The organism is Chitinophaga sp. ARDCPP14, assembly GCF_051362515.1.
Lineage (GTDB): Bacteria > Bacteroidota > Bacteroidia > Chitinophagales > Chitinophagaceae > Chitinophaga.
Map to the genome: position 1 here is coordinate 1 of NZ_JBKIXB010000014.1, position 230686 is coordinate 230686.

Consider the following 230686-nt stretch of genomic DNA (forward strand, 5'->3'; position numbering starts at 1 on the left):
GCTTGCTAAAGCAAGCTGACATTAACTATTTATTCTCTTAAAAAACACCTGATCATCATAATGATTATTAGGCCATCTTTTGGCTAAAACAAAGAAGCTGTCTCAATTAATTATGAGACAGCTTCTTAATTATTATTAAGAAAATCTAAAAATCAGGAAAAAATCCAAAAGTAAAAATCCAGCTAATCAGTATAATCAGCGTAATCCTGAGCCAAGACAAAATCCGCTCTGAGCCTCTGCCCATTCGAGGCCACCCGCCAGTTGCCGGTTGCTGAATTCGATGTGGATTACACGGCGGTTACGACCGTTGCTGCTGCGTCCGGAGGCATGCATCAGTAAAGGCTGCATGATCATCACGCTGCCTTTGTTTACGCGGCAGCTAACATCCGGTGTTTCGTTCAGGTTAATACTGTCTGCCCGGTAAACACCTTTGACGTGTGAGCCTGGCAGTACTTTTAATGCGCCGTTCTGTTCATCTGTATCGTCGAGGTGAATGCGGAGGGTATAGATGCTTTCCAGGATGTCTGTTGGCGGCTGTACTGCGAATTGGCCGGGTTTCACGGTCCAGGGGCCGTAGCCGGCTACGGAGAGCTTCTCTGTTACGGAAATAGTGAGGTCCTGGTGCCAGGCAACAAACCAGTTGGATTGCCCGGGCTTATCAAAATAAATGGATTTAACAGGCACATGCTGTTCGCCAAACAGCTCCCTGATAATTTGCCTGATACCTGGTGTAAATATCAGCGGGGTGATGGCAGGAACCTCCTGCAAAAAACAACGGATGGCAAAGAGATCGTTGGTTTTCCGGAATAGAGGACCGGTAGGATCCACGCTGTCGATCAAAGCAATCATTTCCCCGATGGCACTTTCCGAAAATATACCGGGAATCACCGTATATCCGTCCCTGCTTAATTCCAGCCTGTGTTGTGTGATGGCGTCGTTCGTCATGTTTCAATTATTCTTTTGCAAATTACGCGAATTTTGTCTTGGCTCAGGATTACGCTGATTATACTGATTACCTGGATTTTGTTTTTTTGGATTTTATAAAGGATTAAGGGAGATAGCAGCGGATATATTCGCTGCTATCTCCCTTAATTATTATTTTAAGAAAATCTAAAAATCCAAAAAAAATCCAAAAGTAAAAATCCAGCTAATCAGTATAATCAGCGTAATCCTGAGCCAAGACAAAATCCGCGTTATTTAATCAGCGTAATACTCCCTTTAAACTCGAATTTCTCGCCGCCTTCGCACACGGTCTGCATGGAGTAAATATAAGTGCCCATTGGCGCTTCCTTGTTGCCGCTACGGCCGTCCCAACCGGAGGAAGGCGAGTTGATAGCGAAGTGGGTGTTCTCAAATACAAGGGTGCCCCAGCGGTCGTAGATGCGCAGCCACTCAATTTCTTTTACACCTTTTCCTTTTGGATAGATGCGTTCATTTCGGCCATCATGATTGGGGGTGAAGGCGTTTGGCATAAAAACGGCGCCCTGGTTGCAGAGAATGTGCAGCACTACTTCGTCGGCAGCTTTGCAGCCATATACGTTTTCTACTTCTACCCGGTATTTTGTCGTGAAATCAGGCAGTGCCAGGACCCGTGCACAGGTGGCGCAATCCAGGAATTCCGCAGGTGTCCAGCGCCAGCGGATTACATCATTGCTGGCGTGGGCTGCCAGGTATACAGGGATGCCCGCCATAATTTCACGATCTACGCCAGCATTTACGGTTGGGGCAGGATTTACTTTTACGGTAAGGGAAGCTTTATCGGAGAAACAATTGTCTTTGTCGAACCCGGTTACCTCATACACGTATTGCCCCCTGGCGTTGAGCGTGGCTACAGGCGCAGGGGAGGAGGGCTTGTCGATTCCGGTGCCGGTCCACGTATAATAATCCGTGCCCGATACCTGTAGCGGCAATTTATCACCGAGACATAAAACAGTATCAGGCGTAGCCTGTATCTTAAAGGGCTGTACTACGCGTATTGCTACTTCATCGTTATTGCTACAGCCGTTGTTGTCGGTTACCTTTACCTGGTAGGTGGTGGTTGCCAATGGTGCGGCCGTAGGGGTAGCGATGGTGGGATCGTTTAGTCCGGTGGTAGGGGTCCATTCATAGGTGCCGCCGCCGCCGGCGTGTAATACGGTGGTGTTACCAAGACAAATAAAATCTGCGGGGGCGCTGGCATTGACGTCTGGTAAGGGTAAAATATTCAGTGGATGTATTACTTCGTCTGCGCAGCCGTCTTTGCTGGTAACGGTGAGCTTTACCTGCACCAGGCCGGGCTGCGAATAAGACAAGGCCGCTGGTTGCTGCACATCACTGGTGGTATTATTACCCAAATCCCAGCTCCAGGTAACGTCATTCGTTTTGGTAACGCTGCCACTGAAGGTAACCGGCACGTCCTTGCACGCTTTATCGGGCGCGCTGATGGCAGCTAACGGCTTCGGGTATACGTTTACCGGTACTGTTACGGTTTGTGTGCAACCGTATTTAGTGGTGGCCGTCATGCCGAAGATGTATTCGCCGGTTTTGTCCAGGTGAAATACCGGTGTGGTAGTATTGATATCCGTTGGAGTGAGTGCGGCATCATAGGTCCAGGTATAAGCTGGTGTAATACCCAGTTCATCTGCAGAATAGCTATTAAACGCAGGCGCAAAAGTAAGCGTTCCTGCATCGCATATTTTTGCGGGAGAAGGATTCAGCTTAATATCCAGCTGATCTATTACCACCGGGTGATCCAGGAAGGCGCTGCCTTTACAACCGGCATCATCTTTCAGTAATAGCCGTGGTTTATAAATGCCAGGTTCGGTGAAATGATGTTTTATTTCGAGCGACGTGGTTTGTTCAACGTTACCATCCGTAAAGTCCCAGCTGAAGGTAGTTGCATTTTCCGGCTTGATGGTAAAGGTGATCTCTTTTTCCAGGCAACCGCCGTCGGCGCTGGTTGCGATGGTGGCGTACGGCCCGGTAACGATCACTATCTCGCTGTATTCATCTTCAGTGCCGGCTTCTCCGTATACCTTTAATTTTACGGTATAATGGCCGGATTCTGTGTAGGTATGTACGGGATCACTTTGATTAGAGGTACCGCCATCACCAAAATCCCAGGAGCTGTTCAGATAGTTGAGGGACCGGTTACTAAAACGGAATATCATAGGAGCGCATTTTCCGCCGTTTACAAATTCTGATGTGTAAACAAAACTTGCGGCAACAGATGCCACTTTGATATTTTTGGTTACCTCGTCCGTACAGCCGTTATTGTCATTTACTTTTATAGTTACAGGATATGTTCCTTTATTGGGATAATTATGGGTTACATCCTGCATGGCATTGGAAGTATTATTGTCTCCAAAATTCCATGTTACCATAGAGATATTGCCACCCACTTCACTCGAGGTGTTGCGGAAAAATACGTCTGTACCGGGTTTTACTATATAGTTATCTGCTTCAAAATCGGCTATGGGGCCATTCACCTGGATATACCTGCCATCAAATGTATTCCTGCAACCTTCTTTATCCGTAATAGTAACGGAGGGCTGGTAATAGCCGGATTTGTTATAGGTATGTTTGAAGGGAGGGGTTGTAAACGTCTGCGGAGTGCTTCCGTCCCTGAAGTCCCATTCCCATTTTACAATTCCACTGCTGTTACTGACATTTGAATTATCAGTAAAGCTCATTTCGGTGCCGCGGCAGGAATAGGGAACGGGAAAATTATAATCTGCAACAGCGCCGCGTACGTTTACATCAATCGAATTACTGGTGTCTACACAGCCGAGATCATTGATACCAATTACCCTTACGCGATATTTACCGGGTTCCATGATGTAATAACCAAACGACTGGGAAGAATTATTGTGAAAATTGCTAAGATCGTTTAATTGCCAGTAGTAACCAGCTACATCATAATAGGAAGGATCAGCTTTAGTAATGGTGGTGGTCAGCGCCTCGCCGGCGCATAATATGGTTTTATCAGTAGTGATTTCAATCGGGGATTTAGTATATATACGCGCCATTACTTCTTTAAAAGTGGTGCAATTGCCCGCTGTTGTAGTAAGTTTAATAATATAGGTGCCGGTTTTTTGGTAATAGTGTGAGATCTTATTGCTGCTCACCGTATAAGCAGTATCCTGCCCGTCGCCCCATTCCCATTTCCAGCCGGTGGCGCCCAGAGAACCATCGGTCACGGTGATTACATTCCGGTTCGCACAATCCACATCGTCTATCGTAAACCGCGGGAAGGGATCAACAGTAGTGATGTATGCCTTTTTGGTAAGCGTAGCAGGGCAACCGCCGTTCCATACGGTAAGTGTTACATCATATGCACCGGGTTCACTGTATTCATGTTGAGTGCTTTTATGGCCATCTCCTGCGCCGTCTCCAAATTCCCAGAACCAGGCATCGGCAACATCAGATTTGTCGTTAAAGGTAACCATAGAATTCCCACAAACGATAGGTGCATTGGGAGAACTGAAATCTACCACTGGTTTTTTAAATACCCTGACGTCGTTGTAAACTTTTATTCTGCCTGTACAGCCTGCCGTGGTGGTATATTGAAGATATGTTTCGAAGATGCCGGATTTTTTAAAAATGTGGTTTGGTGTGGCTTCATGGGACACCGGGCTGCCATCCCCAAAATCCCATTCATATTTTGTAATGGGATCATTATAGTTGCCAATAGCGGTAAAGCCGGACGACATGCCTTCGCAACCACTGTCATTATAGGCGATGGCAGATATTTTTGTAGTATAAACCGTCACCGCACTGTAGCTGTTCATAGCGCAACCGTTGCTGCTGGTGCCGGTCAACACAATTTGGTAAGCGCCTTCTGCCTGGTAAATATGAGAAGGGTTTTGTTCGGTGGAACTTTGTCCGTCCCCAAAATCCCATTTCCAGCTGCTGGCGCCGGTTAAATTGTCTTTGAATTTGACGGTAGCCGGTACCGTGCAGGTCGGAGGACTTTCTATCAGCAGATTCCCTGTGGGAGCGGGATTAATAACCGCTTTTTTCTCTACTACTTCTTTACAGCTTCCATAGTTGGCGGTTAGCCGTACCGTAATAGTGCCGGCACTGCCATAGGGCATATAGGTGGCGTTGTCGAAGTTGCCGTAAGCGTTTTGTCCATTAAATTCCCATAAGGTGCTGTTTGGAGTAACCCCGCTAAAACTGGCATTAAAGGTGGCATATTCGTTAGAACACATAAGCGCCGGAACAATAATGTCGGTACCATAGTTGGCGACGTTGATATCGTTTACTTCTTTTGTATCACTGCATCCTCTTTCATTGGTAACCGTGAGCTTAATGCTGTGCTGCCCTTTGTTGAAAGTATGTTTGGCGGGATCTTTTTGAGTACTGCTGCCACCATCATCAAATTCCCATTTATACGAAAGGGTCCCCGGACCCGTAGAAGTGTTTTTAAAGAACACATCGGCCGGACCACTGCACAAGGTTTTTTCTGTTACAGTAAAATCAGCATTTATAGCAGGGGCTACATCTACTGCCTTATCCAGTACTTTGAAATTCGTGCAGCCATAGCTGTCAGTTACACTGAGTACTACACTGTAAATTCCTGGTTTGCTGTAAATGTGATCAACTACGCCGCTGCCGTTCTGTAAAACTTCGCCGTCGCCAAAATCCCAGCTGAAGTTTTGCAGGGTACCTTCCGCTGTGGATTTATCCGTGAACGTAGTCGTAAACGGTACGCATCCTTTGCCGGAAGACACACTGAAGTTTACCGCCGGCTTTGCCCTTACTGCGATATAGTTTGTTTTAACGGCTGTTTTCGTACTGCCATCTCCGAAGGTTACTTTTAGTGATACAGTATATTTTCCTGTTTTTACATAGGTGGCGCCGGGATTTTTTTTGGTAGAAGTAGTTCCATTCCCGAAGTCCCACAGCCAGGCGGTGGGGTTACCGGTAGACAGGTCGGTGAAACTGGTAATGAGCGATTCACAATCGCTGGTGGCGGAAGCAGAAAAGTCGGCGTTTTGTTGCGCCAACGCACATAAACTGATAACAAAACATAGTACAAGGGATACAACAAATTTGCATCGGACAGGGAAACGGTACATCGGACGTATAGGTATAAGCCCTAAAAATAGGCTTTTCCGCGGATATTTGCTTTGCCTGGCGTGTCTTGAATATTATGTTTTCGCTATACGATTAATGCTTAATTTTAAAGGTCTTAAAAGCAGCGTTTTATGTCACATTTGTTTAGCCCTCTGCAATTGAGGGAAGTTACGTTCCGGAACAGGATAACGGTGTCGCCTATGTGTGAATATTCTTCTACCGATGGATTTGCCACCAACTGGCACCTGGTGCATCTTGGAAGCCGGGCAGTGGGTGGCGCGGGACTGGTGCTCACGGAGGCCGCAGCCGTATCCCCCGAAGGCCGTATTTCCATTCACGACCTGGGTATCTGGAAAGATGAGCACATACCTATGCTGCAGGAAATCACCTCATTTATTTCCGCGCAGGGCGCCGTTCCTGGTATTCAGCTGGCGCATGCCGGCAGGAAAGCCAGCACACTAAGACCGTGGGAAGGCAGCCGCGCCCTGCCCGCAGAAGACGGTGGGTGGCAGGTGGTAGCGCCCAGCGCCATTCCTTTCAACGACGTATATCCTATGCCGGTAGCACTCACGGAAACAGGCATACGTAAAGTGAAAGATGATTTTAAGGCCGCCGCTGTCCGGGCACAGAAGGCCGGCTTCCAGGTAATAGAAATACACGGTGCGCATGGTTATCTCCTGCACAACTTTTTATCTCCCCTTAGTAATCAACGTACAGATGAATATGGAGGCAGTTTTGAAAACAGGATACGGTTGCTGGTAGAAACAATAGAAACCGTACGGGAAGTGTGGCCGGAGCAATATCCTTTGTTGTTGCGTATTTCGGCTACCGACTGGGCGGAAGGTGGATGGAACCCGGAGGAAGCTGTAAAGCTGGCGGCAATTGTAAAAGGGAAGGGGGTAGACCTGGTAGATTGTTCTTCCGGCGGACTGGCCGCACATCAGCAAATTAAAGTGGGACCTTTATACCAGACTCCTTTTGCAGAGAAAATCAGGAAGGAAGCCGGTGTTGCCACCGGTGCAGTAGGATTAATTACCACAGCAGAAGAAGCAGAATCTATTATTGCCGAGGGGCGTGCAGATATGGTATTGATGGCGCGTGAAATGCTGCGTGATCCATATTTCCCGTTGAGGGCGGCCCATGAACTGGGGGCTGAGATCAAATGGCCGGTGCAATACGAACGGGCAAAACGAAGAAAATAGCAGTCAGCCGTTAGCAATTTCTGCTAACGGCTAACCACCAAAAAACTATTTCAGTATCGCTTCAATAGCGTCCAGTTCTTCTTTTGTAAAGGCGGTATTTTTCAGCGTATCCAGGTTGTTGTCCAGCTGAGCAACAGAACTGGCGCCGATCAATACGGTGGTAATCCGTTTGTCTTTCAGGATCCAGGCCAGCGCCATCTGGGCGAGGGACTGGCCGCGTTGTTGCGCCAATACATTCAGCTTTTTAACTTTCTCAATTCTTTCAGGCGTTACTTCACCTTCCTGCAGAAATCCTGTTGGTTTGCTGGCGCGTGAGCCGGCCGGGATACCATTCAGGTAACGGTCTGTCAGTAATCCCTGTGCCAGGGGAGAGAAGGGAATGCAACCCACGCCGTTGGCTTCCAGTACATCCAACAGTCCGCCTTCTATCCAGCGTTCAAACATACTGTATTTGGGCTGATGTATGAGGCAGGGCGTACCAAGCGATTTTAATATCTCTACAGCTACTTTTGTTTGCTCGGCAGTATAGTTGGAAAGTCCCACATACAGCGCCTTGCCCTGTTGCACAATGCTATGCAGCGCTCCCATTGTTTCCTCAACAGGGGTAGCCGGATCCGGGCGATGAGAATAAAAAATGTCCACATATTCGAGCTGCATGCGGCGTAAACTCTGGTCCAGGCTGGAAACAAGGTATTTACGGGATCCCCAGTCGCCATAAGGACCAGGCCACATGGTATAACCTGCTTTAGTAGAAATGATCAGTTCATCCCGCAGGTGCCCGGTGAAATCCTGTTTCAATATCCTGCCGAAATTCTCCTCCGCACTACCAGGTAAAGGCCCGTAGTTATTGGCGAGGTCAAAATGAGTGATACCCTTATCAAAAGCGTTATGAATAATACTGCGTCCGTTCTCAAAATTATCAACAGAGCCGAAATTGTGCCATAAACCCAGTGATACGGCAGGCAGCTGTAAACCGCTCTTACCGCACCTGTTGTAGGTCATATTGTTATACCTGTCTGCAGCGGGTGTGTAATGCATGGAATTTTAATTTTAGGGAGACAAGATAGAAAAATAAAGCGGATTTTGTCTTGGCTCAGGATTACGCTGATTTTACTGATTACCTGGATTTTATTCTTTTGGATTTTATAAAGGATTAAGGGAGATAGAAGCGGGTATTCGCTCTTATCTCCCTTAACTATTATTATACGAAAATCTAAAAAATCAAAAAAAATCAAAAAGTAAAAATCCAGGTAATCAGTAAAATCAGCGTAATCCTGAGCCAAGACAACATCCGCTTTAGCTCAGTTCCTCCACCGGTACGCGCGGAGCAGTTTCCTGCTTCAGCTTATTGCTTTCCTTCAGTTTGGCTGGAACCGGGCGTATTTCCCAGACGATTCCCAGGAAACCCAGTGTTTTGATCACATAATAGGTGATATCAAATTCCCACCAGTAAAAGCCCTGTCTGGCTGCACTCTGGTAGTAGTGGTGGTTGTTATGCCAGCCTTCTCCCAGGGTGATCAGCGCCAGGATAGCACTGTTGCGGGACTCATCCCCGGTATAATATCTCTTATTACCAATTTTGTGCATAAGAGAGTTAATGGTAAAAGTACCATGATATAACAGTACGGTGCTCAGGAAAAACCCGATCAGCAAAGTAGATAACCCGGCGGACCAGTCGAACCAACCAGTACCATTTACTTTATTGCCCACAAAATACACTGCTATTGCCAGTACCACTGCCGGTATCATATGCCATTTATTCAGCCACAACAATTCTTTTGCTTTGTGGTCCTTGATCAGGTCGAAACGGGTGGGCTTGTATTCCGGGCCCATGATCCAGCCGATATGCGCGTACCAGAATCCGTAAACATTCGCTGAATGCGGATCTTCCGGGGTATCGCTGTGTTTGTGGTGAATACGGTGATTGGCTGACCACCATAAGGCGCCCTTCTGTAAACTGCTTTGCGCACCTCCCGCCAGGATAAACTGGAAGAACCGCGACGTTTTAAATGCACGGTGCGAGAAATAACGGTGATAACCAGCCGTTACAAAAAACATACGTACTACATACAGTACACCGCACAATATCCAGTCAAAAGCTGTTGTACCGGTGAAAAATGCCAGTAAGGGCACCGCGTGAATGCCCATGAAGTCTGCCTGGTGCCACCAGTTAGGTGGCTGTCTTTCTTGCTTGATCGCCTTATTCATTCCACAAAGATAATTTCCGTCTTTTATTAAATAAATGATTTAAATCATTTGGACAAAGTTAAGTGCTTTTCCCCGGTTTTTGCGCGCCTATATTCCGGCGAACATTTTACAACCGGATGTGTTAGAGAGAAACGTAGTACTATCCTTTCATCACGTTAAAGTAATTATTATGTCACAATTCATTTCGGCTATCAGGAACAATGTGAAGTATTGGTGGTTGTACCTGCTCAACGGGATCATATTCCTCATAGCAGGTTGTGTTGTTTTCGCCAATCCCTTCAGCAGCTACGTATTGCTCAGTATATTCTTCAGTGTCACCCTTTTCGTGACAGGGATCTTTGAAATAGCTTTTGCAGCCGGCAACCGCAGGGGGCACCACGGGTGGGGATGGTCGCTGGCCTCAGGTATCATAGATGTGGTGATAGGCTTTATCCTGATGCTGTATCCATCGGTAAGTATGGCTGTGATCCCGCTTTTCCTGGCTTTCTGGTTTTTGTTCAAAGGTATCAGTCTCATTGGATTCTCTATCCAGCTTCAAACAGATAAGGTGCCTAACTGGGGCTGGCTGCTGGTGGGAGGAATCGGGCTTATTATTATCGCTATCTTTATTCTCGATAACCCCGCACTCGGTGTGGCTACTGTACTCGGACTGATGGCCGCTGCCTTCTGGGGAACCGGTATCCTCAGCATTATCTTCGCTTTCCGTCTCAAACATGTTAAAAAAGAATTAAAAGAACACGGCCTTTAAAAAAAGATACGCCGTAGAAGCTGTTACTGCGAACCACAAAGTAATTCACCACTTTGCCGTTCGCTGTAACAGCTTTATACTGTCGGCATTTTCTGTATATTCGGTGCTGCTAAATCTATTCTCTTCCGATGAAAATCAACAGAATCTATGCTATCGCGTCCTTGTTATTATGCACCGGGATGCAGCAGGTAATGGGCCAGACAGTATCTAAATATGATGCGCATGAGGCTTTTTCCCCGCTATTCTATCCTGCTCCCGGTAACGAATACCGCAGTGCAGGCGGACAACCAGGTCCGAAATACTGGCAGAACGCAGCAGATTATAAACTGGCCGTTACACTCGACACGGCGCAACATCGTATAAGCGGCTCCGTAGTCATTACCTATAAAAATAACAGCCCGGACCAACTGCCCTTTTTATGGCTGCAGCTGGACCAGAACATTTACCGGGAAGATTCCCGCGGCAGCGCTACCGTAGCGGCTTCCGGCGAACGATTTGCTAACCGGAGCTTCACACAGGGCTTTGAGTTGAAAAGCGTAAACGTAGTTGCCAACGGCAAATCTGCCTCCGCCAATTACCTGGTAAATGATACCCGTATGCAGGTGAAGCTGGCAGATGCCCTTAAAACAGGCGCCTCCGTGCAACTGAAAATAGATTACGCCTATACCATCCCGGAATATGGGACCGACCGTACCGGCCGCCTGCGCACCGCCAACGGATGGATCTACGAAATAGCACAGTGGTACCCACGTATGGCCGTGTATGACGATGTACTCGGATGGAATAATATACCCTACCTGGGCGCGTCCGAGTTTTATCTTGAATACGGCAACTTCGATTATACCATCACAGCTCCCGCCAGCCTGCTGATAGGAGGCTCCGGGCAACTGCTGAATGAAGCGCAGGTGCTGTCGCCGAAGGAAATGAGCCGGCTGGCCAAAGCGCGCAACAGCGATGAAACCGTGTATATCCGCGACAGTGCAGATGTAAAAAACAATACCGCCAAAGGAAACCGTACCTGGCATTTCGTATGTAAAAATACCCGTGACGTAGCCTGGGGCGCCTCCGCGGCGTTCATCTGGGACGCCGCGCGCATTAACCTGCCCGGTGGCAAAAAGGCACTGGCGCAATCACTTTACCCGGTAGAAGTTGCCAGCAAAAATGGCTGGGGCAGATCCACCGAATATGTGAAAGGGTGTATCGAACACTACTCAGATAAATGGTACGTTTATACTTACCCGGTAGCCACCAACGTAGCAGGTATTGTAGGTGGAATGGAATATCCCGGTATTGTTTTCTGTAACTGGAAGTCCACCAAGGGCGGCCTCTGGGGCGTTACAGACCACGAGTTCGGACACAACTGGTTCCCCATGATCGTGGGCTCCAACGAACGTAAATACGCCTGGATGGATGAAGGCTTCAACACCTTCATTAACGGTATTTCCACTAAAAATTTCAACAACGGAGAATATGCTGCTCGTCAAAGTATGCAGAGAGCAGCCCCCATGCTGTTTTCCGCCAATGCGGAAGCCATTATGAATACCCCGGATGTTATCGGTCTCAATTACAATGGCATCGCGGCTTATTATAAACCCGCAGCAGGACTGAATCTTCTCAGGAATGAAATCCTGGGTCCGGAACGTTTCGATTATGCATTCCGGGAATACATTAAGCGCTGGGCATTTAAACACCCTACACCGTGGGACTTTTTCAGAAGTATTGAAAACGCCGCGGGTGAAGACCTTAGCTGGTTCTGGCGCGGCTGGTTTTTTAATACCTGGAAACTCGACCAGGCAGTAAAAGATGTGAAATATGTAAAGAACGATCCTGCCCAGGGCGCGCTCATCACCATTCAGAACCTGGAACAACTTCCCATGCCGGTAGTGCTGGCAGTAACAGATGCTAATGGTAAAACAGATACCGTTCACCTGCCGGTGGAAGTATGGCAACGCGGCAACAACTGGACTTTCCGCTATCCTTCCACTACTAAGCTTACCAGCGTGATCATTGATCCCGCAGGCAATTTCCCCGATATCAATCCTGCAAATAACAGCTGGAAAGCAGACACCGGTAAACCTGTACCCGACGGTACTACGGGAACGGCTATACTAAAAAAATACATTGATGCCATAGGCGGCGCCGATAAGCTGAATAGCATAAAAGACCTGTTGCTGGAAGAAGATGGAGATATTGCAGGAACAGCTATTGAACGCAGTGTGCAGGTGAAACAACCCGATAAAATGCTGCAGGTGGTAAGCGTTCCGGTGAATAAGTTAATTGCCTATAAGTTGCTTATCAATGGCAATAATGTAAGTATGGCCCGCATGGGGCAGGAGGTGCCGCTTTCAGCGGCGGACAAGGCTATCCTGAAGGATAAAAACAGCCTGTTTCCCGAACTGCAATACCTTAACCATGCCGGCGATGTTAAGCTGGAACTGGCGCCGCTGACCACCGATGTCAATAATGCAAGCGCCTATGTTATTGGTGTGGCTACTTCCAACGGGGCATTGCTGCGCAACTACTACGATGTGAAAACGGGCCTGAAAGTACGCACTGTTTCCCTGCCGGGACAGGAAGGCAATGAAAAGGAAACCACTACTGATTACACTGATTACCGCAACGTGAATGGTGTACAACTGCCGTTTACCATTACTACCAATACAGGCGGTTATGATGCGGTGATGAAAGTGAAAAAGGCGGCTATTAACAGTGGGCTGGGAGATGATATATTTAAATAATTGCCGGCAGGCCACTCCCTTACAGGCGGCATAAAGGTGGCATACTTGTCTTAAAGTTAATATCTTCGCGGCAGTACTAACGTCATGAACGAATGAAACAACTCCGGCCGGTAATGTTTGTGGGTACGGCTTCCGATGTAGGCAAAAGCGTAATCACCGCAGGATTTTGCCGTATTTTCAAACAGGATGGATATGCTCCTGCGCCTTTTAAGGCCCAGAATATGTCGCTCAACAGCTACGCTACCCCCGATGGACTGGAAATAGGCCGTGCGCAGGCTGTTCAGGCAGAAGCTGCCGGGGTGCAATGCCACACCGATATGAACCCCGTGTTGTTGAAGCCTACCAGTGACCGCAACGCGCAACTGGTGCTGCACGGCAAACCAGCTGGTAATCAGTCGGCCTGGGAATACTTTATGGAAGACGATAAACGCGCGCTCTTTGAAGAAGTGAAAGGCGCTTTTGACCGTTTGTCGCAGCGATTCAATCCTTTGGTAATGGAAGGGGCAGGCAGTATTTCAGAGCTGAACCTGCGTGCAAAAGATATCACGAATATGCGGATCGCGCTGCATGCAGGAGCAGCGGTGTACCTGATCGCGGATATTGACCGCGGCGGTATTTTTGGCAGCGTATATGGGACTATCGCCCTGTTGCCGCCGGAAGAAAAGGCGTTGATCAAAGGAATTATCATCAATAAATTCCGTGGCGATATCCGGTTGTTTGAAGACGGGCGGGCGATGCTGGAAAGCATTACCGGCGTACCAGTAACCGGTGTGCTGCCTTACTATCACGATATTCATATTGAAGAAGAGGATGCGGTTTCATTGCAGCTTAAACAGAAACGGTTTGCCGCCGGTCAGATAAATATAGCTATCGTACTGCTGCGGCATATGTCCAACTTCACCGACTTCAATGCGCTGGAAAAAGATGAGCGCGTAAATATATTTTATACAGATAATCCGGCAGAACTGTCGGCCGCAGATATTATCATCCTGCCGGGCAGTAAAAATACGATTGCCGACCTGGTCTCCATCAGGAATAACGGTACCGCTGCCGCAATAACGGAAGCGTATAAACGAAATAAAGCAGTGATCGGTATTTGCGGTGGCTACCAGATGATGGGACAGCAGGTAGCGGATCCTGATGGTGTGGAAGGCCCTGCCGGCAGCATACCGGGGCTTGGAATATTGCCAGTTGCCACTGTGCTTACAAAAGAAAAGATCACCAGGCAAAGAAGTTTTTATTACCGGGATCAGCCGAAAGTATGTGAAGGATATGAAATTCATATGGGAGATACCACCGCCGCAGTGGCTTCCCCGCTGAACACGTTTACAGATGGCGGCACAGACGGGTATTTCCTCCGGACTAACTGCTGGGGTACTTACCTGCATGGCATCCTCGATAACGACACTGTGATCAACGATCTGCTGGCGCATTGCGGGAAACCCGCAGTAGTAAAGGAGTTCGATTACCGCCGGTTTAAGGAGGAACAATATAACAAACTGGCAACACACATCCGTGAACATCTGGACATTCCGGCTGTTTATAAGGCACTGGAATTATAATAATATTGCATTATGATACAAGGACACGGTGACGATGGTTACCTGTTTGCCCAACAGGTGAAAGCTGATTTCAGCTCCAACGTATGGTATGGTGGTTTACAGGAAGGATTGAAGGAGCACCTGAGGAATAAAGTAACGGGTATAGATCATTACCCGGACGCAGGTGGCTCAAAGCTGCAGGCCATGCTCGAAAACCAGGAGGCTCTCCCCGCCGGCAGTATCCTGGTTACCAACGGTGGCACAGAGGCCATTTACCTGGTGGCACAGGCATTTACAGGCGCCACTACCACGGTGGTAGTGCCTACTTTTTCGGAGTATGCAGATGCGTGTAAGCTGTATGGGCACCAGGTGCTGTACCTGCAATGGGATAAGCTCACACCGGGTACCGTGTTCAGCAGCGACCTGGTATTTATCTGCAATCCTAACAATCCTACAGGGCAGGCATTGGATGAAACAGCCCTGCAACAACTCATCGCCCATAATAAGCATACGGTGTTCATCATTGACGAAGCCTATATACAGTTTACACTAAATGCCGCTACCATGCTGCCGTTCCTGCACCGGTTACCAAATGTGCTGGTGCTGAGATCCATGACTAAAACCTGTTGTATCCCGGGCTTACGGCTGGGGTATATGGCAGGAAGGAAACAACTGCTGGACCGTGTCAGGGCTTTCCGGATGCCATGGTCGGTGAATAGCCTGGCACTGGATGCCGGCTATTATATCGTGGAACACCCGGAGCAGTTTACCATTGCGACCGACAGCCTGTTGCAGGAAACTTTTCATTTGTGGGAGAGTATCCGTAAGATGCCCGAGTACAAAGTATATGCATCGCATACGCATTATTTTTTGTTTGAAACATTAACCGGTACCGCCGCTACATTGAAAGCATGGCTGATGGAGAAGTATGGCCTGCTGATCCGGGATGCTTCCAATTTCTACGGACTGGAAGCCGGGCATTGCCGGGTTGCCTGCCGCAATGCCGCTGACAATCAATTACTGACTACTGCTTTGCGCCAATGGACCCTGTATTAAAATTCGTATTGCCGCTACTGTTAGGGTATATCGCCGACCTGCTGCTGGGAGATCCCCGCAGTTGGCCGCATCCTGTGAAAGTTTATGGCTGGCTGATCAGCCGGGGCACACGCTGGCTGAACAGGGGAGGCGCCCGGTTCTGGAAGGGGGCCTTGCTCACGGTTACCTTGTGCGTAGCAGTATATATAAGTTTTTATTTTACGCTTATAGTACTATCGGGGTGGCCGGTAGTGTACTATGGATTCAGTGCAGTGTTTGTTTTTTTCGCGCTGGCTAACAAAAGCCTGCTACAGGAAGGCAAAGAAGTATTTGCAGCTTTACACCACGAAGGAGTGGAGGCCGGCCGCAGGCGGTTGTCGTGGATAGTTGGAAGGGATACCGGTCATCTTTCACCTGATCAGATCCGCATCGCGGTATTTGAATCGATGTCTGAGAACCTGAGCGATGGGGTAGTAGCGCCGCTGTTTTTTTACGCTGTACTGGGGCTGCCCGGCATGATGTTGTATAAAATGATTAATACCCTGGATTCCATGATAGGCTATAAGAACAAGGAATACCTGTATTTTGGACGCTTCGCTGCGCGCCTGGATGATGTAGCCAATTTTATCCCGGCCCGTATCACGGCGCTGCTGATGATCCTCCTGTATGGCAGCAGCCGTGCCTGGCATTTTATGATTAAATACGGACCGGCACACAGCAGCCCCAATTCAGGATATCCGGAAGCTGCACTGGCAGGTATCCTGGATTGCCGCTTCGGTGGTCCCAACCTCTACCAGGGAGTAGTGGTAAATAAACCTTACATCGGTGAAAATGAACGCAGTATTGAACATGGAGAATTCAGCAAGGTAATGTACCTTAATCAGGCAGTTACTTTCGTGATGATCATCAGCATTATTGCAGTAAAATATTATTTTATATGGACAGCACAGCGGTAAACCCCGGACAGGAAAGAAACGAAAGGATCAGTATTTTAAGCTGTGGCTGGCTGGGAAAGCCCCTGGCACTGCACCTGCAAGCCGCAGGTTATTCCGTAAAAGGAGCCCGCACCAGCATGGCAGGCGTACAGGAGCTGCAGGCCCTTGGCCTGGAAGCGTATACGGTGGTATTGTCTGAAGACGTGCTGACCGGCCCCGATGCCTTCTGGGATGCCGACATACTGATCGTAAATATCCCGCCGCGGAAAGAAAGAGGCAAAGATGCACATGTATCAGAAATAGCGCTGTTGCGCAGTTTTATAGCCACAACGCCCATCAGCAAAGTTATCTTTGTGAGCTCCACTTCTGTATATAAAGACATCAACGGCCTGGTAACAGAAGAAAATGAAGAAATCCCTGACACGCCCAACGGGATGGCGCTGCGGGAAGCCGAAAGCCTCCTGCTGGAGTCAGACGCATTTGATACCACCGTATTGCGCTTCGGCGGGCTCATTGGCTACGACCGGCTGCCGGATCAGCGCCGGATCATGGAAGGCCGGAAAGCCAACGGCCAGCCCATGAATGTAATCCACCGCGACGACTGCATCGGTATTATCCGGCAGGTGATAGAAAAGAAGATGTGGGGAGAAGTATTCAACGCCTGCGCCAGCGGACACCCGCAACGCAGCCATTATTACAAGGCAGCTGCGCAATACCTCGGCATCCAGATGCCACGCAGATTACCCGCCGAAGAGGAACCCTATAAAATTGTAGGTTCCAGTAAACTGAGAAACGTGCTGGGATATAGTTTTCTGTATGATGATCCGCTACAGGTGTTTAATAATATCAATGTTTAAGGTACCAACACCTGTCCATCCGGGGGCAAAATGAGACATAGTGCATGGGGAGTGCATGGGGAGTGCATTGGAAGTGCATTGGAAGTGCATTGGAAGTGCATTAGGAGTCCATGCTGACAGCATTAATACCGCATGGTTTATCCAAGGTATACGCAGGTTTGAAGCATGGCAGAAGTATCCCGGAAGTAACACATATATAAGCATTCTCCATACCTCCCCGCCGGAGGGCGCATCCCCGCCTTGTAAAAAAAATTGTTTACATGTGTTAAATTCACTATATTGTAGTAGTACCTGCTTTATGCCAACAGGAGGTACCGCTCAACTATAAAATATTATTCAACCTAAACCTGATCAAAACCGTGAATCTGCTGCTCCTTAGCCTTTTGTTTGCCCTGGCATTATGGGCGATGATCTCCATGTACAGGAGTCGTAATCGCAAAAAGGCCGAATTGCTTTTACCTGTAAGATCTGCGAGTATCATAAAAATTCATAGTTACAAGTCTTTCGGTATCATTGCTACCATCCGCTTTAAATACGACCTGACCCCTCAGATTGGCGACCGGTTGCATGAAGAAGGCAATATCTACCAGATCACCGGCGTGGTAACGCCCGATCCGGTACAGGAACAACCCAAAGATACCTGGGATTGCCGTCTTGTAAAAATCTAAAAAATGGAGTATCTCAAAGTATCTTGGCTTCATCATTTTGAAGACGAACCGGTATACCTATACAGCGAGATAGATTCGCAGCGTTTCGAAAACAGGAAAATTGAAATCTACCCGGATGGAAGCTTCGGCATCGCCTGCAGCAATTTTCATTTCGGCGGCACCGCCTTATCCGATCAGGTGATGCCCGGCCTGGAAGAAATCATGGAAGACAGGCAATTTATTCCTGAACTAATTTCCAAGGCAGAATTTGAACTGATCTGGAATCAATATTTTTATTTTTTGTCCTGACATAGCTGGTCCGTGGTTTGCGTAAGTTCTTTAGAAAAAAGAATCTTATGAACGCATTTATGATTAAAACTTCCGGAGGCCGCTTTTACGTAAAACCCTCTTCAGCTGAACGCTTTCTGGTAGACGTAGACGGAGAAGAGGTAATGATGGAGAAAGACGAAGACGGATATGTACGTGCACCGGGCGCTACAGACAATGGCCGTCGTTTAAACATGGGACTGCTGAACAACATTGCAGACCAGATCGCGGTTCAGACGGCGTAAAAATTCCACAGATTGGGGTTACGGGTGTTCCTCAAAACCTGTAAGGTATTTGTCGATATACTGCGACTTCGTTTTGGATTTGTACTGCATAACAAAGCGCGGATGTTCCAGCGGGACAATCGCCCTGAAAAATTTCTCCTTTTCATTTAATGCCTGCAGGAACGCGGCATTCTTCCCTGTCCCCATACAATAGCATACCTCACGACTGATATTCCACTGCAATTGCGCTTTTAAACTGCTCACAATAAAAGGATAGGCGGCTTTTGTTAAAGCGGCGCTGTCGTAGTAATTGTAATTTATTTCCTTCCCGCCAGGTTGAAGGGAGGTAAATCCGAGCGGACAAACAGAGCTGATATAAAACTGCTGGTAAAACTTTTTCACCCCGCCATAGGCGTCTATTACATCATATACAAATACAGAGGAGGGCTCGTGCGTTTTAAGCCCGGTAATTTCAATGCCGCACTTGTCCCACATACGTTTAGTATCCGTAAAAGGTACGCCGGTAGATCCCGATCCCAGCCGGCCGGGGTTAATGCCCAGGATCAGTTGGCGTGGCTGTTTGTCGTTATAAAATTTTTTATAGAACTGTGTCATGATATCCATGATATCGGGGCCTTCCCGGAAAGGGTTCATCACACGTATACCTGCGGGCAACTTGCCCGGGAAATGCAGCTGGCTGTTGAAGCTAATGATCTGATCGGCGATAGTCATTCCGCAATTTACGCCATTTGATGATGCCTGGTAATTTTTTCCAGGATGTCTTCTTCGCGGTAAGGCTTCATGATGTAATCATTTAAACCTGAACGAAGATACAGCTCAATATCATCGTCCATAACATTACCGGTAATGGCAATAATGGTTACGGAGGCTTTCTTCTTGTCAGGTAATTCCCGGATCATATTGGTCAGCATCAGTCCATCAATGCCGGGGAGGTCAATGTCGGTCAGTACAAAATCGAATGCTTCACGATGGTATACTTCCAGTGCTTCTTCTGCTGAAGAAACAATCAGGTAAGAAGCCTGCATTCTGTCCAGCATCAGGGCCAGCAGTTTCTGGTTGAGGATACTGTCCTCTACTACCAGTAACCGGATACCCGCCGGAATAGTTGCGTTTGTAGATGTATTATTCACCGGGACAATAATTTTTTTGGTAACAGGTGATGGGGTCATCAGCTTATACCTGATTTCAAAATAAAAAGTGGAGCCCTTTCCTGCGAGGCTTTCCACATGTATCTTTCCGTTGTGCAGGTCGATGATCTTCTTGGAAATATGTAATCCCAATCCGCTTCCCTTATGATAATGGTTATTTCCCTGGGAAAAGGCCTCGAAAACTAAAGGTAGTTCTTTATGCGAAATACCTACACCCGTATCTTTTACGCTTACCTGTAATAAGTTGTTGTCACGTATATGCGCGGTTACCGTAATACCGCCCTTTTCTGTGAACTTAATGGCATTGGCTACCAGGTTAATCAACACCTGTTTCAGGCGGAAGGCATCGCCCACCACAATTAAAGTGCTGGGGAAGTAGATGTTTACCTCCAGCGTGAGCGACTTCATGGCTGCCTGTATGGCCAGCGTATTGCATACTTCTTCAATAGCGGTACGGGGAGCAAACTTCTCTTCTCTTAATATGGGTTCTGCAGATTCCATCCGCGTGTAGTCGAGTACGTTATTCACCACCTGTAGCAGCATTTCTGCAGAGTGACGTATAGCCGCCACCGTTTCGGGCGTTGTATCGCGTTCCAGCAGGTGCGTATAGCCGAGCACCGACTGTACCGGTGTGCGTATTTCATGACTGATCGTCGCTGCAAAGTCGCTTTTCTGTTGTGCAAACTTTTCAGCCTGTTGCTTGGCTCTTAGCAACGCCAGGTCGTAGCGGTATAAACGGACAATACCATATATAATAATCGCTGCCAGTAACAGGATGAGCGGAATCTCCCAGTAGTTGTGCTTATCCAGCTTGTAGAGGGAATGATCGATATCGTGACCCAATTGCAGCCGCCGCTTATCGGTTTCCGCCACGATGTCCTGTTTCAGGTTCGCCATGAGGTGAAGCAATTCAGAGAACAGCCGCTCGTTGGCAATAACGAGGGCGTATTCTTTTTGCTTCAGGTTATTATGACTTTCGGTGGCATCTTTTATAAACTTATTATAGGCGGCCTGGATCTTTGACAGCTGATCTTTTGAAAAGGCTTTGCCATCCTTTGGTGTGTCGTATTGAACGATTTTCACCTGCTGGCTGGTTTGCTGTACCTGCGATTTATTGCTGATCGCATCTTTGATGCGGCCCAGTAGTTTCTTGCGGCCCTTTGCAGTGGCCGTTTCCGTAGTTATAATCGTGTCGGCCTTTATGTTGGGCGCCGGTATTTTAATATTACTCAACTGCTGCAGGGGGAGGGGGTGGGTGGCAGTGTCCCATACCTGCGATAGCTGCAGCAATGAATCTACGTATAGGCGTGTCTGTAGGTACAGCTGCGACTTCTTTACTTTATCCGCCAGCAGCGCATGCATCTGCTTTTCATTTTTAGCGGAGCTCACGGCGCTGTCCAGGTGCGCAGTAATGCTGCTCAACTGGCCCACATAAGCATTCAGGTAATGCTTGTCGTAAGTGAGCGTATATACACGGAAGTTATTGTCTGCTGCGTACAACAGTTGCACTGCCTGGTCAATATGACCTACATCAGTTTTAGTAGCTATCAGGTCTTTAACAACAATGCTTAACTGTGCTGACTCTTTTTTTCTTAAAGAGATAATCATGAAAAAGGTCATCAAAACAATCACCATTATCGTTAGCACAGCATAACGTACAAAGGTCTTTTTTTCGTGGGTTGTATACATTGTTACATATGATTGGGACGTCGGCGTGGTGGCAAAACCGCGACGAAAATAATGATTTTACGTTCCCTAACTAATAGATAATCAATGAAAAACTAAAAGAATAGGTATGTATTTTCTGCTGAGTTTCCTATGTATAATTATATTTAATACATTATATATTTTTACCTATTAAAACTTTCATATGGGTGCAAACTTTAAGGTTTTAATATTGGTATATAAAATATGTATTATATTTTAGGGAGAAGATAAAGTTCCCTTTTCCTTTTGTATTATTGTTGCTGTAATACCTGCTTTTGATGAAAAACTGTTTTCTTACCGGTCTGTTACTCCTCGTATGCTTGCCTTTTGTTTTTGGTCAACCTGTTTCACCGGACCCGCATTACAAATTTTACAAAGGAACCAGTGCCCTGCAGGACAGGATCTTTTACCTGTTTACATTGCTGGAGCGTGTGCCTGGTGTGACGCAGCTGATAAATAAGGATAGCACCCTTACCGCATTGCGGGATGAATACACACAGCGTATAACCCATCCCGTGAGTAGCGGTGATTTTACCGCTCCGTTGCAGTTTGCCGGCAGCACCATCAGTGAAGTGAGCAGCGCTTTTATTACTTTATTACAGCAACATCCAAAGGAAATGGAACAACTGGTAAGTGAAATGCGCAGCAGTGGCTTATTCCAGTTGTATGCCGGGAAAACGGACCCGGTATTGCTCTCCCTTGCCTGGAAGGATGCCGCCGATGGCGTGAACTATATCCTCAATGCCTATACGAACGGAAAAGGACTCCGCTACCCGGTGATTGATTCGGCCACTTATTACGTGATGTCGCCTGCCTATAAGGCAATGGTACAACGTGTAATTGAAGATGCGGGGAAAAAGAAGCCGGACTTGTTTTTCCAGCCGTCGCTGCACGTGGCCCTGGAATTACTGACGCTGAACCGCCGCGATGAAGCCGTGCGTTATGAACCATTATCTGATACCAACCGGGATGCGTATAAACAAATAAAGAAAACAGACTGGAACAAATATCCGTACTCCGCCATGCTTATCCTGGGCGCAAGCCCGGTAGCAAAGGAGGCCATCAGTGAAACCGGTAAAAGCCGCTGCCGTACCGGTGCGGAATTATACCGCAAAGGAATGGCGCCCTTTATTATTGTATCCGGTGGTCATGTAAGACCGGTAGGTACCCAATATTCCGAAGCGGTGGAAATGAGGAAATACCTGGTACATGAACTGAAGATCCCTGCGTCGGCGGTGATGGTAGACCCTTATGCCCGCCACACTACCACCAACGTGCGTAATGCCGTGAGGATCGTGTGGCAGAGTGGCATACCGGCCGGTAAAAGAATGATGTGCGTGTCTGATGTGATGCACGTTGCCTACGTGAACAGCCCGATGTTCACCCAACGTTGCACCACAGAGTTAGGATATATGCCTGCGGCAGATATCAAACAGGCCGACCTTTACTTTTTATCATTCCTGCCGGATCTGCGGTCGCTGCAGGTAAATGTGTTTGATCCATTGGACCCCTGAAATAAAATATCTCATCCATTTATTCGTCTACTTTATAAACACATCCTTATTATGTCTGATTCATCTATCCAGCCCTTATATACAATCCTCGGTGCAGGAGGTATTATTGCTAACGAACTGGCAGCCGAACTGGTGCGTCATCAGAAACGGGTACGCCTCGTAAGCCGGTCGCCAAAATCCATTGAAGGCATCACCGACCTGGTGCCGGCCGATATTACCGATGCCGCTCAAACAAAGAACGCCGTAAAAGGTAGTGCCATCGTATTTCTTACAGCCGGTCTCCAATATAATATCAAAGTATGGTCTGATGCATGGCCAAAGATCATGACCAATGTAATTAATGCCTGCAAGGAAGCCGGTGCGAAGCTCATTTTCTTCGACAACGTATATTCTTACGGGTTAGTAAACGGACCTATGAAAGAAGATACGCCGTATCATCCCTCCAGTAAGAAAGGAACGATCCGTGCGGCCATTGCAGCCCAGTTAATGAACGAGGTAAAGGCCGGTGGCCTTACGGCTACCATTGCAAGGGCGGCCGACTTCTACGGACCCGGCGCAGATAAAACCGGCTTCCTGAACCTGCTGATCATCGATAAGTTCCGGAAGAACAGCAATGCCATGTGGCTTGGAAAAGACGATCAGACACATAGCTATACCTTTACGCCGGATGCTGCCAAAGGATTGTACCTTCTTTCACAGGACGATAGTTCCTGGAACCAGGTATGGCACCTGCCGACCGCCAACCCGGCGCCGGACGGCAACGGATATATAAATATAATTGCCACCCAGATGGGGGTGAAACCTAAATATATGAAGCTGGGCAGTTTTATGCTGACCCTCTCGGGATTGTTTGACACTACCATCCGGGAAATGAAGGAAATGCTGTACCAGAGTAACTATCCTTATATCTTCGACTCTACAAAGTTTGAACAACACTTTAAGGTGAAACCTACTTCTTATGAAGAAGGAATCCGTTTAACACTGGCACATAAATAATAGTCTACTGATTTAGTAGGAAAATAAATTTGGAAGTTATTTTTTCTGTCTTATCTTTGCACCAGTTCTTTAAATAGCTTATCAAGAAAGGAGGAGGGACATGGCCCGACGATACCTTAGCAACCATCACTGTGCAAACAGTGAAAGGTGCTGCATCCATCCCGGTTTACGGACCAGGAAAGATAAGTCAGATCAATAGTTTTACATGATATTATTCTTACGATAATAGAAAACTCATCTGGCTCCCAGGTGAGTTTTTTTTATGCTCCCACCTTTTTTGATATGCTCATTTAACGGACCTGTTTAACCAATTTTTCATCAAACTAAAAATCAAACAAAGATGAGCACTATCACTGAACTGATCCATTCTATTCCCGTAGATCCGCAAACAGGCGCCATTGCAGTTCCTATTTACCAGACATCTACTTTTGTGCAAACAGCACCCGGTGTAAATAAAGGATACGATTATGCGCGGTCAAATAATCCTACCCGTGAAACCGCAGAAAAGATCATTGCGAAACTGGAAGGCGGCGCTACTGCATCTGCTTTTGCCAGCGGCCTGGCAGCAATCGACGCGGTAATCAAGCTCCTGAAATCAGGCGATGAAATTGTAGCGGTAGATGATATTTACGGCGGCGCTTTCCGGCTGTTTAATAAAGTATATGAGAAGTTTGGTATCAAAGTAAACTATGTAGATACCTCCGATACGCAGGCGGTATTCAACGCCATCACACCGGCCACGCGCCTGATCTGGCTGGAAACGCCCACTAATCCAACGCTGAAGATTTCAGATATTGCGGCTATAGGCCGCATTGCAAAAGCGCATAACTGTTTGTTTTGTGTAGACAATACCTTTGCCTCCCCTGTGCTGCAAAAGCCCTTGCAGCTGGGCGCCGACCTGGTGATCCACAGTGCTACCAAGTACCTGGGCGGCCACAGCGACCTGATTGCGGGCGTGGTAGTGGCTAAAACATTACAACTGGGAGAGGAGATTAAATTTTATCAGAATGCCTGCGGCGCTATTCTTTCCCCGTTCGACAGCTTCCTGCTGATACGTGGTATTGAAACATTGCACTTGCGTATTAAGCAACATGGTATTAATGCGCAGGCCCTGGCGGAATACCTGGAAAAACACCCGGCAGTAGAAAAAGTGTTTTACCCGGGATTGCCATCGCATCCGGGCCACGAGCTGGCAAAGCAGCAGAGTAAAGGGTTTGGAGGAATTATATCTTTTACCTTGAAAGATGACAGGGCCGAAGCGGCAACTGCGTTTGTTACTGCTACGCATTACTTTAAACTGGCAGAAAGCCTGGGAGGCATCAAAAGTTTATTGTGTCATCCTGCGGCCATGACCCATAAATCCATTCCCGCAGAAAAGAGAAGAGCGGCAGGCGTAAGCGATAGCCTGATCCGTTTATCAGTAGGACTTGAAGAAACCGCTGATCTGCTGGCCGACCTGGAGCAGGCGTTTACGAAACTGCCGGCGCCCGCCCCCGCAGAAAACGTGTTGTCAGCATAGCAGCAACATTGTCGCCCGTCGCATTGAGGATTGTAGCCAGCGGATCTACCAGCGTGCCTATAATCATCAGCGGCGGGAGCGCTTCTATGGGAAACCCGTAGATGCTCATCACCAGCAGTTCGCCAATATAGCCGCCATTAGGAATACCGCCTTCCACAATGCTGGCTATAACGGTAACGCCTAGTGCCATTAAAATGATGGGGACGCTGTCGAAGCCCTTTCCGAACATGGCAAACACCACGGCCATTTTTATGATGGAAGAAATGCTGGAGCCATCTTTATGCAGGGTAGCGCCCAATGGCACTACCACGTTGCCGATATCGCGTGGAACGCCCATCCGCTCTACTGCCTGGAGATTAGCCGGAATAGTGGCAATACTGCTGCCGGTACCAACCGCGGTAAGGGTGGGTACAATATTGTTCTTCCAGAAAATTTTTATACCCGGTATACCACCGGCAACAAATGCGTACGCGCTGAAGCCAACAATAAAATATACAACGCCAAAGCCATAGTAAATACCGAGGGAGTGTGCATAGGTACCAAATAGTTGCGGCCCTACAGTGCCCACCTGGTAAGCGAAGTAGGCGCCCAGCCCGATAGGGCCCAATTTCATGATAAGCGTAAGGATATCTTTCATCACCTCGTTGCCCGACTGCAGAAATCCGCGGAAAGCAGCGCCTTTCTCTCCCGTACGCATGGCTGCCAAACCTACCAGGCCGGAGAAAATCAGGAACGGCAGCATATTTTTACGCGACAGCAGCTCATAAAATTCATTCACAGTGAGGAGCCGTACTGCCTGCTCGCCCCAGTTGCCCGGCTGTTCCAGGTTCACATCTTTTGTAAGCGTTACCTGCTGGTGGATGGGAAATATCCATACGGCCACAATAGTAAGAAAGGCGGAGATGAGAACGGTGCAAAGGAATACCAGCGACATCACACCGAGAATACGGCCCAGCTTATGCCCCGCCTCTATATTGGCAATGGCGGACGAGATCGCAAAAAATACCAGTGGTATGATGGCTGTAAACAGCAGGTTCAGAAATACATCGCCCAGTGGTTTGATAACGGCTACACGCTCACCCAATATAAGCCCGGCAATACTGCCGGCAATGATGCCTGCCAGTAACCAGAACATACTACTGTACGTTTTGAGGAATCCCATACCTGAAGTTTATGATTTACAAGATAACCAAATGTATCTGTTCGGTGAACAATCTGCCATGATTATTGTTTATGGTGTTAGCGAACCAATATAATTATCATGAAAAGCTGGATGCTATGTTTGTTGCTTCCCCTGTTCGCTCTGCAGGAACGAACTTACACCATCGGAGAGGTGATGCGCAATGCCCGGCAACTGCACAACGACAGCATCGCTGTTAAGGTGACCGGTTACATCACCAAAAAGCTGCGTGGCAATAATTATCTTTTTGAAGACCGTACCGCCGAAATCCAGGTGGACATAGACCCGAAGTTCCTCCCGCAACGGCCGTTCAGCGACCGGGAAGTGATCACTATTAAGGCGCTGGTGGAATACGAAGTCGACAAGCCCATTACTTTAAAGGTAAACCAGCAGGTAAGCAACGATTAACGGCTACGGCTATATGATTTTGGCTACAAACATATAGATGCTCCTCATACTTGCCAGGATCACAATGATCGCCACCGCTACCATAATAGTTTTAGCAGAAATTTTATTGGATACTTTTGCCGCAATAGGAGAGGCGATGGCGCTACCTATAACGAGGCCGAGTACGGCATCCCAGTGTACGTGATACAACACCGTTACAAAAGTGAGGGAACTGAGCATAGCGATAAAAAAGCGGGTAGCCTTTACCGTGCCCAGCGAAAAGCGGGGATGCCGGCCGCCGGCAATCAGGGACGACAATACAATAGAACCCCAGCCGCCGCCACCGATAGCGTCTATAAATCCGCCACCGAAGCCCAGCAGGCCTATTCGCTTAATTTTTTTAGCTGCGTGTTTTTTGCGCTGCGCGTTAATGGCTCTCATCAGGATGACGGTGCCGAGGATCAGCGTATACAGCGATACCACCGGTTTGGTGTATTGTGCGTAATGTTCCAGCGACGATAAGAGGTAAGCCCCTATCACAGCACCGGCAATACCCGGTAATATGAGTAGTTTAAACAGTTTTTTGTTGACATTTCCCATCCGCATATGCATCCAGCCGGCAATGCCGCAGCTGAGGATTTCCGAAATATGCACCGCCGTACTCGCCGATGCAGGCGGAATGCCCATCGACAGGGAAAAAGTAGTGGAAGTAATGCCGTAAGACATGCCGATGGCGCCGTCGATCATGGCGAAGATAAATCCTGCTATGAGGAAATAGTAAAAAGTAGGAGGTACGTCTTCTACATACGTGCGGAAATCGGGCGATTGCCACCACGCCACACCCAGGATAACGCCCAGTATGAGGATGCCTGCTATACCATAAATCCAGCGCTGTTTTCTAAAGTTGACGCTTTCCTGCGGCGTTGCAGCATTTGATTCGTTTGTGCTCGGAGCTGCGGGTGCAGCAAGGGTAGTAAGTTCTTTCTCCATTTTTTAATAATGTGCCAGCCTTAATTCCCCACAAAATACATAAACTCTATGAAATAAGTAGACTGCTTGGAAAAAATTGCATATCAGAAAGGTAAAATCCCGAATATATCTCCCGGAATTTTAATTTATAATCTGTAATTCTTCAAAATACCCGAACGTATAAAAATTGATTTACCTATATTTGGGGTTGCGAACCAATTTAACAACTACATGCTTTGGCAACTCTTCTGGACAATTATATTAGTATTATTAAACGGATTCTTTGTTGCGGCAGAATTTGCCATTGTTAAAGTACGTTCCTCCCAAATCAACAGTAAAGGCGGTTTGACCGGCAAAAGAGCTACTGCCGCCGCCAAAAGCATCCTCAATAACCTGGACGGGTACCTGGCCGCTACACAGCTGGGAATTACCCTGGCTTCACTGGGACTTGGCTGGGTGGGTGAATCGGTGATGACGGCCATCGTGCTCCGGTTGATGGAAAGTCTTGGTGTTACCATTTCAATGGCCGCTACCCATGTAATTGCCGTAGCCGTTGCTTTCACTATTATTACCATCCTGCATATCGTTTTCGGGGAACTGGCTCCCAAATCAATGGCCATCCGTAAACCGCTGCCCACCACGCTGGTGGTGGCCATCCCGCTGCGGGCGCTGTTTGTGATCTTCCGTCCTTTTATATGGCTGCTCAACGGGCTGGCCAACAGTATTCTCCGCCTTATGGGTATTAAACCGGCCGGGGAATCGGAAATCCATTCGGAAGAAGAACTGAAGCTGATCATTTCTGAAAGCCAGGAAGGCGGCGCTATCGAGGAAACCGAACGGGAACTGATCCAGAACGTATTTATGTTCGACGACAGCCGCGTAAAGGAAATCCTCACCCACCGTAAAGACATATCCTCCCTCGACATCAACCTGCCCCTGGATCAACTGATAGACCAGGTGATCAGGGACGGCTACTCCAGGTATCCCGTATCCAGCGGTTCGCTGGATGAACTAAAAGGGGTGGTGTATACCAAAGATGTGGTGAAAGGCGTACATGAAAAAACATTGCATAACATTAAGGATATCATGAAGCCGGTATTTTATGTGCCGGACAGTATGAAAATAAAAGACCTGCTGCGTACCTTCCAGGGACAACGCCTGCAAATGGCGGTAGTGACCAACGAATTTGGCGATACAGAGGGAATTGTTACCATGGAAGATATCCTGGAGGAACTGGTAGGCGACATACAGGATGAACATGATCATGAAACGCCGATTGTAGAGCAAAAAGATGATAATTTTATTGTAGATGCGCATGAATACCTGGCAGATATCAATGAATTATTACCCCATCCTTTGCCGGAAAGTGAACATTATGAAACCCTTTCGGGTTTAATCAACTACATCCACGGAAATATTCCGAGGGAAGGAGAAGTGATCATCATTGAAAATTATGAAGTACTGATCCTGAAAATGTTCCGCAGCTCCGTGGAAAAAGCCAGATTAAAACTGATCCGATAAAATAATTTTTATGGAGAAGAAGATCCTCCACGTCCTCGAAGGACGCGAAAAACATATTACAGATACAGAAGTCGTAAGACAATCACTGCCTACCATGCAGTTCCGGTTTGCCAACCCGTTTATTGTGGTGCATCATATGCCGGCAAAGTATTTTGCGCCGGGATCGCCGGAAGACAGGCTGCATCCGCATCCTCACCGCGGGTTTGCACCGGTTACCTTTATGCTGCAGGGGCAGGGATATCACCGCGATAATGCCGGTAATGCCATGACTGTTACCGCCGGCGACGTACAATGGATGTTTGCCGGGAAAGGTATTTTGCATAGTGAAGGCCCGTCGGAGGAATTTCTGAAGAAAGGGGGCAACTATGAACTATTGCAGCTCTGGTTTAATGTACCAGCAGCGCATAAAGCAGAAGATCCCTGGTACCAGTATATCAAAGGAACAGAAATGCCCGCAGTGGCGGTAAAAGAAGGCGTGCACCTCACGCTGGTAGGCGGCGATTATGAAGGTAAAACAGGGCCGTTAAAAAACTTTACGCCCATCACCGCCATCTGGGGAAATGTGGAAGCAGGAAAAGCCGTAACGCTTACGGCTACACGTGGATACTGGACGTTGTTGTATGTAGTGGATGGGAAAATAGAAGTGAATGGAACCGCTGTATCAGGTTATCACCTGGTGGTATTTGATAAGGATGATGAGCAACCGGACATTCATATTTCAGCACTTGAAAATACCCGCCTGTTATACCTTTGCGCGGAACCGATCAATGAACCTATTGCTGCAAAAGATAATTTTGTAATGAACACTGCGGAAGAAACGGAGCAGGCAATACAGGATTATAAGAATGGGCTATTTGGTACCCTCGAACAATAAAAAGGAGGGGAGATTCCCCTCCGCTAAAAATCATCTGAATAAAGTATCTCTTTTCTGTGGCCAGGAAGTATCTCCTTTCTTATCTTTTTTCTTCTTGTGTTTCATGACGGTATCCATTGGCTTAGGTGGAAAAGTGTCCTGTGCAAATACTTCAATCTGATCAATCTGAGCTGGCTTTACCGGAGCCGCCTGTGCTTTGTCCGGAGTACCCCTGAAGAAAAAGAGGAGGGTAAGCGTGCCTATAAGGCCGATGGTAGCTGGTAGGTTTTTCATAAAAAAATAAATTTGTTCAGGTATTAATAAGCAGATATCATGCGCCCTTTCCAGCGGCAGAGCACTGTTGATGTAAGCTGCTGACAATATTTCAGTTATCTTATCGTTGCGTTATTTATTCCCGTTTTTACTGTGGATATTGCACGTCAAACAGTGGAGTGACAGACACGTTATCCCATACTGTATACCCCTATGGACGGCCGGAAGAACGTGAGGCACTGCTTTTGTGGCGGTTAAGATATTGTTCACCAAAAATTTATCTTATGAAAGGCACCAGAAATGAGAACACCCGGCAAAGTAAACAACAGTCTTTTTCCAATATGCCGCGTCCCGAAATCAGGGATAATCTTGACAGCAGGAAAAATGAAGAACAGGATTATAAAGGCAGCGATACCACGCACAACAGTAAAGACACCAAAGCTAACAAACATAAAAAGCATTGATGACAGGCAGTTCCGGCCGCTAACCGGCGGCCGGGCTTTTAAATCAGCAGCATATGGATCATATACTTTTCAGGTTATCGCTGTTAGCGGTGGTAATTTGCACCGCATGTAACAGCCCGATGCAGAATGAGCAGGAGCGGGCAGCCAAAGATTCGGCCAATGCCCCGGTTCAGGGCGTGCCGGAAGAAAAATCGGAAAGCATCTCGTTAGATACTACATATGGCGACTACCGCATTTCGGCGATTGCCTCTGGTACCGGCAGTATGCGGGATCTTATTCTGGCGGTAGGCAGCAAAAAGGATTCTACACAGGCAGACAGTACCATTGAGCATGACGTGAAAGGGCAGCTGAAAAATATGATGATCGCAGACCTGGATGGAAACGGTAAACCGGAACTTTACCTGCAAATGTTATCGGAGGGTACCGGCCGGTTTGGTAAGATCTATGCTTTTGAAATAGGACGGCCTAAGGTTACAAGGATTAATACCTTCTCCCTGGATACCATGCAGCAAAAGGATTACAGGGGACAGGATACATTTTTTATAAAAGAGAAAACGCTGGTACGTACTTTTCCGGCGTTCAGGGAAGGTGATCCCGATGCGTTAACTGCAAACACCAAAGGGATTATCATTTATCACCTGCAAAAGGCAGGCGACACCCTGAAGCTGGTGCCGGCGAAATAAAAGCTATTGCAGCCATACCAGGCTGCAATAGCTTTTTTACAATTATTTATTGTACTGAATACCTTCTTTATCCCAGCGGGTATAGAAGTATTGCAGTGCATCGGAGAACTGTGTGAAGTTTTTATTGGCGGGAATGGTCCACCCGTCTTCTGCATAAGCCGCCAGGCGGGGAAATACCTGGTGGTTCATTGTTTTTACATCCGGAATCCATTCACCCCACATCTGGCAGCCACTGCCCAGTATTTTGCTGTGGAACTTCGGATCAAGGCCTTCGGGGATGGGATCAAAGCTGTAGGCTTTTTCCAATGATATTTCCTTGTAGCTGTAATCCAGGTAAGTCATGGCGTGATAGGAATTGATTACGTCGTATCCTTTAGACACCGCATCGGTGATCAGTTTCAGCTCCCCTTTCCAGAATTGCACAATGGTACCGGCTGCGAGTTTTTCCGTAGCGGAAACATCTTTGCTATCAGTGAACTCATGCAGCTTTGTGCCCATGATTTCGTTCCATCCGGCCATACGGCGTTTTTTGCTTGCCAGGTAGTTGGAGATATTGTTGGTGAAAGCAATCTGCAGGTCGGCAGGAGAGCCAAGCTGATGCGCTTTCATGAAGGCATTTACACCGGCATCTGCTTTCCACTGGTCGTATTTTACTTCGTCGCCGCCGATATGGATCACTTTAGAGGGGAAGAGGGTGATCACTTCCTGCAACACATCTTCCAGGAAGGCGATCACTTTGGGATCAGACACATTGAAAACGTCGTAATGCACACCGAATTTACCCGGAACCCTGATAGGCGTGTGGGTGGTGCCAAGCCAGGGATAGGCTGCAATGGCCGCGCTGGAATGGCCCGGCATTTCTATTTCAGGAACAATGGTGATGTGCCTGTCTGCCGCGTATTTGATAATGTCTTTAATCTGTTCCTGCGTATAAAACCCTTCGTGGGGTTTGCCGTCGTATACTTTGCTGTTCCAGGTACCGGATTGGGTGGAATCGCGTTTGCTGCCGACAGTGGTAAGCAGGGGATATTTTTTGATTTCAATACGCCAGCCCTGGTCGTCGGTGAGGTGCCAGTGGAAAACGTTCATTTTCAGCAGTGCCATTTCATCCAGGAGGTGTTTTACAGTTTCGCCGCCTTTGAAGTAGCGGCCCTCATCCAGCATGAATGCCCTCCAGCCAAAGCGGGGCTTGTCTTTGATGGACACGGCATTAATCGTATATGCGCTGCCGTTGGCGGTAATGAGTTGGCGTAAAGACTGTATACCATAAAACACGCCGGTTGAAGTTGCTGCGGTGATGGTGATGTTATCAGGCGTTACCTGCAGCTGGTAGCCTTCCTTGCCTAATTCCTTCTCCAGTTTTGCGTCCAGGGAGAAGCGGATGTAGTTGTTTTTGGCAGCAGGTTTCAGTGTGAGAGAGAGTCCATATGCTTCCTGTAATGCCTGTTGCAGCTGGTTGGCCTCGCCGGCGCACTTGCCTGGAATGATGGCAGTGGCGCCGGATAAAGAGAACGTGCCGGACAATGTTTTTACTTCCGACGGCTGCGGAATAATATTGATTGCCTGCAGGGGCATGGTACTTACCGACAGCAGCAGCAGGCCGGCCAATGCCAGTGTGGAGCGTAGTTTTAACATACGTAGATTTTTATTGTTCACTTGGTTAAGGTGAAAAAATACAATAAAATCCCGTGATTTAAAAGAACTGCGCCATTAACCTTCCTGTTCCATATAACCGCTTGGTAATCCGTTTTCCATAGAGGCGTCGCCATAGTCGTATTCTACCGCATAATTTTGCGGCAGGGTTACGGGCCTGTCCAGTTGAGGAAACACCGGCTGCGCCTTGAATGTATCTTTCCATTGCTGCAGGGTAGCTGTATCCAGGTGAATGGGATGCAATATCCTTACCTGCGCATTTTCCGGAAGGGTAAGGGAGTCGCCGGTAAGCGTCCGTGGCGTGATGTTTTCATCGCAGTAGAAGGCGGTGATCAGCTGATCGCCTTCATCGAATAACGCCCAGACAAGCCTTGTGGCGAAAACGGACATCACCGGGTTGTGCCGGAATACGGCCTGCCATTTTTCGGCGCTCCATTTTCTTTGTTCTTCCAGGAAAAGTTCCAGTCGCTGTGTTTGTACTTTGATGGTATCGGCCATTTCCTTTGGCAGTGCTTTGAAAGCATTCCTGATTTCCCTGGGAGTGGCTACGGGAATGGCTTTCAGGCGACGGCCCTTATCATTAATGTAAGCCGGTTTAAAGTTACTGTCGAGGAATGCGCGGTATGTTTCGCCTTTCACTTCAAAGGACCGGTACAGTCCATCGAAGCCAAAATCAGGCACTATTGAATCGATCAGCTCCTGCAGCGTTAAACCTCTTTCTGTGGCCGTCAGCTCCAGCGCCCGGAGGGCTGCAGCGCCTACTACTGCTTTACGGAAGCGGTACCTGCGTGAGAAGAATTCCACTTCGCGGAGCGCTTTATTGCTGCCATGCAGGGCCAGCGCGCCCACGCCGTGTTCCGCCATTTTGAGGCGTTTGGTGGTAATCCAGAGCTGTATGTCTTCCCGCAGGGTATCGGCCAGCAGGTCGTCTCCCAGCAGGGCGGTGAGCGTCATGAGGTACTTTAGCTTCAGGTCGCCGCCCTGGTCGGCATATGCTTTATAGAGTGCGCGGGCAAAGTCGCCGCTGCGGGACCGGTCGATCAAACGCAGCAGTGGTTTGGCTTCCACGTCGGCGTGTACTTCCGTTACCCTCGACATGCGGTAAATCAGGAAGCGCATCATGTCGGTGGTCATCACCGTACCATCCAGCAGGTAGAGCGGCGGCAAGGCTTTGTCGTCCAGCCATTTCTCTGCCGGTTTGGAGAGTTTGTGTCTTTTCTTTGCAAACATCACCAGCCTGGTAACGAGCACCAGGTCGTCGGTATCTGTGAGGGTATGTCCTCCCAGTGTTTCCAGCATCAGGTCACGTGCATCGTCGTTTACTTCCTTGTGGAGCGCCTGTTGCAGCAGTTCGCGGGCATGCTCATGGTCGAGTTTAGACAGGATCTGTACGGCGGTTAAGCGTTGATCGGCTTTCTTATGCCCCAGTAATTCCGCCGCTCTTTCCAGCGCCCGCGGGTGTTCCGCCAGTATCACGGCAACGAGCGTACGAACTGATTTCAGTTTATGCAGGGTGTATGGCCAGAGCTGATCTATATACAGTGCCTTGTCCAGCTGGGAGAGTACCGGGAGTATTGTTCTGGCGTCGTAATCATTTTCCAGTGCGTGCAGCAGCATGGGTGCTGCCTGTTCCTGTAACTCGTCTGCCAGCACCTGGAAGGCTTCGGGGTGGAGCGAACGTTTTTGAGCAAGCAGGTCAGCAAGATAAGGAACGGCTGCGGGGCGGTCGAGGTGCAGCAAGCCGCGCACTGCCAGCACGCCGGGGGGCATATTGTTGGGCGGTATGTTCCCTGTTACCTTTGAGTACCCCGATTCCGGTGTGTATGAGCCGGTAACCTGCCTTTCCAGGTAATCGTAGGCTGCTTTCAGCAGCCGTTGGTTATATTTTTCGGGAAGATGACCGGCGAGAAGATAATAACCACTGACGGCGGCGGCATAATCGGGCAGTGCAGCCAGTTGCGTGGTTGTTTTTTCGATCAGCGGTTCATACTTGCCCGGGTTGTTTTGCAGTAATACGCGGGACACGGCCTGTTGATCCGGAAGGTATTCCGGCAGCAGGAGGATGTTTTCCAGGTATTCCATTTCCCGGTCCGGGTGTCCTTTGGTAAGGAGCCGGAAGAAGAGGGAGTTCCATCCTTTTTTACGCCAGGTGTTTACATAGGCGTTGATCACATGTGGTTCCGCACTTTTGATCAGGTCCTGCAGAAATTTGCGCAGGGGCGTGAATTTCAGCGGTGCAAGGTCGAAGTTATTGCCGTCCCTGGAATAGCTGATCATGAGAGAGCCGATTTCTTCCGGTGTGCAACCCCGTTGCTGTAGGTAGCTGGTAAAATAGCTGAACCGCAGTACAATGGAAGAGGAGGTTCCGGGCATGTCCATCATCGGAATGATGGTTGTCAGGAAGGTTTCCCTGCATTCGTTCCAGGTGATCGGTGGTGAAATCAGCTTTAGTATGAGCCGGTCGTTGTCGTCCCAGTGGTCGGGAATTTGCAGCAGGGAGATGAAATGTCCCATTTGCCGGGCGGTTTCAGCGGTGGGAAATACCGGTGTTTCATAGGTGTGCCCTGTAAGGAAATCTACCCCGGACTGTATAGCGCCTGCGATGTTTTCATAGTCATTCAGTTGTTTCAGTTTTTCAACAAGAGGTAGTATAGTTTCCTTTTTGTATGGCATAAGGGTATAGATAGATTCAGATTATTTTTTCAGCACAATATCTTCTTTTGCTGCCCATTGTGCAACATCCTGTTTGCTCAATGCGCAGGCCATCATCTCCGGAAACTTGTCCGGGGAGCAGGCGAATACGGGTATTCCGAGGTTTGCCAGGAATTGGGCATTCTCGTGATCGTAGCTGGGGGCGCCTTCATCGTTCAGCGCCAGCAGTACGATTACCTGTACACCTGCTGCTGCAAGTTCGGTAAAGCGTTTCCGCATATTTTTTTCATCTCCTCCTTCAAAGAGATCGGTGATCAGTACCAGTACGGTGTCTGCCGGTTTGGTGATGATCTGTGCGCAGTATTTCAGTGCGGCATGGATATCTGTACCTCCGCCCAGTTGTACGCCGAACAGCAGTTCCACCGGGTCCTGCAATTCTTCTGTAAGGTCTGCCACGGCGGTATCAAAAACCACCATCTGTGTTTTTAGCGCCGGGATAGAAGCCATTACAGCCCCAAAGATACCAGAATAAACGACAGAGGTACCCATTGATCCGCTTTGATCCAGGCATAATACCACTTCTTTCAGCGCCGACCGTTTGCGGCCGTACCCGATCAGTGTTTCAGGGATAATGGTTTTATACTCCGGTTGATAGTGTTGCAGATTTTTCCGGATGGTGAGGGGCCAGTTCACCTCGTTATGCCGTGGGCGCCGGTTGCGTGCACTGCGGTTTAAGCTGCCGGTGATGGCTTGCTGGGTAGGTTGCGCCAGTTTCCGCATCAGTTCATCCACTACTTTTTTCACTACCTGCCGGGCGGTGTCTTTGGTTTTTTCCGGGATAACCTTGCTCAAAGTCATCAGGGTGGCCACCATGTGTACATCGGGTTCTATGTTTTCCAGCATCTCTTTTTCGAAGAGCATCTGGGTGAGGTTCAGGCGTTTGAGGGCATCTTGTTGCATTACCTGCACCACAGAGGCGGGAAAGTAGCTCCTGATATCGCCCAGCCAGCGGCTTACGTTTGGAGAGGATGGTCCTAATCCTCCCTGCCTGGTGCTGTCGTACAGTGCTTCCAGTGTTTTGTCCAACTGCAGGTCCGTTTTATTTAACGGGAAGGAGGTACCGTCATTCTGGGATCCACCCAGTACGAGCCGCCACCTGCGAACCTGTTCTTCATGCTCCATCCGGTAATAATTTAGCGTCTTTAAATCCCAGCAGCTGCATCACTACGGGGATGCCCCGGGCGCCCCGGTCATGATCTATATCCCCTGTGGCAGCTGTTTTTATGCTGGTTCCATTTCCGCCGTGTTTCACTTTGTCGCCCAGTTTTTTTCGTTCCGGGGCGGTAAAGTTAGAAAAGGTGCGGCGTAATAACGGCAATACCTGTATGAAAATATCATTTTCCAGTTGGGAAACCCAATTATGCACCATGTCCCACAGCTCTTCATCCAGGAGCAGCAGGGTACCGCTGCCCCTGAGGAAGCCCTCCAGCCAGGCGGCCGCCAGTGCAGGCGGATTGGCTACTGACATGGATACACTGAAAGCTTTTACCAATGTTTCCCCCGTCATTATTTTGCCGTCGAAGAGGAGCCGTGAAGCGTAGCCGGCTATCATGGGGGCCGATTGCGCGTTGCGGGAAATGGCCAGCAGCGTTTCCTGCCAGGAGGTGGTGAGGGCATTATCCTGTATGAGGTTAATGGCGTCGTTCATGGCAAAGAAGAGATCCAGCAGCGGGAGTGCGGCATCATCGGCAACGGCGGTGCAGGCAGCGGGTAAGCTGATGCAGATGCGGCCTATCATGCTTTCGGTGATATTGCTGACCAGCGCCGCATCTGTTTTGCGCACGTTGCCATAGCGGCTGATATTTACCAGTGAGGGAATTACTTCCATCAGCTGGAGCACATCGCCGGAGGCGGCAGCGAGGTTGTTGATCCGGTGGATCAATACTTCCACTACAGCGGGGAGTTCTGCAGGGATGGCTGATTCCAGCATTTTACATACCTGCTGAAGAGTGCCGGTATTATTGGCGGTGTTGGTAACAAAGCTGGTAGCGGCTTCTGCTACGGTATTTCCCCAACTGCCTTTTTCGATGATATCAATGGAAAAGGCGGGGTCCCATTGCAGGCGCCATTGTTCTTTGAAGGTACCTTTCCCGGATACCTCGAAACGTTTTCCCCAGTATATTTCCAGCAGTTGCAGGCGGTGGAGGAAAATACTTCTTTCCAGGTCCGTGTCTTTCCGCAGGTCGAGGGTATAGTCTTTAAAGTCAGCTGTTTGCGGCAGCCTTAGTTTTTTCTGCCACCGGGAAATATCGGCCTGGAGTGGAGGCGTAGGCACTTCTGCGGGTACTTTCCCGATCCGGTTGCGTACAATCAGCTCATCACGGATCAGTTGCATGAGGATACTTTCCCCGTTGCAGAGCACACTGAGGGTGGCCTCGTTGAGTTCTTCCAATCCGGGTCTGGGATAATGACGGAGGGCAGCCAATGCGTTGGCCAGGCGTACTGCTTCCATTACGTGCGCCACGGAGGTATCCTGTTGCTGCTCCCTGAAGAGCTTTGCTACCAGCGCCATCCAGCGGGTACCATCATCGGCAGGGTATTCCCAGATGTGTTCGTACCATCCCGGTGAGGGAATGCCGGCGCCATAGCCGCTTTCATAACTGAGGCGACTATACGTCCATGGTATCCAGGTGCATTCCACTTTTACTTTGGGGAGGCCTTTCAGCAGGTCGTTATCATCTTTTTGTTTGGGCATGGTTTGCAGCGCCGGTGCGTGCCAGGCGCCGCATATGACGGCTATCCGCTGGAACATTTCCTTTTCTGCCTGGCGGATGCACTTCCGCATCCAGGCTTCACGGAGGGCTTCTTTCCGGTCGTACCGCCGGGGGAGTTCTTCCCGGAGGGCGTGCATGGCGTCATGCACCGCCTCAAATACCTGTTCCTGTCCGAGGCGGTATTCAAACATATGTTCCCACCAGCGTTCGCTATCGTCGTATCCGGCGGCATGGGCCAGGTGGGCGACCGGGTCTTGTGGTGATGGCGGGAGAAATTCCAGGTCCAGTTCTTCCGCATTGAATGCTTTCGTGGAAGCATTCAATGCGGAGTTCAGTTCCGCGGGAGGCATGTCTTCCCCTGGTGTTGTATTTTCAGCTTCTTCTTTTTGAGCTTCCTCTTTTTGAGCGCCGGCTGCTCTTTTTGCCGCGGCTTCGTTTTCCATGCCGAATACATGGGCCAGGGGAAGGTCCATAAAGCGGGCGTGGATGCGGTGGGTTTTGGCATACAGCATGGCCTGCCATTCCGGTGAGAAGGCCGCAAATGGATAGAAGCAGGCTTTCTGCGGACTATCCGGCTGATAAGCCAGGATGGCCACGGGTGGTTGCAGCTCTTCATGACCGGTCCATTGCAGCAAGGCATCTGCTTCCGGTGGTCCTTCGATCAGCACAATATCCGGTTGCAGCTCTTCCAGGAAAGCTTTTACATTCCTGGCTGAGCCAGGGCCGTGGTGCCGGATACCTAATATATGTACGGACATACGTCGATCATTATTAACAAATGAATGGAGTGCCAGCAGTTCGGCACCTCCCGGAAATTATACTGAAAGTAATTTCTAAACAAACATAATGTAATAAACACATTATGATTTACTTATGAAATTACTATTAAAGTAAAAACTAAAGCAGTAAAGCAGGAGTTTTCACGTTGTATCACGCTTTATAGCCTTCATAAAGGTGGACTTGATACGGCGTATGCCCGGCTTTGACCCTTAGTAAGGGTGGACTTGATACGCTTCATCCCCGCTTTAAAGGCGGACCTGAACCTTACCTGCTGCTAAGCGAGGTCACGGCAGGCGCGGTACACATCTTTCCAATCCTCCCGTGTTTTTACCACTGTTTCGAGATATTCCTGCCAAACCAGTTTATCCTGAACGGGATCTTTCACTACAGCGCCGATGATGCCGGCGGCCAGATCCGCAGCATTGAGGGTACCATCGCCGAACCAGGCGGCCAGGGTGAGACCATTATTCACCACAGAAATGGCTTCAGCAGTGCTGAGAGTACCGCCGGGCGATTTCAGTTTGGTTTTGCCATCGAGGGTAACGCCGTTGCGGAGTTCGCGGAAGATGGTAACGATGCGGCGGATTTCTTCCACCGCAGGCTTTTCTGCCGGCAGGTCCATCGTTTTTTCAAAGCTTTCCACTCTTCTTCTTACAATATCAATTTCTTCTTCCATAGAATCCGGAACAGGCAAGATAACGGTATTGAAGCGACGTTTCAGCGCACTGGATAATTCATTTACGCCTTTATCGCGGTTGTTGGCGGTAGCAATGATATTGAATCCTTTGGTAGCCTGTACTTCCGTATTCAGTTCAGGAATGGGAAGCGTTTTTTCCGACAGGATAGTGATGAGGGTATCCTGCACATCGGCGCCGATGCGGGTGAGTTCTTCTATGCGGGCAATTTTGCCTTCCTGCATCGCGCGCATCACCGGGGTTTCCACCAGGGCATTCCGGGTAGGGCCTTCGGCCAGCAGGCGGGCGTAGTTCCATCCATAGCGCACACTTTCTTCGCTGGTACCGGCGGTACCCTGAATGATGAGCGTGGAATCGCCGCTGATGGCTGCGGCGAGGTGTTCGCTCACCCAACTTTTGGCGGTGCCGGGCAAACCATACAGCAGCAGGGCCCTGTCGGTGGCGAGGGTAGCCACGGCTATTTCCATGAGGCGTTTGCTGCCAATATATTTAGGGGTGACTTCAAAACCGTTCTTCAGTTTCCCGCCGATCAGGTAAGTAACTACCGCTTGTGGCGGCAGTAACCAGTTTTGCGGACGCTTCCCTGCGTCGTCTTTTTTCAGTTCTTCCAGCTCCTGTGCGTACAGTTGTTCGGCGTGGTAACGTAAAATGTCTGACATGGTATGTTGATTAATGTGTTTGGATTAAAGTGATTGTATCTGGCTTTTTGCCTGGAGCAGCCGGCCCAGGTGAACTTTGATATTATTCCAGTACCCGGTGTGATAGGCCTCCACGGGTGTGATATCATCCAGGGTGGCGGCAATGGCCACGGGTATCTGCCGGATATGATTATTCATGAATTGCTGATTGTAGGTGTAAGGCTGTGTGGCCGCATATTTGAAGATCCGGGTACACAGCGGGAGGCTCCATTCTTCCTGGTTGTTGCAGGCGTACTGGATAATAGAGTCCGGGTGTTCATCAAAGAACTTTTCACTGAACTGCTGTTGTTGTTCCGGTGGTAGCAGGGGGATGATATCTATATAAAAAGTTTCGCTGTGCTCCATAAAGGAAACGGCGCGCGCTTTGTCTTCAAACCAGGCAATAGCCAGCACCAGCGCAGGGATAAAGGGTTTCAGCGATTCCTGCAGCTGGAAGAGAGCGATGACCCTTTCCGTATTCCGGTTAAAATGTTCTTCCCAGCGAGCCGGGTGTACGAAGCTGATCAGCTGGCAGAGGATGTGTGTTTCATCCGTAATGCTTTTATCGTTGCTGAGTTTTTCGATGCCGCTCTGGAAGATGCTGTCGTCCGTTATTTCCGGGAGCGCTACGGTTACCTGACCGTATTCATCGAGTTGTATGGCGCCGGCTACGATCTGCCAGTATTTTTCATGGAGGGAGGAGCCGGGCAGTTTTTTCAGGATGCGGGTGGCGGTGTCTTTTACCTGTTTACTTTTTTCGGTGAGCAGCGATTCCAGCCAGGGAATGTCTGCGGGATGGGCAGGTTGTTCCAGTACGGAGAGCAGTTCCGTTTTCACGGTAGCGCTTTCTTTAGGCCAGGATTGCTCCAGCCAGGTGCGCGCCATTACGGGATCGGTTGCACGCAACTCCTTCAGCGCTTCAAAACGCTGTGCGGTGGCGCCGTTCTGCCATCTGTCTTCGATGGTATCCGCTACGCGTGAAAAGTTCCAGTCGGGGTTAAAGTGCCCGAGCCATTCCGCACGTTGTCCGCCCGTAGCAGCGATCAATGCGCGCAATGATTTATTCCGCCAGCCTTTGTCGAGCATCACGGGCAGTTGCGCCGGTGGCAGGAGTACATTGGCTTTGGCGCAGTATTCGAGCCATAGCTGGAGCAGCTGGATGCTTTCGGTTTCCAGTACCTGTTGCAGTACTCTTATGGCGGCGGGCTTGCAGTAAAGTTTTGTTTCCGGCGGGCACACTTTCATGGGTGCTACGTTGGCGGTAACGGGTTGCGTGCCGCTCAGGCGGTAGTTATAGAGCACTGCTGCCAGTTGCAGGAACTTATCTTCTTTATCTGTGTGTTCGCCTGTCAGGATGGTATGGGCCGCCTGTTGCAGGGGGCCGTTCATACCGGTGCTGTCTACCGGTTTTTTAGCGGTGCCCAGTAAGGCGGTATTAATGAGTTGATGCCAGTGCTCCATTATAATATTTTATATTCCTGTTCATGCCAAACGCCAATGGGTTCATATTGGGTTTCTTTACCGGTAACTGCCATGTGGAGGGGTGTTCCCCCGCTCAGCGCCAGCAGTTTCCAGGTGTGCTGGAAAGTTTTTTTCACGGCCATGAGTTGCTGACGGCTGTCCTGTAGCCACCATTGATCCGCGTGCCAAACAGGGGTAAGGTCTGCGATCGTATATACCTGGTCGTTATACACGGGCAATACTTCATTGATGGCGGTTTGCGCGGTTACTACTTCCTGCCATCCGGCATAGCCGCTGAAGGTGTGGTTTGCCGGCACCGTTACCTGTTGTTTGATCAGTGCGCGCAGCGGTGCTGCGGAAGGATAAAATACCAGTTCCGCATTGATGGCGCTGCCGGGAGTGAGGGTATTGGCGATGGTGCTTTGTCCGCGTACATAAAACTGCAGTATCAGTGCGGGACGTTTGGTATTTATGCCGTATAGCCAGTAGCGTTCCACCACGAGGTGGTCTTCTTCCGTGGTTTGTTTTCCCAGTACCTGCCAGGTGTCGGTGATACCGTTTTGTTCCTTCAGTTCTTCCTGTGAGGTAGAAAAACCGGCGAGGGTGCGGATATCCTGCCGGAGTGCTGGTGGGAGGTCGCTGAGGTGCTGATAGCCCTGTATAACGAGGTAAATGCGTGTGAGCTGGGTGATAAAAACGGATTGCCATCCGTCGTGGAAGTAGCTGATGTCTGCCAGTTCGCGCATCATGGCGGCGAGGCCGGGGGCCTGTGCATCTACCATGCGGCGGATCATATTTTCGAAGAAAGCCGGATCTTTTTCGGGCATGTCCATGATACCGTTGCGCACGAGATCTTTTATCCAGCGGAGAAGTTCTGCGGCGCCGTCGCTTACTTTCTGCATGCGTGCCTGTTGCCTTTTGGCCTGGGCGGAGGTATCTGGCTGCTTCTCTGTTGAAGTGGCGGATGTATTTTTCTTCTCTTCTTTTTCGGCGCGTTTGGCGAGCCATTCGCTTACCCAGGACGGTGGTGTTTCTTCCTGGAAGGAAGCCCGTTGCCTGGAGTAGAGCAACAGCAGGCCCAGTCCGTGTTTACAGGGAAACTTACGGCTGGGGCAACTGCATTTGAATGCCATGTTGCCGGTATCTATCTGTGTCTGGTATGGTTTGCTGCCGCTGCCCTGGCATTCGCCCCATAACGCTATATCGCTGACGCCTTTACTAACCCATTTAGCCGGATTAGCCAGATCCTTCCCGGATTTACGGGAAGATTCATCAGGCGCCATAGCAAGCACTTGTTCGTCGGATAGGTTCAATGGATTAACGATTTAAAGCGCAAAGTAAATAATTCCATAAAATAAAAAACCAAATATCAGGTAACACTACGCAGTGTATCTGATATTTGGTTTTAGTATGTAAGTATTGTGTTGTTTTACAGAAAGCCGAGTTCCAGTTTAGCTTCTTCGCTCATCATTTCTTTTGTCCAGGGGGGATCAAAAGTAAGGTGCACATCCACATCGGAAACGCCTTCTATATTTCTTATTTTTTCATCTACTTCCCGGATAATATCGCCGGCTACGGGGCAGCCGGGAGCGGTAAGGGTCATATCGATACCGATCCTGTTATTTTCCTTGATCTTTACTTCGTATACCAGTCCAAGTTCCCATATGTTCACCGGGATTTCCGGGTCGAATACGGTTTTGAGCTGTGCTTCTATCTGTTCTCTTAATATTGCTTCACTCATTGCTGATTAATTTTAGCCTGGTAGGCGATGGCGTACAGCTTCATTTGTTTGAGCATACTCAGCAACCCGTTGGAGCGGGTGGGGGAGAGATGGCTGCTCAAGCCGATGGCATCGATAAAATAAATATCTGCTGCGGCAATTTCCTGTGGCGTATGACCGGAAAGTACATAGATCATCAGGCTTACGAGGCCTTTGGTGATAACGGCATCGCTGTCGCCGGTAAAAAAAAGTTTCCCGTCTTTCAGCTCTGTATGCAGCCACACGCGTGACTGGCAGCCTTTGATGAGATTGTCCGGCGTTTTAAATTCTTCTGAGATGAGCGGTAATTCCTTACCCAGCTGGATGATATATTCGTATTTATCTTCCCAGCTGCCCATCACCGAAAAATCGGATATTATTTCTTCCTGTATTTCCTGAATCGTCATATTCACCTGTTTACAAAAGCATGGCGGCGGCTCTTTTTATGCCGGTTACCAGTTTGTCTATTTCTTCTTTGGTATTATAGAAAGAAAGGGATGCACGCACGGTACCCGGGATTTTAAAGATATCCATCAGTGGTTCGGTGCAGTGGTGTCCTGTTCTTACGGCGATGCCTTGCTGATCCAGCAGTTCACCCATATCAAACGGGTGGATGTTGTGTACCAGGAAGGAGATGGCGCCGCTTCTTTCTGTGGCGTCTCCGATAAAACGAATGCCATCGATCTGGCGTAGTTCCTGCATGGCATATTCCATCAGCTCTTCTTCCCATTGCTGGATTTTGGAGATCCCGGTTTGCTGCAGGTATTCGATAGCCGCGCCCAATGCGATGCCACCGGCAATGTTGGGGGTACCGGCTTCAAATTTATACGGCAGTTCGTTATAGATTGTTTTTTCGAAAGTAACGGTTTTGATCATATCGCCGCCGCCCTGGTAGGGGGGCAGTTTATTGAGCCATTCTTTTTTGCCATAGAGTACGCCGGTGCCGGTAGGGCCATAAATTTTATGGCCGGAGAAAGCCAGGAAATCCACGTCGAGCGCCTGCACATCGATACTGATATGCTGGATTGCCTGTGCGGCATCGAGCAGTACTGGTATATTGCGTGCATGCGCCAGCGTTATAATGTCCTGTACCGGGTTTATGGTTCCCATGGTATTGGAAACGTAGGTAACGGCTACTATTTTCACGGAATCATCCAGCATGGCTTTGTATGCGTCCATCCGGAGTTCGCCGCGGTCGTTGATAGGAATTACCTTGAGTGTGGCGCCGGTTTCTTCGCAGGCTATCTGCCAGGGCACTATATTACTATGGTGTTCCATGGCGGAAATGATGACGCTGTCGCCCGGCTGAAGGAAGCGGCGGCTCATGGTATTGGCTACCAGGTTGATGCCGGCGGTGGTACCTGCGGTGAAGATTACTTCATGCGGGTCTGCGGCATTGATATAACCTGCAATGGTGATGCGGGCTTTTTCGTATGCGTTGGTAGCTACCTGGCTCAGGTGATGTACACCCCGGTGCACATTGCTGTTATATTCTTCGTAATAGCGGGCTTCCGTGTCTATTACAACCTGTGGTTTCTGCGTGGTAGCTCCGTTGTCGAAGTATACCAGCGGTTTACCATGTACCTGTTGCTGCAGGATAGGAAAATCCTTTCTGATCTGCTTTACGTCCAGGCCGTCGGTTATGATGTTAGCAATATGTTCCATCGTAAAATTAGTTATTCATGATCTCCGCAATCTGCGTCTGCAGGAAATGTTGCAGGGCAGGCACCTTCACTGCATCTGTGATGTCGTGGGAGAAGGCGTTTACCATCAGTGCTTTTGCCGCATCTTCGCCAATACCGCGTGAGCGGAGGTAGAACATGGACTCTTCACTGAACTGACCGGCAGTAAAACCGTGGCTGCATTTTACGTCGTCGGCATAAATTTCCAGCTGAGGCTGTGAATTGATGTCCGCTTTGGTACCGAGCAGGAGGTTATTGTTCTGCTGGAAAGCATTTGTTTTCTGTGCTTCCTGGTGTACAAGGATCTTGCCGGTAAATACGCCGTTGGCGTTATCGAGCAGTACGCCTTTGTACAGTTCGTTGCTGTTGCAGTCCGGCATGATGTGATCCATAAAGGTATGGTTATCTACATGCTGGTGTTTGCTGGCAATATATAAACCGTTCAGATTAGTTTCGGTATGACTGCCATTCAGGGCCACGCTCAGGTTGTTACGGGTGAAAGGGGTGTTTGGCAGGGTGAAATTAAAATGGTGGTAACGGCTGTCTTTGTGTTGCTGTGCAGCGGTGGTATGTACTTCCCGGAAGCTTTCAGCGCCCTGTTGTACATTATAATGCCACAGTTCTGCATTTTCCAGTACCACGGTTTCCAGTACACTGTTCGCAAAAGCGATGGTGGCGGTTTCCGGGTGAATGGAAGTTTCGATGATGGTGGCGGCAGCGTTTCTGTTCAGGATCCACAGGTGGCGTGGCTGAATGAAGGCATGCGCTGTACAGGAGTAAACGTTTACTACATGTATGGGTTTATCGACCACGGTGTTGGCGGCCAGTTCGATATACAGGCCATCGGCGAAGAGGGCTGTATTAAGCTGTGCCAATGATTCTGCGGCCAGGTGGTGCTGTTCATTGAAATAAGTAACAAAGCCTGGTGCGGTGGTATGGGCACTCATGGCGCCCACGGTGATACCTTTGCCTTGCGGCAGGGTAGACTGATCCGCCTGCAGGTGGCCATTTACCAGCACAATGCGGTAGCAGTCCAGTTCAGGAATAGCGGTGCTGTTTACTACTTCTTCCGCAACGGGGGAAGCAGTGGTAAGCAGTTCATAAGGAAACTCTTTCAGGTAGCGCTGAATATTCGTGTAGCGCCATGCTTCCGTTTTCAGCGTAGGCAAGCCTATCGCAGAGAAACGCTCCAGCGCCTTGCGGCGGATGTCCTGCAGCGTATCGGTAGCGAGGGAGGGAGCCTGTGCCGACAGTGCATTTACATCTTCTGTTAACGCCTGGTAAAATGGCAATATCATATCGCTTGTCATAGTTCTTTTTATACAGATTCTTTCAAATGTAATTCCTCTTTCAGCCAGTCGTATCCTCTTTCTTCGAGTTCCAGTGCCAGTTCTTTGGTACCGGTTTTAATAATACGGCCGTTGTATAATACATGCACAAAGTCAGGTATGATATACTCCAGCAGGCGTTGATAGTGAGTAATCACTACGAAAGATTTTTCTGCATCGCGTAATTTGTTTACACCATTTGAAACAATACGCAGTGCATCGATATCCAGTCCGGAATCTGTTTCATCCAATATGGCGAGCTGTGGGTTCAGCATAGCGAGTTGGAAAATTTCGTTACGTTTCTTTTCGCCACCGCTGAATCCTTCGTTCAGGGAACGGTTCATCAGGTTGGAGTGAAAATCGACCAGTTGTTGTTTTTCTTTGGTCAGCTTCAGGAATTCCCTGGCTTCGAGGGCCGGGAGACCTTTATACGCCCTGATTTCGTTCAGTGCGGTTTTGAGGAAGTTGAGGTTGGAAACACCTGGAATTTCTACGGGGTATTGAAAAGCGAGGAAAACACCTTCGCGGGCGCGTTCTTCCGGAGCCATATCCAGCAGATTTTTGCCGTTGAACCAAACTTCACCTTCGGTGACAGTGTAGTTATCACGTCCCGCCAGAACAGAAGCCAGTGAGCTTTTGCCGGAACCGTTAGGTCCCATGATAGCGTGCATTTCTCCTTTGTTTATTTCGAGATTAATGCCTTTCAGAATTTTTTTCCCTTCTACTTCTGCGTGCAGATTTTTAATCGTCAGCATGATTGTTTTATTTCGTTCTGTATGTATTAATTGGATAATGAGTTATCCAACGCTTCCTTCAAGTGTAATAGATAATAATTTTTGCGCTTCTACTGCAAACTCCATCGGGAGCTGGTTCAGTACTTCCTTCACATAGCCGTTTACGATCAGGGCAACTGCCTTTTCGCTGTCGATGCCACGTTGGTTCAGGTAGAAGATCTGGTCTTCCCCGATTTTCGAAGTGGTGGCTTCGTGTTCGATCATGGCTGTTTTGTTCCTTGATTCGATATACGGGAAGGTGTGGGAGCCGCATTGGTTACCGATGAGCAGGGAATCGCACTGGGTAAAGTTACGTGCGTTATCGGCACGTGGCCCAACGGATACCAGGCCGCGGTAGCTGTTATCGCCTCTGCCGGCGGAAATACCTTTGGAGATGATGCGGCTTTTGGTGCCTTTGCCGATGTGGTGGATCTTGGTACCGGTATCAGCGATCTGTTTGTTACGGACTACTGCCACGGAGTAAAATTCACCTTCGGAGTGGTCGCCCTGCAGGATTACGCTGGGATATTTCCAGGTAATAGCGGAGCCGGTTTCTACCTGTGTCCAGGAGATCTTACTGGCAGCGCCTTTGCAGATGCCTCTTTTGGTAACGAAGTTATAGATACCGCCTTTACCGTCTTTATCACCGGGATACCAGTTTTGTACGGTAGAGTATTTTATTTCAGCCTGTTCGAGTGCTATCAGTTCCACTACTGCGGCGTGCAGTTGATTTTCATCACGCATGGGAGCGGTGCAGCCTTCGAGATAGCTTACGTAGCTGTTGTCGTCTGCGATGATCAGGGTACGTTCAAATTGTCCGGTGTTCTGTGCGTTGATACGGAAGTAAGTGCTCAGTTCCATCGGGCATCGTACGCCTTTGGGAATGTAAACGAAGGAACCATCGGAAAATACGGCGGCGTTGAGTGCTGCAAAGATGTTATCCGTATGGGGAACCACGCTGCCCAGGTATTTCTTTACCAGGTCGGGGTGTTCCTGTACTGCTTCACCGAAAGAGCAGAAGATAACGCCCATTTCTTTCAGTTTCCCTTTGAAAGTGGTGGCTACGGAAACGCTGTCAAAAACGGCATCCACGGCTACACCGGTAAGGGCTTTCTGTTCATTCAGGGGAATACCCAGTTTTGCGAAGGTAGCCAGCAGTTCCGGATCTACTTCATCCAGGCTGTTGAGCTGTATTTTCTTCTTTGGTGCGGCATAATAGGAAAGTGCCTGCAGATCAAGTTTAGGCATTTCAAAGTGCTGCCATTTCGGGAATTCCATTTTCTTAAACGCGGCAAATCCCTTCAGGCGCCATTCCAGCAGCCATTCGGGCTCATTCTTCTTCGCCGAAATAAAACGGATGATATCTTCATTCAGCCCCGGAGGAGCTATATCCATTTCAATATCGGTGCTAAAGCCAAACTCGTACTCCTTATTGGCTATATCATCAATTATTTCGTTACTGTTGATCATACAAGTTTAATATTTAAACCGCAAAGCTTTCGCCGCAGCTACACGTTCTGGTTGCATTTGGATTATTAAAGTAGAGGCCTTTTCCGTTGAGTCCATCAGAATAGTCCAGTTCTGTACCATACAGATACAGGAGGCTTTTCATTTGTACTACTACTTTTACGCCTTTATCTTCAAAAATCTGGTCGCCTTCTTCTTCGGTTGCTTCAAATTTCATCACATATTCAAGACCAGAGCAGCCACCACCTTTTACGCCTACCCGTACAAAGGTGCCCGGCGCATGATGTTCTTTTTCCATCAGCGCTTTTATATATTCTCCTGCTTTTTCTGAAACGGTTATCATACTCAGAATTTGTTTTAATTAGCTATTTACCGGTTTCCCGGCCTATCCTTATCTGTTTATCCTTCAATACCAGCCACTACATGCGATTTAGCCGCACACAGTAACTGCACCATCGTATCCAGTTTATTTTTATAGAACTCAGTGAACCCCCGGGTTTCGGGGTCATACAGGTTGTCTTTCAAAATGGGCAGGGAATATGGTAAAACCCACGCCCTTAGTGCCTTTGCCACTGCATCCATCGCATTTATACCCTGCATGGCCTGGGTGCCGTCCGCCCAGGACAGCAAAGCTACAACCTTTCCTGTTAAATAAGGACGCTGGTTCTTGCTTGTCATCTCGAGCCAGTCCAGGCAATTTTTCATGGCGCCGGTCATGCTGCCATGATATAAAGGAGTCATCCAGATATGCAGGTCCGCCTTACAAAAAGCTTTGCACATGGCGTCTACTGCGGGTGGTTTCGTTCCTGCTTCCGCCTGGGAGAAAAAGGGGATCTGGGCGTTACCCAGACTAAAGATCTCCGGGGAAAATCCTTTCTCTTTTAACTGTTCCGTCAGATACACCGCCAGCTGGTTTGCTGTGGCATAAGGACGGTCATCTATCGCACCATTAAATATCAGGACGTTCATTAATATTTAACTTTTAGAGATTTAAATGATTATGAGATTAAATTTTGATGAAGGATCTCATAAACTCACCAAAATCCCAAAATCTTTTTTTTAGCTTTCACAAAAATACCGATATTTGAGAATAAAACAAGTAAGAACTTGGAAAATTATCCAATACGAACCAAGAATGCTGCCGAACGGTTTTTGACGTTGCTCAAGACCCGGGGACCGCTGTCTGCAGCTGAATTGGCCAACGAATTGGGTATTACCGGAGAGGGCGCCAGGCTTCAACTGCTTAAACTGGCAGAAGAAGGATTGGTGCAGTCGGAAAGTGCTTCCAAAGGCGTAGGACGCCCAGTTTTAATATGGAGTCTTACCCCCCTGGGTAATGCCCGTTTCCCTGACACACATACCGAACTCACCCTTCAGCTGATCCAGACCATTAAAACGGTATTGGGAAAGGAAGCGCTCGATAATGTGGTGAACGCCCGGGAAAAAAGCCAGCTGGAAAAATACAGCAGTGCCCTGGAAGGTGTAAACGGTATTGAAAACCGGCTCACCTCGTTTGCGGCCATCCGCTCCGGCGAAGGGTACCTGGCGGAATGGAAAAAAGAAGGCGATACGTATTACTTTATAGAGAATCACTGTCCCATTTGCTGCGCCGCCACAGAATGCGACAATATCTGTACTTCCGAAATGCGCACGTTTGTGAGCATACTCGGGGAGAAAATGAATGTGTCGCGGATGGAGCATATTATCAACGGCGCCCGCCGTTGTGTGTATAAGATAGAGGCGGAGTAGCGGAGGTTGTCTTTCTCAGGATTACGCTGATTTTACTGATTACCTGGATTTTTACTTTTGGATTTTATAAAGGATTAAGGGAGATAGGAGCGGATATATTCGCTTTTATCTCCCTTAATTATTATTAAAAAAATCAAAGAAATCTAAAAAAATCCAAAAGTAAAAATCCAGGTAATCAGTAAAATCAGCGTAATCCTGAGAAAGACAAAATCCGCGTGAGACTGTTATTTCAGGATGAGCACCAGGGTGCCGGCGATGATGAGGCTGGCGCCGATGGCGGTTTTCAGGGTGAGTGTTTCGTGAAGGAAGATAGCGGAGAGGAGAATGGTGAGCGCCACACTGAGCTTATCCACGGGGGCTACCTGCGATACTTTGCCGATCTGGAGCGCTTTGAAATAAAAGATCCAGGAACAACCGGTAGCGATACCGGATAAGATGAGAAAGAGCAGTGCGTGTTTGGACAGGGCGCCGGCGCCTTTATATTCCCCTCTTGCAAACACAATGGCCCAGGCCAATACCAATATAACGAGGGTTCTGATGGCGGTAGCCAGGTTGGAAGGGATGTCCGCTACCCCAATTTTGGCCAGGATAGCGGTTAAGGCCGCGAAGAAAGCGGATAGTAATGCATAAAACCACCACATAATTTTCCTTTTACGGTTTGTAAGTTATCCCGGAAAACTGAAGGAATGTTGTAGCCGGAATCAGATCTTTATACCTAAAATTTTTAAACTTCTTTCCACTCCATCCAGTACCGCAATTTCCGGCAGGTGCGCCCATTCTTCAAAACCCATATTCAGAAACAGTTTCAGACTGGGTTCGTTGTGCGCAAAAATAAAACCCAGCAGTGTTTGTACGCCAAATTCCGGCGCTACGGTAATGGCATGTTGCAGTATTTTTTTGCCTAATCCCTTGCCACGCATCGTTTCATCGAGATAGATGCTTACTTCTACTGTGCCGTCGTAGGCCGGCCGGCCGTAAAACGACTGAAAGCTCATCCATCCCACATTACTGCCGTTGTCGTCTATCATCCACAGGGGACGGAGGGTATTGTTGTGCGCATGAAACCAGGGTAGCCGGCTTTCAACAGTAACAGGTGAGGTGTCGGCAGTCACCATTCTGCTGGCGATAGTGGTGTTATAAATTTCAACGATCCTTGGCAGGTCGGCTTCTGTAGCATGCCGGAATTGTAAGCTCATGATATAATAATTAGAAAATAGATTCGCGTGTATGTTCGTGTCTTAGAAGACTGTAAAGTTCTGCATTTACGAATTTTCCTTTTTCAAAAAAGGCATCTCTTAAAAAACCTTCGTAGCGGAATCCCAGCCGGCTTAACAGCTTGGACGACGCCTGGTTTTCCGGGTCCACAAAGGCTTCAATGCGGTTGAACTGCAATTCTTCATAGCCATAACTGAGCATGGCGCTTATCGCTTCTTTCATAATGCCTTTGCCCCAGTAGATGGGTTTCAGGTCGTAACCGATTTCCGCTTTGAAATGTGTTTTGTTGATTTTGTGATACCCGCAGGTGCCTATCAGTTCATCCTTTCCGGCCAGTGTGATGGCCCATCGCATGCCTTCTTCCTTTTCCAGGCTTTGACGGAAAAACTGTATAATATGGGTGGCTTCACTGATATTGGAAAATGAATCAATGTCCATATATTTTGTGACGGCATCATCCGAAAAATGCCTGAACAGGGCGGCGGTATCTTTTTCGTCTATTGGTCTCAGTACCAGGTTGCCGGTATTTAAAACGGGTAAATGCATGATACGGTTGCCGGTTTAGGTTGGGGCAAAGCTAACAGATATTGCGAAAATGTCCATAGGAACCTTGATTTTAATCCCGCTTTAATGCCTGCCCGGGTAAACAATGCTACTTTTGCAGGGGTTATTGCTTATAATTTTTTGATATGAAAATACTGGTTATAGAAGATGAAGTAAAAGTGGGCGCTTTCATCAAACGCGGGCTGGAAGAGCACCATCACCATGTGGATGTGCATACGGATGGCATTACCGGTCAGCAGGCGGCGCTGGAACACGACTATGATCTCATTTTACTGGACCTGATGTTGCCGGGTATAAACGGAACGGCTATATGTAAAAAACTGCGTGCGCTGGAAATCAGTATCCCTGTATTGATGCTTACCGCGTTAAATGCCACGGAGGATATTGTAGAAGGACTCAATGCCGGGGCTGATGATTATCTCGCCAAGCCTTTTCATTTTTCAGAGCTGATGGCACGTATCAATGCGTTGTCGAGACGGAAAAGCCACTTCCACGAGGAGCCTGCGGTGCTTAGGTTTGCGGATCTTCAACTGGATACCCATTCCAAAACTGCCAGCCGGGATGGACAGGAAATTGTGCTTACAGCGAAAGAGTATGCGTTGCTGGAGCTGCTGCTCCGTAATACCGGAAGGGTGCTGTCCCGGGCGCTTATTTCAGAAGCCGTGTGGGGACTCGAGTTTGACACAGGCACCAATACCATTGATGTATATGTTAATTATCTCCGGAATAAAATTGAAAAAGGCTTTACCGGTGAAAAGCTGATCCATACCGTAGTTGGGATGGGTTATGTGATGAAACAGAAATAAGCTTATGAAGATCCGGCACCGGCTATCGCTGCAGTTTACTTTGATTTCAGGTATTATTCTTACGGTTGTTTTCGTACTGATATACCTGTTATCTGCCCAATACATCCGGAACAGTTTTTATAAGCTGTTGCAGATGCGTGCGCTGGTAACTGCGCAGGTGTACCTTGAAAAAGACGAGCTGACGAAGAAGAAATTTCTTGAAATAGAAAAGAGCTACCGGGAACGGATACCCGATGAATCCAGTAATATTTACGATCAGCACAACCAGGCGGTGTTCATTGAAAAAACGAGGTATAACTGGCCGGTGTCGCTGCTGGAAACCATCCGTCACCAGGAAGTGTACCGGTTCGTTTTCCGGGAAGAGTCGGGCCTGGGGATTTATTATCCCGATAACCAGGGCGATTTTGTAGTGATAGTAACCGCGCGTAATACGGCGGGCATCCAGCAGCTGCAATATCTTTTGTGGATACTGGTCGTGATGTTTTTGGTTGCCCTGCTGATCACCTTCCTGATGGGGCAGTGGTACGCCAGCAGGGCGCTCGAACCTATTAAAAGCATCAACCGGCAGGTGCAAAAGATCCGCTCCAACAACCTGCACCTGCGCGTGCAGCAAGGATTAAATAAAGATGAAATAGATGAACTGGCTGCTAATTTCAATGGACTGTTGCAACACCTGGAACAGGCTTTTGATATGCAGCGTTCTTTTGCATCTAATGCCTCCCACGAGTTACGTACACCATTAACTACTATTATCGGGGAGATAGAAGTAACACTTCAGAACAGCCGTAGCCCGGAAGAATATGTACAAACGCTGGGTACGCTGCTCGGTGAATCGGAGAAACTGAAGATCATTACGGATGGACTGTTGCAGCTTACACGGGTGGATGCCAACCTTACAGAAGCCAACAGCGAGCTGATCCGGATGGACGAGTTATTGTGGGACCTGGCGGAATACTGGCGTCATAAATCGCCGCCGTTGCAGCTGCACGTACAACTCAGCGGTATGCCAGACGATGCTGCTTTGCTTTGCATCCGTGGTAACCGTTCGCTGATAGCATTGGCGTTGCAAAACATCCTCCGTAATGCATTTAAATTTTCGTATAACCGTGACGTTAGTTGCCGGCTTTCCTATAGCGACAGTGGTATCAGCCTGTCTGTAAGCGACCGTGGTATTGGTATTGCGGCAGCTGATACCGAAAAGATCTTTATGCCGCTGTACCGGGCAGATAATGCGCATTCCTTCGAGGGGTATGGCATTGGCTTATCCATGACGCAAAAGATTCTGTACCTGCATAAGGCCTCCATCACGGTGAGCAGCGTGTTAGGGCAGGGAACCACCTTTAATATTTTCTTTCCTCCGGCCGGTAAATGGCTGTAAAGGTTTTGTTAGTCCGGACCGCTGCGGCAACGACGATATTTATGGTTTAGTCTTTCTTCACCACTTTCACCTTCTTTACTTTCGGTTTGGATTCATCGCCAAGCAAAATAGCCCAGGGGGTCATCTCTTCGATATTCTGACAAATAATTTTAATAATAGCGATGGTCGGAATGGCAAGGAACATGCCGGGGATGCCCCATAACATATTGCCCAGTACCACCCCAATGATGGTGATCAATGCGTTGATCTTCACCTTGGAACCCACAATGCTGGGGAAAAGCACGTTACTGTCGAGTACATGAATGAGGAACAGGGCAATGCCCGCCTGCAATGCCTGTATAGGCGTACCCGTAGCCAGTGTTACCAGGATGATAAGGATGGCGGCCGTTAAGATCCCTACATAAGGAATGATATTAAAGATAGCGGCCATTACGCCCAGCAGGATGGCGTATTTAATACCAAGAATAAAGAACAGGGCGGTATTGAGAACGGCTACTATCACCATTTCTATCATCAGGCCGCCTACATAGCTTTTAATGATGGTGCGGGTGCTGGCGATGACGGTGAGTAATTTTTCGCGGTGCTGTTCCTGGAAGATCTTGATCAGGAAAGATACCAGTAACCTGCGGTAGAAGAGGATAAAGAAAGCATACAGGAATACAAATACAACGAATACCAGCAGGGAGGAAAGCGACAGGAATGTTTGACTGATGAAGCTGGTGGCGGTTCCGAGGGTACCCATCATCGCTTTTTCCACGTAGCTCATTTGTGTGCTGGAATTGATATGAAACTTAGTATTGATCCAATCTTGGGTGGAATCTATCACCAGCATGAGCTTTTGTTCCAGTTGCGGGAAATCGGAGATGAAGGCTTCCATTTGTTTGGCGAGTAGGAGCATTATCAGCAGGATGGCGATGATAAACAGCAATACCGCTATGATGGCTGCCATCCCCCGGGGCAGGCGCCATTTTTCCAGCTGATGGACAACGGGCAGCAGCATGATGGCAATGAGCATGGCAAACATCAACGGAACGATGATACCACTGCCAACATGAGCTATATAGATGATAAGGATAATCGAAAACAGGGTAAAAGTGAGACGGGCAGTAAACGGTAGTTTGATCTCGTTCATAGAGGTAGTGCTTTTATCAAAGATATTAAAAATCAAAGTGTATAACATTAGAATGCTGATTATACATTTGTTACGGTGAAAAGGTTGCAGTTGCGCACCGCTTTTATTATTTTACGGACATGCCCGTAAAAATTCAAGCGTTATGAAAAAACTGTTTGCCCTTTTGCTGCTCGTTTGCGGCAGTGGATCCCTTTCCTTTGCAAAACCCCTGCCGGCTGACACCTTACCTGTCCGCGGTTTTTGTATAGCGGCGCCCAGGGCGGAAGGACTGGCTCCGTTCCTGAGATTTATCGATACAGAACTGGCGCCCCGGCACATCAACACCCTGGTGCTGCGCGTTGATTTTAATTACCAGTTTAAGTCGCACCCGGAACTGCGTGATGCCGGTGGGTTAACCGAACAGCAGGTAAAACAGCTGGTGCAAACCTGCCGTAAGCATAATATCCGGCTGATTCCGCAGATCAACCTGCTGGGACACCAGTCGTGGGCGGGTACAACTACCAACCTGCTGAAGGTGTATCCTGATTTTGATGAAACGCCGTGGGTAAAAATGCCGGCGAAATATGTATGGCCAAATGCAGATGGATTGTATTGCAAAAGTTATTGCCCGTTGCATCCGGGGGTACATAAAGTTGTGTTTGAGTTGGTGGATGAGATCTGTGATGTATTTGAGAGCACCGCTTTTCATGCCGGCATGGATGAAGTATTTTATATTGGCGAGGATAAATGTCCGCGTTGCGGCGGCCGGGACAAGGCCGAATTATTTGCCGGGGAGGTATGGACGATCCGGAATCACCTGGCGCAGCAGGGGCGTGAGCTGTGGATGTGGGGCGACCGGTTGCTGGATGGCAAGCTGACGGGGTTAGGCGCCTGGGAGGCGAGTATGAACAATACACACCGGGCGGTGGACCTGGTTCCGAAGGATGTGGTGATTTGCGACTGGCACTACGAGCGTCCGGATAAAACGCCGGTATACCTGGCGATGAAGGGATTATCGGTGATTACGTGTCCGTGGAGGATGCCGGCTAATGCGAAGCTGCAACTGAAGGATATGTATGATTACCGGGCGAGTGCCACCAAAGAAATGAAACCCCGTTTCCAGGGAATGATGCAAACGGTTTGGTCGGATGCCGCCGGGTTCCTGGATGAGTTTTATGGAACGGGCAAGCCGCAGAAAGATACCGTGAATACGAGCGCCAATTGTTTCCGGGCTGTATTTACTAAATAGATAAAAGAATAAACGGAATGACATCATTGGTCATTCCGTTTTCTTTTTAATAATGTTTTTTGAGCAGCGGAATAAATATTTCAGAGTATTGAGGGCCGTCGAGCGAAATGAAGAAGTGGTTCCCGCTCATTTTGAAAATTCCTTCCTTACAGTTCATGCTGATAAAATTATACATCGGCATACCTGCTGTGGCGAAGTCCATTGGCACCGGCAGTTTGAGGTAGTTGCCACCTGCTATCCGTTTTGTGGCGAGATAGGAGTGGTTTTTCGTCAGCTGGATATGCGCGTTTATTGCAGCCGTTGGAATCAACAGTCCAGCGAACATAGACAGCTTTTCATAGTTGGTTACCGGTACGGCGTCGAGGGTACCTGTAATGATCCTGCTTTGTGGCAGATCGTATAATGTCTGCATCTTTTTAAACAGACTATGATAGGTGTTCATGCGGGCGATCATTTCAGTGATCGGGTCCTGGCCCCGTGAAATGAAGGAGTAGTACAGGATGCTGTCCGGCATTCTGATTTTCTCACAGCGATCATAATTGAACAATTCCTGGAATGCTTCACTACCTACAGCTGCGGTGATGGTTTTAGTGATCTGCAGGGTCCTGTTTTCATTGGGCAGGATGATGATGCGGCGGAAATCTTTGGGACTTTCTTTAAAGTGTAGTTTAAAGGCTTTGCTGAAAGCCGCGGTGGTGGCGTATCCGCAATACTCGCTTATTTCACCGATGTTATAGCCACTGTGCCGGAGCAGGCCTGCGCCGAGTTCCAGGCGGTGTCTTTTAACATAGTGCCAGAATGGTTCTCCCATGTAATTCACAAAGTTGTGATAGAAGTAGGAGTAGGAGATGCCGAGGCGTTCTGCCACATCTCTGATATTAAAGGGATCACTTACGTGATCATCTGCATAAGATAACCCTTGTAAAGCAAAATTTTCAAGTTGTTCTTTGGTCAAAAGGGCGGCCATAAAATATGAGGGATTTTAGTTGATTTTCATTGGATCCGGTACATGCTGATTTACATCCTGGATAAGCAGATCGCTACGTGAACATTATCCCTAATTTAATTTTTTTATGATTACCGGAGAAGTAAATTTCAGGATCATTTTATTAAGTTGATTTTCAATATGATATATTTTGTATTTAGCATATAAATTTATAATATGTAGAAAAATTGTTGCCTGGAAGGAGGTTCCGGAGGAGAAAAAAAACAGAAAAAGCTAAAATGGACAAACCGTTAATTACGGGAATGAATATCTTTAACAGTCATGTTATGTTTGGATCATCAGTCGGGCATTCCCATAGTTTTATAGCCATTAAATGATTTTGTCCTATCAATCCTGTTATGGAGTTGCGGCCTTCGCAACACCATTTGCCGGTGGTTTAGCATAGTTGATTGATTTGATTGTATAACCTTTTATGTTATGGTAGCCGTCATCATTGTTTTAGCGTTATTGTTGCTGCTGGGTTGGGCCATCCTGTACCACCATTTCAGGGCCCTGCGGGTAGCTAATATTAACCTGGTAAAACAGGCGCAGAAAGAGGCTTCGTTGCAGTTCCAGCTGCGTGAGGCCAGGGAAAAATACAATAAGCTGGAAGAGAAGCTCAGAAAGGTACAATATGAGCTGCATAATGGAAAACAAAAAGAGAGTCAGCGCTGAAAATAACATCCACCTGGTATTGATGTCATTGTTTTCGGGTTTGCCAATATTTAGTTAGGTTTGCTGGCATGCAGGTAGTTTTTCAGATTACATCCGGTGAGCGGGATGCACAATTGTCTATGCTCGGGCAGCTCAATAATCTTCTTCATTATACCAACGAACGTCAAACACGTGTAGCCATAGAGGTGGTAGTACATGGTCATGCCTGGAATTTACTGCTGCCGGAGGGCCACCCTTTCCCCGAAAAGATAGCGTCCCTGCAGGGCCGGTCGGTCCGTTTCCTTATTTGCCAAAATACCTTGAACAGCCGTCAGCTGGCAGCGGATCAGCTGTTTCCCTTTGTGGAAGTGGTGCCTGCAGCCATAGCGCACCTTATAGAAAGGCAACAGGAGGGATGGGCCTATATAAGATGTTAGTTTAATTGTTTATGAGTTAATTGGTTTATTAGTTTATTTTTACATTTTTAAAGTAAAGTGCCGGGAATAGCGGTTGAAAGTTTGGGAGGGCGGCACCAAATAAAAATTGCAGTAATAACGTTAAATGGATGCACGAATAATAAGGACTAACCTCTTAAACTTAAATACATTGAAATTCTCCAAATCTACCGGAATACTGTTGTTATTCATGGCAGTTCCCTTTTTCACCTTTGCGCAGGACTGGCATGTCGGCGCTTTTGCAGGTATCAGCAACTACAGCGGGGATCTTACCCAGCAAAGGGTGGATATGAAATATACCCGGCCGGCGCTTGGCTTGCTGGTGAGAAAGGATATTAACCGTTACCTCACTATCCGTGGCTCTTTTACCTGGGGAATTGCTACCGGCGCCGACAGCACCAACTCTTCCAAAGACCTGGTGGCCCGTAACCTTAGTTTCCGGACCAATATTTTTGAAGGCAGCCTGATTGGTGAAATCAACTTTTTTGATCTCGACGAAAAAGGGTTTACGCCTTATGTGTTTGTGGGTGTAGGTGGTTTTGGTTTTGATCCCACTTCTAAAGACCAGTCGGGCAACCGGGTACGGCTTCGTCCCCTCGGTACCGAAGGACAGGGATTACCGCAGTATCCTACCCGTCAGCCTTACGACCTGTTTTCCTTTTCCTTTCCGTTTGGAGCGGGTGTAAAGGCAATCATCAATGATAAATGGACACTTGGATTTGAGATAGGACTTCGTGCTACTACCACAGACTATATGGATGATGTGAGCACTAACTATGTTGATCAGAATACCTTGCTGACCTACCGTGGCCAAAAGGCGGTAGATATGGCTTACCGTGGCGATGAAGTAACCGGCAAAGTGGCGCCGGGAACATATCCTGCAGATGGTGCTATCCGTGGTTCTGACAAGCATAACGACTGGTATGCGTTTTCCGGGTTCACCATTACTTACCGTTTGGGTGGTGGCAGTGGCTGGGGTAAACAAAAAGCTACCCGGTGCCCGATACTGAGACCGTAATCAGCTGATATTCACACTATTTAATACTTTATTTATCCTTTTAATCCCGGCATCCCGCCGGGATTTTTTTTATTGGCATAGTTGTTGAATTTATGAGTTCAAACAGGTACTAATGCAGCCACCAGCTTATGGCGGATCGCAGAATCACAAATCGCGGAGAGAGTAATGAATCAACAGCCGCAAGAAAATAAGTTGGTGTGCAACTGCCTGTTTTAACTAACGAAAAAGAAGTGCCATGAGGAAGTTTTTAAATATAGCTTCAGTGATGTTGATAACAGGTTCAATGAGCCTTTCTGCACAACAAAGGCCGCCTGCACCACCACTGCCACCCAGGCCACCGGCTCCGGCACATTTACCACATCCGCCGGCGCCACCAGTACCACCGGGATTGCCAAGGCCTCCAACGCCTCCGCATCACCGGCCACCGGCTCCGCCAACACCACCGCATCATCATAAAAAACCGTATAAAAAGCATTACAAGAAACCGCGTAAGCCCCGGAGATATTCTTTTATCGCATATCCGGGTTCCACTTATGTTGTTACAGATGCCAGTTTTGCCCGGTATGCGGGTTAACATTAACAACACACCACAACTATTATTTGCCAACCGATCTTGAACTAAAAACCAAAGAAACATGAAAAAAGTACTGCTGTTGATGCTGCTTATTGGCGGCACTGTGCTCACCACGTATGCACAAAGGGGACATGGACGTGGCCACGGATATGGACATGGGCGCGGACATGACCGTTATGATGATGACCGCTGGGAAAGATGTGAGCGACCCAGGAGAGTGTATGTACGCGACAGGTATGACTATGACTGCTACCCTCGTCAAAGAGTGGTATACGCCAGACCGGCTTATTACCCCGCTGTAATACCTGTTCCCGTGCCAGCCCCGGTACGCTACTACCCATCAAGGCCAAGGGCCGTATTCCACGCGGGTGTTACCATCGTGAACTGATAACTGAAAATGGAATAAATGAGATGCCTCCCATATTTAAAATGGGGGGCATTTTTTATTGCGGTGCGGGATGGTTACTTTTGTTGATTGGTAATAAGATTCAAACATGGCATATAAAAATCTCAGACACTTTATAGACACGCTGGAACAGGCAGGAGAACTGGTACGTATAAAAACTTATGTGGATCCTAAACTGGAAATCGCTGAAATAACAGACAGGGTCAGCAAATCGCCGGATGGCGGCAAAGCCCTGCTGTTTGAAAATACCGGTACCGACTTCCCCGTGCTGATTAATTCCATGGGCAGCTACAAGCGTATGTGCCTGGCGCTGGGCGTGAGTGAACTGGACGATGTGGCCGGTGAAATTGAAAATCTCTTTAAATTATTATCCAAACCAAAGGAAAGTATACTTGATAAACTGGCCCTGCTGCCAAAGCTCGGACAGTTTGCTTCCTGGATGCCCAAAGTAGTAAGTGGAAAAGGCAGTTGCCAGGAAGTGGTAATGGCCAACCCGGACCTCAGCAAATTGCCGGTGCTTACCTGCTGGCCTAAGGACGGTGGTCCTTTTATCACCCTGCCCGTAATCCATACCAAAGACCCGCTTACCGGCACCCGCAACGTAGGCATGTACCGTATGCAGGTATTTGAAAAAGATATGACCGGTATGCACTGGCATAAACATAAGGTATCCGCCAAACACTTCATGGAATACAAGAAGCTGAATAAGCGTATGCCCGTTGCCGTAGTATTGGGCGGAGATCCCGTTTATACTTACTCTGCTACCGCCCCGCTGCCGGAAAACGTAGATGAATATATGCTGGCCGGCTTTCTCCGCAAGAAGAAAGTAGAGCTGGTAAAGTGTATCACCCAACCGGATATAGAAGTGCCGGCAGATGCCGATTTTGTGATTGAAGGTTATGTAGAACCGGCTGAAGACCTCATCTGGGAAGGCCCTTTCGGTGATCATACCGGGTATTACTCACTGGCCGACTGGTACCCTAAATTTCATGTTACCGCTATCACGCACCGCAAAGACGCCGTATATCCGTCGACGATAGTAGGCATTCCGCCGCAGGAAGATGCCTGGATAGGCAAAGCCACCGAACGTATTTTCCTGGCGCCGATTAAAATGACACTCGTGCCTGAAATCATTAATATGGAAATGCCGGTGGAAGGCGTGTTCCATAACCTGGTGATTGCACAGATAAAAAAAGACTATGCCGGCCAGGCGCAGAAAGTGATGAACGCTATGTGGGGCGCCGGCCAGATGATGTTTAACAAGATCCTGGTGGTAACAGACGACGGCACAAAGATCACCGACTATAAGCAGCTGGCACAGTATGTCTTCCAACACCTGAACCCTGCTGCTGATATATACCTCAGCCAGGGGCCGATGGACGTACTGGATCACTCCTGTTCCAAGATGGGCTTTGGCGGTAAAATGTGTATCGATGGTACCCGCAAATACGAAGAAGAGCAGGACACCACCTTTATATCTGTTCCGGCGCCGCGGCAGCTGGATACAGCCGCCATCATGCAGCAGTTCCCGGAAATCAAAGGCATCAACGCTTCGCTGCTGCCACTGGATATTTCCTGTATCCTGGTGGCAGTGGAAAAGGCCCGTCCTTCGCATGTACGGGAGCTGAATGAGCAGCTGTACACCTTACCGGCACTGGCGGGCATTAAAATGATCCTTTTCGTAGAGCATACCGTGGATGTAAGCGATCTGGCTTCTGCGTTATGGCGTTTCTGCAATAACCTGGACCCTAAACGCGACAGCTTTATTGTCCGTATCCCTTCCGGGGAACCCGGTAAATATATTGGCGGCATTGGTATGGACGGCACCCTGAAAACCAGGCTGCTGGACAATTTTGAGCGCGACTGGCCCAATATCATTGTGGCCGACGATGCCACTATCCGGAAAGTGGATACCAAATGGCCTGAGCTGGGTATCGGACCTTTACTGACTTCTCCTTCTCTCAAATACAAACAACAGATTTATGGTGAAGAAGCGGTGGTACAACAGTAGTTACCTGCTGCTGATCCTGTTACTGGCCGGCAGCCTGCGGGCAGCCGGCCAGGTAAGTGCTGCCGACTTCCGTTTCCTGGATAAGCTGGAAGGCACCTGGAAGATGAACACCCGCAAAAGCACCATCGTGGAAACCTGGAGCCGGGTCAATGACTCTACCTGGAAAGGGAAAACCTGGCGGGTAGTAGGAGCGGACAGCGCCCTGCAACAATCCATGCAGCTGGTGAGAAGAGGAACCGGCATCTTTTATATTCCAGCCTATGAAGGGCAGGACAAACCCGCCACCATACACCTGAAACTGCGGGTTTTAAAAGCCATTGGTTTTGTTGCAGAAGACCTGAACAACGATTTCCCCAAAAAAATCACCTACCGTTTTAAAGACGCCAAACACCTCGACGCCCGCGTGGAAGGCATGCGGGACGGCACCACCGAGGAATACATTTTCCAGTATACCTTCTCCCCGGAGTAAAGTTTCCCGATTGCGTAAATGATTTTCCCGCTTCGAGAAAGCGGAGTGCATGGCTGTACCTACTTTTGTGTAACACACACACGATACACAGCACCAAGATATTCTCAATAAAGCAATAATTTGAGTTGGTCGTACAAGTAATGCCGCGCCTGTTCACAGGGAGCGGCTTTTTTGTGCGGAGGGAGGGCGGCGCCTTCGGCGCCTTTTGTCTTGGAGCAGGATTACGCTGATTATGTTGATTACGCTGATTTTCCCACCTTTTGTTTAGATTTTTTTAGGGAAGGATGGGAATGATTTTTCTGCATTTTATTTGATTAGAAAAATTTTCCTGGTATTGTGATAAAAAAAATGGGAGATAGAAACAGACATCTCTGTTTCTATCCCCCAAAATATTTAAAATAAAATGTGGGAAAATCAATCTAATCTCTCCCCAAAAAAATCTAAAACAAAAGGTGGGAAAATCAGCGTAATCAACATAATCAGCGTAATCCTGCTCCAAGACAAAAGGCGCCGAAGGCGCCGCCCTCCCTCCGCTACTTATGAATCTCCGATGTGAAGTTGAATTGAATGTCAGGGTTGTTGGTGCGCTCGGTGTTAAGGTACCATTCCGATTGCGCCAGGTATACGATATGGCCGTCCTTGTCCTCCACGATGTTGGAGGATTTGAAGCGGATGAATTCCTCGATTTTCTCTTTCGGACCGGTGAGCCAGCAGGCCTTGTAGAAAGGCAGGGTATTGAACTGGCAGGCGGCGCCATATTCCTGGAGCAGGCGGTACTGGATTACTTCGAACTGCAGGTCGCCCACACAGCCGATGATTTTGCGGTTGCCACCGTGCTGCGTAAATAACTGTGCCACGCCTTCGTCTGTAAGCTGGCGGATACCTTTTTCCAGCTGTTTTGTTTTCAGTGGATCTTTGTTCACCAGTTCCTTAAACAGTTCAGGAGAGAAGCTTGGGATACCGGTGATGTAAAAGTTTTCACCTTCCGTAAGGGTGTCGCCGATCTTGAAGTTGCCGGTATCAAACAGCCCTACCACGTCGCCGGGGTAGGCATCGTCTACTACGTTCTTTTCGCGGGCGAGGAAGCTGTAAGGGTTGCTGAACCTAACGTCTTTGTCTAAACGAACATGGTGATAGAATTTATTCCTTTCGAATTTACCGGAGCAAACGCGGAGGAAGGCGATACGGTCGCGGTGACGCGGATCGAGGTTAGCATGGATTTTAAAAATGAATCCACTGAACTTATCTTCGTTTACGTCTACTTCGCGGGTGGTAGCGGTGCGGTTACGCGGAATGGGCGCGATGTCCACAAAGGTATCCAGCAGGTCTTTCACGCCGAAGTTGTTGACGGCGCTGCCAAAGAAAACGGGCGCCAGTTTACCGGCGAGGTACTCTTCCCTGTTGAAGGTATCGTACACGCCTTCGATCAGTTCCACGTCGCCACGCAGCTGTGCGGCATCTTTTTCATTGAAGTGTTCATCGATGTAGCTGCTGCTGAGATCTGTGAGCGGTACTACGTCTTCGTCTGTTGCTTTCTTGTTGGGAAGGAAGGCCACGAGGCTTTTATCGTACAGGTTGTAAACGCCTTTGAAGTCGCTGCCCATATTGATAGGCCAGCTGAGGGGTCTTACCCGGATGTTAAGTTTTTCTTCCAGTTCATCCAGGAGGTCGAACGGGTATTTACCATCGCGGTCCATTTTGTTGACGAAGATGATCACGGGCGTATCGCGCATGCGGCATACTTCCATGAGTCTTTCCGTTTGTTCTTCCACTCCTTTCACGCAGTCGATCACCAGTACCACGCTGTCTACGGCAGTCAGCGTACGATAGGTATCTTCCGCAAAGTCCTTGTGACCGGGGGTATCCAGGAGGTTAACGAGGATATCGCGGTATTCGAAGGTCATAACGGAAGTGGCTACGGAGATACCTCTTTGCCTTTCAATTTCCATGAAATCCGAAGTGGTGTGCTTCTTTATTTTATTGGACTTCACCGCACCGGCTGTTTGAATAGCGCCGCCAAACAGGAGGAATTTCTCTGTCAGCGTAGTTTTACCGGCATCCGGGTGAGCGATGATAGCAAAGGATTTTCTTTTACTGATTTCGTTAGCGTACTTCATAAATATCCGAAAAATGGCAGCAAAGGTAACTAAATTTTTTGTCCGGCTATATTTCGTGTTTATTGGCGCTGCCCGTGCCGATAAATCCGCTAAATTTGGAATATGATAGCAACCCTTAAAATATTATGGAATAGTTTCAAAATGGCGATGCAGGAGCTGCGGGTAAATAAGCTGCGCACTTTTTTATCGTTGTTTGGAATTACCATTGGCATCTTCTGTATCATCGCGGTATTTACGCTCACCGGTAGCCTGGAACACAATATCAGAAAGGATCTGGCTGACCTGGGCGACGATGTGGTATATATGCAGAAGTGGCCCTGGGGCGGTAATGGGGAATATCCGTGGTGGAAATATATGAACCGTCCGGAGCCGGAGTATAAGGACCTGAAACCTATACAGGATAAGGTGCAGAGCGCCAGTTTTGCTTCATTTAATTTTGAATCGGGCAATAAGAAGGTGGAATATGGGGATGATTATATGGATGGCGTGACGATGATGGCGGTGACGAACGACTTTGACCAGATACAGACCTTACAGATCCTGGACGGCCGTTTCTTTGCCAACAGTGAAAGTAACAGCGGCACCAATGTGGCGATCCTGGGCTTTACTATCTGGGATGGACTTTTCCCTTCGCCGGAAGCGGCTATGGGCAAGGTGGTGAAAGTAGCGGGGAGGGATGTAAAGATCATCGGGGTGTTGAAGAAGAAGGGAGAAAGCATGATTGGCGGGATCGGGTACGACAATGCCATTATACTGCCTTACCGGTTTGCCCGTACGGTAGTGGATGAGCGCCGGTTTGCGGACCCATATATCCTGATAAAGGCCAAACCCGGTGTAAGTATGGATCAGCTGAAAGATGAGCTGAAAGGGGTGGTGCGCGCGTCTCACCGGTTAAGGCCGAAGGAAGAGGATGATTTTTCATTGAATGAAATCAGTACCGCCAACGACAGTTTGAACGCGATGTTTGCTGCGATCAATATGGGTGGGGGAATGATTGCCATCTTTGCGCTGATAGTGGGGGCTTTTGGTATTGCCAATATTATGTTTGTAACCGTAAAGGAGCGCACCAACATCATAGGGCTGAAAAAAGCCATAGGAGCGCGACGGGGCATTATCCTGATGGAGTTTTTGCTGGAAGCGGTGAGTTTGTGTTTGTTGGGAGGAACTTTTGGCTTGCTGCTGGTTTATCTTCTTACAGTAATTATTAATCTGTCTGGTACCTTTGAGATGGTGCTGTCTGCGGGTTCTGTGATATTCGGGTTGAGCATATCTGCCCTGGTAGGGTTGCTGGCAGGCTTTATTCCTGCTTATACGGCCAGCAAGCTGGATCCGGTGGTAGCCATCCGCAGCAACTAAACAGGCATACGTAACAGGCAACAGCTTAGCTGTTGTACAGGCGGGGTTTTCCCGCCTTTTTTATTAATTTTGCGCCTTATGTCGGTTAAAATATTAGCTATAGAGTCGTCCTGTGATGATACAGGAGCAGCAGTCATTGTAGACGGGCAGGTGTTATCCAATCATATTGCCGGTCAGAAGGTACATGAGCAATACGGGGGCGTGGTGCCGGAGCTGGCTTCCCGCGCGCACCAGGAGAACATAGTGCCTGTAGTGGATATTGCGCTGAGAACCGCAGGTGTGAAGCGGGAGGAGCTAAGTGCGATTGCTTTTACCCAATCGCCCGGATTGATCGGTTCACTGCTGGTAGGCAGTTGCTTTGCCAAATCGATGGCGATGGCGCTGGATATTCCCCTGATAGGCGTGCATCATATGCAGGCGCATGTACTGGCTAACTTTATAGATGATCCCAAGCCGGACTTTCCTTTTTTATGCTTAACCGTGTCTGGTGGTCATACCCAGATCGTTTTATGTGAAAGTCCGCTTAGCATGCGGGTAATTGGTGAAACGCTGGATGATGCTGCCGGAGAGGCTTTTGATAAAAGTGCCAAAATATTGGGTTTGCCCTATCCCGGCGGCCCGTTGATAGATAAATATGCGCAGACGGGCAATCCGGCGCGCTTTAAGTTCCCCGAGCCCCGGATACCCGGTCTGAACTTCAGTTTCAGCGGATTAAAAACGGCTATTCTTTATTTCCTGCAGGAGAACCAGCAGAAAGATCCTGCCTTTATTGCGCAAAACCTGCCTGATATCTGTGCCTCCATCCAGCACCGTATTGTGAGTATATTACTGAACAAGGTGGTGAAGGCAGCTGAAGAAACAGGTATCCGCGATATTGCCATTGCCGGCGGCGTGAGCGCCAACAGTGGTTTGCGCACTGCTTTAACGGAATATGGCCGGCAACACCAATGGCGGACATTTATTCCCAAATTCGAATATTGTACAGATAATGCGGGTATGATTGCCATTACAGCTTACTATAAATACCTGGCGGGTGACTTTGCGTCACTGGATGCGGTGCCTACTGCGAGAGCCGCTTTTTAATTTCATTAACAAGGTTGGCTAAAAACGAACTGCTAATTGCTAAAATCCTATTCTAAATCAATAGTATATCGGTTTAGCTTTAAGTCGTGCTTTAGGATCGCCTTCGGCGATGTTAAATTGTCTTGGAGCAGGATTACGCTGATTGTACTGATTTATTGATTTTTACATTACTTATTATCTATGAAGAGAATTTTTAGCATTTTACTGGCACTTATTGCGGTGGGAAAGTTTGCGGTAGCACAGGAACCTGTGGCGCAAACGGAGTGGAAGAATCAGAAGTATTCCATGTTTATACACTGGGGCGCTATTTATTCCACGCTGGGAGGCGTTTGGGAGGGTAAGCCCGTTACGAAGGGATATAGTGAACAGATACAGGCGCATGCCGGTATTTACAGTGATACGTATGGAGACGTGGCCAAACAGTTTCACCCCGAACAATGGAATGCTGACTCAATTGTGCGGCTGGCAAAGGCGGCGGGTATGAAATCGGTGGTAATGACTTCCAAGCATCATGATGGTTTTTGCATGTTTCATACTGCGTATACAGATTATAATGTAGTGGATGCAACGCCTTTCAAACGGGATGTGCTGAAAGAATTATCGGATGCGTGCCACAGGCATGGGTTGAAGTTCGGGATGTATTTTTCTTTGATCGACTGGCATTTTCCACAGGCGTATCCTATTTCCAGCAGTAATAGCGATCCTATTACCCCCGAGCATCATGAATTCAATAAGAAGCAGGTAACGGAGCTGATGACCAACTATGGCCCGGTATCCGAGATCTGGTTTGATATGGGATCACTGACAGCGCATCAAAGCAGGGACCTTGCTGATATTGTGCATCGTTTGCAGCCGGGTTGTATGGTGAGTGGCCGTTTGGGAAATGATGCCGGTGATTTTTGTGTAATGGGAGATAACCAGTATCCTGACTATAAGATTGCTTCCGCATGGCAAACGCCTGCTTCCGTGTATGATGAAACATGGGGCTATCGCAGCTGGCAGGAGCATGGCAAGGCGGAAGACAAGGCGCATGAAAAACTGGAGGGGCTGATTAAAGTGGTAAGCCGTGGCGGAAACTACCTGCTGAATATTGGCCCGCGTGGCGACGGTTCGGTGGTGGACTTTGAAAAAGAGGTGCTGCTGTTAAACGGCGCCTGGCTGAAACTCAATGGTGAAGCTATTTACAGCGCTGCTGCCAACCCGTTTGATACTACCTTCGCCTGGGGCGAAGTGACTACGAAGCCCGGAAAATTGTATCTGCATTTACTGCAGCAGCCGGAACATGGCACTATTATCTTACCAGGACTGAACAGTAAGATCAGCCAGGTAACCTTATTGAGCAATGGAAAGAAAGTACCCGTTAAAATATCTGCCAAAGATGGTAACACCTATCTCCGGTTACCCGCAGATTTTAAGCTCGCAGATAAAGACATTGCGGTGCTGGCAGTTGCCTGCAAAGGACCTGTAGCGATTACACCGGTTCACTTATTACATCATGCTACGCGTTTGAGCAGGGATAATGCTACGCCGTTATTCAGCTTCTCCGGTATTGATTATGAAAGCTATTACCGCAGTGAGGTGGGTGAGTCGTGGGCATTTACCACACCGCGCCCTGCTGCGTTGGAGCTGGTGTATAGCGATGCAGAGAAAGGCAAACGAATTTTGCTGACACTGAATGGCAGCACCAGGGAAGTGTTGCTGGATGGTGGTGTTACCAGTCCGCTGAAAAATGATCCGGCTTCCCTGCAGTGGGGACCAATGTACAGCGCGGGTCCTTTCTGGTCCGGTATTGATGGCACGCATGGAAGTGTGAAAGATATTGATCCGTCCAAACCCTGGCCCAATAAGGATAATGCTGCGTGGACACTGCACAGTGACTGGAAGAATGATGCACCTATTACATTAACCGCAGATAAAAGTGTGGCCAGTTATATTTTACAGGAGATCACGGCGCCGAAAGCCGGTGATTACCTGGTAGGTTTTAATAGCGGAGATGGTATTGCAGTATATCTGAACGGGGAAGAGCAGTTATTGCACAATAACCCGGAAAGGGGAGGTACGCAATCGGAAGTGTTATTATTATCTTTGAAAGAAGGAAAGAATCAGCTGGTGGCCAAATTCTACAATCGCTTTGCAAAGCAGGCAGTAGTGGGCATCAGCCGTAATGTACCACAGGTGTTATATGTTCAGCAGTTGCCGCAACGTACAGGCGGCAGCGGTAAAGTAGAAAACTGCGTGATCAGGCAGGCCAACCCGGTATCTGTGCACCGTAATTTACGGATGCCTAACCTGGCGGTGGTGTTAGATTCAAAATAAAGATGGCAAATACATTTTTTAAATTTAAACAGTTTACGGTTCACCAGGGGCATTGCGCCATGAAAGTTTGTACAGATGCCTGTATACAAGGGGCTTTCACAGCGCAGTACCTGGCGGACAACGATATAACGGCGCCGGCTATACTGGATTTAGGCGCCGGTACCGGCCTGCTGAGTCTTATGCTGGCGCAGCAGGTAGATGCTGAAATCACAGCGGTGGAACTGGACGCCGGAGCCGCTCACCAGGCCATAGAGAATTTTGAAGAATCGCCCTGGGCGAACCGTTTAACCCTAACCCGGCAGGATATACGAAAACTGGATGGGTTAGTGAAGTATGACTTTATTATCAGCAATCCACCCTTTTATGAGCGTGCGTTGAAGAGTGGGCAGGCGGAGAAAGACCAGGCCATGCATGCCACCAACCTGAGCTACCAGGAATTGATTGCGGCAGTGGACCAGCAATTGGCGGCGTCGGGAGAGTTGTCGGTGTTGCTGCCTTATACTGCTTTTGAAGGTTTCCGGGTATTGGCGCTGGCAGCAGGGTTTCATTTGAAGCAGGCGTTGTATATCCGGCAGAGTGTGAACCATGGCTTTTTCCGGACCGTGGGTATTTTTTCGAGGAAGCCGGTGAATACTGTGATCAGCGAACTTTCCGTGTATGATGCGGAGCGTGTATATACGCCTGGATTTATCGCCTTATTACGGCCATATTATTTATACCTGTAGATTTTTTGTATTTTGGCACTCTATTTATCCTGATATGCTTCGAGTAGCCAGAATTTGTTTGGTGTTTTTATTGTTGCCCGTTATTGTGCATGCCCAGAAAGAGATCAATATCTGGTACTTTGGATATAATGCCGGGCTTAACTTCAACACTACCCCTGCCACCGTTCTTACTGATGGACGAACTTACACCCGCGAAGGGGTAGCCACCATTTGTGATGGCGCCACCGGGAAATTACTTTTTTATACAGAGGGATCTACCGTTTGGAATGCCCAACATGGCATTATGCCCAATGGAACTGGTCTCATGGGCGACCCATCCAGTGTGCAGTCGGGTATTGCCGTACCATTTCCGGGACATCCGGGGCAGTATTACCTGTTTACTACAATGACCAATAAAGGGTTCCGTTATAATATACTGGATATGGCGCTGGATAACGGTAAAGGTGATATCATTCCTTCCACCAAGAATACCCCGTTGCTGAGTAATAGTCAGAGTACGGAGAAAATGGCGGCTACCCGGCATTGTAACGGGAGGGACTATTGGGTAGTAACGCATTCCGCCAATAGCGCAACCTTTCATGTATACCTGCTTTCCCCCGCCGGATTATCTGCTGCCACTACTTATACAACTGGTGCAGTTATTCATCCGGGAGGCTGGGAAGAAACCGGTCATATCAAGTTTTCGCCTGACGGCGGCACTATGGTGCATTCCCTGGGATCTATCCGTCAGGGCGCCATGAGCGTAGTAGATTTGCTGAAGTTTAATAACAGCACAGGCGTGATCAGTCCTCCTTTTGCTTCGCTCAATATTATTTTCCCACTTGGTATTGAATTTACTATCAGCGGGAAGCTGCTGTATGTAGTGAGCATGAACTATCTGAATTGGGGTAAGTTATACCAGTATGATTTGACGGCGCCCAACATCAATGCTTCCCAGCAAACAATAGTCACCAATACGGATGATATCCAGATGGGCGGACTTCAGATGGGGCCTGACGGGCATATTTATATGGGGTATGAGCAGGGATACTACGGGGGATACCGGTATGTGGGTATGATCCATAACCCGGAGGTGAGGGGTGTAGGTTGTAATTTTGAACGGGATGCGATAGATATGGAGCCTCCCGGCACCGGGCAACACAGAACTTCTGTATCTTTTCCCACATTTGTAAATAGCTTTCTTTATTTTCCTGCGGACTTTACTGCATCGGACCTCTGTAGTCGTAGCCCTGTTTTCAGGCTGAATAATGAAGTAGATGTAACGAGTATATTGTGGGATTTTGGAGATGGAACTACTTCTGCCGACCTGTCGCCCCGGCATACATATGCCATCGAAAAAAAATATACCGTAAAAGTAAAGGTAACGCGTCGATGCAGTACTGATGAGAAAATACAGGATATCATCCTTGGCAGTAAGACAGAGGAAAGTGTTGCAAAAAGTATTTGCAGTAACGTCACTTATACGCTGCCGGATGGCAGGGAAGTGAGTACCGCCGGCGTTTACGTTAGTACGCTGAAAAGATTGAGCAATGGTTGCGACAGCATTATTAATACTACCTTAAAAATATTGCCGGTATATCAGTTGACGGAGAAAGTGACTATCTGCAGTGGACAGGAGTACCAGTTGCCTGATGGAAGAAAGGTAAACAGTTCCGGCAGCTATACATCTTCCCTGAAAACTTACCAGGGCTGCGATAGTATCATTACCACTGAGCTGTATGTGCCGGAGAAGAACTATCTGCAGGATGCTGTTATTTGTGAGGGAGATAATTACCGCTTACCGGATGGGAAGGTGGTGACCGCTGCAGGCTCCTATAATAGTATTCTTACGTCCTCGTTGGGCTGCGACAGCATTATTATCACAACATTGGTAGTAAATCCCGTTTATGCTGCCGCGGAATCCATTAGCATTTGCGATGGCGATACTTACCGCTTGCCGGATGGCCGGACTGTAAGTGTTACAGGACAGTATACTTCCCGTTTCAAGAGTGATAAAGGATGTGACAGTCTTATTGTTACCGATCTGCAAATGCTACCCCGTTATAATATTGCGAAGACAGCTATTACCTGTGAGGGAGAACCTTATATATTACCGGACGGGCGGTCAGTGAGGGTTTCCGGTACGTATGTATCTTCGTTCGCTTCTTATCATGGATGTGATAGCATTATTACCACCCGGCTTACTGTAATGCCTGTTTACAGCCAGGAAAAATATGATACCATTTGCAATGGACAATTTTATACGTTGCCTGACGGCAGAAGTGTGAGCAGTACCGGGCGTTATGTGAGCGCATTGTTTACTACCAGTGGCTGCGATAGTACGGTTATTGTGTACCTGGCATTAAAAGAGAAGCCGCAGGTAACGCTTGTCCCTGAAGTGTGCTTGTTTTCCGGCCGGCCAACCGTTATAACGTTGGTTCCGGGATACGACAAATATGAATGGCAGAGCGGATTTTCCGGGAATGTTTACGCCATCCGTTACCCGGGTATTTACCGGGTGGCTGTTTCCAATGAATGCGGTGTGGTTAACCTGCAAACGTTGGTGAAGGAATGTGCTTCTGACTTGTATGTCCCTAATGCATTTACGCCGAATGGTGATGGGCTGAATGATGTGTTCAGGCTTCGTCAGCCGAACGGACAGGTATTGCTGGAGTTTAGGATATTTGACCGTTGGGGCGTGGAAATATTTTCCACGACTAACCTGTTGCAGGGATGGGATGGTACATATAAAGGGCAGTTGCAACCGGTGGGAGCCTATGTATATTTCATCCGTTATAAGAACATTGATGGGATAGAAAAACAGCTGAAAGGCGCTGTTAACCTGTTGCTATAGCGCTCCTTTTGCATAGTCTTCGAGGTAAGCATACCTTTCGGTTAGTTTGCCATTAGCGACGATCGTTGCATTACTGATCATCTCGCTGTTTGTTTGCAGTAGCTCATCAAAAACATATTTCATCAGCTGGTCCCCGAAATACTGCGAGGCATCCCGAGGCAGTTCGTTGGGGAGATTGCTTACGCACATCATGTCTACCGTTCCGGGGAGATAGGGTTCTGTTTGTTCCATCTTATCTTTTGTAACGCCGTACACGGGGCTTTCGATAGTACTGTCGCCGAGGTTGCAGGGAATGGAGCCGTTGGTATCGTCTGTGATATCGGCGATGACCTGTATGCGGAAGTTTTCTTTTTTCAGATCATCTGGCTGGAAGAGCGGCGGGATTTTCTGGTCCCAGTAGATCCCGTTCATGAGTATATCACTTACGGTCACATAGGGAAGGAAGCGGCATTCGTATGCTTCCGGATGTGCGTGGAAGTCGGCCCGGCTGTATGTTTTATCATCTTTCCGCAGATAGAGTTCGCCTGCTTTTAGTTGAGTATATACCGGGTATGAATAGGTATTGATCAGGTATTCTTCCGGCGGAAGATATTTAATGCCGAGCAGGCCCATGATTTCCAGTGCGCCGGCGGCTACGCGTCCGGAGCCGGTGATTACTATTTTCAGCGGAGGCAGTTTGATGCCGAAGTAATGATTGATGAGTTCCTGGAAGTCGTGGCACGTGTGCACTCTTTTAAAATGAAAGGACTGTGTTTTTTCCCCGTATGCCATCAGGCCGTTATGCGCGCCTACGATACCTGCAAAGAAGCCGAAGCCCAGGATTCGTTGTCCGTCGGGGTGTACGAGGCATTCATAATCTATCAGTGTGATATTTTTTTCCAGGATGGTTTGCAGCATGTGTTGATTATGCGGCTGTTTCTTTTTGGTGTGGCTGAAGAAGAGGTATGTTTTTCCTGCGATCAGTTCATCGGTGGGAACTTCTTTGATGCCCAGCAGGGTGGTGCAGTGGGAGAGGTCCTCCTGCAGCGGGACGCCTGCTTTTTCGTATTCATCGTCTTTGAAGCATCGTAACGGGGATGGTTGTACGTAGATTTGTACCTGTGGAAAATGTTGCATGATCCATTGGCATTGTTTGGGTGTAAAAGCTACCCTGTTATCATGCGGGTGTTTTTCTTCCCTGATAAGTCCGATGTGTATCTTGTTTTCCATCTTTGAATTTAGGGTATTTTAGTCATTTGTGAACTCCTGAAACGCCCTGTTTATGCGGGGTGCGAAATTTTTATATACAAAAATGTAAAAATTATTTGCAGATTAAATAAGAGTTTCTATATTTGCATCCCGCAATTGACGCGGCGAAGTTCATTAGTAAGATTGCCCAGATGGCGGAATTGGTAGACGCGCTAGACTCAAAATCTTGTTTTCGAAAGGGAGTGCAGGTTCGATTCCTGTTCTGGGCACCCAAAAGGCTTGTAAGTAATTGACTTACAAGCCTTTTTTATGAGTGTCAAATTTCCCGGCTAGCAACCTTCAATACAGCATTTGCTGAACGTTAAGCACGCACTTTAACTTCGCCTAACTAAAACATCGCAATTGAACTAAAGTGGTCATTTAAACTTTTCAGTTAGTATTGTCCAATTTTTTGCCAGAAATAATTTCTCTTCACACGGTGTCTGCTCATTACCGGTATAATACTACTGCCGGTACTCATAAAGGCGATTGTGCGCATCATAAACTTGTTCAACCATTAGTCGCCAGCTTTCGTTATAATGGTTAAATTATATGAGGTCGCAAACCGGACCGGTCATGCACAGCGTGTTAACGATAGACTCGGGGAAAACGCAATATTTTATATGGAACGGTACTAAAAAGATGCTGACCTTTAAATTAACCCTGTCGGACACAGTTGGCTTTGAGGGATTTGACTTCCAATCCTATCATTTACCGCAGATCCAGGCGTATGCTGCGCCTGTTCCAAATGATAACCCGCTGAAAACGCATTTGGATTCGGCTGTCCACTACGGCACCATCGACTTTATGCTTACACATCATTTAGTAGGCCTGTCGATCGGCGTGGTTAGCAACGGTCATAAACATTTTTACAATTATGGTACCGTGGAGAAAGGCAAAACTCAGCTGCCCACTTCGCGCACTGGGCTTCCGCAGTTACTGCGCCGTCTTGCCCGATAAAAAGACCGGTATGATCTGGCTCTCAAACCGGTCAGACCTTGCCGACGATGAAATCGCAGTAATGGTCGATCAGATATTGTCTGCCGCTAAGCAATAGTCTAAATTCGGATTGATCTATCCAAAGGGTGGATATGGCTTTTGGGGCTTGTTCAATTAAATATAATCCTTGATAACCTGAAATGAGGAGTTGCCTTCTTCATCAAAAATCTGTTTCCCGCAATCCTGACACACATCGTCGGTTATCTTTTCGCCCCGTTTTACCTGCCAGATATTCATACTGCCACAGTCGCAGTTCACGGTATAAAGCACCTCGCCACTTAAACTGCCGAATGCAGTAAATCTCCAGACAGGATCTGATTGCTTTTTCAATCCGGCAGCATCACTTTGCTTTATCAAACCAATATAGTAACTGTCATTCCCGATATCTAATAAAACAACCGTTAAACCGGTCTTTTTTTGTTGTGCCTGAAAACTTTTCAACAGGAGGGGTACGCTGTCTCCGGCATTGATACTTTCCTTCCTGACAGCATCTCTTAGTTTACCATATGGAGTTTCAATGTCAATACTTGTTCCGGGTAACAGGACCGCTGCCCTGCCCTGAAGGAATTTGCCGATCTGGAACTCGTGTTCTTCTCCCTTCCAATCCACCTGTAGCAATATGCCGTGATCCAACAGATAGGCGAGTAAATCCTCATGGCTGGTAAACGATTGCTGTACCATAGCCTCCTGTTCTTTAAGATCCATGAGCAATTGACTGGATTTCATATTCATATTGTTATGCGCTTTTTTTTTGTTGTGTCAGTCTTTCCCCTTCCTGAACTCAGGTCTATTTTAATTCATTTTTTGCGTCGGGGCTAATCATTTTAAACTGTTCTATATCCTCACCATGCGACAGGATAATTGATTCTGTATACATGACTTTTCTTAAACAGGTAAATAGATTATAAAGGCGCATCAAGGTAACCTATAAGGGATGCTGAATACAGCAATATACTAATTGTTTCGAAATGAATCAAGTTGTTTTCAAACAAGGGATAAATGTCTTCAGGTGGTACTGTTATGGGTTTCAAAGCTGCAAGAATTGCCGCCTGGCACATCATCGACATGATTAATTGGGTTATATCTTAGCGCACGGAAAGAAACAGTTCCCCGGTTCCAACATCCTCCTCACGGCGACGGTCATCACCCCAATATCACCTCAAAATAAAAAATTGTCATTTTGACAATAATTACTATTATGCACTCTGAATGATGAGAATAGACCTTAATCATGTAGGACATGGGGTAAATTCGTAGTTCAGCCAGTCAACCAGGTCATAATAAGAAGATAGAAGGAATTGTCGGTAATTCTTGTGTACTATTTTCAATTTCACGGGATGAGAAAATTTGTAATGCACTGTTTGCTGCTTATTGCAGCAACGTTCCACACACCGGGTTCCCAGGCCCGGGATAATCGTTATCATGTTATATCATACCTGGGCATAGAACAGGGTTTATCGAATAACGCTGTGCGCTGTGTGTTCCAGGATCACAAAGGATTTATGTGGTTTGGCACCTATGATGGGCTGAACAGGTACGATGGTAACGTATTTAAGGTATTCCGCAACAGGTTCAACGACAGCAGTTCACTGGTAAATAACTGGGTATTCACGATTAACGAGGATTTGCAGTATAAACTGTGGATAGGCACGCGTCAGGGACTTAACATATACGATCAGGTAACCGGGAAATTCAGCAGTGTACGTTACCAGGTAACCGGTACAACAAGATATGAGCCGATCACGGCAGTTGTGCGCGATATTAAAAAAGATGCGAAAGGAAATATGTTGATTGGGACAGAGGGACTCGGCCTGCTGTTTTGCCCCGCCGGAACCTATACTGCTATACCGTTGCCATTGGATGCTGATGGGGTGCGCCTCGTTTCATATGATGCAGGAGCCATTGAGGTGGCCGCTAACGGCGATGTATGGTTGTTTGTGCAGGGGAAAGGATTGTGCCGCATGGATAAAAGCGCTGCCCGGGTTAGTTTGATTAACGGAACTAATCCGACGGGCGACTGTATAAAAGCCGACAGGGACCTGCTTTGGATAGGTACACCAAATGGACTGCAGAAATACTCCATTCCCGATAACCAATACCAGGAGAGCTATACGGAAGAAAACGGAAAACTCTCTTACAACAAAGTATCCGGCCTGTTCCTCGACAAATGCGGCAAGCTGTGGATTGCCACTAATGGAGGAGGCATAAATATCATTCATACAAAAGACGGAACGGTAGCGGAGAGCATCCCCTCGGGCAATAGCAACTATACGCTTGCAAGTGGCTCAGTAAGCGCAATTTATGAAGATGCGGATGGTAGAAAGTGGATCGGAACACTAAGGGGAGGCGTTAACATCATTGATCCTAAAAAAGACAGGTTTCAGTCTTTCCTCCACGACCCACTAAACAAGAACAGTCTTGTCAGCAATTTCATTTTCACCTTCTGCGAAGAGGGCGACGGAACCATCTGGGTAGGTACAGATGGTGGTGGGCTAAGCAGGTGGCAGCGAAAAGCAGGATTGTTCACTAACTTCGTTCATCAGGCAGGTGTACCTGCATCTCTCAGCGATAATTTTGTAACAAATGTGCGATGCGACAATGAGCAGCATATCTGGGTTTCTACTTTCTGGGGAGGCATCAACCGGTTTGACAAAAAAACAAATAGCTTCCGGCATTACCGCCTGTTTTATAATAACACCCAAAAAGAGAGTAAAACTGTTTACCTGTATAAAGACAACAAGAATACGCTATGGGCTGGAACCTTTGGCAGAGGTTCATTATATAAGGGCGCACTGTATAAATATGACAGGCAGCAGGATTCTTTCAGACTCTTTGACGACAGGATCAGGGATCTGTTTACGATGAACGAGGACCGGTCCGGGCAACTGTGGGCGGGGAATCTTCGCAGCCTGATAAAGATTGACCCTCAAAACAAAATGCATACCTCCTATACGCTGGGCAACCCGGTAAGAGCCATTCATGAAGACAGTAAAGGGCGTTTCTGGATCGGTACCGAAGGAGGAGGCCTGATTTTATTTGATCGTGCGCACGGTAAAATACTGGAACGCTATACTACCGCCGAAGGGCTTTGCAACAATGCAGTACTCAATATCCTGGAAGACGAAGCCGGAGACCTGTGGCTAAGTACTTTTTATGGCCTCTCCAGGTTCAATGCCACCCGGAAAAATTTTACCAATTTCTACCAGGGCGATGGCCTTTCCAGTAACCAGTTTAATTACAATGCAGCGCTACGGCTTAACTCGGGCGAATTGATGTTTGGAGGAATTAAAGGGCTGAACATCTTCCGGCCATCAAATATTATAGCATCAGGCGAAAAGCCCAGAATGCTTTTCACCGATATCCATATTAACAATATGCCTGTTGGGCAGCGACCAGGCTACATTGCCAAACGGCTGGGTGACGACATACGGAAAGTCCGGGTGCCCTACCGCGATGCCGTCTTTTCTTTCGACTTCACCGCGCTGGATTATTCTACTTCCGATAAGATCTCCTATGCCTACTATATGGATGGCTGGGATAAAAACTGGGTCCAGGCCGGGAATACAAGAACTGCCACCTATACACATCTTGCGGCGGGTCATTACACATTCCGGGTAAAAAGCACCAGCGCAGAAGGTCAGTGGATCAGTAACGAAATAAGCCTGGAGATAATAGTATTGCCTCCCTGGTATGACACCTGGTGGGCATATTTGCTATACCTGTTCATGGTACTGGCAGTGACGGCCATTTATATTACCTATAAAACAAAACAACGCAGGCTCAGGTACCAGGTTGCCATGGCAAATTTGAATACGGAGAAAGAAAGGGAACTCAATGAAAAGAAGATCGCCTTTTTTACCAACGTATCACATGAGTTCCGCACACCGCTCACGCTCATTATTAATCCTGTGAAGGACCTGATGACAGAGCAGGAGCCCGGCGGAAAGCACCATCGGGAGCTGACTACCATATACCGGAGTGCCCGCCGGCTGTTACGGTTGCTGGATCAATTGCTGTTGTTCAGGAAGGCAGACAGTGATATAGACCGGTTGAAGCCAGCCCGTTTTAATTTCACGGAATTATGCCAGGAGGTATTCCAGTACTTTGAACAGCAGGCCCAGTCGGCCAGTCAGCACTATTCATTTGTTTGCGAAAGCGAGGCGCTATGGATATCCGGTGACAGGGAGAAGCTGGAGATAGCGTTATTCAATTTGTTATCGAATGCCTTAAAATATACCCCTGCCGGTGGCAGCATTGAAATGAAACTCGTTTGTGCCGGCGACCAGGTGGAAATAACCATTGCGGACACTGGTTATGGAATATGTGCCGACAGCGCCCATCACGTATTTGAGAAGTTCTACAGGTCGGAGGGCAATGGTCATACACAACAACCGGGATTCGGTATTGGCCTGTACCTGGTAAAACAGTTTATAGCGCTGCACGGCGGCAACGTCAATTTTGAAAGCGAAGAGGGCAAGGGCACTGTCTTCAAAGTTGTTTTGCCCCGTAGTACAGAGGAGGTTTATCCCGACCCTCCCCATAGTGTTCCCGTTGACCGAACCAGTTTTTTGACCACAATGGCAGATGAAGAGCCCGAAGAAATACTGGACGGACCGTCTGACGAGGAAGCGACCGGTACCATAATAACGGCCAAACAAACCATGTTGATAGTAGATGATGACGCGGAGATACGCCAATACATTTCAGGCATGTTCCGCTCAGCATTTAACATAGAGGAAGCCGGCAATGGGAAAGAGGGCCTGGAAAAGGCAATAGCCATGCTACCGGACGTGGTGGTCAGCGATATCAGGATGGAGACGATGTCAGGGCTGGAGCTCTGCAAAGAAATCAAACAGCATGCATTGCTGAATCATATCCCGGTTATCCTGCTCACGGGCTCCTCCTCTGAAGAGGGAAAGCTGGAAAGCGCGGAAGTTGGCAGCGACTATTACATCACCAAGCCATTTGACAAGGAGTTGTTAGCGGCAGCTGTGCAGGGGGTACTGCAGATGAGGGATAACCTGCGTAATTATTTTCTGAACGAAGTGACTCTCCGTAAGAATGATTTTAAAGTGTCAGGTCAATATAAGGAGTTTGTCGAAAAATGTATTGCAATAGTGGAGGCTAACCTCGATAATGATGAATTCAATATAAAGGTACTGGCCAGGGAAATTGGCATGAGCCACTCTTCGGTTTATAAAAAGATCCGGCAGGTTTCCGGGGAGTCGCTGAGAGGGTTCGTACGTTTTATACGGCTCAGGAAGGCCGCTGAGCTGATGATAAATACAAGTCTGAATGTCAATGAAATAGGTTTCCAGGTCGGCATTAATGACGTTAAATTTTTCCGTGGACAGTTCAACAAGGTATTTGGCGTGAATCCTTCCGAATATATAAGGCGTTACCGGAAGGTATTCGAAGATAAATACAACCTTGAACAGACAGATACACGGAAAAAGAGGGCAGGTCGAAAGAAAGTCTGACCCCCGGATATGTTAACCCCGGTTACCCCTTCCCGGCAAATCCGCCCGGGGAGGGGTAAATTCTCCCTAAATTTCACACTACACCCCCCTTTTTATGCGAATACTCCCCCTTATAGTTGGGAGTGCTTGGTGTTTACTTTGCATACTGGCCAGTAATACTTATCAATCAAAATTGAATTTACCCGTTATGACAATCATTCTACGTTTTATGAATCACCAGCGTGATTTATCCCTGATTTTTTGTCAGTAAAAAACAGTACAAAAGCTTTATCAAGATTTATTATCCACGTTCAACGCCACTAAAAAAACTGGTATGCGTAAAATCAGACTATTACCAACATGTGCCGCCATCCTCGGAACAATGTTATTACTATTAATTGTAAACTCCTTGCCGGCACAGGTTAAAACCGGGAGAACCGTTTCCGGCAAAGTGGTAAATGCCGAAACGGGCGAGCCATTAATTGGCGCCACCATTTTGGTTAAAGGACTCAAGGTGGGAACAACCGCCGACCAAAATGGACTCTTCTCCCTGCCGGTATCCACCTCTTCCTCCACACTGACCGTAAGTTACCTGAATTTTGAAAAGCTGGAAGTGCCTGTCACAGCAGGTTTCCTGGATATAAAACTCAAGCCTGCCGGAAATATCGACGAAGTGATAGTCGTTGGCTATGCCAAACAAAAGAAGGCTACCCTCACTGGCGCGGTAGAACAGGTATCCGGCAAAATATTTGAAAGCCGGGCGGTCACCAACATCGCCCTGGCACTCCAGGGGCAAACGCCGGGCCTGCTGGTTACAAGAAGTTCTCCCCGCCCGGGCAACGAAGGGATTTCCATGCGTATCCGCGGCGCCTCCTCTGTAAATGGGAGTGATCCGCTGATTGTAGTAGATGGCGTGCCTGTTCTCAACAATTACTCTTTTCAGAACCTCAATCCGGATGATATTGAAAGTATCTCTGTGCTGAAAGATGGATCTGCGGCCATATACGGATCCCGTGCAGCCAATGGGGTGATACTTGTTACTACCAAAAGAGGCAAGGGCAAACTCAAAGTAGACTACAACGGCAATATGCGTTTCGTTACAAACGGTATCACCGGTTATTCACCCTCCATGCAGGAATATGCCACCATGTGGGTGGAAGCCAACAAAGAGGAAACCGTTCCCAACTGGTGGGTATGGGGCGAAGATAACGTGAAGAAAATGCAACAGGGCGTTGAAGGCGCGTATCCACTGTATGGTACCGAGTTCTATATATACAATGCCAACAGGATTAAGGAAATGTTTGCGCCAAGATATTCCTATCAGCATAATCTGAGTATTTCCAACAGTACAGAAAAGTCGTCCTATCGCCTGTCTTTCGGCTATGCAGATAACCAGGGTAATCTGGCTACCGCCTACGACGGACAGAAACAATACAACGCCAGGTTTAATTACGACTACAACCTGACAAAGGACCTGAAACTGGAAACCAATATCAGCCTGATCGATGCAAAAACCAGCGAGCCTGCTGTAGGATTGGATAATACCCTCTATGCATATGATATGCCGTTCTTCCCCGCAAAGAATCCCTATGGCAACTGGTTTGCTACCTTTAACGGTATCGATGGCGGCGCCAACAGGAATGCAGCAGCTATGAGCGCAGCCGGCGGGCGAAACAACAGGAATTCACTGACAGGCAGAGTGGATGTAAAGGCAACCTACCAGATCACAAAAGACCTGTCGATGGAAGGCCTGGTTTCTCTTCAGAACGAGCGGTTCAACCAGGAGCGTTACGTATTACCGGTGCAGTTATACAACTGGTATAACGTACCTACCGGTATTGGTCTTAACACAGGAGGAACCAATAATACTTATTATACCTATGCCTGGCAGGGTACCTACCAATACTATTCAGGATTACTGCGTTACGATAAAACCCTCGCCACGAAACACCATATTGCAGCAATGGCCGGTATCAACGCCGAAAAGAATAATGCACAGTGGGTGTCGGCCCAGCGTATAGGCTTTACCGATATGGGCGTGTATGACATCGGCCTGGCGTCTACCACCACCCAAACCAATTCGGGGTCTAAAAGTCTGAATGGCCGCTATTCTTATCTTGGCCGCCTCAATTATAACTATGCGGAAAAATACCTGTTGGAGTTAGTGGGAAGAAGAGATGGTAATTCCAGGTTTGCCCCCGGCTATAAATTCAAAAACTTTGGTACCGTGCAGTTGGGATGGGTATTTACCAACGAAGGTTTTATGGAAAGATTTAACTCCATTCTAAGTTTTGGTAAGATCCGTGCTACCTACGGCACCACCGGTAATGAAGCATCCGGGCTGGGTGCATTCGACTATTTGTCTACCGTCAATATCGGAACAACGGCATTGGGATCTCCCGTTACGCAGCAGCAGTCGACCGGACTTAATAATAATGGCCTGATCAGCTATAACAGAACATGGGAGAAAGTAAAGCAGCAGAATATCGGAGTGGACCTGAACTTCCTGTCCAACAGGCTGTCGACCAACGTAGATTACTTCGTAAAAGAAAATATCGGCATGCTGATAGACGTAACCTATCCCTCCGTGCTGGGTGGATCGGCTCCGAAAACGAACAGCGGCAGGTTCAAAACCAAAGGATGGGAGTTTATACTCTCGTGGAAAGACTCGAAAAAAGACTTCAGTTACAGTGCCACATTTAATATCAGCAATACCAATACAGTGGTTAGCGGCGTGGAAGGGAGAGATAGTTATGGCCCCGGAAGAAACGATATTGTGAATGGTTATCCGTATCAGTCGTGGTTCGTTTTCAAAACAGACGGTTACTTCCGCGATCAGGCTGATGTAGACGCTTATTATGCCGCCTATGGAGGCAGTACTTTGCTGGCGAATATGCCTCAGAACAATCAGGCGGTTGCATTGCGTCCCGGCGACACGAAAAGGGTAGATGTAGCCGGTACGAAAAATATTACCAACATCGGAAATGAAAAAAGTTCGCTGGTGTACGCAGGCGACGGCACACCTCATCTCACCTTTGGCCTTAACCTCGGCGCCTCCTGGAAAGGTATTGATATCTTCACCACTTTCCAGGGACAGCTTAAACAGAATATGATGCGTAATGGCTATATGGCTTATCCATTTGGCGCAGTATACACTAACCAGAACCCTGTATTCCTTGGTAAAACCTGGACCACCAGCAACCCGGAAGCGATGTACCCGCGTTTAACGGTGAATCCAACCCGTGCGGGCTGGAATTATGCCAATAATGATTTTATGCTGCAAAACAACCGTTATATCCGGTTGAAATCACTCATACTCGGTTATACGCTGCCACAACGATGGACTGAAAAAGCAAAACTGAACAGGGTCCGTGTATACTTCTCCGGTAACGACCTATGGGAATCGACTTCCATTAAAGACGGATTTGATCCTGAAATGGGAGAGGCTTCCATCAACAGTGGCTATCCATTCGGAAGAACCTGGTCCTTTGGTTTAAACCTGGGATTATAAGGTATTCATCTTTCATACTGGAACTTATAAAAACTGAACTCATGAAATCTATACTTAATAATATTATCATAGGGAGCCTTTGTTTGGGAATGGTTGCCTGCCAGAAGAATTTTATTGACCTGGAACCGAATGCCCAGTTTACGGACGCAGTATATTTTAAGAAGCCGTCGGATTTCAAAGACTTCGCCACAGGGTTCTATGGTCAATTACCCGGATGGAATTTTGGTTCCATGGACAATGGCTCTGACCTTTCCGCCAATACAAATGGCAATGGCTCAGACATCGGCACTGGTACTATTGCTGTTGGCAGCACCAATTGGAATTACAATGGTATAAGAAGTTGTAATATCCTGTTATCAAAGGCAGCTGCGTATACCGGTGGCGGTGAAATCGGCCAGTATGTTTCAGAAGCCTATTTTTTTCGTGCATTCGCTTACTTCAACCTGCTTAAACTCTATGGTGGGGTGCCCATTGTAACAACGGTACTGGGTGTGGAGTCGCCTGAACTCTACGACAAGCGCAGCAGCCGCTACCAGGTAGTTTCCCAGATATTAGCTGACCTTGATTTGGCTATTGCAGGATTGCCTACCGAGCAGAATATCGGTACTGCCGATAAAGGCAGAATAAGTAAGTGGGGCGCCATGGCGCTGAAGGCGCAGGTGGAACTATATGAAGCTACCTGGGAAAAATATGTAGGCAAGGCGCCGGATGGCGATGGCAGCAGCGTTGGCGCAGGCACTGCGGGATACGATCCTGCCAATGCCGGCAAATACCTCAATGAGGCCGTGAGCCTTTGCCAGCAGATAATGGACAACGGCGGTTATGAGTTGTGGAACAAGAACAGCGATTCAAAAATGGCCAATTCAAGTTCCTGGTATTTATTCAATCTTGAAGATGAAGGCAGTAACCCTGGAGGTTACAATAAGCAATCCAATAAGGAATTTATCCTCTATACCGTGTACGACTATACGCTGCGGCAATCCGGCATCAACATCACCTGGACCGTAGGGCAGTTATACCCCAGCCGCAAGTTTGTGGATATGGCGGTTTGTACAGACGGTTTGCCACCGGCAAAGTCATCCCTGTTCCAGGGATACCATACGGCTGCCGCTGAGTTTCAAAACCGTGACCTGCGTTTACTGAACTACCTGTATGCTTCCGCTACAGCGCCGGCAACCGTAACGCTGGACTTCGGCGGCCTGGGATCCAGCGGCTATGGCAACAACAAATATGGTGTTTACGGTTTCGGCGGCCGCAGGACTGATCGTACTGAATCGGCCAACTGGCCTGTCATCCGCCTTGCGGAAGTATACCTCACGTATGCGGAAGCGCTGGTAGAATTGAATGGAAACATGTCAGACGGACAGTTAGACGCATCCATCAATAAACTGCGTGACCGTGCCGGCGTAGCCCATCTCACCAATGCACTGGTGGCTGCAAACGGCCTGGATATCAAGGAAGAGATCAGGAGGGAACGTACTGTGGAGTTGTATCGTGAAGGTAAACGCTTTGACGATCTGAAACGTTGGGGCATACTGGAGGCGTCACTGAATCCGTCGCGGCTTGGTAGGGTAGTAGGGGATGCTTCTTATGAAACACCGTTTAAAGATGCCGCAGGCAATCCAACGGCTGCCTATAAACCATCCACCTATGTGTTTGGAGAGGAAACCGCGGCAACACCGGCCGGTATGTTGAAATGTGTGGTGGTCGCCAGTTCGCGTAATAACAGTGTTGCAAAGAGACATTACCTGTACCCGGTTCCCACCTCGCAGATGATCTTAAATAAAAATCTGCTGCAGAACCCGGGTTATTAAAAACATTCAATTCACAATTAACAGCGCGCATTTTATATGACTAGCAATATTTTTAAAAACCTGTTCCTGCCGGGAATGATATTGGTTGCCGGCATATTTCTCCCTGCCTGTGAAAAGGATGCACAATTCAGGGAATTTAATTATCCTGCTCCCGTGGTGACAGACTTCTCACCTAAACAGGGATATGCATTGTCCAATGTAACGATAGACGGGCAGGATTTCGGGGAAGTGGTTGGTGCAGTGAAAGTATATTTTGGTAACGTGCGTGCAGATACTGTGAGAAGCGTTACCGGCAATAAGATTGTAGTGCAGGTCCCTCCAAAAGGCATTACCGGTGTAGTCACCGTTGAGATATTTGGCAAGCGCGATTCCATACCGCAGGTATTTACCTTCAAAGCCTCTGCCCTACTGATTTCTATGAGTAAGGATAAAGCACAGGCAGGCGATGAAATTACGCTCACAGGAAATAACTTCGGAACAGATAAATCCCTCGTTCATGTGTTTGTTGGTGCAAAGGAGGCAGAAGTGCTGAGCGTTGCATCGGAACAGGTAAAATTCAAGGTGCCGGATGCGCTTCCCGGATCCGTAACACTGGTTGTTGATGGTCAGCGCCTCATTGGACAATACCTGCTGATAAACGCGGAGAAGCTTACCGGTATACTGTTTGGACATTCAGGCTCCTGGTCCAATAACCCGGCCACCATGATTCCTGCTGCTGTAGACGGTAATCTGAATACCTACATAGATGGACCTACCGCAACCGGTTATGTTGGATACGATATGGGAGAAGGGAAAGCGGCATTACTGAAATCGGTACGTTACGTACCCAGGAGCGGCAATGCCGCCCGGATGGTGGGCGGACAGATAAGAGCAGCCAATGATCCGTCACTGTCCGACTATGTGGTACTTTATACCATTGCCGCTGCACCGCCTAATGGTGTGTATACGGATGCGCAAATTTCAACTGTCAATAGTTATCGCTATATCTATTATTACTCTCCGGCAGGCAACTGTAACATAGCGGAAATTGAATTTTACGGCAAGTAATTTTATTAGTGTTTTCAATTTTACAATGATGAATTTCGATCGGATATTGACGAAGCTAACCGGTATTATTATTTGTGTGTTGTTTTCAGCAGTATGTATGGCACAGCAGCAGCAATTGGTGGCTTATCCTTTCCCCGCACCAGAGGCGGGAAATCCTGCGCATAACGCGGATTTTATGGTGAAGGTAAGGCAGCAAGGCGGCAAGTGGCAGGACTTATATGAGTATAATGTAAAGGTAGATGAGGTACGCGGAGTTAATCATCATGTGGAAAACGCTTCCATGGCAGCCTTTGATTTTTCGGGAGAAGTAGAAGTTGCCATCACCAGCAACAGGGCACCAATACGACAGGTGGCAATACGGCCGCTTTCATACGGGATAGGTCATAAGCTGGTAAACAATACGATTTATTTCCGCCTGCTTCAACCGAAGCATCTTTCCATTGAAATCAACGGAGATAAATTTCATAATCTTCATTTGTTTGCCAATCCTGTACAGGCAACTGTCCCGGATCCGAAAGCAAAAAATGTTATTTATTTCGGTCCGGGTATCCACGTAATCCAAGGCGGGGTGCTGAAGGTGCCGTCTGGAAAATATGTGTACCTCGCCGGTGGTGCTGTAATAAAGGGCCATTTTGTGGTGGATAGTGTACGGGATGTGAAAATAGGCGGCAGAGGTATTATTGATTCTCCCGGGCAGGAAGGGGTGAAAATTTCGCATTCAAAAAATGTACTGCTGGAGGGTATTATCCTCACACAATGCCCGGTGGGTAGTTCAGATAGCGTGATAGTCAGGAATGTAAAAAGCATCAGCGCTTACAAATGGGGTGACGGCATGAATGTATTTGCCAGCAATAATGTATTGTATGATGGTGTTTTTTGCCGCAACTCAGATGATTGCAGTACCGTATACGCCACAAGAAAGGGTTTTGTGGGTGGCTGCCGGAATATAGTCATGCAACATTCCACACTCTGGGCAGATGTTGCTCATCCCATTCATATTGGTCTCCATGGAAATACGCCGCATCCGGATACGATCCAAAATGTGCGTTATACCGACATCGATATCCTGGAGCACCGGGAAATGCAGGTGGACTACCAGGGATGCATGGCCATCAATGCGGGCGATAATAATCTTGTGAGAGATGTATCCTTTGAAGATATCCGCATAGAGAATATCAGGTGCGGCCAGTTGGTGCATCTGCAGATCCCGTTTAATAAGAAATACTGCACAGCGCCTGGCGAGGGCATAGAAAATATACTATTCAAAAATATAACCTACAACGGCGATAACCCGGAACTTTCTATTATTACCGGCTACAGCGAAGGGCGAAGGGTCAGGAACGTTGTATTCGAAAACCTGAAAATTAATGGAACACTCATGTCCGATAATATGAAGGGAAAACCAGGATGGTATAAAACAGCAGATATGGCGCGGATGTTTGTAGGTGAGTTTGTAGATAGCCTGGTATTCAGGAAAACAGAATAGGGGCCGTGGCGAAATACCCTGCTGAAGCCACTCTTTTCCGGAATAACCTACAATTAATTTTATAAATTGATAAAAATTGAAAATGAGTCAAAGATTCTTTTGGTTGAAATCACTTGGAATGCTGGGCCTCACACTTCTTTTGCAGTATGGGCAACTAGCTGCACAAAAAGTATACTCCATTGTATCTCCCGGTAGAACAACAGTGTTGGAATTACAGGCTGAAGAGGGGAAGCTCAGCTATCAGCTCTTTTTTAAAGGGAAAGCAATTACTAACAGGTCTGCACTTGAGATTACGGTTGATGGCGTGTCTTTAAGCACGGCAAAAATCAGCCGGTATGACAAGCCTGCATTGCACCGGGAATCTTTTGCAAGCCCGTTGGGCGAGCAGGACTCTTTGTATAACAATTACCGGCAGGCAAAATTGTTTCTGAAAACCAATAGCGGTAACCAGGTAAGGCTCGATTTCAGGGTGATGGACAGTAGTGTTGCATTCCGTTATGCCGTATCTGTTGCTGACGCCGTACCGCATCAGCTCCGGGAGTTGACTACCTTCTCTTTCCCATCTTCTCCACTCATCTATCAATACAACCAGGAGTCTGTTTTTACGCCGACCTTGGTGGATACCTTCCACACTACTACGGATTTGCCGGTTACGCTCCTGGCAGATAGAAATTATTGCCAGCTTGGAGAGGCCGCGAACCTTCATTACACGAAAGTGGAACTGGCCCGTGGAGTTGATGGAAATACCCTGGCGGTAAAGTTTCCTCGTGATACCGCTGTACTGTTTAGCAAACAAATTGAAACACCATGGAGAACGTTGAGTGTAGCCGGTTCTGCTATTGCGCTGGCTCATTGCCGCACCTTGAATTTGAAGCTGGCAGATGCGCCTGCACCAGGCGATTTATCGTGGATCAGGCCCGGGAAACTTATCCGTGCACAGCTGAATACCCAAAGCGGACTGGATTGTATTGATTTTGCAGTAAAGCATCATTTTCAATATATCATGTTTGATGCAGGCTGGTATGGTGCGGAGTTCCGTTCGTCTTCCGATCCCTGCCAGGTAATCCCGGCGATTGATATGCCGAAGGTGATAGCATATGGCAAGGAAAAAAATATTGGGGTTATCCTGTATGTAAATTACGTAGGGCTGAAAAGCAAACTGGATACCATTCTCCCGCTTTATAAGCAATGGGGTGTAGCAGGTATTAAATTCGGTTTCGTGGATGGCCTTAGCCAGGCGGGTCTCAGCTGGCTGTCGCAGGCCATTAAAAAAGTCCAGCATTATGGTTTTGTACTGAACATACACGATAATTACAAACCTACTGGTCTTAGCCGGACCTACCCGGCGTTATTGACGCAGGAAGGCATAAGAGGAGATGAAAACAGCCCTGATGCTTTTCATAATACTACGCTGCCATTTACGCGCTTTTTCGCCGGAGCTGCTGATTTTACCTATTGTTTCCCGAATTCGAAGAATAGTTTTTCAAAAAATATAAAAGTTTCGAAAGCCCAGCAGCTGGCGCTCAGTGTGGTTTACTACAGCCCGCTGCAGGCCGTTTTCTGGTATGGCCAGCCCAACGACTATATCAACGATGAAGAGATCGCGTTCTACGACTATGTACCTACTACCTGGAATGAATCGCATTACCTGTCGGGAGATATCGGAAAGGGTATAGCAGTGGCGAGGAGAAAAGGAGATACCTGGTACCTTGGTTGTGCAGCCGGCCCGCAGGATTGGGAAACTATGCTGGACCTTTCTTTTCTCCGGCCTGGCATTACTTATACTGCCACTATTTATGAAGATGGCGATAATCAAGTCATCAATAAGCGAACCGTTACGCTCAACAATACCGACAAGCTGCCGGTAAAGCTTTTAGCGAAAGGCGGACAGGCCATCATTTTCAGATCAGGCGCCAACAACCCCGAAAAATAAAAATCGAATAGATGATGAGTCGCACGAAAAATGTGATACTAATAATCGTATCATTTGTGGCATGCATATTATTGTTTTATGATACCGTTTCCGCACAGGCGCCTGCTTTTTTACACCCTGGCCTGCTGCATAGCCAGGCTGATTTACAGCGCATGAGAAACGGCGTGGCACAGCAACGGTCACCCATATACGAAGGTTACCTGGTTTTCGGGGAAAGTCCTTTTTCACATTATGATTACAAGATAAAGGGACCGCTGACGACCGTGGGCAGAAATCCGGGCATTGGCCAGTCCGACTACGACAGTGATGCCAATGCCGCTTATCAGAATGCGCTGATGTGGGCCATCACCGGTGATAAACGCCATGCCGAAACAGCGATCCGCATCATTGACGCATGGAGTAATACACTGAAGGCGGTTACCGGAAAAGACGCTGTACTGATGGCCGGCCTGGGCCCATTTAAGATGGTTAACGCCGCAGAGATTATAAGACACAGTAATGCGGGGTGGCCGGAAGATGCCGCGAAGCGTACAGAGAAACATTTTCGCCAGGTGATTTATCCTGTTCTTGCGGAGTTTGCGCCTTTTGCAAATGGCAACTGGGACGATGCCGCGCTTAAAACGGTGATGGGGATAGGGATTTTCTGCAATGACCGTGAAATTTTTGAAACGGCAGTCCGCTACTATGTAAACGGATGGGGGAATGGAAGCCTTACTCACTATATAATTAACGACACCGGCCAGGTACAGGAAACAGGAAGGGATCAGGCCCACACGCAGCTCGGCATTGGCATGCTGGCCGAATGCTGCGAAATGGCCTGGCACCAGGGACTGAACCTATATGCCTATGCTGACAACCGTTTATTAAAAGGATTTGAATACACCGCAAAATATAACCTGGGGTATAACGATATCCCCTATACGCCAATGCCTGACCGCACAGGTAAATACAGCCATATGCGTCCATCGGAGGTGGCACGGGGTAATCTGCGTGCTGTATTTGAACAGGTGTATAATCACTATGTACACAGGATGGGGATAGAGGCGCCGTTTACAAAAGCGGCGGCTGATAAACTCCGGCCTGAAGGCCCCGGTAATCCGGGGGCAGATCATCCAGGGTATGGTACCTTATTTTATTCCATTGATCCGGGAGAGGGAAACAGGCATGCACAAAATATTGTCATTGAAAGTCCTGCCGGGCTGGTATTGACAGCAACGCCTGATGCAAGTACGCTGAGCTGGGTTGGTCTGGTAGATGCTTCGTCTTACATAATCAAACGGGCAGATAAAAAAAATGGTCCGTATCTAACAATAGGAACTTCTACGGGAAATTTCTTCCCGGATGATCATGTAAAAAAAGGAGTTGTATACTATTATACTGTTGCAGGGATAAGTAATGGAAAAGAATCAGCCGCATCAATCCCTGTATCTCTAGCGGGCGGAGGGCTTCCCGGCGGCTGGCGTAACAGTGATATCGGAAATACAGGAAAGGCCGGTTACGCACAGTATGATGGCAATCTGCTCAGGATAGAGGCAGGGGGCGTATTTACAGACACCTTGCAGGAAGCTTTCAATTATACCTACAGGAAGCTGTTAAGAAATGAGGAGATGATTGTCGGGGTGTGTCCGCAGCCGAGTTCACAGTTTACAACGGTAGGACTGATGATCAGGTCCGGGCTGGAGCCCGACAGTCCTTTTGCCGCGCTGATGTTGTACCCTGGTAAAACAAAGGAAATAGAAGTGCCTGCATGGATGATGCAGTTCCTGCAACGGAAGGCTCCCGGAATTAATGCATCTGTTATTGCAAGGGAACTATTAACACCGCCGGCGGTAACCTACGGCCGCCTGACAGGAAGTTACTGGTTAAAGCTTAAGCGATCAGGCAATACCATAACAGGTTCCGGATCCTACGATGGTATAAAATGGCAGCAATTGGCATCTGTAGAATGGCGCGCTGACCAGCCGGTACTGATTGGTGTGGCTGCGGCCTCCAATATTTCAAATACCACAACGGTACGTGTTCGCCTGCATTAAAACCCAAAGAAGGATGAAGGTAAGTTTCGCAATTGTAATATTTCTTCTCATTGCATCCCGGTCTGCTGCGCAGGCTTGGCAGTGGCGTATTCTGGTAGATAATATTATTTCCGGTGAGACGAAAGCACCTCCGCAGGCATTTCTCTGGATACCTGAGAACTGTAAAAAGTTAAAGGCGGTAGTTTGGGGGCAGCATAACATGACGGAAGAAACGGTGCTGGAACATCCTGCATTCCGTAAAACATTGGCTGAACTTGGGGTGGGAGAAATATGGGTTACCCCTATTACTACGCAGATGTTCGATTTCACCAAAAATGCACCTGCAGATTTTGAGATGATGATGAACCGGCTGGCAGAGGTATCCGGATACACGGAGCTAAAAACAATTTCTGTTATTCCTATCGGCCATTCTGCCCAGGCCAGTTTTCCCTGGAACTTTGCGGCATGGAATCCGTCACGAACACTGGCAGTAATATCCCTTCATGGCGATGCGCCGCTTACAACGCTAACCGGTAGCGGCAAGGCCAATCCGGATTGGGGCAACAGGGATATAAATGGTGTGCCTTCTCTTTTTATCATGGGGGAATATGAGTGGTGGGAAGACCGGATTGTCCCGGCATTCTCCTACATACAATCACATCCGCGTAGCGTCATCTCCTTATTTGCAGATGCCGGTCACGGTCATTTTGATGCATCAGATGCCTTAGTCGATTATCTCTCCTTGTTTATACGCAAAGCGATGAAATTCCGTTGGCGTGCAAGGGGTTTACATCCGGTGCAGCCGGAGGAGGGATGGTTGGTGGACAGATGGCACAGGGATAGTTTGCCTAACGCCGCTGCGGCGCCTTTCAAAGCATATGCCGGAAACAGGCAATCTGCTTCATGGGTATTTGACCGGCAAATGGCCGATGCCACCGAACAGTATTACCGCATGGCAAGAGGAAAACAGCAACAGTTCATCGGGTTTATGCAGGATGGCAAGCCGCTAATACCTGGTAAATCTCATGCTGTATATGCCCTGGACATCCATCCGCTAAGCGATGGCACTTTTCATATCAGCGCATTTTTTAGCGATTCCACCAGAACCAGGCAAGTTGCTCAACATGCTTCAACGGCGCTGCAAATTAATCGTATATGCGGCCCCGTTAAGAAGATAGATGACACCACTTTCAGATTGGATTTTTACCGTATGGGCTTTAATAATACCAAGAGAAGCAACGATATCTGGCTGGTAGCGGAGAATAAAGGAGATGATACGTTTAAGAGCGCTGTACAGCAGCTGAATATTAAGATACCGCTACCGCAAACTACCGGCGAAGCGCAGCAGATACATTTCAAATCACTGCCGGATCAGCGAAAGGGGATAAAAGGTCTGCCACTGGCGGCACAGGCGACTTCGGGGTTGCCGGTGAGTTATTATGTAAAGGAAGGTCCCGCATATATTGACAACAATAAGCTGGTTTTTACAAGCGTGCCGCCACGTGCAAAGATGCCGTTAAAAGTTACTGTGGTGGCCTGGCAGTATGGCATTACAGGAACGTTCCAGTCGGCAGTACCTGTTGAACAGTCGTTCTACATTCGTGCTGTTGAAACTGTCCTACCAGCGAAAACCGGAAGGACCCATTAGGGAATGGAGAAAACTATTCTATTTTGTTCTCTTTAATCAGATTGGCCATATTAGCATTGAAGGACACCAGATCACGACCCAATTTTGTGAAAAATTCCAGGTCAGCATTTTCTACGCTGATAATAGCTTTTTGTAAGATCTTTTCCCCTGTAGCCGTAAGCCTGATCGTTTTGGCCCTCGTGTCCGTCGGATGCTCGTGACGGGTAATAAACTTTTTATCTTCCAGTGTTCTTAACACCTTCGATACCATCATCCTGTCCGCATTCCCCTGGTTTGCAATATCGATCTGTGTTACGGCATCGCTCTCCCTGGAAAGCCAGGCCAGTGCACAGAGCAGTATGAACTGGGTATGCGTCAGGTCCAGAGGATCTAAAACACGCTTTAGTTTTCTCTGCCATAACATGGTCAGCTGTCCCAGCAAATAGCCCGGACTGTCCTCTGGCTTTTTAAAATGAAACTCAATCTTTTTGGGCATAGTTTTTTTGTAGCATCTGTGAAGAAATCAGTTCAAAATCGTGCCGGTTGATCTCGAAGAAACCAAAACGGAATGGATAGCCCCAGCTTTTCTTGTTTTGGATAAAATCCAGCCGGGGAATTAACGGCAAAATAGAAACATCCTCACCTGGCAAAAATTCAATATTACGCCTTGATGGGCAAAAGTTCTCAGACACCCGGATCTCATAGATTTCATCATCCATAACCTTTCCTATCGCGGTAAATTCCTGGCAGGCCTCGGGTTTTCCCAGTGTCTGCTTTCCCGAATAATAGATAATGAAATCATCCTTACGCATCCTTTTCAAAGGTGATGCCTTTCCATGGCAGGTTTGGGCAATCCCTTCTGCGATGCCGGTTTTGACATGGTCTTTCGATGCCACGATGATCCAGTATTTCATATCCCTGTTCATATCGAAATGATTAGTTTGATTTTAGAAAGGTGATGTTGTATCCGTCGGGGTCTTTAGCAACGAGGATTTTCCCGAAAGGTGTTGCCTGGACCGGGCCTAACAGGGGCACATTCTTTGCTGATAACCGGGCTTGCAGCTCCTCTATTTCCTCATCGATTGCGAACCAGAGTGAAGCGCCGATGCCCAGTTCTTTTCCTTCCAGGTTACCGATGGGTGTTCTGATGGCAAAACTTGCTTCGCCTTTGTTATATTTAAAAATACAGGCCCCTGGGTTGGATATTCCTGCTTCTTCAAACCCTAGTTTGGTGGTGTAAAATTCTTTCGAGGTTTCAAGGTCTCTGACTTGAAGGGATGCAAATTCTAATTTTCTCATTGTGTATGTGTATTGTTGTCGCAAATATAGTATATACGACAACAATGTGCAAATTTTATTATGATTGGTGTAATAAACGACGTGGGAATCCCTACTATGACATTGACGCTCACCAAAAATGGCATTAAAATGGCGGGCCTTCCGGTATGAAAAATACATTTCTTGTCTTTATTATCACTCTGGCTGCTATAGCCATTGCGGACAAAGCAGATGGACAAAGCCCGTCCACAAATATCACTGATACTGTTTTGGAAAACAAACGAAAGGACATCGATTCGCTTGATAAAAAGCTTTTCGAGGTGCTAGGGGCAAGAGAACGGGTTGTCCGTGAGATAGGTGTTTATAAAGCCCGGCATGATATTGCTCCCTTACAGGCCGCCCGCTTTCAAAAGGTGCTGGAAAGAGGGATTGAGGCGGGTAAGAAAGAAGGACTGTCGGCCGAATTCGTCACTGAAATGCTCAATGCCATCCATAAAGAAAGTCTGCGGATAGAGGAGGCCATTTCAGATGATAAGCCCTAAAGCGATGGTGCCTGTCTAATCTCCCCCGCCTTTTAAACAAAGCATAATGCGCCTTTTAAACAAAACAAGCTATCTTCTTTAAACCGAATTTTGGTTCATCAAAACAATACGAGATGAACACGAACTCAAGTAAAGAAAAATTGGTGCTGGTTACCGGTGGCACTGGGTTTATTGCAGTGCATTGCATTGCTCAATTATTAAATGCCGGTTACCATGTAAGAGCGACATTGCGTTCTCTGGACCGTGAGGACACCGTGAGAGCCATGTTGCGCGAAGGCGGCGCTGACGCTGGTGACCGGCTAAATTTCGTGCAGGCCGATCTTGCTTCAGATGCCAACTGGAGTAAAGCAGTAAGTGATTGCACCTACGTTTTGCATGTGGCTTCACCTACTCCAAAAGTTAATTACAAACATGAGGATGAAATGATTATTCCGGCGCGAGAAGGTATACTGCGTGTATTGCGCACAGCCAAAGATGCCAGGGTAAAACGTGTAGTGCTGACCTCCGCCATCGGAGCGGTTGTTTACGGACATCCTAACCAAACAGCACCCTTCGATGAAAATACCTGGACGAATACAGCAAATGCACCAGCCTATCAAAAATCAAAAACTCTGGCGGAAAGAGCGGCCTGGGACTTCATCAAAACGGAAGGAAACGGGCTGGAACTTGCTGTTATTAATCCGGTAACGGTTATGGGTCCGGTACTAGGACCTGATTATTCGCATTCCATTCACCTGATCAAAAATCTCCTGACCGGAAAGATGCCGGGTTGCCCTAAGATCAACTCGTGTTTCGTAGATGTGCGTGATGTGGCGGACCTGCACCTGCGTGCAATGGAAAATCCTGCAGCAAACGGTGAGCGTTTTATTGCCACTGCCGGCGAAAGTATCTGGTTGGTGGCTGTGGCAAAAATATTAAAAGAGAACCTTGGTGCTGCTGCCGATAAAGTTAAAGTGAAAGAATTGCCCAATACTTTGTTACGTATTGCCGCGTTGAAAGACCCGATGGTTAAATCGATGATCCCGCTGTTGGGTAAAGTGATGAACGTAACCAGCGCAAAGGCCATTCGTCAGCTCGGCTGGTCTCCGCGCCCTGCAGAGGAAGCGATACTGGCCGCTGCACAAAGCCTGATCCGTTTGCAATTACTCGATCAATAAAGCTAACTTTATACCGATGGAAGTAGCCGAAGTATTTATTGCCTGCAAGAAAGAGGCCCATTACAGCCGTGAGCTAATTTTACCGCAACCAGCGCTGGTACATATAGTTTCCGGCGAAATGAGGATTGTTACTGCGGAACGTCACTATCAGTTTTTTGCAGGCGATACAATCTTGTTACCCCGTAACCAATTGGGCAGGATGAGCAAACTCCCTTTGGCGGGGCAGCCCTGCATCGCCATATCAGTAGTGTTCCGTAAAGAAAAGCTACAGCAATATTATACGGAGAATCAGTTGGCCACTTCACAACGCCATGGTGCGGAGCTCATGGTTTTAGGAGAACATCCCTTATTGAAAAGTTTATTCAATTCTTTACAACCTTACTTTGAGCTGGCCGATGCTTTGCCGGAGGACATCGCTGCCTTAAAAGTCGAGGAAGCCATTCGTGTACTCCGGGTAATTGACCCTCAGGTGGATCTGCTCTTGGGGCATTTTGAAGAGCCCGGCAAACTGGACCTGGTTAGTTTCATGGAGCAAAACTATTGTTTCAATCTTCCGCTGGAGAAATTTGGTTATCTGACCGGCAGAAGCCTGACTACCTTTAAAAAAGATTTCAGAAAAGCTTTCAACAGCACACCCGGCAAATGGCTCACCCAAAAACGCCTGGAACTGGCACATTACCAGATCTCTGAAAAAAAACGAAAGCCATCCGAGGTTTACCTCGATGCAGGTTTCGAGGATCTTTCCCATTTTTCCTATGCGTTTAAAAAACATTTCGGATACAGCCCCGGCAGTTTGTAGAATAGCGATGCTTTATTAACTACCTTACTAAACGAAGTGCTATGAGTTATGAAATATTATTAATCCAGGGCGCGGGCCTTGTAACCACAGAAGAAGAACAGGTAATTGCAGACGCCCTGAAGGCTGAACTTGGCAATGAGTTCAGGATTATATACCCGCCTATTCCGGATGCTGACAATCCCAGTTATCAGGCCTGGGACGCTGTTTTAACGGCCAGCCTGGAAAACTTATCGGGAAAGGTTATCCTGCTCGGCCACTCGTTAGGAGCCTCTGTAATATTAAAGCATTTTTCCCAGGAGCCGGTTGCGGATAAAATAATAGGAATGATCCTGTTCGGTGTTCCCTATTGGAAGGATCAGAACTGGGATGTTTCGGAATATGTTATAGAAGATGATTTTGCAGGTAATCTTAACAAGCTGGATAATATTTATTTTTATTACTCAACAGACGATGAGGTGATTCCCCGTCAGCAATTTGAAACTTACCAAAAGTTAATGCCACAGGCAAATTACAGGGTGTTTTCAGGTATGGATCATTCTTATCACAGGGCAATACCGTACATGGTTGCAGACATCAAGGATTTGGCAACAAAAGCGCAGGAAGAAAGGTAGTCACTGAATAAAAGAGCAGCGCTTTGAAAAAGGCGCTGCTCTTTTATTAATTAATATTCCTGGAAGTCATAATACGAAACGGGGCCGCCGTTTACAGCCACCTGTACATAGGTGTTTGCATTGTCTGCCGCATTACAATAAACCGGGGTCGATGGTGTAAGGAATCCATATCCGTTCGCGGAATATACTATGTAACTGCCGGAAGAAACATACAAATAATTGCTCGACCAGCTTAAGCCGGATACAGGGCCATTGCCAAAGGCATAGATGAAATTCCAGGCGAAAGCCGGCGCCTTCACGCCAGGGATGGAAACTGTTTGTTTTAACGCGGAAGTGGCTTTCATGCTAAAACCGCAGCTAAGAATGATGGCTGCGGTCAAAAGTAGAGTCCTTTTGCTCATAAGATAACATTTAGAGGTTAATGTGATTAAACTTTCTAAAAGTTAAAAAGACTTTCTTTAACCGGTTCATCAATTTGTATCATAATGTTGACAATTTGTATCATTATAGAGGATAGAGGTTGCAACGGAGTGGTCGATCTTATCATGATGCGTAAGCGTCCGAATAAAACATTTTCTGAAATTAACTTAAGTGAAAAAAAAACTGCTGATATTCCCCCAGCTTTGCCTAAAAATATTCAATTATGGGAATATCACCTTTAGGCATCTTTCATACTATTATTGGTGTGGTAGCCATTATCGCAGGACTGGCATCCTTTTTTAAATTTGGAAAAATCAGCCTGGCTCACTGGTCAGGCAAGGTTTACTTTCTCGGAACACTGGTTACATCCCTGACCGCGCTGGGCATCTCCAGGCATGGAGGGTTCAATCCCGGGCATGGACTTAGTTTGTTGGTGATTGCATTGATAGGCATTTCATATTTCCTGTTTAAAAGAAAACAGGAAAGTAAAAAAGCGCGTTACTGGGAGAACTTTTGTTTTTCATTCAGCTTTTTCCTTTCTATGATCCCAACTGTCAACGAAACTTTAACAAGGATTCCGCTGCATCACCCGTTGGCAAGCGGACCGGGCGACCCTGTGGTTGGCAGAACGCTGTTAGTGGTACTGGTATTATTTATTGCGGGCGCTGTTTATCAGTTTATCAAACAGAAAAAATTCAACAAATCTGCCGGAATACGGTAACTTATTATACATTAGTAGAAAATTGATGCAGATAAATGATTACTACTGATGAAACTTATTTATTAAGACAGGTAATAAGAGAATTTTCAGGACTGACAGAGGAGGATCTCTCTGTTAGTCTTGCTTTTTGGCATAAACGGAAAATTGCAAAAGGAGATTTTTATAACAAGCAAAATGTTGTTTGTAAAGATTTGGGAATTGTGGTCAAGGGAATGTTCAGAGTTTATTATTATGACCCTAAAACCGATGAGGAAAGAAACATTTTTTTCTTTTCCGAGCATCAATTTATTGTTTCTTTCAGAAGTTTTATTTTTCAGTATCCCTGTGTCTACTATATAGAAGCATTGGAGGATGCAGAGATCCTGTGCCTGAATTACCCCGATCTGCAGGATTTATACGCATCTCATAAAGGATGGGAGAAATTTGGGAGAATTCTTGCAGAGCATTTTTTTAATCATTCTCAGGGAAGGACAGAAGAACTGCTGTTTTTAACCCATGAACAAAGGTATCTGAATTTACTACAAGAACATCCCAACATTGTGCAGCGTGTACCTTCGTTTCATATTGCTTCTTATTTAGGTATCAAAAATCAATCGCTGAGCCGCATAAAGAAGCGGATTTCGGAAAAGAAGAATAATGACAAAGCAAATATAGGCTAATTCCGATTTAGATAGAAAGGGACGTGGAACCAGGGAGGTTATTTAGAGCTACTCAATGGATTCTTAATAACGCTTACTGAATCCTCACTATTGCTCACAATAGCCAGCCCTTCATTAAACTGCCCGGCTTCGGTAAATTGTGGTGGTATGATCCATTTACCTTTTGTGTCAATATAACCCCATAAATCATCTTGTCTTACCGCCAGTAGCCCTTCGCTAAAATTGCCTTCAGTGCCGGTAATACGTTTACCTGCGGCATAAAGGAGCAGTTTGCCTGTTTCTGTGAAATTGCTGTCCAATAAGTAAAGGAAGCCCTCTTTGCTGTCACCCGCCTTTCCACGTATGATGCCCCAAAGAGGCCCGCCATCGTAATCTGGCGGCAACCTGTCAAAACGGGGAGCTAACCTTATTGTGCCTTTCTTATCCACTAATCCATAGTGCCCATCTGCAAGGAACCTGGCGATGCCTTTTTTAAATATTGTTACATCATTTATATTGTTGGCAAGGGTAAACAAGGTATTACCTTTCTTATCAATTATTGCATGGTATTCGTCTCCTTCGTTTTGGTTCCCTGTTTTTTTTGTTCCTGTTACTACCGCCACGCTATCTGAAAAATAAAAGGTATTGCTATACTGATAGGGGATCACCAACCGGCCGGCAGTATCCGCAAATCCGTGACGGAAATTGTTATCTTTATCTGCCTGGAAAACTTCCAGCAGGCCTTCTTTAAACATATAGGGCATACTGGTAGGTTCGGCTTTTATACTTTCCGCCGTAAATATTATTTTGCCATTAGTGTTGATACAGGCCCAGCCTTTACCTCCTGGAATCCACACAATGGCGCGTCCACAGGAAAAAGGTCTTGTATCCTTATATCCTGGTTCAATAACCAGTTTTCCTGTTTTATTAATATAACCATAGAGATCAGCACCCGCTGGTACTACCGACGCGAAGCCTTCACTAAACGGGGATGACAGATTATATTGGGCGGGTATTTTCCACTCACCTGCGGCATTGATAAAACCATATAGTCCATCTCTTTTTGTTTTTACGCTCAGGAGTCCCTCACTCATAGGTTGTATCCGGCTAAACTGTCCCGGTGGGATGGCATATTCCATTTCCTGCGCGCACGAAGTAAAATAAAAAAAGCTGCTTATTAGCAGCGATACTATCTTCAATAGATTATTTTGGTTCATCAATTATTTCATTTTGATGGTTTCTGCAAGCGTATATTGATATTGGCTTTTTAAAAGTAGTACAGTTTTACCGGCAGATAAATACCTGAAAGCAGGTATTTATTGTAGCCCGTGTTATGGTTACTTTTAGATTTAAAACACAACGACCATCTTGTGAAAAAACTTATGAGTCACGTATTTTTTTATCGGGATAATGAATAGCAGATTTTTGATTTCTTTTTTCTTGTTGATGCTTGCATCACCCCTTATTTATGCCCAGGCATACAAGGGCGTTGTAGAAAAATTTTACGGTGCCCTGGGAAAGCGGGATTTTGACAGTGCCTATGCGTTGTGTACCGGGCCTCAATGGGGCACCCTGCAACAATTTGCCGATTCAGGCAGTTACGGCGGTATTAATCATGTTATCCTGTCGTCTGTTACTTATAAAAGACAGCGCGACACTAAAAACATGGAAGCAAAAGTAGATGTGGTAGTAAAAGACCCGGTGAACGGTGACGGAAGGTATATCCAGAACTTTGTGCTGGTAGAGAAAGAACACAAATGGTTTATCCGGAGTACCAGCCTGTTACAAACTGACAGGGCAGAAAAAGGCTGGAACCTTAAATTAATAGACCAGCCCGGGTTGGACAAAGCGACGGTGAATAATTTTATAAAACCTGTATACGATACTGTGAAAACCGATGCGGCTGTTAATAAAAAGAGCGCTCAACGCATTGTTAACGATCCCCGGTTTTTTCAAACTCCTGGTGGCGTATATGCGGTAGTAGTGGTGGAGAATCCCGGGCGGGAGCAGGGCATTCTTAGCTACGGCTGGTGCGATGTCTTTGTTTTTGAGCAAAAAGATCAACAATGGCAGATGACAGATTTTAAACTACATGCGGGAGGTGGCGGTATGTACGGCAATTCCGGAGGATTTAAGAAGTTGCTTCAGGCCGGGACTAATGTGGTAGCTTTGGTAATCGCCGGTGGGCAAATGCATATGGGAGATCTGGTGGAACAAGATGACATTATTGCGATGGAAGCCGGTAAATTATACAACCTGACTTCTGTCGTGGTCCATCATAGCTATGGTGATTTTGGGTCGTCGCATGATGAAAAGAGCCTGAAAATATGCAACGAAAGAAACTATTTGTTTATCAAATCAGAAAAGAAAAATTACGACCTGAAAATTATACGCAGCAGTTGTCTTGTCTCTAAAAAGGAAACGAAAACAGACAGCGTCATTATTCCCTGGATTGATAAGAACTATAGTTTTCCGGAAGCGCTGATGCATGAACCGGAAGCAAATTAAATTTAAGAAGAGATTATGAAAAAGATAAAGGCGATTGCAGTTGTCATTTTATTGTTACTAGGCAGAAGTACCTTTGCCCAAAGCTTTAGTCTTGAAAATTTAAGGCAGATGAATAAAATGAGTATGGACGCTTTCAGGATAGAGATGGAGGATAAGCAGAAGTTTGTTTTTGCTAATAAAAGAATGCCGCCGGAGGAGCCGTATACATACCACGCTTATGAACTGAAAAAGGAGGGTGGAACATTAACTATGGAAAAAATATTGTATTCTGACAGGCCTAATACAATAACCTACAACACTATCTATAAAAATGACCTGGAAACCATTCAGCAACAATTATTGAGAGAGGGGTATAAGGTGAAGTCGACCAGTAAAGTATTCGGCAACACGGTACAAATTACAGATTATACGCTGAATGGAATGGAAGTGCAACTGGTTGTACCGATGGCCGGTAATGGTATGCGTTATGGCATTACCGTGCGTTAGCTTTAGCAATATGTAACTTTATGCAGGATAAAAACGTTTAATAAAAAAATGCAACCCTATGAGATTTATCTACTGTATTTTAGCTGCAGCATTGTTAGTAGCGGCCTGTAAGAAAGACAGGAAAAAGACAACCGCCTGTAATGTGGAAAATCCTGTGGCGAATCTACCCTGGCTGAAACATGCCATCGACAGCTTTGTGTCGCTTAAGCAGGGCGGCAGTGTAACACTGGTCAGCTACAGGGGAGAGGATTACATCAATATCCAACAGAACATAATTTCCTGCTGGCCCTGTGGGTTGCATACCTGCGCCGGGAAGCGCTTATTTTATCCCGGCGACAGCGCATTGATCAGCGACATTGCAAGGAATGGCGAGCCGAAGGTGATCCATACTTTTGGGGAGTAAGATGGGGTTCCCAACCCTGAAACCATTCATTTATTACCAGGAATTTTACCATTTCTTGCTCCTTCCAGTGATAAGCGAGCGGGTTGGACAGCACCTGCTTCAGTCATGCCTGATCCCTGCGTATTCCCTGCGTTATCTATACGGTTACCATGCACTCCCCATGGACTTCCAATGGGCTTCCCATGCACTTCCCATACACTCCCCATACACTATGCCCCAACCATTTCCGGCAAAATGTGACAAAAAGCGGCAAAAGCGGCGGGTTTGTTTTTACGTGTGCCTGCCGGTAAAGAACTTCGCATAGTACCTGGTTGATCAACAGGAGCAGCTTAACAGGCATAGCTACCTAAATTGCCTTTCTTCTAACGAAAATACTTTACTATGAGCAAACAAGATGGATTGCTGCAATTTACTGGCCCACTCGAAAATTTATCATTTTATAAAACCAAACATGGTTACGTGGTCAGAAAAAGATCCGGTGTGCCGGGCGCCCGGGTAGCCACAGACCCTGCCTTCCAGCGCAGCAGGGAAAATAGTTGGGAATTTGGCCGGGCCGGAAGGGCCGGGAAACTGCTCCGCACCGCTTTCCGTAATATGATAAGGAACGCAGCCGATGGTGGCGTTACACCCCGCCTCCTCCGGGAATTCCTGAAGGTGATAAAAGCGGATGCGATCAGTGAGCGCGGATGGCGCAACGTGGTGGATGGCGATATAAAAATCATGGAGCATTTTGAATTCAATACAGCGCGCGTGATGAGTACTTCTTTTTATGCACCCTTAACGGCGGCTATCGATCGCGATACCGGCAAGGGAACCGTTGTAATACCGCCCTTCCTGCCGGCAAAGGAGGTGCAGGCTCCGCACGGCGCAACACATGTCATCATTACCTGCGGAGTGAGTGCGATTGATTTTGCCGGAGCGCGTTTTGAAAGTGACGAGGTAAGTAGTGCTCCATTGCTGCTGGATAGCCGCTTTACTGCGCCGTTGACGCTTACCGTCAGTATTTCGCCGCACAGTCCTTTCCCGTTGTTCCTGGCGCTCAGCATTGAGTTTGTGCAGATGGTGAATGAACGGCCGTACCCATTGTCGGACGGGGCATACAGCTCCATGAAGATGATGGTGGTATCTGCTCCGGGTTTGGAAAGATTACTTCACCAGTAAAATGCTTCCTTTGAATTCAAATTTCTCTCCGTTTTCGCAGATGGTTTGCATGTAATAAATATAGCTTCCAAAAGCGGCCGCTGTATTGTTTATCCGGCCATCCCAACCGGCAGAAGGTGCGTTGATCTGGAAATGTGTTTTTTCAAATACCAGTTTTCCCCAGCGATCATAGATGCGCAGGTATTCAATTTCTTTTACGCCTTTTCCCTTAGGATAAATGCGGTCGTTTTGACCATCCTGGTTGGGCGTAAATGCGTTAGGCATAAAAACGGCGGACTGGTTACACAGGACGTGTACCGTAACATCATCTGTTGCTTTGCAGCCATAGCGGTTTTCCACTTCTACGGAATAGATGGTGGTAAGATTAGGAATCACCTGTATGCTGCCACAGCCAGGGCAATTGAGATCCTGTTGTGGCGTCCACTTATAGCTGACTACATCATTACTTGCGGCAGCAGTCAAATGCACAGGAGTGCCCGCGGGAACATTCCGGTCGGGGCCTGCATTTACCGATGGGTGGGGCGCTACGGTTACCTGCAGGGATGATTTATCGGAGAAGCATCCTTTGCTGTCATAGCCTGTTACGGTGTAGGTATAGTTGCCTGTATTCGTTAATGTAGCCGTGGTAGCATCTGTATTGGGATTTGCCAGGCCGCTGCCTTCCCATTTGTAATAGTCTGCACCGGAAGCGTATAATGGCAATACTGCGCCAAGACACAGTGAGGTATCCGGTGTGGCCGTTACCTTAAAGGGTTGGATTACGGCCAGCGTCAATTGATCTGTATTAACGCATCCGTTGCTGTCTGTTACTTTCACGTGGTACGTGGTATTGGTATCAGGACTTGCCGCGGGGTTGGCGGTGAACGGGTTGCTGAGCCCTGTTACGGGTGTCCACTCATAACTGGTGCCGCCGGAAGCCTGTAGTACAGTAGTATTATGTAAACAGATAAATTCACTCAGTGAAGTGGCCTTTGCATTAGGTAAAGGTTGCACGTTGAGCAGGTGGTGGGCCGTATCTGTACAGCCGTCTTTATTGGCAACAATAAGCGATACATCCACAGGACCAGGCTGAGAGAACACTTGTTGCGGAGGTTTATTGCCGGCAGGGGTTTGCCCGTTATGAAAGTTCCATTCCCAGGTGAGGCCATTGTCGTTGACAGCACTGCCGGTGAAGCTGACCGGAGATTCCACACAGACTTTATCAGGTCCGGCAATGCTGGCTACAGGCTTCGTATACACGTTTACGTTGGTAGTTACTGTTTGTTTACAACCATAGGCGGTAGTGGTGGTAAGACTAAAGTCATACTTACCCGGTGCGGGGATAAAGAAGGATGGGGTGGCCGTAGTTTCATTGGAGGGTACCAATGTGGGATGAAAATCCCATTGATAGGTAGCCGGCTTCCCTAATTGATCAATCGAAAAACTGTTGAATACAGGATTAAAAGTAACCGTTCCTTTACCACAAAGGATAGCGGGCGTGGATGATAACTGCACGTCGAGTTTGTCAATAACAATCGGGTTGCGCAGCAGTGCACTGCCCCTGCAACCGGCAGAGTCAGTGAGGAGCAGCCTCGGTTGATAGATGCCTGGCGTTTTAAAAACATGCGTCACTACCTGGTCGTTAGTATGAAGGATAATACCATCTGTAAAATCCCAGCTGAAATCCTGTGTACCCTTGCTAACCACATTAAACCGGATCTCCTTTTCCAGGCAGCCGCCGTCAGAACTGGCAATTATAGCGGCATAGGGGCCTTTTACTTCTATGGTATCAATGTACTGATCTGTTACGCCAGCTTCGCCCCGGGCGGTTAGTATCACTTCATAACGTCCGGGTTCCGTATAGGTATGAATGGGATCCGCTTCTGTAGAAGTGGTGCCGTCGCCAAAACTCCAATGGCTGGAAATATAGCTGAGGGAAGTATTGGTAAAGAAGAAGATCATAGGTGCGCAACTGCCGCCATTAGCAAAAATACCGCTATAGGTAAAGGCTGCACCAACAGCAGACACTCTTACCTGTTTCCTGGCACTGTCTTCACAACCATTGTTATCCTTTACGCGCAGTATTACCTGATGGGTTCCCGACAGTGTGTAGTTATTTACCACTGTTCCGGTGGCGGCAGAAGTATGCCCGTCTCCAAAGTTCCAGTTCACACTGGTAATAGTGCCGCCGGTTTCACTGGATTTGTTATAGAAGAATACATCTGTACCTGGTTTAACAAGATAACTGCTGGCGTCGAATACAGCATGAGGGCCTTTTACCTGGAGGGTGTTGTCATAACCATAGCTTACGCAACCCTCTTTATCTGTTACCTTCAGCATCGGGTTGTAATTGCCCGGCTGCTTGTAGGTATGCACGAAAGGTCCTTTTGTAAAGGTGGCTACCGGGGTGCCATCGCCGAAATCCCATTGCCATTGACTGATACCTGCACTGTATTTCGTAGTGGTAACATCCGTGAAAGTGAGTTCGGTGCCGGCGCATTTTGCGGCCGGCAGTTTAAACCCGGCAACAGGTCCGCGAACGTTTACGGGTATAATGTTACTGAGGTCTATACAGCCCTGCAGGTTTTCGGCTGATAATTGTATCAGTTTTTTACCCGGAGGAAGATTTTTGTAGATGAATGTTTGCTGGTTGTCGGGATCGCTCTGGTCGATGCCATCTGCCAGCCATTTGTAGCCTGAGGTTTTATATATAGCAGGGTTGTAGCTGGTGATAGCCGCGTTCAGCAACTCATTGCTGCATAAAGTAGTTTTATCTGTACTGATGACTACAGGAGAAGGAGCGATCACGGTTACCATCAATCCTTGATGGGTGGTACAGTGACTGTCTTTCGTAGTCAGCACTACCTGGTAAGTACCGCTGCCCGGGTAAACGTGTGTTAAAGTAGCGGTAGCCTTACTATAGGCCGTATCGGTACCGTCGCCCCAATTCCATTCCCAGGATTCCGCTCCTAAGGAATGATCCTCGAAAACGATAGCAGTGCGTTTGTTACAGTCCACCGGCCTTACCGCATACCGGGGGAATGGAGTAGTAGCAGTAATGTATTCCTTTTTCGCAATAGTATCATAGCAGGTGTGATTACCCACTATCAGCTGCACGTCATACGTTCCGGGGCGTTGATAGCTATGCGTGGTGTTTTTGCCGGCGGCGGCGGCTCCATCTCCAAAGTCCCAGCGCCAGCTGTCGCCAATATCTGACTGGTCTTTAAATGCAGCGGGATTATTACCGCATATTTTCGGCGCATCAGGTGAAACGAAGTCAGGAACCGGTTTTTTATATACTTCTACCTTATTCACTGTCTCTACCTTTCCCGTGCAGCCATTGACGGTAGTATAGGTTAAGTAAACCGTATAGATGCCTGCGTCACTATATTGATGGGCAGGAGTTGCCAATGCTGATGCGGGACTACCATCGCCAAAATCCCATAGATAGGTTTTAATGACGTCTGCATTGTTGGTAGCGGCGCTGAAGCTGGCCGTTAGTCCTTCGCAACCGCTGTTGTTTTTTGCTGCTGCGGTTATTTTTACGGGAGATATATCGAAGCTGCTGCTGGTGGTAGCCATACAGCCATCCTTGCTGGTGGTTAGCAATGTAGTGGTGTAGTTACCCTCTGCAGCATAGGTATGTGCGGGGTGTTGCGTGGTAGCGGTTTGCCCGTCGCCAAAGTCCCATTTCCATGCAGCGGCGGCAGGGGCGTTGCCGGTGAACGTGGCGGTAGCCGGCAGGTTACAGAAAAGCGGGACGGTTACGGCGATGTTGGCTGCCGGTGATGGCTTAACATCCAGTGTTTTCTCTGCTACATCCACACATTTGCCGTAGGTAGCGGTTAGTTTAATATGTAACGGACCAGTAGCAGGCGGGGTGTAGGTGGTAGTATTATCCGGGTTGTTTAAAGCCGGTTGACCGTTGATCTCCCAGGCTACTTGGAGCTGACCGGTAGTAGCAAATACACCGCTGTAAATGCCCGGCGTATTGGAACAAACAGGAGATGGAAAGGTGAAATCGGTAGTATAGGCGGCTACGTTAATATCGGCTGCTTTTTTAACCGAGCTGCAACGCAGTTCGTTGGTCACCGTCAGGGTAACTGAATGAAGGCCCTTGCTGGTAAAGGTATGTGTGCCGGGATCTTTTAAAGAAGAAGAGCTTCCATCGTCAAAGGTCCAGTTATAGGCCAGTTGGCCGGGACCGGTGGAGGTATTGGTGAGCTGCACAATGGCGGGTGCGCTGCAGAATATTTTATCGGCGACCGTAAAACCGGCCACAATAGGAGGGGATACCCTTACCAGTGTATCTACCAATTTAAAGCTGGTGCATTGATAGCTGTTGGTAACAATGAGTGTTACGGGATATTTTCCTGCCTGCTGATAAGTATGTGTGCTGGTGCTGCCAGTGCCGGTAGTTCCATCTCCGTAGTCCCAGGTATAAGTGAGCAGGGTGCCGCTTACCGGGTCTGATTTATCTGTGAAGGTGGTTTGCAAAGGCGCGCAGCCGGTTACATTGGTAGCCGTGAAGTCCACTTTGGGCTTAGATCTTACTGTAATAAATCCTGTTTTGGTAATGGTAGAAGATTGTCCGGCTGCATCCTTCACGGTGAGGGACACGGTATACACACCCGGCTTGACATAGGTAGCCCCGGGGTGCTGTTCAGTAGAGGTATAACCGTTACCAAAGTCCCATTGCCAGGATATAGGCTGACCTGTCGATTTATCACTAAATGTTGTTAGTAGCAGTTCGCAATCACTGGTTGATGAAGCATTGAAATCTGCTTTGATTTGTGCTGTTACTCCCGAAAAAATAAAACAATCCGCTAATAGCAATAAAAGTAGTGATGGACCCAATTTAAGCTTGGTGAGGCTAAAAAGGTTCATTCATAGATATGTTATGTACCCTGAAATTACGGTATTAACAGCAATGTACCATAATGTTTTAAAGTTATTTTATCTTCATAGATATATGCACAAAAACTACCGTATATCTTCCCTGGGCGACCGGGCTGTTATCATCGAATGGGAACAACAGATTGGCGGGGATATTCATGGCCAGGTGATGCAGGCCTTCCGGCGGCTACGGGAGCTGCATCAGCTTTACATCCTGGACCTTATCCCGGCCTATGCCTCGCTGACGGTGGTATATGATGCGGTGGTGCTGTATCGTCAACAGCATAGTTACGGCGGTGAAAAGATCCGGGAATTGATTGCGGCAACGCTGGACGGGGCCGCGGAAATCACTGCCGGCCCGCCACCCCGCCTGCTGGAGATCCCTGTATGCTATCATCCTTCCCTAGGACCTGACCTGCATGCGATGGCGGAGAGCAAGAAAGTTTCCCCGGAGCATATCATCGAACTGCATACGGCACAAACCTACACGGTGTACATGCTGGGATTTCTGCCCGGCTTTCCCTACATGGGCAGCGTTCACGACTTGCTGGTTATGCCCCGGTTAAAGCAGCCCCGGCTCAGGGTACCGGCAGGAAGTGTAGGTATTGCCGGTGCACAAACCGGTATTTATCCGCAGGAATCGCCGGGGGGCTGGAATATTATTGGTCGTACCCCTTTGCGGCTGTTTGACGCCGCTGCGGAAACCCCTTGTTATTGCGAACCTGGCGACCAGGTGAAGTTTATGCCGGTATCACTGGAAGATTTCCGGGAGATGACCCATTATATTTGACACATTAAGACCAAAAAACATTGATACAGGTAATACAACAAGGATTGCTGGATACCATCCAGGATGCAGGGCGGTACGGTTATCAGCACCTGGGCATTAACCCCGGAGGGGCTATGGATCGGGTTGCACTTGCAGTTGCCAACAGCCTGGTGGGAAACGACATTACCGAAGCGGCTATTGAACTGCATTTTCCGGCATCTGCTTTCCTGTTTGATACAGAAGCCATGATATCCTTATCCGGCGCTGATTTCGGGGCAATCGTCAACGGCAGGCCCCTCGATATTAACCGGCCGGTGCTGGTCAGTAAACAAACGGTGCTGCGTTTTAACAAGCCTGTTTCCGGTGCGCGGTGCTACCTGGCAGTACGGGGAGGATTGGCATTGACGCCCTGGCTGGGAAGCTACAGCACCCATTTAAAGGCAGGCGCCGGCGGGTTTGATGGCCGGCCGCTGAAAAAAAATGACCGCCTCCACCTACGGTCAGGCAATATTTCCCCGTCATGGTTCCAGGGCAAAGAGTTTGTAGCGTTGCCATGGACCGCTGATGTAAGCCATCTTTATACCAGAAACGGCATTATACATACATTGCCGGGCAGTCAATGGAACCTGGTATCCGAAGATACCCGTCAGCAATTTACCAACACTGCCTTCTCCTTAACGGAACAAAGCGACCGGATGGGATTCCGGTTAACCGGACCAGCCCTGGCTACCGAGCCGCGGGAGGAACAGCTATCTGCCGGCACCACCAGGGGCACCATCCAGTTATTGCCGGACGGACAACTCATTATACTGATGGCCGACCATCAAACGACCGGTGGGTATGGGCGGCTGGCGCACGTGATAACAGCGGACATGCCTTCCCTTTCGCAACGCATGCCATACCAGGAGATTCATTTCAGCATGACCGAGGAAAAAAAGGCGTCTGCCTTGTTGTGGAAACAGGAGCAGGACTTGCTCTTTCTTCAAAATGCCTGTAAATTACGACTGGAGGAATGGCTGCAACAGCAGGCTGTTTAATCATCATCACTATGCATTATATAGATCTCAACTGCGACATGGGAGAGGGTTTGGACAACGATTCCGCTATTATGCCTTTTATCAGCAGCGCCAATATTGCCTGCGGCTACCACGCCGGCAATCATGATACGATGCTGCGTACGGCAACGCTGGCGCTCGAAAATAACGTGGCTATTGGCGCCCACCCGGGGTTTGCAGATAAAGAACATTTCGGCAGAACAGAACAGCAGCTTTCAGATCATGCATTGTATGAATTGATTACCACACAACTGTATGCCATGCAATTGGTTTGCAAATCGCTCGATACCACTATGCGACATGTAAAGGCACATGGTGCATTGTATAACATGGCGGCTAAGTCTCCCGCAATGGCGCGCGTGATTGTTAAAGCAGTGAAAGATGTGGACTCCCGGCTTTGTTTTTTCGGTCTCAGTAACAGCTGGCTTATTACCGCCGCCAGGGAGGCCGGACTGAAAACAGCCAGCGAAGTATTTGCCGACAGGACCTACCAGGACGACGGTTCTCTCACTCCGCGCACACAACCCAATGCGCTTATTGAAAAAGAGGAGCAGGTAATAGCCCAGGTGTTGCAGATGGTCGCCGACCAAAAGGTAACTACCGTTAACGGGCATACGATTCCGATGACGGCTGAAACCATCTGTATTCACGGCGATGGCGCACATGCTGTCGAATTTGCGCGCACCATCCATGCTGCATTACATCATCATCAATTAACTATACAACGGCCTTGAGTAAACAAAAATCTTCCGTGCTGCTGGGCGCAGCCTTTCTCATGGCTACTTCCGCCATTGGTCCCGGTTTCCTGACACAAACAACGGTATTTACGCAGCAGCTGGCGGCGTCTTTCGGATTTGTAATATTGATATCGGTGTTGCTGGATATCGGTGCGCAACTGAATATCTGGCGTATCCTCACTGTTTCCGGGTACCGCGCGCAGGATCTTGCCAACGCGTTGTTGCCGGGTCTGGGTTATGTGCTGGCGGCATTAGTGGTAACAGGCGGACTGGCCTTTAACATTGCCAACATAGGTGGCTGTGGATTGGGGTTACAGGTACTCACCGGTATGGATACTGTTTATGGTGCGTTGCTGAGTTGTGGTATCGCGCTGTTTATTTTCTGGATGAAGGAGGCCGGCAATGTGCTGGATCAGTTTACGCGCTGGCTTGGTATCCTGATGGTGCTGCTCACGTTGTACGTGGCCATCAGTTCCCATCCGCCAATGGTGGAGGCGGTGCGGCAAAGCGTATGGCCCGCAGTGATTAATACCAAAGCCATTGTTACCCTTGTGGGCGGAACCGTTGGTGGTTACATTAGTTTTGCCGGCGCACACCGGCTGCTGGACGCTGGTGTAAGTGGAACAACACAGGTACGGTTCGTTAACCGCAGTGCAGTAAGCGGCATTGTTATTACCGCCATCATGCGCGTTTTATTGTTCCTGGCGGCATTGGGTATTATCACACAGGGCGCGGTGCTTGACAGTGGTAATCCTCCGGCATCTGTATTCCGGATCGCGGCAGGGGAGATCGGTTACCGTTTCTTTGGTATCGTAATGTGGAGCGCTGCTATTACTTCTGTGGTAGGTGCGGCGTATACTTCTGTTTCCTTTCTGAAAACATTTCATCCTTTTATTGCGGCGAACGAGCGTTGGTTTATCAGCGTTTTTATACTTTTTTCCACTGTTGTTTTTGTAATAGCCGGCAACCCCGTGCAGCTGTTGCTGATGGCAGGCGCGCTTAATGGCCTTATATTGCCGGTGGCGCTTGCAGTAGTGCTGGTGGCGGCAGGCAGCGCAAGGTTATTGCAACATTACCGGCATCCTGTGTGGATGCAGCTGGCGGGGTGGCTGGTGGTGCTTGTTATGGGATACCTTGGCGGTGTTACGATTGCGGATTGGTTGAAGTGATCACCCCGGCAGGTGTAGATAAGTTGACCAATGTTGAATATATGTTATGATTAAATATTGGTTTGAACATTCGGAGGAATCTATTATTTTGCGTTATGCTTTCTTTATACCATTTTTGAAATTCGTTCCTTACCTGGAAAAGTAATGTGTTGCCCATAAAGTTGTAACAATGTTAACGGTTTCACTATAATAATTCAATCCCTATGACCAGAGTTTTCCTTAGTTTTTTTATTTTGTTATGTGTATGGTTTCCTGTAAAAGCCCAAACAGGTACATACAGTACATTAAATTTCCCGAACACCTACACCAATACAATCACTACCGGGTTCTATGCTAGCAACTTCAGGTCCGGGTTTATTCATCAGAGCAGTGCTTCTATCAATTTTGGCCTGACTGGTTTAAAGGCCAGCTTATTCAGATTCCGCTGGCTCGCCCATGATAATGGTGCAATAGATTATGCAACCGATGCAGACCAGGTTATGTCATTGGATAACTATGGCAACCTGAACCTGAAAGGGACGTTCACGGCCAATGGTAATGTGGGGATAGGAATGGCACCTACCACCGACAAGCTCGCGATAGATATGGGAACCACGAGAGGAGGCGTAAACTTTTTGAGCGATGGAGACGCCAACGCATACATGGATTTAAAATTCACTGTAAAAACTACCACCGGTATTGCAACTGGTAAACCCTTTCTCTGGGAAGCGTCTTTAAGGAAGGATGGTTACTTTAGCGGAGATGCTACCGGGCCTACGCTGGAATTTTACGCAGTGAGGCAAGGTTCGGGATATTATGCGCCGTTATTGTTCAAATCCAATGGAGATATTATCCTGGCCGGCGCTCAGAATGCTACCAATGGAAATGTAGGCATCGGCACCAACGATACGAAGGGATACAAACTGGCTGTGAATGGCGACGCGATTTTTACCAGGATAAAGGTAAAGGCCTATACCGCCTGGCCTGATTTTGTGTTTGCACCGGATTATGATTTACCGGCTTTGTCTGACGTAGATGCCTTTATTAAACAACATAAACATTTGCCGGATATGCCTTCAGAAAAAGAGGTAAAAGAGCAGGGGCAGGATTTGGGTGAGATGAACAGGAAACTACTGCAGAAGGTGGAGGAGTTAACCTTGTATATTCTTAAACAGGATGAGCAGCTAAAACGGCATGAACAGGAGATTCTGAAGTTAAAATCGGCTGTTGAAAAACGTTAGTTGAAAAGGCAGCAATTAAAGCCAGGTAATCGTTTAGAGATACCCGGCTTTAACCAGTTTTTTTACACCCTGTATTGTCTAACCAGCCTTTCCGTTTGTCCGCTTCACCTCAAATTACCTGGACTATTCCTTCTTCCTGTTACAACTTTGTGTCATTGATAACGTAAACCAAAAATCTCATGACACAGAAAACTGTAACAACAATTTATTGGATAGGAACCGTGCTCACTTCCTTGTGGTTTGGAGCAAGCGGATTTTTTGAAATCACCGGAAATCCAATTGTATGGGGAATAACGCAGCAATTGGGATACCCCTCACATTTTATATACCTGCTTGGTATTTTCAAGCTGTCTGGTGTAGTCGTTCTTTTAACTCCTGGCAAGTTGCTCCGGTTAAAGGAATGGGTGTTTGCCGGGATCTTCTTTGATATCATTTTTGCCTTTGCTTCAAAACTAAGCGTACTTGGGTTACCGGCAACCGTAGATGCTGTTGTGGCGTTTATAATGGTAAGTGTAACTTATACGATGTTCCGGAAGATGTACCCGGGTTTAAATGCTGAGTTTTAAGGCGTACGGGCTTTGCCATGAGCGGTAAGAATTTAAAGCCATTTGCATTAAAAAGAGAAAGCGGGTGTCTCAGAGTAATTCTGAGGCACCCGCTTTTATTCTGAGGGGAAATTGATAAATTAGCATGCTGCTGTTACTTAGCCAATCTATTCTGCGCCGAAAAAGGAGTATCTGTATGGAGAAAATGAATCCCACCATGAAAGTTTTATTAGCCATTATGGTGATGGCACAAGCTGTTTTAGGAACTATTTTATATAGAAATTTTACCCGGTTTAAAGCAGAGATGCATAGTATTCATGAAAATAAGCTGTCAGGTATTATTACCGCCTATGAATTTCAGGGAAGAGGTTCTTATGATCTGACAATTGTTGATAAAGGCGTTTCGAAAGTAATACCTTGCCCTGCCTTTGGAAGGTCTATTAAGTCAATTAAAATCGGGGACTCCATTTATAAGGCATCGTTTTCAGACTCAGCCTATATTTTCAGGAAGGAAAGCAACGGCGAGTACCGGTTTAATATAGCGACGACAATCAGCTTCTAAATCAGCAGGTATAAGATGTTTAAAAACAAGAAGGCGTCTCAAAAATAATTGAGACGCTTTCATTCCTTTTGGATGAGCGTAATTACAGGGAAGCCCGCGTTACCGCTTTAATAGCTCCTGTTTCCCCATGTTGGATCATACCAATCAGTTCCCACTCCTGTGTATTAAAATCGCCGGGTAAATTAACCTGCACAGTGCCCTGCTTGGCCCCGAGGCCGAATGAGTGAAGGTCTCGTACTATCTGCACATGTGAAAGCATGCGGCCTTCGTTTTCTCCCCTGGTTACTTTACTGACAGCACGTTTTTGCACTGTGGCTATCAGCAGGCGGCTGTTGCCGGCATCGCCTGTAAATTCGTAAGCAAGACTTGCCTTGCCGGATTGCAGTTGCCCTTTTATATTCAGGGTTTGTTCAGCAGCGCTGGCCAAAGCGTCGCCTACTGCGTTAGTTACTGCAGCTTCATCTGATCCTATGCAGGATGATTTGCCGTTCACCACCAGCTGCGGCGTATATACCTGGCTGTTTAGCTGTTCACTGTATTGATATTGCCGCTTTGAAAACCGGGAATCACTGAATATATCTTTCCAGCCAAGGCGGTTCCAGTAATCCACATGGTAGGCCAGAATATAGATGGGCTTATTTCCGGCTTCGTCCTGGATACGCGCTAACAGGGCATCAGCAGGTGGACAACTGGAGCATCCCTCCGAGGTGAACAGCTCCAGCACGGCAAAGCCGTTGCCGGCCGGAGCTGTTTTTTTGTGAGTGGTATTCCTGTTTGCACATACCGCGGAAACCAGTGTGAATGCCATTGCGGCGCCTATCGCCGACATCATTATTGTTTTCATCTTTTGAATTTTTATTTTATTCAAAAGTACCGGCTGCTGATGGCTTAAGTAAGCAAAAAAGCCACCAGGTGGACATTTTTGGCTTTCAACCGGGAATATATGGCCGGGAGAAAAATGAGGTTAACGTTCTTCCATCCAGCTGAGAAAGCTATGGGATTTTTCTTTATTTACAAGCAGTTTTTCTGGTGTTTCAATAACCAGTTTTACATAAAGTTTGCGGAGAAAATAGGGCTCCACCTCTTTGATGGCCTTGAAATTAATAAGGTACTGGCGGTTAAGGCGAAAAAACTGAAGGGAAGATACCGACTGTGTGATCTGGTCCAGTGATTGGCTGATGACATACTGCTGCTTATCAAAACACATAATCCAGGTGGCGTCATGGCGTATATAAAAGAACGCAATGTCTTCCACATTTATCGTCTTGTACTTTTGGTTTTGAAAGATAAGAAAGCTGGTCTTGCCGCTGGGAGGCGCCAATTTTGAAAGCAGGTCATTGAGGTCAGGAACTGTTTTCTGCTGGAAGAAATTTTTCAGTTCATCCACCTTCCGCAATGCGTCCTGTATATCCTGTTTGGAAAAGGGCTTCAGCACATAATCCACTCCATTATTTTTAAAAGCGTCAAGACTATATTCATCATAAGCCGTGCAAAATATCACGGGGCAGGTGATTTTTACAGACTTAAATATTTCGAAGCAAAGACCGTCGGCCAGCTGGATATCCATGAAGATAAGGTCGGGCATGGGACCCTCAGACAACGCGCTGACGGAACTTGCCACACTCTGATACTGGCCGGTAATTTTATCGCCGGGTTTTAATTCAAGTATAATATTCGCAAGTGATTTAGCTGTTTTAAGTTCGTCTTCAATGATGATAATGTTCATGAATAAGCGGAAGTTTGATTTGAAAAACTTTTTCGTCGGCAACAATATCAATATGCTGGTTCAGCAGGTGCTGATATCTCAGGTCAATATTTTTTAATCCCACACCAAGAGAATGTTGTTCTCCTGTTTTCTGCTGGACCTGGTTCTCTACAATTATTTTGTCATCTTCCTCATAGATCCTGATACGCAATGGCTTCTCCAGGGAAACGATATTGTGTTTGATACAATTTTCAACCAGTAACTGCAACGTGAAAGGAGGAATCAGCGTTTTCAATGTGCCGGGGCTAAGCGTGCTCTCAAAGGTAAAGCCATCCTCGAACCGCGCTTTCTGCAGAAAGAGATAGGCATTGAGTATTTCCATTTCTTCACTCACATGGATCAGGTCAAGTTTGCGGCTTTCGAGCGTAAACCGGTAAAAGTTGGACAGCTTGATGATAAAGTCAACAGATTCCTGTTCACCGCTTTCTACCATAGCCTTCAACGTATTCAGGCTGTTGAACAGGAAGTGCGGGTTCACCTGCTGCTTCAATAGTTCATACTGCGCGCTGAGATTATCACTTTTAATACGTTCCAGTTCCATCGTCACATGCTGGTTTTCATAATTCTGCTGCAGCAGGTGCAGGAACATATAAAATACCAGGTTGATAAGGATACCTCTTACCTCCACCATCAGCATCACAGGCCCAAAATTAATATGCGACAGGATCAACTGCTGTATGCAGGCAAGGCCCAGCATCACTACCAGACCAAATAACAGGCTGCTTATCAGTTTTGAATACGAAATGCTCTGCTTCCGGGGAGCATCGGACTGCCGGGAGAGCATGAAAATATTGAAGTACCACATCAGCACGGCGAAGGTGGCTGTTATACCTGCATTAACAGCTGCTTCCGCTAAGTGAAAATGGTGCTCGGCAATTTGCGGCACGGACGACAACAGTCCGAGAACAATGGAGCTGACCCATATCGTTGCATGTGATATTTTAAACCCTGTTTTTTCCATCTGTAAGAAATCAATCTAAATGCTAAATTAAAAATATTGATTTTTAACTTACCATTTAGGAAAGTTAGTTGCCCTCTTTTATTCCCGCCGGTAAGCATCAAGGGGAAACCGAGGGTCTGTGGGAAAATATATCGTTGATCCGGACGGCTGCATCTACTTTGTTGCCTGCGCTATTGACCGGCCAGTGGCCACGTTCTAGTTGATAAGTCAGTTTGTCCGCATCACCGGATACCATTTCCACGGTTTGAACTTCGCCATTGATATAACTGCCGTACCAGTATTTATTATCGGCCTGTTTGTAGGTCACCAGCCGGAATACTTCACCGGGGGTATGTTTTTCGTAACCGGCAAGCGCAGATTGCTGTGCGGCGGTATTGCCATACAACACAGACATTGTTTGTTTTTGCCTGTTGGCAAAGGATGTGATCACATGCAGGTTTCCTGCATCAAACATCTCCCTTGCCGGCTTGGGTGCGTTATCGACTAAAGGAAGGTTGAATACATAATCATTCGCACTGGCTATTTTATGGCAATTGAAACAGGTGGTATTAAACATAGGTGTGCTGCCATAAGGCTTCAACGCTGTTCCGTTGAATTTTGCGAAGCCCCAGCCCTCACTATCCGCGAAGCGCTGGTTGTCTTTGGTCATGATCTGTACACTGTTTAAAGAGCCCGGGATGATGTCACCGTTCTTTTCCTCAATGCTGTTCCACACTACTTTTACGATGGTGCTGCCTTCCGGGAAAGGATTGATCCGGTTATCGCGGATGGCTTTTGCGGCAAGGGCATTGCCATACACTACCCGGATACTGTGGTTGTCGAACCGGTTGGTGGTACTGATCACCTGCCATTCCCGGTAGCCGGGCGTATAGGCTACTCCGTTAGCAGCAACCGGGTTCTCCATTGAGAGAAGGGATTGTTGCCGGAATTGTTGGAACTCCCGGGCGGCTTCACTGATAATGGTTGTATCGTGATATTTTGAGGGGCTGATATCCGTTACATATTCCTTTAAAACAGTGATATCTTTTGCAGAAAGCCTGGATTGTGGATGTGTAGCAGTATAAGTGCTCAATGGCATTTTTCCTGTCAGCACCATATTCACCATTTCCCAGAGGCGTCCTTGCTGGTCGGCCGACGAGAGTGTATCCCAGGTGGAAAAATTAAACCGGGACCTTGCTTCCGTAACGTCGGCAGCTACCAGCCATGAAACCGGCGCAATATGATCATACCAGCTAAGCTTAGTTTCATTGGAGTGGCAGTCGTAACAGGCACGTTTAAGAATGCCCAGTACTTCCTCCGGCGCTTTTATGGGCGCCGTAACCGCGTGGTTTTGAACCGGCTGACGAATGAATTGCATGGCGGTTACCATTAAAATAAACAGGGCTATTACCAGGCCGGATCTGGTTTTCCAGAAAGATAACTTCATAAATTATTTTTTTACTGAGATGTATTTCCAATGTCAGGCATAGCTGCTCGCCTCGATAATCGCTTTGGCGAATGCTTCCGGCGCTTCCTGCGGAAGGTTGTGGCCGGCTCCTTTGATGATGCGGTGCACGTGTTTGCCGGTAAACATGCGGGCATACGCTGAACCATCACCGGCGGGAACAACGCCGTCAGCATCGCCATCCAGCGTAACCGATGGAACCGTAATAACTGGTGCTGCAGCCAGTTGCTTTTCAATGGCGTCGTATTGTTCTTCGCCGGGTTCTATGCCCAGCCGCCAGCGGTAATTATGAATAACAATGGCAACATAGTCGGGGTTATTGAAAGAGGCTGCAGACAACTTATAAGTGGCATCATCAAAATCCCATTTGGGAGAAACATTTTTCCAGATCAGCCGGTTGAAGTCGTACCAATTGGCGGTATACCCCAGTTTTCCACGGTCGGTAGCAAAGTAATACTGGTACCACCATCCCCATTCTGCTTTAGGAGGCAAGGGCTGTTTATTTTTTGCCAGGTTGTTAATGAGATAGCCGTTAACAGAAACCATTGCATTACAGCGTTCCGGCCATAGTGCCGCGATAATATTGGCGGTGCGCGCTCCCCAGTCGAACCCGCCGATGATCGCCTTTTTTATATGGAGTGCGTCCATCAGCGAGATGATATCATTTGCTACTGCCGCCTGCTGCCCGTTCCTGAATGTGCCGGCAGAAAGGAACTGTGTGGTGCCATGACCACGCAGGTGAGGCACGATCACCCGGTAGCCTTCAGCAGCCAGTATGGCCGATACTTTTGCATAGCTGTGAATATCATAAGGCCATCCGTGCAGGAGGATAACGGGCTGGCCATTTGCCGGGCCGGCTTCAGCGTAGCCAACATCCAACAGCCCGGCCCTGACCTGTTTGATGTCCTGAAAGGACACAGGGGCCTGACTAGCTTTTTTGTCCCTTTGACCCGTAGTGGCCAATGCCTGCAGGGGTGAGAGTTTGGTTGCTGCGAAAGTTAAAGCAGCAGCGCTTAAAAAATGTCTGCGGTTAAATTTTTTTGTCGGTTCCATAATGCATTCCTGCAGATGCTTTTGTGCTCCCAGGCGAAACAAAGGTACCAGCCGGACCAGGTAACGGGAACCGGTTTTAGGGTGAGTTAGACAAAATGGGGGCTCATTTAGACATATGGTTGGCCGGATGGGGTAACCTTTATCACGCTGTTTACTCAATATTAAAATAACGGAATACCTCCTTAGTGATCAGGCGGCAGTTTTCAGTAAGTTCTGTGAGGGTGCAATACCGGACAACCAATACCTCGTGTGGTGTATCATCGAGGTTTACGAGGCTCATCCGCAGGAGGATGCTTTCAATGACGATGCTGCCATGCAGGGAGTCGAAGAGCGCCCGCGCCCTGCTGCGGTCTTCCCCGATATAGAACCGGCAGTATTCCGTATAGCCGGCCTGTACCCTCATGTCGACGATAATACAATAGCCTTTCACCATATATTAACGGAGATTTTAATGAATGCTTAAAATGCTTTCCCTGCACCCGGCAAAGGGTATACCAGGCGGTATCTGCCGGAAATTTTTTCAGGAAAATGACATTTTTTCAATTCATCTTTCTCCTTCTATACCCAGCTTTAGTAAAACATTACGGGTAATCCGGTCGCAGCGGGTTAAATGAAAATGGTAGACATGATCTTTCATATAGGCGGTCAGATCTTCCCTGAGCATGGCCTTAGCCCTGTTCAGGCGTACCTTTACATTGTTTTCTTCAATGGCCAGTGTTTCGGAGGTTTCCCGGACAGACATTTCCTCGATTTCGCGCAGCATAAAAACCAGCCGGTATTTTTCCGGCAGGCGGGTAATGGCGTCTTGCAGTATCTGGTTCAATTCCTTATTCGCTAAATCTCTGGCCGGAGTTTTCATGTCTATGAATTTATCTGAAGGTAACTGACTAAAAGGGAGGTTATTTTTACGTTTCAGTTCGTAACACTGGTTGAGCATAATCCGTGTAAGCCAGGTGCCAAATGAAGCGCGGTGTTGAAATTGTGACAGGTGACAATAAGCATTGAGATAGGTATTTTGCATGGCATCTTCAGTTGCGGGATCATTTTCCAGGATAGACATGCCAATCCGGTACAGCCGCTGGTTATACCGGCTGATGATTACACTGAACATCTTCTTTTCACCTGCCAGTATTCTTTCTATTGCTTCCCGGTCAGGAACCTGTGCGGCTATTGCTTCTTTTTGTATGGTCATGTTATTTAGATGAAGTAAGAGGAGAAAGGTTACAGAAAATTACTATTGATTTCCTGTAACCTTTTTGTCAATAGCCTCTCTAATTAATACACTAAACATATGTATCATGGCAACCATAAAACAGCTTCAAAGCACCTTACGCCTGACCTTTGGCATTGTGCCCATTGTAGCCGGGCTGGACAAATTCACTAACCTGCTTACCCACTGGGAAAACTACCTGGGCAGTAATGCAGATATGCTCCCGTTTGCCGCCGCCACCTTCATGAAAATCGTGGGTATTATTGAAATTGCCGCCGGGATACTTGTATTGGTGCGTCCCCTGGTCGGCGCGTACGTTGTAATGGCCTGGCTGATATGCATTGCACTGCAATTGCTTCTTGGCGGTCAGTACTTCGATGTGGCGGTCAGGGACCTGGTGATGGCAATCGGCGCCTATACGCTGGCTCAACTCACAAAAATGAAGGAAGCACATTCGTAAAGGACCGGTTAACCGGCACGCCGCTGGTTAACCGGTTACAGTTTTCTGAAGTCCGACGGCCTCGCATGCAGGAATCCCCTGAATGTATCGCTGAAGGAATTGATGCTGCTGTAACCTACCGCAAAAGCTATTTCATTGATAGGCTTACTTGTTTTTAAGATCATTTCAATAGCTTTTGTCATTCTTATTGTTTTAAGAAATTGCAAAAATGAAATTTTAAGGTTAGCCTGAAATAACCGGGAGAGGGAGCGTTCCCCGATATTAAATTGCTTACTGATGCTGGTCAGTGTATGCTTTTTCCCGATATTTTTTTCCAGGTAATCAATGATATCCTGCATCTGTTCATTGTTGGTAGCAGGCAAAACTATAGGGAGCGATTTCCTGCTTTTTTCAGGAAGGATCTTTTTCAGTGCTACCAGGAATTCAAAGTTGGGATCCGTGTTATCAACATGTTTTCCATCCCACCGCTCCGTGTAATTGATCATCTGGATCACTAATTCGCTGGCAGGGTAAATTCCCAGCCTGTTATAAAAAGGATCCCTGGTATCATCGTGGGCGTAAAAATAGAGCGACCGCAGCACAGTGGCTTTATAGCCGATCCGCAGTATGTGCGGCATTCCCTGCGGAATCCAGAAGTAATGCCTGGCTGGAACTATATAAGTAAGGCTTTCAACGGTAATATAGGCGATTCCTCCCTCCACATAACTTAATTGCCCCTTATTATGCCGGTGCAGAGGGATCAGTTTTTCCGATTTCTCGTGCATGACAAAAACGGAATTTTTCTTTTTCTCTATATCCGGTAATGAAGCAATTAAGCCCATAAGATTATTTGAAATGTAAAATAATAAGGTGAGAGAACAAAAGTAGCATTTGTCCGGAATCATGAAAATATTGACTAATACGGTGAAATTAACAATAGCTCAGCTTGTAGGGAAATAACCTTAAATTAGCGCTCTGACAGATCATATGAGCGTATCCATTACCACCTTACAGCAGTTATTATTTGACCTGGCCGGCGTGCTGCCGGCCGACACCGCGCCGTTATTTGCCATGACGCGGCAGGTAAAGCTGGCGGCCAACGAAACGTATATCCATGAGGGTGATACCGAACGCCGTCTTGCTTTTATAGAACAGGGCATCATGCGGGCCTATATTATTAAGGATAATGGCGATGAAGCCACCTTGTTTCTGCGCTGGGAAAAGCAATTTATCGCTTCGCATGATACTATCATTCACCGGCAGCCTTCCCGTTTTATATACCGTGCACTGGAGCCGGTCACATTGCTGGAAATAGATTATGATGTGTTGGAAGAAGTACTGAAAACGCACCCGGAATATGAACCGCTGCGGAATTTCTTCCTGATGCGCATGTTGTCCGAGTCGTTAAAAATCATGGAATCTTTTGTCACGCTGTCGCCGGAAGAGCGGTACCGTAACCTGCTGACAGAGCGTTTCGACCTGGTGAACCGGGTGCCCGATAAATATATTGCTTCCATGCTGGGCATCACACCCGTGTCGTTAAGCCGTATCCGCAAACGGATGCTTGATAAGGGGAAGGGATAAATTATCCTTTGTTAAGCAGCGAAATTATCTTTTGTTAACTACATCTGCCATAGCGGTTCTCTAATTTTGAGAGATAAATTTCTCAAGGCCATGGAACCGATCATTGAAGCTACCGTTAAGATCTTTAGCATGTCTGCCCTCCGGTATTTTGTGTTGGCGGGTATTCCTTTTACATTATTCTACCTGCTGTTACCAGACAGGTTTAAACATTTCAAGATCCAGCAGAAGCTGGCATCAAAGAAAGATTTTCTCCGGGAGATCTGGTATTCCATGCAAAGCACGCTGGTGTTTACCGCCATTACGATTATACTGCTGTTTACGCCGGTGAGGCAGTATACCATGATCTATACCGATATACAGGCGTTCCCGGTGTGGTACATCGGCGTAAGCCTGGTGGGGAGTCTCGTTATACACGATACGTATTTCTATTGGATGCATCGCCTGCTGCATCATAAGCAGCTGTTTAAGCGCACCCACCTGGTACATCACCAGAGCATCAATCCTTCTCCCTGGACTTCCTACAGTTTTCATTTCCTGGAAGCGGTGTTGGAAGGCGGAGTGCTGGTGGTGATTACGAGCGTAATGCCTATGCATCCGGTTACAGTGCTGTTGTTCACCGTATCCGGGTTTATTATCAATGTATATGGCCATCTCGGCTATGAACTGATGCCACGCGGGTTCCGGCATACCTGGTTGTTTGAAGTGTTCAATACGTCTGTTCACCACAACCTGCATCACAAAAAGTTCAGGGGTAATTATGGGTTGTATTTCCGGGTGTGGGACAGGGCGATGGGAACAGAGCACCCCGACTATGTGAAGGAGTATGATCAGCTGCAGGAGCGAAGGTTTGGGGAGAAGACAGTATGGAGTAATTAAACAAATATTTTTAAAAGCGGATGGTTTACCATCCGCTTTTTTTTAACCGAAATTTTTTTTCACTGTAGAAATATCGCAGTGGAACCGGATAGTTTTGTTCCTGCGCGAAATAACCATATAACCATATACCACGATTTTTGTAAGAACCTTTAACCCAGGGGAAGCAAACGCCCCTTTTTCTTAATTTCTAACTATTATTCTATGAAGCCCAAACACGCTCCCGTGGAGCAAAACTATGCGTATGAAAATCCGGAAAATTTTATGGTACAGGGAGAGCAATGGCGCTACGACCGCTCGGCCACTGTTATCTCTCTTTTCAATCAGCAGGCTGTACTTAACCCGGATCGCACTGCGGTGGTATTCGACTCAGCTGTAGTCAGCTACGACACCCTACACCGGCGATCTAACCAGATGGCGCATTACCTGCTGGAGCAGGGGGTAAAGCCAGGTGATATTATACCGGTATGGATCGACAGGTCCGTTGAATGGCTGGTAGCAGTAACTGGCATCTTAAAAACGGGTGCGGCATATGTGCCCATTGATCCGTCCTATCCGCTTAAACGGGTACAGGTGATACTGGAAGACACCGGAACCAGCTGCGTGATCACGACCAGTAAACATACATTACCGGATGCCGGTAAGTATCACTATGTGATGCTGGATTCGCTGGACAGTCTTGATGAATGGCCAGATGCCCTGCCGGAGGTACCGGTGACCGCCGATGACCGGGCATATATCATCTATACTTCCGGTTCTACCGGAATGCCAAAGGGCGTGATGGTGGCGCACCGGTCTTTACAACACCTGGTAACCTGGCATCAGCAACGGTTTGAGGTAACTGCAAACGACCGGGTTACCCTGGTGGCGGGAATTGCTTTTGATATTTCTGTTTGGGAGATATGGACTGCACTTACTACCGGCGCTACGCTGGTGATAGCCAGCAACGAAGAAAGAACGGATGCAGCAGCGCTGTTGCAGTTCTATACCAGGCATGGTATCACGCATGCTTTTGTTCCCACCGTGCTGGCGCCGGAAGTAGTAGCACTCAGCCGCTCTGTTCCCCATCTTCACCTGCGCTACCTGTTTACCGGCGGAGAAAAACTGAAGCCAGTACGCACACATGGCCTGGATTATCAACTGGTGGATTATTATGGTCCTACTGAATACAGCATTTTCGCTACCTGCCGGATTGTGCGCGATGAAAACGGGGAGTATGTACCGTCCATCGGGCAACCGGTTGCCAATACACAGGCATATATTTTAAACCAACACCTGCAGCCCGTGCCTGCAGGTGGTATTGGGGAACTCTATCTCGGCGGGGAAGGACTGGCACTGGGATATTGGAACAGACCCGCGCAAACTGCAGCATCATTTATTGACCATCCGTTTATACCTGGTGCGCGTTTGTATAAAACCGGTGATCTCGTCTCCTTATTGCCGTCGGGTGAATTAACTTTTTCAGGGCGGGTCGATAACCAGGTGAAGATCCGTGGGTTCAGGATAGAACTGGGGGAGATAGAAAAAGTGCTGCTGCCAATCGATGGTATCAAAGACGTTGCTGTGATTACACGCGACGATGAAAAACAGCATAAATATATTGTTGCTTTTTTAGTGAAAAACTGGGAAGCAGCAGCGCCGGAAATCGCGGCCATCAGGGCGGTGCTAAAAGAGGCGCTGCCAGGCTACATGATCCCTTCGCAATTTATTTTCCTGGATAAAATCCTCGTAACCCCCAATGGGAAAACGGACCAGGCGAGGTTATCGCAGCTGGCCGCTGCCTATGAAGAAGAAGCAGTGTATGAACCGCCGGTAACAGATATGGAAATAACGGTTGCTGCTATCTGGGAAAGTGTATTGGGGCGGAAGGCCATCAACAACACGGATAACTTCTTTGATATCGGAGGCAACTCTGTTCGGGTAGCGCCGGTAGTAACTGCGTTGGGGAGAAGGTTGTCTTTGAAAGTATATATGAGAGATGTATACCAGTTCCCGGTGCTGAAAGACCTGGCGCAAACCCTGACGGCCCGGCAGGCACAGGCGGATACCATTGTGATGGAGGAAGACGTGGAACCCTATGTAGCATTACAGCAGGATGTGTACCTGAAACCCGGCACTGTTATCCGTAAGGATTTTGACATTATAAGGCTTCAAAACCCGGGGGCAATATTACTCACCGGCGTTACCGGTTTTGTAGGCATTCACCTGCTGAAAGACCTGCTGCTGGCTTCCAATGCAAAGGTATACTGTCTTATCAGGGCCAGTAACGAATATTACGCGATGGAACGGATCAATGGATACCTGAACAATTATCACATCCACCTCGATGAATCGCTGCGCCAGCGTATTATACCGGTAACGGGCGATTTCTCCAAACCGGATATGGGATTAACGGAAACCGGGTTTAAGGAATTAGCTGATACCATTGATGTGATTTATCATTCGGGCAGTTCCGTCAATTTCATCGAACCTTATTCGTATATGAAGTCGGCCAACGTGGAAGGGCTAAGGGAAATTATTTCCTTTGCAGCTGCCGGTAAAACAAAATGCCTGGTATTGCTGTCCACTATTTCTGTATACAGCTGGGGGCATGTGTTCACGCATAAAACCGTGATGAAGGAAACAGATGATATTGGCCAGAACCTGCTGGCGGTGAGCAAAGATATCGGCTATGTAAGAAGCAAGTGGGTGATGGAAGGCATCGCAGATCTTGCGGCTGCGCAGGGATTGCCGGTAATTACCTACCGGCTTGGCTATGCGATGTGCCATAGCGAAACCGGCGCCAGCGCACCTTACCAGTGGTGGGCCGGATTGGTAAAAAACTGTGTTGAGTTTAATGCGTATCCTGCATTAAAGGAGTTAAGGGAAGGCCTGATTACGGTAGATTACATGACAAAGGCCATCGCTTATATTTCAAAAAAGGAGACAGCCCTGGGTCTAAAATTTAACCTGATTGCCAGCCCGGAAACGAACCTTACGTTGCAGCAGTTTTTTGACCTCTTGAATAAATACTATTCTTTTGATCTGCGTGGCCTGCCATATAAAGAATGGAGAAAGATATGGGAAGATGATCCTGCCAACAGGTTGTATGCGCTCACCAGTTTGTTCAAAGACAATATGCACGAGGGGCTGTCTACCGTAGAGTTGTACCAGGATACCTACATTTGGGATAACACCCATGTGGCTACTTTCCTGGAGGGGAGTGGTATAGCGGAACCTGTGTTTGATAAGGAATTACTGGATCGTTATCTGCGATACCTGGGTGTGTTGCCGGGGCTCTATTCAGAAAAGGCGATTTATCAGCAGTGATTTATAAAAGATGCCCGCCAGGAACAACCGGCGGGCATCTTTATTATATTATTTTAATGTCCAGAGACCTGGGCTGCCGGGCTTTCTTTCATCTGTTGCTTTTTTAAGCAAGGTATCGCCGGGAGAGAGGTTGCCAAATATTTCAATGCCTGCATCTACCGTCATGCCCTGGCGTACGTCCACCCATTCTGCCTGGCCCTGGTGTACTCTAATCACAAACTTCCTTTCCTGCGTAGTGGCTACGGCTGCAAATGGCACGATGAAGGAAGTAGTGCCGCGTTCCAGCGGCAGCTTTACATATGCAAACGATCCTGCTTTAAGTAAGTGATCACTGTTATCTACCTGGAACTCCCACAACTCCGTGCGGGTGCCGGGATCGATGGTTTCAGACTTACGGGTGAGCGTAGCTTTAAAGCGCTGGGTAGGGTAGGCATCTACGCGAAAGTCGATGTTTTTTGACGGGCTTGCGGCAGCGGTGTATATCTCGGGCACGGCTGCACGAAGACGCAGCGTGCGGTTATTCTGAACGGTGAGCAGCATGGCGTTGGTGCCTACGAGCGCACCGGGATCGGCTTTACGCGCGGTAATGATGCCATCAAAAGGCGCGGTGATATACAGGTAGCCGGAAACTTCCTTGTAGGACTGCGATTGTTTGCTGGCGGCAATGTAAGTGGAGCTGTCGGCCAGCATCAGATTGCGGCTTCGCTCGAGGTCTACCGGGGCAACGATGCCCGGTGTTTTCGCCTGTGATGCCCTGTAGAGGCGCTCATAATTATCCCTGCTGGACGCCCATTTCGCTTTGGCGGATTGTAAAGCAGCTTCGGATTCCGCCAGGCGGCTGTTGATTTCCGGGGCTTCAATTACTGCCAGTGTTTGTCCTTTTTTTACGCGGTCACCCAGGTCCACTTTCATGCTGCGCACAAAGCCCTGTACTTTGGCAAATAATTCAGCGGTTTCGTAGGGGATGAGTTCTGCCGGTAATTCAATTGTTTTTTTAACAGTGTCCTGCTTCAATAAGAATACCGGCACGGTATCCGCTGCGGCACTGTCATTTTTATGCTCCGGTTGCTGCGCTGCGTTGCCGCAGGCTGCCAGTGTTATAACCAAACTGATAAACGCGAAAGATCGCATATGATTAAATTTATTTTTTAAGATTGTTTGTCGTGATGAATACTGTTTACATCATCCGGATCTAAAGATACCGCCACAAATTTCCTTCTTCCAACGATCAGCTGGTACACCTGCGGCAGGAAAAATAATACGCTGATGGCTGAAAATAAAAGGCCTCCGATCACTGCGATGCCCAGTGGTGCGGTTTGATCGCCTCCTTCGGAGAGGCCTGCTGCCATTGGGATCATGCCTGCTATCATTGCGACGCTGGTCATCACGATGGGACGCAGGCGTGTTTCCGCTGCGCGGAGATGACCTGCCTCGATCCCTTCTTTCCGGTTATACTCTGCACCGGTAATAAAGAGCACGGCGTTTGCAATGGCCACGCCCACCGCCATGATGGCGCCCATATACGACTGGATATTCAGCGTGTTACCGGTAATAAAAAGGAACAGCAGGGAACCTGCTACCACCGCGGGTATAATGGACAAGGTTGCCAGTGCCACGCGGAACGATTGAAAGTAAACCGTCATCAGCAGGAAGATCACGACGATAGCGATCAACAGTCCAAACTGCAGGCTGGTAAGCGTTTGCTGTAACAGTTGTGGTTGTCCGCGAAGCAGGATCTTTGCTCCATTGGGCAGTTTACCCATGCCGGAAATGATGCCGTTTATTTTATTAAACACGGTTCCGGCGTCCTGCCGGTGGATGTTTGCGGTGATGGTGATATAACGTTGCTGATTGAGGCGGTCGTATTCACCGGCAACAACGGTGCGTTTCCACGTGGCTATTTCACTGAGGTAGTGGGTGTTTCCAATGCCGCCGGAGATCGGAATTGCTTCCAGTTGCGCGGTGCTGTTCATCCGGTATTCGGGGTATTGCACCTGCACCTGGTAGGCGGTTCCGGTCGATTTATCGAGCCAGTAATTAGGCGACGTAAAGCGGCTGGAGGAAGTAGCGGTAACAACAGAGCGGGCGGCCTGTTCGCCGGAGATGCCGAGCTGTCCGGCTTTTACGCGGTCTATTTCCAGCCTGATGGCCGGGTAATCCAGCGGTGTGGCAATTTGCAGATCCCGCAGCGAAGGAATGGCCGACAGCTGATGTACCAGTTGCTGCGCTGTTTTCCTGCCCTCTGCGAGGTTGCGGTTTACCACAGCTATTTCTATGGGGTTCGTGCTGCCGAGGTTCAGCACCTGTTCCACGATGTCGCCCGGTTCAAATGAAACCGTGGCTTTCGGAATTTCTTTTGCAACGGCTGCGCGTAATTTCTCCCGGAAAACAGCTATCGGAATCACATCTTTATTCAACTTTATTTTTGTTACTGATTCATGCGGGCCACCGGTCCACAGATGAATGTAGTTTACGGGGAAGCTGGACGGCTGTGTGCCAATAAAGGCAGAAGTGATGTCGGTGTTCCCTTTGCCGGCAATGCTGTCGGACAGTCGCAACAGTTTCCTGGTAGCATCTTCTGTACGTTCAAAACGGGTGCCTACGGGCATGCGTAAACGAACTTGTGTTTGGCCGCTGTCGGTTTGCGGGAAGAGTTCCGTGCCGGTAAAATAGAACAACACTCCCACGAGCAGCAATGACACTACCAGGAACAGGGTGGTAAGCCATCCAAAGCCGGTTTGAAAGCGTTGGCCGGTGTTGGTATACCGCTGTTGCAGGCGATGGTAAAAGCCGGTGTTCTGTTGGGTTTGATGATCCTTTAGCAACCAGTTGGCCGCTACCGGCACAAAAGTTTGCGATAGCAGGAAAGAAGCTATCATGGCGAAGCCTACTGCCAGTGATAAAGGCAGGAACATGGCTTTGGGCACGCCGTTCATAAACAGGGAGGGGACAAATACCGCGAGGATGCTCAGGAGGATCAGCAGTTTTGGCGCCGCTATTTCCCGGCAGGCATCTGCAATGGCGCGTGCTTTATTTTTACCCGCTTCCTGGTGCCGGTGAATATTTTCAATGGTTACCGTGGCTTCATCTACCAGGATGCCTACTGATAGGGCCAGTCCTCCCAGGGTCATGATATTAATGGTTTGACCGGCGAGGTATAACAGTGTGGCTGCCGAAAGTAATGCCAGCGGGATGGTCATAACCACGATGAGCGCGCTGCGCCTGTCGCCCAGGAAAAACCATACCATCAGGCCGGTGAGCAGTGCGCCGAGTCCGCCTTCAAACAACAGGCTTTTCAGGGAGTTGATCACGTATCCGGACTGGTCAAATTCGTAGGTTACTTTTATATCTTCCGGGATGGCCGCCTGCATATCAGGCAGTGCCGCTTTTACCCGTTGCACTACCTCCCAGGTGGAAGCGTCGGCGCGTTTTGTTACGGGGATATAAACAGAGCGTTTACCATTGACCAGCGCATAGCTGGTTGTTACATCAGATCCCAGCGTAACGTTGGCAATATCTTTCACATATACCGCCGGTCCTGCGCCGGATTGCAGCGGCGTGTTCTGCAGGTCCTGTAATGTTTCGATCACGCTGTTTTGCGGCGTGATGTAAGTGGTATCGCCGATGCGCACATTGCCCGCAGGAGAAATAGTATTGTACTTCGCGATGGTTTGTACCACCTGGTCCGGTGAGAGGTTATGCCCGCGCAGTTTTTCCGGGTCTATGGTGATCAGTACTGTTTTCTGGTTACCACCAAACGGCGGTGGGGCAGATACGCCTGGCAGTGTTGAAAACATAGGCCGCACGCGGAACAGCGCCAGATCTGATATTTCTCCCAGCGAGCGGCTGTCGGAGCTGAATACGAGTTGTCCCACCGGCACGCTGCCAGCATCAAAGCGCGTAATAAATGGTGGCACGGTACCGGGAGGCATAAATGCCCTGGACCTGTTCACATAGCCTACTACTTCTGCCATTGCCTGGCTCATATCAGTGCCTTCATTAAATTCTATTTTGATGAGGGCCGCGCCTTGTATACTTTTCGACTCCACGTATTTAACGCCGGTGATGTATAGAAAGTGGTATTCATAATAAGAAGTAACAAAACCTTCTACCTGCTCGGGCGACAACCCCCCGTAAGGCTGGGCAACATATACCACGGGCAGTCCGAGGCGCGGGAATATATCCACCCTGGCATTGCGGATGGAGAGGAAGGAAAAAAAGAGGATGGCAATAACAGCTACCAGTATGGTGACGGGATGCCTTAATGCCGAAATGATTAGTTTCATAAAGAATGGATCGTTATTTCAGTTTATCTGTAAAAACATTCAGGTTGCCATTTGCCGTAGCCAGTTCCAGTAAAGCATGCCATGCCTGGAGGAATGCACCGGCTTCACCTGTTTCCGCTTTCAGCAGTTCATATTGTCCCTGCATCAGGCGTGTAAAATCTACCAGTCCGCTTTCGTAGCTGAGTTTCAGTCCGTCGAAAGCATACCGTGCTGCCTGCGATTGTATTAACGCCTGGCGTGCAATCAGCAGGTTCTGGTCGTAATTAAACTGTGCGGTTTCCTGTTGCTTTTGCAGGTTCAGTTTTACCTGGTCCAGTTGTGCTTCATCGGATTTTAACAGTGACCGGTATTGTTTTTTCTGAAGATTTACCTGTGAAAACTGTAGTATCGGGAAGCTAAGCTGGATACCGGCGCCATAGTTCTTATGGGAAAGCGACCAGCCGTCGGCCTTATTGATATTACCGGCAGCATCCACACCTGAGCCGCGGGCATAGGCATTTGCCCAGAGATCCAGTTTGGGGCGCCATGCGCGTCCGGCTTCTTTCAGTGCTGCTTCACTTACTTCTTTTTTTGTTTGATAATATTGGAAAGAAGGATGTGCTGTAAGGTTGGTGGTAGTATCGGCGCCGGAGGGGAACTGGTTTATCAGCGATGTATCTGCCAGTAAAATATCATCCGGTTTACCCGGCAGGTCTGCCAGGCGGCTGAGTTCAGTGAGTTGTGCATAGTATTGCCGTTGAGCCGTCATCAGGTCCATCCGGGCCTGTGCCAGCACCGACTGGAACTGTGTGGTATCAATGCCGGGGCGTAGTCCCTGTTGAGCCAGCACCAGCGATTGCTGCAGGCCGGCCTGGGTGCGTTCAATATTCGACTGGTAGCTCAGTAGTAATTTCTGCAGGTACACCGCATCCAGGTAAGTGGATATAGCTAAGTACTGCTGGCGGAAAAGCGCTTCATTGTAATAGCTGCCTGCCAGTTTATATTGAGCAATGGCTTTTTCAACGGCGGCCTGGCGCTGGCCGAAGGTGAGCGGGTTCCATTTTACCAGGGCGGTTAATGCCGTACCGGGAACGGGGTCGTAGGTATTCCCGGCAGATGGAGGGCCGCTGATCGGTAAAAACAAACCGGGATAACTCATGCCGGTAATATTGTTGTAGGTGGCATATCCTGCCTGGTATCCTGCGGTAAGCTCCGGCATCAGTGAATTCCGGGCCATACGCACATTGTATTGCGCGGCCTGGGATTGTTGTTCCGATGCTTTCACCTGTGGCTGCGATTGTACCAGTGATAGTAACTCTTTGATGCGGATAGTTCTTTGCTGTGCTATACCAGATAATGACAGCGTGATGAAACAGCCGCTGATCAGCATCTTTTTATGGTAAACGTTCATTTATCAAACTGTTTAAAAGTATGGTGCCGGTCTTTCTGGTGGGAATTCTCCCGTTAAGATATTACAATCATTGGATATTTTTCAGCAAAAGTCCGATGCCTGCTGCTGCCAGGATGATCAACGGCTCCGGTACTTTTTTAAATCGCCATATTATCACCACCGTAATAATGGCGATAGCGATGGTATAGGCATCGGTTAAAGACCTTTTACCCAGCACAATCACTGCGCCCGAGATAGCGCCGATAGCGGCGGCGGTAACGCCATCTACAAATGCTTTGATACCGGGATGTTTCCCGTATTTCCTGAAATAGGGCGCCGGTACAACTGTAAAGATATAAGAGGGAAAGAAGGTGCCCAATGCAGCTATGCAGGCGCCGGCAAAGCCGGCCACCAGGAAACCAATGAATGCTACGGTGATCACTACAGGTCCGGGCGTGATCATGGCAACAGCTACGGCGTCCATAAACTGTTGCTCATTCAGCCACGCATGTTCCTTCACTACGCCGCCATAAAGGAATGGAACGATGGCCAGGCCGCTGCCGAAAACCAGTGCGCCTGCTTTCGTAAAATACAGCAGGAGTTGCCAGAGGGTGTTGCCCGATGTAGTAAGAGAAGCATTGAACAGGAGAGGAAATGATAACGATTTGATAAGATCTGCCGGCTTCTTTTTCAGGAAGGATATTTTCTTCCCGGGGGATTTCAACCACCAGTAAATAATACCCGCCCCGAGGAAAAGCCATATGTTTTCATTTTCTTTCCAAATGGTGTAAGCAGCTGTAAGGAGATAGATGCCTGTCAGCCATTTATCTGCGCCGATTGATTTACGTGTTAGCTTCCAGGCGCTCATAGCGATGATGCCTATGACGGCCGCTCCCACGCCATAGAATACGGCCTGCATCCAGGGGATTCCCTGCCATTGGGTATAGATGTAACCCAATATCACTACGATGATGAACGATGGCAGCACAAATGCCAGTCCGGCCAGTGTAGCGCCGAGGATGCGGTAATGGACATACCCGATATAAATGCCCAGCTGGGCCGCCAGTGGTCCGGGGGCGAGTTGGGCCAGTGCCAGGCCTTCTTTATAATCTTCTTCAGTGATCCATTTGCGTTGCTCTACCAGGTCGCGGTGCATATAGCCGGCCAGTGCCACGGGGCCTCCAAAGCCCAAGGCGCCCAGGCGGAGAAAATAAAGCACTAGCTGTTGAAGCGTATAAGAAGGTGTGGTATTCTGATCCATGCAGCTCAATTTGGGTGCAAAGTGCGGCAATGGGGTAGTAAAAAATAGAACGAAAACGAAGGTTTGGTATGGATTTTACTTTTTCCTGAAGTTTTTTTGGGTGGGTAGCAAGGACTTTTAAATCGTTGACAAATAAGATGCTTTCAAAAAGGTGAGTATCACACTTAAAAGTGTACATGCCAATAACAATGTTATGGTCCTGCAAATTTGCATAAAAATTTACACATGCAAAGCAGGATGAAACGCACCCTTTATTTATTGGCGTTAGGGGTATTTGGTATTGCTACCACAGAGTTTGGCGTAGTTGGCATATTGCCGCAGATAGCCTCCCATTTTCAGATCACAGCAGATAAGGCTGGTTGGCTGTTGAGTGCTTTCGCACTGGTAATTGCCGTATTCGGGCCGTTTATGACCTTATTGTTTTCGGGCGTGGACCGGAAGAAAGCGATGGTGTTTGTATTGATGGTTTTTACGATCTCGAATATCCTGTCGGCGCTGGCAACTAATTTCCCTTTATTGTTGTTTGCGAGAATATTACCCGCATTTTTGCACCCTGTATTCTGGTCTATTGCCTTGTCTGCCGCAGCGGGAGCAGTACCTGCAGCAGATTCGCCCAAAGCAGTGGGAATTGTTTTTGGCGGCTTTACCATAGCGAGTGTATTGGGCGTGCCATTGTCCACATTCATAGCGGATGTTTTTAACTGGCAGGCCTCCTTTGCTTTATGCGCCATAGTAAATGGATTTTCCCTGCTTGGTTTATGCTTATGGTTGTCGCCGATGCCGGTAAGTGTAAAGGCAACCTTTGGTGACCAGGTAAAGATTTTAAAGAAACCGGTATTATGGATACAATTGCTGCTGGCTTGTTTAATGGTATCTGCTATGTACGCGAGCTATGGTTACCTGGCTGTTTATCTGAACAGCATCACCAGAATGAATGGCCGCGAAATCAGTGTTATGTTGCTTATTTTCGGAGTCGCGGGCGTTGGCGGCAACTGGGTGGCCGGCAAAATGTTGAGCAGGAATATTTCACTTACCACTATTATGTTTATTTTGTTGCTATCGCTGGCGCACCTGTTGTTGTATGTAGCCGGCGGTTTTTTTATCCCGATGGTGATGGTTATTATTGTGTGGGGATTTATTCATACCGGTGGTTTCCTGATCAGTAATATCAATGTCACTTCCGCGGCGCCGGAGTCACCGGAGTTTGTCAACAGTATTTTTACTTCCTGTGGTAATTTGGCGGTTACTATAGGCGCCACGCTGGGAGGTATGACTATTGCCAGGGCAGGGGTACAGTATGTAGCGTATACGAGTATTGTTTTGCTGGGGCTGGCCGGGGTGGTATGGGGTTTTTCCAGGTGGTGGCAGGGGAGATGAGGTATAGTCACACTACCCAAGCACTTCCGTCAAATTTTTCCGCAGATGCTATAGTAAATAGCATTATTGGTACTACAGGAGATATAAAATTAAAATCTTGAAATTAACATGGGGACTTATGATAGTCATTGAAAATTATTTGAGAAAAGCAAATATCAAAGGAGGGGTGAACGGACGGCTTTTGGAAACGAAAGATTTTTTTTCCCTTGAGAATGACAAACTTGTACAAGATAATGTTGAGTGGTTTAAAGATGGGCATCTGATGTATATTCCGGGAGCTTTAATAATATCAGTTAATGGACTGAGGGTTTTGGATTTTAAGGATTGGGATTATCCATATTGGATATATGGGCAGTTGTGTGACTTTCTTGACGAAATTAATGCAGGTAAAGGTTTTAAATTACCATATTTAGAATCAGATAGTTGTATAGATGTAACGCCATTAAACAGGGAACTTTGCCTATTGAGTTATCTGTCAAATGGGAACGTGCTATCAAGAATTGATTGCAAAAAGAACGACTTATATAAAGCCTTTCTTAATGGAGCTTTACAGGCCTTTCGGATCGTTGATGAACATAGAGGAAAGAATAGCTCAAAAGATATTTCAGCGTTAGAAAGTTGTTTGACCAAATTAGCAAGTACACCCGAATAATAATCATTTGCTATTGCTTATATTTTATCGAGCTTTAAGGGTTATCAATAATATGTTTGTTTTTTGTTCACTTGTAGGTTTTATTTTTTTTAGATGAGGCTATTTCCAAAGAAGTGAAGAGAAGTGGATGTAATAGAACATCAGCCCGATACAGTGCGTATTCTTGTGGATTGAATGAAATTGAAGTAAGAAAGAAATGTCATTTTAATCGGATAGGACGATATCTGTATAATGTGCCAAATGACACATTGGGTCAAGAATCAACTGATTCTACGCATTTGGTGGGTGGTGATTATCTTTCAGCCTGATTCTACGTTTCACGCTAATAGATTGGTTCCTTTTTTAGAAGATACAGTAGGTGTTTGGGATGCAGGGACATGTGGATTTGAAAGCTCTGGCAAATTGCGATTTAAACACACACCAGTCGTCATAGACTTCTCGCCGTACAATGAGAATGATTCAATGTTTGCCATTATTGGATCTAATGGAAAAGATGGAAGACCACACTATTATTGGTTTAAAAAGCAACCCGGTCACTGACCGGGTTGTTTAGTTATGTGCAAACCTCACGACGGCAACCGAAAATTGTAGGTAACAACCCGATCATCAACCAGTCAATTCAATGCTCCCCGCAATCCTCATTCCTCTCCCTCCTCCAAATACTCCCTGTAAGCTTTCGTCGCCACAGCATTAAGCTTCGTCTTATCCACTACATTCTTCCCCTCCATCCAATACATAAACACGGGCTCAAAATTAATTTTAGCAGGATCCACGGAATAAGGTCCGTTCAAAACATATTCCCAGTCGTCGCTGCCATCAGTTTTGAAACGGTACAATATCAGCGATACGGTAGGTTGTACCTTTACACGGGACACCTGTTCAATGGCCGTCACGGTATAGTCGTCGCTCAGGTAATTGGCGATGTAACTGCGCCCCAGAAGCTCCTGGGTAAGCAGAGGACGGATGTATGCCAACTGTTTTTGTTGCTTTAATTCCCCGATGAACGAATAGCCTGCACTATAATCCGAGAGAATATTGCGGAGGATTTTATCGTTTACTTTGACGCCCCGGCTTATTAACCCGCGTGCGCCAAGGGCACAGAGCGACATTGTGGTATCTGCCAGGAGTTCGTGGAAGCTTTCAGTGGCGGAAGCAGGCATTCCCGGTAGAGCAAGTATCCGGCCTGTATACAGCAAGTCGTTTTCCCAATACCAGCTGCTGTCTGAATCGGCCTGGCGGCTTTTCCATTTTTGCAGCTGCTGCTTAAATAGTTGTGTTGTGCCCGGCAGGAGACGTTCAGGTTTATATTGACTGAACCGGGGAGCGTACCATAAAGAGTCATCGCTGGTGTATGCGGTAAAGGCATACAGGAAAGTTTCCGAGCGGCCGGCAAGATTAATCATGGCAGGGAGGTACTTTTCATACAGACTATCATTCCTGAATGAAAAAGCAAAAATATTCCGGGGAAACGGCGTATTGGCGGGCAGCTCGGGAGCCAGGCGCAGAAAGGTGAGGACAGCCGAATCTGAAGGAATGCCGTTTATAAAGCGCAGTATATTTTTGCGTTGCTGAATGCTCTCTGTGGCCGCAAATAGTTTCTCGGCTGCATGTACGACGGTATCACCGGTTGCACTTTCCAATGAAAGCAGCAACCGCACCTTTGCATTGCTGGCGCCTGTATCTGCAGGAAAAGGTTTGTTTAATGCACTTATAATAGGTCCAATATCCGAGCTGTCGGGATGCAGGTTGTTCAGGTAGTCACTGGCTTGATAGAATACTGATGTATCGGAACTTTGCAGATCCTTCAACAGCATGGATAGCTTCTTCTGCTGCAGGTGGAGGGTATCTGCCCGTTCCCGGCTGCCCGGATGAAAAGAAGCAAAGTATTGCTGGGCATATCCTGTGGCAGCCAGTTCTTCCGGTACAATTGCTGACAACCGGTAAATGGTATGGCCGGCAATCACCGCCTTCCGGTAAAACCGCAAGCCGGTATTCCGCCGTTTCAGATCAACTTCGTATACAGATAAACCATCCTGCGAATATTTCCGGCTGCCCATCACAACAAAGGTCGTGTCTATGCTATGTATGTAAGTTTTCAGAAGACTGTCAGGCTTGTTGTGATAATAAGGAGCATACTTTTCTATCTCTATCAGGTATGTCGAAAGAGAAGCACTATCCATGGATGTATAATAGTTGGCATTAACAAACGATGATTCATATTGTTGTTCGAGAGGTCCACCGGTAAACTTATCTGGTCCGGCTACTATAAAGCTGCTGTCTGCAGGTGCAAAAGTTACGACCGGGGCTCGCGGCTGTAAAGGAAGAATATGAAAGCCGTAGAGGAAATGTTGCCAGTAGCTGCTATCTGTGTGAGCAGCATCATAGGTTGTCAGCAGGCAATATGCCAAATTCCCCCTGGGAATATAATGTAAGCGGGAAATAAAGCCATTGTTATGCTGATAGGTAAGCTGGTATAGTGGAAGACCATTCTTTTCCGTTAAAACAGAGTCGGTCAGCTGTAATGTGCTGTCCTGCTGCAATATCGATGTCCGCAGGTCTTTCAGCACCTGTCTGTCATCAGTATTATAATATCCCCTTTGCATTTTTTCTACACGCAGCACATAAGAGATATTATGAGCGTTATCCAATGCAGAATACACTTCTTCGGGCCGCATGCCTTTCTTATTACCAATATTCATGTGATTATGCTCAGATGGCAGAAGCGCAGAAAATCCCAGTTGAGGCTGATACAGCGTATCATATTTGGTTTCAGGCCGAACAATATCGTAGAAACGCACCGACCGGAAAAAGTCCTTTCTGCTACTGCTGTCTGCTTCCTCCGAGCTGTGCATAAATAGAAACGCCCTGTTGTTGATAATGAAAACCCGTACATAGAAAGGCAGGTTCTTCTGCAGCAGGATGGCCTCTGTGCCTGCCATGTTGCGGTAGGTGATAGGATAGGATTTTTGCAATACCGCATCATCCTGCGCTGCCATGTTCGCGATCATAGATTGCACCAGCTGGCTCCGGTCCATTGCCAGTTGGGGAATGTCCATCGAAAAGGCAAATCCTGCTTCCACATCGTTACCTCCGACGAACATTTTGCCGTTTACACCGGGCAAAGGATATACCACAGGCACACCCGGTAACACAATGCTGTAACCATTTGCCATCCTGTTCAGCGAGTATCCTTTCAGGCTGTCCAGCTGTTGACGCTGGCGACGTGTTTCGCCGGTGAACTTGGCGCTTACCGGGGTAACAGTATATCCTTTTTCACGAAGTAAGGATAACATGCCTTTTTCACCAGGTAAATGGGCGACGCCTACCGCGGCGAAAATGCTGTTTTTGTTGAGCATTGAAACAAGATTGCTCACCATTTCCTTGTTCCGGACTTCCAGGCTGGGACCATCCTCAGGATCTCCCCAACTATTCACGAGCTTTGATATCTTCTGCAGATCGCCCTCATAATACAGGTCTGCGAGTTCATTGAGATGGGTTACCCGTGCTTCGAGCCGGTCGGTTCTGTCTTTCGCATCAGCCTGGCCGGCGGGCTGGTAGCCAATACTCCACAGGAATATTTCCTTTTGTGCTTCCGAAACATCCGCGCTCATAACACCCAGCTGGTTTTGTATCCTTTCGAGGCTATGCACCGGTTTATTAAGCCTGGTCGCTTTCTGATGTAACCAGCCATCCAGGAAAATGTTTTCCGGTTTTTGGTTAGGACCGGCATTTTTATTGAGTTCCCCTTCTTCATCCACGAGCAGTTTTTCGAGAAACCATAAGCGTTTCAGCTTCAGTTGCTCAAGGGGAGAACCCGTCTTTTCCCTTACCAGGCTGTCTACGTAGTGGTACTCCTCGTTGTTCAGTAAGTGACGCATATGGTTAACGGTATCCTGCAAGGGGCCTCCGGGCGACAACATGTACGCCAGCATTGAATCCATATCCACTTCCATGGCAAAAGCTGAGGCGTTACGTAATGCTGTAAGCACGGAGTCACTAAACTCAAACACGCGCCTGTCAGTAAGGTGCATAGTGCCAAAGAGGTACGAGGGGGCATGCAGGCCGGGGCCATCAATGCGCCAAAGCAGTTGATAATTTGCCCTGTTGTTGGATTGGGCATGTAAAAAGGCTGTTTGCATAAGCAGGGCTAACAGCAGGGTTATTGCTACGGGTACAAAATGCCCGGCATTTTGAGGCCGGCGCCGGGTACAGGAATTAAACATGGCGCAAATGTAATAATGTTGCAGCATGTTTAAAATCGAATAAAAGTTGTATTTAGAAGATGCTATTTCTATCACCGTGCCACATAAATAATAAGTCCCCGGCCAACAGCCGGGGACTTATTATTCAATCCCCATCAATACAACGTCCTCATACTCGCTGCATCAAATGGCTTCAACTGATCAAACTGCTGCTCCCTCACCTTCTTCACCCAGTTAGGATCGTGCAAAATTGACCGGCCAACCGCCACGAGGTCAAAATCGCCCCGTTCGAAGCGACGTTCCAGTTCGCGCATATCCGTAACCACGTCTGAGTTCTCACCGGAGAAGGCGCCCATTACATCGCCGGAGAGGCCTACAGAGCCGACAGTAATGGTAGGCTGACCGCTCACTTTTTTAATCCAGCCGGCGAGGTTCAGATCGGACCCTTCAAACTGGGGTTCCCAGTATCTCCTTTGCGAAGCATGGAAAATGTCTACACCTGCATCTGCGAGTGGAATGATCCAGTCTTCCATTTCTTTTGGATTGTGCGCCAGCTTTGCGTTATAATCGGTGGCTTTCCATTGTGATACACGGAGGATGATCACCAGGTCGGGACCTGCTGCAGCCCTTATGGCTTTTACGATGGCGGTTGCAAAGCGGCTTCTTTCTTTGATGGTTTTGCCGCCGTAGTCGTCGGTGCGTGAATTGGTTTTGTCCCAGAAGAATTCGTCGATGAGGTAGCCATGTGCGCCATGGAGTTCTATGGCGTCGAACCCGGCTTCTTTGGCCGATTTGGCGGCGTTGGCAAATGCGGCGATAGTGGCTTCAATATCGCTTACCGACATGGTGGAAGGGTTTTCTATTGGTGCAGCCGGCGTCCATCCGCTCATGCCGGGAGCGTCACCGGTATGCCATAGTTGTGGGGCAATAACGCCCTGTTGTGCATGAACGTGGTCCACTACATTTTTCCATGCTGACAGTGCGGCGGTTCCATAAAAATTGGGAATGTCTTTTTCATTCTTCGAGGCTGGCCGGTCGATGACGGTGCCTTCGGTGAGGATCAACCCCACTTCTCCGGCAGCGCGGCGCGCGTAATAATCAGCTACTGCCTGGGTGGGTATGCCATCCGGCGACGCCGCGCGTGTCATGGGCGCCATCACAAAACGGTTTTTCAGGTGAAGACCTCTGTATTGAAACGGTGTAAAAAATGATGCGTAATTCATTGAATATTTCTTTTACGCAAAGCAACAACCAAATGCTTAATTTTACAGCGGCTTTGGAGCAATACCAGTTACCTTAAGGTAAGTACAAATGAAAGATAAGATATTAACGAAATACAGCGATTGCCCGATCAAACGGTCAAAATCAATCATCGGATCACGGTGGAAACCTATTATTATTTACGCATTACGTAACCGTAAAATGCGCTTCGGTCAACTGCATGCTATTATAGGCGATGTATCTGCAAAGGTGTTTGCGCAATGTTTAAAGGAACTGGAAGCAGAGGAGATTATTCTTCGTGAAACATATACAGATACTCAGGCACATGTGGAGTACAGCCTTACATCAAAAGGAGAGGGACTTGTGCCGATTATTGTATCCCTGCTGCAGTGGGAATGGAATAACTACGAAGTAACGCCTGTATAAAGCCGACATATTAGTAATTATTACCCTGTTTTAATGTTTGGCAGAAGCTGTCTGTGCCAGAAATTCCTGTTCCCATCTTTCCCATATATCCCGAAAATCCCTGCCAGCCAATGTTTTCACTGCTCTCTGCCGGTGTGTAATAATTTATAATTATAGCTAATGCGAATTTATTTATAAAATAATAATATTTGTTACTAATTTATGCAGCAAAATAGATGGCCATTGCCTTTGGGAGACCTGGCTTTTTTCTAGCCATATAAATTATATTCCACGATATGATTTATATAAAAGAAGAGATATGAATATACCAGATGCTGAATTAGTAGTGCGGTTACAAAACCACGAAGTAAGCGCCTTTGATAGTTTGTATTGGAAGTATCACGGCGCTGTATACCGGAATATTTTCAAGTTTGTGAAAGATGATGTGGTTACAGAAGATATTCTCCAGGATGTTTTCGCACGCCTGTGGGAAAAACGGCAGGATATCGAGCCAGACCAGTCTGTGAGCGGCTGGCTGTTTGTGATCAGCTTTAATATGTGTGTGTCTTTTGTAAGGAAAAAGCTGCGTGAACAGGCTTTCCACAAAAATATCTTCCAAACCGATACGGATGATGCGGTAGCCATTGAGCGCAAAAATATCGATGAGGAACAATATCATTTACTGGAACAGGCGATTTCAAAACTATCTCCTAAAAAAAGAACCATCGTAACCCGCTGTAAACTGGAAGGTAAAACCTATGAAGAAGTAGCCAATGAACTGAACATCTCCCGTAATACAGTAAAAGAACACCTGTCTGCCGCCATGATCAAGCTAAACGACTATATGCAGCGCAACGGCGATCAGAAATACATTGTGCTCCTGATGCTGTTCCTGAGCTACCCTGATTCATAAGCAGATAAACCTATTTCATATTATCTTTTAATTAATATTTTGTTTTTTCAAAAAAAGTTCAAAAACGACCCACCCATTTTTATTAACTGCGCGTATTTAGATTAAACCATCACGCTAGTGCCCAACAGAAAGGAATATCTCAAACAGCTGTTAAGTAAAGATCAATGGACTGCCACAGAGCAGGAGTGGATGGTAGAATACCTGGATACCAATGATTTTTCAGAACTGGAAACAGTAGCCGCCGAATATTTTGAGGCCGACCTCCTAACGGCAAAGCATATATTAGATAAACGCCTGTCGGACAGGATGTTGAATAACCTTCATAAGCGTATAGGCGTTGCAGATAGTTCTTTCAAAGGAATCTTCCGGTTGTTTAAATATAAAGCAGCAGCGGCCGCCGCCGTACTGTTACTGGCAGGAGCCGCCTGGTACATGCTACTGCACGACCGCGTAAAGCAAAAAGTGTTTGCCACCACATCAGAACGGCAAACCGTGAAACTGCCCGACGGTTCAGTGGTACACCTGGAGAAAGGCTCCAGCATTACCTACCCGGAAGTGTTTGATAAAAAAAATCGTGAAGTAATATTAAAAGGAGAAGCTTTCTTCGAAATCAACCACGATGCAAAGCACCCTTTTATCATCTCCTCTTCGCTGATCAATACTACCGTATTAGGTACCTCCTTTAACATGGAAGTACACGAAGGCAATACCGCCAGGGTAGTAGTGGTATCAGGAATGGTGCAGGTGAATACCCGTGAAGGCAAACCGCATAAAAACGGCCAACTGGTACTAACAGCCAACAAAACCGCGGTATACAACCCGGCCTCGCAGGACCTGTTGTTACAGGACGGAACAGAAGATGCCAAATTCTTTGCCCAGAAAACGAGTGGCAAATTTATTTACAAAGGAGATCCGTTGTCAAAAGTGGCAACAGACCTGCAGCGATATTACAATGTGCCGGTAATAACCGACCAAAGATCGGCACAGTGCAGGTTTTACGGATCATTTAATACAGTGGACGATTTAGAAAAAGCACTTGCGTTAATTGCTTTTTCATTAGATGCCAGAGTCAAAAAAGATAATATCAATAAAGGATATATCATCGTTGGTGGAAATTGTAAGTAAAATAACGACCGCTATATCGTTAACCAAACTATATTTCAAATGAGAAACTGCTATCAACAAAGCTGAACCAAAATTTAAGAGAATAGAAATTTCAGTCTGGTATACTATCCTGGTGGCCTTTTAGCCTGAAAGAACTTCATGCTGGTTAGTTAACTAGTGATCACGAAAACTGATCACAGGGCCACCTGTTGCCAATACTTACCGTGAATAAACCGTAGAATTATTTTCAACCAAACTAAACTGTACATGATACAAGTAATACCCTTACCGCCCGGCTAATATATTGCCATGATATAGTTGATTGAAAAACACCCTGCTTACGCAGAAGGCCCTTTATTGCCCGGTTTTGTCCAAAAACCGGAACGGGGAACCTATGGCCGAACGAAACCAATAAAAAACAATTATGTTCAGAAGAAAACTATCATTCATCTATTGCTTACTGCTCCTGCTGGCAGTAACGCAAGCCCACGCCGGCAACGGTTTGCAGGACGCTCTTGATAAAAAAATTACGATCGAACTAAAGAATGTCATCCTTAAAGACGCACTGGAAAAAATAGGCAGCCTCGCAGAAGTTTCCTTTGTATATGTAGGCAATGAAGCCCTGGATGTGAATAAGGTAAGCGTAAATGCACACAACGAGAAAGTAGGCGACCTGCTTAATAAACTGCTTACGCCCTATTCCCTTTCCTATAGCGTGATGTACGACCGCGTAGTAATCAAACACGACAGCGGCAAAAAACTGAATCAACTAACGGTAACGAATACACTACTAAAGCTCAACGTTCCTGTTACAGATGTAAAAGGAGTGGTGACCAATGAAAAGAAGGAACTCTTACCCGGCGTAAGCATCATGATCAAAGGAACTTCCCGCGGAGTGACTACCAACGATAAAGGCGTATTTGAACTGAAGAAGATCGCCAACGATGCTATACTGGTATTTAATTTTACCGGGTATAAAACAGAAGAAATCAGCGTGGCGGAATTCAGAAGCGGCACGCTTACCATCATACTGAAAGAAAAACCTACCCGCCTCCAGGAAGTGGTGGTAACCGGTTTCCAGAGCATCGATAAATCTAAATTCTCCGGCGCCGCTACCCGGCTGAAAGGAGAAGATGTGAGGATCGATGGTATGACAGATGTTAGTCGCATGCTGGAAGGTAAAGTAGCCGGCGTTGCCATCCAGAATGTATCCGGTACCTTCGGCTCCGCCCCCAAAGTGCGCATCCGCGGTGCTACCTCTATTAATGGCGACAACAAGCCATTATGGGTGGTAGACGGCGTAGTACTGGAAGACGTGGTAAATATTTCCAATGATCAGCTTTCCAGCGGCGATCCCACCACTCTACTCGGTTCCGCAGTTGCCGGCCTCAACTCCAACGATATCGAAAGCTTCGACATTCTGAAAGATGCCGCAGCTGCTGCGTTATATGGCGCCCGCGCCATGAACGGGGTAGTCGTAATTACCACTAAAAAAGGTCGTGCAGGCAAGCCCGTTATTAACTACAGCGGCAACTTCAGTACGCAGCTGAAACCCAACTACAATAACTTCAATATCATGAACTCCGGTCAGCAGATGTCTGTACTGGCAGAACTGGAAAGAAAAGGAATCCTTAACTCAGATATCCTTTCACGCGCTGATATCGGCGTATTCGGAAAGTTATATGAACAACTGGATGCAGATGGAAATGGCAACTTCCCGGTAGAAAACGATCCGCAAAGTAAGAAGGCTTTTTTACTGCGTTACGCGAAAGCCAATACCGACTGGTTCGGACTGCTCTTCCGCAACAACTTCGTACAGGAACATTCGCTCAGCATTTCTTCCGGTACGGATAAATCACAATCTTATTTTTCTACCAGCTTTTACAGTGATAACGGCTGGACCCTCGCGGATAAAGTAACCCGTTACACACTGAACTACCGCAATACCTACAAACTCTCAGACCGGTTATCTGCCGGATTTTCCTCACTGGCTTCTGTGCGCCGTCAGAAAGCGCCCGGCGCCCTTACCCGCAGCAGTAACCCTGTGGAAGGACAATACGACCGCGATTTCGATATTAACCCATTCAGCTACTCGCTGAATACAAGCCGTACACTTACTGCCTATGATCAAAATGGACAATTGGAATACTTCAGAAGAAACTATGCTCCCTTCAATATCATCAATGAACTGAAAAATAATTACCTCGACCTGAACATGATGGATTTGCGCCTGCAGGGCGACCTGACTTTCAAGCTGACAAAAAATATCCGCTACGAATTTACCGGTGCTATCAGGTATGTAAAATCATCCCGTGAACACCAGATTGCAGAGAATGCCAACATGGCCAATGCTTACCGCGCTGCCGGTAATGCTACCATCGCGGAAAGGAATAAATTCCTTTACCGCGATCCGGAAAATCCCGATGCACAACCGGTAATTGTTTTGCCCGCCGGCGGTTTCTATAACCGTACGGAAGACCAGCTGCTGAACTATGATTTCCGCAATGGCCTCAACTACTCCGACACCTTCGCCCAGAAACATAATATCAACGTATTGGTAGGTCAGCAGGTAAAATATGCCGACCGCCAGAACGCTTCCAATACCGGCTACGGTTACCAATACGATAATGGCGGCGCCACTTTCACTGACTACCGCATTCTCAAACAAACCATTGAAAGTAACTTCCCTTACTTTGGCATGAGCAGGGACTATGATCGCTTCGCCGCTTTCTATGCTACCGGCACCTATGCCTATAACAACAAGTATAACTTTACAGCCACCGGCCGCTACGATGGTTCCAACCGCCTCGGACAATCCCGTAAGGCAAGATGGCTGCCCACCTGGAGCGTAGCCGGTTCCTGGAACATCGACAGGGAGCCTTTTGCGGCCAGTATCCGCCAGCTGGACTATCTCACGCTGCGTGCCAGCTACGGCTTAACCGCCAGCATGGGACCCGCCACCAATTCAAACATCGTATACCAGACCGTTAATACCAACAGGCCTCACCTCACAGAAGTGGAGTCAGTGATCCGCCTGTCGCACCTGCAGAATGATGAACTCACCTGGGAAAAATTATATACCACCAACATCGGTGTTGACGGAGGCTTTTTCAATGGTCGCCTCAACTTCAGCATAGACGCTTACACCCGTAAAAGCTTTGACCTGATCAGCCGCATCAAAACTTCCGGTATCGGCGGTGAAATGTTTAAGGCGGCCAACTATGCCGATATGGATTCAAAAGGGGTGGAAGTGATGATAGGCGGAGATGTGTTCCGTAGTAAAGACTGGGGCTGGAAATCGAACGTTACGCTCGGATACAGCGTCAATAAAATCACCAATGCAAAAAATATCCCCGGTATTTTCGACCTGGTGGTGGCAGAAGGTGGTAACACCGAAGGCTATCCTGTGCACAGCCTTTTTTCCCTGCAATACACCGGGCTTGATCCTAAATCAGGCTCTCCGGTGTTTATCAACCAGGACGGTGCTGTCAGCGGCGATGTAAACCTGCAATCATTAAATACAGCCCACCTGGTATACGAAGGTCCGGTTGATCCACCGGTTACCGGCGGGTTCTCCAATACTTTCCGCTATAAAGCGCTATCACTGAATGTATTTTTCACTTACCAGTTTGGAAATAAAATCCGCCTGTACCCGGCTTTCAAAACTTCCTATTCAGACCTCGATGCGATGCCTAAAGAGTTTTATGACCGCTGGGTAATGCCGGGAGATGAAAGCAAAACAGGTGTTCCCTCTATGCTGGATGCTTTTGAGCAGATATTGCTGAGAGGCGCTCACCCTTACAATAACTATAACTACTCTACCGAAAGAGTGGCGAAAGGAGATTTCATCCGCCTGAAAACAGTGTCACTTACTTACCAGCTGCCGGGTGTAATCATCAAACGCGCAGGATTAAGCAATGTGGCTGTAAGCGCTGCTGCCATTAATCCATGGCTGATCTATGCCGATGAAAAGCTGCAGGGTCAGGATCCCGAGTTTTTCAACGCTGGTGGCGTGGCACAGCCTATCCAGAAACAATTCACTTTTTCATTGAAAGTAGGTATTTAAAAAGAAGCACTATGTCAATGTACTATATAACCTCCGCGAATAAACGAAAAATAAAGCCTGCCATCATCGGGGCATTTGCACTGATGGCCCTTGTCACCGGAGGGTGTAAAAAATACCTGGAACAGGTACCAGACAGTACCTGGACAGATCTCAGCTCGCCAGTAAAGGTGAGCAAGCTGCTGGGAACTGCTTATCCGCAGGCCAGTTACATCACGATGTGTGAAGCCATGTCAGATAATGTGGGCGACAAGGGAGTGGGAGAGTACTACCGCCCTAACGGTGACGCCTATCTGTTTAACGACATTCAATGGATAGAGGAAGACTCTCCGGAAGCTTACTGGAGGGCTTGCTACACTGCTATCGCCGCAGCCAACCAGGCGCTGGTTGCCTGTGAAAAGGCCGCCGATCCGGCCGCTTATACCCGTCAGCGGGGCGAAGCGCTGCTGGCAAGAGCCTATGCCCACTTTATGCTGGTAAATATTTTTGCCAAAACCTACGATGCGGCTACCGCTGCAAACGATCCGGGAATACCATACGTAACAGTACCGGAAACCGTGGTAATGAAACAATACGAACGCAAAACAGTGGCGTATGTGTATGACATGGTGGAGAAAGACCTGCTCTCCGGGTTGCCGCTGATCAGTGACGACGCCTACAGCGTACCCCGTTTCCATTTTAACCGCAGCGCTGCTTATGCCTTCGCCACCCGGTTCTACCTGTATAAAAAAGATTACGCGAAAGTAGTAGCCTATGCCGACAATACTTTTTCAAACAATGATGTGGCCTCCAACATGCGCCTGTGGAATACCACATATGGCAGCATGTCGCCGGCGCAGATCTTTGATATTTATGCCAATGCCAACGAAAAAGCCAACCTGCTGATCGTGGAAGCGCCTTCGCTGTGGGGCCGCAATGCGGGCCGGCTCCGGTATGACCTCGACTTCCAGCATGAAGCGCTCATCCTGGGCAGGAATGTTACCGGCGGCGTTTGGTCCTACCCGTTATACTACTACGGCTCACAGGATTATTTTGTGCCAAAGCTCTCTGAGTACTTTGTAAAGAACTCCGTGAATGCTACCATTGGTCAGCCCTACGTAATGACACCGCTGTTCACCACGGAAGAAGTATTGTTTAACCGTGCAGAGGCCAATGTGTATCTCAACAACACCAGCGCCGTACTAAAAGATCTTAACCTGTTTGCCAGCAAACGTATCCGGAATTATAATGCCTCCCTGCATAATATTTCCCTGGCTGCTATGCAGAATTTCTACGGTATCAGCGATGCGAGAACGGTTTGTATCCGCACCATCCTTGACTTCAAGCGTGCGGAGTATGTGCAGGAAGGCCAGCGCTGGTTCGATCTGCAGCGGTATAAGATCCCCGTGGTGCACACCACCCGCGAAGGAAAAGTACTGGAGCTGAAAGCCGATGATAACCGCCGCCTGTTCCAGATACCGGCGTCGGCCACTACCTCAGGAATAGCATTGAATCCAAGATAATAATAGCGATAGTACCAAAATTAATACATACACAAATGAAAGCATTCTTACTCATCATCCCTCTTTGCTTGCTGATGGCCTGCAGCAAAAAAGAAGACCTGGGCAATGTGGAAGATATTCCCGGCCTCGGCGGAGATACCTGGGCCGCTTCTCCATTGGATAAATGGCTGCACGATACCCTTACCGTGCCTTTTAATATTGCCGTGAAATATAAATGGGACCAGTTCGAGTTTGAACTCAACAAAACATTGGTACCCCCTAAAGAAGAGAAAATAATCCCGGTGATGTCGGCCATCCGGCAGGTATGGATGGACACCTACATTGCGGAAGCGGGCGCTCTCTTCTTTAAAAAGTATTGCCCCAAGTATTTTATTCTCTCCGGAAGCGCCAGCTGGAATGAAAACGGCACCATCACCCTTGGCACCGCAGAAGGCGGCCGGAAGGTAGTGTTGTACCTGGTAAACGATTTCCTCACAAAGTCGATGGAAGGCTACAAACCTTCCGACTCCGCCAACGTGAAACAGATGTTCCATGTCATAGAACATGAGTTCGGACACATCCTGCACCAAACAGTGATGTACCCGGTGGAGTTCAAACGCATCTGCGCGGGTTTTTACACCGGTAACTGGAACAACATCTCCGATATGGCCGCTCGCCGCGATGGCTTTGTAACGCCCTACGCGATGTCGGCCTTTGACGAGGACTTTGTGGAAATGGTATCTACCATGCTGGTAGAAGGAAAGCAGGGCTTTGATGCCATCGTGAACAGTATCCCGGAAGGAACCAGCATCAACGGCGTAACCAAAGCAGAGGCGCAGTCGAGGCTGCGCCAGAAGGAGGCAATGGTAGTCAGCTATTTCCTCACCGTATGGCATATCAATTTTTATAGCCTTCAAACCCGTACCAGGAAAGAAATTAATCAGTTACTCTATTAAAACGAAAGACTCCGGAGGAGTAAAAATAATAGTATGAGAAATAATCTGATCTGCTTATTCTTCATCATCACCGGGATGTTTGCCTGTAAAAAGGAAACAGATCCGCTGTTTGATAAATCACCGGACGAACGTATCAATGATACATTGGCACGGTACCAGCAGGTGCTCACAACGGCGCCTTATGGCTGGAAAGCTTTCGTATATCCTGCCGGCGTTCCGGGCAGTGTATTTGGCTTTTACTTTAGTTTCTCTGATGCTAACCGGGTGCAGATGTTTTCCGACTTCGATGCCCCCAGCACGGGAACCATGCGCGAAAGCAGCTGGCGACTGAAAGCATTGCAGCAACCCTGCCTGCTGTTTGATACCTATTCCTACCTGCATGTGCTTTCCGATCCGGATGCTGGTCAGAATGGCGGCCAATACGGCCAGGGCCTTGGCTCCGATTTTGAATTTGCTATTAATGGCGCCGCGGGCGATACCGTTTGGCTGACCGGCCGTTTCCATGGCAGTAAAGCCATATTGGTGAAAGCTACGCAGCAGGATAAGGATAATTATTTCCAGCACCGTATTAATCGCTCCATCGATAGCATCGGCGCTATACTTACTTATTTCCACAAGTTTACCACAGGCGGCAACCGGTATGATATCAGTATCAATCCCTACCTGCACCAGGTAAATTTTACCTGGATCTCCAACGGCAAGGTAAAACAGGCTTCTACCGGTTACGTATACACGGCAACAGGTATTTCCCTGATGCCGGCATTTACCGACAGCACCATCACTATTAATAGTTTCGACCAGGTGAAGTGGGAAAATGGCGCCATTACTTTCACGGTAAACGGTAAACCCGCAGCCATCACGGAAACGGTAACGCCATTGGCGATTGATGCAGCAGCTCCCAAAAGATGGTACCGGTACGCGTTGCAGAACGAAAGCTACTGGGCTACCTATTATGGCTTCCATGTAAATGGAAAGGACGACGCCTGCGGTATCACCGGCCTGCCAGCTTATGCTTTCCTCACTTACTATCCCCAGATAGACGGCCCCGGTACTTCCCTGGACTTACTCGGTTTTGTTGTGAAGCAGGAAACGGGCGAAAATGTGATCTCTTATGGTCCCGGCTACGACGCACCCACCTTTACTTCGGATGGCAGGATCATTTTTAATGATAACGGCTTATATGGCAAGTTGCCCGCCGACAGAACCGCTATCAATAAAACGAGGTCGCTGATGGCCGATCCGATGGGCTTTTACCTGGTACAAACCAGCTCCCTTACCTACGACATGGTAAGCGCCCGGGATGGTAAATCATGGATCAACTGGCAGGGATTCTAAATGCATTCAACCAAAATTCAAATAACCTCATATGAGAAATTGTACTGTTCATTATCTATATAAAACAACATTACTTGTAGGAGTATTGCTGATGCTGGCCTGCCGGTTGTCGGCACAAACGGATATCGGCATTGGTCAAAGCACTTCCGGTAACACCAACACGGGATATCCGTGCCCGTTACAGGATTACTATGAAGGCACCAGGACGCAATACCTGTACCGCGCTTCAGAGCTGCATGCCGCAGGAATGAATGCCGGTGTTATCAGCGGACTGAAATACAAGGTGCTCAACCTCAACGGCGCCGATACGATCGAGCAGTATACCATAAAAATTGGCACTACTACTGATACGGCGCTGGACAATAGCACCTGGGTACCCATTACCAACCAGGTATTGGGTCCGGTTAATTATCTGCCGAAAACAGGTGTCAATGTTTTTCCTTTTGGCTCTGCTTTTTTCTGGAATGGCACAGATAACATCGTAGTGGAAATATGTAACGGTGCGCCTGATTCAGATAACAATGTTACCTATACGAATAACCCGGAAGTACCGTATACAACAGGACTTCCTTTTAACGCGTCACATACCTACCGCTCCGACGGACTGAATTATTTGTGCGGTACCACCAGCACCACTAATACCGGTACCATGACCACCCGCCCGGATGTGATCTTTTCCTGGACGCCCGCTGTGGCCTGTACCGGTACGCCCGCTGCAGGAACTGCTACCGCCAGTTCATCAACCGTTTGTATGAACGGGCAGGTAACCATCACCTTGTCCGGCACTACTATTGCCTCCGGTATTAAATATCAATGGCAGAAATCCACTGATAATACTACCTGGACCAATATTCCCAACGATACTACCAACCGCCTGGTAACTACACAACCGGCTACTACTTACTATCGCTGTAACATAACCTGTGTCGCTTCCAGTACCACTGTTACCTCCAATGCGGTAACAGTTACTTCTCCGCAGGCGGTGTCAGGCGTCTTCAATATTAATAAGGCCCTGCCTACCGGTGGTAACAACTTTGCCTCCTTCAATGATGCCTATAATTTTATTAAGTGTGGTATCAACAATGCCGTTGTATTTAACGTGGCTCCCGGCAGTGGCCCGTACAACGAACAACTGCTGATCACACCGGTACCAGGTGCCTCTGCTACCAATACCATTACCTTTAACGGTAACGGCAACACGCTTACATTTGCGGGTACCTCTTCAGCGCCGGCAGTGATCCGGTTGTCGGACGCCGACTATTTTACTTTTAGCAACCTGGTGATTAAAACCAGTGGCGCCAGCAACGGATGGGGTGTACATCTGATCAACGATGCAGATTATAACACAATAAAGAACTGTACATTCCTGCTGGATTCTACCGCCAGTTCCACCAGTAACGCAGGTATCGTTATCAGCAGCTCGCTTACTTCAGCTACTACTACCGGAGAGGCGAAATGTGATTTCAATATCTTCTCTGATAATATTATCAATGGCGGTTACTATGGAATTGCATTAACCGGCAGCAATACTTTTGCAAATGGTAATAATAAAGTTACCGGTAATAAGATTAGCAATTTCTACAGCTATGGTATCTATGTAACCGGCTCTTTTAATACGCTGATAGAAAATAATACCATCAGCCGGCCGGCCCGTACCGGTGTAGGCACCTTCTACGGTATCTATTTCACGAATCTCAGTACAAAGGCAAACGTTACCCGTAATATCATCAGCAATCCTTTTGGAGGAGCGCCTAACAGCACCAGCGCGGCTTACGGCATTTATTTCAGCAGCACCGATGCACTCGCACAGCTGGAAAACGTAGTAAGCAATAACCTTATGTATAATTATACGGGTAAGGGAGATGCTTATGGTATTTACAACTCAGGATCCGACAACGTTTGGTATTACCATAATACCATTGCGCTGGATGGAACTGCCACTACAGGTACTACCTATACCGCCCGCGGCTTTTATCAGACATCCAAGGCAGACGGTATCGAATTTTTAAATAACCTCATTGCTGTAACACGTGGTGGTGGCGGCAGCAAGTATTGCATATACTTTGCTGCAACCAACGGTACTATTCATGCCAACAGGAATGATTACTACCTGGCTGCCGCCGGTGGCACCAGCAATGTAGGCTACTTTGGCGCTAACAATGCGGCGTTGCTCGATTGGCAAACCGCTTCTGCACAAGATAGCAACTCGGTAAGTTCCAATCCGCTGTTTGTATCTGTCAGCACCGGTAACTATCAGCCGGCGAATGCTTCTATCGATAACAAAGGTGTACCGGTAAATATTACTGTAGATATTAATAATGCAGTAAGAAGTACCTCCACGCCTGATATTGGTGCATATGAGTTTACGCCGGGTCCCTGCATTAATCCACCGCTGGCAGGTAATGCACAGGTAAGCCCATCCGTGATTTGTGTGAACCGGAAAGTGGCGTTATCACTCACAGATAATTCTATCGGGCTCGGACAAACCTACCAGTGGCAGCGGTCAGCTACCGCTACGGGTACGTACACCAACATTGGCAATGTGCTTACCAACCCGGATACAGTGATCACAGCGGTTATAACGTCTTATTATCGTGTAGCCGTTACGTGTAGTGGTAACACCGTGTACTCACAACCAATACTCCTTACTGTAAACCAGGCATTCCCAGGTGGCGGCTATACCATTAATAAAAATGCACCAGCCAGCGCCACCAACTTCATCAGCTTTAACGCTGCCAAAGCGGCAATGGAATGCGGTATACAAGGCCCTGTGGTAATGAATGTAGTAGCTGGTTCCGGTCCTTACCTGGAGCAGCTGATCCTCGACTCTATTGCAGGCGCCTCTGCCATTAACACCATCACCTTTAACGGTAACGGCAATACGATAAAATTTGCACCTACCGATGATAATGAAAGGGCCGTGATAAAGTTGCGTGGTGCTGATCATATTACCTTCGACAGCCTAACCATAGACGCTACCAGCGATGATTATGGCTATGGTGTGCAGATGCTCAATAACGCTGATAGCAATACTATCCGCCGCTGCAACCTCATCATAGATCAAACAGGTACCTACAATGAGTTTGCCGGTATCGTGATCAATGGTAGTGAATCCAGTCCAACCACCGGTTCCAACAACGATTGTGATGGCAATATCATCACAAAAAACACCATTACCGGCGGGTATAACGGTGTGCTTATCTATGGCGCTACTGCTTCTATCCCCACACGTAATACTATCAGTTACAATATCATAAAAGACTTTTATGAAACAGGTATTACGGTAAGCTATACCACTAATACCCTGATAGATCATAATGATATTTCCAGGCCGGGCCGCGACAATGACAGCTACTCCCTGTATGGTATCAGCGTTGAAAACAAAGCAGCTGATGTGGTGGTGAGCAATAACCGTATCCATAACCTGTTGGGCGGTGCACCAGGCAGTACTTCTACTGTTTATGGAATGGAGTTCTCTTATGCAGATGCAACCGCCACTAACCCGGCGAAAGTTTTCAATAACGTGATCTATGATTTCCGTGGTCAGGGTACGCAGTATGGATTCTCCAACTACAGCGCCGACTATGTCTACTATTATCACAATACAATTGCGCTGAATGATCTTAAGAGTACCTCTTCTGATGAAGCTACCGGCTTCTATCAGTCGGGTACTGCTACAGGTATCCAGTTCTTTGATAATATTCTTGATGTAAGCAGGTCCGGTAAAGGAAACAGGAGAGGTTTGAGCATAGGCACCAGCACGGTGCTTACGTCCAATTACAATGATATTTATGTAAAAAGCAATTTTAATACAGCTTATATAGGCGGTAACTATCCTACACTTGCAGCATGGACTGCCGCCACTAAGCTGGACAGCAACTCTTTGTCTATCCAACCTGTGTTTGCAGATCCTGTTGCCGGTAACTACGCAACGGTTATCTCTCCACTGGATAACACCGGTAAGCCGGTAGGCATTACTACCGATATCCTTGGTGTAACCAGGAGTACTACCAAACCAGACATGGGCGCTTACGAAGTGAGCGTGCCTAATTGCAGCAAACCAGTGGTACCGGGTACTTCCACCGTATTCCCGCTTACACCGGTGTGCATGGGTACCGATATTAAGCTGGATCTTACCGGCAACAGCACGGGTGGCACACAAACCTACCAGTGGCAGCGTTCTACCACCGCTGCAGGTCCATGGGTAATTGTCAGCGATTCACAATATGTGAGCGTATTTAATACTACCATTGGAGTAGAAAACTACTACCGCTGCTTAATCATATGCGGAGGCACCGACAGCGCTTATTCTACCGTGGTAAAGGCTAACCTGAACCCGCCATTGCTGGCAGGCACCTATACCATTAACCCTGCTGCGCCTACCAGTCTTACTAACTTCCAGTCGTTCAGCAGCGCTGTATCCAAACTGGAATGCGGTATAGCCGGTCCCGTTACCTTCCTTGCAAAGGCAGGTACCTATACAGAGCAGGTCACCATGCATCATATCCCCGGCGCTTCTGCGGTAAACAGGGTAACCTTCCAAAGTGAAGCCAACAGCGCAGCTGCTGTAACGCTTACCTACGCCGGTACATCTGCATTGAATTATGTATTGCAGCTGGATAGCGTAGACTATGTTACCTGGAGAGCTATTACCATTAAACCGGCAGGCACCACCAACGCAAGGGCAGTGGTGTATGCCAATGCATCTTCGTACGACAGCATCGCTAACTGCGCCATTCCGCTGCCGGTTAGCACCAGCACCGGTACTGCCGTGAGCGGTGTGTATGCCGATGAATGTATCGGCACTGGTAACGTGATCACCGGTAATACCATCACCAACGGGTCGAATGGCGTTTACTGGGAAGGCAGTTACAGCGCCGTTGCACGCGGACTTGTACTGGATAGCAATATTGTAGATAAACCATATTCAAACGGCTTGTATGTTGAGTACGCAGATAGTGTGATGATCCGGCGCAACCAGGTGAACCTGGGTGGTAACATGGCAGCTGATGCCTATGGTATCCATACAGATAACACCAACGGCTACTCGATTTCAGCCAACAACATTAAGGTAACCAATACCACCGATGATGTTCACGGAATATACCTTTACTACGCGACTGCTGATGCCGGCGTAAAAGGCATTGTATCCGGAAACAGGATTACTGCAAGAGGAAATATTACCGGGGAAGTCCGTGGACTGGAACTTTACCAGGCAGATGGGGCTACCATCTCCAATAACGTGATCAGTGTTAAAGCCAATGGTGTGAATGCGTACGGTATTTATAGTGAAAGCAGTTCCAACCTCAGCTACTACAATAACTCGGTACTGAACAGCTCCACTACCACCGGCGATAACTATGCTGCATACTTCAGGCATACGGCGTCTTACTATGGTAATATCAAAGTAAAGAATAACATTTTTGCTTCAGATACCAGCGGTATCGCCATGTATATCGCGAACCCGCTTTACATGAAGAGCGATTATAACACACTGTATACAAAAGGTACCGTGCTGGTGAAACAGCTTACCCCTGCGGGCAGCTATGCTACATTGCATGACTACATCACAGCGGATACACTGGATATAAATTCAATTGTATACAAACCTGCATTTACAGATGATACCACGCTGCAACCAGCCATTGCAAAGCCCGATGTATGGGCTATCCATGGCCGTGGTGTGCAGATAGAAGGTAATGACAAAGACATCAACGGCGTTGCCAGGGCGGTTAAACTCACCGACGGCGCGCCGGATATGGGCGCTTACGAATTCCTGCCCACTTCCGTGCCACCGGTGCTCCCGGCATTCCCGGCTACACCGGCTCCCGGCGTTACCCAAACATTTATGTTTGGTACGGACACGGTAACAAAAATTACCTGGAACCCGGGTACGGCGATACCCAATAACATAGCGGTAAGACGCTACTCCGGTATTAAGCCGCCAAACCTGGCTACAGGCAGGGACTTTATGTATTTCTACACCGATGTGGATGTAACACCGGCCAATGGTCAGTATAACTTTAACATCGATCAGTTCTATATCGATCCGTGGCAGGGTTATATCAGGCGCCAGAAGGATATCCGGATGGGCCGCACAGACAGTGCCAATGCATGGATCGTGGATTCGCTGAGCCATGTATATGATATCCCGAATGTGATCAGGGATAGCGCTGTACACTTCCTGGATAAATTCACCGGTCTCAATGGCGGCACGGCTACTTCTCAATTGCTCCAGCCGGCCGACAGCTCCAACCGCGGTACCCGCTTCTGGGTAGGTTATGGTCACCACCAGTTCTTCACCGGGGACAACTCGCAGAACATGGTGCTGTACCTCAATGCACAGGATTCTTCTAACGTAACCGTGCGTATTAATGGCACCAGCTGGGAAAGAGTGTATCACATTCCGGCCAACAAAACCATCACTACGGAGATAATACCAAAGAGTGGTCTGAACGATGCCCGCCTGATAGAGGAAGGATTATCAGATAAAGGTATCAGCATTGAAAGTGATGTGCCTATTGTTGCCTATGCGCATATTTATGGCAGCGCCTCTTCCGGCGCCACCATGCTGCTGCCGGTAGGTACCTATGGTTATGAATATGCTACACTATCGTCCAGGCAGAATTACAGCACAGACACCTATTCCTGGTTCTATGTAATAGCAGACTATGATAATACAAAAGTGGAGATCACACCTTCTGTGCCCACGCTGGCCGGTAAACCTGCCAATACAACGTTTACGGTTACACTGAATAAAGGAGAAGTGTACCAGGTGCTGGGCGCTATGATGCCTGGCGGTGGCAGCGAAGGATACGACTTGTCTGGTAGCCACATCAGGTCTGTCATCAATGAAGATGGAAAATGCTACCCGATGGCGGTGTTCTCCGGTAGCAGCCGTACCGGTATTGGTTGCGGCATCGAAACGGGTGGATCGGGCGATAACCTGATCCAGCAGAACTTCCCGTCGCAGGCGTGGGGCAGAAAGTATCTTACTGCACCTACCTCTACCAGTGGATCGGCCAGTTCTTTCATGACCAACATTTATCGTGTGCTGGTGAAAGATCCTGCTACCGTAGTGAAAATAAACGGCGCCACATTGACGGGACTGATCAACAACAGGTTCTACCAGTTTGAAAGCAGCACTGCCGATAATATTGAAGCCAATCAGCCGGTGATGGTAGCGCAATATATGTCGTCCAGCGGCAGCTGTCCCAATACCAGCGGCAACGGCGATCCGGAAATGATTTACCTGAGCCCGGTAGAACAGGGTATCAAAAAGGTAGGACTGTACCGCAATACACAGGAGTCTATTACTGTTAATTATCTTACCCTCATCATACCTACGGGAGGTGTATCCTCCCTGCTGATCGACGGCAGCGCTACTTTCGATCATACGTATCCGCATCCTAACGCGACCGGATATACGGTAGTAGTGAAGCGCTGGCCGGCAGCACCTGCACAGTGTACGGTAACCAGCGACTCTGCCTTCACCGCCGTTACCTACGGCCTCGGCAGCGTGGAAAGCTACGGCTACAACGCGGGTACCCTGGTGAAGAATCTGAACATCCTGCCTTCATTTAACAACGTAATGAACAACAGTGGTCAGAACAACACCTACACCTGCGCTAAAACACCATTCCGCTTCTCTATGCTGATACCAGTGAAGCCAACAGCGATTACCTGGAAATTCAGCCAGGTAGCAAGCCTTGCACCTAAAACTGATATCGTGCAGAATAACCCGGTGCCAGTGGATTCTATCATCAGCAACGAACGGAAGTACTATCGCTTTACGGTGCCGGCTGATTACATCTTCAGCAAACCAGGCTTGTATGAAGTGCCTATCCTGATTTCACATCCGGATATTGAAAGCTGCAGCAACAGTTTTGAAAGCATCCTGCAGATAAAGGTAATCCCTGCGCCAGTGGTTGACTTCAGCGTTGACTATACCGGCTGCCTGAACGACGGCGCCTTGTTTAAAGGTACCGCCACTACCAGCAACGGGGTTGCTATCAGCACCTGGAAATGGAGCTTTGCCGATTCTACAGTATCGTCTGCAAAAGATACCCTGAAGTATTTCAGATACCCGGGTGTGAAAGAAGTGAAACTGAGCATTGTAGCGGCAGAGGGTTGCGTAGGGGATACTACCAAAGAAGTGGAAGTGTATGCGCCTGCGCTGGCACAACTTGTGAAAGACTCTATGACCGTATGTAACGGCACGGATGTTACCCTGTCTGCCAGGAATCCTGAACCCGGCGTATTGTACAACTGGTACGATGCTCCAACAGGCGGTACCCTGCTGCATACCGGCAACGACTACACGATTAACAACATTGCCGCCGATGGTAATTACTACCTGGAAACACTCACACACGGATGCCCCGGACTGTCACGCGCTAAAGCCATTGTACATGTATTGCCGGTTCTGGAAACACCGGTAGTTACGGTAGACAGCGTAGGCGTAAACATGATCCGCTTCAAATGGAAGGCGGTTGCCAATGCCACCGGTTACGAAGTATCCCTGGATGGCGGTACCAGCTGGACATTGCCAACTTCCGGCAGGGAAGGACTGGTGCATATCGTTAGCGGGTTACAACCGGTGCAAACAGTGAAACTGATTGTGCGCGCGAAAGGTTGTGAAGACAAGGCATCACTGCCGGCTGAAGGTAAAACCTTGCCTGACGGCATCTATATTCCGAATACGTTCACACCTAACAATGATGGCCGGAACGATGTACTACTCGTGTATGGTTACATTATCAAGCAGCTGCACATCACCATTTTTGACCAGTGGGGTGAAAAAGTATTCGAATCCAACAATCAGTCTGTTGGCTGGGATGGCAACTACAAAGGAAAGGCATTGCCCTCCGGTGTATACATCTATGTATGTCATCTGACCCTTACAGACGGAAGTAAAACAGAGAAGAAAGGAGTTATTAACCTGATCCGCTAAAAACAGTTGTATGAAAAAAGTAAGCATAGAGAAGTTGTTACTGTTAGTCATTGGATGTTGGATGTTGCATTGGCCTTGTGCCAATGCAACTATCCGGCCCATGCGCCAGGATATCGACAGCCTTTTAATGTTGCAGCGATCTGTGAAGGTATATCCCAACCCGGTCGTTTCTTCCCTCACCATACAGTCACGCAAATCAATTCAACAGCTGATACTCTATGCGATGGATGGCAAAACCATCAAGCGTGTAGCGGTTACCGGTAAAAATAACCAGCTGGATGTACAGGATATCCAGCGGGGAGCCTATATGCTGAATACCATTTTTGCAGATGGCACAACGACGTCGAAGATGATCATCAAACAATAATCATTTCAATATGAAAAATTGAAAAAGATGTCAACCAAATTACTATACATAAAGCGACTTTGCATTGCCATATCCCTGACCCTGTTTCAGTTCGTAGCCGATGTTGCATACGCCCAGAATCTTTCCAATAAAGGGAAAGATTTCTGGGTGGGCTACGGACACCACCAGTTCATGGAGATGGGGCAAAGCAACAGCCAGGAAATGATCCTGTACCTGAGTGCAGAACAGCCTGCCACCGTTACAGTGAGCATTACCGGCACCACCTGGACGCGCACGTATAACATCCCGGCGAATACCGTTATTGCTTCTGACCTGATCCCTAAATCGGGCGCTATAGATGCAAGACTGTATTCCCTGCCGCCTTCTTTTGGCGGCACCGGAGGCGAGGGCGTTTTCACGGGGAAGTCTATTCACATACAAAGTAACGTGCCTATTGTTGCCTATGCGCATATTTATGGCAGCGCCTCTTCCGGGGCTACTATGCTGATGCCGGAAGAAACTTGGGGTTATTCCTACATTTCTGTGAACAGTATGCAGAACTATGCGGACGATTGTTTCTCGTGGATGTTTGTTATTGCGAACCAGAATAATACCGTGGTGGAAATTACACCTTCGGTATTAACCCGTAACGGACGCCCTGCCGGCGTACCTTTCACCGTTACGCTGAACCGCGGGGATATCTACCAGCTGGTAGGCGCTTCGCTGGGCAGTGGCGCCGGCCGGGAGCTGACCGGCACTACTATTAAATCGATCGGCAACCCAATGGGACAGTGTTATCCCGTGGCCGTGTATTCCGGCAGCAGCCGTACGGCCATCACCTGCAATAACTCCAGCAGCAGCGGCGATAATAACATCCAGCAGATCTTTCCGTTCCAGGCGTGGGGTAAACGTTATCTCACCGCGCCCACCTCTGAAGATGATTTGCCGTCGACCCTCCAGTATAATATTTATAAAGTAGTGGTAAAAGATCCCGCCACCATTGTAAAAAGAAATGGCGTAACACTCACCGGCCTGATCTCCAATTCTTACTACGAGTTTGTTAGCAATACCGCCGATTATATAGAGTCAGATAAGCCCGTGCTGGTGGCGCAGTTTATGTCGTCTTCCGGGGCCTGCGGCAATACCGGCGGACTGGGAGATCCGGAAATGGTATACCTGAGCCCTATAGAACAAGCCATCAAGCGGATTGGTTTTTACCGGAACGACCGGGAGTTTATAGAAACCAACTATCTCACCATGATCATTCCTACGGCAGGTATTCCCTCGCTCAGGATTGATGGCAGCCCCCTGTTTGACTTCTCTTACCCGCACCCTAACCTGAACGGTTACACGGTGGTGATCAAAAGATGGCCGGCTGCGCCTGCACAATGTATTGTGAGCAGCGACTCCGCCTTCACCGCAGTTACATACGGCCTGGGCAGCGTGGAAAGCTATGGCTACAATGCCGGTACGCTGATCAATAACCTCAATGCTGTAGGCTCTATTCACAACAGTTATGATACTTCTAAAACATCCAATGATTTTACCTGTACCAACACCCCCGTGCAATTGTCCATTTTAATGGCGTACAAGCCTACAAAAATGGTGTGGCGGCTCAGCACCCTGGGCACAGCGATTACGCCTAACGCAGACGTAACGGTTAATGCACCGGTAAGCACCGGTACGGTACTGATCAATGGGATCACTTATTATAAATACTCATTGCCCGGCACTTACCAGTTCAGCGCAATAGGAGAGTATGATATCCCGGTCATGTCCACGCATCCGAGCATTGAAAACTGTAACAATACCGAAAAGGTGGGATTCACGGTATTGGTGAAAGGAAAGCCGCGTGCGGTAATGACTTATACCTATACCGGGTGTTCGCTGGATACGGTTTACTTTAAGGGAGATACAAGCCTGAAGGATCCGCTGATCGACCGTTGGCAGTGGGAGTTCCCGGGAGCAGTGAAGGATAGTGGCATCCAGGTAGGAAAAGTATTTCCTGTGGGGAATGCTGCGGTAAAGCTAACGGTGATTTCAAGGGATGGCTGTGTGGGAGATACTTCCTTCCAGGTAGCCGCAGCGGCCAAACCGGTGGCATCCTTTACAACAGATGCTGCTGCCTTATGCGAAGGCGGAGTATTGAAGATGACCGATAACTCCACTTACGGAGGTACGGCGCCTTTAAAATCGTGGTATTGGAATTTTGGAAATGATTCTGTGCTGAACGCTGTCACCAACGCGGTACAAACGATTACTTACAAAGATCATAATACCTACACCATAAAACACGTGGTGAAAGTAAGTAACCTCTGTGTGAGCGACACCATTTCAAAAACGGTTACCGTGTACGCCAAACCCAACCCGCTTTTTGCTTATCCCGGCGACTGCCTGCCGGTAGGTGGCCTGGTACAGTTTACCAGCGGTGCAGTGGTACCCGATGCGCAAACCATCAGCACACACGCCTGGAACTTCGGGGATGCTAATGCAACAACTGCTAACCCGAATACCTCGGTGGCGAAAGATCCCACGCATGCCTATACGAAGTTTGGCACTTATGCTATTAAATATAGTGTAACTACCGATAAAGGCTGTACGAAGGATACTACGGTAACGGCTACCTTTAAACTGAAACCACAACTGGCTTATGCTGCCCTGAACGGGGTTTGCGTAAACATGCCCGGCACCATTGCCATAGGCAAAGCTACTGTACAAAATGGCGTAACTGGTAAAGGTTACTACCGTGGTCCGGCTACGGATTCAACAGGCAATTTCACCCCTGCCACCGCAGGCGCAGGTACGCATACCATCTGGTATGTGTTTACTACCAGCAGCGGCTGTACCGATTCCATTTCCACCACCATGGTAGTGTATCCTAAACCTGCAGCTGCTTTTACAGCTACCGCCAATTTGTGTCTTGGACAGAATACTGTTTTCACTGACCAGTCTGCCATCTCCGTAGGAACCATCACCAACTGGAAATGGGACCTGGGCAATGGTACGCTGAGAAACAACACCAACAACAATCCGTTTACCATCACTTACCAGAAAGACAGCAGCTACCTCGTGAAGCTGGTGGCGGTGAGTGATCATAATTGTATCAGTGATACCGCTAAAGCCATAGTGGCCGTACATGAATTGCCGGTAACAGATTTTGCACTGCCTGCCAAGGTATGTATGCCGGATGGAACCGCTGCGTTTACCAATCTCACTACGGCGAGGGACAAGTCGTCCCTTTCTTACCAGTGGAACTTCGGCGACGGTGGTGCAGGATCGGCGGCAAAAGACCCTACCTGGCAGTATAAAGCCTTTGGACCGTTTAACGTGAAGCTGGTGGCTACTACCGCTTATGGTTGTAAAGATTCGGCCACTAAAACATTAAGCGCCTTCTTTGGCCAGCCGGTGGCATCCTTTAAAGTAACGCCGGATACCCTTTGCCAGGGCGCCGACAATGTGTTTACGGATCAAAGTACAGATCCTACCGGAAGCATTAATAAATGGGAGTGGAGCTTTGGCGATGGCACCACCTCCACGGAACAACACCCGGTAAAGAAATATACTGCACCTGGTGAATACAGCGTGCAGTTGCAGGTAGCAAATCAGTCGGGTTGCGGATCATCTGCCTATAGCAGCAAGGTGATTGTATACCTCCAGCCGGTGATAGATGCCGGACCATCCTTTGTTGTGCCGCAGGGTACTATCGTGAGCTTTAAGCCGGTGGCCAACGATTCGGTGAACCTCACTTTCGCATGGGACCCTGCTGCCGACTTCCCCGATCCTACGGTGTTGTCGCCGGTAATTCCTGCCATGCACGATGCCACCTACACACTTACTGCTATCGGCAAACACAGTTGTATGGCTCGTGACGCTATGACGGTGAAAGTATTAAAACCAGTTGCACCGCCAAATGCCTTCTCTCCAAACGGAGATGGTGTTAATGACACCTGGATTATCACCAACCTGTCTGATTATGCAGAAAGCACCGTGGAAATATTTAACCGCTACGGACAAAGGATATACCATTCCACCGGTTATAATGTACCATGGGACGGCAGATTCAAAGGTAATCAGCTGCCAATGGCCACTTACTATTATGTAATCAGGCTCCGGGCGGGTATGGCGCCTATCACCGGCTATGTAACTATTATCAGGTAAAGTAAATCATTCACATAAAACCGTATTGTAAATGAGAACGATCATTGCAACCTTATTCATCTTTGCTGCCACTGTATGCTCCGGTACCCGGTTAATGGCGCAAACCGATCCCCACTTTTCACAGTACTACGTATATCCGTCGTGGTTAAATCCTGCGCTTACAGGCGTATTTGATGGCGACTACCGCGTGGCGGCCATTTACCGCACGCAGTGGGGGAATATCAGCCCGTTTAAAACATACGGTGTAAGCGGGGAAATACCCACCGCAAAGAATATTAATATAGGCGCCAGCGTATTAAATCAAACTGCCGGCGATGGCGGTTACAATTATACAACGGCTTATGTAAGCGCGGCCTATACCGGCGTGAAACTCGATGCTTCCCATTATCACCAGTTAAACTTCGGCTTGCAGCTGGGCTTTATCCAGCGTAGGTTTGACCCTTCGAAGCTCACCTATGGCGAACAATGGAATCCTGTTACCGGCTACAACCCCGGTAACCCGGTATCGGATGTACTTACCCGTAACTCGGCAGCCTCCTTTGATGCCGGCGCAGGGGCATTGTATTATGACGCTACCCCCGGGAAGAACTTTAATATTTATGGCGGCTTCTCCGTTATGCATCTTACCAAACCACAGGACCAGTTCAGCGCCAAAGGTGATGCCCGTTTCCCGATGCGCTTTAATGTACACGGCGGCGTGAAGTTAACCCTGTCGGAAATACTCAGCATTACGCCCAACTTCCTGTTCATGCAGCAGGGCCCTGCACAGGAAAAAATGATCGGCGCCTATGGCCAGCTGAATGCAGCGGCGGGAACGGATTTCCTGCTCGGTGTAAACTACCGGTACAAAGATGCAGTGACTACACACGCGGGATTTATTTATAAGAATATGATGCTCGGCGCCAGCTATGATATCAATACATCTGATCTCAGCAAAATGGCACATGGCTCCAACAGCTTTGAAATATCCCTTACGTTCATTGGCCGCAGATCGGTAAGAACACCGGATGTAGAATTTGTTTGTCCACGATTGTAATCAACTTTTAAAAGCAACAGGATCTCATGAAAAAAATAATATTTACTTCCGCATTGCTGTTATCGGGTATGATGTCGTTTGCACAATTTACCTATAACTATCTCAAAGCGGCAGATCAGTACTACAGTAAAGAAGACTACAATTCAGCGGCTACCTACTATGAAAAGTACCTGGGCTCCCGTACCAAAACGGTGAAGCCGGATACTTACAAACCTTATGCGGCCGTGTCGGTGGTAAAGAATAAAACAGTAAAGGTAAGCAGCGAACAGCTGGCGGTGTATAAGCTGGCAGAGAGCTACCGCAACCTGCATAACTATGGTAAGGCAGCGCCTTACTACGAATCCGTGATGGAACTGGATAAAGCTGGTTTCCCATTGGCGCCATACTACTACGCAGTTTCCCTGCGGGCATTGGCTAAGTATGAAGAGGCGACCCAGGCGTTCAAAAATTTCCTGGACAGCTACACGGCTAATGATAAATTCACGGAAGCGGCTAAACGCGAATTGCAGAACCTGGCATTTATTACCGCCCAGTTGAATAAAAAAGATCTGTCGGAGTACAGCGTAAAGAAGGCGCCTGCTGCGTTAAATACCACTGGCGCCAGCTATGCGCCGTTGTGGAGTAACGGTAGTACCCTCATCTTTACTTCTACCCGGCCCGACAGTTCGTTTCAGAAAAATCATACTTATATCAATCGTTTATATACCGCCAGCTATGAAGCCGGGCAGGTATCTGATATTCACCTGTTAAAGCTCGATCAGCCGGAAGGGCTGCACCAGGGCGCTGCATGCCTGTCGCCCAACGGGGAGTTACTATTCCTTACCCGCTGGCACATGGATCATGGCAAAAAGGTATCGGCCATTTATGTGTCCCGTAAAAACGGTGATAACTGGAGCGAGCCCGTGGTGATGGATGCGCTGGTAAATTCGGCGGGTAATAATACCCAGCAACCATATTTACTGGAAGATGGTAAAACATTGTTGTACGCCAGCGACAGGGCCGATGGCTACGGTGGTTTCGACTTATGGTATGCCTCCCTTGATGAATCCGGAAAGCCCTTGCAAACAGCCAACCTGGGAGAAGTAATCAACACTGCCGGTAATGAGCAGGCGCCATTCTATCATGCGGCTACCAAAACGCTGATCTTTTCGGCAGATAACCGTGTGGGCATGGGTGGATACGACTTCTTCTCCAGCAAAGGAAATGTAGGTACCTGGAAAGCGCCGGTAAACATGGGTTACCCGGTGAACTCCGTGAAAGACGATATTTATTTTACCAGCAGAAGCAATAATAAAAACCTGCTGGATGATGTACTGCTGGGCACTGACCGTGCAGCAGAATGCTGCCTGGAATTGTTCTTTGTACATAAGAACCGTCCGCCAAAACGGTTGAGCGGCATCATAGTATCCTGCGACAGTAACACGCCGCTGGCGGGTGCTGCCGTAAACGTGATAGATACTATCAGTAACAAAGTGGTATACACGCACACTACGGCCGCCGATGGCAGCTATGCTTTTACCGTGGAAGACTTTTTGCCATTAAAAGCAGTGGCTAACGCAGATGGTTATACGACTAATGCCCGGCAGATAACTGTTCCGCAGGACGAAGACACTACTGCCATGACAGTACCGGTATTGTGCCTGACGAAGCTGGTTACACCGGAAGCGCCGGTGGTGCTGGAAAACGTGTACTACGATTTCAACAAGGCTACGTTACAGGAAGGTTCATTCCCTTCATTGGATAAGCTTGCGGAACTGCTTGCTGCCAATCCTGATATGCACATAGAACTGAGCGCGCATACCGACAGTAAAGGTAAACCCGCGTTTAACCAACGCCTGTCTGAAGCCCGTGCGAAAACCTGCGTGGAATATCTCGTCAGCAAAGGCATTGATCGCTCCAGGCTTACTTATATAGGTTATGGCGATACACAGCCGGTAGCGCCCAACACCCAGGAAGATGGTAGTGATAACCCGGAAGGAAGACAAAAGAACAGGAGAACGGCATTTACCATCATTAAAAAGTAACAGCCCGGCTGTTTAACCCAAAATCACTGATCCATGAAAAACATTGTGCTCACAGGTTTGCTTGTTTTGCTGGTGCATGTTACCCATGCGCAGCAACAGCCACATTACACGCAGTATATCATGAATCCTTTCATCATCAACCCGGCATTGGCGGGTATTGAAAACTACTGGGACCTGCGCTTCAGTCACCGGCATCAGTGGGTAGGTATGAAAGGTGCACCGGTAACCACGTATATGACCCTGCAGGGGCCTTTGCGTAAATCGGATTACAGTACCGCGTCGCCTACCGGTTTTGACCCGGAAGGGAATAATCCCCGCGGAAAAGGCTACTGGCAGGATTACACCACGCCGCCTCCGCATCCCGGAGTAGGGCTCACCGTGCTGAACGACAAAACCGGTCCGCTTAACCGCTTTTCCATTACGGGGGCATATGCGCATCACATTAACCTATCTCCCAGAACCAGCGTCAGCGCCGGTATCGGTATAGGTATGCAGCAGGTGAGTCTGGATGCCAGCAGGGTGGAATTCTTTGATCCTTCCGATCCGGTGCTGGGCACCAGCACCGGTATACTGAACAAATGGAAGCCGGAAGTAAACGCCGGACTGTGGCTGTACTCAGCAGATTATTTTGCCGGTATCTCTGTGCAGAATATTATCCCGCAGCAAATCGGGTTCGACAATGGCAAAGTAGTGGGCGACTCTGTTTACAGCGGCAAACTGGTACCGCATTTATTCTTTACTACCGGCTACCGGTTATGGATAAACGATGATCTGAATGTGATGCCGTCGGTAATGCTGAAAATGATCACCGCCATGCCATTCAGTGTGGATGTTAACGCCAGGTTTATGTACCGCGACCGGCTCTGGCTGGGGGCTTCTTACAGGATAAACGACGGGGTGGCTGCTATGTTTGGGGTCAACATCAGCTCGCAGTTTAACATTGGTTACTCTTACGACTATACGGCATCTTCCCTGAATACAGTGAGCCGGGGTACTCATGAAATCATGATCGGTTTCCTGCTGGGTAACAAGTATGGAGATACCTGTCCCCGTAACGTATGGTAACGGCTGTCAATTTTTTCATCTTTTCATTTAATAAATAAAAACAAAAACAAAACAATTGTCATTATGAAACAGGTTACACGCTTTATGCCCTATGCATTGATCACTGCGGTTGTATTATTTTTTGCTGCCTGCTCCAAAGACGGAGACCAGGGTCCTGCCGGTCCTGCTGGCCCTGCGGGTCCTTCGGGTGTGCCCGGTGCTACCGGTCCCAAAGGCGATTCAGGTGCGCCCGGTAGTGCGAATGTTATTTATTCTGCCTGGAAGGATGTGGCCTTTGCGCCTGCAGATACCATCTTTAATCAGAATGGTACAATTAACACCATCATATATGGCGCCAGCCTGGATGCTCCGAAGTTAACAGCTCCCTTACTGGCCAATGCATCTATCAACGTCTATATCAATCTCGGTACTGCTGCCAATTCTTTCGTACAGGCGTTACCGTATGTGGATGAATATGGTTACCTGGTAAGGTTTGTAGCCTCTGTCGGCGCCATCGACCTGCTTGCGAATGCACCTATCAGCACCACTGCTACGGATAAACGTTATCAATACAGGTATGTAATTATTCCCGGTGGCGTGTCTGCAAGATCTGCAGCAGGCATCGACTGGAATGATTACAGCCAGGTGAAAAAATATTTAAATCTCAAGGACTAGGTTGGCTAATACAACCACCAGTATATAAAAGGGCTGCCTTATTCAGGGTGGCCCCCATTTGAAATCATTTATTGACCAAAATTTACGAAACCGTGTATGAACCCATATAGTGACCTTACGGATCAGGAGTTGATCCGCCTGTATATTTCAGGAAATAACCCGGCTTTTACCGCATTGGTATACCGCCATAAGAACAGGATCTTTACTACTATTGTTTTACTTGTGAGAGACAGAAGCCTGGCGGAAGATATCTTCCAGGAAGTATTTATAAAAATAGTGAACGCTTTACAATCGGGCCACTATGTCGATAACAGCCGGTTCCTGGCATGGGCGGTAAGGATTGCCCATAACGCCTGTATCAGCCATTTCAGGAAAACCAATCAACGGCAAAGCACCATCGTTACCTACAACGATGACCTGGGCGATTACATGGAAGTCACGGAACACAGCCAGGAATACCGCATGATCCGTGCCGAGGTAACCGAAGAAGTAAACAGGATGCTGGACCGCCTGCCCGGACTGCAACGCGAAGCCCTGATCCTGCGGTATTACGCCGACCTGAGTTATAAGGAGATGGCGCAAACCATCGGTATCAGCATTAATACAGCGCTGGGAAGGGTACGGTATGCACTGATGAATTTAAGGAAACAGGCCGGGGTTGAAAACCTGGTGGCGGTATAATTCTGCGGGTTAAACTAAATGTTGAAAGCCGGGTGTTTTTCGTTAATTTCAGTCAGCCGGAATAACGAAAATACAACTCCCATGTATACCCGAAATAATCCCCAGGAACGTAAATTCCGCAGCAATGCCGATCACATAGCTGGCAGAAATGGTATCTCCCAAAATGCGCCTGTACAGAGAAAATTTATATATGAGGGTACTGAAGAAGAGCCCACCATCACTGATATGATAGCTTTTAATCCGGAACTGTTTGAGCAGCACTATGGCTTAATACAGGTCATGATGCGCGAATCCGAAATATATCCGCTGGAGAAAGGAAAGGAGAAGGAGGCTATTGAGCGTTACATTAGTGAATTTAAGAGTAAGGATAACGGAGGCCTGCCGAAGATCATCCATTTTATCTGGATAGGGGCTTCCATGCCTGGATCCGGGAAAACAAATGTACTTGCCTGGAAGAAAAGAAATCCCACTGCGAAGATCTGGTTATGGTCTGACAGCCGCTGGCGCGACCGGACTAACAGTATACAGAATGGTTTTGCGGATATGGCGGCCTGGGCAGGAGAACATGAAATAACCATAAAGGATATCTCGGCTGATGCCAGCGTCTTTACAGAACATTATAAGAAGGAGGCAGGTTATATTAAAAGGGCACCCACTGATACAAATGATACATGGACCAACTTTGGCACTGCGTCCGATCTGGCGCGTTACAGCATTCTCAGCAAGTATGGCGGCATCTATTCAGATAGCGATCTTGGTTTCAGGGAGAATACCGGGCAGCATGAATCGGGGAGTAGCTCCCCGCAGGCAGAACAGCCCGATATTTTTGAAGAAGTAAAAAAGAAGATCTATAAAACAGGCATGCTTACCCATAACAGGACAGAAGCAAAAAAGGCTGCCAATGACCTGATCGCAGCATTGCCTGGTGCGGAGAATATAGGACTTATTAACGCTAATGCGGAGAAGAAGCTGAATGCGCTATATCAAGACGGGGAGAGGCTTAAAGAGTATCCTGACCTGGAGGGGGGATTATTTAGCGCCCGGGGATTAGAAACAATGGGCTCCACCGGTCCTGAGGGAATGAGAGAAGCGTTAAGAACCAACAGCAGGACAAGAGGGGTTCCCGGTAGTATCCCTGTCGGAAATAGAAAGTATTTCAGTGAAGCAATGGAAAATAAAATATCAGCAGACGATCTCTCCATTAAAGTCCCTTCGCTGGCGGTAAGCGATTTTGAAGGAAGTGATATGTCCTGGCTAAAGTAACGCCTATACAATCTTCCCGTCTTTCCCAAATTCCTTGCGGATGCCCGCCAGCAGATCCTTTTGCCGGATGGTTTTATCACCCCGTTTCAATGCCATCAGGCAACTGTACCGCACAACGTTAATAATAGTACCGCCGGTCATTTCGTATTTACGCGCAGTGTCTTCCAGGTTCACTTTATCTTCCAGCGCTATATGTGAAGGAAAGGATTGTTCCCATATGCGTAACCGTTGTTCCGGCCCTGGCATAGAGAAATAGATCATCGATTGAAAACGACGGGCAAAAGCTTCGTCGATATTGGCTTTCAGGTTAGTGGCCAGGATTACCACGCCCGGAAAATCTTCCACGCGCTGTAACAGGTAAGCCACTTCCTGGTTGGCATAACGGTCGTTGGACGAAGAGGTTTGTGTGCGTTTTCCAAACAACGCGTCTGCTTCATCAAAGAATAGAATCCATTGCTGGTTGATGGCCTTGTCAAATACCTGTGCGAGGTTCTTTTCTGTTTCACCAATAAATTTTGATACCACCAGCGATAAGTCGATCCGGTATACATCCATGTTGAACGTTTTACCCAGGAGGCAGGCAGTGAGCGACTTCCCCGTTCCCGGCGGTCCGTAAAAAAGACTGCGGAAGCCAGGCTTTATTTTGTGGCTCATGCCCCAGTCGTGCAGCAGGGTGGTGCCATGTTCTATCCATGTCCGGATGTCTTCTACTTCTTCCATCGCATGCGGTTCCAGTACCAGGTCCTGCCACTCCATACCGGTTTCAATACGCTTGGCAGGAAACTGCGTATTATAATCAGGACGGTAGGAAACGCCTTCTGTAAACAGGCTGAGATACTCGGTCGACAAGCTCAGGGTGCCGCTTAGCAGCGGCTCATCGCCGGCGGGGTTGAGTTTGAGGATTTGATGTTTGGCAAAGAAATGATCGGGGCTAAAATACCGGATCATGTTAAACCGTTGCTGCAAGCCATCCGCCGTCAGCAGGAACGCGGCTGTTTCCCCGGTTGGTAAAAAGCCGCCGTGCATCTGTCCTTTAATACCACCAAATTCTGTGAAGCCCCTGTCATAGGTGGCGTTCTTTACAAAGAAAATGTCCAGCAACTGTGGTTGTATATGCGGGATCAGCGCGAGCAGCAGTATAATCCGCTCCGCATGCGACATGCCATAGTGTTTTATAATCTGTGCGTACACAGATGGATCTTCCGAGAGATCCGGTATTGGCGGGTATTCCACCACTGTTTGCTGGAAGTATTGTTGCATCCGTGCTTCCGTCAGTAGCCGGAACCACTCCAGTTCCTTCTCCAATGCAGCTGCGTTGGCTGCTATTAACTGTATGCCCATTCTGTATATATTGTTTTTTCCATCCACGGGGTCTTGATCATGCCAATGCCCCACGGTAAGGTTTGAAGTATCATGTCGTAGCCCCGTTCTTCTACCCGCAGCCACCAGTCATCATCTTTTTGCCATAGTGCGCCGTCGCGCTGCAGGAAGGCCGCCTGGAAACCTTCTACGGAGGAGTTGTTCATTTTCTCCCAGCGCTGGATTACTACTTTCAACAGTTCCTCGCAGAGTTGTTTTTCTTCCGCGGTCAGCAGTATTTCTGCGGGCACCGGTTCTTCCAGTGGTAAGGCGCACAGTATTTTATTGAGCGCCAATTCATGTTCTGCATGTATTTCCTTTCCGTTTACCATATACTGAAGCAGGTGTACGGCACGATGTTGTGCTTCCCGGTTTATAAAACCTTCGTCGTTCACCAGGCCGATCCGCTTGAAGCCAAACGGAATAAAAGGATGCAGTATGATCAGGCCGGCGTTACCGGTATAAATGGTATCCAATGGTTGCTTCTTCACTTTAGCCCAGCTGTCGGGCTCGTGAGGCGGTGTTTCCAGCGGATGCGCCGTTGCCGTAGCGGTAGCCGGGTTTATTGTCTGGAGGCGGTCCTTTTCGTAAAGGCTTTCCCGTAACAACGCCCGGTGACGGCTGGCTGTAATGTTTAATTGCGCTTCCTGCTGCAATACCGGTACTACATGCCGTATATGCGTGTACGATAGCGACGCCGGTTGTTGCGCGCTTTTTACCAGCCGGCTGACCAGTATTTCCGCAATACCCGGGGTGGTCATATTTATAAAATCGAGGAAACGGGTAGCGTAGCTGCGCGCGTCATATACATGTATATGTGCGCCCAGCAGTAACAGGTGAAACCGCCGGAATACCTGTTGCAGCTGTATTTTCTCCTGGCTGCCGGGAAGCAGTGATTCCAGCAGCTGTTGCAACTCGTGCAAGGCATCCGTGGTGTTGGCTGTCCAGCCGAGGGGAACATCCTGTACAATGTCAAGGAACGATTCTTCGTCGAGGTGCTGCGCCATTTGTTCTATCAGTGCAGGATGCTGCAGTATTTTACTGTAGAATAACCTGCGTTCCTGCCGGCTGCGCTGCTTATAAAAGCGGACGGCCTTCCGCAGGTCGGTGATGCTGCCCTGGTGACTGTTACCGGCTGTTTCCTGTAACAGGAGCAGGCTGTCCTGTACCGCGTATATATCCAGGGTTTGCCGTATATGGCTGTCGGGCACCCCCGCGTAGAAGGAGAACAACCCATATACCTGTAGCCTGGCCGCCAGTTGTTGCCGGTAGCTGGTAAAGAGCTGATGAAGGATGGCAGGAGCGGCGTTGAATAAAAGGACCACGGCTGCTTTGATGATTTCGTTGGTCGCTGATAATGGCAACGAACCCAGTTTTTCCGGCAGCCGGTAGCGTGTAAGGTATACCGTTAGCAGCTGCCGCGCTTCTTCCAGCACTTGCTGTTGCTGATGTTCCACGGTAATGGAAGGGTAGCGCTGCATGCGCTGTAATAACGACCGGAAGGCCACCGCCGGTTGATAGATCCTGCTGCTGCTGCCTTCCGCAAAGAAGCTGCCTCCTGCGATGGTTTTCTCCAGCCAGGGTTGCAGTAACGCCTGTACCGGTTCAATATGCGGTTCCAGCTGAAGAAACAGCTCCTCCAGTTGCCGGAATAGTTGCGGCGATGGGGTGATGCTTTCCTGTAATAGCTTCATGTGTTCTTCATGATATTCGTATAGCCATTGCAGTAACCTTGCGGCATAGGCTGAAGAGACATTGCCCGCTGCCGGAGGTAATTGCCCGGTGGTCAGGAATTGTTGCAGCCAGCGGGTGATCTCTTCCGGTGAGGCTGTTATCTGTGCGGGTAAACGTTCTGCCTCCTGCAGGGAAAGAGCGGATGCGGGCATGGTCCATGCCTGCAAATCATTGGCCAGCACCGTATTCCCGGAAAGGTGATTAATAACGGGCAGCAGCTGTTGCAGCAGGAAGCGGATCATGTGCGGTGCTGCCACCGGCGTTTCCGACCACGCGGGCAGGAACAGGTGTTGCAGTAACACCTCTTTGCTGATCCGCCGGTAACGCGTGGCGGCGAGCGATTGCCAGATGGCTTGCAGGATAAACTGCTCCGGCGGCAGGGTGCTAACCGTCACAAATTGTTGCACGGCGGTTAACAGCGTATATACGTTGTCGTATACTTCTTCCGCGGCGGCGCTCATACCGCTGCTTTTCAGCAACCGGAAAAACACCGCGGGCTTTACGCCTGCCACCAGCCGGTACATAGCTGCCGGTAGGGTGGCGGCGTATTCGAGTATCGTCAGCGTTTGATCCGGATGCTGATCAGCCAGCTGTTCCAGTAAGCTGTTAAGGGAGTAGTGCGCATATATTTTTCCCCACCACGACATACTGCCATAGGTGAGCAGGTGCAGGATCACATCGCGGAGCAATAGCCGTTTTGTAAGCGTGTCCCCGGTAAAGGAAGCCGCAGCAATGGTATCAGCTGCCCAGTTCTTTATCTCCCTTAAATACCCGGTTTGCTCCACCGCCACTTCATTGGTTTGCATAAGTTCATGCCACCTGCCGGCAGCGGTTTGATGCTGCAATACCAGCTGCAGCATTTGTTTCAGGGAGGCGGCGGCATGGTAACCGGTATTGTTAAACATCAGTTGCAGGGACGCAGGTGTAACACCCGGAGCCCACCAGGGAATAGCGCCATATAGCAGATAATAGCGGAGTACATTGATTTGTTCCCCGGTGTCTGCCATTAATTTTTTGTAAGATGGATCACCGCCGGCAACCAGTTTTCGTTGAGGCGAAACGGTTAGTTCGTTATAGAGGTCTTTGATATAGTTACCCAATCCTGTTTCTGGTAAGGAAGATTTGTAACGCCACAACGCTTCATAAAACAACTCCAGGATGGTTTCATAGGAAAGGTTGAAATGCCCCGCCAGCTTCAGCAGGTTGCTGCGTACAAATTCTTTGCGGTTAAAGTTGCTGCCCCGTTCCATAATGAGATAGGTGAGCATAAATAACCACACCGCTTTTTCCAGTTCACTGGTTTCTGTATGGAGTAATTGTTGCTGCTGTTGCAGCAACAGTATTTCCCGGCTGCCGGCAATAATAAACAGCGCTTCCGCCGGTTCCAGCACCTGTACGATGGCCTGTAATACATCAACGGAAAATTGCCACACAATTCGCTCCCGTACGCTTTGACTCCGGCCAATGCTGCGGATAAAACCAGCCAGTTTCCCCGGGGAAGTTTTTGATAACTGTAAAATGATGTCTCCCGGTTGCGCGCGTTCAGCGGTAGTGGCCCACCAGGGCATCACACCCTGCAACAGGAAAAAGCTCATCAGTTCCAGCTGCCGGTCTTCGCCTTTCCTTATGGTAATATCCCCGCTAACGCCATGCTGCGTGCCCGCCTGTTGATGATACAGCAGATCAGTAAGCGCCTGTTGCAAAGCCGCTAATATCTTTGTTGGCAGCTCGGCTTCCAGGTCTTTGAAAGGAATGGTCCCTATGTTCAGTACCAGCCCGTCGATAGAAGCCATCATGTCGGCGGGGATCAGTTGTTGCAGCAAATCATCCGTACCATTGCTGATGCTTTGCCGGAAAAGCGTACTCACTTTATCCTGCAAGGCAAAAGCCCTGGACCTCGAATCGTAGGTGATATCAAAGCTGTATCGCCGGATGATGTGTGCTTCCATTTATACGGTAACTACATGTTGAGAAAATGCGGGATCTTTTACAATGAACGCCAGTAAAGCAGCGGTGGCAGATGGCCGGTCGCCTTCTCCGCGCATGGCTTTGAGCCAATCGAAATACCGGGATTCAAATGCCTGCATGGCGCTGATACCCAGCCAGTCGAAGTTCATGCGGAATTGTACAGGTGTATGTTCCCGGAACAGTCCTTCGGTAAAATTCCTGAACTCCTTATACTGGAAGCGTGCCGGCCATGAAGGGAAAATAATGCTCATGCCGAATTTAAAGAAGGCTTCCTGCAACATTTCGGACTCGCCGTGTTTTACATAAGGCACCACACGTACCTGCCGGTGCTGCCCGGTTTTCATTTGCCTGATCAGCAACAGCAGATCCAGCATTGTTTTTTCAACGGCAACCTTATGGTCAGGAGACGTGAAATGTGCTGCTGTTAACAGTTCCGGCGTATCGCCACGATAGAAATATATTTTGTAATACTGCTGCAGCTGTTGCCAGCTGCCATAAGCATCCTGTTCATTCAGGGCAGCCGCCAGCGGGGCCACGTTTTCCAGCTGCGCTTCCCGCTCTTCAAGGGTGAGCCATTGTGCATGTTGCAGCAGCAGTTTATTGGATCTGCTGTAAATACGGAAACCAAAACTCTTGTCTGTGTAGGCAGGCTTCAGCAACAGGTGTTCCAGCAGGTAACATCCTTCCGATTCTGTGCTGATCTGTTTCAGGTGCCGCATCGTTTCTTTTTGCGCCTGCATAGCTTCTTCATGCGTGTTTTCCCGGGTTATCACCTGCCACAACGCATGTGCAGCCTGACGGTATACCACCAGGTACACATCTTCTTCCCCATCGTATACGATGCGGTAATTGGCCGGATCCAGTCCGTAACGCAGCAGCGACACCGACTGACGGCCATAGTCATATTTCTTGCCGGTAATGATTTCGCCGGAAGTGCTTTCAGCGATGTTCACTTTCAGCAGTTCATCTTTCACTTTGTATTCCTTCACCAGGTGAACATGAATATGTGGCTCGGAAGGTTGGCTCACGGATACTTTCCAGTTGCTGCTATCAAATACGGCGGTAAGCCGCTTTCTTTTTTCCGGACGCACATGAAGCAACTTATGCAGAATGGTTTCATAGCCTGACAAACTACCTTCGTTAAAAATATCTTCGCGGTAGTTGAACGAACGGTTGCGGTTAGCGCTGAGTGCGGGCAGGTCACGAAGGATGGATGCTTTCCATTCCAGCTCCGGACTGATCCGGGAGGGAGGCGCATCGCGGTCATAGGTTTGTTCATAGAAAGTAACCGGGTATTTCAGTAACACCAGGTTGAAGCGGGCCATCAGGTGATCCAGTATCGTGTTCTTACGTTGCTGGTATTCTTTATCCGGTTCTGCTGCTTCCTGCATATTTTTAATATAGGGGTTCCCGTTATCATTGATGAAATCCTCCCAGGATACGGGTGATTTCTGATGGGTAAATGCTTTCAGCAATGAGGCCACATGCGGCACGTTGTACAGCGGTTGTGTAGCGTAGGTAGCAGCTGGCACCTGTTGCAGGAAAGGCGAAAACAGGTTGCCGATGTTGCTTAGCTGCGCGAGGTAGTTGGCCAGCAACTGTTCAAAAAAGAGCAGGTAAGCCTTTAGCTGTTTAGCCTGTGCCTGGCGGAGGGCGGGAGCATCTTTTTCGAGGCCTTCATGCCCGATGCCATAAATCGCCGGAAAGTGATGCTGAAGGGAATAGTACTGGCCCAAGTTGCGGTATATTCCTTTCAGTGGTTTGGGAGCTTCGGCATTTTGATGACCAGTAAATTTCCTGCGGGCTACTGTTTTTACCTGCTCGTACATATTGAGGAAGCCGGCATCGCGGAGGTTGTATTCAAATTTGTCGCTCGATATTTTTATCTCGTGCTTTTCGCTTATCATTTCCAGGTAAGGGTAGTGGCCTTCTTTGATCTGCACCGGTTTTGCCTGGAAGTTACCGTTTTCATCCGCGAGGTAAATAGCTTTTACTTTCATTACGCCGGGTACTTCTGAAACACTTTTCATCAGGTCGGCCGGATCGGCGGTTTGTTTGCGGGGATGCAGATCGCTGTTCGCTACGAAACCTTTCTTCAGCAAGGGACCTGCATACATTTCTTCCGGTGTGTGACCATTGATATACATTTCGGCGGCGGGTACAAATCTTACCGGCGGGTGCATTGTCATTTCAAAAGCATTGCACATCAGGGCGAGGATCTGCTGGGGCTCATGCCTGCTGTCTACAAAAATTTCGGCCTTAATGAAAATCTCCTGTGGTTGCAATACTACTGCTGGTTCAAAGTCTTCCCCGATGTTCCGGTACGATTGCAGGAGATGATCTGTTTGTGCGGCCAGCAGCTGTACCTGGTCTGCATTGGCTTCCATGTTCCGGGCAATTGCATCTTCCACCTGTATAAATACCCGGTATACGCCCTTTGTACACCCGGATGGATGGATGGTTTGTACGGGTTCAATCCATACATTTTCCAGGTCGTCTATTTCATCCAGCACCAGTTTGCGGTAGTCGTTCACCGTCACGGGCGCGGAGGTAAGCATTTCTGCTCTCCGGAAAAAGGAGTGTTGCAAAGGATCAATGTCGCCCTTTTTATCTGCCAGTATTTCTTCTATTGGGAACGCCGTGCGATATGCCGGATCAGTGATTGCATAGCATAGCTGTTGCAGGATGGTTACGCCGGGATCATGCAGGTTGTAGTCGGTCCATTCGGTACCGGACAGCTCCTGCACGCGGGCAATGGCTTCCTTCATTAAAAGATCATAATCCATTGCAGGGGCAATGGATTTGTCTCTGTTGATCTGAACGGGACTATCGGACATATGACAGCATTAATAGTAATATTCATCCGGCATAAACAGCTCGTCGCTCCATAGCCGGGTGATGTTATAAAAGATTTCCACACCATCGCCATAGTTGCTGTTGGAACGTAATTGCAGCGCGTAGTTATGCGTGGTGCCTTTCCAGCGCAGTTTGATCTTATTCCAGAAAAAGCCGTAGTGGGCGCAGCGCTGGCTGATCCGGTTATGTGATCCGCCGTATGCCGCGAGTGCCGTGGCGTGAAGCAATGCTACCCTGCCGGCGCCTTTCCGGCCGGTTCTGGCCATCACTTCAAATGCCTGGCAGTTATCCATCGATTCGAGAATGGGATGCCATTTGCCGTTTGCCGGAACGGCGCCTGCTTTAAAAGTTCCTACGCGTCCCTGCATACCTGCAAAGCCGTTTACATCCACTTTAAAACGGGGGTCACTTTTTTTCCCGACCCCGAGGTTACCGTTCATATGAAAAAAGAAGCTCTTCCCGGGTCCGGTCTGGTCATCTTCCCCGGTGCCGGGTTTCAGGCGAAGGGCAGGAAAGTCCTGTTCATCTTTTTCCATACAGAAAAAAGGTTCCAGGTCATCAGTGGCGCGGTAAAAGGATACCAGCCGCTTGGAGTCGCCGAGCGTAGATACCAGCAAGCCATTGTCTTCATCTTTTGAAAAACCATCTTCCTGTTTATTGATGGTAGAATCTATCAGGTAGCCGAAGTGGTTTTCTGTTGGCATTACGCCGTTTCTGAAATATTGTTTGAGCTCATCCCGCCCGTATACTTTTTTACTTTGTTGCGTATCCATATATAAGCAATTTATTTTAAGAGATGAATAGTTACTGGTATGACCGGTCAGGGTGGAAGTATAGAGATGGTCAGCATCTCTTCATCGGTTGCGTGATCCGGTCGTTGGTCCGTTGGCGTTATAACATGATGGTCGTTGCCTATAATGAGTTCGTTGCTGATCTTCAACGCATCGATGCCCAATGGTTCCGGTTCTTTGTATTCGGGCGAGTGCAGCACGGTGATGAGGTGTTCTTTCGACGGGACCAGCACGGCTTGCGGCAACGAAGGCGTAACCTGCTGAAGGCCGCCTATGGCGGTATCTGTACAATAGGCCGTTACCATACCGGTATCTTCATCTTTTGTATAGTAAAAATGCACGAGGGAAAAGCCGGTGATATATTCCACATAAGGCTGCCGGTTGATATAATTCAGTAGCTCAGATTTGTACAAGGTGCTGCCTATCTTTAAATGGGAAGAAGGATCAAACAACCAGGGACAAAGATATTTCTGGATATCCAGCTGCAGCTGTTGCAGGTGGCTGTTCTGGTTGTTTTCAGATGGATCCCTGAACATGATGCTGCACACTACTTTCACGCTTTCATACACCGGGTTACGGATCGATAAACGGACAAAGGGAGATATATGCTGTTGCATAAAGGTTTGAATGCGGCAAAGGGTGTCCAGGTCTACTTTGGGTTCCGGGCTGATAAACAGGCCGCTGTCCGATTGCCGCGGAACCACCACAATGCTTACATCTTCGTCCCTGGCGCCGGGTAGCGCAGTGATGCATTTTACAATCAGTATCTCCGGAAAAGCTTCCAGTAATACCTGCGCAATATCCAGTGCTGTAACGGGCCGTTGCTTGTGCCGTAGTCTTTCACTTACCCGTGTATAAAATTTACTTTCGGATTCTGTTTTACGGCCCCCGAAAGAAGGAAATAACTGCCAGATCGCCTGGATGGTTCGGATATCTTTTTTTGTTTTTTTTATCGTCAGGGGTGGGAGCGTTAATACTTTTTCGAGCGAACCGCCAATTCCTTCAAACACCCGCTCCACGGTTACGGCATTAGGAAAGATACCAATCACCCTTGGCGTAATGCATTCGTGGGAAGGGGTGGAAATCCTGATCCACCAGGTACCGGGTGTATGGATAGTGTTATTGGGATTGATACCGTGTGGAACACGGATCTTTACAATACCACTCCGCGAAAGGTTATTTGTATTGTCTGATAAAAGACACATGCTTTCAAAGGGATACCATTTGTTATTTGCCAGGTAATGCCAGTTGAGCGGGGTAAGATTGGTAGTGGTGTCGGTGAAATATTTATCTTCCAGTTGAAACAACAGCGACAGCTCTTCTCCGGGTTTCAGTTCGTTAAAACCAATGTAGAGGTGACCGGCTTCGTTGAATACCGGAAGCAGGGAAAAGTCATTGGCGCCGTTGCCGGGATAAATGCCCTCATTTCCAAATACGCCCGCATGGTGTACTTCCATGGTTTCTCCAGGTATGGCTACTTTTCCCGGCTTTAATGACTCGGAATGTTCCAGTGTATAGTTGACGGCAATGGCCTTTACCACCGGCACGTAAGGAGGCGACGGCAGCGGTTTTTTCCGCATCGGGTGTTTGGCGTTGTATAAAATTACTTCCGGAAAGATGAGTGTGTACAACTGATGCCCGAATGTTTCGGAGGGGGCCGACAGCTCCAGCCTGACGGCGCCCTGCTTGTAAGCCGTGCCGCCGCGCTTTACTTCCTTATCCATTTTCATCCCGTTAGGGAAACTGATTTTATTGAAGTCGGCGTCTTTAATCAATGAGGTATCGGCCAGGTACAGATCGCCTTCTTTGTCGCGGCGCGTATCGAAAAGCCGGAACTGTTCCTGGTTGCCACGTTCGGGCAGAAATACGCCGTTGTTAATACTACTAAGGCCCACCTTATAAGAGTTGTTGGTCATATTCCCCGGGTAGGCGGCGAAGTAACTATCGAACCCGTTTATATTTTTGGGAAGATCCAGCCATTCCAGTTTTATGCTGAAGTCTTTCGTATACTTATTAAAAACATTGCTGTTGGAAATATCGAGAAAAGAGCCTACTGCCGGCATGGGTCCGAATATCCTGAAGGAGCTGTATGCGTTCAGTTCCCCTACGTTATTATCCAGTTTTACCGCCCGGAAGCCGGTTACTTTAGCCGTTACCGTTACCCGGTCCAGTACCAGTTGACGGAGAAAGGAGTAGGGGTGGTGGAAGCTGTTATTGTTCAGCAATACTTTCAGGAGCGGCAATGCCGATGTAATATTATCGCCATGTACATCGGGGCTGAATACGGTGAAAGCGGCTTCGCTGCTGCGTAGCAGGAAGTTGATGACAATAGCGTTATCTGCCTGCTCTGCGGCGCTGCACCGCACGTTATAATGTTTAATGGGCTCCCATCCTGTGGGAGTGGTGTAGTATAGCAGGAATGCGGCAGACATCAGTTCACTGTTAATGATAGCGGCACTTCTGCCGGTAACGGCAGAAAAATTCTGAAGGTATTTAATCAACTCCGTATAGCCGGCAGCGTTAAAATGAAGTCTTACCTGTACAGACCGCGCACCTTCTGTAAGGTATAGTGTAGGCGATCCGATCATAAAGCCGATCGAGGTATTCTCCATGGTACGTACCGATTGCGACAGGTCGTGCTGATCTTCTCCCAGCAAGGGCCACGTCACCGGCGGGGCGGTGAGGGCGGCAAAAGCCGCCGGTGGTATCACCGGGTGAGTAGCATGATAAATAGCTGCTTCGCAGATGTTATTGGTTTGCAGCGACCGCGCAGCGATCTGGAGGTAATTACTGATATACAGGGTGTGTATGGCGGTAATGGTGGTGGCATGTACCTTGAGCGGATCCCGCAGCCGGTATTGCAACGGTTCTTTCCTGGCAGCGCTGGGCGCAAGCACTATTTCTCCTTTATCCAGCGTGAGGCTGTTCACCTGCGGGGCGGGCGTGACCAGGATATGTACTTTGTCCGGTACCGCATGCAGGGGTTCCATACCCAGTATGGTGCGGTAATAATAATCCAGATGCCGTTTGGGTATTTCGTTGATCTGGTCCTGCAGGTATTTATAAAGCTCCGTAAATGCCATCAGCAGCCCCATATGCGGCGTATGTTTCCGTTCCCGGAGCTGATTCTTCAGGTAGTAGGCGGAAGCGCTGGAAGTCTGGTAAAATTTCGTCCGCAGTGTATCGTAAATTTCGTTCAGCGAAAAAAATCCGCTGAAGATGTCTTCGCTTTCGGTGATACTGTTTGAAATGCCCGGGAACAGCGCCTGCAACCGCGCTGTGGTAGTGACGCCGCGGAGGGTATGATGCCTGGCTGTTTCATAAGGAAACAATTGTTTTACCTGTAGTTCATACCGGTTTAACTTCATCGTTTCATCTTCCACCACCTGAATTACCTGTTGTATGTAATGCCGGATCACCTGCTGTTTATCCGAGAGGAATAATTTCTGCAGGGCATCCATGAGTTCAATGGCAATGTCGTAAAGCAGGGAGAAGAAGCCGGCGGTATGTTTAAAAAGACTGGCTTCATTTCCTGCTTTGCCCATCGCTTCCCGCAGGAAGAGATATTTTTCTTCATAGGCGGTGAACTGGAGGTTGGAGCAGGTGATGAGCATAATCACCAGGTCTGCCTGAAAAAACTCCTGCCAGTCGCCATCCGGCTGATCCTGGAAATTATAATAGTTAAACTGGCTGGCGAGCGCGGTCAGCTGCGCCAGCAGGTCAAAGGTACTTTTGTCGTCTACTTTTACATAGGCAGGTTGCAATGCATCCAGTTGCCGTTCCAACTGGCTGACGCCATCCTGTATATTTTCAAAGTAGTTATTCATCTCGTGCTGATGTTGGTACCTTCCAGGAAGTAGAACGGATACACCAGGTTATGCCGGGTATTGGTAGAAATCACCGTATAGTTGATCTGAACGTACACGGTGCCGCTTTCCATTGTCTGGTCAACAATCTGACAGTCCACCAGTTTGATCCGTGGTTCGTATTCCAGCAATGCATGATAGATGAGGTGGTTCAGTTCCCCGGAAAACCGGGAGTCTACTACTTCAAATACCATCTTGCGGATATTACAGCCGAAATCCGGCAGCATGATGCGTTCGCCGGGAATGGTGCTGAGAATGATGCGGATGCTTTCTTCAATATCCGCCACATCAGACACCATCAATACCGAGGCGTTGGGTTTGTCGAAGGAAGGAGGGAAGCTCCAGCCTGTTCCTAAAAATGATTTGATATCTTTTGCCATTGTTAACCTCCTATTAATACCGTTGGACATCCTAATGCAATTACGCCGCCGTGGGCGGTGGTGTCGCCCATACGTACCGCAGGTCTTCCGCCTATGAGCACGGTGAACGATCCCATGATGGCAGAATCAGGCGGTCCCACACAGGTACACAGGTCGCCCATTACGGAGGCGGGCATGCCGCCGATTAAAACAGTGGGCATACCCGGTCCTACTATGGGGCCACCCACATGCGGAATAGGGGGTAGTCCAGGTGTAATGAGCGGGCATACATGCATATCTGTGATCCTTGCGGCGGGTTGTCCCATAATTTATTTTTTATCGTTTTAATTAATCATTACTACGCCTCCCTGTATGATGGTGGCAGCAGAAGAAGAGAGGGTGGCAGAGGTGTTACCAGTGGCGCTGAGCGTGGTGTCGGCCGACATTGACAGTGTGGCGCCGCTCATTTCCAGTGCGGTAGTGGCGGCAACATTCACCGACATGCCATTCAGTTTGAGCTGCCCCGTGGCCTGCAATGTAAGGTCGCTGGCGCTTTTTATGGTAACGCCTGCCGGCGCCATAGTAATGCTGTTACTGCTCTGGTCCTGGATCACTATTTCCTGCGATGTGTCGTTCAGTGCCACGCTGTTGCCTCCCGGTGTAATCACGGTGATGATCTTGTTCTCATCATCAAAACTAATTTTGAGCTGACTCTTTGTATACAGCGCCTTGATGTAATTGTTATTATCTGCGGGAATTACCGGCGGCGTTTTCATTTTGCCATATAAGGAGCCGATGATCACCGGGTAACGCGGATCATTTTCAATAAAAGCTACTACTACTTCATCGCCTACTTCCGGGAAAAATATGGCGCCTGCACTGGCGGTGGCATAGAAAGTAGACAGCCGGGCCCAGGTGCCTTGCTGACCGGTAGCGGTACTGGCCAGCATCACCTGCACGCGGTACTCTGCGGCAGGGTCCTCAGAAATGGCGACTACGGTGCCCAGCTGAAGTCCTTGTATAGCCGGCAGCTGCCCGTTTGCCGGGGAGTAGGAAAAATTTTCCCTTTCATAAATAGGTTTGCTGTTCAACCCAAACTTTGCGTTGGTATTCCAAACGCCTTCCTTGAGGGTATGTGTTACGGCCCACACGTAGGCGTTGCCGTTAAAGCGTGCGCCCACGCCGGCTAAGGTGATCAATGTGTTGGGCCATACGGTGGCGTTGCCCATGAAGGATACCTGCCCGCTGATGGATTCCAGCCGCATACGGAGCAGGGTGCTGTTGGCCCATGATTGCAAAGTTTCCTGCGCCAGCGGCGAATTGGATACCAGCTGCAGCGGCGTTTGATGCAGCGCGGAAGCCAGTGTGGTGGCTTCCAGGTTACCTTGCGCATTCAGTCCCGGTTCCGTGGCGGTAGCGGTAATCATGGCCAATGTTTGCGGGTCCCATGCGGCAGCGGTGAGAGAAGGTACCTGTTTCTCGGCGCTTACAGAAGCGTTGAAGCTGATCAGCGATTCACCGAAAGCTACAGATACCACCGGCTCTCCGCTTACTACCGGAGGGGCGGCCACTATTTTGGGACCTACCAGTGATACCACGAAGCCGTTAAACTCCGCACGTGATAACAGGAAATCCCAATCGGTACAAAATTTCTGAAACACCAGTTCGTTGAGTGCGCTGGTACTTTGTATATCTCCACTCAAACTGTTATTACTAACAGTCGTGGACATGATGTCGCTATCTGTTTGATTGATGAACACTGCATCTTTTTTGGTGATGGTCATCTGCACGGCGCTGTGCTTACAGGTGACGATCAGGTGGAAACCCTGGTCGGTGGCCTGTATGGACTGCTTCACCACCACGCCGGTGAAAATCAGTTCTTCACCGGTATTGCCATATCCGGCAGTAATGGTGATGGTGTTCCCGGGCAAAAAGCTGTCGCTGTCACTGGCGGGGAAATCGCCGATCACGCCTGTAGATGCTTTCGCTGTAGTGCCATCAGACAACATGATTTCTGCATAGGAGATCCGGTTCAGTTCATGATGTATTGTTACAGATATGACAGGGTACGTGTATTGCACAGCGGTGCCGTTTGCCGTGATGGTATACTGCAGGGTAGGATCTGCTATATTGATAGGTACAACTGCTGCCATGGGAATTTATTTCTTTAGCGGGGGGAAATAGAGTCCGTCGCCGGGTTTAATATCATGGATACTATTCAAACCATTTACCCTGGCCACTTCCATATAATAACCGGGTTCACCGTAAATACGATAGGTCATTAACGGCAGGGTATCGCCGGCCAGTACGGTCCGCATATGTGTAAGGTCCGGGGATGACACACCGGATTCTTTTATTTTCGTTGCAAAGGCTACCGACTCTATTACAGTGAGTTTGATCACTGCACGCAAAGCCACGCCGGTAGTGCTGAACAGGCTGTACTTGATGTTGATGTTCTTACATACGCCTGTAAAGTTGGTATTTCCCCAGGTGATGCGCAGGTAGTTGGGACGGTGGTCTGTTCCCTGGTAGTTATACGCGATGTTCATCACTTTTTCGATATAGGCGTCTACTGTTAATCCGCCGGGAATAGGGATTACGCCGGTTCCATCCACCAGCAGTTCGAGGTCGAAGTTGCCCGACTCCATGCTGCTGAAAATTTGTGTAGGCGCTACTGCGCCCTGCTCATCTGTGTTTTTATAATTGATGGTATAGTTGAGCGTATAATTGTCCGGGTTGATTACGGCGGATACGCTGTCGATCAATTCCGTAGCTTCCGGATCTGCATAGCCTGCCAGTAATAATTTCGTGGGTCCTCCTGTAGGGTTCATCTTGCGGGTAAGTTCTCTATGGTAGTAATTAATTTATCCATGCATTCCCTTACTATCTTATCTTTCAGGGCTTGCAGGTCTTTAACGCCGGTATGGCCTGTTGCCTGCGAGGGATGTTCTTCTATGGTGACTTTGATCACCAGTTCTCTTATTTCCAAAGGCATAACTAACTGATTTGTTGAAAATAGTCATAGCATAGTTCCAGGGTCTCCAGGGCAATAACGCTTTCCTGCGCTTTGAATTCTGATACTTTCAATGCTACGGGATAAGCATTTACAAATTGCCATGAAGCAACCAGTCCGCGGTTTGCATTCATCAGGCTTACTACTACTGCTACGGGCGAGAAGGTAAAAAGATTAATACTGTTCTGCGCCCAGCGTATCAGCGGAGAGCCGGTGAGCATGCCTCTTTTGAGCACCAGGTTGCCATATTTTGGCGCCTGCGGAAGGCGATGGATAAACCTGTTTTCTCCTCCTTCTTTTACTTCCAGTGGCGTAATGGTAGCGGTTAGTCCGCTTACTTCCTGGAAGCTGCCTTCATTGCTGCCGGTGATTCCCGGCACCATTACCCTGAAATAAAATCCCACCGGCGGATAAAAGGGCGTTTGGGCCGACGAGGGCGGTGGTGGTGGAATAGGCATGACAATTTATTTGAAGCCGTGAATAAGCGGAGTAACGGATAACGAAGTCATTCCTGCGGCTTCGCTACCCGTTGTCCGTTTTTATTTGGTTAAATGCAGTCCTTCATGCGCTACTTCCATGGTTTCCACTGCCACTTCATTGGCATCGGATTTCATATCGGTAACCGTCATTTTACAGGGAAACGCATTGGTCAGTGTCCAGTTCATCGCCGTTTGACCGGTTTCATCCAGTAAACTGATTACAATGGTGGAACGCTTGATGGTATTCATTTTGATGAGATCATAATTATCCCACAGGGTAGTATCTCCTTTGAAGATACCTTTCTTCAGGGTGATATTATTGAACTTGGCGATCCCCGGCATTTTTACTACCGAGTATACAGGATTACTGCCGCCGCGGTATTCTATTACCTGTGTTTCAGAAGTAAGCCCGGTTACTTCCTGGAATATGATCTCTTTGCCATCCCACATGACTTTGAAAGAAAACTTTACCATAGGCCAGGTGGCCTGTGATTGGGTGGAGCCGTCATCTGCCATAATTGCAAGTTTTAAAAGTTATTGAATAGATTTTTTAGTTGTGGATTAAGATTCCTGCATTTGCTGCTGGAAGGTGATGATGATAAATTCAGCAGGACGTGTAAGCGCTACTTTTACGGTGATCAGCATCCTGCCTTCCAGGATGTCCTGGGGTGTCATAGTAGCACCAAGACCTACCTGTACATCAAAAGCCTGCTCCGGTGCGGCGCCGGCCAGTGCACCCTGTTTCCAGAGGTTTTGCAGGAAGTTGTTGATCATGCTTTTTACCGTGATCCAGGTAGTGGCATCATTGGATTCAAACACATAAGCGCGGGTAGCCAGTTTTACAGATTGCTCAATCATGATGAGCGTGCGCCGCACGTTGATATAACGCCAGTCGAGACTATTGCCATCCAATGTTCTGGCGCCCCATACCAGGGTTCCTACGCCTGTAAATGGCCTGATCACATTGATAGACTTTCCTGCCATGATATCCACGTTGAGATTTTTTTGTTCCTCACCGGAGATGTTAACCGTGGGGGCGGTTACCATGCTCACCGATACATTGGCAGGGGCTTTCCACACGCCGCGTGAATTATCTATCAGGGTATAGATGCCCGCTAATGCTCCACTTGGTGGCAGTTCATTCATCTGCGCACGCACTTCCTCGAGGATATGCACGTAGGTAGGACTGGCAGCCTTCAGCGACTGATGGAAATTCTTTTTGGTATTTTTATCAGGTGTGGCGTTGGTCTTAAATTTGGTGATGATCTGCGCAGCCGCTGGTTCGGGTAATAATTTTTCCAGGTCTACGCTGGCATCCAGGTTTTCAAAGTCCACTTCATCCGGCTGCACAATAGTAGTTTTCAGCCAGGGATGATACGCTGCGCCGTAGTTGAGCGAGTTAACGCCGATCTGTTCCCGGAACACGCCCACTACATCTTCCAGTACGTCCGATGGTTTTTGTTTTACCAGGTCGAAGATACCGAAGCGGCTTTGCATGTTGGCGCAATGCTGTAATACCTGTGAGTACACCGTAGTATAGGCATCTGCTCCCAGTGCAATGATGTCGGGCATTACAATCAGCGTGGGTTCAGCTTCTTTTTCCAGCAGGGTAAATACATTGGGCTTGGTGTCCGAGCCAATGAAATCATCTGCTGCAATGGTAACACCGTCTGCTCCACTGCCATAGGTGCCAACCGACAGGATGTAGCAGAGGCTTCCGCCGTTGCCGAAGAAAAGCCGCATACTGTTGTAGAAGTAGGCCGTGTTATTGTCTTTAATCTGCACCACGGTCGGCTTCCCGTTGATGTTAAAGGTTTCCTGCTTCACCTTGGGATCTGCGTCCGCCAGCGTGAATTTAGGTTTGAACTCACTGCCGAAGTATTCCAGGTACTCTGCGAAAGACGTGATCCTGGTGGGCTTGTGGATAAGGGATTTACCATTCCTTTCTGCTTTCTGCGTATAGCCTATGAACACAGGCACTGCAGTTTCCACAGCGGTAATGGAACTGGGGAACGCATTTTTCTCCTCAATATAAACCCCAGGGGTCATGAAGGTTGATGCCATATTAGGTGATTTTTTGTTTAGTATAAAAATATTTCCGAGTACGTTTTTCCATTGGTATACCACGATCTTCCTGCAGCAGATATCCTGTTGACTTCCGGCGACGGGAGCGGGGAGATGATGATTTTGTGTTTGTTGTCTTCCTCCGATAGCCGGTTTGCCAATTTGAATATGTCAGGAGTCCTATCCGAAAGTTGGATAGGGTCATTTGATACCAGTACCGGTACGTTATTCCGCTCAGGCAGCGCTGCCAGCAATGGCTCGCTGAAACAGGAAATTCCGCTGTTGTTGAGGATTACCGGGTGTGGCAGCGCTGCCAGCTGTTCACTCATCAGGTAGTAGCACCAGTGGGTGCTCCGGGCCTGAAACCTGATCTCATAGTTATCCTGTAGGGAGTCATTCAGCATCAATGTCAGCAATCCGAACGGTTTTGTAAAAAAGGGTTCCGTCAGCGTATCTGTTCCGTACAGGTCTGCTGCATCAGCATATGGATGCCGGTGTAAAACGCCTGGTGCATTAGCGGCATCATTGCCAAACATAAAGCATTGGGTAGTAATGCTGCCGGCATCAATAGCAGTATAGTTATAAAACAGCGGATCTTTCAGGATTACTTCAAAGGTTAGCATGGTATTGTCCTGCAGTAAGTCGCTCCTGGTGCGCTTTCCAGCGCCCAGTGTGTTGTATAGCAACAGGAACCCGGATGCCTGTTGTTTAAGCATCAGATCTGCATTCAGTAACTGTTTTCCGGTAGCGGCAGACATGCGGATGCCTATGCCTTCGTAGGATAGCGCCTGGAAAAAATCATGACGATAGCGGATAGTAGTCAGTATTTCATATTGCTGTTTCATTCAAGTTTTTAAAACTAGCTAAGGATAACATTTATCTCGCCGGTAACATTTCTCCGGCAGTGCCCGCAACGGCTGGCCTGTATTCTTTGATGATGGAATCGTCGAACGTAAGCATGCGCACCTTGTACAAAACGGATGGCATGTACTTGGCGCCCAGCGTAGCCCACATGTTGTTTAGCCTGTCGGCTCCGGGACTTTCCAGTTCAAAGGCAAGCTTGCTGATGCCGGCATCTAACGCAGGTGTATTCTGTGCGGTAAAGGTATTTTTCGACTGAAAAAAGGCGACGGTGTAGGAAAGAAATCTTAAAGCCTGCGCGTAGTTATTGCTGCTGAAGTAAGCAGAAAATAATACATAGAGGTTCACGGATACCGCTGCTGCAGAGGTATTGTACATGCCGGCGCCGGTATTTGAAACGGATGTTCTTGCTGTCTCTTTTTCAACATTGACAAGCGTTACAAGCATTTTGTTTTCGCCCTGTATCGCTACGGAACCATCCTGGTTTACAATACCGGAAAGTATCACTTTATCTTCGTTGATCTGTAATTTTCGCTTCAGGTTATTGTTAATATCTTCTGTAACACAGCTAAGGGCCTCATAGATCATTGGAATGGTATTTAATTCTTATCGCGAGATGTATACTGTCCTGTAAATTGTCCGGGCTGAAAAAGGTGTTCGTTATTTTGAGAAATGAAAATGAGTTTTCATGTTGATATCGCAATATAAATTCAAAAAAGCGATTTATTTATTTTTATTTGAAAAAATATTTTTCTATCTTTTATTATCTTAAGCATCCTGATGAATCCCGCTCAAAAAATAACCGCCCTCATAATTGCATTCCTCGTTTTTTTTCATTGCGATAGCACCGTATACGGCAACAGCAGGAGTGTGCGCCATTATTTCCAGGAGTCGCCAGTTAAATTACCAAAGCCACCAAAGCCGCCACCAGCGCCTAAATTGCCGAAGCCGCCAAAGCTGCCATCGGATACTGCCGCCAACACTAAGCTCATACAACGGATTTTAAAAGCCTTTCGTTTTCGATATAATGCTCACGCGCGCGAGCGCGCCCGCGTTTTATATGTTATCAACCAAACGTTAACAGATTCACTGGTAGTTAGTAAGGATGACATACGGAAATTAAACGAGGCATTAACCAAAACAGAAAACCAGCAATTTGATTCGCTGATGTCACTGCTCAATGCCATTGCATTAAGTCATGCTTCGCAGGCTGCAAATCCGCCGGCTGATACCAGCAGTAAAAAACCGGTGCAGGAACCCGATAGTGCGGTGCCCGGAACTGATCTTGACGCCCTGGTGGATAAGATGATGCCCATCCTGCAGAAGAAGAGTGAGGAACAGGAAACAGAAAATACCAAAGCCGCTCATCTTACCGCTATCCGCTCATTGTACGGACGGCCACCGGACCAGGTAGATACATTGCGGCTGAGCGATAGTGCGGGCGCGCGTTACCTGCTCCGGCTTTCACAAAAAGTAAATGTAATGGGTATCCAGCCATACTGGATGGAGCAGGGATATACGACGTACAATTTTAATGCGCTGAGTACTTACAGTTTCCTCGGATACCTGGTTGATGGCCAGACTGGCCGTATCCAGCCAGCCTTTCAGCAGGATGAAGTGAAGTCTGTGGGCGATGCGCTGTCGGCAGGATGCAACCTGCAGTTTCTTTTTCTTGATAAAAAAAGCAGTAACATACTCGCCCTTCTCAAAAATAAAAATGCACAGGCAACGTTTTCGGATAGCCTTGCCCGTTTGTTGGTGCAGCAAAAAGCAGATGGGGTTACTATCTATTTTCAGGCACTGCCCGGTAATCAACGTGCCGCTTTCAGCAGCTTTATCATTGGGCTTTCCGGTGCGTTGAAAAGTGTAAATAAGAACTTTAAAATTAATGTAGTTGTACCTCCGTACGACCCTTCCTATAACTACGATCTGCGTGCACTCCACAGTTATGTCGATTACTTTATCATTGATTTTACACAGGCGGGCGGCGAAACGGCAGGACCGCTTGCTCCGCTGGATGGCAATGCGTCAAAGTCTTTGACAGGCGCTGTTTCACGTTACCTGCAAGGCGACATTCCGCCTGCACAACTTTCCTTGTTATTGCCTTACTACGGCGCCGTATGGAAAAAAGGAAGAGATGGCAACCCGGATGTTTTCAGTCGCTATGTTAGCTACAGCGATATCCGCAAGCAGTACCCTTCGGATACTGTGGCCATCTTCGATGAAACCACCGCTACTTTTTTTATAGAAGTAAAAGATCAGTATGGCGTAGTAAAGGAGGAGATCTGGTTTGATGATGGCATCAGCATGTCGATGAAGTATGACTTTGTAATGAAGAATGAGCTAGGTGGCATCGCAATATGGACATTGGGCGCCGATAACGGCACCACAGACCTGTGGGATGCATTGGTAGATAAATTTGTGGTAACAGACACGCTTGTTCTTGATACGGTATCACTGTATCCCCCCATCCCGCAGCATCTCACGTTCTGGCAGCGCATAAAAAGAGAATTGAGCATATACGCTATACTGTTCAAAGATCCGTGCAGCGTGGATGCCTCGCAGTATGAAGGGGATGTTTACTTTATTTATTTCACCATCGGCTTTTTTATTTTAGTGCTGATGGCGGGTGCGGTGTACTTTTATTTTGTAAAAACACAAGGGGACGACTGGAAGTGGCGAAAAAAATTATTGATACTATTAATTGTACTCATCCTGCTTACGGTGGTCAGTGGCTTTATGGCGCTTTTTCTAAATAAGGAAATACCCTTTGTAGGGATCAGCAGCGTACCAGGTCAGTGTCACAGTGTGCCGCTAATGAGTGTGCTGGCCATACTGGGTATTGGTTTTGTGCTGGGATTATTGATCATGCACTTCTTCCTGCAACCATTTTTTAAAGATGATGATGTGCCGTAGAGCGTAGGTTGTCTTTCTCAGGATTACGCTGATTTTACTGATTACCTGGATTTTTACTTTTTGGATTTTATAAAGGATTAAGGGAGATAGAAGCGGATATCGCTCTTATCTCCCTTAATTATTATTTTTAAGAAAATCTAAAAATCTAAAAAAATCCAAATGTAAAAATCCAGGTAATCAGTAAAATCAGCGTAATCCTGAGAAAGACAAAATTCGCGTTTACTTCTTATTCCACCACACTGGCTGGCTGATATACGTCGGGCTGCTGGCAGTAGGGTCTGCATTCAGTACCTGTGTGCTGTTGTAATTGATTTCATAGCTGGGTACCGCAAAGCGGCGTGGCCAATCGGTTTGGGCCGGGTAATACAACGTGTTAACATGCGCGGGACGTTTAAACCCTTTATAAACGCCGGTTGTTTCGTTATAGTTTCCGGCGGCGTCGGTGCAGTAGTTTAACCGGCGCAGGTCTGCCCAGTTTTCCGGGGAGTACGACAACGCAATGTATTTCTGGATCATGATATTGCTGAGTGTGAGCAATGCCGGCAGCTGCACTACGGAGCTGCTGTTGAGGAATGCGTCGATCGTTCCGGCTGGGATGTCCAGCAGTTCCATATGTGCGCGGATACCGGCTTTATAGGCTGTTAATGCTTCTGTGTTTTTAGCCTGCTTAATAAGAATTTCCGCTTCAATAAAACGCAGTTCCGCATTGGTAAACAATAATCCTTTAGCGCCTCTTTTTGTGTACCAGGTACCGGTGGATTGTATACGGTCGGTGGTGGTTGGCGCATACGGTGTTTTACGCAGGATCACATAAATGGAATCCTTGTTGGAGAACGTATTATTAGTCGTACTGTAGGTGTATGACAATGGACCGGTATTGGTAATACCGGAAGTCATGTCTACGCCCTGTGTGCGGTGCAGTACGCCGTTCCGGTCAGCCATGCTTGGAATGAGCAGGTCTACTCTTGGATCTTCCATATTATTGATGCCTGTAGGAGCGCCGGTGTAGTTATTGGTGAGGTAGTCCATGTACAGTTTGGTGATCCTGGCGGTGGTAGCTGTATTCGTGTACTGTAATGCTTCTTTGGCAGAAGAGGTGACTGTTGGACCTTCATCTACATATTGCATCACGGCGCTTTGGTCTTTCGACTGTGCGCCTTTTGAAGCGGCATCCAGTACGGCCTGTGCGTTGAAGCCGGGCAATGCGGAGGTGTGGTTCAACCAGCGTGCTTTTAAGCCGTAGGCCAGGCGGATCCATTTGTCGGTGCTGCCGTTGTTGAGGATATCTCCTTTGGCCAGCGGAGGCGCAGTAGGTCCCTGTGTTTTCTGCAGGTCCGCAATGGCTTCATCCAGCAGTGCCAGCACTTTTTCCTGAACGTAGGATGCCTGGTCAAATTTTGGCGTGATAGTGGTGGGATCGTCGAACTGGTCATATGGCAGCATGCCGTATACATCTGCGAGGGTGCCAAAGCCCCATGCTTTCATGATTTTGGCGGCGCCGATATAATGATACGCCTGTACTTTTTCTGCGGCGGTGATGAGTGGCGCCACGTTTACGGCGGTATTTACATACCAGCATTGCCACGGCCATTGTATGTTGGTGCTGTTGGATACCCAGGCAGTAAGATTGTAGTTACTTCCGCCGCTGACGTATACGGAAGCGAGTTGTTGTGAGAGATAGGCTGCCCGGGTGCCGGTGCTTTCATATGCATCGCAGAACTGGGCGATGAGTGGCGGCAGCCGTTGTTCGGCGGTGGGTACAGATGAATTGGCGCTATTGGGATTGTCGTTGATGTCCACCCATTTCTTACAGGAGGCAAGTGCAAACGACAGGCTGATGATAAAGAGTATTTTTTTCATTTTCCGCACGTTTAGAATTTAAGATTTAAACCAATGGCAAATCCTGCTGTGGCAGGTACCCCGCAATAGTCGATGCCTGAAGAGCCGGAGCCTATTACGCCGGCGCCGGCAGTACTGGTTTCAGGATCCATGCCGGAGTAGTTGGTCAGCAGTAAAAGGTTGGTGCCGGTAGCGGTTACTGTGGCATCCCTCAGCCAGCGTGCGCCGCTAAGCCATGTTCTGGGAAGTGAGTAGGAGAGGGAAACAGAACGGAGTCTCATCCAGTTTACTTTTTCCAGGAAGAAAGGCGCGTTCTTTACATACACATCGCGGTAGTATTTCTCCGACTGCACCACTGTTTTCGTTACCGGTTCAAATTTTCCTGTGGTGGGATTTTTAGCTACACCGCTGAAGGAAATTTCGCTGTTCCTGTTTTCGGTGCGTTCGCTCAGGCCATAGGAGGTCAGCAGGTAGTCGGTGCCGTTAAACACATCTCCACCCACCCTGAAATCCCAGAGGAAGGAAAAGTTAAATTGCTTATAGGTAAAACTGTTGTTCAACCCTCCGAGAAAGTCAGGCTCACGGTTACCTATATACGTAGTAAGGGCGGTGGTAGGAATCGGGTAGCCGGTGTTCCAGTCGAGCAGCAGGTTGCCGTTTTCATCTTTCTGCCATACGGAGCCGCTTACGCCCATAAACACGCCACCATCAAAGGATGCAGCCTGGCCTACTGCAAGGTGCACATCAGTTACATACAGGATAGGCAGGGAGCCCGGCAGGGATTTTACCACGCCGTTGTTATGCGACGCGTTGAGCATTACCTCCCAGCTGAAATCTTTTTTCTTTATCGGCGTGGCGTTAATGGATATTTCAATACCCTTGTTTTCAATGGTACCGGTATTCACAGAGCTGAGGATATAACCGGTGGCGTTGCTTACGCGGGGCGTGAGGATCTGGTCGCGGCTGGTGGTAACATACCAGGTGAAATCAAATCCGAGCCGGCCGTTGAGGAAACGCATTTCGGTACCAAATTCTGTGGAGGTAGTTGTTTCCGGTTTCAGGTTATCGTTTCCTCTCGACCAGTAGTTGCGGAAGCCGCCGCCAATAGTAAGTTCAGGCCCGAACAGGTAAGTGTTGGTCTGGTAGGTAGGAGCGTCTTTACCCACCTGCGCCCAGGAAGCACGCAGCTTACCAAAGCTCAGGATATTGTTTTTGGGGATCAGCTCCGTAAACACCAGGCTTCCGCTTAATGAAGGGTAAAAGAACGATTGGTTCTGAGATGGCAGGGTAGAGGCAATGTCGTTACGACCGGTAGCGCTCAGGAATACAATGTTCTTGTATGACAAGCGCAGGTCGCCATAGAAGCCGGCTAACCGTCTGCGGCTGATTCCCTGGCTGATGTACTGGTTTTCCTTGGCAGCATTGTTAATGCTGATAAAGGTGGGTATCTGGAAACTTTCTGCACGGGCAGAATTGGATTTTGTGTAGCTGTCTTCTGTAGTAGTACCCAGCAGCAGGCTGGCATCCCAGTCTTTATGAAAGGTTTTGTGGAAGTTCAGCATCAGGTTGGAGTTTACATAATTGTAGTTCCGGTCTGTTTCCGACAGCATTCCTTTCTGCCAGCCTTCTTTGACACTGGAGCCGGGGGAAATTAAATTACGCAGCTGCGTGTAGTAGTTGTCTATGCCCAGGCGGTAGGTAGCGTCAAACCAGCTGGTTACTTTTACATTTACATAAGCAGAACCGATAAAGCGGTTGGTTTTATCCGACTGCGGGTTACGGTTAATGATCCAGTAAGGATTGTCGATGTCGGTATCCAGCGGAATATCCGGCAGCAGCCGGTGCTTGGAGCCATCTGCGTTCAGCCATACTTTCATATCATCGTTCCGTGGCCAGGCCACAATGCTTTCCATATAACCGGAACCGCCGGAGGCCCATAAGCCGCTTCCGGTAAGTGTTTTCTGCGTTTCACTCCGCGCATAGGTAGCATTTACGCCAAACGTAAAAATGCCGATCTTCTGTTCGCCGTTAAACCGCACGGTAGAACGGTTGAAGTCTGTGGAAGGCACTACACCTGACTGGTTGAGGTTAGACCCGGAGAGATAAAAGTTGCCGGTGGCAGTACCTCCTGAAATGGTGAAGCTGTTATCAAACGCATTGGCTGTCTGGAAGAAGTCTTTCATGTTATCATAGATCTTCTCGCCCGGGTCAAATTTATTTCCCCACGACATCGCCGTCTGATCGGTAAAGGTGCCGTTATAATTGGAGCCTTGTTTATAGATACTTTGCTGTTTGGGCAGCCGGTTTACCCAGTTGGTAATATAGCGGCTGGTAACGGAGCCGGCTACATTTCCGGTGGTACCTTTTTTGGTGGTGATCACGATAGCGCCGGCAGCAGCACGGAGACCATAAAGCGCAGCCGCAGCGGGGCCTTTCAGGACGGAAATGGACTCAATATCTTCGGGGTTGATATCCATGGCGCGGTTACTATAAGTAGTGCTCTGGTTGATAGATCCATCGAAGGCGCTGTTGTCGCCCTGCCCGGTGGAGTTGTCCATTGGCATACCATCAATGATAAACAGCGGCTGGTTGTTTCCTTCCAGGGAGGTACCTCCGCGGATAATAATTGAGGCAGACGCGCCGGGTGCGCCACCGGAGTTGGTGATGTTCAGGCCTGCAATTTTACCGTTGAGGGAATTCACCAGGTTAGGATCCTTGTTTTTCAGCAGTTCAGCCGATTTGATGTCCTGCACGGCATAACCCAGTGCTTTTTTCTCTTTTTTGATACCCATACCGGTAACGATCACCTGTTCAAGCGAACTGGCGCTCGTCAGCATTTTCACGTCGATTGTCGGGCTTTTCCCGGTAGGAATGCTCTGGCTTTCATAACCGATAAAAGAAAATTCCAGGACTTCTCCCGGAGTTACCGCAATGCGGTAATGCCCTGTAGCATTGGTTTGTGTATTACGGTTGCTACCTTTGATTCTGACGGTGACGCCAGGCAGGGGATTACCATCATCGGCTAACACAATGCCGGTAATGAGTTTTTGCTCCTGTGCATAAGCAATGTTGGGTAACATCAGGAATACCAGCGATAATATCGCCAATAACCGGAGAGGATTTCTCATGTTCTGTTGTTTTAAATGAAGCTTGATATTTGGTTGAAACTATACGCGTGTTTAGGTTTACAGGTTGTTACAGGATCTTGTTTACAAATAGGTACGAACTACGATTTTGGTTAAACTACATAGTACGGGTAACTAAAAATGACGATTCTCTATAAGCATAAACTTTCACTAAGGTAATGGCAAAAAACATTCAGAGTTAATATTAAATTCACCTGTTTTCTATTTGGTATTTAAGATGATGGTTAAATAAAAGTCCTTTGGGTCACGGTTATTTCCCGGATGCTTCATCCATGGGTCAAACATGGGTATATCATGGATCATCCATGCGGTTTTAATACTGTTCGCATGCACTCCCCATGGACTTCCCATGCACTCCCCATGCACTCCCCATGGACTCCCCATGCACTATGTCCGATTTGGGGGCGGCGGAGCCCGGATTAAAATGATACCCGATATCAGTATAACCGGGCATCCTGCTCATATTGATAGAACCCAATACAGTACTGGAAAAAAAAGGTAACGCCATCCAAAAAAGCAGGGTACTTTATCCTGCTGATCTGTGTAATCCTTGTAATGATTCGCATTATTTTTATTTTCGTTTTCTCCCTGCCCTTTTTTGCAATGGCGCAGCAACAGCAAGCAGATACCACAAAACCCAGAAAGTTAAAGGAGGTAAGGGTAAAGGCACGCTGGCAGAACAGGCATGCGGCGTTAAATAAGCAATATGTCATCCGGGAGGAATTCAGGGCCATTGAACATTATACTTTTGATCTCCGGGACCCCATCAACCCCGGCAGGGAATACTTTGTGCTGGATTTTCTGAACCGGGAGTTGCCGCCCGGGTGGCAATCCAGCAGCGTGCTTTCCTGCTCCTCCGGGGTACAATATTTCATAGACGAGAATGAAGTGCCTGCGGCCATAGTGGCCATGCGCCCGCTGTCGGATTTCGCCTACGCAAAAGTATTCCAGGATTTACATCCGCCGTGTCCGTGTATTGTATTATACACCAGGAAGGGGGAAGATCTGAAGCGTAAATAACAGGGTGCGACCTCTCACCTGAACTGCTTTTTCAACTTTGCAAAATATTCCTTAACGGCCCCGGCTTTATCTTTTTTTATCTTCTTTCCAAGTTCCCTTCGCGGACAATTTACATTGTATTTTGCCCCCCAATCCATTATTTCAATGATGATGGGCAACAGGTCTATTCCTTTTGGCGTAAGACTGTAAAGGAACTTCGACTTATTCGCCGGTGATACCCGCTTTAACAGGATACCTTCTGCTTCCAGCACGCTCAGCCTGTTCGACAGGATATTGGTGGCGATCTTTTCTTCCGACTCCAGGAACTCACTGTAAGACAATTTCCCCCTGAGCATAATGTCCCTGATGATCAGCAGCGACCACCGGTCTCCAAAAACATCCAGCGAGCAACTGATGGGGCAATCCGACCTGACTTTTTCCATACTGAATGATTTTAAAAAGTACTTGCAATTTACAATAACTTTATTATTTTTACTTGCAAAATGCAATAACTAAGATTGCAATTCCTGATTCTTTAAAAATAGAAAAAAATGGAAACCTCCACGTCAACAAAACAATTACTCGAAATTTATTACAATGGCTTTGCCAGGAAAGAAGGATGGGAGACAGTCATCTCCGACGACTTTAAATTCACCGGCGGCGATATGACAAAAACGGCGCCTGCTGTTGGAAAAACAGCGTATATAGAAGTGATTAAAAGATTTTCACGGGCATTCAAAACAATGCGGGTGAAGGAAATGATCATAGACGGTGAAAATGCCTGTGTAATCGGAAATTACGATTTTATATTTCCCGACGGAGTAAGCATCAATGGCGATGTAGCGGAGATCTGGAAGGCAAAGAACGGAAAACTGGATGCACTGACCATATTCTTTGATACGCTTACTTTTGACAAGCATATCCCCAAATAAATTTTATGGCCTACAGTGAAAAGCTGGCGGATAAGATCCGGCAGGCACTCGCACAACTGCCCAATGTTGAAGAGAAGAAAATGTTTGGCAGGATTGCGTTTATGGTGAATAATAAAATGTGCCTGACAGCAGGCCCCGGCCAGATGATGTGCCGTATTGACCCCGGTATTCATGAAGAAGCGATAAAAAAAGAAGGCTGCCGTACAGTGATCATGAAAGGACGGGAGTACAAAGGATTTGTATATGTAAATGAAGAGCATCTTAAAACGAAAAGAGATTTTAATTACTGGTTAACACTTGCCCTTGAATTTAATAAGCAGGAAAATACACCGGTAAAGGGTAAGAAATAAAGTCGCTATAGATGGTTACCAGGGCAACCTGGAGCAGGAGGGGCAAGCGGTTTCCCGCCGGCAAGGCAAATTTTTTGATAAGAAAAAAAGGACTAAATTTACCTTGTACAGGGAACTTAATGAAAAAAGAAAATGAGCTAAATAGTGAACAAGCGCTCTTCCGGCTTATTGCTGAAGGGGATGAACCGGCCTTTAAAGCGCTTTTTGAATGCTACCGCTTGCGTTTATTCGCATTCGCTCTCCAGTTCACTCATTCCAGAACCGATGCAGAGGAGGTAGTGCAGGATGTGTTCCTGAAAATCTGGAAAAACAGGTTAAACCTTGCCAATATCCAGCTTCCACAAAAGTATATCTATACCATGACGCGCAACCAGGTGTTTGATCATCTCTCACGGGTGGCAAGGAATAAGCGTTTGCATGAACAGGTATGGGCAAATATCCATGAAAGCGGCGATTACACCGAGCAGGCAGTGCTGGCAGCTGAAACGGCCAATATCGTTCAAAAGGCGGTTAACGGTCTTTCCAGCCGCAAGCAGTCCATCTACTACCTCAGCCGCCGGGAAGGGTTAAGTAACCAGGAAATAGCTGTGCAACTGGGCATTTCCGTGCCTACCGTTAAAAATTCCCTCGTGGAGATCCTCCGTTATATCAGGACCTATATGAGCAACCAGTACGAATCCTCCGTCCTGATCATAGGCTTCCTGCTCTCTTTCTTTCTATAGGAAAATTTTTTTTGCATTCAACCGGTACGGTTGCCTTTATTAACAGTCTATATACTGGAGGAAGTATTTCCCCCTCACGTTTTATGACAGAAAAGGTAATTCCCGCTTATGACAGGCTGCAGTACCTGTTACAGCAATATACACGAAAGCGCTGTACTCCTGAAGAAATGCAGGAGTTGTTCCGGTACCTGGAAAACCCCGCGGTGAGGGAGCTGTTCAATAATATAGTGGATAAAGATTTTGAAGCTCCCGGAGTTGCGGAGGACGGTGAGGAGATCGATTGGGAGTTCATGTATAATAAGATTGTCCTGGGGGAGGCTCCTGCTAAAAGAATCAGGATCTTCAATCTTTTGAAAATTGCTGCTGCCGTATTAATCCTGGTTTCAGCAGGCTGGGCATGGTCGCATTTTGCTGCCCGCCGTGCGGCGCCCGTTTTAGTGCATGTGCAACCTCAGGGAGATGCATTGCCTGCGGCGAATAAGGCCGTACTGATACTGGCAGACGGTAACACCGTGAATCTCGACAGTGCCGGCAGCGGGGCTATTACCCGGCAGGGTACTGTTAACCTGAGCAAGGCGCCGGGGCATCTTTCCTACGCCGCAGCAACAAACGGATCCGGTAATCCTATATATAACAAGGTGGCAACGCCCCGTGGCGGCATCTTTAAACTTACTTTATCCGATGGCACCAACGTATGGTTGAACAGTGCCTCTTCTATCCGCTTCCCCGTTGCTTTTTCAGACAAGGAACGCACCGTGGAAGTTACCGGGGAAGTATATTTTGAAGTGGCAAAGCAGGTGGTAAAAGGCAACCCGGTTCCTTTTTTCTGTAAAGCCGGGAACATGGAGGTGGCGGTGCTGGGTACACATTTTAATATCAACGCCTATAATAATGAAACGGATATAAAAACTACGTTGCTCGAAGGCGCCGTCAAAATAAAACAGGGTGCAAATACAAAACTGTTGCAACCCGGACAACAATCCCTTGTTGGAAAAGACGGTCAGATTGCGCTTTCTGATCATGTAAATATGGACGAAGTAATGGGCTGGAAGAACGGCTATTTTGTTTTTGAAGAAGCAAATATCGGCCAGATCATGCGGGAGGTGGAAAGATGGTATAACCTCGACGTGGAATATGACGGCCCGCTACCAGACGGCCGTTATAACGGACGGATATCCCGTGCCACCAAAGTATCGCAGGTGATGAAGGTATTAGAATTAAGTGGCATCAACTTCAGAATTACAGGAAATAAAATCATCATTAAGTCCCGATAGCACAAATTAATATCAACCAAAAGCTATGTCAGCGAGAGTTTTCATAATGTACTCAGGATAGTCATGGTCCTGATCCACCTACTTATTGTAATAGTTCAATAAAATGCCGCTTCATGTGCGAGATGAAGCGGCGGCGCCTGAACTAAACGGAATTCCTTTGTCAGAAATTTTCATTTAACATCCAAACAACCAAAAGTATGAAATTGCAGGCTTTTCGGAAAGAAAAATTCCCCCGTCCGGAGGGGAACAGCTTAACGATCCCTTTTAATTGGAAAAAAATAAAAAAACTGCTATTTATGAAGCTAGCGGTCCTGTTAATCATTGTCAGTACGGGAATATCGGCCAGCGCCCATTCCCAGACAGTGACGCTGAATGAGCGCAACCTGTCGCTTAAACGGATCTTTTCATTGATTGAAAAACAAACCGGGTATTCTTTCTGGTATGATGTTAACCTGCTGAAAGAAGCCAGGAAAGTAGACATCCGGGTAGACAAGGCCTCATTGCCGGAAGTGATGGAGCTGAGTTTAAAAGGGCAGCCATTTCATTACAGCATTGTCGATAATGTGATTGTTGTTAGCAGGAATGCCCCTGATCCAGCCGCCGCAGCGCCGCTGCGGGTGGAGGTTTCCGGTAAGGTAACCGATGAAAACGGCGCGCCGTTGCCGGGCGTATCCATCCAGGTGAAAGGAACAAAACAAGGCGTGAGTACCGACGCAGGAGGAAATTTTTCTCTCAACGTGCCTGATAATGCTTCCCATACCCTTATTTTCTCTTTTATCGGGATGGTGACACAGGAAGTGCCGTTGAATGGCAATACAAAACTCAGGATTGTACTTAAAGCCGCTATCGAGCAAAAACAGGAAGTAGTGGTGATTGGTTACGGGTCCGTTAAGAAAAGAAATGTAACCGGTGCCGTATCTTCTGTAAAAACTGCCGAGTTGAATACAGCTGCTTCCACCAATGTGGTACAGGCGCTGGCCGGCCGCGCTGCGGGCGTATCTGCCATCCAGAGCAGCGGACAGCCAGGCGCCGGCGTTAACCTGCAGATAAGAAGTAATCCATCGTACGCTTCCCCGGGAGCATTGTACGTGGTAGATGGAGTTATCATTAACGATAACGCCGCGGAACCTTCGTCAGACACCCGGTATGGCAGCTCCGGCGTTGACCGGTCGCCCCTTAATTTTATTAACCCCAATGATATTGAATCGATCGACTTCCTGAAAGACGCTTCGGCTACTTCGATCTATGGCGCCAGGGCCGGCGCCGGTGTGGTGCTCATCACTACCAAACAGGGTAAAGGAGATAAGCCGCATATTGAGTACAGCGGAAGCTACGCTTTCCAGGATATCATCAGGTTTTATGATATCCTGAATACGAAAGAATATATGGAGCAACGTAACAAAATAGGGCTGGAACAATGGATGCTGACTAACAAGGTTGCGCCGTATGGCAGCACCGATCCGGGCACAGTTACGCCGTATATTCCAAAGTATACACAATCACAAATAGATACCACTGCTTTATTACCCAGTGCAATAGATGCGATCACCCGGAAAGGCTATACCAAGCAGCATAATATTTCCCTCTCCGGCGCCAGCAATAAAACGCGTTACTATGTATCCGGCAATTACCTGGATCAGCAGGGCGTGCTGGAGCACTCTGCGTTTACGCGGTATAATGGAAGGATCAGTCTTGACCAGGGAGTTGGCGAAAACATAAAAGTGGGTGTAAACGTGATCGCTTCCGGTTCCAATGCCATCAACGCCAACGTGGGCACACAGGCAAATGAATATTCCGGCATGGTGCTATCCGCATTTTATTACCCGGCCAATATGCCCCTGAGAGATGCAGCGGGTAACTATCTCATCAACCCGGACTACCAGAACTCACCGAACCCGCTGTCTTTCCTGGATATTACAGATTACACCAAAAGCAGCCGCCTGCTTACTTCCGGCTATGCGGAATGGACAATCATCCCCGGCCTGAAAGCTAAAATGAATTACAGCTATGATCAGTCCTCCGGGAAACGGTATGCCTATCTCCCTAAAACCTTTCTCTATGGTGCACGCGCAGGCGGACAGGCATCTATCAACGAAAATAACTCTGTCTCCAAAATTTCAGAAGTTACACTCAACTACAATAAAAGCTTCGGGGAAAAACACAATATCCAGGCACTGGCCGGACATTCTTACCAGGTAAGTGATTGGGATGGTTTAGGACTTTATAACGACCGGTTCCCGACCGATAACTTTCTTTTTAATAACATCGGGTACGGTACCGCGCCAAGACCCGGCGTAAGCTCTTACAGAAATCCTACCCGTATCTGGAAATCATATTTTGGCAGGATTATTTATGATTTTGCAGATAAGTATATCCTCACAGCCAGCATCAGAAGGGACGGCGCCTCCAATTTTGCACCCAACAAAAAGTGGGGCACATTCCCCGGCATTTCCGCTGCCTGGATAATCTCTGAAGAAAATTTCCTGAAAAATAATCTCCCGGTGATCAGCTTCCTGAAGTTAAGGGCAGGCTATGGCACCACCGGTAACAGTGACATCGGTGGCAGCGCCTTCTCCTATTATACCGCCAACAGCTCTTATGTGTTTGGAGGTACCAGCCTGCCTGGTGTGTCGCTTAGCCAGCTGAGTAACGATAACCTGAGCTGGGAAACACAAAGGGATGTGAACGTAGGATTGGATTTCCAGTTGTTCAGTAACAGGGTAGGAGGTTCATTCGACTATTTCAACAGAACGATTGTGAACCTGCTGCAAAGCGTACCGCTGACTTCGGACTTCCCGGTATCGAGCGTGGCGGGTAACGCTGGCGAAACACGCAGCCGCGGATGGGATGCAAGCCTGAATACAAAAAATATTATCAGCAAAACAGCGGGAGGTTTTAACTGGTCCACCACGATCAACCTGTCGCATTACTATAATTCCTGGGTGAAGAGATCCCCGGATGCATTAAGATCGCTGGCAAAATATATTGCCCCCGATGGTCCGTTCAATGGGCTCTATCGTTACGTCAGCGATGGGATCTATAAAGGAGATAAAGCCGCACCTGCCAGCATGCCGGGCATCCTGCCGGGTGGAATTATTGTGAAAGACCTGAACGGCTACGACGATGCAGGTAATCTTACCGGTAAACCCGATGGCAAAATTTCCTCTGCCGACCAGGTGCTGGTGGGCATCGACGGTCCGCGCTACAGTTTTGGATTCAACAACAGTTTCAGCTATCAAAATTTTGACCTGAGCATTTTCATGTATGGCTTTATCCAGAAGAAATATAATTCTGACTATGCGTCTGCATTCAGTACTTATGCGCAGCTGGGACAATTTGGCTGGAATGTGCTGAGCATTGCCAAAGACAGGTGGTCGTACGATAATGTGAATGCGAAGTATCCCACCGGTCTCAATGATCCTTATGCCAGCTACGCCGCCAACTCGGACTATTGGCTGGAAAATGCCAGCTTCCTGAGATGCAGGGATATTACCCTGGGCTATACTTTCGGCGGAAAAATGATTGCCAAACAGAACGTATTGAGCGGCTTACGGATATATGCCAATGTTCAGAATCCTTTTATCATTACTTCTTACAGGGGAATTGATCCTGAATTGCAGAACTACCTGGCATATCCCATGTCCCGCTCTTACACTATTGGTCTGAATGCCAAGTTCTAGCCTCTTTATTCATTTTAAAAGGAACAGCAATGAAACGTCCAAATAACTACAGATACGCTTTACTGATAATTTTTCTTTTCTCCCTGGCCAGCTTTTCCTGTGAAAAGGGGCTGGAAGAAAAAACATACGACCGTTATTCTTCCTCCACCTTTTTTCTGAATGCCGAAGATGTAAAAGCGGCGGTTACCGGTATGTATGCCGGTATGCTCAATGCAGGATTTTACGGGGGAGGCTGGGGCGCCGCCAATGAAGGCTGGAATGCCCAGAGCAGCTTCACCACAGATGAACTGGTGTGTTCCTGGGGCTGGGATGGCTGGCGTAAGTTTAACCAGCTGAATTTTTCGGAAGATTTTTCCCAACTGTTAAATCATTATAATGGCCTGATGCCGGTGATTTCTGAAATAGCCATTGACATCGACAAAATACAAGGCGTGCAGATGGATGAAACCCTGAAAAACAGGTATATCGCAGAGCTGAAGGCATTGCGCGCCCATTACTCCTGGATTCTCTATAATTGCTATGGCCCTGTGCCTATCCGCCTGGATGCGAAGGAAGCAGCAAATCCTTCAGCACAACCTATTCCCCGGCCCGATGCCGCATGGATGGTAGCACAGATAGAAAAAGATTACAAGGAAGGATTTGAGGGGTTACCCAAGGCCAGTGAACTGGCAGCCTCCGATTATGGCAGGTTTACAAAGGATATCTGTCTCATGGGCCTGATGAAATTATACCTGCATGAAAAGAACTGGGCATCGGTTATCAGTACTGGTAAACAGCTGCAAACATATGGTCATGGCCTGCAGAGTAACTATAAAGATATTTTCACTTTCGCCAACAAAGGAAATATCCAGGAAGTAATACTGGCTATCCCGTGCAGGTTCGACGCATCGGTCAATAATAACCTGTGGCTGGCCATGTGTATGCCGGGTAATTATGTAGATCCCGAAGGACTTACCATTACACAATGGGGTGGTTATAAGATGCCCTGGAAAGCCTACGACAAATTTGATCAGCAGGATAAACGCCTGAGCGTTTTGCTGGCCAAATGGCCTACTTCCGGCGGCGCTATATTCGACGCCCGTGCAAATAATTATATTGGCGCCATTCCCATGAAGTATGGCCCTGATCCCGGCGCTATCAGTGAAGCACAGGGAACGGATATTATTGTGTGGAGATATGCAGATGTGTTGCTGATGCTGGCAGAAGCCATTAACGAAACCCAGGGCCCTGTGCAGGAAGCCTGTGACCTGGTGAACGCGGTGAGAACCCGCGCAGGCGTGGCTACCTACCAGCCTGGTCAATTCACGAAGGATACCTTCAGGAAGAAGATCATGGATGAAAGGTTCTTTGAACTGTGGTGTGAAGGAAGCCGCCGGGAAGATATGATCCGGTGGGGAACCTTTGTACAGCATGCGAAAGAGGAAGGCTCCATATTTGCAAAGCCGGAATTTGTGTTGTACCCGTTGCCCCGGAAGGTAATCGACGAATCCAAAGGTGTTATCAAGCAAAATAATGGATACTAAAATTAAAGTGACGGACCTGGCCTTGGCCTGGTCCGTTACTTTATTATTGCTCTGTGGCTGCGCAGGGAAGCAGCCGGATCACCGGCGCGATATCGCAAAAAGATATTGCGCTTCCTGTCATTTGTTTCCTGAACCGGCACTGCTGCCGGCGCATATCTGGATGGATGGCGTGCTGCCGGCGATGGGCGCCTTTGCGGATATTTATAAGGACCGCAGCGGCGAATATAAGATGCTGCCGCCGGCATTGCAGCACCTGCGTGATCCGGCCATAGCGCCTATGAGAACATTTATTCCTTTGGACGACTGGAAGGAAATTGTGGCCTGGTATGCCGCATCGGCGCCAGCAGAAATTGCGCAGCCGGTATTTCCTGTTCCTGTGTCCGGCAACAACTTCCTGCTGAAATTACCGCCAAAAAAATCGGCGTCTTTTACATCTTGCATTTATTATGATGAAAAAGCAAAGCTGCTGTTTCAATCAGATATTAATAAGCGTATCCTCCGTGTTTTTGACCCGGCATTGCAGCAGGTGGACAGTCTTGATAACAGCACAGTGGTGGATGTAGCGCCTGTGGGCGAAGGGCGTTACCTGCTCACGCACATTGGAAGTCTTAATCCCGGTGGAGTAACGAGGAATGGCGCGGTGGAGGAAATTGCCATCAAAGACAATAAGATTATACAGCGAAAAATTTTATGCGACCAGCTTTACCGGCCGGTACAATCGCTCCTGCTGGATGATGAGCTGCTGGTATGCGAGTTTGGTTTTATGGAAGGGGGATTGTCTCTATTTACCAAAGCCGGTAAAAAGGTGATCGTTAATCTTCCCGGTGCTGAAAAAATGTATATAGAAGATATTGATGGAGATGGTAAAAAAGATATTTGGGTATTGTTTGCACAGGGGAATGAAGGCATCTTCCAGTTGCTCAACAAAGGAAACGGTAACTTTGAAATAAAGGAGGTATTGCGATTCCCGCCTTCCTATGGCGCTACCTATTTCCAGCTGGCCGATATGGATGGCGATGGCAAACGGGATATCATTTTTACCTGTGGCGACAATGCGGATCAGTCGCCCGTACTGAAGCCCTATCATGGCGTCTATATTTTCAGGAACACGGGCAATGCCTGGCGCCAGGTATTCTTCCAGCCGCTGTATGGCTGCTATAAGGCAGTGCCGGCGGATCTGGACCACGACGGTCGCCCGGACCTTGTTGCTATCAGCTTCTTCGCTGATTATGCGCAGCATCCCGACCTGGCGCTGACCTGCCTGCTGCAAAAAAAGGATGGACAGTTTGAATTACATACCGATAAACAGGTGGCTGGCATGGGCCGGTGGGTATGTATGGATGTTAAAGATTTTAATGGCGATGGCAAGCCGGATATCCTCGCCGGAAATATGGCTGCAAAGCCGGGGAATGATAAGTCTTTGATGAATTACTGGATGAATGGTCCTGAATTTATTATCTGGGAGAACCGGTATTAAATGTGTTTATTCAATGCCTTATTCACGATGCGAAAAACCAGGTAGGAAAATGTGCCACCGATAACAGAGGCAATCACATCTTTTACGTCAAAAGTCCGCCCGGGCATCCACAACTGGCAAACTTCATATAGCGTGAGTCCAGCCACCAGCGAAAAAATAAGGCTGACAACTTTCCGGTCGTCGACAGGAAACCTTATCACCATGTATCCCAGAAAAAAGACCACCACCGCCAGGAAGTTTGGCAGGGAATCCGCTATGTAAAAGGTGCTAATATGATGCTTGAATAAGTAAGGTCTGAGTTTCAGCTCTTCATAGAGTGTGAATAGGAGTGCAATGGAAAGAAGAATAATGTATACGTTTTTTTTGTTCATGGGATGAAATCATAAATAACAAAATGCAAAGCAGGTTCAAAATAAAACGAAAATTTTGTAACTTCCTTACAAATAACCATTTCCATGAAGGCCGCGTCATCACCGGATACGTTAACCAGTTCGCATGCAGCCGCTAACCAGGTGGCAGCCTACGGCATTGCGATGCCGGCGGTGGTAAACCGGGAGGCGGCGCCACAGGAGGAAATCCCCACTGCAGAAGTACCGTTTAATGGAGAACTGACGGAGCCATTGCTGATCGATATGGACGGCGATGGCGAAGATGAACTGCATACGCTGATCATGGACACCGCAGACGGGCAGCTGTGGCTGCATTCAGACAAAGAAACACTGGAACTTTTTCTAAGGCGGAAGCGCAGCAAACACGCCAGGCATATGACGCCGGATATCGCTAAACTGCTGAACGATATTGAGGCGTTGGCGAAGAAGGTGCATGTGAATACCTATGGCACTACCAAGGCGACTAACAGAGTCAGTAAGAAGACCGGTTTACCAAAAAAATCTCAGCACGTGGCGGCCACAAAGGCGGAGCGCATTATCGCAGTAGTACAATTAAGAGAGATCGCCGGATTGCTAAAGCAGCTAAACGCGAAGTCGGTTGATGTGATGAAAAAGGTACGGCCACCATCTCATAAAGAAAAATCATCCGTTCATACAACGGTCGACGGGGATACTTTTTGTAAGGAAGTGGTGATGCACCCATTGAGCCTGTTGCCCAGGGATGACGGTGTGACGGGAAGTGCTCCTACGGGTGAATCAAAACTATTCACAGCGCTCAACAAAAAGATCACGTATATACGTGGTCATATGCTGAATGATCACCTGCATGGACCAGGTACTAACGATAACCTGGTTCCTATATCCACCCCGTTTAATAGTTTGATGAAGACAACGGTGGAGGCGAAAACCAAAGAAGCCGTGAATGCCAACAATAAAGTAGTGAGGTTTGAAGTGGAAACACTCGAATGGGGCGCATACAAAGGGTTTTTTAAAGGCACTTTCCTGGAGGAGAACAAACTTCCCGCTAAGTTCAGATTTCTTGTTCAACAGCTGGAGCGGGATCCCACAAAAGATGGCAGTGAAATCGGCCACTGGAAACTGGCCGCTAAAAGCCCGGTATTCAGTGAAACACTGGTGCATACCATACCAACCAGCAAAGAAACCAAGAGCGGAACAATGGCGCTGGTACCGGAAACATTTATACCTGGGTATTACTTTTCTGCTGCCGGAACATTAAAAGAAGTGCCACCGGATTATCATCTTTCAGGGAAATATTTTGTTAACGGATCCAGATTCGACTATCTTTTTGAACCGTTTGGGCTGGATAAAAGTGCACTGTTTTCTAAGGAGTACGACCTGGAGATCACCACAGCATTTAAGATGCCGGCCGGTTATGAACTAATACTGATACCTCAGAAGCCGATAGCATTTATTCATGATAATAATATACATTCCACGACAACACCAGAAGGCCAATCGTTTCTTATCGCCAAAAAAACAGAGCAGGCGGCTAATGAAGCAGCATATGCGGTGAAGATAGAAGAAGTAAGGAAAGCAAAGGAAGATGAGAAACTGGCACTGGAAAAGAAAAAGACACCCAAGCCGGAGTATAAAGTCAAAACCGTGGCAGAACTTAAGAAAGAGCGCTGGTTACGGGAGCTGGGACCAGCGTTCAAAAGGGAAGTGGAGAAGTATACCCTGGAACTTAACCCCGAATTTGGGAAACGTTTTGCGGTTATGCAGGAAGAAATCCTGAGCAGAACGGTTGAAGAGTGGAAGAAAGATCCGCAGTTGGGTGAAAAGAAACTGGAGGATTTGCTGGCTCCCCTGAAAGCGCAAATTGTAAAGAACAAGAGCGCATTACTCATTGAACAAGGTAAAGCTGATTTTGTGCTGGGGCTGCTGAACGAATTAAATGCCACGATCAGCTCGCAATACCGGCCTAAGTTAACCGAAGACTGGCGGAAAAGGAAGTTCGATGCAGCAGCAAAAGATATTTTCGACATGTATAAAAAATTCTGGCGGGAAAATCAGGCGAAATTGGATCTGAACAACCGGGAGGTGCTGCTTAAGTCCGCCTATGGAAAACTCGACATAGCACTGAAGGAAGCCCAAACAGCCGCACCTATAAAACGTAAATCCGAAACAGACCTGAAAACAGAGGATACCGGCGATGAAAAGGACAAGAAGCCTAAAATCCTTCCAGGACCATTTGTTCCTAATACGAATGTAACAACATCTCCGCAGCGGGATATACCCCGTTTCCAGCCGCAATCCCCGCCTGTCAGTGCACCAACACTGACCGTTGCCGACCGGGAGACGGCCGACGAGTTGCTGGCGTTGGTAGCCAGCGTGGCGCATGTTGATCCGGCACTGCTACCCCAGATGGGAATGTTAACAGAGAGTATCCAGGAGTTCCTCCGTGGACCCAATGCGCAAACTTGGGAGAATGTGTACCGGATCCTGGAAAAATGTAAGTCAGTAAAGGGGGTGGAGCTTCACTTATTGGATTGGATCAGGATGTGGGAGTCGATGAGTATAAGATCGACCTGACACAGGATTTTTTATCATCGATACGGACCCTTTCATTCTTCATCAATATACGCCTGGAACTTTTTCTGAACATCCTCCGTGAAATAATAATAACCATACTCCTCGTTTGCCTCCACATAATCCTGCAAATGCATTTTATCAGCAGGCATGATTCCCTCTTTCATAATGGTAAAAACATGTGCTCCTTTTATACCGTAGGCAATTCCGGTGTAAGAAATCAGGTTGATAAGTTCTTCAAATTCAAAACCGGTATGCTGGCTTCCGTCAATATTAAACACCGCCCAGTTGACGTCGTCATGCACGGCGATGTATTGCGATTTGAGGAATTCTATTGCGGCGTATTCAGGCGCCAGTATCCATTTGCTAAAATCACCGCAGGTGAAGAATAAGCCATCTTGATTATTGGTAATAACCTTACAAAAGTTGAAAGACAGATGTTCAAGACGTTCGGGTAACTCCTTAATAATAGCCGTTATCGGCTCATCGGTAATTGGACGCAGATCTTCTATTAAATCAAAGTCAAAATCCAGCACCAGTCCCAGCGGGTATTTAAACAATCCTTGTTTATCATTCTTACTCATTAAAAATGCGTGTCCCCAGGTTTCAATGATGTCAGTATAATCAGCCAGTAAGATTTCTCCACTGGAAGATAGTAAAACATTATGCGCCTGATATGGATGTTTTAAAACCTCGAATATAACAACCTCTTCATTAAAATTTTCAGCATGATAAATAGCTCTCCCTTTAACAAAGGCAGGATCGAATCTGCCGAGAAAAACAAACTGACCGGAGAATATTAAATGGCTGCCGGCGCCTTCCTCTTCGATGGTGTAAAACGTTTCATCGTCGGAAACTTTAATTTCATGATTATAATCAAAAGGCAGCATTACTTTGTCATCAGCATTTATTACCCCGTATTTTCCATTCAATCCGGCCGACCAGTAACTTCCCAAAGGCGTTAAGGAGGAGAGGTCATCGTAACGCGGCGGGAGCTTGATGTTGCCGTTCGATTGTATCAGGCCATACTTGCCCTCTAAGTTCACTACTGCATATCCGCCGTCAAATCCATAGGCGTCGTTATAAACCGGCTGTACAACCATTTTCCCGGATTTATGGATATAGCCGTACTTCCCGTCTTTTGCTACAACGGCGAGTTCTTCTTCTTCATCGAAACCATAGAACTCGTCATAAATCGCTTCCGCCAATATCTCCCCCTTCTTATCTTTTAATCCCCAAAGTCCGTTTTCTTCAAAAATATCTGTATCCCCGGTATCTGCCTGTTCATAGATATACCTGAATCCATAATCATAACCAGGGTAATTCAGCAAGGACCTGAAATCGGAGAACCCCAGCATCACCCCGCCTGCAAATGCAGCAGGGGTTAAAAGCGAAATATCATCTGCGTCTATTGCACGGGTGATGACATTGTTGTTATAGGCTATCACCGTCAACAGGTCATTGGCTTGCTGCTGATGACTTTCATCGCTCATGTTAAAAACGTCCCAGGCATCTACATGAATGTAAGGCTGACTTAAATTATCCAGGTACCGGAACATTTTTTCTTTGGCAATCGTAAAATTTTCTATATCATCTATCAGTGCTGACTGGTGATTTTCGATAAAATTATAAAACCGTTTAATGTTTTGGATTCCCTTTTCTGCATTATAATAAAGACCAAAATTTTCTGGATCGGTATGCGTGTTATAAATATTACCCGCCACAAAACCTTCGTCAATCAGCAGGGGTTGCAGCAGCAGCGGCACTTCGTATCCCCATTCCATTACCATTACATCGGTATCCTGAACAACAGCCGGGGAAGAAATATTATAGAGGTAAGCTCTGTGAGACATAATGAATAATTTCAGACGGAAGATAAATCAAATGCAGATAAAAAAATGCGCCCTGTATACATTTGTATACAGGGCGCAGAAAAGCACTATAACGTGCAAGGCTATATTTTTATCATGGTTTAAATTCGAGCCAGTCCAGTGTAAACAAATGCTGGTCCGGTTGCTGATCTTTGCTGAACACGAAGTAGAGGTCATTTTTACCGGCAGGTGCTTCCACTGGTGCGGTTACTTCTATAAATTTATCCCAGTTGCCGGTGGCTTTGTATGCCAGCTTGCTGATCACTGGTCCGTTCACGCTGCCAGTATGAATTTCCAGCACGGCATCCTTGTCGAGGGATGAATACCGGTAAGTGACTTTATGAATACCTTTCAGATCAATATCCCTGAATACAAAGAACGATTTGTTATGAATAGCCCCAAGGTGATCAGATGAACGGTCTATGTTGTTAACGGAGTCCGCATCTTCTCCCTGTACGCGGAGGGAGCGAAGGAGCAGCAGTCCGCTGCCGCTGAGCGGGGAGGCGTTGCCGCCGCCATCTGTATAGGTGGCTGCCAGTACATAGGTGCCATACTTTTCCTTACCCAGGTGATCCTTCAGTGCTACGCTGCCGGAGGCGGGCAAGCTGCCTGCCGCCTGTGGCGCGGACAGCGTGAGGATGTATTTTACAATTTGTCCGGCTTCGTCAACAGACAGCTGCGGATGTGCCGCCATAGAGTGTTCTCCCCAAACGCCGCCGCCGCCTTTAATGATCTTGGCAGCAAGATAGGCTGGTGCTTTAGGGTCTTTCTCATAGCGTTTGGCTACCTGTGTAAAGGCAGGGCCTACGGAGGCTTTATCTACCTGGTGACACGCCTTGCAATCGCTGCTTTCCATCAGCAACTTGCCAGGATGCGCCGGTACCGTGGTAATGAGCTGATGTCCTTTCTCTGCTTTCGCTTTGCTGCGTGGAATGTAATGCAGGCCAATCATCAGTTGCTCGTTATTGATGGCCGGATCTTCCTTATCCGTCACTGTAACGGCATAATGCAGCGGGCTGTTTTCAAAATAGAAGGTAGTGTTATCGGTTGTGCTAACCTTTACTTCCGGTACGGTGTTACCTACGCGGATGGTTAGGGTATCGGTGCTGCTGGCGCCTTCCGGATCCGTTATTTTCAGGATGGCATGGTACACGCCATTCTTTTCATACGTGTGCACAGGTGAGGAATCAGTTACCGCAGCGGTTTCATCGCCAAAATGCCATTCGTATTTAAGTGCCTGTCCTTCATCAAAATCATAGCTCTTTTTGCTGCTGAAGTTTACTTTCATGGGGGCAGTGCCGGCGGTATCAGCAGTGGCAATAGCTGCTACCGGTGCGCGGTTGCCACCGTTATAGGAAATGCGTACCAGTCGCGCATCGTCGTTGTCGATACCATATACGGAGCCATACTCGAGTATGTACAGGTCGCCGCCTTTACCAATGGCCATGTCTATCGGGCGCCTGAAATCGCCGTTGGTTTTCATGAAAGGTTCCATCGATTTAAAGTGCTGCTGGCTGTCCAGTCGCACGGCATATACCCAGTTACGCATCCAGTCGTAAATAAATAAGGCGTTATCATACCATGCAGGCAAACCGGTAGGGGAGGCAGTTGCTTCATTATAATGGAATACTGGTCCGGCCATTGCGCAGCGGCCGCCGTTGCCCAGTTGAGGGAATACGGCAGAGGAATCGTACGGATACCAGATCATGGCCTTTTGTGCGGGTGGCAATACTTTCAGCCCGGAGTTATTGGGTGAATTGTTTACCGGCGCTTCTGCTTTGAAAGGTGCGCCGATGGTTTTGGTAGCGAAATCATATTGCGGGTATACTTTATTATCACCTACTACAAATGGCCATCCGAAGTTGCCTGGTTTTTTTGCCTGGTTGATTTCGTCGTATCCGCGCGGGCCCTGGTCGCCGTCCTGGCCTGCATCCGGACCTACCTCGCCCCAGTAAACAATGCCGGTGGCAGTGTCAACGGACATGCGGTAAGGATTGCGGCAGCCCATCGCGTATATCTCAGGGCGTGTGCCGGCGGTGCCTTTGGGAAAGAGGTTACCGGCAGGAACGGTGTAGCTGCCATCCGGTTCGGGATGGATACGCAGCACTTTTCCACGGAGGTCGTTGGTATTGCCGGCGGAGCGTTCGGCGTCAAAAGTAATGCGGCCGGGAATAGTGTCTATCGGCGCATAACCGTTGGAAGCGAAAGGCACCGTGTTATCGCCGGTGGAAATAAAGAGGTTGCCGTTGCGGTCCCAGTCGAGCGAACCACCCGTATGCGCGCTCACTTCCAGTTCCAGCGGGATGGTGAGCAATACCTTTTCGGAAGCCAACACCAGGGAGTCTTTGCCTTCCAGCGTAAAGCGGGATACGTGTTGCGCTGCGGGAAGCTTATTGGGCGTATAGTAAAAATAGATGTAATGATTTTTGTCGAAGTCCGGGTCAAGTGTAACACCCAGCAACCCGTTACCAAATCCTTCCTTCGTATCGGGGAGTACCGGGAATGTATATACGACTTTGGTGGCCTGTGTGGCCGGGTCGTAGTGATACAATTTACCGCTGCGTTCAATAAAATACACGCTGCCATTACCTGCTACCGCCAGTTCCATCGGCTCGTTGAGGTCGTTGGAAAGAATGGTTTTGGTAAAACGGTTGTCTTCCGGGGCTTTGGTAGCCTTGCTTTTGGCAGGGTGGTCGCCGCATCCCTGTATAATTAATGTCAATCCGACAATAAACAGGGCCGGAAGTCTCTGCGTGCATAGCCTGAACAGTTCACTCATGTGATGTGATTATGGATTTGATTTGCGGGACACAAAATAATAGAATATTATTTTTTATTTCCTTAAAAATGGATGAAAGGAAATAACCACATCGTTTTGAGGATCAGGGAATATTGGCTAATTTAATATCAGATTGGAAGAGGAAGTTGTCATTTTGCGCTGTGCTTCCGTATATTTGAGACCCACATTATTCAAGCTGGTAAATGGAAAAGATGGATCTGAACGAATTTAAGCAATCTTTACAGGAGACACACCCACCTAAATATGTCGACATATACCTTGAATCCCTTTGGTACGAAGGGAAAGGTAACTGGAAAAAGGCGCACGACCTGGTAGACGATCTGCCGGGACCGGATGCTGCAAGGGTACATGCTTACCTGCACAGGGTAGAAGGAGATCAGGCAAATGCTGACTATTGGTACCGCCGGGCAGGCACCACCAGGCCTTCTGGTACACAGGAAGAAGAATGGGAACAATTAGTTACCCAGTATTTAAAATAACCGGCAACTGACGGTTACCGATTGCCAATTTAGCGTGTACATTTTACATTTGTCATTGATTATTAGGCTATAAAAAAGCACTAATTTGTTTATTATTTGTATATTCCGCGTGGCGTTAGATCAACAAATATTAGACAATCAGTTATTTTAGTTTTTTAGCGGAGTATGCGGAAATTTATCCTTTTACTATTTTTATCTGTTTATCTGATTACAAATGCTGGTTATGCGCAGTCCTACGGATTACGCTTTTCCAGTCATGAAGTGGTGCAGGAAAGGAGAACAACGCTGAACTTAACTTCATCCGGTCCGCTGTGTTTCAAAAAGAACGGGGAAATATCATTCGATCTGAACTTCCTTCCTTATAAAGAAACTTATTTCGGATACGTATTAAGGATCATCGCCGCCAACAACCAGAACATAGACCTGGTATATAACCAGAAAGAAAGAACCTTTAACTTCCTCATAGGCGAAAGCTTTTCACGTGCATTTGCCATTGATTCAGCCGCCCTCTTCGGCGGGTGGACGCATATCACTATTCACCTCGACCTCGGGCGTAATGAAGCCGCTATTTCGGTCAATGATAAATTTATCGCCAAAGGTCCTGCAAAGCTAGGCAACCCGGCATGTACCCGCGTGTTCTTTGGCGCCAATACCTACGAAGGTTTTCAAACAGTGGATATTCCACCCATGAACCTTCGTAATATAGTGGTGAAAGAAGGCGCCCAAACCAGGTACAACTGGCCGCTCTCCGAAAACGATGGCAGTAACGCCACCGACCTGCAGGAAGGTAAAACTGCCGAGATCCGCAATGCCAACTGGATAGGTCCCAAACACCGCAACTGGAGCCTGCTCCAGAGCTGGGAAATTAATGGTACCCCCAGTGTGGCTTTCGACCGGGAGAAAGAAGTGCTCTATATTGTATCTTCCGATTCACTATATAATATTTCGTTTAAAAATGAGCAGCAACACGGCATCCGCCTGGCGCAACGCCTCGATAGCCTCATGCCGGGGAACCAGTCGGTGTTCAACCCATTTCTTCATAAGCTCTTTAACTTTTATATAGACCAAAAAAAAGCAGGGTCTTATGATTCCCTCAACCGGAAATGGGATATCAGCTACACACCAGACCTGCTTACCGTTTACTGGCAAGCCAATAAATTTGTCTCCCAACAGGATACTTCCCTTTATATCCTCTGCGGATACGGACAAATGCAATATAAAAATACCGTACAGCGATATCATTTTGCCAATAAGAAGTGGGACTCCGTACCCACCACCGGCGAAAGGCTCATTCCCCGGTACCTCGCCGCCACCGGCGCTACCAGCAATGGAGATACTGCTTATATCCTGGGCGGCTACGGCAGCAACAGCGGGAACCAGGTAGTAAACCCCCGCCATTACTACGATCTCATGGCCTTCCACGTGAAAGATCACTCCTTTCATAAAGTGTTCCAGCTGGAAGAACCGCCCGTGCAGTTCTGCTTTGCCAACAGCCTGGTCATCGATCCAAATACCCAGAATTATTATGCCCTCATCTTCCCCGACGATAAATTTAATACCAGCCTGCAGCTCGTGGAAGGCTCGCTGAAAGCACCACGGTTAAAGCCACTGGCCAATACCATCCCTTACTCTTTTCATGATATCAAATCGTTCGCAGATCTCTATTACTGCCGCGACAGTAAAAAGCTGGTCGCCGTAACGCTCTATACTTCCAAAGACAATATCACGGAAGTAAAGGTGTACACGCTGGAATTCCCGCCCGACGCGGTAGTGGCAGATAAATCCGGTCTCCCGGAATTTTTCGCCTGGTACCCGCTGCTGCTCATTCCCGTAGTCGCCGCCGGCCTGTTCTTATTCCTGCGCCGCCGCAGAAAGATCATGCCACCACCTTCAGTTGTTGTGTCGCCGGTACCAGCAACTGCAACACCGCTTCCTCCGCTGCCCGTGGTAATACCCGAAACGGTTACCGATGAAACGGCACCGGAAGAAATCATCGCTGAAAAAAAAGGAAACATCTATTTTTTTGGTCCGTTTGAAGTACTGGACAAAGAAGGGCAGGACGTTACCAAATTCTTCACGCCGCTGCTCAAAGAATTATTCCTGCTGATAGCCATCAATACCATCCGTTCAGGAAAAGGTATTTCATCCGACCGGCTCTATGCCACCCTCTGGCGCGATAAGTCCAGCAAGGAAGCACAGAACAACCGCTCCGTGAATATGGTAAAGCTCAAAGCCATCCTCGACAAGCTGGGCGCCTGTGCCTTCGTAAAAGAAGCTGACCGCTGGAGCCTCCAATACTCCACCGCCGATATCGACATGGACCTGGCCGGGTTCCAGCAACTGCTGCACTCGCCCCGTCCACTGCAGGAACAACATGTAAGGGATCTGTTGAAGATCCTCCATCGTGGCTCTTTCCTGCCCGACACCAACTACACCTGGCTGGAAGATATCCAGTCCGAAATCTCCGGCATAACCCTCGACATCCTCACAGAGGCCGCCAACCAGTTCAAATCAGATCCGGAACTCCTCGTTGAAATCGCGGACCGCATCTTCCTCTTCGACCCCGTGAATGAAGAAGCCCTCCGCATGAAGTGCAGCAGCCTCGTGTCGCTGGGGCGCCATTCCCTCGCCAAAACGGCCTTCAACAAGTTCGCGAAGGAATATCTCCACATGTATGGGGAGGAGTTCCCGCAGTCGTTCACGGACTACTCAGGGTAGCGGGATTAGAGCGGATTTTGTCTTTCTCACTGATTACGCTGATTATATTGATTTTTAGGATTTGATCACGTTGGGATTTTAAAGGATTTTGGGAGATATAAGCGGATATTGGCTTCTGTTTTCCTGATTATTATTATTATTATTATTATTATCGTTAAAATCAAACATTATCAAATCAGCGCAATCGGCGTTAATCAACCTAATCCTGCACCAAGTCAATTTAAAATCGCCGAAGGCGATCTACGCTAATATTTCCGCTTATATCTCCCCAAATCCTTTTAAAATCCCAACGTGATCAAATCCTAAAAATCAATAAAATCAGCGTAATCAGTGAGAAAGACAAAATCCGCTCTAATCCCGCTAACTTTTTTTCGCATTAGTGCATTATTAGTGCTGCCGTTAAGGCCCGCCGTATAAATTGCATTGAAATGAATAAGACAAGGTTCCACGACTATGGCACTCAGGCCGTTTTATTACGAAAAAAAAGGATGCTGGTGATTAAAATCATCAGCATTCTTTTTCCTTTTTTAATTATCGGTGGAGTGGAAGGGGGATTGCGGTTATTTAATTACGGCCACAACCTGGCGCTTTTTATTACCTCTCCGCAAAACAGCAATTACTACCAACTCAACCCCGCAGCTTCCCTGAAATATTTTTCCAATACGGAAATCGCTACCAAAGGCAATAGTGAATTATTTAAGAAAGTAAAAGACACAGGTACCCTCCGCATTTTTGTATTAGGTGAATCCACTACGATCGGGTATCCCTATTTTCATAATGGCTCCTTTCACCGTTGGCTGCAATACCGCCTCATGCATTCCTGCCCGGAGAAACGCCTCGAAATCATTAATCTTTCACTAACGGGCGTTAATTCCTATACAGTAGAGGGTTTTACAAAAGAATTATTGCCTTATCAGCCGGATGCGGTACTTATTTATACCGGGCATAATGAGTATTATGGCTGCCTGGGCACCGGCAGCACCGACAAAATTGCCGGCAACCCTTTCCTGATCCACCTGGTGCTGAAGCTCGGGGAGTTCCGGATTACCCAGCTCATGGCCAACGCGCTCCATAAAATTTCCAGGCTAACACCGGCCAGCCCGGATGGCGCCGGCAAAACCCGCATGGAAATGATGGTGGCAGCACAACAGATCCCTTTCGGATCAGCGATGTACGAAAGAGGCATTGCCCAGTTCACGGCCAACATGGATAATACCCTGCACATGCTGGACCAGGCAAATGTTCCGGTGTTCATCAGCAACCTGGTGTCTGCTGAAAAAGACCTGTTCCCATTTGTTAGCATACCACCCGACAGCATAAAGTACCAGGGCTTCAACACCGCATACCTACAGGGTGAGGGGGCGATGGCCAATGGGGATTCCGCTGCAGCCCTGCAATATTTCATGGCCGCGGAAAACAGCTACCAGGCGCATGCCGGCTGCAACTATTACCTGGGACTACTGACCCTGCACAACGGCGATAGCGCCGCTGCCAAAACGTATTTCGACAAAGCCAGGGACCTCGATGCCCTTCGTTTCCGGGCGCCATCCAAACTGAATAAAGTGATGCTGGAGCTATGCAGCAAATATAAGAACGCGCACCTGGTAGATGCCAATGCGGCTTTTGAAGCTGCGAGTGCCGGCCGTATTATCGGTAATGGGCTGATCCTCGAACATGTACATCCTAACCTGAAAGGCTATGCGCTCCTGTCGGATGTGTTTTATAATACCATGAAAGCACAGGGACTTTTCAAGCCGTTGCCGGAAACGGAAATGAGCTTTGCCCGGTTGCAGCAAACCATGCCCATTACGGTTATCGACAGCTTATCCGGCGCTTATAAGATCGCTAATCTTAAAAGAAGCTGGCCGTTTAGTAAAACGCATGTTGATGATACTATGCTGATTGCCAGTGCAGAAGAACAGCTTGCTTATGAAGTTGCTTTCAGGAAAACATCCTGGGCCGCGGCGCTGCAACAGCTTTATAATGCCTACAATCAAAACGGCGATTTTGCAAACGCCGCTACCATTGTGGCGGCATGGGTACAGGAGCATCCTACCGAAGCGGGATACTACGAGGAAGCCGGTAATTACTATGGTAAGCTGGATCATACTGCGGAAGCCATCTTCTACTTTAAAAAAGTATTTGACATGTCGCCTTCCTTTGAGGTGGCCAGGACGCTTTTTGTGCTTTACCTGAAACAGGATAACGCCACCGGAGCATTGCCTTACCTGAATTATGCCATCGATCATAACGAACGGCGCTTAAACCTGTTGCCCGTAAAAGATTGCCTGTTGCAGGTCCTGGAGCTGCAAACAAAGGCGGCGAGGGAGCCGGCAAATATAGGTTTGCTTAACCAGATTGCGGGACTGTACTACCGGATGGGCAATAAAGAGGGCGCCGTGCTGTATGTAGAAAAAGTATTGCAAGTCTCGCCAGGCAACCGGGATGCACTCACCATGCAAAGTCAACTCAAAAAAGTATAGCCATGTGGAAACGGTTCACCCATATTACGCTGCAGCAATGCATAGAATCCGGCCAGGTGGCTGTGGCGGCGCTACTGGCGGCGGCCCTGTATTTCCGTGATTTCAGGCTGGTAACCATTGCCTTGCTGCTGTTGCTCATCACATTGCTGGCGCCCCGGCTTTTTTATCCGCTGGCGGTGATCTGGTTGGGCATCGGAAAAGTTTTGGGAGAAGTAAACATCCGCATTCTTCTGACCCTTGTTTTTATACTGGTGGTAGTACCTGTGGGCTTATGGCGGAAGTGGCGGGGCAAAGATACTTTACAGCTACGCGGGTTTAAGAAGGAGAAAGGATCGGTGATGGTTACACGTAATCATGTATATACGAAAGAAGATTTACTGCATACATTTTAAAACGATCATCATTTTCACGTCATGGAATTTCTGCATGAACTGTTCTATTTTTTAAGAACCCGTAAAAAATTCTGGCTGCTTCCGCTGATCATCGTGCTGTTGTTATTGGCATCGCTGGTAGCCCTGACCAGTGCTTCCGCGCTGGCGCCTTTTATTTATGCCATATTTTAACGGCTTTGAGGAAAATTATCCTGGGTATATCGGCATTTTATCACGACAGTGCAGCTGCGCTGATCATCGATGGGCGCATTGTTGCGGCCGCACAGGAAGAACGTTTTACGCGCATTAAGCAGGATGCTGCTTTCCCGGCGCAGGCCATTAAATATGTATTGTCTGAAGTGGGTATCTCCTTTGATGAGCTAACGGCGGTGGCGTTTTATGACAAACCGCTGCTGAAATTTGAACGGTTGCTGGAAACGTATCACGCTTTTGTACCACGTGGCTGGCGCAGCTTTATCACTGCTATGCCGGTGTGGATGAAGGAGAAAGTGTTTATGAAGAAAATGCTCCGCCACCAGTTCCGCACACTGGGAGCTACGGTAAAAGTGCCATTGTATTTCCCAGAACATCATTTATCTCATGCTGCCAGCGCTTTTTACCCGTCGCCTTTTGAGTCGGCCGCCATTCTCACCGTTGATGGCGTAGGGGAGTGGGCTACCACTACCATTTGTTATGGCGCCGGTAACGATATCAAAATTTTAAGGGAACTGCGATTTCCGCATTCACCCGGCTTATTATATGCTGCATTCACTTATTTCCTCGGCTTTAAAGTAAACAGCGGCGAATATAAATTAATGGGGCTGTCGCCCTACGGACTGGCTGATGCCCCGCAAACCATTGCCTTCCGGGAAAAGATCCTGTCAACGTTGGTGGATATACGAAACGATGGTTCCATCCTGCTGAACATGGATTATTTTGAATTTGCCACCGGGTTGAAAATGACGGCTACGCCACTATGGGAAGCCTTATTTGGTTTTCCCCGCCGGGAGCCGGAATCAGCTATCACGCAGGAGCACATGAACCTGGCGCTGGCTATTCAGCAGGTTACCGAACAAATTGTAGTGACGCTGGCACGTACGGCGAAAGCCATTACGGGCAGCAATCACCTGGTGATGGCAGGCGGTGTAGCGCTTAATTGTGTGGCCAATCATAAAATAAAAGCTGCCGGTATTTTTGAGGATATCTGGATACAGCCTGCTGCCGGTGATGCCGGCGGCGCATTGGGCGCTGCATACGCCGCTTATCATATTGGTATGGAGCAGGCCCGTGTTTTTTTTCCGGGAGATGATGGCATGCAGGGCGCATTTCTCGGCCCCGCTTATGGCGACGCCGATATCCGGAAGCTGCTGGCCCGCTATGCAGCGGTGGCTGTTCATCAGCCGGACTTCGTCGCACTCACGCAGGAAGTGAGCGCCCACCTGGCCGGCGGAAAAGTAGTGGGCTGGTACCACGACCGGATGGAGTTTGGTCCCCGCGCACTCGGCAACCGGAGCATCCTCGCCGATCCACGGCAGGCGGCCATGCAGCAGCAACTCAACACGAAAATAAAATTCCGTGAGAGCTTCCGCCCCTTTGCACCCGCAGTACTGGCAGAAGATGCGCACCACTATTTTAATGACGCCACTACTTCTCCCTATATGTTATTTACCACCACATTAAAAGATGCGCTGCGCACAAATACACCAGCAGATGCCACCGCCTCCATTTATGAGCGGCTGCATCTGCAACGCTCCACCATCCCTGCGGTGACACACCTCGATCATTCCGCCAGGATACAAACCGTACATCGTACGCTTCATCCAAAGTTATGGCAACTTATTAATTGTTTTAAAGAACTAACGGGTTGCAGTGTGTTGATCAATACCTCTTTTAATATAAGGGGAGAGCCGGTAGTAAACACGCCGGAAGATGCGTGGCTTGCTTTTATGCGAACAGAAATGGATTACCTGGTAATGGGGAATTATATTTTTGATCGCCGCCAGCAACCAGCGTTGCCGCCGGAGTTGTTCAAATCCTTTGAAAGGGATTAATAGCTTCTTCTTAAAAAGAAAATTAAAAAAAATACAGCATTAATATGGCTGTTAGTTCATTATTAGCGCTGCTGTTAGGCCGCCGGCGCTTACTTGCATTCATTATTCTCTTATCAATCGAAATATCGTTCGCGTTATGAAAAGATTACTATTGCTGATGCTCCTCGCATCGGGCCTGCTGCAGGCCTATGCACAAAAGCAGTTGACAAAGGGTAAAGTGCTGGATGAAACCGGCCAACCACTACCCGGAGCAACCGTTAGAGTAAAAGGTACCAACATCTCAAGCCCCACCAATGCACAGGGCGAATTCCAGATTGCTACCGGCGAAACCGCTTCCCCGGTACTGGTGATTTCCTATATCGGCTACCTTTCACAGGAGGTGACGGTAACCGGCGGCGACTTATCCGTCACTTTAAAAACGGATGCCAGATCCCTCAATGATATCGTAGTAGTCGGGTATGGCACACAGAAGAAAAGCGACGTAACCGGCGCTACCAGTTCGGTGAAAGCCGTGGAAATTGCCAAACGTCCTTTAGTAAGAGTAGAACAGGCTTTACAGGGAACTACTTCCGGCGTAACGGTGCAAAGCAACAGTGGTCAGCCGGGTAAAGGCATCAGTGTAAGGATCCGCGGCGCCAGTTCCATCACCGGCAGTAACGACCCGTTATACGTCATTGATGGTTACATTGGCGGCAACCTGGAGTCCATCGCTCCCGGCGATATTGAAAGCATGGAAATCCTGAAGGATGCTTCCGCTACCGCCATCTACGGTTCCCGCGGATCTAACGGCGTGGTAATGGTAACTACCAAAACCGGTAAATCAGGAAAACCCCGCGTGGATGCAAGCGCCTGGATAAGCAAAGCTTCTTTGCCAAAGAAACTAAACCTGATGAACGCCTACGAATTTGCGCAGCAGGTAAATAAAAAAGGCGATGTTGCCGGAACGGGCCATCCGTTTACCGATGCGCAACTCGCAGAACTGCAGAAAAATCCCGGTGGCACCGACTGGCAGGATGAACTGACCCGCAAGCCATTGACACAAAACTACCAGGTAGGCGTGTCCGGTGGTTCTGAAAATGTAAAGTATTATTTCTCTTACAACCACCTGGATCAGCCAGGTTTGCTGATCAACTCCGGCTATAAAAGAAATACGCTGCGCGCGAATGTGGATGTGAAGCTGAACAGCAAAATGGACCTGAAAGTAAATATTACAGGTTTGTTGCCGGAATCACACAACACGGATTTCTCCGGTGATATCGTTGATCCGTTCTCGCAGTCCAGTATGTGGGATCCTACCAGCCCGGTAAGAAATGCAGCTGGTGATTATATCAGCCAGTCTAATTTCGCATCCCTCGCTAAAAACCCGGTGCAAAATATCATGAGCCGTTCGGTAGATGGAAAAACGTCTAACCTGACTGCTACCGGCGTTTTCACCTATCGTATCATCGATCACCTTACCTTTACTTCCAATAACAGCTATGAGCTGCAGAACCAGCAAACGCAATCCGTTTTTCCTCCGGGAACAAACGAAGCGTTTAACGGTAACGACTATGCGAAAATGGAGAATAGCCGGTACAGGAGCTGGCAGAACTCCAACTTCCTGACCTATAACAACCGCTTCAGGAATCATTCCCTCACGGTCACCGCGCTCGTGGAACAGGCTTCCAAAACCAATACAAACACCATTGCGCAGGCTAATAAATTATCTACCTACAGCCTCGGCTACTGGAACCTTGGATTGGGTAAAACCCAGTCGACCAGCAGCGGTTACTGGGCAGATGCGCTCATCTCTTATATGGGAAGGGTAAACTATGCCTTTAAAGATAAATACCTGTTAACCGTTTCTGTTCGTACAGATGGATCTTCCCACCTGGTAGAGAAGTACTCCACATTCCCCGCAGTTGCATTAGGATGGGCTGTAGACAAAGAAGGGTTTATGGCAGATTCAAAAGTGATAACCGGTTTGAAACTCCGCGCCAGCTACGGGCAAACGGGTAACCAGGCAGTACCTGCCTATTCT

The 230686-nt window shown here is 47.9% G+C and carries 172 protein-coding genes, 1 tRNA gene and 1 riboswitch (1 of these 174 cut by a window edge); of the genes, 99 read left to right on the top strand and 74 right to left on the bottom strand.

The window, feature by feature from the left end:
- Positions 1-195 precede the first annotated feature (195 nt).
- Together ACLHR0_RS28180 and ACLHR0_RS28185 are read right to left on the bottom strand one after the other, a co-directional pair.
- On the bottom strand, positions 196-945 hold the full coding sequence (locus ACLHR0_RS28180) for a phytanoyl-CoA dioxygenase family protein (protein WP_436491136.1): 750 nt from the start codon (positions 943-945) through the stop codon (positions 196-198).
- A 248-nt stretch (positions 946-1193) separates the two neighbouring features.
- Entirely contained in the window at positions 1194-5990 is a 4797-nt protein-coding gene (locus tag ACLHR0_RS28185; RefSeq protein WP_436491138.1) for a PKD domain-containing protein, read from the bottom strand.
- A gap of 201 nt (positions 5991-6191) precedes the next feature.
- Here ACLHR0_RS28185 and namA point away from each other — a divergent pair, with 201 nt between their 5' ends.
- Positions 6192-7262 carry an NADPH dehydrogenase NamA gene (gene namA / locus ACLHR0_RS28190; RefSeq protein ID WP_436491140.1) on the top strand — a complete coding sequence of 357 codons (1071 nt, stop codon included), beginning with the start codon at positions 6192-6194 and terminating at the stop codon, positions 7260-7262.
- Between the two features lie 45 nt (positions 7263-7307).
- On the opposite strand, the gene mgrA is transcribed toward namA, so the two are convergent.
- Positions 7308-8300 carry an L-glyceraldehyde 3-phosphate reductase gene (gene mgrA, locus ACLHR0_RS28195; protein ID WP_429047176.1) on the bottom strand — a complete coding sequence of 331 codons (993 nt, stop codon included), beginning with the start codon at positions 8298-8300 and terminating at the stop codon, positions 7308-7310.
- A 258-nt stretch (positions 8301-8558) separates the two neighbouring features.
- Positions 8559-9470 carry an acyl-CoA desaturase gene (locus tag ACLHR0_RS28200; protein ID WP_436491141.1) on the bottom strand — a complete coding sequence of 304 codons (912 nt, stop codon included), beginning with the start codon at positions 9468-9470 and terminating at the stop codon, positions 8559-8561.
- Positions 9471-9639: 169 nt separating this feature from the next.
- Between ACLHR0_RS28200 and ACLHR0_RS28205 the strand changes: the two genes are divergently transcribed.
- The 9 genes from ACLHR0_RS28205 (at position 9640) to ACLHR0_RS28245 (ending at position 18543) form a co-directional block, all read left to right on the top strand.
- Positions 9640-10218 (top strand): HdeD family acid-resistance protein, encoded by a 579-nt coding sequence (locus tag ACLHR0_RS28205; RefSeq protein WP_370913032.1) that lies wholly within the window; start codon positions 9640-9642, stop codon positions 10216-10218.
- A 128-nt stretch (positions 10219-10346) separates the two neighbouring features.
- On the top strand, positions 10347-12956 hold the full coding sequence (locus ACLHR0_RS28210) for a M1 family metallopeptidase (RefSeq protein ID WP_436491144.1): 2610 nt from the start codon (positions 10347-10349) through the stop codon (positions 12954-12956).
- Positions 12957-13048: 92 nt separating this feature from the next.
- Positions 13049-14518, top strand: a complete 1470-nt coding sequence (locus ACLHR0_RS28215) for a cobyric acid synthase (RefSeq protein ID WP_429047180.1) — start codon at positions 13049-13051, stop codon at positions 14516-14518.
- Between the two features lie 12 nt (positions 14519-14530).
- Positions 14531-15553, top strand: coding sequence for a pyridoxal phosphate-dependent aminotransferase (locus tag ACLHR0_RS28220; RefSeq protein ID WP_436491146.1), 1023 nt, complete (start codon positions 14531-14533; stop codon positions 15551-15553).
- A complete protein-coding gene (cbiB, locus tag ACLHR0_RS28225; RefSeq protein ID WP_429047184.1) occupies positions 15538-16488 on the top strand; it encodes an adenosylcobinamide-phosphate synthase CbiB in 951 nt (316 codons plus the stop codon). The genes ACLHR0_RS28220 and cbiB overlap by 16 nt, the downstream gene beginning before the upstream one ends.
- Positions 16470-17324 carry an SDR family NAD(P)-dependent oxidoreductase gene (locus ACLHR0_RS28230; protein WP_436491148.1) on the top strand — a complete coding sequence of 285 codons (855 nt, stop codon included), beginning with the start codon at positions 16470-16472 and terminating at the stop codon, positions 17322-17324. The genes cbiB and ACLHR0_RS28230 overlap by 19 nt, the downstream gene beginning before the upstream one ends.
- A gap of 359 nt (positions 17325-17683) precedes the next feature.
- Positions 17684-17992, top strand: coding sequence for a hypothetical protein (locus ACLHR0_RS28235; RefSeq protein ID WP_370909889.1), 309 nt, complete (start codon positions 17684-17686; stop codon positions 17990-17992).
- Between the two features lie 3 nt (positions 17993-17995).
- Positions 17996-18280, top strand: a complete 285-nt coding sequence (locus ACLHR0_RS28240) for a DUF6881 domain-containing protein (protein WP_429047189.1) — start codon at positions 17996-17998, stop codon at positions 18278-18280.
- A gap of 47 nt (positions 18281-18327) precedes the next feature.
- On the top strand, positions 18328-18543 hold the full coding sequence (locus tag ACLHR0_RS28245) for a hypothetical protein (protein WP_370909891.1): 216 nt from the start codon (positions 18328-18330) through the stop codon (positions 18541-18543).
- A gap of 18 nt (positions 18544-18561) precedes the next feature.
- Here ACLHR0_RS28245 and ACLHR0_RS28250 read toward each other — a convergent pair whose 3' ends face one another.
- Complete coding sequence (locus ACLHR0_RS28250; RefSeq protein WP_436491150.1) at positions 18562-19254, bottom strand: uracil-DNA glycosylase family protein; 693 nt, start codon at positions 19252-19254, stop codon at positions 18562-18564.
- Positions 19255-19262: 8 nt separating this feature from the next.
- A complete protein-coding gene (locus ACLHR0_RS28255; protein ID WP_436491152.1) occupies positions 19263-21380 on the bottom strand; it encodes an ATP-binding protein in 2118 nt (705 codons plus the stop codon).
- Positions 21381-21676: 296 nt separating this feature from the next.
- Here ACLHR0_RS28255 and ACLHR0_RS28260 point away from each other — a divergent pair, with 296 nt between their 5' ends.
- The 3 genes from ACLHR0_RS28260 (at position 21677) to ACLHR0_RS28270 (ending at position 25427) form a co-directional block, all read left to right on the top strand.
- Entirely contained in the window at positions 21677-22912 is a 1236-nt protein-coding gene (locus ACLHR0_RS28260; RefSeq protein ID WP_436491154.1) for a YdcF family protein, read from the top strand.
- A 51-nt stretch (positions 22913-22963) separates the two neighbouring features.
- Complete coding sequence (locus tag ACLHR0_RS28265; protein WP_436491156.1) at positions 22964-23908, top strand: NAD-dependent epimerase/dehydratase family protein; 945 nt, start codon at positions 22964-22966, stop codon at positions 23906-23908.
- A gap of 75 nt (positions 23909-23983) precedes the next feature.
- Positions 23984-24097: riboswitch (SAM riboswitch) on the top strand.
- Positions 24098-24248: 151 nt separating this feature from the next.
- A complete protein-coding gene (locus ACLHR0_RS28270) occupies positions 24249-25427 on the top strand; it encodes a trans-sulfuration enzyme family protein (protein ID WP_436491158.1) in 1179 nt (392 codons plus the stop codon).
- On the opposite strand, the gene ACLHR0_RS28275 is transcribed toward ACLHR0_RS28270, so the two are convergent.
- Positions 25378-26589: a dicarboxylate/amino acid:cation symporter gene (locus tag ACLHR0_RS28275; RefSeq protein WP_436491160.1), complete on the bottom strand. Its 1212-nt coding sequence runs from the start codon at positions 26587-26589 to the stop codon at positions 25378-25380. The two genes, ACLHR0_RS28270 and ACLHR0_RS28275, sit on opposite strands and share 50 nt — an antisense overlap.
- 99 nt (positions 26590-26688) lie before the next feature.
- Between ACLHR0_RS28275 and ACLHR0_RS28280 the strand changes: the two genes are divergently transcribed.
- Entirely contained in the window at positions 26689-27015 is a 327-nt protein-coding gene (locus tag ACLHR0_RS28280; RefSeq protein ID WP_429065058.1) for a NirD/YgiW/YdeI family stress tolerance protein, read from the top strand.
- A 9-nt stretch (positions 27016-27024) separates the two neighbouring features.
- Here the strand turns inward: ACLHR0_RS28280 and ACLHR0_RS28285 are convergent, their stop codons facing one another.
- Complete coding sequence (locus ACLHR0_RS28285; RefSeq protein ID WP_429047201.1) at positions 27025-27984, bottom strand: sulfite exporter TauE/SafE family protein; 960 nt, start codon at positions 27982-27984, stop codon at positions 27025-27027.
- A gap of 210 nt (positions 27985-28194) precedes the next feature.
- Here ACLHR0_RS28285 and ACLHR0_RS28290 point away from each other — a divergent pair, with 210 nt between their 5' ends.
- Positions 28195-29484, top strand: coding sequence for a hemolysin family protein (locus ACLHR0_RS28290; RefSeq protein ID WP_429047203.1), 1290 nt, complete (start codon positions 28195-28197; stop codon positions 29482-29484).
- Between the two features lie 10 nt (positions 29485-29494).
- Complete coding sequence (locus ACLHR0_RS28295) at positions 29495-30358, top strand: pirin family protein (RefSeq protein ID WP_436491162.1); 864 nt, start codon at positions 29495-29497, stop codon at positions 30356-30358.
- A gap of 30 nt (positions 30359-30388) precedes the next feature.
- Here ACLHR0_RS28295 and ACLHR0_RS28300 read toward each other — a convergent pair whose 3' ends face one another.
- On the bottom strand, positions 30389-30631 hold the full coding sequence (locus ACLHR0_RS28300; RefSeq protein ID WP_429047207.1) for a hypothetical protein: 243 nt from the start codon (positions 30629-30631) through the stop codon (positions 30389-30391).
- A 263-nt stretch (positions 30632-30894) separates the two neighbouring features.
- On the opposite strand from ACLHR0_RS28300, the gene ACLHR0_RS28305 reads away from it, so the two are divergent.
- Together ACLHR0_RS28305 and ACLHR0_RS28310 are read left to right on the top strand one after the other, a co-directional pair.
- Positions 30895-31074 carry a hypothetical protein gene (locus ACLHR0_RS28305; RefSeq protein WP_370909903.1) on the top strand — a complete coding sequence of 60 codons (180 nt, stop codon included), beginning with the start codon at positions 30895-30897 and terminating at the stop codon, positions 31072-31074.
- Positions 31075-31127: 53 nt separating this feature from the next.
- Positions 31128-31757, top strand: coding sequence for a hypothetical protein (locus ACLHR0_RS28310; RefSeq protein ID WP_436491164.1), 630 nt, complete (start codon positions 31128-31130; stop codon positions 31755-31757).
- A gap of 42 nt (positions 31758-31799) precedes the next feature.
- Here ACLHR0_RS28310 and ACLHR0_RS28315 read toward each other — a convergent pair whose 3' ends face one another.
- The 15 genes from ACLHR0_RS28315 to ACLHR0_RS28385 form a co-directional block, all read right to left on the bottom strand.
- Positions 31800-33392 carry a beta-N-acetylhexosaminidase gene (locus ACLHR0_RS28315; RefSeq protein WP_436491166.1) on the bottom strand — a complete coding sequence of 531 codons (1593 nt, stop codon included), beginning with the start codon at positions 33390-33392 and terminating at the stop codon, positions 31800-31802.
- A gap of 75 nt (positions 33393-33467) precedes the next feature.
- The gene (locus ACLHR0_RS28320; RefSeq protein WP_436491168.1) at positions 33468-36083 is read right to left on the bottom strand and encodes a DUF4132 domain-containing protein; all 2616 of its coding nucleotides are present in this window, start codon (positions 36081-36083) and stop codon (positions 33468-33470) included.
- A gap of 21 nt (positions 36084-36104) precedes the next feature.
- The gene (locus tag ACLHR0_RS28325) at positions 36105-37244 is read right to left on the bottom strand and encodes a VWA domain-containing protein (protein ID WP_436491170.1); all 1140 of its coding nucleotides are present in this window, start codon (positions 37242-37244) and stop codon (positions 36105-36107) included.
- Positions 37234-39594: a DUF5682 family protein gene (locus ACLHR0_RS28330; protein ID WP_436491171.1), complete on the bottom strand. Its 2361-nt coding sequence runs from the start codon at positions 39592-39594 to the stop codon at positions 37234-37236. The genes ACLHR0_RS28325 and ACLHR0_RS28330 overlap by 11 nt, the downstream gene beginning before the upstream one ends.
- A gap of 296 nt (positions 39595-39890) precedes the next feature.
- A complete protein-coding gene (locus tag ACLHR0_RS28335) occupies positions 39891-40970 on the bottom strand; it encodes an ATP-binding protein (RefSeq protein ID WP_429047218.1) in 1080 nt (359 codons plus the stop codon).
- Between the two features lie 24 nt (positions 40971-40994).
- Positions 40995-42449 (bottom strand): DUF5691 domain-containing protein, encoded by a 1455-nt coding sequence (locus ACLHR0_RS28340; protein ID WP_436491173.1) that lies wholly within the window; start codon positions 42447-42449, stop codon positions 40995-40997.
- Entirely contained in the window at positions 42449-43762 is a 1314-nt protein-coding gene (locus tag ACLHR0_RS28345) for an SWIM zinc finger family protein (protein ID WP_436491175.1), read from the bottom strand. Before ACLHR0_RS28345 ends, ACLHR0_RS28340 begins: the two co-directional genes overlap by 1 nt.
- Before the next feature lie 116 nt (positions 43763-43878).
- Positions 43879-44190, bottom strand: a complete 312-nt coding sequence (locus tag ACLHR0_RS28350; protein WP_429047223.1) for an iron-sulfur cluster assembly protein — start codon at positions 44188-44190, stop codon at positions 43879-43881.
- Complete coding sequence (locus tag ACLHR0_RS28355; protein WP_370909913.1) at positions 44187-44615, bottom strand: SufE family protein; 429 nt, start codon at positions 44613-44615, stop codon at positions 44187-44189. The genes ACLHR0_RS28350 and ACLHR0_RS28355 overlap by 4 nt, the downstream gene beginning before the upstream one ends.
- A 10-nt stretch (positions 44616-44625) precedes the next feature.
- Complete coding sequence (locus tag ACLHR0_RS28360; RefSeq protein WP_436491178.1) at positions 44626-45873, bottom strand: aminotransferase class V-fold PLP-dependent enzyme; 1248 nt, start codon at positions 45871-45873, stop codon at positions 44626-44628.
- A 7-nt stretch (positions 45874-45880) separates the two neighbouring features.
- Positions 45881-47200: a Fe-S cluster assembly protein SufD gene (gene sufD / locus ACLHR0_RS28365; RefSeq protein ID WP_429065051.1), complete on the bottom strand. Its 1320-nt coding sequence runs from the start codon at positions 47198-47200 to the stop codon at positions 45881-45883.
- An 8-nt stretch (positions 47201-47208) separates the two neighbouring features.
- Positions 47209-47973: a Fe-S cluster assembly ATPase SufC gene (gene sufC / locus ACLHR0_RS28370; protein ID WP_370909916.1), complete on the bottom strand. Its 765-nt coding sequence runs from the start codon at positions 47971-47973 to the stop codon at positions 47209-47211.
- 42 nt (positions 47974-48015) lie between these two features.
- Positions 48016-49461: a Fe-S cluster assembly protein SufB gene (gene sufB / locus ACLHR0_RS28375; RefSeq protein ID WP_370909917.1), complete on the bottom strand. Its 1446-nt coding sequence runs from the start codon at positions 49459-49461 to the stop codon at positions 48016-48018.
- A gap of 13 nt (positions 49462-49474) precedes the next feature.
- On the bottom strand, positions 49475-49801 hold the full coding sequence (locus tag ACLHR0_RS28380) for a HesB/IscA family protein (RefSeq protein ID WP_370909918.1): 327 nt from the start codon (positions 49799-49801) through the stop codon (positions 49475-49477).
- Between the two features lie 56 nt (positions 49802-49857).
- Positions 49858-50427: an NADPH-dependent FMN reductase gene (locus ACLHR0_RS28385; RefSeq protein ID WP_079467720.1), complete on the bottom strand. Its 570-nt coding sequence runs from the start codon at positions 50425-50427 to the stop codon at positions 49858-49860.
- Positions 50428-50565: 138 nt separating this feature from the next.
- Between ACLHR0_RS28385 and ACLHR0_RS28390 the strand changes: the two genes are divergently transcribed.
- Complete coding sequence (locus ACLHR0_RS28390; protein ID WP_370909919.1) at positions 50566-51207, top strand: helix-turn-helix transcriptional regulator; 642 nt, start codon at positions 50566-50568, stop codon at positions 51205-51207.
- A gap of 224 nt (positions 51208-51431) precedes the next feature.
- Here ACLHR0_RS28390 and ACLHR0_RS28395 read toward each other — a convergent pair whose 3' ends face one another.
- From ACLHR0_RS28395 to ACLHR0_RS28405, 3 genes are read right to left on the bottom strand one after another with little or no spacing between them, the layout of a single operon-like run.
- Positions 51432-51848 carry an EamA family transporter gene (locus ACLHR0_RS28395; protein WP_429047230.1) on the bottom strand — a complete coding sequence of 139 codons (417 nt, stop codon included), beginning with the start codon at positions 51846-51848 and terminating at the stop codon, positions 51432-51434.
- 60 nt (positions 51849-51908) lie between these two features.
- The gene (locus tag ACLHR0_RS28400; protein WP_436491181.1) at positions 51909-52403 is read right to left on the bottom strand and encodes an N-acetyltransferase family protein; all 495 of its coding nucleotides are present in this window, start codon (positions 52401-52403) and stop codon (positions 51909-51911) included.
- A 10-nt stretch (positions 52404-52413) separates the two neighbouring features.
- On the bottom strand, positions 52414-52968 hold the full coding sequence (locus ACLHR0_RS28405; protein ID WP_370909922.1) for a GNAT family N-acetyltransferase: 555 nt from the start codon (positions 52966-52968) through the stop codon (positions 52414-52416).
- Positions 52969-53111: 143 nt separating this feature from the next.
- Between ACLHR0_RS28405 and ACLHR0_RS28410 the strand changes: the two genes are divergently transcribed.
- Together ACLHR0_RS28410 and ACLHR0_RS28415 are read left to right on the top strand one after the other, a co-directional pair.
- Positions 53112-53792, top strand: a complete 681-nt coding sequence (locus tag ACLHR0_RS28410) for a response regulator transcription factor (protein WP_429047236.1) — start codon at positions 53112-53114, stop codon at positions 53790-53792.
- 4 nt (positions 53793-53796) lie between these two features.
- On the top strand, positions 53797-55170 hold the full coding sequence (locus tag ACLHR0_RS28415; protein WP_436491184.1) for an ATP-binding protein: 1374 nt from the start codon (positions 53797-53799) through the stop codon (positions 55168-55170).
- Positions 55171-55216: 46 nt separating this feature from the next.
- On the opposite strand, the gene ACLHR0_RS28420 is transcribed toward ACLHR0_RS28415, so the two are convergent.
- The gene (locus ACLHR0_RS28420) at positions 55217-56302 is read right to left on the bottom strand and encodes an AI-2E family transporter (protein ID WP_429065046.1); all 1086 of its coding nucleotides are present in this window, start codon (positions 56300-56302) and stop codon (positions 55217-55219) included.
- A 142-nt stretch (positions 56303-56444) separates the two neighbouring features.
- On the opposite strand from ACLHR0_RS28420, the gene ACLHR0_RS28425 reads away from it, so the two are divergent.
- Complete coding sequence (locus tag ACLHR0_RS28425; protein WP_429047242.1) at positions 56445-57530, top strand: family 20 glycosylhydrolase; 1086 nt, start codon at positions 56445-56447, stop codon at positions 57528-57530.
- A 46-nt stretch (positions 57531-57576) separates the two neighbouring features.
- On the opposite strand, the gene ACLHR0_RS28430 is transcribed toward ACLHR0_RS28425, so the two are convergent.
- Positions 57577-58497, bottom strand: a complete 921-nt coding sequence (locus ACLHR0_RS28430; RefSeq protein WP_436491186.1) for a helix-turn-helix transcriptional regulator — start codon at positions 58495-58497, stop codon at positions 57577-57579.
- Positions 58498-58953: 456 nt separating this feature from the next.
- Here ACLHR0_RS28430 and ACLHR0_RS28435 point away from each other — a divergent pair, with 456 nt between their 5' ends.
- The 3 genes from ACLHR0_RS28435 to ACLHR0_RS28445 all read left to right on the top strand — a co-directional run bounded on the left by ACLHR0_RS28435 (position 58954) and on the right by ACLHR0_RS28445 (position 60642).
- A complete protein-coding gene (locus ACLHR0_RS28435) occupies positions 58954-59190 on the top strand; it encodes a hypothetical protein (RefSeq protein WP_370909928.1) in 237 nt (78 codons plus the stop codon).
- A 68-nt stretch (positions 59191-59258) separates the two neighbouring features.
- A complete protein-coding gene (locus ACLHR0_RS28440; RefSeq protein WP_429047247.1) occupies positions 59259-59606 on the top strand; it encodes a DsrE family protein in 348 nt (115 codons plus the stop codon).
- Positions 59607-59814: 208 nt separating this feature from the next.
- On the top strand, positions 59815-60642 hold the full coding sequence (locus ACLHR0_RS28445; RefSeq protein ID WP_436491188.1) for a DUF6089 family protein: 828 nt from the start codon (positions 59815-59817) through the stop codon (positions 60640-60642).
- A gap of 212 nt (positions 60643-60854) precedes the next feature.
- Here ACLHR0_RS28445 and ACLHR0_RS28450 read toward each other — a convergent pair whose 3' ends face one another.
- Positions 60855-61085: a hypothetical protein gene (locus ACLHR0_RS28450; RefSeq protein WP_436491190.1), complete on the bottom strand. Its 231-nt coding sequence runs from the start codon at positions 61083-61085 to the stop codon at positions 60855-60857.
- A 192-nt stretch (positions 61086-61277) separates the two neighbouring features.
- Here ACLHR0_RS28450 and ACLHR0_RS28455 point away from each other — a divergent pair, with 192 nt between their 5' ends.
- The 3 genes from ACLHR0_RS28455 to ACLHR0_RS28465 all read left to right on the top strand — a co-directional run bounded on the left by ACLHR0_RS28455 (position 61278) and on the right by ACLHR0_RS28465 (position 64102).
- Positions 61278-61604 (top strand): hypothetical protein, encoded by a 327-nt coding sequence (locus tag ACLHR0_RS28455; protein ID WP_370909932.1) that lies wholly within the window; start codon positions 61278-61280, stop codon positions 61602-61604.
- Positions 61605-61710: 106 nt separating this feature from the next.
- The gene (locus ACLHR0_RS28460; RefSeq protein ID WP_436491192.1) at positions 61711-63633 is read left to right on the top strand and encodes a menaquinone biosynthesis decarboxylase; all 1923 of its coding nucleotides are present in this window, start codon (positions 61711-61713) and stop codon (positions 63631-63633) included.
- On the top strand, positions 63605-64102 hold the full coding sequence (locus ACLHR0_RS28465; RefSeq protein ID WP_436491194.1) for a DUF6265 family protein: 498 nt from the start codon (positions 63605-63607) through the stop codon (positions 64100-64102). The genes ACLHR0_RS28460 and ACLHR0_RS28465 overlap by 29 nt, the downstream gene beginning before the upstream one ends.
- Positions 64103-64635: 533 nt before the next feature.
- Here ACLHR0_RS28465 and ACLHR0_RS28470 read toward each other — a convergent pair.
- Positions 64636-66219: a peptide chain release factor 3 gene (locus tag ACLHR0_RS28470; RefSeq protein ID WP_370909935.1), complete on the bottom strand. Its 1584-nt coding sequence runs from the start codon at positions 66217-66219 to the stop codon at positions 64636-64638.
- Between the two features lie 102 nt (positions 66220-66321).
- On the opposite strand from ACLHR0_RS28470, the gene ACLHR0_RS28475 reads away from it, so the two are divergent.
- The 5 genes from ACLHR0_RS28475 to ACLHR0_RS28495 all read left to right on the top strand — a co-directional run bounded on the left by ACLHR0_RS28475 (position 66322) and on the right by ACLHR0_RS28495 (position 74532).
- On the top strand, positions 66322-67575 hold the full coding sequence (locus ACLHR0_RS28475; RefSeq protein ID WP_429047260.1) for an ABC transporter permease: 1254 nt from the start codon (positions 66322-66324) through the stop codon (positions 67573-67575).
- Between the two features lie 78 nt (positions 67576-67653).
- Positions 67654-68658 (top strand): tRNA (adenosine(37)-N6)-threonylcarbamoyltransferase complex transferase subunit TsaD, encoded by a 1005-nt coding sequence (gene tsaD, locus ACLHR0_RS28480; protein WP_429047262.1) that lies wholly within the window; start codon positions 67654-67656, stop codon positions 68656-68658.
- Between the two features lie 180 nt (positions 68659-68838).
- Complete coding sequence (locus ACLHR0_RS28485; RefSeq protein ID WP_436491197.1) at positions 68839-70974, top strand: alpha-L-fucosidase; 2136 nt, start codon at positions 68839-68841, stop codon at positions 70972-70974.
- A 2-nt stretch (positions 70975-70976) separates the two neighbouring features.
- The gene (locus ACLHR0_RS28490; RefSeq protein ID WP_436491199.1) at positions 70977-71699 is read left to right on the top strand and encodes a tRNA1(Val) (adenine(37)-N6)-methyltransferase; all 723 of its coding nucleotides are present in this window, start codon (positions 70977-70979) and stop codon (positions 71697-71699) included.
- Between the two features lie 34 nt (positions 71700-71733).
- Positions 71734-74532: a gliding motility-associated C-terminal domain-containing protein gene (locus tag ACLHR0_RS28495; RefSeq protein WP_436491201.1), complete on the top strand. Its 2799-nt coding sequence runs from the start codon at positions 71734-71736 to the stop codon at positions 74530-74532.
- Here the strand turns inward: ACLHR0_RS28495 and ACLHR0_RS28500 are convergent.
- Positions 74527-75741: an NAD(P)-dependent oxidoreductase gene (locus ACLHR0_RS28500; RefSeq protein ID WP_436491202.1), complete on the bottom strand. Its 1215-nt coding sequence runs from the start codon at positions 75739-75741 to the stop codon at positions 74527-74529. The two genes, ACLHR0_RS28495 and ACLHR0_RS28500, sit on opposite strands and share 6 nt — an antisense overlap.
- Positions 75742-75905: 164 nt before the next feature.
- On the opposite strand from ACLHR0_RS28500, the gene ACLHR0_RS28505 reads away from it, so the two are divergent.
- Together ACLHR0_RS28505 and ACLHR0_RS28510 are read left to right on the top strand one after the other, a co-directional pair.
- A tRNA-Leu gene (locus ACLHR0_RS28505) sits at positions 75906-75989 on the top strand.
- Positions 75990-76311: 322 nt separating this feature from the next.
- Positions 76312-76719: a hypothetical protein gene (locus ACLHR0_RS28510; protein ID WP_436491204.1), complete on the top strand. Its 408-nt coding sequence runs from the start codon at positions 76312-76314 to the stop codon at positions 76717-76719.
- A gap of 153 nt (positions 76720-76872) precedes the next feature.
- Here ACLHR0_RS28510 and ACLHR0_RS28515 read toward each other — a convergent pair whose 3' ends face one another.
- Positions 76873-77484 carry a DUF6630 family protein gene (locus ACLHR0_RS28515; RefSeq protein ID WP_436491206.1) on the bottom strand — a complete coding sequence of 204 codons (612 nt, stop codon included), beginning with the start codon at positions 77482-77484 and terminating at the stop codon, positions 76873-76875.
- A 611-nt stretch (positions 77485-78095) separates the two neighbouring features.
- Between ACLHR0_RS28515 and ACLHR0_RS28520 the strand changes: the two genes are divergently transcribed.
- The 8 genes from ACLHR0_RS28520 to ACLHR0_RS28555 all read left to right on the top strand — a co-directional run bounded on the left by ACLHR0_RS28520 (position 78096) and on the right by ACLHR0_RS28555 (position 95668).
- Positions 78096-82238 carry a hybrid sensor histidine kinase/response regulator transcription factor gene (locus ACLHR0_RS28520; RefSeq protein ID WP_436491208.1) on the top strand — a complete coding sequence of 1381 codons (4143 nt, stop codon included), beginning with the start codon at positions 78096-78098 and terminating at the stop codon, positions 82236-82238.
- Between the two features lie 313 nt (positions 82239-82551).
- Entirely contained in the window at positions 82552-85728 is a 3177-nt protein-coding gene (locus ACLHR0_RS28525; RefSeq protein ID WP_436491209.1) for a SusC/RagA family TonB-linked outer membrane protein, read from the top strand.
- Between the two features lie 41 nt (positions 85729-85769).
- On the top strand, positions 85770-87542 hold the full coding sequence (locus tag ACLHR0_RS28530; RefSeq protein WP_436491210.1) for a RagB/SusD family nutrient uptake outer membrane protein: 1773 nt from the start codon (positions 85770-85772) through the stop codon (positions 87540-87542).
- Positions 87543-87578: 36 nt separating this feature from the next.
- The gene (locus ACLHR0_RS28535) at positions 87579-88589 is read left to right on the top strand and encodes an IPT/TIG domain-containing protein (protein ID WP_436491212.1); all 1011 of its coding nucleotides are present in this window, start codon (positions 87579-87581) and stop codon (positions 88587-88589) included.
- A gap of 25 nt (positions 88590-88614) precedes the next feature.
- The gene (locus ACLHR0_RS28540; protein ID WP_436491214.1) at positions 88615-90075 is read left to right on the top strand and encodes a glycosyl hydrolase family 28 protein; all 1461 of its coding nucleotides are present in this window, start codon (positions 88615-88617) and stop codon (positions 90073-90075) included.
- Positions 90076-90157: 82 nt separating this feature from the next.
- Positions 90158-92008, top strand: coding sequence for a glycoside hydrolase family 97 catalytic domain-containing protein (locus ACLHR0_RS28545; protein ID WP_436491216.1), 1851 nt, complete (start codon positions 90158-90160; stop codon positions 92006-92008).
- A gap of 56 nt (positions 92009-92064) precedes the next feature.
- On the top strand, positions 92065-94041 hold the full coding sequence (locus tag ACLHR0_RS28550) for an alginate lyase family protein (RefSeq protein ID WP_436491218.1): 1977 nt from the start codon (positions 92065-92067) through the stop codon (positions 94039-94041).
- Positions 94042-94054: 13 nt separating this feature from the next.
- Entirely contained in the window at positions 94055-95668 is a 1614-nt protein-coding gene (locus tag ACLHR0_RS28555; protein ID WP_436491220.1) for a hypothetical protein, read from the top strand.
- Between the two features lie 13 nt (positions 95669-95681).
- Here the strand turns inward: ACLHR0_RS28555 and ACLHR0_RS28560 are convergent, their stop codons facing one another.
- The 3 genes from ACLHR0_RS28560 to ACLHR0_RS28570 are packed head-to-tail and all read right to left on the bottom strand — an operon-like array spanning position 95682 to position 96946.
- Positions 95682-96143, bottom strand: a complete 462-nt coding sequence (locus ACLHR0_RS28560; RefSeq protein ID WP_436491222.1) for a MarR family winged helix-turn-helix transcriptional regulator — start codon at positions 96141-96143, stop codon at positions 95682-95684.
- The gene (locus tag ACLHR0_RS28565; RefSeq protein ID WP_436491224.1) at positions 96127-96561 is read right to left on the bottom strand and encodes an EVE domain-containing protein; all 435 of its coding nucleotides are present in this window, start codon (positions 96559-96561) and stop codon (positions 96127-96129) included. The genes ACLHR0_RS28560 and ACLHR0_RS28565 overlap by 17 nt, the downstream gene beginning before the upstream one ends.
- A gap of 22 nt (positions 96562-96583) precedes the next feature.
- Positions 96584-96946, bottom strand: a complete 363-nt coding sequence (locus ACLHR0_RS28570; RefSeq protein WP_436491226.1) for a VOC family protein — start codon at positions 96944-96946, stop codon at positions 96584-96586.
- 146 nt (positions 96947-97092) lie between these two features.
- Between ACLHR0_RS28570 and ACLHR0_RS28575 the strand changes: the two genes are divergently transcribed.
- From ACLHR0_RS28575 to ACLHR0_RS28590, 4 genes are all read left to right on the top strand, one after another.
- On the top strand, positions 97093-97467 hold the full coding sequence (locus ACLHR0_RS28575) for a chorismate mutase (protein ID WP_436491228.1): 375 nt from the start codon (positions 97093-97095) through the stop codon (positions 97465-97467).
- 113 nt (positions 97468-97580) lie between these two features.
- Positions 97581-98624 (top strand): SDR family oxidoreductase, encoded by a 1044-nt coding sequence (locus tag ACLHR0_RS28580; protein WP_436491230.1) that lies wholly within the window; start codon positions 97581-97583, stop codon positions 98622-98624.
- Between the two features lie 16 nt (positions 98625-98640).
- Positions 98641-99423 carry a helix-turn-helix domain-containing protein gene (locus ACLHR0_RS28585; protein ID WP_429047308.1) on the top strand — a complete coding sequence of 261 codons (783 nt, stop codon included), beginning with the start codon at positions 98641-98643 and terminating at the stop codon, positions 99421-99423.
- A gap of 41 nt (positions 99424-99464) precedes the next feature.
- On the top strand, positions 99465-100034 hold the full coding sequence (locus ACLHR0_RS28590) for an alpha/beta hydrolase (RefSeq protein ID WP_429047310.1): 570 nt from the start codon (positions 99465-99467) through the stop codon (positions 100032-100034).
- A gap of 50 nt (positions 100035-100084) precedes the next feature.
- Here the strand turns inward: ACLHR0_RS28590 and ACLHR0_RS28595 are convergent, their stop codons facing one another.
- Complete coding sequence (locus ACLHR0_RS28595; protein ID WP_436491233.1) at positions 100085-100435, bottom strand: hypothetical protein; 351 nt, start codon at positions 100433-100435, stop codon at positions 100085-100087.
- A gap of 242 nt (positions 100436-100677) precedes the next feature.
- Here ACLHR0_RS28595 and ACLHR0_RS28600 point away from each other — a divergent pair, with 242 nt between their 5' ends.
- Positions 100678-101175 carry a hypothetical protein gene (locus tag ACLHR0_RS28600; protein WP_429047313.1) on the top strand — a complete coding sequence of 166 codons (498 nt, stop codon included), beginning with the start codon at positions 100678-100680 and terminating at the stop codon, positions 101173-101175.
- 35 nt (positions 101176-101210) lie between these two features.
- Positions 101211-101834, top strand: a complete 624-nt coding sequence (locus ACLHR0_RS28605; protein ID WP_429047314.1) for a Crp/Fnr family transcriptional regulator — start codon at positions 101211-101213, stop codon at positions 101832-101834.
- 38 nt (positions 101835-101872) lie between these two features.
- Here ACLHR0_RS28605 and ACLHR0_RS28610 read toward each other — a convergent pair whose 3' ends face one another.
- Positions 101873-103030, bottom strand: coding sequence for a WG repeat-containing protein (locus tag ACLHR0_RS28610; protein WP_436491235.1), 1158 nt, complete (start codon positions 103028-103030; stop codon positions 101873-101875).
- 229 nt (positions 103031-103259) lie between these two features.
- Here ACLHR0_RS28610 and ACLHR0_RS28615 point away from each other — a divergent pair, with 229 nt between their 5' ends.
- From ACLHR0_RS28615 to ACLHR0_RS28630, 4 genes are all read left to right on the top strand, one after another.
- The gene (locus ACLHR0_RS28615; RefSeq protein WP_436491237.1) at positions 103260-104321 is read left to right on the top strand and encodes a hypothetical protein; all 1062 of its coding nucleotides are present in this window, start codon (positions 103260-103262) and stop codon (positions 104319-104321) included.
- A 15-nt stretch (positions 104322-104336) separates the two neighbouring features.
- Positions 104337-104807: a hypothetical protein gene (locus ACLHR0_RS28620; RefSeq protein WP_436491239.1), complete on the top strand. Its 471-nt coding sequence runs from the start codon at positions 104337-104339 to the stop codon at positions 104805-104807.
- Between the two features lie 58 nt (positions 104808-104865).
- Positions 104866-105210 (top strand): hypothetical protein, encoded by a 345-nt coding sequence (locus tag ACLHR0_RS28625; protein WP_436491241.1) that lies wholly within the window; start codon positions 104866-104868, stop codon positions 105208-105210.
- A 381-nt stretch (positions 105211-105591) separates the two neighbouring features.
- Positions 105592-106371: a hypothetical protein gene (locus ACLHR0_RS28630; protein ID WP_436491243.1), complete on the top strand. Its 780-nt coding sequence runs from the start codon at positions 105592-105594 to the stop codon at positions 106369-106371.
- On the opposite strand, the gene ACLHR0_RS28635 is transcribed toward ACLHR0_RS28630, so the two are convergent.
- Positions 106357-111237 (bottom strand): PKD domain-containing protein, encoded by a 4881-nt coding sequence (locus ACLHR0_RS28635; RefSeq protein ID WP_436491245.1) that lies wholly within the window; start codon positions 111235-111237, stop codon positions 106357-106359. The two genes, ACLHR0_RS28630 and ACLHR0_RS28635, sit on opposite strands and share 15 nt — an antisense overlap.
- An 85-nt stretch (positions 111238-111322) precedes the next feature.
- Here ACLHR0_RS28635 and pxpB point away from each other — a divergent pair, with 85 nt between their 5' ends.
- The 7 genes from pxpB to ACLHR0_RS28670 all read left to right on the top strand — a co-directional run bounded on the left by pxpB (position 111323) and on the right by ACLHR0_RS28670 (position 117303).
- Positions 111323-112036: a 5-oxoprolinase subunit PxpB gene (gene pxpB / locus ACLHR0_RS28640; RefSeq protein ID WP_436491247.1), complete on the top strand. Its 714-nt coding sequence runs from the start codon at positions 111323-111325 to the stop codon at positions 112034-112036.
- Between the two features lie 20 nt (positions 112037-112056).
- Positions 112057-113052: a biotin-dependent carboxyltransferase family protein gene (locus ACLHR0_RS28645; RefSeq protein WP_436491249.1), complete on the top strand. Its 996-nt coding sequence runs from the start codon at positions 112057-112059 to the stop codon at positions 113050-113052.
- 11 nt (positions 113053-113063) lie between these two features.
- Positions 113064-113804 carry a 5-oxoprolinase subunit PxpA gene (locus ACLHR0_RS28650; protein ID WP_436491251.1) on the top strand — a complete coding sequence of 247 codons (741 nt, stop codon included), beginning with the start codon at positions 113064-113066 and terminating at the stop codon, positions 113802-113804.
- Positions 113801-114976 (top strand): NRAMP family divalent metal transporter, encoded by a 1176-nt coding sequence (locus tag ACLHR0_RS28655; protein ID WP_429047325.1) that lies wholly within the window; start codon positions 113801-113803, stop codon positions 114974-114976. Before ACLHR0_RS28650 ends, ACLHR0_RS28655 begins: the two co-directional genes overlap by 4 nt.
- Before the next feature lie 203 nt (positions 114977-115179).
- Positions 115180-116196, top strand: coding sequence for a hypothetical protein (locus ACLHR0_RS28660; RefSeq protein WP_436491253.1), 1017 nt, complete (start codon positions 115180-115182; stop codon positions 116194-116196).
- Positions 116197-116375: 179 nt separating this feature from the next.
- Positions 116376-116762 carry a DoxX family protein gene (locus ACLHR0_RS28665; RefSeq protein WP_436491254.1) on the top strand — a complete coding sequence of 129 codons (387 nt, stop codon included), beginning with the start codon at positions 116376-116378 and terminating at the stop codon, positions 116760-116762.
- 175 nt (positions 116763-116937) lie between these two features.
- The gene (locus ACLHR0_RS28670; RefSeq protein WP_436491256.1) at positions 116938-117303 is read left to right on the top strand and encodes a hypothetical protein; all 366 of its coding nucleotides are present in this window, start codon (positions 116938-116940) and stop codon (positions 117301-117303) included.
- A gap of 82 nt (positions 117304-117385) precedes the next feature.
- Here ACLHR0_RS28670 and ACLHR0_RS28675 read toward each other — a convergent pair whose 3' ends face one another.
- From ACLHR0_RS28675 to ACLHR0_RS28705, 7 genes are all read right to left on the bottom strand, one after another.
- Positions 117386-118147, bottom strand: coding sequence for a DUF1223 domain-containing protein (locus ACLHR0_RS28675; RefSeq protein WP_436491258.1), 762 nt, complete (start codon positions 118145-118147; stop codon positions 117386-117388).
- A 120-nt stretch (positions 118148-118267) separates the two neighbouring features.
- A complete protein-coding gene (locus tag ACLHR0_RS28680) occupies positions 118268-119029 on the bottom strand; it encodes a LytR/AlgR family response regulator transcription factor (protein WP_429047330.1) in 762 nt (253 codons plus the stop codon).
- Complete coding sequence (locus ACLHR0_RS28685; RefSeq protein ID WP_429064988.1) at positions 119010-120029, bottom strand: sensor histidine kinase; 1020 nt, start codon at positions 120027-120029, stop codon at positions 119010-119012. Before ACLHR0_RS28685 ends, ACLHR0_RS28680 begins: the two co-directional genes overlap by 20 nt.
- A 97-nt stretch (positions 120030-120126) precedes the next feature.
- Positions 120127-121455, bottom strand: a complete 1329-nt coding sequence (locus ACLHR0_RS28690) for a heme-binding domain-containing protein (RefSeq protein WP_436491261.1) — start codon at positions 121453-121455, stop codon at positions 120127-120129.
- Between the two features lie 33 nt (positions 121456-121488).
- Complete coding sequence (locus ACLHR0_RS28695; RefSeq protein ID WP_436491263.1) at positions 121489-122391, bottom strand: alpha/beta fold hydrolase; 903 nt, start codon at positions 122389-122391, stop codon at positions 121489-121491.
- A 286-nt stretch (positions 122392-122677) separates the two neighbouring features.
- Positions 122678-122959 (bottom strand): hypothetical protein, encoded by a 282-nt coding sequence (locus ACLHR0_RS28700; RefSeq protein WP_429047334.1) that lies wholly within the window; start codon positions 122957-122959, stop codon positions 122678-122680.
- Positions 122960-123070: 111 nt separating this feature from the next.
- Positions 123071-123718, bottom strand: a complete 648-nt coding sequence (locus ACLHR0_RS28705) for a sigma-70 family RNA polymerase sigma factor (RefSeq protein WP_429047335.1) — start codon at positions 123716-123718, stop codon at positions 123071-123073.
- A 106-nt stretch (positions 123719-123824) separates the two neighbouring features.
- Between ACLHR0_RS28705 and ACLHR0_RS28710 the strand changes: the two genes are divergently transcribed.
- A complete protein-coding gene (locus tag ACLHR0_RS28710; protein ID WP_429047336.1) occupies positions 123825-124196 on the top strand; it encodes a hypothetical protein in 372 nt (123 codons plus the stop codon).
- 35 nt (positions 124197-124231) lie between these two features.
- Here the strand turns inward: ACLHR0_RS28710 and ACLHR0_RS28715 are convergent, their stop codons facing one another.
- Positions 124232-124960 (bottom strand): AraC family transcriptional regulator, encoded by a 729-nt coding sequence (locus tag ACLHR0_RS28715; protein ID WP_436491266.1) that lies wholly within the window; start codon positions 124958-124960, stop codon positions 124232-124234.
- Between the two features lie 202 nt (positions 124961-125162).
- On the opposite strand from ACLHR0_RS28715, the gene ACLHR0_RS28720 reads away from it, so the two are divergent.
- From ACLHR0_RS28720 to ACLHR0_RS28730, 3 genes are all read left to right on the top strand, one after another.
- Positions 125163-125759 carry a Crp/Fnr family transcriptional regulator gene (locus ACLHR0_RS28720; protein WP_429047341.1) on the top strand — a complete coding sequence of 199 codons (597 nt, stop codon included), beginning with the start codon at positions 125163-125165 and terminating at the stop codon, positions 125757-125759.
- 90 nt (positions 125760-125849) lie between these two features.
- Positions 125850-126635 (top strand): sterol desaturase family protein, encoded by a 786-nt coding sequence (locus ACLHR0_RS28725; protein ID WP_429047343.1) that lies wholly within the window; start codon positions 125850-125852, stop codon positions 126633-126635.
- A gap of 201 nt (positions 126636-126836) precedes the next feature.
- A complete protein-coding gene (locus ACLHR0_RS28730; protein ID WP_436491269.1) occupies positions 126837-129941 on the top strand; it encodes an amino acid adenylation domain-containing protein in 3105 nt (1034 codons plus the stop codon).
- A 48-nt stretch (positions 129942-129989) separates the two neighbouring features.
- Here ACLHR0_RS28730 and ACLHR0_RS28735 read toward each other — a convergent pair whose 3' ends face one another.
- The 4 genes from ACLHR0_RS28735 to ACLHR0_RS28750 form a co-directional block, all read right to left on the bottom strand.
- Complete coding sequence (locus tag ACLHR0_RS28735; RefSeq protein WP_436491271.1) at positions 129990-131072, bottom strand: efflux RND transporter periplasmic adaptor subunit; 1083 nt, start codon at positions 131070-131072, stop codon at positions 129990-129992.
- 17 nt (positions 131073-131089) lie between these two features.
- A complete protein-coding gene (locus tag ACLHR0_RS28740) occupies positions 131090-134227 on the bottom strand; it encodes an efflux RND transporter permease subunit (protein ID WP_436491273.1) in 3138 nt (1045 codons plus the stop codon).
- Between the two features lie 13 nt (positions 134228-134240).
- Positions 134241-135617, bottom strand: coding sequence for a TolC family protein (locus ACLHR0_RS28745; protein ID WP_436491275.1), 1377 nt, complete (start codon positions 135615-135617; stop codon positions 134241-134243).
- Between the two features lie 67 nt (positions 135618-135684).
- A complete protein-coding gene (locus ACLHR0_RS28750) occupies positions 135685-136857 on the bottom strand; it encodes a chromate transporter (protein WP_436491277.1) in 1173 nt (390 codons plus the stop codon).
- A gap of 225 nt (positions 136858-137082) precedes the next feature.
- Between ACLHR0_RS28750 and ACLHR0_RS28755 the strand changes: the two genes are divergently transcribed.
- Both ACLHR0_RS28755 and ACLHR0_RS28760 read left to right on the top strand, forming a co-directional pair.
- Positions 137083-138234 carry an MFS transporter gene (locus ACLHR0_RS28755; protein ID WP_436491279.1) on the top strand — a complete coding sequence of 384 codons (1152 nt, stop codon included), beginning with the start codon at positions 137083-137085 and terminating at the stop codon, positions 138232-138234.
- A 97-nt stretch (positions 138235-138331) separates the two neighbouring features.
- Positions 138332-138886: a hypothetical protein gene (locus ACLHR0_RS28760; RefSeq protein ID WP_436491281.1), complete on the top strand. Its 555-nt coding sequence runs from the start codon at positions 138332-138334 to the stop codon at positions 138884-138886.
- A gap of 638 nt (positions 138887-139524) precedes the next feature.
- Here the strand turns inward: ACLHR0_RS28760 and ACLHR0_RS28765 are convergent.
- Positions 139525-143136 carry a TraB/GumN family protein gene (locus ACLHR0_RS28765; RefSeq protein WP_436491283.1) on the bottom strand — a complete coding sequence of 1204 codons (3612 nt, stop codon included), beginning with the start codon at positions 143134-143136 and terminating at the stop codon, positions 139525-139527.
- Positions 143137-143243: 107 nt separating this feature from the next.
- The gene (locus ACLHR0_RS28770; protein WP_436491285.1) at positions 143244-144311 is read right to left on the bottom strand and encodes an NADH:flavin oxidoreductase; all 1068 of its coding nucleotides are present in this window, start codon (positions 144309-144311) and stop codon (positions 143244-143246) included.
- 88 nt (positions 144312-144399) lie between these two features.
- Between ACLHR0_RS28770 and ACLHR0_RS28775 the strand changes: the two genes are divergently transcribed.
- From ACLHR0_RS28775 to ACLHR0_RS28850, 16 genes are all read left to right on the top strand, one after another.
- Complete coding sequence (locus ACLHR0_RS28775) at positions 144400-144735, top strand: winged helix-turn-helix transcriptional regulator (RefSeq protein WP_429047375.1); 336 nt, start codon at positions 144400-144402, stop codon at positions 144733-144735.
- Between the two features lie 298 nt (positions 144736-145033).
- On the top strand, positions 145034-145627 hold the full coding sequence (locus tag ACLHR0_RS28780; protein ID WP_370910108.1) for an RNA polymerase sigma factor: 594 nt from the start codon (positions 145034-145036) through the stop codon (positions 145625-145627).
- A 117-nt stretch (positions 145628-145744) separates the two neighbouring features.
- The gene (locus tag ACLHR0_RS28785) at positions 145745-146752 is read left to right on the top strand and encodes a FecR family protein (protein WP_436491287.1); all 1008 of its coding nucleotides are present in this window, start codon (positions 145745-145747) and stop codon (positions 146750-146752) included.
- Positions 146753-147155: 403 nt separating this feature from the next.
- Positions 147156-150797 carry a SusC/RagA family TonB-linked outer membrane protein gene (locus tag ACLHR0_RS28790; RefSeq protein ID WP_436491289.1) on the top strand — a complete coding sequence of 1214 codons (3642 nt, stop codon included), beginning with the start codon at positions 147156-147158 and terminating at the stop codon, positions 150795-150797.
- A gap of 11 nt (positions 150798-150808) precedes the next feature.
- A complete protein-coding gene (locus ACLHR0_RS28795) occupies positions 150809-152296 on the top strand; it encodes a RagB/SusD family nutrient uptake outer membrane protein (protein ID WP_436491291.1) in 1488 nt (495 codons plus the stop codon).
- A gap of 35 nt (positions 152297-152331) precedes the next feature.
- Positions 152332-153231 carry a zinc-binding metallopeptidase gene (locus ACLHR0_RS28800; RefSeq protein ID WP_370910112.1) on the top strand — a complete coding sequence of 300 codons (900 nt, stop codon included), beginning with the start codon at positions 152332-152334 and terminating at the stop codon, positions 153229-153231.
- Between the two features lie 33 nt (positions 153232-153264).
- Positions 153265-154566 carry a DUF4302 domain-containing protein gene (locus ACLHR0_RS28805; protein WP_436491293.1) on the top strand — a complete coding sequence of 434 codons (1302 nt, stop codon included), beginning with the start codon at positions 153265-153267 and terminating at the stop codon, positions 154564-154566.
- Positions 154567-154597: 31 nt separating this feature from the next.
- On the top strand, positions 154598-163519 hold the full coding sequence (locus tag ACLHR0_RS28810) for a right-handed parallel beta-helix repeat-containing protein (RefSeq protein WP_436491295.1): 8922 nt from the start codon (positions 154598-154600) through the stop codon (positions 163517-163519).
- 10 nt (positions 163520-163529) lie between these two features.
- On the top strand, positions 163530-163886 hold the full coding sequence (locus ACLHR0_RS28815) for a T9SS type A sorting domain-containing protein (protein ID WP_436491297.1): 357 nt from the start codon (positions 163530-163532) through the stop codon (positions 163884-163886).
- Between the two features lie 27 nt (positions 163887-163913).
- A complete protein-coding gene (locus tag ACLHR0_RS28820; protein WP_436491299.1) occupies positions 163914-168023 on the top strand; it encodes a PKD domain-containing protein in 4110 nt (1369 codons plus the stop codon).
- Positions 168024-168054: 31 nt separating this feature from the next.
- Positions 168055-169059, top strand: coding sequence for a PorP/SprF family type IX secretion system membrane protein (locus ACLHR0_RS28825; protein WP_370910117.1), 1005 nt, complete (start codon positions 168055-168057; stop codon positions 169057-169059).
- 26 nt (positions 169060-169085) lie between these two features.
- Positions 169086-171083 carry an OmpA family protein gene (locus tag ACLHR0_RS28830; RefSeq protein ID WP_436491301.1) on the top strand — a complete coding sequence of 666 codons (1998 nt, stop codon included), beginning with the start codon at positions 169086-169088 and terminating at the stop codon, positions 171081-171083.
- A 33-nt stretch (positions 171084-171116) separates the two neighbouring features.
- Positions 171117-172148, top strand: a complete 1032-nt coding sequence (locus ACLHR0_RS28835; protein WP_436491303.1) for a PorP/SprF family type IX secretion system membrane protein — start codon at positions 171117-171119, stop codon at positions 172146-172148.
- 63 nt (positions 172149-172211) lie between these two features.
- On the top strand, positions 172212-172802 hold the full coding sequence (locus ACLHR0_RS28840; protein WP_429047393.1) for a hypothetical protein: 591 nt from the start codon (positions 172212-172214) through the stop codon (positions 172800-172802).
- A 96-nt stretch (positions 172803-172898) separates the two neighbouring features.
- Positions 172899-173483 carry an RNA polymerase sigma factor gene (locus ACLHR0_RS28845; RefSeq protein ID WP_370910121.1) on the top strand — a complete coding sequence of 195 codons (585 nt, stop codon included), beginning with the start codon at positions 172899-172901 and terminating at the stop codon, positions 173481-173483.
- An 81-nt stretch (positions 173484-173564) separates the two neighbouring features.
- On the top strand, positions 173565-174746 hold the full coding sequence (locus ACLHR0_RS28850) for a glycosyltransferase (protein ID WP_436491305.1): 1182 nt from the start codon (positions 173565-173567) through the stop codon (positions 174744-174746).
- 3 nt (positions 174747-174749) lie between these two features.
- Here ACLHR0_RS28850 and ACLHR0_RS28855 read toward each other — a convergent pair whose 3' ends face one another.
- The 15 genes from ACLHR0_RS28855 to ACLHR0_RS28925 all read right to left on the bottom strand — a co-directional run bounded on the left by ACLHR0_RS28855 (position 174750) and on the right by ACLHR0_RS28925 (position 194684).
- Positions 174750-176087 carry an ATP-binding protein gene (locus ACLHR0_RS28855; protein ID WP_429047395.1) on the bottom strand — a complete coding sequence of 446 codons (1338 nt, stop codon included), beginning with the start codon at positions 176085-176087 and terminating at the stop codon, positions 174750-174752.
- Positions 176072-179788, bottom strand: a complete 3717-nt coding sequence (locus tag ACLHR0_RS28860) for a contractile injection system tape measure protein (protein ID WP_436491308.1) — start codon at positions 179786-179788, stop codon at positions 176072-176074. Before ACLHR0_RS28860 ends, ACLHR0_RS28855 begins: the two co-directional genes overlap by 16 nt.
- The gene (locus tag ACLHR0_RS28865) at positions 179789-182644 is read right to left on the bottom strand and encodes a hypothetical protein (protein ID WP_436491310.1); all 2856 of its coding nucleotides are present in this window, start codon (positions 182642-182644) and stop codon (positions 179789-179791) included.
- A 9-nt stretch (positions 182645-182653) separates the two neighbouring features.
- Positions 182654-183436: a hypothetical protein gene (locus ACLHR0_RS28870; RefSeq protein WP_429047400.1), complete on the bottom strand. Its 783-nt coding sequence runs from the start codon at positions 183434-183436 to the stop codon at positions 182654-182656.
- 47 nt (positions 183437-183483) lie between these two features.
- Positions 183484-187281: a hypothetical protein gene (locus tag ACLHR0_RS28875; protein WP_436491312.1), complete on the bottom strand. Its 3798-nt coding sequence runs from the start codon at positions 187279-187281 to the stop codon at positions 183484-183486.
- Positions 187278-187700, bottom strand: coding sequence for a GPW/gp25 family protein (locus tag ACLHR0_RS28880; RefSeq protein WP_370910128.1), 423 nt, complete (start codon positions 187698-187700; stop codon positions 187278-187280). The genes ACLHR0_RS28875 and ACLHR0_RS28880 overlap by 4 nt, the downstream gene beginning before the upstream one ends.
- Before the next feature lie 2 nt (positions 187701-187702).
- On the bottom strand, positions 187703-188005 hold the full coding sequence (locus ACLHR0_RS28885; RefSeq protein ID WP_370910129.1) for a PAAR domain-containing protein: 303 nt from the start codon (positions 188003-188005) through the stop codon (positions 187703-187705).
- A gap of 18 nt (positions 188006-188023) precedes the next feature.
- Positions 188024-189832 (bottom strand): type VI secretion system tip protein VgrG, encoded by a 1809-nt coding sequence (gene vgrG / locus ACLHR0_RS28890; protein WP_436491315.1) that lies wholly within the window; start codon positions 189830-189832, stop codon positions 188024-188026.
- A gap of 6 nt (positions 189833-189838) precedes the next feature.
- A complete protein-coding gene (locus ACLHR0_RS28895) occupies positions 189839-190510 on the bottom strand; it encodes a CIS tube protein (RefSeq protein ID WP_429064921.1) in 672 nt (223 codons plus the stop codon).
- Positions 190507-190674, bottom strand: a complete 168-nt coding sequence (locus ACLHR0_RS28900; RefSeq protein ID WP_436491317.1) for a DUF5908 family protein — start codon at positions 190672-190674, stop codon at positions 190507-190509. The genes ACLHR0_RS28895 and ACLHR0_RS28900 overlap by 4 nt, the downstream gene beginning before the upstream one ends.
- Before the next feature lie 2 nt (positions 190675-190676).
- The gene (locus ACLHR0_RS28905; RefSeq protein WP_429047405.1) at positions 190677-191150 is read right to left on the bottom strand and encodes a phage tail protein; all 474 of its coding nucleotides are present in this window, start codon (positions 191148-191150) and stop codon (positions 190677-190679) included.
- Between the two features lie 81 nt (positions 191151-191231).
- Positions 191232-191687 (bottom strand): phage tail protein, encoded by a 456-nt coding sequence (locus tag ACLHR0_RS28910; protein WP_079467630.1) that lies wholly within the window; start codon positions 191685-191687, stop codon positions 191232-191234.
- Positions 191688-191732: 45 nt separating this feature from the next.
- Positions 191733-193235, bottom strand: a complete 1503-nt coding sequence (locus ACLHR0_RS28915) for a phage tail sheath family protein (protein ID WP_370910134.1) — start codon at positions 193233-193235, stop codon at positions 191733-191735.
- A gap of 17 nt (positions 193236-193252) precedes the next feature.
- The gene (locus tag ACLHR0_RS28920) at positions 193253-194080 is read right to left on the bottom strand and encodes a hypothetical protein (RefSeq protein ID WP_436491320.1); all 828 of its coding nucleotides are present in this window, start codon (positions 194078-194080) and stop codon (positions 193253-193255) included.
- A gap of 31 nt (positions 194081-194111) precedes the next feature.
- Positions 194112-194684: a DUF4255 domain-containing protein gene (locus tag ACLHR0_RS28925; RefSeq protein ID WP_079467627.1), complete on the bottom strand. Its 573-nt coding sequence runs from the start codon at positions 194682-194684 to the stop codon at positions 194112-194114.
- Positions 194685-195263: 579 nt separating this feature from the next.
- Between ACLHR0_RS28925 and ACLHR0_RS28930 the strand changes: the two genes are divergently transcribed.
- Complete coding sequence (locus ACLHR0_RS28930; protein WP_436491322.1) at positions 195264-197012, top strand: glycosyl hydrolase family 18 protein; 1749 nt, start codon at positions 195264-195266, stop codon at positions 197010-197012.
- A gap of 219 nt (positions 197013-197231) precedes the next feature.
- On the opposite strand, the gene ACLHR0_RS28935 is transcribed toward ACLHR0_RS28930, so the two are convergent.
- Entirely contained in the window at positions 197232-198872 is a 1641-nt protein-coding gene (locus tag ACLHR0_RS28935; protein WP_436491324.1) for a SusD/RagB family nutrient-binding outer membrane lipoprotein, read from the bottom strand.
- A gap of 11 nt (positions 198873-198883) precedes the next feature.
- On the bottom strand, positions 198884-201979 hold the full coding sequence (locus tag ACLHR0_RS28940) for a SusC/RagA family TonB-linked outer membrane protein (RefSeq protein ID WP_436491326.1): 3096 nt from the start codon (positions 201977-201979) through the stop codon (positions 198884-198886).
- Between the two features lie 573 nt (positions 201980-202552).
- Between ACLHR0_RS28940 and ACLHR0_RS28945 the strand changes: the two genes are divergently transcribed.
- Positions 202553-203017, top strand: a complete 465-nt coding sequence (locus tag ACLHR0_RS28945) for a hypothetical protein (protein WP_436491328.1) — start codon at positions 202553-202555, stop codon at positions 203015-203017.
- A 14-nt stretch (positions 203018-203031) separates the two neighbouring features.
- On the opposite strand, the gene ACLHR0_RS28950 is transcribed toward ACLHR0_RS28945, so the two are convergent.
- Positions 203032-203439, bottom strand: coding sequence for a winged helix-turn-helix transcriptional regulator (locus tag ACLHR0_RS28950; RefSeq protein ID WP_429047413.1), 408 nt, complete (start codon positions 203437-203439; stop codon positions 203032-203034).
- A 108-nt stretch (positions 203440-203547) separates the two neighbouring features.
- Here ACLHR0_RS28950 and ACLHR0_RS28955 point away from each other — a divergent pair, with 108 nt between their 5' ends.
- From ACLHR0_RS28955 to ACLHR0_RS28985, 7 genes are all read left to right on the top strand, one after another.
- Positions 203548-203928: a nuclear transport factor 2 family protein gene (locus ACLHR0_RS28955; protein WP_436491330.1), complete on the top strand. Its 381-nt coding sequence runs from the start codon at positions 203548-203550 to the stop codon at positions 203926-203928.
- Positions 203929-203933: 5 nt separating this feature from the next.
- A complete protein-coding gene (locus ACLHR0_RS28960; protein WP_436491332.1) occupies positions 203934-204278 on the top strand; it encodes a TfoX/Sxy family protein in 345 nt (114 codons plus the stop codon).
- A 119-nt stretch (positions 204279-204397) separates the two neighbouring features.
- Positions 204398-205000 carry an RNA polymerase sigma factor gene (locus ACLHR0_RS28965; RefSeq protein WP_429047416.1) on the top strand — a complete coding sequence of 201 codons (603 nt, stop codon included), beginning with the start codon at positions 204398-204400 and terminating at the stop codon, positions 204998-205000.
- Between the two features lie 83 nt (positions 205001-205083).
- On the top strand, positions 205084-206274 hold the full coding sequence (locus tag ACLHR0_RS28970; protein ID WP_436491335.1) for a FecR family protein: 1191 nt from the start codon (positions 205084-205086) through the stop codon (positions 206272-206274).
- 296 nt (positions 206275-206570) lie between these two features.
- Entirely contained in the window at positions 206571-209954 is a 3384-nt protein-coding gene (locus ACLHR0_RS28975) for a TonB-dependent receptor (protein ID WP_436491337.1), read from the top strand.
- A 29-nt stretch (positions 209955-209983) separates the two neighbouring features.
- Positions 209984-211477 carry a RagB/SusD family nutrient uptake outer membrane protein gene (locus ACLHR0_RS28980; protein WP_436491339.1) on the top strand — a complete coding sequence of 498 codons (1494 nt, stop codon included), beginning with the start codon at positions 209984-209986 and terminating at the stop codon, positions 211475-211477.
- On the top strand, positions 211467-212954 hold the full coding sequence (locus tag ACLHR0_RS28985; RefSeq protein WP_436491341.1) for an FG-GAP repeat domain-containing protein: 1488 nt from the start codon (positions 211467-211469) through the stop codon (positions 212952-212954). Before ACLHR0_RS28980 ends, ACLHR0_RS28985 begins: the two co-directional genes overlap by 11 nt.
- On the opposite strand, the gene ACLHR0_RS28990 is transcribed toward ACLHR0_RS28985, so the two are convergent.
- Entirely contained in the window at positions 212951-213325 is a 375-nt protein-coding gene (locus tag ACLHR0_RS28990; RefSeq protein ID WP_436491343.1) for a VanZ family protein, read from the bottom strand. The genes ACLHR0_RS28985 and ACLHR0_RS28990 overlap by 4 nt on opposite strands.
- Positions 213326-213409: 84 nt before the next feature.
- Here ACLHR0_RS28990 and ACLHR0_RS28995 point away from each other — a divergent pair, with 84 nt between their 5' ends.
- Positions 213410-215896, top strand: a complete 2487-nt coding sequence (locus ACLHR0_RS28995) for a hypothetical protein (RefSeq protein WP_436491344.1) — start codon at positions 213410-213412, stop codon at positions 215894-215896.
- A gap of 32 nt (positions 215897-215928) precedes the next feature.
- Here ACLHR0_RS28995 and ACLHR0_RS29000 read toward each other — a convergent pair whose 3' ends face one another.
- Both ACLHR0_RS29000 and ACLHR0_RS29005 read right to left on the bottom strand, forming a co-directional pair.
- Positions 215929-217746, bottom strand: coding sequence for a WG repeat-containing protein (locus tag ACLHR0_RS29000; protein WP_436491346.1), 1818 nt, complete (start codon positions 217744-217746; stop codon positions 215929-215931).
- A gap of 112 nt (positions 217747-217858) precedes the next feature.
- A complete protein-coding gene (locus tag ACLHR0_RS29005; protein WP_436491348.1) occupies positions 217859-220543 on the bottom strand; it encodes a PQQ-dependent sugar dehydrogenase in 2685 nt (894 codons plus the stop codon).
- Positions 220544-220755: 212 nt separating this feature from the next.
- Between ACLHR0_RS29005 and ACLHR0_RS29010 the strand changes: the two genes are divergently transcribed.
- The 7 genes from ACLHR0_RS29010 to ACLHR0_RS29040 form a co-directional block, all read left to right on the top strand.
- Complete coding sequence (locus tag ACLHR0_RS29010; protein WP_429047432.1) at positions 220756-221043, top strand: hypothetical protein; 288 nt, start codon at positions 220756-220758, stop codon at positions 221041-221043.
- Positions 221044-221208: 165 nt separating this feature from the next.
- A complete protein-coding gene (locus tag ACLHR0_RS29015) occupies positions 221209-223761 on the top strand; it encodes an AfsR/SARP family transcriptional regulator (protein ID WP_436491351.1) in 2553 nt (850 codons plus the stop codon).
- A 428-nt stretch (positions 223762-224189) separates the two neighbouring features.
- On the top strand, positions 224190-226244 hold the full coding sequence (locus tag ACLHR0_RS29020; RefSeq protein ID WP_436491353.1) for a hypothetical protein: 2055 nt from the start codon (positions 224190-224192) through the stop codon (positions 226242-226244).
- A gap of 2 nt (positions 226245-226246) precedes the next feature.
- Entirely contained in the window at positions 226247-226636 is a 390-nt protein-coding gene (locus tag ACLHR0_RS29025; protein WP_429047435.1) for an SxtJ family membrane protein, read from the top strand.
- Positions 226637-226657: 21 nt separating this feature from the next.
- A complete protein-coding gene (locus tag ACLHR0_RS29030) occupies positions 226658-226807 on the top strand; it encodes a DUF5989 family protein (RefSeq protein ID WP_429064891.1) in 150 nt (49 codons plus the stop codon).
- A gap of 5 nt (positions 226808-226812) precedes the next feature.
- Entirely contained in the window at positions 226813-228666 is a 1854-nt protein-coding gene (locus tag ACLHR0_RS29035; RefSeq protein WP_436491355.1) for a carbamoyltransferase family protein, read from the top strand.
- 136 nt (positions 228667-228802) lie between these two features.
- A protein-coding gene (locus ACLHR0_RS29040) for a SusC/RagA family TonB-linked outer membrane protein (protein ID WP_436491356.1) crosses the window boundary here: on the top strand, positions 228803-230686 show its 5' portion. It continues 1107 nt past the right edge of the window; 1884 of the gene's 2991 nt are visible here — the first part of the coding sequence; it begins with the start codon at positions 228803-228805; its stop codon lies off the right edge, out of view.

Coding starts and splice junctions, on each gene's coding strand:
- ACLHR0_RS28180 (WP_436491136.1), bottom strand. CDS start 945: ATGACGAACGACGCCATCACACAACACAGGCTGGAATTAAGCAGGGAC.
- namA (WP_436491140.1), top strand. CDS start 6,192: ATGTCACATTTGTTTAGCCCTCTGCAATTGAGGGAAGTTACGTTCCGG.
- mgrA (WP_429047176.1), bottom strand. CDS start 8,300: ATGCATTACACACCCGCTGCAGACAGGTATAACAATATGACCTACAAC.
- ACLHR0_RS28200 (WP_436491141.1), bottom strand. CDS start 9,470: ATGAATAAGGCGATCAAGCAAGAAAGACAGCCACCTAACTGGTGGCAC.
- ACLHR0_RS28205 (WP_370913032.1), top strand. CDS start 9,640: ATGTCACAATTCATTTCGGCTATCAGGAACAATGTGAAGTATTGGTGG.
- ACLHR0_RS28210 (WP_436491144.1), top strand. CDS start 10,347: ATGAAAATCAACAGAATCTATGCTATCGCGTCCTTGTTATTATGCACC.
- ACLHR0_RS28215 (WP_429047180.1), top strand. CDS start 13,049: ATGAAACAACTCCGGCCGGTAATGTTTGTGGGTACGGCTTCCGATGTA.
- ACLHR0_RS28220 (WP_436491146.1), top strand. CDS start 14,531: ATGATACAAGGACACGGTGACGATGGTTACCTGTTTGCCCAACAGGTG.
- cbiB (WP_429047184.1), top strand. CDS start 15,538: ATGGACCCTGTATTAAAATTCGTATTGCCGCTACTGTTAGGGTATATC.
- ACLHR0_RS28230 (WP_436491148.1), top strand. CDS start 16,470: ATGGACAGCACAGCGGTAAACCCCGGACAGGAAAGAAACGAAAGGATC.
- ACLHR0_RS28240 (WP_429047189.1), top strand. CDS start 17,996: ATGGAGTATCTCAAAGTATCTTGGCTTCATCATTTTGAAGACGAACCG.
- ACLHR0_RS28245 (WP_370909891.1), top strand. CDS start 18,328: ATGAACGCATTTATGATTAAAACTTCCGGAGGCCGCTTTTACGTAAAA.
- ACLHR0_RS28250 (WP_436491150.1), bottom strand. CDS start 19,254: ATGACTATCGCCGATCAGATCATTAGCTTCAACAGCCAGCTGCATTTC.
- ACLHR0_RS28255 (WP_436491152.1), bottom strand. CDS start 21,380: ATGTATACAACCCACGAAAAAAAGACCTTTGTACGTTATGCTGTGCTA.
- ACLHR0_RS28260 (WP_436491154.1), top strand. CDS start 21,677: ATGAAAAACTGTTTTCTTACCGGTCTGTTACTCCTCGTATGCTTGCCT.
- ACLHR0_RS28265 (WP_436491156.1), top strand. CDS start 22,964: ATGTCTGATTCATCTATCCAGCCCTTATATACAATCCTCGGTGCAGGA.
- ACLHR0_RS28270 (WP_436491158.1), top strand. CDS start 24,249: ATGAGCACTATCACTGAACTGATCCATTCTATTCCCGTAGATCCGCAA.
- ACLHR0_RS28275 (WP_436491160.1), bottom strand. CDS start 26,589: ATGGGATTCCTCAAAACGTACAGTAGTATGTTCTGGTTACTGGCAGGC.
- ACLHR0_RS28280 (WP_429065058.1), top strand. CDS start 26,689: ATGAAAAGCTGGATGCTATGTTTGTTGCTTCCCCTGTTCGCTCTGCAG.
- ACLHR0_RS28285 (WP_429047201.1), bottom strand. CDS start 27,984: ATGGAGAAAGAACTTACTACCCTTGCTGCACCCGCAGCTCCGAGCACA.
- ACLHR0_RS28290 (WP_429047203.1), top strand. CDS start 28,195: ATGCTTTGGCAACTCTTCTGGACAATTATATTAGTATTATTAAACGGA.
- ACLHR0_RS28295 (WP_436491162.1), top strand. CDS start 29,495: ATGGAGAAGAAGATCCTCCACGTCCTCGAAGGACGCGAAAAACATATT.
- ACLHR0_RS28300 (WP_429047207.1), bottom strand. CDS start 30,631: ATGAAAAACCTACCAGCTACCATCGGCCTTATAGGCACGCTTACCCTC.
- ACLHR0_RS28305 (WP_370909903.1), top strand. CDS start 30,895: ATGAAAGGCACCAGAAATGAGAACACCCGGCAAAGTAAACAACAGTCT.
- ACLHR0_RS28310 (WP_436491164.1), top strand. CDS start 31,128: ATGGATCATATACTTTTCAGGTTATCGCTGTTAGCGGTGGTAATTTGC.
- ACLHR0_RS28315 (WP_436491166.1), bottom strand. CDS start 33,392: ATGTTAAAACTACGCTCCACACTGGCATTGGCCGGCCTGCTGCTGCTG.
- ACLHR0_RS28320 (WP_436491168.1), bottom strand. CDS start 36,083: ATGCCATACAAAAAGGAAACTATACTACCTCTTGTTGAAAAACTGAAA.
- ACLHR0_RS28325 (WP_436491170.1), bottom strand. CDS start 37,244: ATGGAGCATGAAGAACAGGTTCGCAGGTGGCGGCTCGTACTGGGTGGA.
- ACLHR0_RS28330 (WP_436491171.1), bottom strand. CDS start 39,594: ATGTCCGTACATATATTAGGTATCCGGCACCACGGCCCTGGCTCAGCC.
- ACLHR0_RS28335 (WP_429047218.1), bottom strand. CDS start 40,970: ATGTCAGACATTTTACGTTACCACGCCGAACAACTGTACGCACAGGAG.
- ACLHR0_RS28340 (WP_436491173.1), bottom strand. CDS start 42,449: ATGGAGCACTGGCATCAACTCATTAATACCGCCTTACTGGGCACCGCT.
- ACLHR0_RS28350 (WP_429047223.1), bottom strand. CDS start 44,190: ATGAGTGAAGCAATATTAAGAGAACAGATAGAAGCACAGCTCAAAACC.
- ACLHR0_RS28355 (WP_370909913.1), bottom strand. CDS start 44,615: ATGACGATTCAGGAAATACAGGAAGAAATAATATCCGATTTTTCGGTG.
- ACLHR0_RS28360 (WP_436491178.1), bottom strand. CDS start 45,873: ATGGAACATATTGCTAACATCATAACCGACGGCCTGGACGTAAAGCAG.
- sufD (WP_429065051.1), bottom strand. CDS start 47,200: ATGACAAGCGATATGATATTGCCATTTTACCAGGCGTTAACAGAAGAT.
- sufC (WP_370909916.1), bottom strand. CDS start 47,973: ATGCTGACGATTAAAAATCTGCACGCAGAAGTAGAAGGGAAAAAAATT.
- sufB (WP_370909917.1), bottom strand. CDS start 49,461: ATGATCAACAGTAACGAAATAATTGATGATATAGCCAATAAGGAGTAC.
- ACLHR0_RS28380 (WP_370909918.1), bottom strand. CDS start 49,801: ATGATAACCGTTTCAGAAAAAGCAGGAGAATATATAAAAGCGCTGATG.
- ACLHR0_RS28385 (WP_079467720.1), bottom strand. CDS start 50,427: ATGAACGTCCTGATATTTAATGGTGCGATAGATGACCGTCCTTATGCC.
- ACLHR0_RS28395 (WP_429047230.1), bottom strand. CDS start 51,848: ATGTGGTGGTTTTATGCATTACTATCCGCTTTCTTCGCGGCCTTAACC.
- ACLHR0_RS28400 (WP_436491181.1), bottom strand. CDS start 52,403: ATGAGCTTACAATTCCGGCATGCTACAGAAGCCGACCTGCCAAGGATC.
- ACLHR0_RS28405 (WP_370909922.1), bottom strand. CDS start 52,968: ATGCATTTACCCGTTTTAAATACCGGCAACCTGGTACTGAGACCAATA.
- ACLHR0_RS28410 (WP_429047236.1), top strand. CDS start 53,112: ATGAAAATACTGGTTATAGAAGATGAAGTAAAAGTGGGCGCTTTCATC.
- ACLHR0_RS28415 (WP_436491184.1), top strand. CDS start 53,797: ATGAAGATCCGGCACCGGCTATCGCTGCAGTTTACTTTGATTTCAGGT.
- ACLHR0_RS28420 (WP_429065046.1), bottom strand. CDS start 56,302: ATGAACGAGATCAAACTACCGTTTACTGCCCGTCTCACTTTTACCCTG.
- ACLHR0_RS28425 (WP_429047242.1), top strand. CDS start 56,445: ATGAAAAAACTGTTTGCCCTTTTGCTGCTCGTTTGCGGCAGTGGATCC.
- ACLHR0_RS28430 (WP_436491186.1), bottom strand. CDS start 58,497: ATGGCCGCCCTTTTGACCAAAGAACAACTTGAAAATTTTGCTTTACAA.
- ACLHR0_RS28435 (WP_370909928.1), top strand. CDS start 58,954: ATGGTAGCCGTCATCATTGTTTTAGCGTTATTGTTGCTGCTGGGTTGG.
- ACLHR0_RS28440 (WP_429047247.1), top strand. CDS start 59,259: ATGCAGGTAGTTTTTCAGATTACATCCGGTGAGCGGGATGCACAATTG.
- ACLHR0_RS28445 (WP_436491188.1), top strand. CDS start 59,815: ATGGCAGTTCCCTTTTTCACCTTTGCGCAGGACTGGCATGTCGGCGCT.
- ACLHR0_RS28455 (WP_370909932.1), top strand. CDS start 61,278: ATGAAAAAAGTACTGCTGTTGATGCTGCTTATTGGCGGCACTGTGCTC.
- ACLHR0_RS28460 (WP_436491192.1), top strand. CDS start 61,711: ATGGCATATAAAAATCTCAGACACTTTATAGACACGCTGGAACAGGCA.
- ACLHR0_RS28465 (WP_436491194.1), top strand. CDS start 63,605: ATGGTGAAGAAGCGGTGGTACAACAGTAGTTACCTGCTGCTGATCCTG.
- ACLHR0_RS28470 (WP_370909935.1), bottom strand. CDS start 66,219: ATGAAGTACGCTAACGAAATCAGTAAAAGAAAATCCTTTGCTATCATC.
- ACLHR0_RS28475 (WP_429047260.1), top strand. CDS start 66,322: ATGATAGCAACCCTTAAAATATTATGGAATAGTTTCAAAATGGCGATG.
- tsaD (WP_429047262.1), top strand. CDS start 67,654: ATGTCGGTTAAAATATTAGCTATAGAGTCGTCCTGTGATGATACAGGA.
- ACLHR0_RS28485 (WP_436491197.1), top strand. CDS start 68,839: ATGAAGAGAATTTTTAGCATTTTACTGGCACTTATTGCGGTGGGAAAG.
- ACLHR0_RS28490 (WP_436491199.1), top strand. CDS start 70,977: ATGGCAAATACATTTTTTAAATTTAAACAGTTTACGGTTCACCAGGGG.
- ACLHR0_RS28495 (WP_436491201.1), top strand. CDS start 71,734: ATGCTTCGAGTAGCCAGAATTTGTTTGGTGTTTTTATTGTTGCCCGTT.
- ACLHR0_RS28500 (WP_436491202.1), bottom strand. CDS start 75,741: ATGGAAAACAAGATACACATCGGACTTATCAGGGAAGAAAAACACCCG.
- ACLHR0_RS28510 (WP_436491204.1), top strand. CDS start 76,312: ATGAGGTCGCAAACCGGACCGGTCATGCACAGCGTGTTAACGATAGAC.
- ACLHR0_RS28515 (WP_436491206.1), bottom strand. CDS start 77,484: ATGAAATCCAGTCAATTGCTCATGGATCTTAAAGAACAGGAGGCTATG.
- ACLHR0_RS28520 (WP_436491208.1), top strand. CDS start 78,096: ATGAGAAAATTTGTAATGCACTGTTTGCTGCTTATTGCAGCAACGTTC.
- ACLHR0_RS28525 (WP_436491209.1), top strand. CDS start 82,552: ATGCGTAAAATCAGACTATTACCAACATGTGCCGCCATCCTCGGAACA.
- ACLHR0_RS28530 (WP_436491210.1), top strand. CDS start 85,770: ATGAAATCTATACTTAATAATATTATCATAGGGAGCCTTTGTTTGGGA.
- ACLHR0_RS28535 (WP_436491212.1), top strand. CDS start 87,579: ATGACTAGCAATATTTTTAAAAACCTGTTCCTGCCGGGAATGATATTG.
- ACLHR0_RS28540 (WP_436491214.1), top strand. CDS start 88,615: ATGATGAATTTCGATCGGATATTGACGAAGCTAACCGGTATTATTATT.
- ACLHR0_RS28545 (WP_436491216.1), top strand. CDS start 90,158: ATGAGTCAAAGATTCTTTTGGTTGAAATCACTTGGAATGCTGGGCCTC.
- ACLHR0_RS28555 (WP_436491220.1), top strand. CDS start 94,055: ATGAAGGTAAGTTTCGCAATTGTAATATTTCTTCTCATTGCATCCCGG.
- ACLHR0_RS28560 (WP_436491222.1), bottom strand. CDS start 96,143: ATGCCCAAAAAGATTGAGTTTCATTTTAAAAAGCCAGAGGACAGTCCG.
- ACLHR0_RS28565 (WP_436491224.1), bottom strand. CDS start 96,561: ATGAAATACTGGATCATCGTGGCATCGAAAGACCATGTCAAAACCGGC.
- ACLHR0_RS28570 (WP_436491226.1), bottom strand. CDS start 96,946: ATGAGAAAATTAGAATTTGCATCCCTTCAAGTCAGAGACCTTGAAACC.
- ACLHR0_RS28575 (WP_436491228.1), top strand. CDS start 97,093: ATGAAAAATACATTTCTTGTCTTTATTATCACTCTGGCTGCTATAGCC.
- ACLHR0_RS28580 (WP_436491230.1), top strand. CDS start 97,581: ATGAACACGAACTCAAGTAAAGAAAAATTGGTGCTGGTTACCGGTGGC.
- ACLHR0_RS28585 (WP_429047308.1), top strand. CDS start 98,641: ATGGAAGTAGCCGAAGTATTTATTGCCTGCAAGAAAGAGGCCCATTAC.
- ACLHR0_RS28590 (WP_429047310.1), top strand. CDS start 99,465: ATGAGTTATGAAATATTATTAATCCAGGGCGCGGGCCTTGTAACCACA.
- ACLHR0_RS28595 (WP_436491233.1), bottom strand. CDS start 100,435: ATGAGCAAAAGGACTCTACTTTTGACCGCAGCCATCATTCTTAGCTGC.
- ACLHR0_RS28600 (WP_429047313.1), top strand. CDS start 100,678: ATGGGAATATCACCTTTAGGCATCTTTCATACTATTATTGGTGTGGTA.
- ACLHR0_RS28605 (WP_429047314.1), top strand. CDS start 101,211: ATGATTACTACTGATGAAACTTATTTATTAAGACAGGTAATAAGAGAA.
- ACLHR0_RS28610 (WP_436491235.1), bottom strand. CDS start 103,030: ATGAACCAAAATAATCTATTGAAGATAGTATCGCTGCTAATAAGCAGC.
- ACLHR0_RS28615 (WP_436491237.1), top strand. CDS start 103,260: ATGCTTGCATCACCCCTTATTTATGCCCAGGCATACAAGGGCGTTGTA.
- ACLHR0_RS28620 (WP_436491239.1), top strand. CDS start 104,337: ATGAAAAAGATAAAGGCGATTGCAGTTGTCATTTTATTGTTACTAGGC.
- ACLHR0_RS28625 (WP_436491241.1), top strand. CDS start 104,866: ATGAGATTTATCTACTGTATTTTAGCTGCAGCATTGTTAGTAGCGGCC.
- ACLHR0_RS28630 (WP_436491243.1), top strand. CDS start 105,592: ATGAGCAAACAAGATGGATTGCTGCAATTTACTGGCCCACTCGAAAAT.
- ACLHR0_RS28635 (WP_436491245.1), bottom strand. CDS start 111,237: ATGAACCTTTTTAGCCTCACCAAGCTTAAATTGGGTCCATCACTACTT.
- pxpB (WP_436491247.1), top strand. CDS start 111,323: ATGCACAAAAACTACCGTATATCTTCCCTGGGCGACCGGGCTGTTATC.
- ACLHR0_RS28650 (WP_436491251.1), top strand. CDS start 113,064: ATGCATTATATAGATCTCAACTGCGACATGGGAGAGGGTTTGGACAAC.
- ACLHR0_RS28660 (WP_436491253.1), top strand. CDS start 115,180: ATGACCAGAGTTTTCCTTAGTTTTTTTATTTTGTTATGTGTATGGTTT.
- ACLHR0_RS28665 (WP_436491254.1), top strand. CDS start 116,376: ATGACACAGAAAACTGTAACAACAATTTATTGGATAGGAACCGTGCTC.
- ACLHR0_RS28670 (WP_436491256.1), top strand. CDS start 116,938: ATGGAGAAAATGAATCCCACCATGAAAGTTTTATTAGCCATTATGGTG.
- ACLHR0_RS28675 (WP_436491258.1), bottom strand. CDS start 118,147: ATGAAAACAATAATGATGTCGGCGATAGGCGCCGCAATGGCATTCACA.
- ACLHR0_RS28680 (WP_429047330.1), bottom strand. CDS start 119,029: ATGAACATTATCATCATTGAAGACGAACTTAAAACAGCTAAATCACTT.
- ACLHR0_RS28685 (WP_429064988.1), bottom strand. CDS start 120,029: ATGGAAAAAACAGGGTTTAAAATATCACATGCAACGATATGGGTCAGC.
- ACLHR0_RS28690 (WP_436491261.1), bottom strand. CDS start 121,455: ATGAAGTTATCTTTCTGGAAAACCAGATCCGGCCTGGTAATAGCCCTG.
- ACLHR0_RS28700 (WP_429047334.1), bottom strand. CDS start 122,959: ATGGTGAAAGGCTATTGTATTATCGTCGACATGAGGGTACAGGCCGGC.
- ACLHR0_RS28705 (WP_429047335.1), bottom strand. CDS start 123,718: ATGACCATACAAAAAGAAGCAATAGCCGCACAGGTTCCTGACCGGGAA.
- ACLHR0_RS28710 (WP_429047336.1), top strand. CDS start 123,825: ATGGCAACCATAAAACAGCTTCAAAGCACCTTACGCCTGACCTTTGGC.
- ACLHR0_RS28715 (WP_436491266.1), bottom strand. CDS start 124,960: ATGCACGAGAAATCGGAAAAACTGATCCCTCTGCACCGGCATAATAAG.
- ACLHR0_RS28720 (WP_429047341.1), top strand. CDS start 125,163: ATGAGCGTATCCATTACCACCTTACAGCAGTTATTATTTGACCTGGCC.
- ACLHR0_RS28725 (WP_429047343.1), top strand. CDS start 125,850: ATGGAACCGATCATTGAAGCTACCGTTAAGATCTTTAGCATGTCTGCC.
- ACLHR0_RS28730 (WP_436491269.1), top strand. CDS start 126,837: ATGAAGCCCAAACACGCTCCCGTGGAGCAAAACTATGCGTATGAAAAT.
- ACLHR0_RS28735 (WP_436491271.1), bottom strand. CDS start 131,072: ATGCGATCTTTCGCGTTTATCAGTTTGGTTATAACACTGGCAGCCTGC.
- ACLHR0_RS28740 (WP_436491273.1), bottom strand. CDS start 134,227: ATGAAACTAATCATTTCGGCATTAAGGCATCCCGTCACCATACTGGTA.
- ACLHR0_RS28745 (WP_436491275.1), bottom strand. CDS start 135,617: ATGAACGTTTACCATAAAAAGATGCTGATCAGCGGCTGTTTCATCACG.
- ACLHR0_RS28750 (WP_436491277.1), bottom strand. CDS start 136,857: ATGGATCAGAATACCACACCTTCTTATACGCTTCAACAGCTAGTGCTT.
- ACLHR0_RS28755 (WP_436491279.1), top strand. CDS start 137,083: ATGCAAAGCAGGATGAAACGCACCCTTTATTTATTGGCGTTAGGGGTA.
- ACLHR0_RS28765 (WP_436491283.1), bottom strand. CDS start 143,136: ATGCTGCAACATTATTACATTTGCGCCATGTTTAATTCCTGTACCCGG.
- ACLHR0_RS28770 (WP_436491285.1), bottom strand. CDS start 144,311: ATGAATTACGCATCATTTTTTACACCGTTTCAATACAGAGGTCTTCAC.
- ACLHR0_RS28775 (WP_429047375.1), top strand. CDS start 144,400: ATGAAAGATAAGATATTAACGAAATACAGCGATTGCCCGATCAAACGG.
- ACLHR0_RS28780 (WP_370910108.1), top strand. CDS start 145,034: ATGAATATACCAGATGCTGAATTAGTAGTGCGGTTACAAAACCACGAA.
- ACLHR0_RS28790 (WP_436491289.1), top strand. CDS start 147,156: ATGTTCAGAAGAAAACTATCATTCATCTATTGCTTACTGCTCCTGCTG.
- ACLHR0_RS28795 (WP_436491291.1), top strand. CDS start 150,809: ATGTCAATGTACTATATAACCTCCGCGAATAAACGAAAAATAAAGCCT.
- ACLHR0_RS28800 (WP_370910112.1), top strand. CDS start 152,332: ATGAAAGCATTCTTACTCATCATCCCTCTTTGCTTGCTGATGGCCTGC.
- ACLHR0_RS28805 (WP_436491293.1), top strand. CDS start 153,265: ATGAGAAATAATCTGATCTGCTTATTCTTCATCATCACCGGGATGTTT.
- ACLHR0_RS28810 (WP_436491295.1), top strand. CDS start 154,598: ATGAGAAATTGTACTGTTCATTATCTATATAAAACAACATTACTTGTA.
- ACLHR0_RS28815 (WP_436491297.1), top strand. CDS start 163,530: ATGAAAAAAGTAAGCATAGAGAAGTTGTTACTGTTAGTCATTGGATGT.
- ACLHR0_RS28820 (WP_436491299.1), top strand. CDS start 163,914: ATGTCAACCAAATTACTATACATAAAGCGACTTTGCATTGCCATATCC.
- ACLHR0_RS28825 (WP_370910117.1), top strand. CDS start 168,055: ATGAGAACGATCATTGCAACCTTATTCATCTTTGCTGCCACTGTATGC.
- ACLHR0_RS28830 (WP_436491301.1), top strand. CDS start 169,086: ATGAAAAAAATAATATTTACTTCCGCATTGCTGTTATCGGGTATGATG.
- ACLHR0_RS28835 (WP_436491303.1), top strand. CDS start 171,117: ATGAAAAACATTGTGCTCACAGGTTTGCTTGTTTTGCTGGTGCATGTT.
- ACLHR0_RS28840 (WP_429047393.1), top strand. CDS start 172,212: ATGAAACAGGTTACACGCTTTATGCCCTATGCATTGATCACTGCGGTT.
- ACLHR0_RS28845 (WP_370910121.1), top strand. CDS start 172,899: ATGAACCCATATAGTGACCTTACGGATCAGGAGTTGATCCGCCTGTAT.
- ACLHR0_RS28850 (WP_436491305.1), top strand. CDS start 173,565: ATGTATACCCGAAATAATCCCCAGGAACGTAAATTCCGCAGCAATGCC.
- ACLHR0_RS28855 (WP_429047395.1), bottom strand. CDS start 176,087: ATGGGCATACAGTTAATAGCAGCCAACGCAGCTGCATTGGAGAAGGAA.
- ACLHR0_RS28860 (WP_436491308.1), bottom strand. CDS start 179,788: ATGGAAGCACACATCATCCGGCGATACAGCTTTGATATCACCTACGAT.
- ACLHR0_RS28865 (WP_436491310.1), bottom strand. CDS start 182,644: ATGTCCGATAGTCCCGTTCAGATCAACAGAGACAAATCCATTGCCCCT.
- ACLHR0_RS28870 (WP_429047400.1), bottom strand. CDS start 183,436: ATGGATACGCAACAAAGTAAAAAAGTATACGGGCGGGATGAGCTCAAA.
- ACLHR0_RS28875 (WP_436491312.1), bottom strand. CDS start 187,281: ATGAATAACTACTTTGAAAATATACAGGATGGCGTCAGCCAGTTGGAA.
- ACLHR0_RS28880 (WP_370910128.1), bottom strand. CDS start 187,700: ATGGCAAAAGATATCAAATCATTTTTAGGAACAGGCTGGAGCTTCCCT.
- ACLHR0_RS28885 (WP_370910129.1), bottom strand. CDS start 188,005: ATGGGACAACCCGCCGCAAGGATCACAGATATGCATGTATGCCCGCTC.
- vgrG (WP_436491315.1), bottom strand. CDS start 189,832: ATGGCAGCAGTTGTACCTATCAATATAGCAGATCCTACCCTGCAGTAT.
- ACLHR0_RS28895 (WP_429064921.1), bottom strand. CDS start 190,510: ATGAACCCTACAGGAGGACCCACGAAATTATTACTGGCAGGCTATGCA.
- ACLHR0_RS28900 (WP_436491317.1), bottom strand. CDS start 190,674: ATGCCTTTGGAAATAAGAGAACTGGTGATCAAAGTCACCATAGAAGAA.
- ACLHR0_RS28905 (WP_429047405.1), bottom strand. CDS start 191,150: ATGCCTATTCCACCACCACCGCCCTCGTCGGCCCAAACGCCCTTTTAT.
- ACLHR0_RS28910 (WP_079467630.1), bottom strand. CDS start 191,687: ATGGCAGATGACGGCTCCACCCAATCACAGGCCACCTGGCCTATGGTA.
- ACLHR0_RS28915 (WP_370910134.1), bottom strand. CDS start 193,235: ATGGCATCAACCTTCATGACCCCTGGGGTTTATATTGAGGAGAAAAAT.
- ACLHR0_RS28920 (WP_436491320.1), bottom strand. CDS start 194,080: ATGAAACAGCAATATGAAATACTGACTACTATCCGCTATCGTCATGAT.
- ACLHR0_RS28925 (WP_079467627.1), bottom strand. CDS start 194,684: ATGATCTATGAGGCCCTTAGCTGTGTTACAGAAGATATTAACAATAAC.
- ACLHR0_RS28930 (WP_436491322.1), top strand. CDS start 195,264: ATGTCACTGCTCAATGCCATTGCATTAAGTCATGCTTCGCAGGCTGCA.
- ACLHR0_RS28935 (WP_436491324.1), bottom strand. CDS start 198,872: ATGAAAAAAATACTCTTTATCATCAGCCTGTCGTTTGCACTTGCCTCC.
- ACLHR0_RS28940 (WP_436491326.1), bottom strand. CDS start 201,979: ATGAGAAATCCTCTCCGGTTATTGGCGATATTATCGCTGGTATTCCTG.
- ACLHR0_RS28945 (WP_436491328.1), top strand. CDS start 202,553: ATGATTCGCATTATTTTTATTTTCGTTTTCTCCCTGCCCTTTTTTGCA.
- ACLHR0_RS28950 (WP_429047413.1), bottom strand. CDS start 203,439: ATGGAAAAAGTCAGGTCGGATTGCCCCATCAGTTGCTCGCTGGATGTT.
- ACLHR0_RS28955 (WP_436491330.1), top strand. CDS start 203,548: ATGGAAACCTCCACGTCAACAAAACAATTACTCGAAATTTATTACAAT.
- ACLHR0_RS28960 (WP_436491332.1), top strand. CDS start 203,934: ATGGCCTACAGTGAAAAGCTGGCGGATAAGATCCGGCAGGCACTCGCA.
- ACLHR0_RS28965 (WP_429047416.1), top strand. CDS start 204,398: ATGAAAAAAGAAAATGAGCTAAATAGTGAACAAGCGCTCTTCCGGCTT.
- ACLHR0_RS28970 (WP_436491335.1), top strand. CDS start 205,084: ATGACAGAAAAGGTAATTCCCGCTTATGACAGGCTGCAGTACCTGTTA.
- ACLHR0_RS28975 (WP_436491337.1), top strand. CDS start 206,571: ATGAAGCTAGCGGTCCTGTTAATCATTGTCAGTACGGGAATATCGGCC.
- ACLHR0_RS28980 (WP_436491339.1), top strand. CDS start 209,984: ATGAAACGTCCAAATAACTACAGATACGCTTTACTGATAATTTTTCTT.
- ACLHR0_RS28985 (WP_436491341.1), top strand. CDS start 211,467: ATGGATACTAAAATTAAAGTGACGGACCTGGCCTTGGCCTGGTCCGTT.
- ACLHR0_RS28990 (WP_436491343.1), bottom strand. CDS start 213,325: ATGAACAAAAAAAACGTATACATTATTCTTCTTTCCATTGCACTCCTA.
- ACLHR0_RS28995 (WP_436491344.1), top strand. CDS start 213,410: ATGAAGGCCGCGTCATCACCGGATACGTTAACCAGTTCGCATGCAGCC.
- ACLHR0_RS29000 (WP_436491346.1), bottom strand. CDS start 217,746: ATGTCTCACAGAGCTTACCTCTATAATATTTCTTCCCCGGCTGTTGTT.
- ACLHR0_RS29005 (WP_436491348.1), bottom strand. CDS start 220,543: ATGAGTGAACTGTTCAGGCTATGCACGCAGAGACTTCCGGCCCTGTTT.
- ACLHR0_RS29010 (WP_429047432.1), top strand. CDS start 220,756: ATGGATCTGAACGAATTTAAGCAATCTTTACAGGAGACACACCCACCT.
- ACLHR0_RS29015 (WP_436491351.1), top strand. CDS start 221,209: ATGCGGAAATTTATCCTTTTACTATTTTTATCTGTTTATCTGATTACA.
- ACLHR0_RS29020 (WP_436491353.1), top strand. CDS start 224,190: ATGAATAAGACAAGGTTCCACGACTATGGCACTCAGGCCGTTTTATTA.
- ACLHR0_RS29025 (WP_429047435.1), top strand. CDS start 226,247: ATGTGGAAACGGTTCACCCATATTACGCTGCAGCAATGCATAGAATCC.
- ACLHR0_RS29030 (WP_429064891.1), top strand. CDS start 226,658: ATGGAATTTCTGCATGAACTGTTCTATTTTTTAAGAACCCGTAAAAAA.